The organism is Polaromonas sp. YR568 (genome assembly GCF_943369415.1).
Taxonomy (GTDB): Bacteria; Pseudomonadota; Gammaproteobacteria; order Burkholderiales; family Burkholderiaceae_C; genus Polaromonas.
Genome location: NZ_CALRNF020000002.1, coordinates 1 through 228,020 on the forward strand (window position 1 = coordinate 1; position 228,020 = coordinate 228,020).

At 64.7% G+C, this 228,020-nt stretch carries 191 protein-coding genes, 2 tRNA genes and 1 pseudogene (1 of these 194 running past the window's edge); 63 read left to right on the forward strand and 131 right to left on the reverse strand.

Features of this window, described 5'->3' with window-relative positions; translation table 11 throughout:
* Positions 1-216 precede the first annotated feature (216 nt).
* A complete protein-coding gene (locus ACLV74_RS01415) occupies positions 217-429 on the forward strand; it encodes a hypothetical protein (protein WP_411877580.1) in 213 nt (70 codons plus the stop codon).
* A gap of 20 nt (positions 430-449) precedes the next feature.
* Here ACLV74_RS01415 and ACLV74_RS01420 read toward each other — a convergent pair whose 3' ends face one another.
* The 6 genes from ACLV74_RS01420 to ACLV74_RS01445 form a co-directional block, all read right to left on the reverse strand.
* The gene (locus tag ACLV74_RS01420; protein WP_411877581.1) at positions 450-620 is read right to left on the reverse strand and encodes a hypothetical protein; all 171 of its coding nucleotides are present in this window, start codon (positions 618-620) and stop codon (positions 450-452) included.
* A gap of 177 nt (positions 621-797) precedes the next feature.
* Complete coding sequence (locus ACLV74_RS01425; RefSeq protein ID WP_411877582.1) at positions 798-1,205, reverse strand: GNAT family N-acetyltransferase; 408 nt, start codon at positions 1,203-1,205, stop codon at positions 798-800.
* Between the two features lie 4 nt (positions 1,206-1,209).
* Entirely contained in the window at positions 1,210-1,617 is a 408-nt protein-coding gene (locus ACLV74_RS01430; RefSeq protein WP_411877583.1) for a hypothetical protein, read from the reverse strand.
* Complete coding sequence (locus ACLV74_RS01435; protein ID WP_411877584.1) at positions 1,607-2,014, reverse strand: hypothetical protein; 408 nt, start codon at positions 2,012-2,014, stop codon at positions 1,607-1,609. Before ACLV74_RS01435 ends, ACLV74_RS01430 begins: the two co-directional genes overlap by 11 nt.
* Positions 2,015-2,065: 51 nt before the next feature.
* Entirely contained in the window at positions 2,066-2,446 is a 381-nt protein-coding gene (locus ACLV74_RS01440) for a RidA family protein (protein ID WP_411877585.1), read from the reverse strand.
* A 117-nt stretch (positions 2,447-2,563) separates the two neighbouring features.
* Positions 2,564-3,415 carry an AraC family ligand binding domain-containing protein gene (locus ACLV74_RS01445; protein ID WP_411877586.1) on the reverse strand — a complete coding sequence of 284 codons (852 nt, stop codon included), beginning with the start codon at positions 3,413-3,415 and terminating at the stop codon, positions 2,564-2,566.
* A gap of 75 nt (positions 3,416-3,490) precedes the next feature.
* On the opposite strand from ACLV74_RS01445, the gene ACLV74_RS01450 reads away from it, so the two are divergent.
* The 4 genes from ACLV74_RS01450 to ACLV74_RS01465 all read left to right on the forward strand — a co-directional run bounded on the left by ACLV74_RS01450 (position 3,491) and on the right by ACLV74_RS01465 (position 6,208).
* The gene (locus ACLV74_RS01450) at positions 3,491-3,850 is read left to right on the forward strand and encodes a cupin domain-containing protein (RefSeq protein WP_411877587.1); all 360 of its coding nucleotides are present in this window, start codon (positions 3,491-3,493) and stop codon (positions 3,848-3,850) included.
* A 75-nt stretch (positions 3,851-3,925) separates the two neighbouring features.
* On the forward strand, positions 3,926-4,897 hold the full coding sequence (locus ACLV74_RS01455) for a GNAT family N-acetyltransferase (RefSeq protein ID WP_411877787.1): 972 nt from the start codon (positions 3,926-3,928) through the stop codon (positions 4,895-4,897).
* Between the two features lie 145 nt (positions 4,898-5,042).
* The gene (locus tag ACLV74_RS01460; RefSeq protein ID WP_411877588.1) at positions 5,043-5,618 is read left to right on the forward strand and encodes a chromate transporter; all 576 of its coding nucleotides are present in this window, start codon (positions 5,043-5,045) and stop codon (positions 5,616-5,618) included.
* Complete coding sequence (locus tag ACLV74_RS01465; RefSeq protein ID WP_411877589.1) at positions 5,615-6,208, forward strand: chromate transporter; 594 nt, start codon at positions 5,615-5,617, stop codon at positions 6,206-6,208. Before ACLV74_RS01460 ends, ACLV74_RS01465 begins: the two co-directional genes overlap by 4 nt.
* 18 nt (positions 6,209-6,226) lie before the next feature.
* Here the strand turns inward: ACLV74_RS01465 and rlmB are convergent, their stop codons facing one another.
* The gene (rlmB, locus tag ACLV74_RS01470; RefSeq protein ID WP_411877590.1) at positions 6,227-6,985 is read right to left on the reverse strand and encodes a 23S rRNA (guanosine(2251)-2'-O)-methyltransferase RlmB; all 759 of its coding nucleotides are present in this window, start codon (positions 6,983-6,985) and stop codon (positions 6,227-6,229) included.
* A gap of 168 nt (positions 6,986-7,153) precedes the next feature.
* Here rlmB and ACLV74_RS01475 point away from each other — a divergent pair, with 168 nt between their 5' ends.
* Positions 7,154-8,032 (forward strand): DUF3365 domain-containing protein, encoded by an 879-nt coding sequence (locus ACLV74_RS01475; protein WP_411877591.1) that lies wholly within the window; start codon positions 7,154-7,156, stop codon positions 8,030-8,032.
* Positions 8,033-8,072: 40 nt separating this feature from the next.
* Positions 8,073-10,325: a protein kinase domain-containing protein gene (locus ACLV74_RS01480; protein ID WP_411877592.1), complete on the forward strand. Its 2,253-nt coding sequence runs from the start codon at positions 8,073-8,075 to the stop codon at positions 10,323-10,325.
* Positions 10,326-10,363: 38 nt separating this feature from the next.
* Here the strand turns inward: ACLV74_RS01480 and ACLV74_RS01485 are convergent, their stop codons facing one another.
* Entirely contained in the window at positions 10,364-11,131 is a 768-nt protein-coding gene (locus ACLV74_RS01485) for an ABC transporter ATP-binding protein (RefSeq protein ID WP_411877593.1), read from the reverse strand.
* 64 nt (positions 11,132-11,195) lie between these two features.
* Here ACLV74_RS01485 and ACLV74_RS01490 point away from each other — a divergent pair, with 64 nt between their 5' ends.
* Positions 11,196-11,840 carry an arylesterase gene (locus ACLV74_RS01490; protein ID WP_411877594.1) on the forward strand — a complete coding sequence of 215 codons (645 nt, stop codon included), beginning with the start codon at positions 11,196-11,198 and terminating at the stop codon, positions 11,838-11,840.
* Positions 11,837-12,904, forward strand: coding sequence for a tRNA 2-selenouridine(34) synthase MnmH (gene mnmH / locus ACLV74_RS01495; RefSeq protein WP_411877595.1), 1,068 nt, complete (start codon positions 11,837-11,839; stop codon positions 12,902-12,904). The genes ACLV74_RS01490 and mnmH overlap by 4 nt, the downstream gene beginning before the upstream one ends.
* A gap of 66 nt (positions 12,905-12,970) precedes the next feature.
* On the opposite strand, the gene ACLV74_RS01500 is transcribed toward mnmH, so the two are convergent.
* From ACLV74_RS01500 to ACLV74_RS01610, 23 genes are all read right to left on the reverse strand, one after another.
* Positions 12,971-13,156: a hypothetical protein gene (locus ACLV74_RS01500; protein ID WP_411877596.1), complete on the reverse strand. Its 186-nt coding sequence runs from the start codon at positions 13,154-13,156 to the stop codon at positions 12,971-12,973.
* Positions 13,157-13,235: 79 nt separating this feature from the next.
* Positions 13,236-14,426 (reverse strand): PLP-dependent transferase, encoded by a 1,191-nt coding sequence (locus ACLV74_RS01505; RefSeq protein WP_411877597.1) that lies wholly within the window; start codon positions 14,424-14,426, stop codon positions 13,236-13,238.
* A gap of 140 nt (positions 14,427-14,566) precedes the next feature.
* Positions 14,567-15,181: a hypothetical protein gene (locus ACLV74_RS01510; protein WP_411877598.1), complete on the reverse strand. Its 615-nt coding sequence runs from the start codon at positions 15,179-15,181 to the stop codon at positions 14,567-14,569.
* Positions 15,182-15,220: 39 nt separating this feature from the next.
* Complete coding sequence (locus ACLV74_RS01515) at positions 15,221-15,745, reverse strand: phosphoribosyltransferase (RefSeq protein WP_411877599.1); 525 nt, start codon at positions 15,743-15,745, stop codon at positions 15,221-15,223.
* A gap of 91 nt (positions 15,746-15,836) precedes the next feature.
* The gene (locus ACLV74_RS01520) at positions 15,837-17,180 is read right to left on the reverse strand and encodes an adenylosuccinate synthase (RefSeq protein WP_411877600.1); all 1,344 of its coding nucleotides are present in this window, start codon (positions 17,178-17,180) and stop codon (positions 15,837-15,839) included.
* A gap of 52 nt (positions 17,181-17,232) precedes the next feature.
* Positions 17,233-18,423, reverse strand: coding sequence for an ATP phosphoribosyltransferase regulatory subunit (locus tag ACLV74_RS01525; RefSeq protein WP_411877601.1), 1,191 nt, complete (start codon positions 18,421-18,423; stop codon positions 17,233-17,235).
* Positions 18,424-18,550: 127 nt separating this feature from the next.
* Complete coding sequence (locus ACLV74_RS01530; protein WP_411877602.1) at positions 18,551-18,739, reverse strand: DUF2065 domain-containing protein; 189 nt, start codon at positions 18,737-18,739, stop codon at positions 18,551-18,553.
* A gap of 6 nt (positions 18,740-18,745) precedes the next feature.
* On the reverse strand, positions 18,746-19,651 hold the full coding sequence (hflC, locus tag ACLV74_RS01535) for a protease modulator HflC (protein WP_411877603.1): 906 nt from the start codon (positions 19,649-19,651) through the stop codon (positions 18,746-18,748).
* Between the two features lie 11 nt (positions 19,652-19,662).
* A complete protein-coding gene (gene hflK / locus ACLV74_RS01540; protein ID WP_411877604.1) occupies positions 19,663-21,090 on the reverse strand; it encodes an FtsH protease activity modulator HflK in 1,428 nt (475 codons plus the stop codon).
* A 57-nt stretch (positions 21,091-21,147) separates the two neighbouring features.
* Positions 21,148-22,329 (reverse strand): GTPase HflX, encoded by a 1,182-nt coding sequence (gene hflX / locus ACLV74_RS01545; protein ID WP_411877788.1) that lies wholly within the window; start codon positions 22,327-22,329, stop codon positions 21,148-21,150.
* Entirely contained in the window at positions 22,326-22,577 is a 252-nt protein-coding gene (gene hfq, locus ACLV74_RS01550) for an RNA chaperone Hfq (protein ID WP_007871209.1), read from the reverse strand. Before hfq ends, hflX begins: the two co-directional genes overlap by 4 nt.
* A gap of 69 nt (positions 22,578-22,646) precedes the next feature.
* Complete coding sequence (gene der / locus ACLV74_RS01555; protein ID WP_411877605.1) at positions 22,647-23,990, reverse strand: ribosome biogenesis GTPase Der; 1,344 nt, start codon at positions 23,988-23,990, stop codon at positions 22,647-22,649.
* Positions 23,991-24,021: 31 nt separating this feature from the next.
* Positions 24,022-25,176: an outer membrane protein assembly factor BamB gene (bamB, locus tag ACLV74_RS01560; protein WP_411877606.1), complete on the reverse strand. Its 1,155-nt coding sequence runs from the start codon at positions 25,174-25,176 to the stop codon at positions 24,022-24,024.
* The gene (locus tag ACLV74_RS01565) at positions 25,173-25,868 is read right to left on the reverse strand and encodes a YfgM family protein (RefSeq protein ID WP_411877607.1); all 696 of its coding nucleotides are present in this window, start codon (positions 25,866-25,868) and stop codon (positions 25,173-25,175) included. Before ACLV74_RS01565 ends, bamB begins: the two co-directional genes overlap by 4 nt.
* A gap of 96 nt (positions 25,869-25,964) precedes the next feature.
* Positions 25,965-27,314, reverse strand: a complete 1,350-nt coding sequence (gene hisS / locus ACLV74_RS01570; RefSeq protein WP_411877608.1) for a histidine--tRNA ligase — start codon at positions 27,312-27,314, stop codon at positions 25,965-25,967.
* A 5-nt stretch (positions 27,315-27,319) separates the two neighbouring features.
* On the reverse strand, positions 27,320-28,597 hold the full coding sequence (gene ispG / locus ACLV74_RS01575) for a flavodoxin-dependent (E)-4-hydroxy-3-methylbut-2-enyl-diphosphate synthase (RefSeq protein ID WP_411877609.1): 1,278 nt from the start codon (positions 28,595-28,597) through the stop codon (positions 27,320-27,322).
* Entirely contained in the window at positions 28,597-29,664 is a 1,068-nt protein-coding gene (locus ACLV74_RS01580) for a helix-turn-helix domain-containing protein (RefSeq protein ID WP_411877610.1), read from the reverse strand. The genes ispG and ACLV74_RS01580 overlap by 1 nt, the downstream gene beginning before the upstream one ends.
* Complete coding sequence (pilW, locus tag ACLV74_RS01585; RefSeq protein ID WP_411877611.1) at positions 29,657-30,481, reverse strand: type IV pilus biogenesis/stability protein PilW; 825 nt, start codon at positions 30,479-30,481, stop codon at positions 29,657-29,659. Before pilW ends, ACLV74_RS01580 begins: the two co-directional genes overlap by 8 nt.
* Positions 30,478-31,626, reverse strand: coding sequence for a 23S rRNA (adenine(2503)-C(2))-methyltransferase RlmN (rlmN, locus tag ACLV74_RS01590; protein WP_411877612.1), 1,149 nt, complete (start codon positions 31,624-31,626; stop codon positions 30,478-30,480). The genes pilW and rlmN overlap by 4 nt, the downstream gene beginning before the upstream one ends.
* 80 nt (positions 31,627-31,706) lie before the next feature.
* Positions 31,707-32,132 carry a nucleoside-diphosphate kinase gene (ndk, locus tag ACLV74_RS01595; protein WP_122956648.1) on the reverse strand — a complete coding sequence of 142 codons (426 nt, stop codon included), beginning with the start codon at positions 32,130-32,132 and terminating at the stop codon, positions 31,707-31,709.
* A gap of 124 nt (positions 32,133-32,256) precedes the next feature.
* Positions 32,257-33,888, reverse strand: coding sequence for a pseudouridine synthase (locus ACLV74_RS01600; protein ID WP_411877613.1), 1,632 nt, complete (start codon positions 33,886-33,888; stop codon positions 32,257-32,259).
* Positions 33,889-33,891: 3 nt separating this feature from the next.
* Positions 33,892-34,716 (reverse strand): SMC-Scp complex subunit ScpB, encoded by an 825-nt coding sequence (gene scpB, locus ACLV74_RS01605; RefSeq protein ID WP_411877614.1) that lies wholly within the window; start codon positions 34,714-34,716, stop codon positions 33,892-33,894.
* Between the two features lie 121 nt (positions 34,717-34,837).
* Complete coding sequence (locus tag ACLV74_RS01610) at positions 34,838-35,872, reverse strand: RluA family pseudouridine synthase (RefSeq protein WP_411877615.1); 1,035 nt, start codon at positions 35,870-35,872, stop codon at positions 34,838-34,840.
* Between the two features lie 17 nt (positions 35,873-35,889).
* On the opposite strand from ACLV74_RS01610, the gene ACLV74_RS01615 reads away from it, so the two are divergent.
* A complete protein-coding gene (locus ACLV74_RS01615) occupies positions 35,890-36,714 on the forward strand; it encodes an outer membrane protein assembly factor BamD (protein ID WP_411877616.1) in 825 nt (274 codons plus the stop codon).
* Here the strand turns inward: ACLV74_RS01615 and ACLV74_RS01620 are convergent.
* The gene (locus tag ACLV74_RS01620) at positions 36,677-38,683 is read right to left on the reverse strand and encodes an ATP-dependent DNA helicase (RefSeq protein WP_411877617.1); all 2,007 of its coding nucleotides are present in this window, start codon (positions 38,681-38,683) and stop codon (positions 36,677-36,679) included. The two genes, ACLV74_RS01615 and ACLV74_RS01620, sit on opposite strands and share 38 nt — an antisense overlap.
* Positions 38,683-38,886 carry a DUF465 domain-containing protein gene (locus tag ACLV74_RS01625; RefSeq protein ID WP_411877618.1) on the reverse strand — a complete coding sequence of 68 codons (204 nt, stop codon included), beginning with the start codon at positions 38,884-38,886 and terminating at the stop codon, positions 38,683-38,685. Before ACLV74_RS01625 ends, ACLV74_RS01620 begins: the two co-directional genes overlap by 1 nt.
* 84 nt (positions 38,887-38,970) lie before the next feature.
* On the opposite strand from ACLV74_RS01625, the gene ACLV74_RS01630 reads away from it, so the two are divergent.
* Positions 38,971-39,756: a PP2C family protein-serine/threonine phosphatase gene (locus ACLV74_RS01630; protein ID WP_411877619.1), complete on the forward strand. Its 786-nt coding sequence runs from the start codon at positions 38,971-38,973 to the stop codon at positions 39,754-39,756.
* Here ACLV74_RS01630 and ACLV74_RS01635 read toward each other — a convergent pair.
* From ACLV74_RS01635 to ACLV74_RS01700, 14 genes are all read right to left on the reverse strand, one after another.
* Positions 39,745-40,404, reverse strand: coding sequence for a hypothetical protein (locus ACLV74_RS01635; RefSeq protein WP_411877620.1), 660 nt, complete (start codon positions 40,402-40,404; stop codon positions 39,745-39,747). The two genes, ACLV74_RS01630 and ACLV74_RS01635, sit on opposite strands and share 12 nt — an antisense overlap.
* Positions 40,401-41,504, reverse strand: coding sequence for a cell division protein ZapE (zapE, locus tag ACLV74_RS01640; protein ID WP_411877621.1), 1,104 nt, complete (start codon positions 41,502-41,504; stop codon positions 40,401-40,403). The genes ACLV74_RS01635 and zapE overlap by 4 nt, the downstream gene beginning before the upstream one ends.
* Positions 41,505-41,526: 22 nt before the next feature.
* The gene (gene lpdA, locus ACLV74_RS01645; RefSeq protein ID WP_411877622.1) at positions 41,527-42,954 is read right to left on the reverse strand and encodes a dihydrolipoyl dehydrogenase; all 1,428 of its coding nucleotides are present in this window, start codon (positions 42,952-42,954) and stop codon (positions 41,527-41,529) included.
* Complete coding sequence (locus ACLV74_RS01650; RefSeq protein WP_411877623.1) at positions 42,954-43,451, reverse strand: hypothetical protein; 498 nt, start codon at positions 43,449-43,451, stop codon at positions 42,954-42,956. The genes lpdA (ACLV74_RS01645) and ACLV74_RS01650 overlap by 1 nt, the downstream gene beginning before the upstream one ends.
* An 8-nt stretch (positions 43,452-43,459) precedes the next feature.
* Positions 43,460-44,743, reverse strand: coding sequence for a 2-oxoglutarate dehydrogenase complex dihydrolipoyllysine-residue succinyltransferase (gene odhB / locus ACLV74_RS01655; protein WP_411877624.1), 1,284 nt, complete (start codon positions 44,741-44,743; stop codon positions 43,460-43,462).
* Between the two features lie 51 nt (positions 44,744-44,794).
* Complete coding sequence (locus ACLV74_RS01660) at positions 44,795-47,683, reverse strand: 2-oxoglutarate dehydrogenase E1 component (protein ID WP_411877625.1); 2,889 nt, start codon at positions 47,681-47,683, stop codon at positions 44,795-44,797.
* A gap of 249 nt (positions 47,684-47,932) precedes the next feature.
* Positions 47,933-49,651 (reverse strand): thiosulfohydrolase SoxB, encoded by a 1,719-nt coding sequence (soxB, locus tag ACLV74_RS01665; protein WP_411877626.1) that lies wholly within the window; start codon positions 49,649-49,651, stop codon positions 47,933-47,935.
* Positions 49,652-49,718: 67 nt separating this feature from the next.
* Positions 49,719-50,378: a sulfur oxidation c-type cytochrome SoxX gene (soxX, locus tag ACLV74_RS01670; protein WP_411877627.1), complete on the reverse strand. Its 660-nt coding sequence runs from the start codon at positions 50,376-50,378 to the stop codon at positions 49,719-49,721.
* Between the two features lie 21 nt (positions 50,379-50,399).
* The gene (soxA, locus tag ACLV74_RS01675) at positions 50,400-51,206 is read right to left on the reverse strand and encodes a sulfur oxidation c-type cytochrome SoxA (protein WP_411877628.1); all 807 of its coding nucleotides are present in this window, start codon (positions 51,204-51,206) and stop codon (positions 50,400-50,402) included.
* 37 nt (positions 51,207-51,243) lie between these two features.
* Complete coding sequence (gene soxZ, locus ACLV74_RS01680) at positions 51,244-51,555, reverse strand: thiosulfate oxidation carrier complex protein SoxZ (RefSeq protein WP_411877629.1); 312 nt, start codon at positions 51,553-51,555, stop codon at positions 51,244-51,246.
* Positions 51,556-51,605: 50 nt separating this feature from the next.
* Positions 51,606-52,073 carry a thiosulfate oxidation carrier protein SoxY gene (soxY, locus tag ACLV74_RS01685; RefSeq protein ID WP_007871152.1) on the reverse strand — a complete coding sequence of 156 codons (468 nt, stop codon included), beginning with the start codon at positions 52,071-52,073 and terminating at the stop codon, positions 51,606-51,608.
* A 125-nt stretch (positions 52,074-52,198) separates the two neighbouring features.
* Positions 52,199-53,347 (reverse strand): c-type cytochrome, encoded by a 1,149-nt coding sequence (locus tag ACLV74_RS01690; RefSeq protein ID WP_411877630.1) that lies wholly within the window; start codon positions 53,345-53,347, stop codon positions 52,199-52,201.
* The gene (gene soxC, locus ACLV74_RS01695) at positions 53,334-54,674 is read right to left on the reverse strand and encodes a sulfite dehydrogenase (protein WP_411877631.1); all 1,341 of its coding nucleotides are present in this window, start codon (positions 54,672-54,674) and stop codon (positions 53,334-53,336) included. Before soxC ends, ACLV74_RS01690 begins: the two co-directional genes overlap by 14 nt.
* Positions 54,675-54,691: 17 nt before the next feature.
* On the reverse strand, positions 54,692-55,075 hold the full coding sequence (locus tag ACLV74_RS01700; RefSeq protein ID WP_411877632.1) for an ArsR/SmtB family transcription factor: 384 nt from the start codon (positions 55,073-55,075) through the stop codon (positions 54,692-54,694).
* A 297-nt stretch (positions 55,076-55,372) separates the two neighbouring features.
* On the opposite strand from ACLV74_RS01700, the gene ACLV74_RS01705 reads away from it, so the two are divergent.
* From ACLV74_RS01705 to ACLV74_RS01715, 3 genes are read left to right on the forward strand one after another with little or no spacing between them, the layout of a single operon-like run.
* Positions 55,373-56,674 (forward strand): surface lipoprotein assembly modifier, encoded by a 1,302-nt coding sequence (locus ACLV74_RS01705; RefSeq protein WP_411877633.1) that lies wholly within the window; start codon positions 55,373-55,375, stop codon positions 56,672-56,674.
* Between the two features lie 47 nt (positions 56,675-56,721).
* The gene (locus ACLV74_RS01710) at positions 56,722-58,176 is read left to right on the forward strand and encodes a FecR domain-containing protein (protein ID WP_411877634.1); all 1,455 of its coding nucleotides are present in this window, start codon (positions 56,722-56,724) and stop codon (positions 58,174-58,176) included.
* A 52-nt stretch (positions 58,177-58,228) separates the two neighbouring features.
* The gene (locus ACLV74_RS01715) at positions 58,229-59,629 is read left to right on the forward strand and encodes a FecR domain-containing protein (RefSeq protein WP_411877635.1); all 1,401 of its coding nucleotides are present in this window, start codon (positions 58,229-58,231) and stop codon (positions 59,627-59,629) included.
* A gap of 21 nt (positions 59,630-59,650) precedes the next feature.
* On the opposite strand, the gene ACLV74_RS01720 is transcribed toward ACLV74_RS01715, so the two are convergent.
* Positions 59,651-60,667 (reverse strand): glycosyltransferase, encoded by a 1,017-nt coding sequence (locus tag ACLV74_RS01720; protein ID WP_411877636.1) that lies wholly within the window; start codon positions 60,665-60,667, stop codon positions 59,651-59,653.
* Between the two features lie 63 nt (positions 60,668-60,730).
* Here ACLV74_RS01720 and ACLV74_RS01725 point away from each other — a divergent pair, with 63 nt between their 5' ends.
* On the forward strand, positions 60,731-62,902 hold the full coding sequence (locus tag ACLV74_RS01725) for a hypothetical protein (protein ID WP_411877637.1): 2,172 nt from the start codon (positions 60,731-60,733) through the stop codon (positions 62,900-62,902).
* Here ACLV74_RS01725 and ACLV74_RS01730 read toward each other — a convergent pair.
* The 3 genes from ACLV74_RS01730 to ACLV74_RS01740 all read right to left on the reverse strand — a co-directional run bounded on the left by ACLV74_RS01730 (position 62,899) and on the right by ACLV74_RS01740 (position 66,631).
* Positions 62,899-63,942, reverse strand: a complete 1,044-nt coding sequence (locus ACLV74_RS01730) for an XdhC family protein (protein WP_411877638.1) — start codon at positions 63,940-63,942, stop codon at positions 62,899-62,901. The two genes, ACLV74_RS01725 and ACLV74_RS01730, sit on opposite strands and share 4 nt — an antisense overlap.
* A 62-nt stretch (positions 63,943-64,004) precedes the next feature.
* Entirely contained in the window at positions 64,005-66,155 is a 2,151-nt protein-coding gene (locus ACLV74_RS01735) for a molybdopterin cofactor-binding domain-containing protein (RefSeq protein WP_411877639.1), read from the reverse strand.
* Positions 66,156-66,166: 11 nt separating this feature from the next.
* Positions 66,167-66,631, reverse strand: coding sequence for a (2Fe-2S)-binding protein (locus ACLV74_RS01740; protein ID WP_411877640.1), 465 nt, complete (start codon positions 66,629-66,631; stop codon positions 66,167-66,169).
* 240 nt (positions 66,632-66,871) lie between these two features.
* Here ACLV74_RS01740 and ACLV74_RS01745 point away from each other — a divergent pair, with 240 nt between their 5' ends.
* Entirely contained in the window at positions 66,872-67,267 is a 396-nt protein-coding gene (locus ACLV74_RS01745; protein WP_411877641.1) for a hypothetical protein, read from the forward strand.
* On the opposite strand, the gene ACLV74_RS01750 is transcribed toward ACLV74_RS01745, so the two are convergent.
* The 5 genes from ACLV74_RS01750 to ACLV74_RS01770 form a co-directional block, all read right to left on the reverse strand.
* Positions 67,264-69,180, reverse strand: a complete 1,917-nt coding sequence (locus ACLV74_RS01750) for a propionate--CoA ligase (RefSeq protein WP_411877642.1) — start codon at positions 69,178-69,180, stop codon at positions 67,264-67,266. The genes ACLV74_RS01745 and ACLV74_RS01750 overlap by 4 nt on opposite strands.
* A gap of 46 nt (positions 69,181-69,226) precedes the next feature.
* Positions 69,227-70,204 (reverse strand): MDR family oxidoreductase, encoded by a 978-nt coding sequence (locus tag ACLV74_RS01755; RefSeq protein WP_411877643.1) that lies wholly within the window; start codon positions 70,202-70,204, stop codon positions 69,227-69,229.
* A gap of 216 nt (positions 70,205-70,420) precedes the next feature.
* The gene (locus ACLV74_RS01760; protein WP_411877644.1) at positions 70,421-71,263 is read right to left on the reverse strand and encodes a DMT family transporter; all 843 of its coding nucleotides are present in this window, start codon (positions 71,261-71,263) and stop codon (positions 70,421-70,423) included.
* 167 nt (positions 71,264-71,430) lie between these two features.
* Positions 71,431-72,051 carry an isochorismatase family protein gene (locus tag ACLV74_RS01765; protein WP_411877645.1) on the reverse strand — a complete coding sequence of 207 codons (621 nt, stop codon included), beginning with the start codon at positions 72,049-72,051 and terminating at the stop codon, positions 71,431-71,433.
* Positions 72,052-72,086: 35 nt separating this feature from the next.
* Entirely contained in the window at positions 72,087-72,710 is a 624-nt protein-coding gene (locus tag ACLV74_RS01770; RefSeq protein ID WP_411877646.1) for a TetR/AcrR family transcriptional regulator, read from the reverse strand.
* 126 nt (positions 72,711-72,836) lie between these two features.
* Between ACLV74_RS01770 and ACLV74_RS01775 the strand changes: the two genes are divergently transcribed.
* Complete coding sequence (locus tag ACLV74_RS01775; RefSeq protein WP_411877647.1) at positions 72,837-74,459, forward strand: 4-hydroxyphenylacetate 3-hydroxylase family protein; 1,623 nt, start codon at positions 72,837-72,839, stop codon at positions 74,457-74,459.
* A gap of 154 nt (positions 74,460-74,613) precedes the next feature.
* Here ACLV74_RS01775 and ACLV74_RS01780 read toward each other — a convergent pair whose 3' ends face one another.
* Both ACLV74_RS01780 and ACLV74_RS01785 read right to left on the reverse strand, forming a co-directional pair.
* Complete coding sequence (locus tag ACLV74_RS01780; protein ID WP_411877648.1) at positions 74,614-75,072, reverse strand: DUF2721 domain-containing protein; 459 nt, start codon at positions 75,070-75,072, stop codon at positions 74,614-74,616.
* A gap of 66 nt (positions 75,073-75,138) precedes the next feature.
* Positions 75,139-75,894, reverse strand: coding sequence for a DNA-formamidopyrimidine glycosylase family protein (locus ACLV74_RS01785; protein ID WP_411877649.1), 756 nt, complete (start codon positions 75,892-75,894; stop codon positions 75,139-75,141).
* A gap of 239 nt (positions 75,895-76,133) precedes the next feature.
* On the opposite strand from ACLV74_RS01785, the gene ACLV74_RS01790 reads away from it, so the two are divergent.
* Complete coding sequence (locus tag ACLV74_RS01790) at positions 76,134-76,910, forward strand: glutathione peroxidase (protein ID WP_411877650.1); 777 nt, start codon at positions 76,134-76,136, stop codon at positions 76,908-76,910.
* Here ACLV74_RS01790 and ACLV74_RS01795 read toward each other — a convergent pair.
* From ACLV74_RS01795 to ACLV74_RS01820, 6 genes are all read right to left on the reverse strand, one after another.
* A complete protein-coding gene (locus tag ACLV74_RS01795) occupies positions 76,907-78,259 on the reverse strand; it encodes a type II toxin-antitoxin system HipA family toxin (RefSeq protein WP_411877651.1) in 1,353 nt (450 codons plus the stop codon). The genes ACLV74_RS01790 and ACLV74_RS01795 overlap by 4 nt on opposite strands.
* 2 nt (positions 78,260-78,261) lie before the next feature.
* Complete coding sequence (locus tag ACLV74_RS01800; RefSeq protein WP_411877652.1) at positions 78,262-78,600, reverse strand: helix-turn-helix domain-containing protein; 339 nt, start codon at positions 78,598-78,600, stop codon at positions 78,262-78,264.
* Between the two features lie 140 nt (positions 78,601-78,740).
* The gene (locus tag ACLV74_RS01805) at positions 78,741-80,894 is read right to left on the reverse strand and encodes a TonB-dependent receptor domain-containing protein (protein ID WP_411877653.1); all 2,154 of its coding nucleotides are present in this window, start codon (positions 80,892-80,894) and stop codon (positions 78,741-78,743) included.
* Between the two features lie 178 nt (positions 80,895-81,072).
* Complete coding sequence (locus ACLV74_RS01810; RefSeq protein ID WP_411877654.1) at positions 81,073-82,329, reverse strand: Hsp70 family protein; 1,257 nt, start codon at positions 82,327-82,329, stop codon at positions 81,073-81,075.
* Positions 82,326-82,850: a hypothetical protein gene (locus ACLV74_RS01815; protein ID WP_411877655.1), complete on the reverse strand. Its 525-nt coding sequence runs from the start codon at positions 82,848-82,850 to the stop codon at positions 82,326-82,328. The genes ACLV74_RS01810 and ACLV74_RS01815 overlap by 4 nt, the downstream gene beginning before the upstream one ends.
* Before the next feature lie 144 nt (positions 82,851-82,994).
* On the reverse strand, positions 82,995-83,462 hold the full coding sequence (locus ACLV74_RS01820; protein WP_411877656.1) for a DUF1348 family protein: 468 nt from the start codon (positions 83,460-83,462) through the stop codon (positions 82,995-82,997).
* A gap of 110 nt (positions 83,463-83,572) precedes the next feature.
* Here ACLV74_RS01820 and ACLV74_RS01825 point away from each other — a divergent pair, with 110 nt between their 5' ends.
* Positions 83,573-84,136, forward strand: a complete 564-nt coding sequence (locus ACLV74_RS01825; RefSeq protein ID WP_411877657.1) for a TetR/AcrR family transcriptional regulator — start codon at positions 83,573-83,575, stop codon at positions 84,134-84,136.
* Here the strand turns inward: ACLV74_RS01825 and ACLV74_RS01830 are convergent.
* On the reverse strand, positions 84,133-84,582 hold the full coding sequence (locus ACLV74_RS01830; protein WP_411877658.1) for a MerR family transcriptional regulator: 450 nt from the start codon (positions 84,580-84,582) through the stop codon (positions 84,133-84,135). The genes ACLV74_RS01825 and ACLV74_RS01830 overlap by 4 nt on opposite strands.
* 23 nt (positions 84,583-84,605) lie before the next feature.
* Positions 84,606-85,049, reverse strand: coding sequence for a nuclear transport factor 2 family protein (locus tag ACLV74_RS01835; RefSeq protein WP_411877659.1), 444 nt, complete (start codon positions 85,047-85,049; stop codon positions 84,606-84,608).
* Between the two features lie 147 nt (positions 85,050-85,196).
* On the opposite strand from ACLV74_RS01835, the gene ACLV74_RS01840 reads away from it, so the two are divergent.
* Positions 85,197-85,436 (forward strand): hypothetical protein, encoded by a 240-nt coding sequence (locus ACLV74_RS01840; protein WP_411877660.1) that lies wholly within the window; start codon positions 85,197-85,199, stop codon positions 85,434-85,436.
* 168 nt (positions 85,437-85,604) lie between these two features.
* Here the strand turns inward: ACLV74_RS01840 and ACLV74_RS01845 are convergent, their stop codons facing one another.
* Genes ACLV74_RS01845 through ACLV74_RS01860 form a run of 4 tightly spaced genes read right to left on the reverse strand, consistent with a single transcriptional unit; the run spans position 85,605 to position 88,446 of the window.
* Positions 85,605-85,910, reverse strand: coding sequence for a hypothetical protein (locus ACLV74_RS01845; RefSeq protein ID WP_411877661.1), 306 nt, complete (start codon positions 85,908-85,910; stop codon positions 85,605-85,607).
* Positions 85,911-85,920: 10 nt separating this feature from the next.
* A complete protein-coding gene (locus ACLV74_RS01850; protein WP_411877662.1) occupies positions 85,921-86,595 on the reverse strand; it encodes a hypothetical protein in 675 nt (224 codons plus the stop codon).
* Positions 86,592-87,623, reverse strand: coding sequence for an MlaD family protein (locus ACLV74_RS01855; protein ID WP_411877663.1), 1,032 nt, complete (start codon positions 87,621-87,623; stop codon positions 86,592-86,594). The genes ACLV74_RS01850 and ACLV74_RS01855 overlap by 4 nt, the downstream gene beginning before the upstream one ends.
* Positions 87,624-87,642: 19 nt before the next feature.
* A complete protein-coding gene (locus ACLV74_RS01860; RefSeq protein WP_411877664.1) occupies positions 87,643-88,446 on the reverse strand; it encodes an MlaE family ABC transporter permease in 804 nt (267 codons plus the stop codon).
* Positions 88,447-88,537: 91 nt separating this feature from the next.
* Here ACLV74_RS01860 and ACLV74_RS01865 point away from each other — a divergent pair, with 91 nt between their 5' ends.
* Complete coding sequence (locus ACLV74_RS01865) at positions 88,538-89,188, forward strand: LysE family transporter (protein WP_411877665.1); 651 nt, start codon at positions 88,538-88,540, stop codon at positions 89,186-89,188.
* Positions 89,189-89,205: 17 nt separating this feature from the next.
* Here ACLV74_RS01865 and ACLV74_RS01870 read toward each other — a convergent pair whose 3' ends face one another.
* Positions 89,206-90,678: a PLP-dependent aminotransferase family protein gene (locus ACLV74_RS01870; protein ID WP_411877666.1), complete on the reverse strand. Its 1,473-nt coding sequence runs from the start codon at positions 90,676-90,678 to the stop codon at positions 89,206-89,208.
* A gap of 190 nt (positions 90,679-90,868) precedes the next feature.
* Here ACLV74_RS01870 and ACLV74_RS01875 point away from each other — a divergent pair, with 190 nt between their 5' ends.
* The 3 genes from ACLV74_RS01875 to ACLV74_RS01885 are packed head-to-tail and all read left to right on the forward strand — an operon-like array spanning position 90,869 to position 92,446.
* Entirely contained in the window at positions 90,869-91,234 is a 366-nt protein-coding gene (locus ACLV74_RS01875) for a hypothetical protein (RefSeq protein ID WP_411877667.1), read from the forward strand.
* Positions 91,235-91,284: 50 nt separating this feature from the next.
* Positions 91,285-91,920 carry a LysE family translocator gene (locus ACLV74_RS01880; RefSeq protein ID WP_411877668.1) on the forward strand — a complete coding sequence of 212 codons (636 nt, stop codon included), beginning with the start codon at positions 91,285-91,287 and terminating at the stop codon, positions 91,918-91,920.
* A gap of 43 nt (positions 91,921-91,963) precedes the next feature.
* On the forward strand, positions 91,964-92,446 hold the full coding sequence (locus ACLV74_RS01885; protein ID WP_411877669.1) for a RidA family protein: 483 nt from the start codon (positions 91,964-91,966) through the stop codon (positions 92,444-92,446).
* 4 nt (positions 92,447-92,450) lie between these two features.
* Here ACLV74_RS01885 and ACLV74_RS01890 read toward each other — a convergent pair whose 3' ends face one another.
* Positions 92,451-93,599, reverse strand: a complete 1,149-nt coding sequence (locus tag ACLV74_RS01890; RefSeq protein WP_411877789.1) for a PQQ-dependent sugar dehydrogenase — start codon at positions 93,597-93,599, stop codon at positions 92,451-92,453.
* A gap of 239 nt (positions 93,600-93,838) precedes the next feature.
* Between ACLV74_RS01890 and ACLV74_RS01895 the strand changes: the two genes are divergently transcribed.
* Positions 93,839-94,528, forward strand: coding sequence for a C40 family peptidase (locus tag ACLV74_RS01895; protein WP_411877670.1), 690 nt, complete (start codon positions 93,839-93,841; stop codon positions 94,526-94,528).
* 42 nt (positions 94,529-94,570) lie between these two features.
* Here the strand turns inward: ACLV74_RS01895 and ACLV74_RS01900 are convergent, their stop codons facing one another.
* Positions 94,571-99,340 (reverse strand): beta strand repeat-containing protein, encoded by a 4,770-nt coding sequence (locus ACLV74_RS01900; protein WP_411877671.1) that lies wholly within the window; start codon positions 99,338-99,340, stop codon positions 94,571-94,573.
* Between the two features lie 53 nt (positions 99,341-99,393).
* Entirely contained in the window at positions 99,394-101,100 is a 1,707-nt protein-coding gene (locus ACLV74_RS01905; RefSeq protein ID WP_411877672.1) for a ShlB/FhaC/HecB family hemolysin secretion/activation protein, read from the reverse strand.
* A gap of 444 nt (positions 101,101-101,544) precedes the next feature.
* On the opposite strand from ACLV74_RS01905, the gene ACLV74_RS01910 reads away from it, so the two are divergent.
* From ACLV74_RS01910 to soxA (ACLV74_RS01945), 8 genes are all read left to right on the forward strand, one after another.
* On the forward strand, positions 101,545-101,955 hold the full coding sequence (locus ACLV74_RS01910) for a VOC family protein (protein WP_411877673.1): 411 nt from the start codon (positions 101,545-101,547) through the stop codon (positions 101,953-101,955).
* Between the two features lie 77 nt (positions 101,956-102,032).
* A complete protein-coding gene (locus ACLV74_RS01915) occupies positions 102,033-102,944 on the forward strand; it encodes a glycosyltransferase (RefSeq protein WP_411877674.1) in 912 nt (303 codons plus the stop codon).
* 211 nt (positions 102,945-103,155) lie between these two features.
* A complete protein-coding gene (locus ACLV74_RS01920) occupies positions 103,156-103,659 on the forward strand; it encodes a (2Fe-2S)-binding protein (protein ID WP_411877675.1) in 504 nt (167 codons plus the stop codon).
* Positions 103,656-105,848, forward strand: coding sequence for a molybdopterin cofactor-binding domain-containing protein (locus ACLV74_RS01925; RefSeq protein ID WP_411877676.1), 2,193 nt, complete (start codon positions 103,656-103,658; stop codon positions 105,846-105,848). The genes ACLV74_RS01920 and ACLV74_RS01925 overlap by 4 nt, the downstream gene beginning before the upstream one ends.
* Positions 105,845-106,294 carry a sulfur oxidation c-type cytochrome SoxX gene (gene soxX / locus ACLV74_RS01930; protein ID WP_411877677.1) on the forward strand — a complete coding sequence of 150 codons (450 nt, stop codon included), beginning with the start codon at positions 105,845-105,847 and terminating at the stop codon, positions 106,292-106,294. Before ACLV74_RS01925 ends, soxX (ACLV74_RS01930) begins: the two co-directional genes overlap by 4 nt.
* Before the next feature lie 21 nt (positions 106,295-106,315).
* Positions 106,316-106,780: a SoxY-related AACIE arm protein gene (locus ACLV74_RS01935; RefSeq protein ID WP_411877790.1), complete on the forward strand. Its 465-nt coding sequence runs from the start codon at positions 106,316-106,318 to the stop codon at positions 106,778-106,780.
* Entirely contained in the window at positions 106,780-107,103 is a 324-nt protein-coding gene (soxZ, locus tag ACLV74_RS01940) for a thiosulfate oxidation carrier complex protein SoxZ (RefSeq protein WP_411877678.1), read from the forward strand. The genes ACLV74_RS01935 and soxZ (ACLV74_RS01940) overlap by 1 nt, the downstream gene beginning before the upstream one ends.
* Entirely contained in the window at positions 107,100-107,873 is a 774-nt protein-coding gene (gene soxA, locus ACLV74_RS01945; protein WP_411877679.1) for a sulfur oxidation c-type cytochrome SoxA, read from the forward strand. Before soxZ (ACLV74_RS01940) ends, soxA (ACLV74_RS01945) begins: the two co-directional genes overlap by 4 nt.
* A gap of 19 nt (positions 107,874-107,892) precedes the next feature.
* Here soxA (ACLV74_RS01945) and ACLV74_RS01950 read toward each other — a convergent pair whose 3' ends face one another.
* Positions 107,893-108,693, reverse strand: a complete 801-nt coding sequence (locus ACLV74_RS01950) for an SDR family NAD(P)-dependent oxidoreductase (RefSeq protein WP_411877680.1) — start codon at positions 108,691-108,693, stop codon at positions 107,893-107,895.
* A 103-nt stretch (positions 108,694-108,796) separates the two neighbouring features.
* Between ACLV74_RS01950 and ACLV74_RS01955 the strand changes: the two genes are divergently transcribed.
* The 4 genes from ACLV74_RS01955 to ACLV74_RS01970 all read left to right on the forward strand — a co-directional run bounded on the left by ACLV74_RS01955 (position 108,797) and on the right by ACLV74_RS01970 (position 111,995).
* A complete protein-coding gene (locus tag ACLV74_RS01955; RefSeq protein ID WP_411877681.1) occupies positions 108,797-109,744 on the forward strand; it encodes a GlxA family transcriptional regulator in 948 nt (315 codons plus the stop codon).
* 200 nt (positions 109,745-109,944) lie between these two features.
* Positions 109,945-110,856, forward strand: coding sequence for a hypothetical protein (locus ACLV74_RS01960; protein WP_411877682.1), 912 nt, complete (start codon positions 109,945-109,947; stop codon positions 110,854-110,856).
* A 94-nt stretch (positions 110,857-110,950) separates the two neighbouring features.
* Positions 110,951-111,277: a hypothetical protein gene (locus tag ACLV74_RS01965; protein WP_411877683.1), complete on the forward strand. Its 327-nt coding sequence runs from the start codon at positions 110,951-110,953 to the stop codon at positions 111,275-111,277.
* 31 nt (positions 111,278-111,308) lie between these two features.
* Positions 111,309-111,995: a peptidoglycan-binding protein gene (locus tag ACLV74_RS01970; RefSeq protein WP_411877684.1), complete on the forward strand. Its 687-nt coding sequence runs from the start codon at positions 111,309-111,311 to the stop codon at positions 111,993-111,995.
* A 118-nt stretch (positions 111,996-112,113) separates the two neighbouring features.
* On the opposite strand, the gene lpdA (ACLV74_RS01975) is transcribed toward ACLV74_RS01970, so the two are convergent.
* Genes lpdA (ACLV74_RS01975) through aceE form a run of 4 tightly spaced genes read right to left on the reverse strand, consistent with a single transcriptional unit; the run spans position 112,114 to position 119,006 of the window.
* Positions 112,114-113,946: a dihydrolipoyl dehydrogenase gene (gene lpdA / locus ACLV74_RS01975; RefSeq protein ID WP_411877685.1), complete on the reverse strand. Its 1,833-nt coding sequence runs from the start codon at positions 113,944-113,946 to the stop codon at positions 112,114-112,116.
* Positions 113,943-114,533 (reverse strand): MFS transporter, encoded by a 591-nt coding sequence (locus ACLV74_RS01980; protein ID WP_411877686.1) that lies wholly within the window; start codon positions 114,531-114,533, stop codon positions 113,943-113,945. The genes lpdA (ACLV74_RS01975) and ACLV74_RS01980 overlap by 4 nt, the downstream gene beginning before the upstream one ends.
* 2 nt (positions 114,534-114,535) lie before the next feature.
* Positions 114,536-116,218, reverse strand: coding sequence for a dihydrolipoyllysine-residue acetyltransferase (aceF, locus tag ACLV74_RS01985; RefSeq protein WP_411877687.1), 1,683 nt, complete (start codon positions 116,216-116,218; stop codon positions 114,536-114,538).
* 52 nt (positions 116,219-116,270) lie between these two features.
* Positions 116,271-119,006 (reverse strand): pyruvate dehydrogenase (acetyl-transferring), homodimeric type, encoded by a 2,736-nt coding sequence (gene aceE / locus ACLV74_RS01990; protein ID WP_411877688.1) that lies wholly within the window; start codon positions 119,004-119,006, stop codon positions 116,271-116,273.
* A 334-nt stretch (positions 119,007-119,340) separates the two neighbouring features.
* On the opposite strand from aceE, the gene ACLV74_RS01995 reads away from it, so the two are divergent.
* The 3 genes from ACLV74_RS01995 to folD all read left to right on the forward strand — a co-directional run bounded on the left by ACLV74_RS01995 (position 119,341) and on the right by folD (position 123,516).
* A complete protein-coding gene (locus tag ACLV74_RS01995) occupies positions 119,341-121,908 on the forward strand; it encodes a PAS domain S-box protein (RefSeq protein WP_411877689.1) in 2,568 nt (855 codons plus the stop codon).
* A 49-nt stretch (positions 121,909-121,957) separates the two neighbouring features.
* Positions 121,958-122,584, forward strand: a complete 627-nt coding sequence (locus ACLV74_RS02000) for a response regulator transcription factor (RefSeq protein WP_411877690.1) — start codon at positions 121,958-121,960, stop codon at positions 122,582-122,584.
* An 86-nt stretch (positions 122,585-122,670) separates the two neighbouring features.
* The gene (gene folD, locus ACLV74_RS02005) at positions 122,671-123,516 is read left to right on the forward strand and encodes a bifunctional methylenetetrahydrofolate dehydrogenase/methenyltetrahydrofolate cyclohydrolase FolD (RefSeq protein ID WP_411877691.1); all 846 of its coding nucleotides are present in this window, start codon (positions 122,671-122,673) and stop codon (positions 123,514-123,516) included.
* A 127-nt stretch (positions 123,517-123,643) separates the two neighbouring features.
* Here the strand turns inward: folD and ACLV74_RS02010 are convergent, their stop codons facing one another.
* From ACLV74_RS02010 to rpsB, 20 genes are all read right to left on the reverse strand, one after another.
* Positions 123,644-124,087 (reverse strand): DUF4149 domain-containing protein, encoded by a 444-nt coding sequence (locus ACLV74_RS02010; RefSeq protein ID WP_411877692.1) that lies wholly within the window; start codon positions 124,085-124,087, stop codon positions 123,644-123,646.
* Between the two features lie 127 nt (positions 124,088-124,214).
* Positions 124,215-124,691, reverse strand: coding sequence for a transcription elongation factor GreA (greA, locus tag ACLV74_RS02015; protein WP_411877693.1), 477 nt, complete (start codon positions 124,689-124,691; stop codon positions 124,215-124,217).
* 144 nt (positions 124,692-124,835) lie between these two features.
* A complete protein-coding gene (gene carB / locus ACLV74_RS02020; protein ID WP_411877694.1) occupies positions 124,836-128,066 on the reverse strand; it encodes a carbamoyl-phosphate synthase large subunit in 3,231 nt (1,076 codons plus the stop codon).
* Positions 128,059-129,240 carry a glutamine-hydrolyzing carbamoyl-phosphate synthase small subunit gene (gene carA / locus ACLV74_RS02025; protein ID WP_411877695.1) on the reverse strand — a complete coding sequence of 394 codons (1,182 nt, stop codon included), beginning with the start codon at positions 129,238-129,240 and terminating at the stop codon, positions 128,059-128,061. The genes carB and carA overlap by 8 nt, the downstream gene beginning before the upstream one ends.
* Positions 129,241-129,518: 278 nt before the next feature.
* Positions 129,519-130,322: a TrmH family RNA methyltransferase gene (locus tag ACLV74_RS02030; RefSeq protein WP_411877696.1), complete on the reverse strand. Its 804-nt coding sequence runs from the start codon at positions 130,320-130,322 to the stop codon at positions 129,519-129,521.
* The gene (gene rnhB, locus ACLV74_RS02035) at positions 130,319-130,936 is read right to left on the reverse strand and encodes a ribonuclease HII (protein ID WP_411877697.1); all 618 of its coding nucleotides are present in this window, start codon (positions 130,934-130,936) and stop codon (positions 130,319-130,321) included. Before rnhB ends, ACLV74_RS02030 begins: the two co-directional genes overlap by 4 nt.
* The gene (gene lpxB / locus ACLV74_RS02040; protein ID WP_411877698.1) at positions 130,908-132,038 is read right to left on the reverse strand and encodes a lipid-A-disaccharide synthase; all 1,131 of its coding nucleotides are present in this window, start codon (positions 132,036-132,038) and stop codon (positions 130,908-130,910) included. The genes rnhB and lpxB overlap by 29 nt, the downstream gene beginning before the upstream one ends.
* 95 nt (positions 132,039-132,133) lie before the next feature.
* Positions 132,134-132,928, reverse strand: a complete 795-nt coding sequence (lpxA, locus tag ACLV74_RS02045; protein ID WP_411877699.1) for an acyl-ACP--UDP-N-acetylglucosamine O-acyltransferase — start codon at positions 132,926-132,928, stop codon at positions 132,134-132,136.
* Between the two features lie 155 nt (positions 132,929-133,083).
* Entirely contained in the window at positions 133,084-133,524 is a 441-nt protein-coding gene (gene fabZ / locus ACLV74_RS02050; protein ID WP_411877700.1) for a 3-hydroxyacyl-ACP dehydratase FabZ, read from the reverse strand.
* On the reverse strand, positions 133,521-134,582 hold the full coding sequence (gene lpxD, locus ACLV74_RS02055; protein WP_411877701.1) for a UDP-3-O-(3-hydroxymyristoyl)glucosamine N-acyltransferase: 1,062 nt from the start codon (positions 134,580-134,582) through the stop codon (positions 133,521-133,523). Before lpxD ends, fabZ begins: the two co-directional genes overlap by 4 nt.
* A 52-nt stretch (positions 134,583-134,634) precedes the next feature.
* Positions 134,635-135,141 carry an OmpH family outer membrane protein gene (locus ACLV74_RS02060; RefSeq protein WP_411877702.1) on the reverse strand — a complete coding sequence of 169 codons (507 nt, stop codon included), beginning with the start codon at positions 135,139-135,141 and terminating at the stop codon, positions 134,635-134,637.
* Entirely contained in the window at positions 135,141-137,438 is a 2,298-nt protein-coding gene (gene bamA, locus ACLV74_RS02065; RefSeq protein WP_411877703.1) for an outer membrane protein assembly factor BamA, read from the reverse strand. The genes ACLV74_RS02060 and bamA overlap by 1 nt, the downstream gene beginning before the upstream one ends.
* 13 nt (positions 137,439-137,451) lie before the next feature.
* Positions 137,452-138,828 (reverse strand): RIP metalloprotease RseP, encoded by a 1,377-nt coding sequence (rseP, locus tag ACLV74_RS02070; RefSeq protein ID WP_411877704.1) that lies wholly within the window; start codon positions 138,826-138,828, stop codon positions 137,452-137,454.
* A 1-nt stretch (position 138,829) separates the two neighbouring features.
* Positions 138,830-140,017 (reverse strand): 1-deoxy-D-xylulose-5-phosphate reductoisomerase, encoded by a 1,188-nt coding sequence (ispC, locus tag ACLV74_RS02075; protein ID WP_411877705.1) that lies wholly within the window; start codon positions 140,015-140,017, stop codon positions 138,830-138,832.
* A 7-nt stretch (positions 140,018-140,024) separates the two neighbouring features.
* Entirely contained in the window at positions 140,025-140,885 is an 861-nt protein-coding gene (locus ACLV74_RS02080; protein ID WP_411877706.1) for a phosphatidate cytidylyltransferase, read from the reverse strand.
* The gene (uppS, locus tag ACLV74_RS02085; RefSeq protein ID WP_411877707.1) at positions 140,885-141,628 is read right to left on the reverse strand and encodes a polyprenyl diphosphate synthase; all 744 of its coding nucleotides are present in this window, start codon (positions 141,626-141,628) and stop codon (positions 140,885-140,887) included. The genes ACLV74_RS02080 and uppS overlap by 1 nt, the downstream gene beginning before the upstream one ends.
* Before the next feature lie 145 nt (positions 141,629-141,773).
* Positions 141,774-142,334, reverse strand: a complete 561-nt coding sequence (gene frr / locus ACLV74_RS02090) for a ribosome recycling factor (protein WP_411877708.1) — start codon at positions 142,332-142,334, stop codon at positions 141,774-141,776.
* A 48-nt stretch (positions 142,335-142,382) separates the two neighbouring features.
* A complete protein-coding gene (gene pyrH / locus ACLV74_RS02095) occupies positions 142,383-143,093 on the reverse strand; it encodes a UMP kinase (protein ID WP_036838012.1) in 711 nt (236 codons plus the stop codon).
* 62 nt (positions 143,094-143,155) lie between these two features.
* Positions 143,156-144,070, reverse strand: coding sequence for a translation elongation factor Ts (tsf, locus tag ACLV74_RS02100; protein ID WP_411877709.1), 915 nt, complete (start codon positions 144,068-144,070; stop codon positions 143,156-143,158).
* 135 nt (positions 144,071-144,205) lie between these two features.
* Entirely contained in the window at positions 144,206-144,958 is a 753-nt protein-coding gene (gene rpsB / locus ACLV74_RS02105; protein ID WP_411877710.1) for a 30S ribosomal protein S2, read from the reverse strand.
* 199 nt (positions 144,959-145,157) lie between these two features.
* Here rpsB and ACLV74_RS02110 point away from each other — a divergent pair, with 199 nt between their 5' ends.
* From ACLV74_RS02110 to ACLV74_RS02120, 3 genes are all read left to right on the forward strand, one after another.
* Positions 145,158-146,510 carry an amidase gene (locus tag ACLV74_RS02110; RefSeq protein ID WP_411877711.1) on the forward strand — a complete coding sequence of 451 codons (1,353 nt, stop codon included), beginning with the start codon at positions 145,158-145,160 and terminating at the stop codon, positions 146,508-146,510.
* A 109-nt stretch (positions 146,511-146,619) separates the two neighbouring features.
* Positions 146,620-147,879, forward strand: coding sequence for a D-amino acid dehydrogenase (locus ACLV74_RS02115; protein WP_411877712.1), 1,260 nt, complete (start codon positions 146,620-146,622; stop codon positions 147,877-147,879).
* A 55-nt stretch (positions 147,880-147,934) separates the two neighbouring features.
* Positions 147,935-149,434: an NAD(P)H-hydrate dehydratase gene (locus ACLV74_RS02120; RefSeq protein ID WP_411877713.1), complete on the forward strand. Its 1,500-nt coding sequence runs from the start codon at positions 147,935-147,937 to the stop codon at positions 149,432-149,434.
* Here the strand turns inward: ACLV74_RS02120 and ACLV74_RS02125 are convergent.
* Together ACLV74_RS02125 and rnr are read right to left on the reverse strand one after the other, a co-directional pair.
* A complete protein-coding gene (locus ACLV74_RS02125) occupies positions 149,431-149,988 on the reverse strand; it encodes a YggT family protein (protein WP_411877714.1) in 558 nt (185 codons plus the stop codon). The genes ACLV74_RS02120 and ACLV74_RS02125 overlap by 4 nt on opposite strands.
* Before the next feature lie 52 nt (positions 149,989-150,040).
* The gene (gene rnr / locus ACLV74_RS02130; protein WP_411877791.1) at positions 150,041-152,416 is read right to left on the reverse strand and encodes a ribonuclease R; all 2,376 of its coding nucleotides are present in this window, start codon (positions 152,414-152,416) and stop codon (positions 150,041-150,043) included.
* 116 nt (positions 152,417-152,532) lie between these two features.
* Here rnr and ACLV74_RS02135 point away from each other — a divergent pair.
* Positions 152,533-152,617, forward strand: a tRNA-Leu gene (locus tag ACLV74_RS02135).
* 132 nt (positions 152,618-152,749) lie between these two features.
* On the opposite strand, the gene rimO is transcribed toward ACLV74_RS02135, so the two are convergent.
* The 5 genes from rimO to ACLV74_RS02160 form a co-directional block, all read right to left on the reverse strand.
* On the reverse strand, positions 152,750-154,159 hold the full coding sequence (gene rimO / locus ACLV74_RS02140; RefSeq protein WP_411877715.1) for a 30S ribosomal protein S12 methylthiotransferase RimO: 1,410 nt from the start codon (positions 154,157-154,159) through the stop codon (positions 152,750-152,752).
* A gap of 98 nt (positions 154,160-154,257) precedes the next feature.
* Positions 154,258-154,872, reverse strand: a complete 615-nt coding sequence (gene phaR / locus ACLV74_RS02145; protein ID WP_411877716.1) for a polyhydroxyalkanoate synthesis repressor PhaR — start codon at positions 154,870-154,872, stop codon at positions 154,258-154,260.
* 152 nt (positions 154,873-155,024) lie between these two features.
* Positions 155,025-155,101 (reverse strand) — tRNA-Val (locus ACLV74_RS02150).
* Positions 155,102-155,190: 89 nt separating this feature from the next.
* On the reverse strand, positions 155,191-157,449 hold the full coding sequence (locus ACLV74_RS02155; RefSeq protein ID WP_411877717.1) for a RelA/SpoT family protein: 2,259 nt from the start codon (positions 157,447-157,449) through the stop codon (positions 155,191-155,193).
* 27 nt (positions 157,450-157,476) lie between these two features.
* Positions 157,477-158,382, reverse strand: coding sequence for an alpha/beta fold hydrolase (locus ACLV74_RS02160; RefSeq protein WP_411877718.1), 906 nt, complete (start codon positions 158,380-158,382; stop codon positions 157,477-157,479).
* Between the two features lie 117 nt (positions 158,383-158,499).
* On the opposite strand from ACLV74_RS02160, the gene ACLV74_RS02165 reads away from it, so the two are divergent.
* Positions 158,500-159,282, forward strand: coding sequence for a 3-hydroxybutyrate dehydrogenase (locus ACLV74_RS02165; RefSeq protein ID WP_411877719.1), 783 nt, complete (start codon positions 158,500-158,502; stop codon positions 159,280-159,282).
* Positions 159,283-159,287: 5 nt separating this feature from the next.
* Here the strand turns inward: ACLV74_RS02165 and ACLV74_RS02170 are convergent, their stop codons facing one another.
* From ACLV74_RS02170 to ACLV74_RS02180, 3 genes are read right to left on the reverse strand one after another with little or no spacing between them, the layout of a single operon-like run.
* Positions 159,288-160,382: an NAD(P)/FAD-dependent oxidoreductase gene (locus ACLV74_RS02170; protein ID WP_411877720.1), complete on the reverse strand. Its 1,095-nt coding sequence runs from the start codon at positions 160,380-160,382 to the stop codon at positions 159,288-159,290.
* The gene (locus tag ACLV74_RS02175; protein ID WP_411877792.1) at positions 160,382-161,422 is read right to left on the reverse strand and encodes a histone deacetylase family protein; all 1,041 of its coding nucleotides are present in this window, start codon (positions 161,420-161,422) and stop codon (positions 160,382-160,384) included. Before ACLV74_RS02175 ends, ACLV74_RS02170 begins: the two co-directional genes overlap by 1 nt.
* Positions 161,423-161,468: 46 nt before the next feature.
* Positions 161,469-162,314, reverse strand: a complete 846-nt coding sequence (locus tag ACLV74_RS02180) for an N-formylglutamate amidohydrolase (protein ID WP_411877721.1) — start codon at positions 162,312-162,314, stop codon at positions 161,469-161,471.
* Between the two features lie 237 nt (positions 162,315-162,551).
* Here ACLV74_RS02180 and ACLV74_RS02185 point away from each other — a divergent pair, with 237 nt between their 5' ends.
* On the forward strand, positions 162,552-163,169 hold the full coding sequence (locus ACLV74_RS02185) for an outer membrane beta-barrel protein (RefSeq protein WP_411877722.1): 618 nt from the start codon (positions 162,552-162,554) through the stop codon (positions 163,167-163,169).
* Positions 163,170-163,248: 79 nt separating this feature from the next.
* On the opposite strand, the pseudogene ACLV74_RS02190 reads toward ACLV74_RS02185, so the two are convergent.
* Positions 163,249-164,141, reverse strand: a pseudogene (locus ACLV74_RS02190) (LysR family transcriptional regulator).
* A 128-nt stretch (positions 164,142-164,269) separates the two neighbouring features.
* On the opposite strand from ACLV74_RS02190, the gene ACLV74_RS02195 reads away from it, so the two are divergent.
* Positions 164,270-164,731, forward strand: a complete 462-nt coding sequence (locus tag ACLV74_RS02195; protein WP_411877723.1) for a multidrug/biocide efflux PACE transporter — start codon at positions 164,270-164,272, stop codon at positions 164,729-164,731.
* Positions 164,732-164,773: 42 nt separating this feature from the next.
* Here the strand turns inward: ACLV74_RS02195 and ACLV74_RS02200 are convergent, their stop codons facing one another.
* Positions 164,774-165,490, reverse strand: coding sequence for an SIMPL domain-containing protein (locus tag ACLV74_RS02200; protein ID WP_411877724.1), 717 nt, complete (start codon positions 165,488-165,490; stop codon positions 164,774-164,776).
* 411 nt (positions 165,491-165,901) lie between these two features.
* On the opposite strand from ACLV74_RS02200, the gene ompR reads away from it, so the two are divergent.
* Both ompR and ACLV74_RS02210 read left to right on the forward strand, forming a co-directional pair.
* Positions 165,902-166,639 (forward strand): two-component system response regulator OmpR, encoded by a 738-nt coding sequence (gene ompR, locus ACLV74_RS02205; protein WP_411877725.1) that lies wholly within the window; start codon positions 165,902-165,904, stop codon positions 166,637-166,639.
* A gap of 217 nt (positions 166,640-166,856) precedes the next feature.
* Positions 166,857-168,233 (forward strand): ATP-binding protein, encoded by a 1,377-nt coding sequence (locus tag ACLV74_RS02210; RefSeq protein WP_411877726.1) that lies wholly within the window; start codon positions 166,857-166,859, stop codon positions 168,231-168,233.
* 4 nt (positions 168,234-168,237) lie between these two features.
* On the opposite strand, the gene ispF is transcribed toward ACLV74_RS02210, so the two are convergent.
* Positions 168,238-168,720, reverse strand: a complete 483-nt coding sequence (gene ispF, locus ACLV74_RS02215) for a 2-C-methyl-D-erythritol 2,4-cyclodiphosphate synthase (protein ID WP_411877727.1) — start codon at positions 168,718-168,720, stop codon at positions 168,238-168,240.
* 34 nt (positions 168,721-168,754) lie between these two features.
* Positions 168,755-169,486, reverse strand: coding sequence for a 2-C-methyl-D-erythritol 4-phosphate cytidylyltransferase (ispD, locus tag ACLV74_RS02220; protein ID WP_411877728.1), 732 nt, complete (start codon positions 169,484-169,486; stop codon positions 168,755-168,757).
* A 155-nt stretch (positions 169,487-169,641) separates the two neighbouring features.
* On the opposite strand from ispD, the gene mfd reads away from it, so the two are divergent.
* The 3 genes from mfd to ACLV74_RS02235 are packed head-to-tail and all read left to right on the forward strand — an operon-like array spanning position 169,642 to position 175,742.
* Positions 169,642-173,139, forward strand: coding sequence for a transcription-repair coupling factor (gene mfd / locus ACLV74_RS02225; RefSeq protein ID WP_411877729.1), 3,498 nt, complete (start codon positions 169,642-169,644; stop codon positions 173,137-173,139).
* Complete coding sequence (gene serB / locus ACLV74_RS02230; protein ID WP_411877730.1) at positions 173,136-173,846, forward strand: phosphoserine phosphatase SerB; 711 nt, start codon at positions 173,136-173,138, stop codon at positions 173,844-173,846. Before mfd ends, serB begins: the two co-directional genes overlap by 4 nt.
* 39 nt (positions 173,847-173,885) lie before the next feature.
* Complete coding sequence (locus ACLV74_RS02235; RefSeq protein ID WP_411877731.1) at positions 173,886-175,742, forward strand: ABC transporter ATP-binding protein; 1,857 nt, start codon at positions 173,886-173,888, stop codon at positions 175,740-175,742.
* A 49-nt stretch (positions 175,743-175,791) separates the two neighbouring features.
* Here ACLV74_RS02235 and ACLV74_RS02240 read toward each other — a convergent pair whose 3' ends face one another.
* Both ACLV74_RS02240 and ACLV74_RS02245 read right to left on the reverse strand, forming a co-directional pair.
* On the reverse strand, positions 175,792-176,187 hold the full coding sequence (locus ACLV74_RS02240; RefSeq protein WP_411877732.1) for a helix-turn-helix domain-containing protein: 396 nt from the start codon (positions 176,185-176,187) through the stop codon (positions 175,792-175,794).
* 534 nt (positions 176,188-176,721) lie between these two features.
* A complete protein-coding gene (locus ACLV74_RS02245) occupies positions 176,722-177,495 on the reverse strand; it encodes a Crp/Fnr family transcriptional regulator (RefSeq protein ID WP_411877733.1) in 774 nt (257 codons plus the stop codon).
* A 331-nt stretch (positions 177,496-177,826) separates the two neighbouring features.
* Here ACLV74_RS02245 and ACLV74_RS02250 point away from each other — a divergent pair, with 331 nt between their 5' ends.
* Both ACLV74_RS02250 and ACLV74_RS02255 read left to right on the forward strand, forming a co-directional pair.
* Positions 177,827-179,269, forward strand: coding sequence for a TolC family outer membrane protein (locus tag ACLV74_RS02250; RefSeq protein ID WP_411877734.1), 1,443 nt, complete (start codon positions 177,827-177,829; stop codon positions 179,267-179,269).
* A gap of 20 nt (positions 179,270-179,289) precedes the next feature.
* Positions 179,290-180,411: a 2OG-Fe(II) oxygenase gene (locus tag ACLV74_RS02255; protein WP_411877735.1), complete on the forward strand. Its 1,122-nt coding sequence runs from the start codon at positions 179,290-179,292 to the stop codon at positions 180,409-180,411.
* 11 nt (positions 180,412-180,422) lie between these two features.
* Here ACLV74_RS02255 and ACLV74_RS02260 read toward each other — a convergent pair whose 3' ends face one another.
* From ACLV74_RS02260 to ACLV74_RS02270, 3 genes are all read right to left on the reverse strand, one after another.
* Positions 180,423-183,221 (reverse strand): 7TM diverse intracellular signaling domain-containing protein, encoded by a 2,799-nt coding sequence (locus ACLV74_RS02260; protein ID WP_411877736.1) that lies wholly within the window; start codon positions 183,219-183,221, stop codon positions 180,423-180,425.
* Complete coding sequence (locus tag ACLV74_RS02265; RefSeq protein ID WP_411877737.1) at positions 183,218-183,505, reverse strand: HNH endonuclease; 288 nt, start codon at positions 183,503-183,505, stop codon at positions 183,218-183,220. The genes ACLV74_RS02260 and ACLV74_RS02265 overlap by 4 nt, the downstream gene beginning before the upstream one ends.
* A gap of 101 nt (positions 183,506-183,606) precedes the next feature.
* Positions 183,607-184,416: a DUF2726 domain-containing protein gene (locus ACLV74_RS02270; RefSeq protein ID WP_411877738.1), complete on the reverse strand. Its 810-nt coding sequence runs from the start codon at positions 184,414-184,416 to the stop codon at positions 183,607-183,609.
* A gap of 313 nt (positions 184,417-184,729) precedes the next feature.
* On the opposite strand from ACLV74_RS02270, the gene ACLV74_RS02275 reads away from it, so the two are divergent.
* The 4 genes from ACLV74_RS02275 (at position 184,730) to ACLV74_RS02290 (ending at position 188,079) form a co-directional block, all read left to right on the forward strand.
* Positions 184,730-185,620: a dienelactone hydrolase family protein gene (locus ACLV74_RS02275; protein WP_411877739.1), complete on the forward strand. Its 891-nt coding sequence runs from the start codon at positions 184,730-184,732 to the stop codon at positions 185,618-185,620.
* A 197-nt stretch (positions 185,621-185,817) separates the two neighbouring features.
* Positions 185,818-186,582, forward strand: a complete 765-nt coding sequence (locus tag ACLV74_RS02280; RefSeq protein WP_411877740.1) for a basic amino acid ABC transporter substrate-binding protein — start codon at positions 185,818-185,820, stop codon at positions 186,580-186,582.
* Between the two features lie 20 nt (positions 186,583-186,602).
* A complete protein-coding gene (locus tag ACLV74_RS02285; protein ID WP_411877741.1) occupies positions 186,603-187,370 on the forward strand; it encodes an amino acid ABC transporter permease in 768 nt (255 codons plus the stop codon).
* Complete coding sequence (locus tag ACLV74_RS02290; protein ID WP_411877793.1) at positions 187,357-188,079, forward strand: amino acid ABC transporter ATP-binding protein; 723 nt, start codon at positions 187,357-187,359, stop codon at positions 188,077-188,079. Before ACLV74_RS02285 ends, ACLV74_RS02290 begins: the two co-directional genes overlap by 14 nt.
* A gap of 237 nt (positions 188,080-188,316) precedes the next feature.
* On the opposite strand, the gene ACLV74_RS02295 is transcribed toward ACLV74_RS02290, so the two are convergent.
* Complete coding sequence (locus ACLV74_RS02295; RefSeq protein ID WP_411877742.1) at positions 188,317-188,883, reverse strand: TVP38/TMEM64 family protein; 567 nt, start codon at positions 188,881-188,883, stop codon at positions 188,317-188,319.
* Positions 188,884-189,074: 191 nt separating this feature from the next.
* Between ACLV74_RS02295 and ACLV74_RS02300 the strand changes: the two genes are divergently transcribed.
* The 3 genes from ACLV74_RS02300 to ACLV74_RS02310 all read left to right on the forward strand — a co-directional run bounded on the left by ACLV74_RS02300 (position 189,075) and on the right by ACLV74_RS02310 (position 190,956).
* The gene (locus ACLV74_RS02300) at positions 189,075-189,671 is read left to right on the forward strand and encodes a cytochrome b/b6 domain-containing protein (RefSeq protein ID WP_411877743.1); all 597 of its coding nucleotides are present in this window, start codon (positions 189,075-189,077) and stop codon (positions 189,669-189,671) included.
* A gap of 28 nt (positions 189,672-189,699) precedes the next feature.
* Positions 189,700-190,494 carry a molybdopterin-binding protein gene (locus ACLV74_RS02305; protein WP_411877744.1) on the forward strand — a complete coding sequence of 265 codons (795 nt, stop codon included), beginning with the start codon at positions 189,700-189,702 and terminating at the stop codon, positions 190,492-190,494.
* 108 nt (positions 190,495-190,602) lie between these two features.
* Complete coding sequence (locus tag ACLV74_RS02310) at positions 190,603-190,956, forward strand: pentapeptide MXKDX repeat protein (protein ID WP_411877745.1); 354 nt, start codon at positions 190,603-190,605, stop codon at positions 190,954-190,956.
* A 95-nt stretch (positions 190,957-191,051) separates the two neighbouring features.
* On the opposite strand, the gene ACLV74_RS02315 is transcribed toward ACLV74_RS02310, so the two are convergent.
* The 11 genes from ACLV74_RS02315 to ACLV74_RS02365 form a co-directional block, all read right to left on the reverse strand.
* Complete coding sequence (locus tag ACLV74_RS02315) at positions 191,052-193,310, reverse strand: cadherin-like domain-containing protein (protein ID WP_411877746.1); 2,259 nt, start codon at positions 193,308-193,310, stop codon at positions 191,052-191,054.
* The gene (locus ACLV74_RS02320; protein ID WP_411877747.1) at positions 193,237-193,503 is read right to left on the reverse strand and encodes a hypothetical protein; all 267 of its coding nucleotides are present in this window, start codon (positions 193,501-193,503) and stop codon (positions 193,237-193,239) included. The genes ACLV74_RS02315 and ACLV74_RS02320 overlap by 74 nt, the downstream gene beginning before the upstream one ends.
* A 64-nt stretch (positions 193,504-193,567) precedes the next feature.
* Entirely contained in the window at positions 193,568-195,445 is a 1,878-nt protein-coding gene (locus tag ACLV74_RS02325) for a hypothetical protein (protein ID WP_411877748.1), read from the reverse strand.
* A 45-nt stretch (positions 195,446-195,490) separates the two neighbouring features.
* A complete protein-coding gene (locus ACLV74_RS02330; protein WP_411877749.1) occupies positions 195,491-196,066 on the reverse strand; it encodes a toxin-activating lysine-acyltransferase in 576 nt (191 codons plus the stop codon).
* A gap of 758 nt (positions 196,067-196,824) precedes the next feature.
* Positions 196,825-197,955 (reverse strand): M48 family metallopeptidase, encoded by a 1,131-nt coding sequence (locus ACLV74_RS02335; protein WP_411877750.1) that lies wholly within the window; start codon positions 197,953-197,955, stop codon positions 196,825-196,827.
* Positions 197,955-199,175 (reverse strand): YjgN family protein, encoded by a 1,221-nt coding sequence (locus tag ACLV74_RS02340; RefSeq protein WP_411877751.1) that lies wholly within the window; start codon positions 199,173-199,175, stop codon positions 197,955-197,957. Before ACLV74_RS02340 ends, ACLV74_RS02335 begins: the two co-directional genes overlap by 1 nt.
* Before the next feature lie 577 nt (positions 199,176-199,752).
* The gene (locus ACLV74_RS02345; protein ID WP_411877752.1) at positions 199,753-201,435 is read right to left on the reverse strand and encodes a ShlB/FhaC/HecB family hemolysin secretion/activation protein; all 1,683 of its coding nucleotides are present in this window, start codon (positions 201,433-201,435) and stop codon (positions 199,753-199,755) included.
* A gap of 238 nt (positions 201,436-201,673) precedes the next feature.
* Positions 201,674-205,837, reverse strand: coding sequence for a YDG domain-containing protein (locus tag ACLV74_RS02350; protein ID WP_411877753.1), 4,164 nt, complete (start codon positions 205,835-205,837; stop codon positions 201,674-201,676).
* 267 nt (positions 205,838-206,104) lie between these two features.
* A complete protein-coding gene (locus ACLV74_RS02355) occupies positions 206,105-210,739 on the reverse strand; it encodes a beta strand repeat-containing protein (RefSeq protein WP_411877754.1) in 4,635 nt (1,544 codons plus the stop codon).
* A 192-nt stretch (positions 210,740-210,931) separates the two neighbouring features.
* On the reverse strand, positions 210,932-215,065 hold the full coding sequence (locus ACLV74_RS02360; RefSeq protein WP_411877755.1) for a GLUG motif-containing protein: 4,134 nt from the start codon (positions 215,063-215,065) through the stop codon (positions 210,932-210,934).
* Positions 215,066-215,259: 194 nt separating this feature from the next.
* On the reverse strand, positions 215,260-221,817 hold the full coding sequence (locus ACLV74_RS02365) for a YDG domain-containing protein (RefSeq protein ID WP_411877756.1): 6,558 nt from the start codon (positions 221,815-221,817) through the stop codon (positions 215,260-215,262).
* 204 nt (positions 221,818-222,021) lie between these two features.
* On the opposite strand from ACLV74_RS02365, the gene ACLV74_RS02370 reads away from it, so the two are divergent.
* Both ACLV74_RS02370 and ACLV74_RS02375 read left to right on the forward strand, forming a co-directional pair.
* Positions 222,022-222,711, forward strand: a complete 690-nt coding sequence (locus tag ACLV74_RS02370; protein WP_411877757.1) for a response regulator — start codon at positions 222,022-222,024, stop codon at positions 222,709-222,711.
* A gap of 82 nt (positions 222,712-222,793) precedes the next feature.
* Positions 222,794-224,701: an ATP-binding protein gene (locus ACLV74_RS02375; RefSeq protein ID WP_411877794.1), complete on the forward strand. Its 1,908-nt coding sequence runs from the start codon at positions 222,794-222,796 to the stop codon at positions 224,699-224,701.
* A gap of 686 nt (positions 224,702-225,387) precedes the next feature.
* Here the strand turns inward: ACLV74_RS02375 and ACLV74_RS02380 are convergent.
* On the reverse strand, positions 225,388-228,020 hold the final stretch of the coding sequence (locus tag ACLV74_RS02380; RefSeq protein ID WP_411877758.1) for an MBG domain-containing protein. It continues 4,630 nt past the right edge of the window; 2,633 of the gene's 7,263 nt are visible here — the last part of the coding sequence; its start codon lies off the right edge, out of view — the gene reads right to left on this strand; it ends in the stop codon at positions 225,388-225,390.

A 228,020-nucleotide genomic window follows, 5' to 3' on the forward strand; every position in this document is an offset into this window, starting at 1 on the left:
ACAGCGGCGCACTTTGAGGCAGATCCACACACTCAGCCCAAAAAGGAGAAAACCAAGAACTTATCCACATCGTGAGCACCTTCTGCTCACAAAGAGTGTGGGTCAATATTCGATGGAAAACTCGGGTCAGACTTCAGCGGAATTCAACATTTTACAGGCTTGTGGCGTTTCGTATTGCCAAACTGAGCCATGACGGCTACCGGGTGAAATACATTGATGAATGCTAAGACCCAAGTTCGCACGGCTGCACCCCAGCACACGGACAACGACGCGCGCGAGCTGCGCCACCGCACGCTGATGGCCAGGATGGACGCCTACCAGCAGGGCACGGGGCCGGCGCCCACGGTGTCGGAGTTCGAGCGCTGGAGGGAAGACGTCGCCTTCAATCTCGCGATGGGCCGCTTGCTGTCGGGTGGCTCCGACAGCTAGATTTTTTTCCGTTTCCGGATTCAGCCGATTTCCAGCACCCACCTGGAAACCCATTTCGCGACGAAGTAGCCGGCGATGACGGCGGCCACGCACAACGCGGCGAGAAGGCCGTTTTCCATCAGGCGATTTTCAGCTTTGGTTTTGGATTTCTCTTCGGGCGCATGGCGGCTGGATTCGTCTGGTGAGGGCATGGGCCTGACGATAGCCCTCGTGAGGCGGAATCCGAGCCCACAATGTCACCTTTCGATGTAGGAGCCGGCTGACAGGCGCACTGCAAGCCCTCCGCGTTTACTGTTCATCGATCAATCGCAGTCCAAACAAGACATCAGGCCAAATTCCGCGAAAGCACCTCCCGGGTCGGCCCTTGCTCACTGCTTGCGCCTGATCACAAAGGCATTGCCTGCCTGCTCAAAACCCAGCGCCGGGTAGTAGGACATCGCATCGGGTGCGGAGAGCAGGATCAGGGACACCTGGTCCCCAATGATGGCCTGCGTGCGCCTGATGAGTTCCTTGCCGATGCCGGCGCCCTGGTATTTTTTGTCCACGGCAAGGTCCGAGAGATAGCAACAGTACGCATAGTCGGTGAGCGAGCGGCTCAGGCCCACCAACTCATTGCCAACCCACGCCGAAAGCACCAGGCCGGGCGCGGAGAACATGCGGGCAATCCTGGGAAGGTCGCCCGTGGGGCGCTTGATGCCGGATTGCCCGAAGACGCGCACGACGTCGAGCGGGTCCAGCGGGTGGTTGTGGCGGTATTCGACGGTGATGTTTTTCATGAGATCAAGGGTTTAGAAATGACGCGACGCAGACCCCCGCGATGATGCCAAACGCAAGGCAATAGAGGTTGGCTGCGATGCCAATGCCTTTCAGGAGCCGCATTCCTTCAGCATCGCCGGCATCGATCAAAAACTGGACGCATTGCCTGCGGTGCTCTACCGGATGCGGAGCACCACGCTCTTTCAGCGAGTTCTGCATGCCGACCGAAGACACCATGGCCAGTATCGAAACCACGCTGACGACCGGAAAAAACAGGCCGCGCACAGTCCAGATCGAAACCTTGGGCATACAGCCCGCGTGCAGCATCTCTGCACCAAACGCAATCGCCATGCCGGCAAGGATGAAGATGGTTTCGTTGCGGGTCAGGTCCTTGACGATCTGGTCCGCGCTTTTGGAAAAATCAATTCTCATCCGCCACCCCTACGCAACGGCCCGCCGGCTCGGGGCCCGCATATTCATGCTTCAGGATGATGCGTGCCAGGCGATGCTCAAGATGGCGCACAAAGGGCTTGTGACCGTCCGACCTGAAAGAGAAGTACTCGCCATACCGGTTTGTGGCGCAGACGGTCAGGATGCAGCTAGTGTGCTCGCCGTTGCTCGTATCTTCGTCCATGCGCACGATGACGGCGTTACGGCTTTCAAAGGCGAAACGCGCATCGTCTGCGCGAACAACGCTGTCCAGAAAATGCTGCATCGCCAGCTCGACACGCGAGACTCCCGGATGGCGCCGCGCGTACAGAAGGCAGGCGCCAATACCAAGCGCTGAAAGCAGGAGCATCGCGCCTGGCAGGAAACGGGCGTCGAACATCTATGGATCCCTAGGATGGAAATGGATCGACCGATTCTGCAAGCGGCATCATCACGCCTCGGCAATGACCGCGATGGAGACTTTCAGGCCGGGCACGCGAACCGGCAGCTTCGCACCCTGCCGCGCGGGCGGGTTCACCGGAAACCATTTAAGCCACTCTTCATTCATGCCGGCGAAGTCGGCCTCTTCCAGAATGATGACCGTGGCGCTCACCACCTTGTCGAGCGAAGAGCCGGCGGCCTTGAGGATGGCGGACACGTTCTGCAGGCACTGCCGGGTCTGCGCCTGGATGGTGTCGCCCACGATCTTTCCGGTCACGGGATCGTGCGGCCCGGTGCCGGAGACAAACACCAGACCCGCGGCGCGCACCGCCTGGCTGTAGGTGGGCGGCGGGCTTGGGGCGTCGGGGGTTTGGATGATGTCTCTTGCCATGGTTTTCCGTTGCTGCGGGATGATGAAGGAGATCAAGCAGGAACAAGCCCGCAGACGATTCTAGGCAGGCGGCCTGACGGTCGCCTCCTCAGTATGGAGTAGCCACTGCCGTCAGCCTCACGCCGTGGCAATCCGCATCTGCCGAAGCCACGCCCCAGGCGCCAGCCCCACACTCCCCTTGAAGCGTCGGCTGAAATGGCTCTGGTCGGCAAAGCCGCAGGCGGCGGCCACTTCGGCCAGGCCCTGGCCGGCCAGCATGGCGGCCTGGGCGCGCTCCAGGCGCACGGCGTTGAGGTAGATATGGGGCGGCACGCCGAACTGTTGGGCGAAGGCGCGGGTCAGGTGCACGCGCGAGAGGCCGGCTTCGCGCGCCAGGGCGTCGACGGTGATGTCCTGGTCGAAGTGGCTGCGCAAATAGTCGCGGATGCGGGCCATGCGGGCGGCGCCGGCCGGTTTGGCCTGGTCGCCTGTGCTGCGCCGCTCACCGTAGCGCTGCAACAGCCGCACCAGCACGGCGCGCGTGAGTTCCTCGGCGCGCAGCGACTCCTGCGCCTGGCCGGCCGCGCCTATGGCTTGCACCAGCGCGCGGCCCATGGCGGCGTCGCGCACCACGGGCTGGCGGAAGTAGGCGGCCATGTCGGCGCCCGCCTCCTTGTCGCGGCATTCGTCGACGACCTGCGGCGCCACGTACAGCATGCTGTAGCCAAAGCCTTCCTGCGTGCCGCGCTGGCCGTCGTGCGGCTCGTCGGGGTTGAAGAGGATGACGTCGCCGCGCAGGCTGGCGTGCAGGGTGCCGCCGCAGTGAAAGGTCTGCACACCGGAAGCGGTGACGCCTATGGAATAGGTCTCGTGACTGTGGCGTTCGAAGGCATGCTCGGTGAAATGGGCGTTCATCAAAGTCACGCCGGGCAAAGCGCCTGGGCGAAAGCGCGCCCAGTCCTGGGAGGTAGGGGCTTGGGCGTCGTGCATGAAACAATCGTACAAGACGCGCCGGGCAAGGACAAGCAGACTCCCCTCTTTCACCGCAACACAAGAGGAATTGTCATGAAGACACACGCCATAGACCTGCAGTCCAAACTCGCAAGCTTTGAGGGCCATTGGCAGCCGCGCACCGTGAGCGAGTTCAACGGCCACGACGTGATGGTGGTCAAGGTACAGGGCGAATACAGCTGGCATTCGCACCCGGAGAGCGACGACTTCTTCCTGGTGCTCAAGGGAGAACTGCACATCGACATCGAAGGCCAGCCTACCGTGGCGCTCAAGCCCGGCCAGCTGTATGTGGTGCCGCGCGGCGTGCGGCACCGGCCGCGTGCCGTGGAGGAAGCGCATCTGCTGCTGATAGAGCCCACGGGCGCGCCCAACAGCGGCGATGCGGCAACGGCCGCGCCGCGAAGGGTGATCTGAGCCCAAAACCCGCGGGGAGCGGTGGAGCATTTCAATTACTTGACTTTGTCAATAAATTACCTGACGATAGCCGCCATGGTCAAGTCACGCACCTCCACCCTCCCCGCCCCGTCGTCTTCCACCCCAGTCGCCACGGCGCACATCAAGGCGATCCGCGGTTTCAACCGCTTCTACACGCAGCGCATCGGTGTGCTGGACCCTTACCTGGGCAGCGAGTTCTCGCTGACGGAGGTGCGGGTGCTGTATGAGCTGGCCCACCGCGACCAGCCGACGGCCACCGAGCTGGGGCGCGACCTGTCGCTGGACGCGGGCTACCTGAGCCGCATCCTGCGGCGCTTCGAGAGCAAAGGCTGGCTGGCGCGTGTGCCGTCGCCGGCGGATGCGCGGCAAAGCCTGCTGAAGCTGACCGAAGCCGGGCATGCGGTGTTTGCGCCGCTGCAGCAGCAGTCGCGCGACGAGGCGGCGGCCCTGCTGGCGGCGCTGGCGCCCGAGGACCAGCACAAGGTGGTGAGCGCCATGACGACGGTGCAGCGCCTGCTGGCCGGCCCGGGCGAGGCCGCCGCGACGCGCACCGTGGTACTGCGCGACCCGCGGCCCGGCGACATGGGCTGGGTGGTGCAGCAGCACGGCGATATCTATGCGCGTGAATACGGCTGGAACGGCGAGTTCGAGGCGCTGGTGGCCGACATCGCGGGCAAATACCTCAAGAACTACCGGCCCGACTGCGAGAAATGCTGGATCGCCGAGCTGGACGGCGAGCGTGTGGGTGCGGTGTTTGTGGTGCGCAAGTCGGCCACGGTGGCGCAGCTGCGCATGCTGATCCTCACGCCGGGCGCGCGCGGCCTGGGCCTGGGCGGGCGGCTGTCGGACGAATGCATCGCGTTCGCGCGCGCCAAGGGCTACAAAAAAATGGTGCTGTGGACCAACAGCTGCCTGACCGCCGCGCGCGCGATTTACGCCAAACGCGGCTTCACGCTGGTCAAGAGCGAGCCGTATCAGGGTTTTGGGCGGGAATTGGTTGGTGAGACCTGGGAACTGAAACTTTAGCCTTGAGTGCCGGAGAATTCCTGGAACTTCCGCCTTCAGCCCTCGTGAATCGCGAAGAGTGAGCTATTGTTTTAATAGCAAATGAAGCGCCTCGGCTTCTCGCGCGCGGGCCGGGGCGCGGCGCGCGGGCGGCGATAATGGGCGCATGAGCCCCCTGCCCGCGGAAGAGCGTCCGCAACCCAAATCCCTCACCGACCTGTTCATTTCATTCACCCTGCTGGCCCTGCAGGGCTTCGGCGGCGTCCTTGCCATCGTGCAGCGCGAGCTGGTCGAGAAAAAGCAATGGATGACGCGTGAGGAGTTCATCGAAGACTGGGCGGTGGCGCAAATCATGCCGGGCCCCAACGTGGTGAACCTCTCGCTGATGGTGGGCGGGCGCTACTTCGGCCTCAAGGGCGCGATGGCGGCGCTGGCCGGCATGCTGACCTTGCCGCTGGTGCTGGTGCTGATCCTGGCGGTGCTGTATGCCCAGTTCGCCGGCCACCCCGGCGTGGCGGGCGCCTTGCGCGGCATGGGCGCGGTCGCGGCCGGTCTGATCGCGGCGACCGGCCTCAAGCTCTTTGGGGCGCTGCAGAAGAACGTGCTGGGCATGCGGCTGTGCATAGGCCTGGGCGTGCTGTGTTTTACGGCGATCGCGCTGCTGCGCATTCCGCTGGCCTATGTGCTGCTGAGCCTGGGCCTCACGGCCTGCGTGCTGGCCTACCGGAGGCTCAAGCCATGAACGAGCAACTGCAAACACTGCACCTGGTCTTCGGCGCGCGGGAGTGGTTCGACCTTTTCCTGCACTACCTCTCGCTGTCGCTGCTGTCGGTGGGCGGGGCGATCAGCACCGCGCCCGACATGCACCGCTTCCTGGTGGACAAGCAGCACTGGCTGACCGACGCGCAGTTCAACGCCTCCATCGCGATTGCGCAGTCGGCGCCGGGGCCCAACGTGCTGTTCATCGCGCTGCTGGGCTGGAACGTGGGCCTGAACGCCGGCGGCATGCTGACCGGCCTGCTGGGCGTGTTCCTGGCGCTGCTGGGCATCCTGATTCCAAGCACCACGCTGACCTACACGGCCGCGCAGTGGGGCCACCGCAACCGCGAACTGCGGGCGGTGCGCGCCTTCAAGCAGGGGATGGGCCCCATCGTGGTGGCCTTGCTGATCGCCACGAGCTGGATCCTGGCGAGCGCCAACGGCAGTTCGTTGAAAGACTGGCCGGTGTGGCTGGTGACGGCCGCCTCGGCCATCATCGTCTGGCGCAGCAAGATCCATTTGCTGTGGCTGCTGGGCGCGGGCGCCCTGCTGGGCTGGTACGGGCTGATCTAGCCCGTCCCGGACCCGGCCTCAAGAAGCCTTGCGCCGCTGGCGCAAGGCCTCATACAAACACACGCCGCTGGCCACGGACACATTGAGGCTTTCCACCGCGCCGTGCATGGGGATGCTGACCAGTTCATCGCAGGTCTTGCGCGTGAGCTGTCGCATGCCCTCGCCTTCGGCGCCCAGCACCAGCGCGACCGGTCCCGTCAGGTCCACGTCGTAAATGGTTTTTTCGGCGTCGTCGCTGGTGCCTATGCACCAGATGTTGCGTTCCTTGAGCTCGCCCAGGGTGCGGGCCAGGTTGGTGACCATGAAGTAAGGCATGGTTTCGGCCGCGCCGCTGGCGACCTTGGCGACGGTGGCGTTGATGCCGGCCGCGTGGTCCTTGGGGGCGATGACGGCGTGGGCGCCGGCGCCGTCGGCCACGCGCAGGCAGGCGCCCAGGTTGTGCGGGTCGGTGACGCCGTCCAGCACCAGCAGCAAGGGCTGGGCGGTGCCGGCTTCCTCGAGCTGCTCGAGCAGTTCATCGAGCGACTTGACCTGGGCCAGCGGGTCCACGCGGGCGACCACGCCCTGGTGGCCGTGGCTGCCGCACATCTTGGCCAGGCGCAGGCCGTCGGATTCGATCAGCCGTATGCCGGCCTCGCGGGCCCGGTCGGTGAACTGGCGCATGCGCGCGTCGCGGCGCGAAACGTCGAAAAACACCTCCAGAACGGACTTGGGCGCGGTTTTGATGCGGACGCCGACGGCATGAAAGCCAAAAAGGACTTTGGGGGTAGAGGACATCCTGGGGATTATCACTGCCAGGAGTCTGGGCGGCGGAAAGCATCGGCATTACTACCGGTGCGCCGGGGACGACCGGCGGTCACAATGCCTGCAGGGTAAGACTAAAATAGTAACAATTTGTGGCCGGTCGGGGCCTCACAATTTTCACAACAACGCGGCGGGGGCATTATGGGATTGAGGCTTAAATTCAACTTGGTGTTGATCGTGGTGTTCCTGGCCGGCTTCGGCGCCGCCGGGCTCATGTCGCGCCAGCTGCTGCAGGAAAACGCCCGCGAGGAAGTGCTGCGCAATGCCCGCCTCATGATGGACACCGCCCTTTCGGTGCGCGCCTACACGGTGGAGCAGATCAAGCCGCACCTGGACAAGCAGTTGGAAGAAGTCTTCCTGCCCCAGACAGTGCCGGCCTACGCGGCCACCGAAACACTGGCCAACATCCAGAAGAAGTACCGCGACTACGGCTACAAGGAAGCGACGCTGAACCCGACCAACCCGCGCGACCGCGCCACTGACTGGGAAGCCGACATCGTCCAGCAGTTCCGCCAGAATGCCGAGTCGAAAGAATTGATTTCCGAGCGCGCCGCGGCCACCGGCCGGCTGCTTTACATCGCCAAGCCCATCCAGATCACCAACGCGGCCTGCCTGCAGTGCCACAGCGTGCCGGCCGCCGCACCGGCCAGCATGATCAGGATTTACGGCGAGGCCAACGGCTTCGGCTGGAAACACAACGAAATCATAGGCGCTCAAGTTGTGACGGTGCCCATGGACATTCCCATCCGCAATGCCGAGCGCACCTTCAAGACCTTCATGGCTTCGCTGGCCGCCGTGTTCACGGTGGTCTTCATCGTGCTGAACCTGATGCTGAGCTGGCTCATCGTGCGGCCGATACGCCGCATGTCGCAGGCGGCCGACAAGGTCAGCACCGGCGATTTTGAAGTGCCGGAGTTCGCCGACGGCGGCAAGGACGAGATGGCCGTGCTGGGCAGCTCGTTCAACCGCATGCGCCGCAGCCTGGAAAAAGCCATGCAGATGATAGACCGCGGCGACTGAGCCTCGCGCCGCCGCCCACCCCACCACCGATACCGGACGCATGACCGACCCCGAAGACAGGACCCGCACCCAGCCCGTGCGCCCCGACGGCGCCGCACCGGCCGTGCATGCCGACAGCGGGGACGCGGCCGCGCTGATGCCGGGGCAGACCGTCTTTGAGTACCGCATCGAGAAAATGCTGGGCGGCGGCGGCTTCGGCATCACCTACCTGGCGCAGGACGTCAACCTGCAGTTGCCGGTGGCCATCAAGGAATACTTTCCGGGCGACCTTGCCGTGCGTTCGGCCGACCTGTCGGTGCACGTGCGCTCGGGCGCCAACGCGGCGCAGTTCCAGTGGGGCCTGGAGCGCTTTCTCGAAGAGGCGCGGGCGCTGGCCTCGTTTCGCCACCCCAACATCGTGCGGGTGCTGCGCTACTTCAAGGAAAACGGCACGGCCTACATCGTGATGGAGTACGAGTCGGGCGACCCGCTCAAGCGCTGGCTGGCCAGGCAACCCGCGCTGGACCAGCAGGGCCTGCTGAAGATCATCTACCCGCTGATGGACGGCCTGGAAGCGGTGCACAAGGTGAACTTCCTGCACCGCGACATCAAGCCGGACAACATCTACATCCGCGCCGACGGCACGCCGGTGCTGCTGGACTTCGGCGCGGCGCGCCGCCTGACCGGCAACCAGGACATGACCAACATCGTGAGCCCGGGCTTCGCGCCGTTCGAGCAGTACCACAGCAAGGGCCACCAGGGCCCGTGGACGGACGTCTATTCGCTGGGCGCGGTGATGTACTGGATGACGACGGGGCACAAGCCCATTGAGTCCGCCTCCCGCGTGCGCGAGGACAGCATGCCCAAGGCAGCCGACACGGCCAGCGCGGTGGTCTTCGGCGCGCCGCTGCTGCGCGCCATCGACTGGGCCATGACCCCCAACGAGACGCAGCGCCCGCAGGACGTGGCGGCGCTGCGCCAGGCGCTGCTGAGTTCGGATTTCGTGAAAACGCAGACCATACGCGCGGCCAGCGTGCTGGCGCCGCCCACACCTGCCGCGCCGCCCGCGCCGGCGGCCGAAGCCAGAACGGTGACCGCGCCGACCGACGACGCCTTGCTGGCTTACGCCGCGAGTTCGCAGTCGATCCCGCTCAACAATGCCGAGAACCTGCGCAAGAACGTGCTGGGCACCATCATGTTCCTGGACCTGGTGTCTTATTCCACTTACTCGGTGGACCAGCAGGTAGTGGTCAAGTCGCTGTTCAACGAGCTGATCACCAAGGCGATAGGCGGCGTGAAGGAATCGTCGCGCATCATGATAGACACCGGTGACGGCGCGGCGATCTGCTTCCTGGGCGATCCGGAAGAGGCGCTGCAGTCGGCCCTGCTGCTGCGCGACCTGCTGGTGCAGAAATACGGCCGCAAGATGTCGCTGCGCGTGGGCCTGCACCTGGGCCCCATCCGCATGGTGTTCGACATCAACAAACGGGTCAACGTGGTGGGCGACGGCATCAACGTGGCCCAGCGCATCATGGATTTCGCCCGGCCCAACCAGGTGGTGGTCTCGCGCGCCTATTACGACGTGATCTCGCGCATCACCGACAGCGCCGCCGGCCTGTTCGACTACCTCGGCCCGCACATGGACAAGCACCTGCGCTCGCACGAGATCTACGCGGTGCTGGACCCCAACGCCGCGCCGGCGGCGCCCATGGCATCGAGCCACCCGGAGTTCGAGCACACGGCCTCGTTTGCCGCGCTGGCCTCGCTCACGCCCGATACGGTGCAGGAGATTGAAACCGAGCTGGCCAAGCTGATCGGGCCGCTGGCCCGGGTGCTGGTCAGGAAGGCCGTGCCGCGCACGGTGAGCGCCCAGGGCCTGCGCGACCTGCTGGCCGTCTCCATCCCGGACGCCACGGCGCGCGAAGCCTTTGTGCGGCCGCGCAGCGCCAGCGCGCCCGTGCATTCCGGCCCGCACAGCGCCTCCGGCTCGCGCACCGGCGTCAGCACCACGCCCAGCCGGCTGATTTCGATGCCGGTGTCTCGCCCGCGCCAGGACATGAGCCGTCCTTCCAGCCTCTCGGGGCCGTCGGCGACATCAAGCTCGATGAACGTGCAGCACTTCAGCGCCGAATTGCAGGCCCAGCTGGAACGCCTGCTGAGCCTTTACATCGGCCCGCTCGCCAAAACCCTGGTGCGCAGGGAATCGGCGCGCCAGGCGACCCTGAGCGCCCTGGCCCAGGCGCTGGCGCAGCAGATCGACAAGCCGGACGACCGGGCGAAATTCCTGGTAGCGGCGCAAAAGCTGGGACGCTGAGGCTTCGGCCTTTCGGCCTTTCGGCATGTCTCGGCGGTTCAGGCCGAAACGACGCGGCCCGCATCGATGGTGATGCGCCGCTCGCAGCGCGCCGCAATCGCCTGGTCGTGCGTCACCAGCACCAGCGTGGTTCCGAGCTCGCGATTGAGCTCGAACATCAGCGACATGACGGTCTCGCCGGTGGCGAAGTCCAGGCTGCCGGTGGGCTCATCGGCCAGCAGCACGGCCGGCTGCACCACAAAGGCCCGCGCCAGCGCCACGCGCTGCTGTTCGCCGCCCGACAGCACCTTGGGGTAGTGGCCCAGGCGCTCACCGAGGCCAACGCGCTTGAGCATTTCGGTGGCCATGGGGCGGGCGTTTCTGGCGCCCGACAGTTCCAGCGGCAGCATGACGTTCTCCAGCGCGCTCAGGTTGCCCATGAGCTGGAAGCTCTGGAACACAAACCCGACCTTCTGCGCGCGCAGCGCGGCGCGGTCGTCCTCGCTGAGGGCAAAGAGGTCCTGCCCGGCCAGCTTGACCGTGCCCTGGGTAGGTGTATCCAGCCCGGCGATGATGGACAGCAAGGTGCTTTTGCCCGAGCCGGAGGCCCCCACGATGGCGGCGGTTTCGCGCGCGGCGAGCGAGAAGTCAATATCGCGCAAAATGGCCAATGTGCCGGTGGAGTCGGTGACCGACTTGAAAACGTGCTCCACGGAAATAATTGAAGCTGCCTGAGGCTTTGCGGCCGCATCGGGAACACCGGTTGCCGCGAAGGCCCTGGAAGCATCATTGACGCCATTCACGCCACTCACTGCGGGTTCAAACATGTCAGCCTTGTCGGAAAATATGAAATCAGACTTTACCAAGCTTGCGGCTCAAATAGCAAAGCGCATGCGAAGACCCTTGGCCGCGCTGCTGCTGGCCGCGCTGGCAAGCGGCCCCTGCGCCTGGGCGCAAACGCCCGCCTCCGCCGCCCAGGGCGAGACCGTGCTGGTCGTCGGCGACTCGCTGAGCGCCGAATACGGCCTCAAGCGTGGCGCGGGCTGGGTGCCGCTGCTCGAAAAACAGCTCGCCGGCGAGAAGAAGAGCGCCAAAGTCGTCAACGCCAGCATCAGCGGCGACACCACCTCGGGCGGCCGCTCCCGCCTGCCGGCCCTGCTGGCACAGCACAAACCCGCCGTGGTGGTGATAGAGCTGGGCGGCAACGACGCCCTGCGCGGCCTGCCGCTGGACATGACCGAACAAAACCTCAGCGCCATGACCCAGGCCGCCAAAAAGGCCGGTGCGCGGGTGCTGCTGGTCGGCATGCAGGTGCCGCCCAACTACGGGGGCGCTTATGCCGCAACCTTCTCAGGCCTCTTCGCCAAGATCGCCAAGGCGGAAAAAGTCGCGCTGGTGCCCTTCTTCCTCAAAGGCATCGCCGACGTCGCCGACCCGGTGGCCAACTTCCAGGCCGACCGCATCCATCCCAACGAGCAATCGCAGGCCCGCATGCTGGCCAACGTGTGGCCGGAACTGAAGAAACTGATCAAGTGAGCCTGGACCGCATTTCCGCCGAAGAGGCGCTGGCCACCCTGGGCCGTTACTCCGATGTGATCGACGCGCGCAGCGAGGGCGAATACGCTGAAGACCACCTGCCCGGCGCGGTGAACTGGCCCAGCCTGCATGACGAGGAACGGCAAATCGTCGGCACCCAGTACAAGCAGATCAGCCAGTTCGAGGCCAAAAAACTGGGCGCGGCGCTGGTGGCGAAAAACATCGCCGAACACATCCAGCGCGACGTGCTGGACAAACCCCGGGAATGGCAGCCGCTGCTTTACTGCTGGCGCGGCGGCAAGCGCAGCGGCGCGCTGGCGCTGGTGCTGGACCAGATCGGCTTCAAGGTCACGCTGGTGGACGGCGGCTACAAGGCCTTCCGGGCGGCGCTGGTGGCCGACCTGCCCCAGCTGGCGGCGCGCTTTCGCTACCAGGTCGTGTGCGGCCCCACGGGCTCGGGCAAGACCCGGCTGCTGCAGGCGCTGGCGGCCGAAGGCGCCCAGGTGCTGGACCTGGAAGCGCTGGCCAACCACCGCAGCTCGGTGCTGGGGGCGATTCCCGGCGTGGAGCAACCCAGCCAGAAAGCCTTTGACAGCGGCATCTGGTGCGCGCTGCGCGGCTTTGACCCGGCCAGGCCTGTATACATTGAAAGCGAAAGTAAAAAAGTCGGCAACGTGGCGGTGCCCGAAGGCCTGATCACCGCCATGCGGGCCAGCCCTTGCCTGCAGATTGAACTGCCCGAGGACGAGCGTGTGGCGCTGCTGCTGGAGGATTACGCCTTCTTTGTGAAGGACACCGCGTTTTTCTGCGAGCGCCTGGGCGCGCTGACCGAGGCACGCGGCAAAGCCGTGGTGCAGGACTGGCAGTCACGCGCCCGCAGCGGCGACGTGGCTTCCGTGGTCCGCGAGTTGCTGGTGAAGCATTACGACCCGGGCTATCTGCAATCGATGCAGCGCAATTTTGTGCAGTTCGCTGCCGCACGGGTGCTATCGCCACGCGACCACAGCGCCGGCGCCATGGCCGTGCTGGCCCAGGCCCTGCTTGCTGAAACCGCCCTGCCCTGAAACGACAAACCCGGCGCCACCTTGAACGGTGAGGCCGGGTCTGGCTGGGTTTGGGCTGGAGGCTATTCAGGGAACCGGGTCAGCGGGCGGCACGCCGCCAGGGGCATCGCCCGGCTCGTCCGGTGCATCGGTACCGTCGTCAGCGGCATCATCCGGCTTGCCCTCGGCCTTGCGCTTGAGCTTTTCTTCTTTTTTGCGTTTTTTCGCAAGCTCTTTCTGGCGCTTTTCGTAAGAGTAATTGGGAGTTGCCACTGCGTGCTTTCGTGAATAGGTAACCCTTACTGTACTGCATTGCCGTCACGGCATATCAGGCTTTTGACCGGGGTTTTAATCAGGCTTTTCCCAGGGCTTGCACGATGTCGGCCTGCAGGTCCGCCACAGCCTCCAGGCCCACCGAAAAGCGCACCAGGCCGCCCTGGTAAGGCCAGGGCGTGGTCCGCAACGCCGGGATGTCGTACGGCGCGCACAAGCTCATCGGGCCGGCCCAGCTGTATCCGATCTTGAAGAGCTGCAGGCTGTCGCAAAAGCGGTCCACCCGCTCCGGGGTGAACTCGGGCTTGAAGACGGCGCTCAGCAGGCAGGCGGCGCCCGTGCAGTCGCGCTTCCAGGTTTCGTGGCCGGGCGAGCCCGGCAAGGCCGGGTGCAGCACGGTGACGATTTCGGTGCGGGCGGCCAGCCAGACGGCCAGCTCGCGCGTGGCGGCATCCTGGGCCGCATAACGCAAGGCCATGCTGTTGAGGCCGCGCAGCACGAGCTCGGCGTCATTGCCGGCTATGCCGAAACCGATGCGCATGTGGCAGAAGTGGATCAGATGGTGCAAAGCCTCGTCGCGCGTGACGACGGAGCCCATGAGCACGTCGGCGCCGCCGCTGGGGTATTTGGTCAGGGCCTGCACCGAGATATCCAGGCCCATGTCAAAGGCGTTGAAGGCCAGGCCCGCGCCCCAGGTGTTGTCCAGCGCGGTCACGATGCCGCCGGGGTGCGCGTTCTGGTGCGCCTTGACGGCCGCGACCAGCGCGGGCATGTCGGGGAATTCCAGTGTGATGGAGCCAGGGGCTTCTATCCACACCAGCCGGGTTTTCGGGCCCAGCTTGGCAGCCAGGTCGGCGGGGTTCATCGCATCGTAAAAGCGGTGGGTGATGCCCCAGGCGGCCAGCTCGGCCTGCGCGAAGCTCTTGTTGGGGCCGTAGGCGTTGTCGGGGATCAGCAGCTCGTCGCCGGCCTTGAGCAGCGCCATGCCGACCAGCACCACCGCCGCCAGGCCGCTGGGCACCAGCGTGCAGTGCTTGCCGCCTTCCAGGGTGGCGATGCGCTCTTCCAGCGTGAAGGTGGTCGGCGTGCCGTGCAGGCCGTAGGTGTAGCCGGTCTTGTGCTTCCAGTCGCGGCTGCGCAGCGCGGCGACGGTGGGAAAGGCGATGGTCGAAGCCTTGTAGACCCCGGGCGGAATCGAATCAAACCCGGCGGGCGGCTTGTAGGGGTGATGGATCAGGGTGGTGGAGATGTCGGATGGGGAATCGCTCATGCAGCGATATTACGGCAGTTTTCCGGTCTTGCTCAACCCTCGTTCGGGGTCATCCAGCCATATAGGGTTCATGAATTTTCCGCCTGCGTCACGTGGCAAGCCGAACGCAGCGCGCCAGCCAGGCCGTACCGGCAAACGCCTCATTGCTCCCGGTCGAAATAGCCCGCGTCCGTGATACCCATCAACTTCACCAACTCCTGGCGCAAGGCCCTACCCCCTGGACTTTCGGTGAACTCGCCGTGTAGTTTGTTGGCGTACCTCCGCCACAGGGAGGAGCCAGGTGTTATCGCGTTGAAGCGCCCTACATCCAGGGCTGGTTTCGTTGCCTTGAAGAGCAGCTCGACGACCACCCGGCAAGTGTCCTCTTCCATTTTTTGCACGGACCGAACCGCACAAAATTCATCGTAAGCGTACTCTTCAAAACTTCTCTTGAGAAAGAGAGAAGTTTTCCACTTGCGAACGTGCTTTGTCTTTTGGTTGACGTCGAAATTGAAGCTGCCATGCTGGGAAACCCATAACGTCGTCCATATTGGGCAAACCACCATAAATGCGCCGCCGCCAAGGAGAAGCCATGACAGCCAGGGATCGCGCGCCCCGCGACCCAAAAACGCGAAGAACCCGCCACTGCAAACCATGAACAGGATCGCCAGAATGATGAAGATCCAACCAGCCAGACCAGCGGGGGCTCCGGTTTGAAGCGATCTCCAGTTTTGCGGCCCGTCAACAGACGGCAAAGCCGGCGGACTTGGCATCATGCGGCGCTGGCCAGCGTCAAGCCGATGTACCCGACGCCGTTAAATCTTCCACTTTGCCATGAGCTGCGCCGGCGACAGCGAGTCATAGCCCTCAAACGGCTGGTGAATCCACGGATTGGTGGGCAGCAGTTCGACCGAGTAATCCGGCTGGAAGGTGGACACGCCCTTGGTCCAGATCACGGCGCTGCGCAGCTCGGTGATGGGTTTGTAGTTGTTCTTGAGCTGGTGGATCACGGCGTTGAGCGTGTGGCCGGAGTCTGCCAGGTCGTCGACCAGCAGCACCTTGCCGGCGATCTCGCCCTTGGGCGTGGTGATGAAACGCGCGATGTCGAGGTTGCCCTGCGTCATGCCGGCATCGGCCCGGTAGGAGCTGGTGGACATGATGGCCAGCGGTTTGTCGAAGATGCGCGACAGGATGTCGCCGGGGCGCATGCCGCCGCGGGCCAGGCACAGGATGGTGTCGAACTGCCAGCCGGACTGGTGGATCTTGATGGCCAGTTTTTCGATCAGGTTGTGGTACTCGTCATAGCTCACGTAGAGATGCTTGCCGTCTTCTGTCAACATGGGGCGCTCCTGATGTATTCGCTGCCTGCGCCCCGTCTCAGGGGCGGCAAGCCTGTTTGCTGTGGGGCTGAAGCCTTGGGACCGTATCCGCTCAGGCGGCTGCGTAGGGGTTGCGCAGCAGGATGGTGTGGTCGCGGTCCGGGCTGGTGGAAATCATGTCGATGGGCACGCCGGTGACTTCCTCGATGCGGTGCAGGTATTTTTGCGCGGCCTCGGGCAGCTTGTCGTACTCCGTGACGCCGACCGTGCTCTGGCTCCAGCCCGGCAGGGTTTCGTAAATCGGCTTGCAGCGCTCGATCTCTTCGGCGCCCATGGGCAGGATGTCGGTGATGTGCCCGTCAAGTTCATAGCCGGTGCACAGCTTGAGTTCGTCGATGCCGTCGAGCACGTCGAGTTTGGTGATGCACAGGCCCGACAGGCCGTTGACCTGGGCCGAGCGCTTGAGCAGCGCGGCGTCAAACCAGCCGCAGCGGCGGCTGCGCCCGGTGGTCACGCCTTTTTCGGCGCCCACGGTGGAGAGGTGGTAGCCCACGGTGCCGGGTTTTTCCCAGTCGAGTTCGGTCGGGAAAGGCCCGCCGCCCACACGCGTGCAATAGGCCTTGGTGATGCCCAGGATGTAGTGCAGCATGCCCGGGCCCACGCCGGCGCCGGCTGACGCATTGCCGGCCACGCAGTTGCTGGAGGTGACGTAAGGATAGGTGCCGTGGTCGACGTCGAGCAAGGTGCCTTGGGCGCCTTCAAACAGCAGGTTGGCGCCGTCGCGGTGCGCGTCGTTGAGTTCGCGCGAAACGTCGGCCATCATGGGCTTGAGCAGTTCGGCATGGCGCATGGCTTCGGCGTACACGGTGTCGAAGTCGATGGCGGGCGCATGCAGGTAGCCGGTCAGCACGAAGTTGTGCAGCTCCAGCAGGTCGCGCAGCTTGGCGGCGAAGCGGTCGGGATATTTGAGGTCCTGCACGCGCAGCGCGCGGCGGGCGATCTTGTCTTCATAGGCGGGGCCGATGCCGCGGCCCGTGGTGCCGATCTTGGTGGTGCCGCCCTTTTCGCGGTAGGCTTCGCGCGCGATGTCGAGCGCGGCGTGGAACGGCAAAATCAGCGGGCAGGCTTCGCTGATGCGCAGGCGTGAACGCACCTCGACACCGGCTTTTTCCAGGCCTTCGATTTCCTCGAACAGCTTGGCGGCCGACAGCACCACGCCGTTGCCGATGTAGCACTTCACGCCCGGGCGCATGATGCCGCTGGGGATCAGGTGCAGCGCCGTTTTCACGCCGTTGATGACCAGCGTGTGGCCGGCGTTGTGGCCGCCCTGGAAGCGCACCACGCCCTGGGACATCTCGGTGAGCCAGTCGACCAGCTTGCCCTTGCCTTCGTCGCCCCACTGGGTGCCCACGACCACGACATTGCGGCCCGCGTCTGCGGTTTGTTTGTTTGTCATCTTCAATTCTCTTTAAGGTGTGTTGGGATCAAGCCGGACGGGGCACGGGGCCTCACGCGGCTTTCTTCAGGGGCTGGACCACCCATTGACCGGCAGCGTGGGCCAGTTCGCGGTCGCAATCGAATTCGTTGACTTCATGTTCATGGCCGGGCAGCACGCAGGCCACGGTTTCGCCGCCGGCGCGCAGGCGGGCGATGGCCGCGCGCAGGCCGGCGTCTTCGCCCCAGGGCGCGCGTATGGCGGCCTTCAGGGGCCGGGGCGGCAGCACGCTGACGAGTTCTTTCAGGTCCAGGCTGAACCCGGCCGCCGGCCGGTTACGGCCGAACACGGCGCCGACCTCGTCATAACGGCCACCGCGCGCGAGTTCGGCGCCCTGCCCGTAAATGGCAAAGCGGGTGCCGCTGTAATAGGCGTAGCCGCGCAGGTCGGCCAGGTCGAAGCTGACCTTGACCTCGCCTTTTTCACCGCGGGTGTGGGCCGCCAGCCATTGGAGGTTTTGCAAGGCGGCTTTCAGGCCCGTCGAGAGTGGCAGGGCTTTTTCGGCTTCGGCCAGGACCTTCTCATCGCCGTAGAGCTGCAGCAGCGCCTTGAGGCCTTCGCGAGCCTCGGTGGAGATGCCGCTGTTGGCGCTGGCGGTAAGGCTGTCGAGTTCGCTCGCGTCCTTGGCCGCCAATGCGGTGTGGATGAGGGCCAGGGTCTTGGCATTGACGGTGGCGCCGGCCAGCAGGCTGTTGACGATGCGCACGTCGGCCATGTCGACGCTCAGGTCGGTGACGCCGGCGGCTTTGAGCCCTTCCAGCGCCAGTTGCTGGGCTTCAAGGTCGGCTTCGAGGCCGGCGTGGCCGTAGATTTCAGCGCCGAACTGCAGCGGCTCGCGGGTGGCGTGGGGGCGGTCGGTGCGGGTGTGCAGCACCGGGCCGCAGTAGCACAGGCGCGCCACGCCCTTGCGGTTGAGCAGGTGGGCGTCGATGCGGGCCACCTGGGGGGTGGTGTCGGCGCGCAGCCCAAGGGTGCGGCCGGAGAGCTGGTCGACCAGCTTGAAAGTTTGCAGATCCAGCGCTTCGCCGGTACCGGTCAAGAGCGACTCGAGGTGCTCGAGCAGCGGCGGCATGACGAGTTCATAGCCGTAGCTGCGGGCGGTGTCGAGGAACAGGCGGCGCAGCTCTTCGATATGGCGCGCCTCGGAGGGCAGGACATCGGCAATTTGATCGGGCAATTGCCATGATGACGACCAGGCGGGCATTGTAATTTTCGTGGGCTGTTAAAAACGAGATTTTACCGGGCTTGAAGCCGGTTTTCGGCCTGCGGGAGGCCCAATGGCGCACTCACGCGGAAATACCTGCCGTGGCAGCCCGCCGAAGGCGGCGAAATCAGAGCAGCACGGCCAGCAGGATCAAGCCCGCCGCGATGCTGCACAGCCCGAAGAAACGGATCTGGCCGTTGCCCAGCGTGAGGATTTGCTCGAACATGCGGCGCCAGCCGCCGGGGGAGATGAAAGGCAACAAGCCCTCGATGACCAGCATCAGGGCCAGTGCCAGCCAGAAGGTGTTGCCGTCCACGACGGCTTATTTTTTGGCGGGTGCGGCGGCGCTGCCGGAGCCCGGGCTACGCATGGCCTTGAAGAAGTCGGACGACGGGTCCAGCACCATCACGTCGCTTTTCTTGCTGAAGGCGGCTTTGTAGGCGTCCAGGCTGCGGTAGAACTGGGCGAACTGCGGATCACGGCCGAACGATTCGGCGTAGGCGCGCGCGGCTTCGGCGTCGCCCTCGCCTTTGACCTTCTGCGCGTCGCGGTAGGCGTTGGCGATGGTGACTTCACGCTGGCGGTCCGCGTCGGCGCGGATTTTTTCGCCTTCTGCCGCGCCGGTGGAGCGCAGTTCATTGGCCACGCGCTGGCGCTCGGCCACCATGCGCTTGTAGACGGAATCGGTGATCGCTTCCACATAGTCCACGCGCGTGATGCGCACGTCGACCACGTCCACACCCCAGGGCTGGGCGCCCTGCACGGCTTGCAGCACTTCACGCTTGACGTCGGCCATCAGCGCTTCGCGCTTGAGCGAGAGCAGGTCCTTGACGGTACGCTTGTTGATCTCTTCCTGGAAGGCGTTGCGAACCACGCGGTTGAGCTGGTTGGCCCCGGCCTTTTCGTCCAGGCCGACGTTGCGGATGTATTCGGTGGGCTGGGTGATGCGCCAGCGCACGTACCAGTCGATCACGACACGCTGCTTTTCGGCCGTCAGCATGGGTTCGGCATCGACGCTGTCGAGCACCAGCAGGCGCTTGTCGATGTACGAGACGTTCTGGAAAGGCGGCGGCATCTTGAAATGCAGGCCGGGCTCGGTAACCACATCCTTGATCTGGCCCAGGGCATAAACCACGCCGAACTGGCGTTGGTCGACCACGAACAGCGTGGAACTGAGCAGCGCCAGGAGAACCAGCAGCGAGGAAACAATAAATCCAACTCTATTCACGATCGTCTTCCTTAGCGTGTTTCACGTTCGCGCGAGCGGGCGGAGTCGCGCGACCGGGCATCGAGGGGTGGCAGGCTGGAAATGGGGGCAACAGGCACCGAGGACGAAGAAGCCGAGCCGGGGACCAGCGGAGTCTCCCCGTTCACCGCGGCATCGCCCTGCGCGCTCATCTGCATGATCTTGTCCAGCGGCAGGTACAGCAGGTTGCTGCCCTGGCGGGAGTCGACCAGCACCTTCGTGACGTTGGTGTAAACCTGCTGCATGGCGTCGGTGTACATGCGGTCGCGCGTGACCTGTGGCGCTTTCTGATACTCGGCGAGCACCGAGCGGAAGCGCTGCGCGTCACCCTGGGCCTGCGCCACGATCTTGGCCTTGTAGGCTTCGGACTCTTCCTTCAGGCGCGAGGCGGAACCGACGGCGCGTGGAATCACGTTGTTGGCATAGGCCTGGGCTTCGTTCTTGGCGCGTTCGCGTTCCTGGCCGGCCTTGAGGACGTCGTCAAACGCGGCCTGCACCTGCTCGGGCGGGCGCACGCCGCTTTGCTGCAGGTTGATGCCGACGACTTCCACGCCGACCTTGTAGCGGTCCAGGATGGTCTGCATCAAGGCGCGCACGCGTGGCCCGATCTGGTCGCGCTCGTCGGCCAGGGCCAAGTCCATCTTCATCTTGCCGACGACTTCACGCACGGCGGTTTCGGCGGCCTGGACGACGGCGGCGGACGGGTCCTTGCTTTCAAACAGGTAGGCGCGCGCGTCATTGAGGCGGTACTGCACGGCGAATTTGATCTCGACGATGTTTTCGTCTTCGGTCAGCATGGCGGAATCGCGCAGGCCCGTGGCCTTGATGATGATGTCGCGGCCGACATCGACCGAACGGATCTGCGTGACGACGACGATCTCATGGCGCTGCACGGGATAAGGCAGGCGCCAGTTGAAGCCCGCGCCCACGGTGGAGTGGTATTTGCCGAACTGGGTGATGACGGCCTGCTGGCCTTCCTGGACGATGAAGAAGCCGGTTCCCAGCCAGATCAGCACCGCGACGCTGGCAATCAGGCCGACGCCGATGCCGGCGCTTTTCATGTCGGGCTGAAAGCCGCCGCCGCTGCCGCCGTTGTTGCCGCCGCCATTGCCGCGGCCAAAGCCGCCGCGGTTGGGGTTGTTCTTGTTGCCGCCGAAGAGGCCGCCCAGCTTGCGGTTGAAGTCGCGCCAGAGTTCGTCAAGGTCGGGCGGTCCCTGGTTGGGCCCCTGCCCTTGCGGCCGGCTGGGCGGCCGCTGCGGCTGCTTGTCCTCACGCGGGGCCTCTGGCTTGGAGTCGTCGGACGACGGCTTGTCGTCGTCCCGGCCCCAGCGCGGATCATTGAGGTTGAACATGCCTTGGGCGCGTTGCTTCAGCCTGCCTGGCAAGGTCGTCAAGGTCTGCAGCACGGGGTTCAGATTCATGGGATCAAACTCACTTTTTTTCATTACACCGACATTGTGCCTAATGAAATCGCCATATCAGGCAAGGTCCTCAGCAGTTAGGGGGAATTCCTCGGCGGGCGGACTGGTCGCATAGCCGGCCAGCAAGGCCCGCAGAAGCGGCAGGCCCTCGCCTGTACGGGCGCTCACGAACACCCGTTCAACGCTGCGGCTGGAGCCCTCAAACGCGTCCCTGAGTTCGAACATGTCCTGCAGGTGCAGGGGCAAGCTGTCCTTTTCAATAGCGTCCAGCTTGTTGAACACGAGTATTTGCGGCACGTCGGCCGCGCCTATCTCCGACAGCACGCGCTGGACCTGCTCGATCTGCTCAAGGTAGTCGGGGTTGGCGCCGTCGACCACGTGCAGCAGCAGGTCGGCATCGGCCGCTTCCTGCAGGGTCGCGGCGAAGGCATCGATCAGGCCGTGCGGCAGGTCGCGGATAAAGCCCACGGTGTCCGACAGCGAGACCGAGCGGGCGGAGTCGCCCAGGTAGAGCTGGCGCGTGGTGGTGTCCAGCGTGGCGAACAGCTGGTCGGCCGCATAGGCGCGTGCCTTGACCAGCGCGTTGAAGAGCGTGGACTTTCCCGCGTTGGTGTAACCCACGAGGGAAATCGTGAAGGAGTTGCGGCGCTCGCGCTGCTTGCGCTGGGTTTGCCGCTGCTTCTTCACTTTGGTCAGGCGCTCCTTGGTGCGTTTGATGGCGTCCCCGATCATGCGCTTGTCGAGCTCGATCTGCTTCTCACCCGGGCCGCCGCGCACGCCGGCGCCGCCGGTCTGCCGCTCCAGGTGGGACCAGCGGCGCACGAGGCGCGTGGACATGTATTGCAGCCGGGCCAGTTCGACCTGGAGCTTGCCCTCGTGGCTGCGCGCGCGCTGGGCGAAGATCTCGAGTATCAACAAGGTCCGGTCGTTGACCGGCATGTCGAGGTGGCGCTCGAGGTTGCGCTGCTGCGCCGGGCTCAGGGATTGGTCGAAAAGTATTTCGGTGGCGCCGGTGTCCAGCGCCATCAACTTGATTTCGTCGGCCTTGCCGCTGCCGATGAAGAGCGCCGCGTCGGGCGCCTTGCGCCTGCACGTGACGCGCGCAACCGGCTGCAGGCCCGCTGTTTGCGCGAGCAAACCCAGTTCCTGCAGATCAGCATCAAAGTTCGGGAGCCCGAGATCCACCCCGACAAGAAGTACGAGGGGTTTCGGGTTCACCGGAGCATCGAACGAACTCAGCTGGCGGGGCTTTCTTCAGACTCGCTGGTCGCGAAATTTACCGCGCGGCCTGGAACGATGGTGGAAATCGCATGCTTGTAGACCATTTGGGTCACAGTGTTGCGGAGCAGAACCACATACTGATCGAAAGATTCGATCTGGCCCTGCAATTTGATCCCGTTGACGAGATAGATGGAAACAGGAACATGCTCGCGACGCAAGGTGTTGAGAAATGGATCCTGCAAGAGCTGGCCTTTGTTATTGCTCACGATATTTTCCGTGTTCAAAAGTTAATAGAACTTGACCTTACCACACGGCGTGGGCCGGGTCATGTAGTCCTAGGCCGATTCCTTGTCTTTAAAGGGGTTGTGCGAGCTTTTCATCTGGATGCGCAGCGGCGTGCCGACCAGGTCGAACTCCTTGCGGAAGCGCCCTTCGAGGTAACGCTTGTACGAGTCGGTGACGTGCTCGAGCGAATTGCCGTGGATGATGATGATGGGCGGGTTCATGCCCCCCTGGTGCGCATAGCGCAGCTTGGGGCGGAACACGCCCGAACGCTGCGGCTGCTGGAACTGCACCGCCTCGAGCAGCAACCGGGTCAGCACCGGGGTGGACATCTTGCGGTTGGCCGAGGCATGGGCCTGCACGATGGACTTCCATACCGGGCCCAGGCCCTGGCGTTTGATGGCCGAGATCGAATGGATGGCGGCGAACTTGAGGAAGCCCAGCCGGGTCTCGATGGAGCGCTCCAGCAGCTCGCGCTGGTAGGAATCCACCGCATCCGACTTGTTGATCGCCACGACCACCGAGCGGCCGCTTTCCAGGATGTAGCCGGCGATGTGGGCGTCCTGGTCGGTCACGCCCTGGGTCGCGTCAAGCAGCAGCAGCACCACGTTGGCGTTCTCGATGGCCTGCAGGGTCTTGACGACGGAAAACTTCTCGATCGCCTCGAAAACCTTGCCCTTGCGGCGCAGCCCGGCCGTGTCTATGAGCTCAAACTTCTGCCCGGCCCGCTCGAATGGCACCGAAATGGTGTCCCGGGTGGTGCCCGGCAGGTCGAAGGCCACCAGGCGTTCTTCGCCCAGCCAGGTGTTGATCAGCGTGGATTTCCCCACATTGGGGCGCCCTGCCACGGCCAGGCGTATGACGGAAGGATCCTGCGGTTCAGGCTCTTCTTCGGGGTCGGGCAGGTTGAGCGGCGCCAGCGCCGTGTCGACCAGGGTGCGCATGCCCTGCCCGTGCGAGGCGGACACCGCGAGCATCTCGCCCAGGCCCAGCTCAAAGAACTCGGACAGTTGCACGCCTTCGGTCATGCCTTCGGCCTTGTTGGCCGTCAGCACCGTGGGCTTGCCCAGCTTGCGCAGGTATTTGGCGATGTCGTGGTCCTGCGCGTTGACGCCGGCGCGGGCATCCACCACAAAAATCACCACGTCGGCTTCCGCGACCGCCTGACGGGTCTGCTTGGCCATTTCCTTGTAGATGCCGGACGCGGCATCGGGCTCAAAGCCGCCGGTGTCGATCACGATGTACTCGTGGGGGCCCAGCTTTCCGTTACCGTAATGACGATCCCGCGTCAGGCCGGCAAAATCGGCCACGATCGCATCCCGCGTCTTGGTCAGCCGGTTGAAGAGCGTCGACTTGCCCACGTTGGGGCGGCCGACTAGCGCAATGACTGGTTTCATCAATCAGTTTCTGGCAGGGCTTGTGGCCCTTTTATTGGGGCTGGAAGCCGTAAACGCCGCCGTTGTGGGTCACGGCGATCAGCGTATTGCCGACCAGCACCGGCGTGGCGGCAATGGCCGACCCGTCGGTGGGCAGGCGGTTGAGCAGGGAGCCGTCTTCCCGCGACAGCAGGTGGACGTAGCCCGAGAAATCGCCGATGGCGATGGAGCGTCCCACCACCACCGGTGCGGTCAGGCTGCGGTAGCGCAGGCGGTCCGTGGTCCATGCGCGCTCGCCGTCGGCGCGGCGCCAGGCGATCACGTTGCCGTCGGCCTCGGTGCCGAACACAAAGCGCTCGTCGCCGTCCACGCCCTGCAAGCCGTTGGCGGGCTTGGTCCATAGCAGGTTGCCGCGCGCGGCGTTGACGCAGCCGACGCTGGCCTGGAAGGCCCGCGCGCAGACGACATCACCCTGGCGGCTGACGCGGCCGACCAGGTCGACCAGGCGCTCCACGTCATTGATGCCGCGAGGCGTGGCAATGGGGGACTCCCAGCGGATGCTGCCGTTCGCGGGGTTCAGGCCCGCCAGGCGGCCGGCCAGGCCCACCACCAGCGTGTCGCCGACGGCCAGCATCACGCCGGACTGGCGAAGGATCAGGGGCTCGTTGGGGCGCTGTTGGGCCCACAGTTTGCGCCCGGTCTGCCCGTCAAAGGCATTGACCGAACGGTCGGCCGCCAGCACGAACACCCGCGAGCCGGCCACGAAAGGCGCGGTGAAGGCCTGGGCGCCCAGCTTCTGGCGCCACAGTTCGCGGCCGTCCTGCAGGGCGACGACTTCATTGGCCTTGGTCACCACGGCAACGACCTTGCCGTCGTTGCCGGCGCCTGCGGCCAGGGGTGTGTTGAGCGCAAGGCGCCAGACGTCGCGCCCGGTCTGGGCATCCAGCAGGGCCACGGTGCCGTCGCCGCTGGCGACCGCCACACTGTTGCCGGCAACGCCGGTTTCGAGCGGGAAGTTCACCTGCCCGACGCGCGTGGTCCATATCTGGCGGGCGGACACCAGCGCCGTCACGGGCTGGAGTTCAGCCGGCTGGGGTTTGGCAGGGCCACCGCCGAAAAAGGAACACCCGCCCAGAACCGCCAGCAGAACAAGAGCGGCCGGAACGCGGGTTGCCTGGGCCAGAGGCCGGAAAGACGATGGGATCATTTCTTCACCTCGGGATTCGATGCTGCGGTTGCGGATGGTTTGGCTTGCGCGGCCGGGTCTACGCCCAGCGCATTGAGCTTGACCTCGACGAGGCGGCGGTACTCGGCGCGCTCGTCAAGCTCCTTGTAGGCTTTTTCATATTCCGCCCTGGCTTCGGCCTTTTTACCCTGCGCGACAAAGATATCGCCGCGGCGGTCGGCGGCGAGCGCCGTGAACGCCTTGGGGAAAGTGCCTGAAGCCTGCTGGAGCGCTTCGTCATAGGCTTTCTTTTCGAGAAGCAGCCCGGCCAGGCGAAGGCGCGCGATGGCCTGGTAGCTTTCGTCGGAGGATTTCTCGGCGACCCAGGTCAGCGCGGCGCGCGACGCGTCGATGTTGCCCTTGTCGTAATAAGCGCGGGCGGCCAGCAAGCCGGCCTGCTGGGCGTAGGTGGTGCCGCCGAAACGCTCTTTCATGTCCGCCAGCGAACGGTCGATTTTGGCGACGTCACCCGACTGCACGGAACGCTCGACCTCGTCGTACATGACCGAAGCCTGGGCTGCCTGGCTGCGCTGCCAGTAGTGGTAGCCGTTCCAGGCTGCGAAGGCGCCGAGGACGATGATCAACCCCCAGGTGATGAAGTCACCGTACTGTTTCCAGAAGTGCTTGAGCTCGTCAAGCTGTTCCTGCTGTTCCAAATCGAGGTGTTTTGCCATAAAAGTCTTCTTGTTCTGCCCGGTGACGGCGCGGATTGAGTTGGGGTGATTGTAGAGGCCAGTGACAGGCGCCCCGCCGGGTGCCGGCCCGGCGGCTCAGCCGCGCAGGGTCTGGGCCCAGGCCGCGGCATCAGCCAGCGGCTGGAGGGCCTGGGCCTGCAGGGCCTGGTCTTTTTCGCCGCGCAGGTGCTTGACGGCGACGCAGCCCTGGGCGAGTTCGTCCGCGCCGAAAATCAGCGCATAGCGCGCGCCGCTGCCGTCGGCCTTCTTGAACTGGGACTTCATGCTGCCCATGCCCTCCCCCGTGCCGGCGTGCATCTGCACCTTGATGCCGGCAGCGCGCAACGCCTCGCAGGCCGCCATCGCGGCGGGCACCGCGTCCGCCGAGGGCAGGATGGCGTAGGCGTCGGGGGCGACCTCGGGCGGCAGCACACCGACCGCCTCAAGCAACAACAGCATGCGCTCCACGCCCATGCCCCAGCCGACCGCCGGCGTGGGCTTGCCGCCGAGCTGCTCGAACAGGCCGTCGTAGCGTCCGCCGCCGCAGACCGTGCCCTGCGAGCCGAGCTTGTCGGTGATCCACTCGAACACGGTGAGGTTGTAATAGTCCATGCCGCGCACCAGGCGCGGGTTGATGCGGTAGGCCACGCCGGCGGCGTCAAGCACCGCGCGCACCGCGTTCAGGTGGGCGAGCGAAGCTTCCCCGAGGAAGTCCATCAGCTTGGGCGCCGCTTCAACCATCGCCTGCATGGCGGGATTTTTTGTGTCGAGGATGCGCAGCGGGTTGCTGTGCAGCCGGCGCTTGGCGTCTTCGTCCAGCACGTCGGCGTGCGCCTCGAAGTGCGCGACCAGCGCGGCACGATGCGCCATGCGCTCGGCCGGCTGGCCCAGGCTGTTCAATTCAAGCCGCACGTGCTCCATCGGGATGCCCAGGTCGCGCAGCAGCGCCCGGCACATCAGGATCTGCTCGGCATCCACGTCGGGGCCGGCAAAGCCCAGGGCTTCGACGTCGACCTGGTGGAACTGGCGGTAACGGCCCTTTTGCGGCCGCTCGTGGCGGAACAGCGTCACCGCCGACCAGACCCGCATGGGCCCGTTGTACAGCGCGTTGTGCTCGACCATCGCGCGCACAATGCCGGCGGTGGCCTCGGGGCGCAGCGTGAGCTTGTCGCCGTTCATCGAATCGACGAAGGAGTACATCTCTTTTTCGACGATGTCGGTGACTTCGCCGAGGCCGCGCACGAAGAGCGCCGTCGGCTCGACGATGGGTGTGCGCACATTGGCGTAGGCATAACGCGCCATGAGCGCGCGCACCTTCGCTTCGAACCACTCCCAGCGCGCCGATTCGGGCGGCAGGATGTCGTTCATGCCTTTGACAGCAACGAGTTTTTCGGTCTTCGCCAAAGCGGGCTTCTCCGCCGCAGCGGCAGCTGTTTTTTCAACCATGGGTATTAAGCGGTTTCGGCGACGGCGTGCGTGCCAAAACGTTTTTCTATGTAGTTTTCAACGATGGCCTGGAACTCGTGCGCGATGTTGTCGCCGCGCAGGGTCAGCCGTTTTTCGCCGTCAATGAACACCGGCGCGGCCGGTGCTTCGCCGGAACCGGGCAGGCTGATGCCGATGTCGGCATGCTTGCTCTCGCCCGGGCCGTTGACGATGCAGCCCATCACGGCAACCTTGAGGCCTTCGACGCCGGGATACTGCTCGCGCCAGACGGGCATCTGGGCCCGCAGGAAATCATCGATCTGCTTGGCCAGTTCCTGGAAGGTGGTGCTGGTGGTGCGGCCGCATCCCGGGCAGGCCGTGACGCTGGGCACAAAAGTCCGCAGGCCCAGGGCCTGGAGTATCTCGGAGGCAATCACCACTTCCTGGGTACGGGCCTCGCCGGGCTGAGGGGTCAGGGAGACGCGAATGGTGTCGCCCACGCCTTCCTGCAGCAAAATCGACAGCGCGGTGGCGGAGGCCACCGTGCCCTTGGTGGCCATGCCGGCCTCGGTCAGGCCCAGGTGCAGCGCGTGGTCGGTGCGCTTGGCCAGCTCGCGGTACACCGAGATCAAATCCTGCACGCCACTGACCTTGCAGGACAGGATGATCTGGTTGCGGGCCATGCCCATTTCTTCGGCGCGCTGGGCGGAGTCCACCGCGGAGGTGATCAAGGCCTCGTACATCACCTGCCGGGCATCCCAGGGGGTTTCGCGGCGGCTGTTTTCGTCCATCAGGCTGGCCAGCAATTCCTGGTCCAGGCTGCCCCAGTTCACGCCGATGCGCACGGGCTTGTTCCAGCGCATGGCGACTTCGATCATCTGGCCGAACTGGCGGTCGCGCTTGTCGCCCTTGCCGACATTGCCGGGGTTGATGCGGTATTTGGACAAGGCCTCGGCACAGGCCGGATAGTCGGTGAGCAGGCGGTGGCCGTTGTAGTGGAAGTCGCCGATCAGGGGCACGTCTATGCCCATGCGGTCCAGTTGCTCGCGCACATAGGGCACGGCCTGGGCCGCCTCCGGTGTGTTGACGGTGATGCGGACCATCTCGGAGCCCGCCAGGGCCAGTTCCTTGACCTGGATGGCGGTGCCTATCGCGTCCACCGTGTCGGTGTTGGTCATGGACTGGACGCGCACCGGCGCGTCGCCACCCACGGTCACGATGCGCGAACCCCAGGCCACCTGCGACTGCAGGGAGCGCCGCGCCTTCGGAAAAGCGGACTCTATGGGAAGGCAAGCCTGGAGCACTATTTCACCTCGAACCGGGCAACGTTGTCCCTGGCGACCGCGTTCAGGTCAAACGCCTGGCCGCGCACCTGCACCTGCGTGACGTCCGCCTTGCCCACCACGGCGGCCAGCGGCAGCGCGCCGGACGCGCCGGCGACCTCACCGGCCGTCAACAGGCGGCGCAGCACGACCGTTCCTTTCGCGTCTATCACTTCCACCCAGGAGTCACCCTTGGTGCGGAAGGTCACGATGCCTGCAGGCGTCGCCTGCGAGGCTGCGAGGGCGGGAGCTGCGGGCGTAACAGGCGTGGCGGGAGCGGCGGCTGGCACGGCAACGCCGGCGGGAGCCGGCGTTGGGCTGCCCGTTGCCGGTGAAAGTGCCGACATGGACAAAGGAACGGCAGCCATAGCGGCTGGAGGAGTGGACGACGGGCCGCTCGTTGAGGAGCTGGCGGCGGCAAACGGCTCATGCGCCTGCGCCACAGGCACGGCCGGCCTGGCGTCGTCGGCAAGCCCGGATCCGGCCATCGCGACGGCAGCTGGCAAGGGCTTGACCGCTTCGGAGGGCGGCATGGTGTCGGCGTCGTTTTTGCCGTTGCTGCCGTCCTGCTTCATGGCAGGCATGAAAATCAGGACCAGGGCGCCCAGCAGCAAAACCAGTCCCGCCAGAACGGCCTGTTTGGAAACCTGGGTCCAGACCGAAGGACTGGGGCCCTCGCCCGGCGTGCGGAAAGGCGCGTTGATGCCCGAACCCTGGTAAGTGAGCTTGGGCGCGGTGGTCTGGGGCAAAAGGCCCAGCACGGGGGCCGCATCCAGCTTCAGCGTGCGGCATACGCTGGAGGCCAGCGCCCGCACGAAAACGGCGTCGGGCAACAGGTCAAAGCGGTCCTGCTCAAGCGCTTCGAGTTTTTTCACGGGAACCTTGAGCGACACCGCAAGGGCGGCGATGTGCATTCCTGCGGCCTCCCTGGCCTGGCGAAGCAATGTTCCGGCCGTCGGCTCGGGAGCCGGCATGCCGCTGTTGCCAAAGCCGGCGCCTGCCGCTTCGCCGTCCAACTGTGCGCCCGGCACCGCGTCAAGGTCACTCATTGAAGGAGCCCTTCTCATAGGCAGCCGCTTCACGGGACTGCGCAAAACGTTTTCTCAGCTGATCGCCGAGTTGCACCATTGCTTCCCGGTTGTTCAATTTCTGTTCGGTCTTGACGCCCAGCCACAGGCTTTCGGCGTTGGCCAGATCGCTGTTGTTGATGCGGCGAATATAGAACTGGGCGCGCGTCAATTCACCGCGCTGATACAGAAGATTGGCCAGGTTGTAGCCGGTGACCGGATTGCCCGCGTCCAGTTCATAGGACTGCATGAGGCTTTGCTCGGCTTCGGCCCGCTGTCCTGCGCGAACCTGGCAGACGCCTTGCGTCATCAGCGTTTTGGCCCTGCCGGCGTAGGTGGGGTTGGCCATCGCCTGGCCGAAAAAGCGCATCGCGTCGTTGTAGCGCCCCTGCTGGCACATCAGCCACCCATAGTTGTGCGCAACATCCGCATCGCGCGCATTCAGCGCGAGCGCACGGCGAAAACTGTCCTCGGCCATCGGAATGTCGTTCAGGCGCATGTACACCAGGCCGCGCAGGTTGTAGGCATCCCCGAAGGTGGGATCGGCCAGCAGCGACTGCTTGATTTCATCGAGCGCGACATTGGTCTGGCCCTGCTCGAAGTAACCCGAAGCCAACTCAAGCCGCAACCGCGCGCGCCGGCGCCCGTCGGGTTCATCCGATTCCGTGACGATGTCATTGCGGCCGCCGGAAGCCGAGGAAGTTCCGGAAGCGCCGGGCGCGCCCTGCTGGGCACACCCTGCCAGCAGCAAGACCAGCCAGCAAGCCGGCACCCAGATTACATTGGAGAAAAATCTCATACGCCCATCCCCTTGGCCACAACGACCTTGATTCCCCCGAGCATACCTTGCCGTTGCGCTGCCATGCGCTGGTCCACGCCTGTTCGGTCCTGTACATCGCCGGCGAGTTGCCCGCAAGCCGCATCGATGTCATCGCCGCGGGTTTTTCGCACGGTGGTCACAATGCCCGCGTCCATCAGGATTTTCGCGAACGCGGAGACTTGCGGCATGTCGGAACGTTTGAGGCCGGAGGCCGGGAAGGGATTGAACGGAATCAGGTTGAACTTGCAGGACAGGCCCCGCGCGCCGTGCTCCCTGACCAGCGACACCAGCTGGCGCGCGTGCTCGGGCTGGTCGTTCACGCCATCGAGCATGCAATATTCGAAAGTGATGAAGTCCCGGGGCGCGGACGACTGGTAACGGGTGCAGGCTTCCAGCAATTCCGCAATGGGGTATTTTTTGTTCAACGGCACAAGGTTGTCGCGCAGCGTGTCTTCGGGCGCATGCAGCGAGACGGCCAGCGCCACAGGGCAATCCCTGGCAAGCCGGTCGATCATGGGCACCACACCCGAGGTGGACACGGTAACCCGCCGGCGCGACAGGCCGTATCCGTGGTCATCGAGCATGACCTTGAGCGCCGGAAGCAGTTGTCCGTAATTCTGCAAGGGCTCGCCCATGCCCATCATCACCACGTTGGAGATCACCCGCTCTTCACGGCCCAGGTGCCGGCGCAGGAAGTGTTCGGCGAACCACAGCTGGGAAATGATTTCCCCGGTGGTCAGGTTGCGGCTGAAGCCCTGATGGCCCGTCGAGCAGAACCGGCAGCCCACGGCGCAACCGGCCTGCGAGGAAATGCACAGCGTTCCGCGGTCGGTTTCGGGAATGAAAACGGTTTCGATGACGTCGCCGGCGCCGACGTCGAACAGCCATTTGATGGTGCCGTCGGCGGAATCGTGGCGCGAAACCACTTTGGGGCCCTCGATGTGGGCCGAGCCGGTGAGCTTTTCGCGCAGGGACTTCGCCAGGTCCGTCATTTGCGTGAAATCCGTCGCTCCCTTCTGGTGAATCCAGCGAAAGAGCTGCGTGGCGCGAAAACGCTTTTCACCCAGCTGCTCGCAGAAGGCGGCCAAACCGTCCAGATCGTAATCAAGAAGGTTGGCCGTCATCGCAGCACGCAGCCGGCTGAACCGCCCCAAGCAAGCGACGGCCCTGAAAAGGGGTAGCAAAGCATGGGGAGGAACATGGTTTAACGCGAGTAGACGTTCATGCCAGGGAAAAAGAAGGCAATTTCCACCTTGGCGGTTTCAGCGGCGTCCGAGCCGTGCACGGCGTTGGCGTCGATGCTGTCGGCAAAGTCGGCGCGAATGGTGCCGGCGGCCGCCTTCTTCGGATCGGTGGCGCCCATCAGGTCGCGGTTCTTCAGGATGGCGCCTTCGCCTTCCAGCGCCTGGATCATCACCGGGCCGGAAATCATGAAGGAAACCAGGTCCTTGAAGAAGGGACGCTCTTTGTGCACCGCGTAGAAAGCCTCGGCTTCGCCTTGCGACAGGTGAGCCATGCGGGCAGCCACAACCTTCAGGCCGGCAGCTTCAAAACGCGCGTAGATCTGGCCGATCACGTTTTTTGCCACTGCGTCGGGTTTGATGATGGAGAGAGTGCGTTCGATTGCCATGAGAGTTCCTTAAGGAGATTTTTTGGATTTTTAAATTATTCAAAAATTGAATAAAGCCCATGATTTTAACCTGCGGGCTTTGTGCCGCAGATCAACCCTGTGATTCAAAGTGCTTCTGCGGCGCTCAGCGGTTTCCACCACGGTTTCCACCGCCGCGATTGCCGCCCCCGCGGTTTCCGCCACTGCCCCCACCGCCGCTGCGGCGCTGGCCGCCGGCATTGTTGCCGCCGCCCATGCCCGTGCCGCCGCGGCGCTGCTGCCCCTGGCCTTGGCCCTGTCGCTGCCGCGTAAAGGTGTCCGCGCCGATATAGCCGAACGAGGTTTTCATGGGGTCGGGTTGGGCGCCGCCGGGAAGTTTGTCGCCGCGATCACCGCGGTCTCCGCGGTCTCCGCGGTCATCACGCCTTTTTTGCCCCTGCATGCCGCCATTGCCCGGGGGCGGTCCGGTCCGGGGACCCGGACCGGTGTTGCCACCCGGCCCGCGCCCTTTGCCACCGCGCCGGCGATTGCCCCGCGGCGCGGAATCGTTCCGGGGAAGCGGTGGCTGCGAGTCATCAGGGTCCTGGTCGTCACCGTCTTGCTGCGCGGCATCGGCCGGCGCCATGTCCGCCGGGGGCGCGAACCGGTCGCGTCCGCCGCGCGGGCGTTCATTCCTGCGCGGGCCGCGCGCTTGCCGGGGTTCACCGCCCTCGCCGCCCGGCGTGCCCGTCTGGGGGCCTGCAACGGCCGCACGGGGATCCGCGCGGGATTCGGAACGCGTCACGGCACTGGTCAGGGCCCAGATATCGCGCTCGTCGAGTTCGACAAACGCGCCGCGCTTGAGGCCGCGCGGCAGCACCATGGCCCCGTAGCGGATGCGGATAAGGCGGCTGACGGCATGGCCTACAGCTTCGAACATGCGCCGGACTTCGCGGTTGCGGCCTTCTGAAATGGTGACGCGGTACCAGCAATTGGCGCCTTCGCCGCCGCCGGCTTCGATGGAGCCGAACTGGGCGACGCCGTCGTCCAGCTGCACGCCTTCGAGGAGGCGTTTTTTCTCTTCGTTGTTCAGGGCGCCGAGCACGCGCACCGCGTATTCGCGCTCAAGGCCGAAACGCGGATGCATCAGCTTGTTGGCCAGTTCCCCGGAACTGGTCAGCAGCAACAGCCCCTCGGTGTTCAGGTCAAGGCGCCCCACCGACTGCCACTTGCCCTGGAACAACTTGGGCAGGCGCCGGAATACCGTCGGGCGGTTCTGCGGGTCGTCGTGCGTGACGACTTCGCCGGTGGGTTTGTGGTACGCAATCACGCGCGGCGGAGGCGGGTCTATGCGCACGCGTATCGGCTTGCCGTTGACCTTGACCGTGTCGCCGAACTGGATGCGCTGGCCGATGTGGGCGGGTTCACCATTGACCGAAATGCGCCCTTCCAGGATCAGCTGCTCCATCTCCAGGCGGGAGCCAAGGCCGGCCTGGGCCAGCACCTTGTGCAGTTTGGGGGTTTCGGGCTGGGGCGACAGCACGCGCTTGGGCGGCGCGAGGGCGACGTCTTCTTCGTCGGCGTCAAACTGGCCGGTCACGACGTCTTCAAAACGGATCGCGCCCACGGCCGGCGCGGCATTGCGCCCCTTGGGCTGCCGCGGCGATGTCACCACCCCTGCTTCCGCGGTGCCTATCGCCTCAGGCGCATCCTGCTCGGGCAGTTCTGGGGACGCCACTTTCGTCTGGTCTTCGGGCATGTCCGCGGATTCGGGAGCAGGAGGGTCTTGTTGGGTCATTTTTTACATTCGTGCGGGTAAATCGCCGTCGTTCTCCCCCGAAGGCTCGGGATCGCTGTCGCCGGCAGCGGGCAGCGGCTGCGGGCCTTCGGCGGCGTCGCCCATCGCTTCGGGCGTTTCCGCCGTATCGGACGTATCGGGCAGATCGGACGTATCAGATAAATCGGCCGCTTCGTTCGTTTCGCCGGTCCGGCCCGGACTTTGCGCCGGGGCCGCGTTTTCCAGCGCGAACTCCAGGCCGTCCAGCCCCGCCGCGCTGTCCGCAAGTCCGGCCATGCCGAATTCGATTTGTTCCAGCATGGCAACCGGCGTTGAGGTGTTGCTGTCCATGACGGGGAGCTGGTCCAGCGACTCGACACCCAGGTCGTCCAGGAACTGGCGGGTGGTCGCGAACAGCGCGGGCCGGCCCACGGTTTCCCGGTGGCCAATGACTTCCACCCAGCCGCGGTCTTCCAGCTGTTTGAGGATCATGCTGTTGATCGTCACGCCGCGGATGTCTTCCATGTCGCCGCGCGTCACGGGCTGGCGGTAGGCGATGATGGCCAGCGTCTCCAGCGTCGCACGGCTGTAGCGCGGGGGTTTTTCGGGATGCAGCCTGTCCAGGTATTCGCGCATCTGGGGCCGGCTTTGAAAACGCCAGCCGGTCGCAACGTGCACAAGTTCCACGCCGCGGCCCGACCAGTCGTTCTGCAATTCTTCAAGTACCAGCCTGAGGCTGTCGGCAGTCAGCACCCCGTTGAACAGGACACCCATTTCACGCAATGGCAATGGTTGCTGCGCGCAAATAAGTGCTGTTTCGAGGACGCGCTTGGCATCCGTCGTATTCATGATTGTGGTCGTTCCGAAAAAGGGCGGAAAAAAAGGCCGGGAAAACGTGGGTTCGGCGCTTGTTCGCGCATGCATCCATGCGCAATCTCCCGTCAGGAGCCATGGTGCAGGTAGCTGAAAACTACTGGATTTGATTGTATATCAGGCCCAAACCCGCGATGGCGGCCTGCAGGTCGGCGGGAGGCTCTGACCTGAACTCCATGGCCTTGCCGGTCACCGGGTGTTTGAACGCCAGTCGGCATGCGTGAAGGGCCTGGCGGCCAAGCCCTGCGGCGGGCGCCCCCCCATAGACTTCGTCGGACACCAGCGGATGGCCGAGAAAGGCCATGTGCACCCGGATCTGGTGGGTGCGGCCGGTGTGCAGCTTGCACTTCACCAGGCAGTGTTTGAGGCTGTTTTGCAGCAGCGACACCACGGTGGAAGCCGTCTTGCCGGCATTCTTCTCCAGGTCGACCACCGCCATGCGCAGCCGGTTGCGCGGGTCGCGGCCTATGGGGGCGTCGACCTGGCGCGTCTTTGCGCCCAGCCAGGCGCCGTGGGCCAGGGCCACATATTCACGGCTCACGTCGCGGGCCGCGATCAGGCCGACCAGTTGGTCCATCACCGTCCGCTGGCGGGCGACCACCATTAACCCGCTGGTGTCCTTGTCCAGGCGGTGGACAATGCCGGCGCGCGGCAGGAACACGGCTTGCGGGTCGTGTGCCAGCAGTCCATTGAGCAAGGTTCCGCTCCAGTTGCCGGGGGCCGGGTGCACCACCAGCCCCGCGGGTTTGTTGATCACCATCAAATAGGCGTCTTCAAAGACGATGTCCAGCGCCATGGCCTCGGGCTTGAAGGCCTGGCTTTGCGGCGTCGGCCGCAACTCAATGAAGAGCTCATCACCCGCCTTGACCTTGGCGGAGGTTTTGGTCACCACGGCACCGCCCAGCTTCACCACGCCGGCCTCAATCAATTGCTGGAGATAAGTGCGCGAGAACTCGGGCACAATGGCGGCCAAAGCGCGATCCAGGCGGCTGCCGTGACTGCTCGCGGGCACCGTCACCTGGCGCAATTCCATCTCGGCGGTCGTGTCCCCCTCCTCCTGGGCTTCGTCCGGGACGCTTTCGGGCGCAGCAGCGGCCGATATAATCAATTTGCTTTGTTCTGAATCAGTCATCAAGAAGGTCGATTGCAATGTTTTCCACCAAATTATCGGTTGTTCCCAATGCAATGCCGCTTTTTGCAGCCGTTTGCGCCCTGTCGTTCGTGATCGCCGGTTGCTCCAGCACACCGGCGCCCGACAAAACGGCCACATGGAGCCCCAACAAAATCTACGCGGAGGCCAAAGACGAAGCGAATTCAGGGGCCTACGACAAAGCCATTCCTCTGTATGAAAAGCTTGAAGGCCGCGCAGCGGGCACCCCGCTGGCGCAGCAGGCCCAGATCGAAAAAGCCTATACCCAGTACAAGAGCGGCGAGCAGGCACAGGCCATCGCGACACTGGACCGCTTCATGAAGCTGCACCCGGCCAGCCCGGCCATCGACTATGCGCTCTACCTCAAGGGCCTGGTCAACTTCAACGACAACCTGGGCATTTTCAGCTTTATCTCGCGCCAGGACCTGGCCGAACGGGACCAGAAGGCCGCCAAGGAATCGTTTGAGTCCTTCCGGGAACTCGTAACCCGCTTCCCCGAATCGAAATACACGCCGGATGCGCGCCTGCGCATGGGCTACATCGTGAACTCGCTGGCGCAGTCCGAAGTGCACGTGGCGCGCTACTACTATTCTCGCGGGGCCTATGTTGCCGCGATCAACCGCGCGCAAAGCGCCATCGCCGACTACCGCGACGTGCCGGCGCTGGAAGAGGCCGTCTACATCCTCTACAAATCCTATGACGCCCTGGGTATGGCGGAGTTGCGCGACGACACCCGCCGCATCATGGAAAAGAACTACCCGCAGAGCCACTTCCTGAGCAACGGCTTCAAGTCTGCAGACAGTCCCTGGTACAAGTTCTGGTAAGGGCGTCCAGCCTGTCCGTCAGCTCCTGCTCGGACGCCAGGCGCCGCATGGGCGGCAAAGCCCTCAGCAGGCGCTTTCCGTAACCCATGGACGCCAGGCGGCTGTCGCATACCACCAGCACGCCCTCGTCGGTTTCCCGGCGTATCAGGCGCCCTGCGCCCTGCTTGAGAGCCACGGCCGCCTCGGGCAGAAAATAATCGTTGAACGCACTGCGCCCCTGTGACTCCAGCAGCTTGGAGCGGGCTTCGGCCAGCGGGTCATTGGGCGGCGGAAAAGGCAGCTTGTCGATGATGACGAGTTGAAGCGCATCGCCGGGCACGTCAATGCCCTCCCAGAACGACGCCGACGCCACCAGCACGCAACCCTTGCCGCCGTTGGCGTTGCCTTCGCGGAAGCGCTCTATCAGCACGCGCTTGGGCATGGCGCTCTGCACCAGCACTTCCATGTCGGACGAGTCCTGGAAGGCGTCCCTGAGCGTATCGCCGATGGTGCGCAAGGCCCGCAGCGTGGTGGTCAGCACCATCGTGCGGCCGCCCAGGTGGCGCGACCATCTGGCGGCACATTCGGCCACCTTCACCGTGTGTGACGGGTCTCCCGGTTTGGGGAAGGCGGGCGGCACATACAGCGCCGCCTGGCGCTCGTAATCAAAAGGACTGCCCACCCGCAGGATCTCGGCCTCCTCCAGCCCGCAAGGCTGGGTGAACCAGCTGAGCTTGTCGTCGTCGCCCAGCGTGGCGGAGGTGAATATCCAGGTTTTTTCGGCGCCGCCACTCGCGCCCAGCACCTTGCTTTTCACGGCTTTTGAAATATCCAGCGGCGATTCGACCAGCCGCAGCTGTGTGCCCACGTCGGCCCAGCGCACGCAGCCCGGTTCGCAGGCATGGACGAAACGCCGGGCGCGTTCTGCCAGTTCGGCGGCGCGCTCAAGCAGGCGCACAAAGTCGGGCGCGATTTCGCTGACGGTGTCGAGGGCCGCGCAGGCCTGCTCGCAGGACGCGTGGACCGCTTGCAGCGCGCCGTTCCACTCGGCCGCATCCAGGCCCTCGGGGGATTCGCCCACCCACCGCAGCTTGGTGCCGGGGTATTGCTTGCCGGCGCACAGGCGCAGTTCACGCCCGGCGTGCTCCACCGCAGACACCACCTCCTGCCAGTCCACCAGCCCGCGAGCCAGCTGCAGGCCCGCCGCCAGCATGTCCCTTGCAAAATCCAGCAATTGGCCCGTTGTCAGGTTGGTTCCGAGAAACTGCACGCCTGTCTCGTTGAGCTGGTGCGCTTCGTCGAAGATGGCGATGCGCACCGAAGGCAGCAGTTCGGCCACACCCGACTCGCGCACCGCGAGGTCGGCAAAAAACAGGTGATGGTTGATCACCACCACGTCGGCCGCCATCGCCTCCCTGCGCGCCAGGTTCACGTGGCAAGCCCGAAAACGCGGGCATGGGGCGCCCAGGCAGTTCTCCCGCGTGGAGGTCACCAGCGGGATCATGGGAGAGCGCTCGTCCAGCCCCGGAAGTTCGGCCAGGTCGCCGGTGCGCGTGGCCTTGGACCACTCCTCAATTCTGGCCAGCGCGCGCACGGAGACGCCGTCGGGCAAATAGGCTTCCTGGCGCGCCATCTCCATGCGGTGCAGGCACAGGTAGCTGGCCCGTCCCTTGAGCAGTGCCGTGCTCACCGGAAGGCCCAGCGCCTCGACCAGGCGCGGCAGGTCGCGGCCGAAAAGCTGGTCTTGCAAGGCTTTGGTCGCGGTCGACAGCAACACGCGTTCGCCGCTCAGCAAGGCGGGAACGAGGTAGGAAAAGGTTTTACCGACGCCGGTGCTGGCTTCAACGACCAGGGGGTAAGCGCCCTCGATGGCGCGAGCCACGGCCAAGGCCATCTCGGTCTGGCCGCTGCGCGGCATGAAATGTTCAGCCGCACGCGACAGCACACCGCCAGGGGCGAAGGCCTCTTCCACTTCAAGCGCAAGCGTCATCAGGCGGGCTCTGGGGGGTCGAGCGACAGCTCAAGCTGTGCAATCTGGTCGCGCAAATGCAGGCGGCGTTTTTTCAGCCGCCTGAGCAGCAGTTCGTCGATAGGCAAGGAGTGCGCCGCAATGTCTACCAGGGCATTCAGGTCCGCATGCTCCATTTTCAGTTCGATCAGCTGCCGTTCCGGGGAATGTAAATTTAAGTCCAAGGTTTTTTATCCGTACGCGCTGCTTCGCTTGATAATACGTCGATTGCGACCATAAATCGAGCCTCGTGCCCGAACGACCACACAATGTCCAAAGGTTATCGAATCACAGCGTCCACCGGTATCCACAAAGGCGATCGGGACTATCAGCAGGACCAGGTCAACCTGTTCAGCCACTCGCGAATTCCCGGCTGCATGCTGGGCATCGTGGCCGACGGCATGGGCGGACGCAGTGGCGGGCGCAAGGCCTCCGACCAGGTCATGCTGACCGCCAAGCAGCTTTTCGACCGCTATGCGCCCGAAACGGATGACGCGCCGGCCATGCTCAAGCAGATCGTCGAAGAAGCGCACATCGTGATCAAGCTCACGGCGATCTCGGCCGAACAGGAACCCCACAGCACGCTCGCGGCGTTCGTGATCAATCCGGGCGGCGACTGCCACTGGGTGCATACCGGCGATTCGCGCATCTACCACTACCAGGGCAGCAAGCTGGTGCACAGGACGGTGGACCACTCTTACGTTCAGACGCTGGTCGACAAAGGCGAGATCACCGAGGACGAAGCCAACGTCCATCCGCAGTCCAACATCCTGATGGGATGCCTGGGCACCGAGGAATCGCCGCCCATCACGCACCATTTCATCCCGCAACTGCGTCCCGAGGACGTTCTGCTGGCTTGCAGCGACGGCGTGTGGCACTACTTCAGTGCCAGCGAAATGGGCTCCGCCCTGGCCATGCTGTCGCCGCGCGAAGCCACTGAGTTCCTGATCCAGAAAGCCCGCTCTCGCGCGCGGGGCGGCGGTGACAACCTCTCGCTGGTGATCGTCAAGCTCGAGCCGCTGGCTCCTGAGCCGCCAGCCCGCTTACTGGGGTAGAGGCAAGGACTTGGCCGGCGGCTTGGTCTGCTTCAGGCGATCGGCTTCGTGCTGGGCCTTGCGTTCCTGGGCCTCTTTCTGGCGCTCGGCGAGTTTTTTGGCCTCTTCTGCCGCCGTGGCCTGTTTTTCGGTTTTGGCCTGGGATTTTTCCTGGCTTCCCTTGATCCTGGCCGCGCTGGCCTCGCTGTTGCTCTGCGCGGTGGATTGGGTGGCGGCGCGGTCCTCGACCTTCTGCTTTTCCCGCTCCAGGCGCGACTGGTAGTCGCTCACGGCTTTTGCCCGGCGGTCAGCGGCTTCCTGCTGGTTTTCGGGTGATGCTTTTTCTTCTGTCTTGCGGATTTGCTCCGCGCCCCGGATACGGCGCTCTTCGTCGTTGAGCAGTAGTTCCTGCCTGCGCAGGTCCGCCATCGCCTCACGCCGCCTGTCGTTGACCTTGCCGAGGCAGCTGTTGACGGCGAATCTTTTGTAGCACTCGACATCTTCGGCCAGGAAACCGGCCTCCAGCTGGGCGCGCTCCTTGCCGATCCTTGCGCGCTCGGCATCCAATGTGCCGGGCGCCGTCGCAGGCGCGTCCGGCTGCGTTGCGGGCTGCGCGTTCGCAAGCACGCCCAGGGTGGCGAAAAGGCATGCGAGGGCGAAGTGTTTCATGTGATGGTCGTGTCCACGTTTCGGCGTTCGAGCGCCAGGAATTCCTTTGACTGCATTTCGTTGAGCCGCGAGACGGTGCGGGGAAACTCGTGCACCAGCGGCCCCTCGGTGTACAACGCCTCCGGAGGCACCGCCGCCGACATGATCAGCTTGACCCTTCGGTCATACAGCACGTCCACCAGCCAGGTAAAACGCCGGGCTTCGGAGGCCATGCGCACCGGCATATAGGGCACGTCGCTCAACAGCACGGTATGGAACTGGGTGGCGATCTCCAGGTAATCGTTTTGCGAACGGGGCCCGCCGCACAGTGTCTTGAAATCAAACCACACCACGCCCCCCGCCTTGCGCCTGGCCTGGATCTGCCTGGACTCGATCTGCAGCACCGGGTTTTCATCCTGGGACTCCGCCAGGGCATTGAAAGTTTCCGTCATTTCGGCGTCCGCCTGGGGTCCCAGCGGCGTGTGGTAGAGCCTGGCCTGCTCCAGAGTGCGCCTGCGGTAGTCCGTGCCGTTGTCGACGCTGATGACCTCCAGGTTCGCCTTGAGCAGCTCAATGGCCGGCAGCACACGGTCGCGGTGCATGCCGTTGGGGTAGAGCTCGTCGGGATGAAAGTTGGAGGTCGTGACGAAGCCTACGCCGTTTTCGAACAGGGCTGCGAGCAGCCTGTGAAGAATCATGGCGTCCGTGATGTCGGCCACGTGAAACTCATCGAAACAGATCAGCCGATAGCGTTTGGCCATGCGCCTGCCGAGTTCGTCGAGCGGGTTCGCCGTGCCTTGCAGGTCCTGTAACTCCCGGTGCACCTCGCGCATGAATTCGTGGAAATGCAGCCTGACCTTGCGCCGCAAAGGAACGGCCCCGAAAAAGCAATCCATCAAAAAGCTTTTGCCGCGGCCGACGCCCCCATGCATATAGACGCCACGGGGAATGTCGGGCCGGTTGATCAGCTTTTTGAAGGCGTTGGAGCGCTGCTCCTTGAACTCGGCCCACTCGGAGGCGCAGCGCTCCAGCGCCTCGACGGCGCGCAGTTGCGCGGGGTCGCTTTGATAACCCCGCGCCGCCAGTTCAGCGTCGTACGCCGCGCGTACCGGTTGAGTCACCGATTCAGTACCCGCGCTCGGCTCAGAAGTTCAGCGTGCGCTTGTCCACCGCCAGCGCGGCTTCCTTGGTCGCCTCGCTGAGGGACGGGTGCGCGTGGCAGATGCGGGCGATGTCCTCGCTGCTGGCGCGGAACTCCATGGCGACCACGCATTCGGCGATCAATTCGCTGGCGAAAGGCCCGACGATGTGCACGCCCAGGATTTCATCCGTGGCGGCATCGGCCAGCATCTTGACCATGCCCGTGGTGTCGCCCAGCGCCCGCGCACGGCCGTTGGCCATGAAGGGGAAGGTGCCGGCCTTGTAGGCGCGGCCCGCGGCCTTGAGCTGCTCTTCCGTCTGGCCGACCCATGCGATCTCGGGGTTGGTGTAGATCACCCAGGGAATGGTGTTGAAGTTGACGTGGCCGTGCTGGCCGGCGATGCGCTCGGCAACGGCAACGCCCTCTTCCTCGGCCTTGTGCGCCAGCATGGGGCCGCGCACCACGTCGCCGATCGCCCAGACGTTGGGCAGGTTGGTCTTGCATTCCTCATCGACCACCACCGCGCCGCGCTCGTCGAGCTTCAGGCCCACGGCCTCGGGTGCCAGGCCTATGGTGTTGGCGACACGGCCGATGGAGACGATCAGTTTGTCGACTTCCAGCGTCTGCGCCTGGCCCTTGGCATCCACATAAGCGACCGACACGCCCTTCTTGCCGGACTTGATTTCGCCGACCTTGGCGCCGAGTTCGATCTTGAGCCCTTGCTTGGTGAAAGCCTTGTGGGCTTCCTTGGCGATCTGCTGGTCTACCGCGCCCAGGAAGGTCGGCAGGCCTTCGAGCACCGTCACGTCGGCGCCCAGGCGGCGCCAGACCGAGCCCATTTCCAGGCCGATCACGCCGGAGCCGATCAGGCCCAGCTTCCTGGGCACGTCGCCTATGCGCAGCGCACCGTCGTTGGACAGGATGTTTTCCTCATCAAACGGCGTGCCCGGCAGCGCGCGGGCATTGGAGCCCGTGGCCACGATGATGTGTTTGCCGGAGATGGTTTCTTCAGCCGCGCCCGCGACCTTGAGGTCATAGAGGCCGTCTTTGGCAGCGGCGAAAGAGGCGCGGCCGTGGAAGAAGGTGACCTTGTTTTTCTTGAACAGGTAGACGATGCCGTCGTTGTTCTGTTTGACGACGGTGTCCTTGCGGCCCAGCATCTTGGCCATGTCCAGGCTCAGGCCCTTGACCTCGATGCCATGGTCGGCGAAGTGGTGGCCGGCCTGCTCGTAATGCTCGGACGACTGCAGCAGCGCCTTGGAGGGAATGCAGCCCACGTTGGTGCAGGTGCCGCCCAGGGCGGGACCGCCCTTGGCGTTCTTCCACTCGTCGACACAGGCGACGTTAAAACCCAGCTGGGCGGCGCGAATGGCGGCAATGTAGCCGCCTGGGCCGCCGCCGATGACGATCACGTCGAATTGCTTGGACATTATTTTTTCACTCTCTTGATTGGGATGGGATCAAAACTGCAGCCATCACAAAGACCGCGTATAAAAAGAACAGCTTGCTCCCGGGAACTGTCCTGGGGAGAACAGGCGACCAGCAGGTCGCTCATCTCGACACTTGAGAAACAGGATTTCCCGGTTAGGTTCACCTGAGCCAGAGCGGCCCGGTCCTGGTCGGAAAACGGCGGGGCTTTTGGTGAAGGACTTTCAAGGCTTTTCCTGGCCGCCTCCCGTATCAGCGCCATCAGGTAGTCTGGCGCGGACGTGAAAGTCGTCGGCGTGGATTGACCTTGTGGCCCTTTTCCAAAAGCAAGCCGACAGCGGCTTGAAATGCCAATCTCTGATTCACATGAAAACTTCAGGGTGGCACCGGTCGGGTCCGCTGCCGACTCATACTCGTAGTTCGCAGCATGCGCCAGCAACGGAAGAGCCAAAGCCCCCACCAGCGTGAACGCCGTCCGGTGCCAGGAACCTGGATGCATGGACATGCCTAGATATCGAACAGCAGACGTGCAGGATCTTCCAGCGCTTCCTTCATCGCCACCAGGCCCAGCACGGCTTCGCGGCCGTCCACGATGCGGTGGTCGTAGCTCATGGCGAGGTAGTTCATCGGGCGCACCACGATCTGGCCGTTTTCGACCACGGCGCGGTCCTTGGTCGCGTGCACGCCCAGGATGGCCGACTGCGGCGGGTTGATGATGGGGGTGGACAGCATGGAGCCGAACACGCCGCCATTGGAGATCGAGAAGGTGCCGCCGGTCATTTCTTCAATGCCCAGCTTGCCGTCGCGCGCTTTGGCACCGTACTCGGCGATCTTCTTTTCGATCTCGGCAAAGCTCATCTGGTCGGCGTTGCGCAGGATGGGCACCACCAGGCCGCGCGGCGAACCGACGGCGATGCCGATGTCGAAGTAGCCGTGGTAGACGATGTCATTGCCGTCGACCGAAGCGTTGAGCACGGGGTACTTCTTCAGCGCATGCACGGCAGCCTTGACGAAGAAGCTCATGAAGCCGATCTTCACGCCATGTTCTTTCTCGAACTTTTCCTGGAAGCGCTTGCGCATTTCCATGACGGGCGCCATGTTGACTTCATTGAAGGTGGTCAGGATGGCGTTGGTGGCCTGCGATTGCAGCAGGCGTTCGGCGATGCGCGCGCGCAGGCGGCTCATGGGCACGCGCTGCTCAGGGCGCTCGCCGAGGTCGGCGGGCTTGGCGGATGCGGCGACCTGAGGCAAGGCTGCGACGGGCGCACCCGTGGGGATGGCGGCTGCGGCAGCGGGCTTGGCGCCGCCGGCGGTGGCACCCAGCACGTCGCCCTTGGTGACGCGGCCGTCCTTGCCGGTGCCGGGCACGGAGCCGGCGGCGAGGTTGTTGTCGGCCATCAACTTGGCGGCGGAAGGCATGGGCACGCCGGCCATGGAGCCGCCTGCCGCGGGGGCAGGTGCGGCTGCGGCCGCGGGAGCAGGCGCCGATGCGGCTGCAGCAGCCGGTGCGGCGGCAGCGGCCGCCGCAGGTGCCGCGGCGCCCGCCTTGGCTTCGGTGTCGATACGGGCGATCACCTGGTCGGACACCACGGTGCCGCCGTCGGCAACCGCCAGTTCGACCAGCACGCCGGCCGACGGCGCGGGCACTTCGAGCACGACCTTGTCGGTTTCGATCTCGATCAGGATTTCATCGATGGCGATGGCATCGCCGACTTTTTTCTTCCACTGCAGCATGGTGGCCTCGGCCACGGACTCGGACAGCTGGGGGACTTTGACTTCTACGATAGCCATGTTGTTTCTTTCGTGTGCGTTCTTGTGTTCTGTGTCTTGAAAAGGCCGGCCTTACTTGGTCAGCACAAAGCCCTTGAGCTTGCCGAAGGCGCCGTCCACCAGCGCCTTTTGCTGCTCCTGGTGCAGGTGCGAATAACCCACGGCCGGTGATGCCGAGGCGGCACGGCCGGAATAGCCCAGCTTCTGGCCGTCGAGCATGTTTTCGTGGATGTAGTGCTGCACGAAGAACCAGGCGCCCTGGTTTTGCGGCTCGTCCTGGCACCACACGATGTCGGTGACGTTCGGATAGCGTTTCAGTTCGGTGGCGAAGGCCTTGTGCGGGAAGGGATAGAGCTGCTCGACGCGCAGGATGACGGTGTCGTCGGCGCCCTTTTCTTCGCGCTTCTTGGCCAGGTCGTAGTAGACCTTGCCCGAGCAGGCGATGATGCGTTTGACCTTGTCGGCCTTCTTGTTGATCTCTTCCTTGGTCTCGGGAATGATGGTCTGGAAACTGCCCTTGGTGAACTCGGACAGCGGCGAGGTCGCATCCTTGTTGCGCAGCAGCGACTTGGGCGTCATGATGACCAGCGGCTTGCGCAGGTTGCGTACCATCTGGCGGCGCAGCACGTGGAAGATCTGGCTGGCCGTGGTGGGTTGCACCACCTGCATGTTGGTGTCGGCCGACAGCTGCATGAAGCGCTCCAGGCGTGCCGAGCTGTGCTCGGGGCCCTGGCCTTCGTAGCCGTGCGGCAGCATCAGCGTGATGCCGTTGACGCGGCCCCACTTCACTTCGCCGGAGGCGATGAACTGGTCGATCACGACCTGCGCGCCGTTGGCGAAGTCGCCGAACTGGGCTTCCCAGATCACCAGCGTGTTGGGGTCGTTGGAGGCGTAGCCGTATTCAAACGCCAGCACCGCCTCTTCGGACAGGATGGAGTCGATGACGACGAACGGGGCCTGGTTGTCGGCCACATTCTGCAGGGGCACATAGGTGCCGGTATCGAACTTTTCACGGTTCTGGTCATGGATGACGGAGTGGCGGTGCGTGAAGGTGCCGCGGCCGCAGTCTTCGCCCGACAGGCGCACCGGGTAGCCGCTGGCCACCAGCGAGGCGAAGGCCATGTGTTCGCCCATGCCCCAGTCCACGGGGATGTCGCCGCGGCCCATGGCGGCGCGGTCGTCGTAGACCTTCTTGACCAGCTGGTGTGGCGCCACGGTGGCGGGGATGGTGGTGATCTTGTCGGCCAGGCGCTTCCACTCGGCCATGGGGATGGCGGTATCGCCCGCATCGGTCCATTTCTTGCCGAGGTAAGGGTTCCAGTCGACCGCGTACTTGCTCTTGAAGTTGGTCAGCACCGGGTCGAAGGTGCTCTTGCCGGCATCCAGCGCCGCGCGCATGGCCTTGACCATATCGTCACCCAGCGTGTCGCCCATGCCTTGCGCCGTCAGCTTGTCGGCGTAGAGGCGGCGCGTGCCGGGGTGCTGCGCGATCTTCTTGTACATCAGCGGCTGGGTCAGCGCGGGGGTGTCCTGCTCGTTGTGGCCCAGTTTGCGGAAGCAGATGATGTCGACCACGACGTCCTTCTGGAATTCCATGCGGAACTCAAGCGCCAGCTGGGTGGCCAGAACGACGGCCTCCGGGTCGTCGCCGTTGACGTGCAGCACCGGCGCTTCAATCATCTTGACGACGTCGGAGCAATACAGCGTCGAGCGGCTGTCGCGCGGGTCGCTGGTCGTGAAACCGATCTGGTTGTTGATCACGATGTGCACCGTGCCGCCCGTGAAGTAGCCACGGGTTTCGGCCAGCGCCAGCGTTTCCATGACCACGCCCTGCCCTGCGAAGGCAGCGTCGCCGTGCACCAGCACCGGCAGCACCTGCAGGCCCTTGGGGTCGGCGCGGCGGTCCATGCGGGCGCGCACCGAGCCTTCAACCACGGGGTTGACGATTTCCAGGTGCGAAGGGTTGAAGGCCAGCGTCAGGTGGACCGGGCCGCCGGGGGTGGTGACGTCGGAGCTGAAGCCCTGGTGGTATTTGACGTCGCCGCTGGGCAGGTCTTCGGGCGCGGTGTGGTCGAACTCGGCGAACAGGTCGGCCGGGACTTTGCCCAGCGAATTGACCAGCACGTTCAGGCGGCCGCGGTGGGCCATGCCGATCACGATTTCCTGCACGCCCTTGATGCCGCCCTGCTGGATCAACTCGTCCATGCTGGCGATGAAGCTTTCGCCGCCTTCGAGCGAGAAGCGCTTCTGGCCGACGTACTTGGTGTGCAGGAAACGCTCCAGGCCTTCGGCGGCCGTCAGGCGGTCCAGGATGTGGAGCTTCTTTTCCTTGGTGAAATTGGGCTTGCTGCGAATCGATTCGAGCTTTTGCTGCCACCAGCGCTTGTGGTTCTGGTCGGTCGCGTACATGTACTCGGCGCCAATGGTGCCGCAGTAGGTTTCACGCAGCGCGTTCATGAGCTCGCGCAGGCTCATGGTGTCTTTGCCGAAGAAGGTGTTGCTCGTGTTGAACACGGTTTCCTGGTCGGCATCGCTGAAGCCGTAGAACGAGGGCTCCAGTTCGGGAATCTTGTCGCGCTCGGCGCGCTTGAGCGGGTCCAGGTCGGCCCAGCGGGCGCCGACGTTGCGGTAGGCGGCGATCAGTTGCTGGACGGCGGTGCGCTTGCGGCCCATTTCGGAATCGGCGCCGCTGGCGACGACGACCCTGGTCTGGCCTTGTTTGGCGCGTTCGGCGAAGGCATTGACGACCGGCAGGTGCGGAACGTCCTTGGCATTGCTGCCGTCAACGGCGGGAACGTGCTGGAGTGCGTCGAAATACTCGCGCCAGTTGTCGGGCACGCTGCCGGGGTTGGCGAGGTAGTTTTCGTACATCTCTTCGACATAGGGCGCATTGCCGCCGAAGAGGTAGGTGTTGCCTTGATAGGCAGAATAGACAGACGATGCTGCCGGGTTGGAACTCATATCCGCTGACCTCCGTTTCCCTTGGGGAAACATTAGCTGGTTAAAGCTGGTTGATTAACCTTCCGCAACACGGCTGGACCGATTAGCGGATGCGACTGTGGCAGGAAGGGCCTTCAGGTACAACCCTGGATTGTGCCACCGAACTGTGACAGCGGAAAGACCATGGTTATGCCCATTTCGAATGGACCACGGCCTTACATACCCTCACATGTCGGCTTTTACAGTTAACGGACAGTTGGGGGCAAAACTTCAGCCGGCAAGGCCCGGATTGCCCGCCACACCCACTAATTTCGGCGTGTTGGGCTTGACGGGTTTGATGACTTTTTGCGTCTTGAGGTAGCTTTCCACGACTTCCCAGACCGGCGGGCCGGCGTTTTTGCTGGCCTCGGCCACCGGCGCCCAGCCGGCCACCTTGTAGGTCTTGCCGGCCTCGATCAGCTTGCCGCCCAGGCGCATGTCCTGGATGCGTTCGCCCATTTTGGCGCCGGGCTCGCAGGTGTAGGTCAGGCCGCCCACGCGCACCATGTCGCCGCCCTGCTGGTAATACGGATCGGGGTTGAACAGGTTGTCGCCCACGTCTTCGAGGATGGTCTTGATCATGTCGCCGCGCATGTCGGTCAGCGTGGTCCAGGGGTAGCTGATGGCGGTCTGGTCCATCACATGCTCGCGTGTGATGGCCTGGCCGGGCAGCAGCGAAGTGCCCCAGCGGAAACCCGGCGAAAACGCGATGTCGGCGCCGCGCACCTTCATCAGCGCGTCGAGGATCAACTGGTCAAAACTTCCGTTGAAATTGCCGCGGCGGTACAGCGTGCCTTCGGTCACGGCGAGCTTTTCCGCCAATTTGCCGGCATAAGGCGCCCTCACCTTCGCGATCAGCTCGTTCATGGCCGTGTCGGCGGGCAAAAGATTGGCGAACACCGGCAGCAGGCGGTAATGGAAGCCGGCCACCTTGCCGTCCTTGACGTCCAGGTCCAACACACCGAGGAATTTGCCGTTGCTCCCGGCATTGGTCACGATGGTCTGGCCGCCGGGGTTTTTGACGATGACGGGCACCGGCACCCCATCGTGGGTGTGGCCGCCCAAAATCGCGTCGATGCCGGTCACGCGCGAGGCCATCTTGAGGTCCACGTCCATGCCGTTGTGGCTCAGCAGCACCACGGCCTGCGCGCCCTTGGCGCGCGCTTCGTTCACGGTTTCCTGCATCTCGCTTTCACGGATGCCGAAAGTCCAGCTGGGCGTGAGCCAGGCCGGGTTGGCAATCGGCGTGTAGGGAAAGGCCTGGCCGACGATGGCGACGGGCACGCCGTTCATTTCCTTGATCACGTAAGGCTTGAACACCGGGTCGCCGAAGTCGCTGGTCTTGACGTTTTGCGCGACGAAGTCGATCTTGCCGGCGAAATCTTCTTCAACAATCTTCTTGATGCGCTCCTCGCCGTAGGTGAAGTCCCAGTGGCCGGTCATCACGTCCACGCCCAGCAGCTTGGCCGCGTCCACCATGTCCTGGCCTTGCGTCCAGAGCGCCGTGGCGCTGCCCTGCCAGGTGTCGCCGCCGTCCAGCAGCAAGGCGCCGGGGCGCCCGCCCTTGAGTTGCTTCACCAGCGTCGCCAGATGCGCGAAGCCGCCCACCTTGCCGTACTGGCGTGCGGCCCGCTCGAAGTTGAGGAAAGTCAGCGCATGGGCTTCGGGCGTGCCCGATTTCAGGCTGGCCGCCTTGAGCAGTTGCTCGCCCACCAGATGCGGCGCCTGCCCGCGCATGGCGCCCACGCCGAGGTTGACGGACGGCTCGCGAAAATAAATCGGCAGCAGTTGGGCGTGGCAATCGGTCATGTGCAGCAGGTGCACGTTGCCGCTGCGCGGCAGCTCGTACAGGCCGGCGGCCTGGGCGGCGCCGGCCTCACGCTGCAGGGGAAAACCGGCGGCCAGGGCGGCCGCCATGACACTTGCAAACTCGCGGCGGGAGAGATTCATGGCGTTGGACATCCTGCCCGGCGCGCCAGGCATGCTTTCAGTTTGCGGTCGGCCGGAGGGCGGCCGGTTATTTGTTGACGGGTGAGTTCGGATCCAGCAGCAGCGCCATCACGTCACGAATCTGCTGCTCGTTCAGGATGGACGCGTGGCCGAACCTCGGCATGTCGGAACAGGCGTTGTAGGCCTTGGCGTTCCACAGCTTGCCCCAGGTGTAGTCGACGATGGGCTTGCTCTCGGGCGAAGCCGGGTTGCTCACGCCGCGCAGCTTGCCGTAGTTGTAGAGGCTGGGGCCTATGGAGCCGAAGGACAGCTCGGACTTGCTGATCTGGTGGCAGTTGTAGCAGCTGCCGCCGTTGGCTTCGCCGGGTTTGTCGCTCCAGGTCAGGCCGCGGCCGTTCTGCGCGATTTTTTCGCCTTCACTCCAGCTGCCGAGGTATTTGCCGTCCGAAGGCAGCTTCACGGTCTGCAGGTTGGCCTCTTCAATGGCCTTGGCGAGCTTTTCGTCCAGCGGCTTGCCGGCCGCGTCGGAGCAGGCCTGGTTGGAGGCGTCCAGCGTCAGCCGCTCCATCGTGGCGATGCCCTGCTCGCGGAAAGAGCTTTTGAGCACTTGCTGCGTGGCTTCGTCGACCTGCTGGGCGGAGGGTGCAGTGGCACAACTGGTCAGGAAGAAGGCGGCGAAAGCCAGGCCCGCCGCGGACAGCGCTGCTTGTGTGTATGACTTGTTCATGTGGTTTTTCCCGGTGCCGGATTAACGTTTCAAGGCGGGCGCGATCGAAGCGCCGCCCTTGCTGTTGACGCCCATGAACACGCCCAGGGCGATGGTGGCGTCCGAGGCATAACCCGGGAAGGGGAAGCGCTGCTGGCGGTAGCAATCGTTCAGGCGGCGCTGCATGCTCCACAGGTCGCCGCTGGAGACACGGTAGGCCGGCCAGGCGCCGAAGCCGTTGCCGGCGCCGGGTTGTTTGGTCAGGTTGGGCAGGTCCTGCAGGCGCACGCGCTTGTTGTCCTCGCCGTGGCAGGACGCGCAGGAGAAGTCGTAAGGGCCGCCGCGAAGGTAAAACACCTTCTTGCCGACTTCGTACATCAGCTTTTCCTTGGCGTGCGACTGCGGCACGTTGAAAGCCATGTCGCGCGATTCGGCCGAGATGTAGGCCACCAGCGATTCAATCGATTTCTGCTCGCCGGCGCCGAAAGGCGTCTTGGCGATCTCGGCGGCGTTAAAGCCCTGCAACTGCTCCATGCAGGTCAGCAGGCGCGACTCCATGTCCTGCACACGCTGGGTGTCGGCAAAAAAGCGCGGCAGCTCGACAAAAGCGCCTTTGAGCACACCCGGGCCTTTGCCCAGGTCGCATTTTTCCAGCGAGGCGTTTTTGGGGCCGCGCGCCTGTTTCCAGAGGGCTTCGCCCTTGGCCTCGTACAGCTCGGCGGGGTTGCCGTCGGCCAGCATGGCGCGGTATTCGGCAATGCCTTCGGCCGTGGTCTTTTGCGCGGCCGCCGGCAGTGGCGCGGCGGCTATCGCGGCCAGGGCCGCCAGCCCAAACAGGCTCAATTTCATCGTGGTCTCCTCAAATATTGTTGTGGGCGGCGGGAACTCAGGAAATGACGGCTTCGTCGGTCCGCTTGTCGCCGCGGTTGTCGGTCCAGCTGACGGCGATCTTGTCGCCGGCCTTGCCGCCCTTGAAGCTGAACTGCACAAACGGGTTCTTGGACACGGCCGTGCCCCACTGGGCGCTCATGACGGTCTTGCCGTTCCAGGTCGCGTTGATCTCCTGGATGAACCAGGCCGGCACGGTCTTGCCGGCGGCGTCCTTGCGCTGGCCGCTTTCCATTTCATGGCTCACGAGCACACGCACCGTGGTTTTATCGCCTTGGGCCTGGGCCCGGATCCGCATTGGGTCTGACATTTTTTTCTCCTGATTTCAAGGTTGGATGTGATGGACGGGACTGGCGCGAATTAACCGCCGCAGCCGCCGAGCGTGACTTTCACTTCCTTGACCGCATAGAAGTACTTGTCGCCGGCCTTGGCCAGCGCATAGACGTTGGAGGACTGGCCCATCTTGATGTTGGTCGAGACGTTGGCGTCGGTGCCGGCCGGGATTTCGAACATGGCGGCCAGCGCGCTCGGGTTCTTTTCAACAACGAGCGCGATCTGTGTGGTGCCCGCGATGTTGCTCTGGGCGCCCACGCGCACCACGTTGCCGTTTTCGGCAATCTCGGGGGCTTGCAGCAGCAGGTCCTTGCTTTCGACCGGCGCACTGGTGGCGCCCATGGCCTTGGCCGCGTCGGCCAGGGACTTGCTCTCAAAAGCGGCCTTGTTCCAGCCCGGGGCGTTTTGCGCGTAGGCGGGGCTCAGGCCCGAGGCGGCGGCCAGGGCCAGCGCCGTGGCGCCGGAACTGCTTGCCAAAAAATCACGACGTTCCATGGTGAACTCCTTTTTATATAACTTGAATGTCTGAAAACTTATCCCGATTGGACACAAAAATTCAAAATTGCGGGAGGGTATTTCTCCCAAGCATGCCGCAAAAATAACACCGCAGTCCGCGTGCCCTACTTCGCCGCGCCCTGCGCCAGCCATTGGGAAATCTGCGCCGACTCCGCCGCGCTCAAGGACTGCGCGGGCATGGGGATCGCACCCCAGACGCCTTGTCCGCCGGCCTTGATTTTGCCCGAGAGGTAATTCACCGCGTCGGCACGGTCCTTATATTTGTTGGCTATATCCTTGAACGACGGGCCCACCAGCTTGCTGTCCATGCCGTGGCAGGCCACGCAGGCGTTTTTCTGCAGCAGCGGCATGACGGAGGCGGCGCCGGGCGCGGCGGCTTTCACCGGGACGGCCGCCTGCGCTGCCGGAACAGGTGCTCGCACAGCTTCAGCCTGGGCTACAACCAAGTCCGATTTTGCCCCCGCAGCCAGCGGCGGCCGGGTCGTGTCGATCCCGCGGCTTTCGCCCACCAGGCGCGACTGATCGGCCAGGTTGCCGTGGGCGTTGCGCGCATAGTCCGGCAAAAAGCTTTTGACGACGGCTTCGGTCTTGCAATTCGCCATGCAGTTGGAGCCCTGCACGTCGGGTTTGGCCGTGCCGCCCAGTTCCTTGCCCGGCCACATGGCGTGCGCGGTCGTCATGCCATTGCGGTTGGGCAGGCGGGCCTGCACTTCGCGGATGTTGGCATCGGACAGCGTGAAGTCTTCCGGCAGCACATTGCCCAGGAACAGGATGTAGGCCGTCGCGGCGTAGACCTCGTCCGCCGTCAGCGTCTTGGGGGCCGTCCAGGGCATGGCGCGGTTGATGTAGTCCCACAGGGTCGACAGCGTGGCCACTTTCATCAGCGTGGTGCGGTTGGGCTGGTTGGCCCCGGGCATCAGTCCGTCGACGCGGCCGCTCTTGATGTCCTGCGCCGTGGTGCCGCCTGCGATCGGCGTGAACACCTCGGACGACTCGGCGAAGCTGCCGTGGCAGGACGCACACTGCGCCTCCCACAGCACTTCGCCCTGGCGCACCGAGCCCTGGCCTTTTGGCAGGCCTTTGAAGTCGGGCCGCACGTCGATGTCCCAGGCCCTGATTTCGGCGGGCGTGGCGGTCCTGCCGACATTTGCCAGCGCCACCTGGCGCGCGGCGGGTTGGGCCTGGGCGAAAGCTGAGCCCAAGGTGCAAAGCACCAGCAGCAGCGAGTATGGAGCGTGCTTAAACCTGGACATTTTTCACCTCGCCGTTTTCTTCCAGCGACCATGACTGGATGGCGTTGTTGTGATAAATGCTGCGCGAGGCGCGCACCTTGCGCAACTCGTTGTAGCTGGGCTGGACCTGCCCGGTGTCGTCCACCGCCCGGCTCTGGAAAATCGCCGGCTTGCCGTCCCAGACAAAGTCGGCATTAAATCGCGTCAGGCACTTGGCCAGCACCGGCCCTTCGAGCCGCGCCTGCGTCCAGTTGCGCCCGCCGTCCACCGACACGTCGACCCGGCGTATCTTGCCGCGCCCGCTCCAGGCCAGGCCGGTCAGGTTGTGAAAGCCTTTTTGCAGCAGCACCTGGCCGCCGCTGGGCGAGGTGACCACGCTTTTGACTTCCTGGATGCTGGTGTACTGCCGGTGCAGGCCGCTGGGCTGCAGGTCCACGTAGTGGATGGTTTCGTCCTTGGTGCCGTAAGGCATGTCGCCCACCTCGATGCGGCGCAGGTATTTGATCCAGCTCACGCCCTGCACGCCGGGCACGATGAGACGCAACGGGTAGCCGTTTTCGGGCCGCAGCATTTCGCCGTTCTGCCCGTAAGCCACCAGCACCTCGCCGCTCATCACCAGGCTCATGGGGATGGTGCGCGTCATGCCCGAGCCGTCGGCGCCTTCCCCCAGGACGAATTTGGCGCGCTTGAGGTCGGCGCCGCACAGCTCCAGCAGGGTGCGCAGCGGCACGCCGGTGAATTCGCTGCAGCTCAGCATGCCGTGGGTGTACTGCACCGTCGGCACGGCCGCATTGCCCCACTCCATGCCGGTGTTGGCGCCGCATTCGATGAAGTGCATGCGGCTGACGCTGGGCAGGCGCATCAACTCGTCCATGTTGAAGACCATGGGGCGCTTGAGCATGGCTTCGTCCGAACCATTGACCATCAGGCGGTGTTTGGAGGGATCGATGTCCCACCAGCCCTGGTGGTGGCGCTCAAAATGCAGGCCGCTGGGCGTGATGATGCCGAACAGCCCCTGCAGCGGGCAAAAGCTCACGCTGGCCTGGCCGACGCGCGTCAGGCCCGGGCTCTCGCGGCGCTGCAGGTTTTTCTCGAATTCGCTGGGCAGGCCGTAGCCGCGTGCCGCCACCGGCTGGCCCAGGCCCTTGCTGTGGGGCGGCAGGTTCAGGATTTCAGGCTCGCCCTCGGCTGCAGCCGCGCCTTGCGCAACAGCCCGGCCCGCGGCCAAGGTGCCGGCTGCAGCGGCGAAAGCGCCGGCCAGAAAGCCGCGGCGCCCTCCCCGCACCTCTTGTATCTGCTCGCGCGACAGGAAATTTTCAGGGGCGCGCTGTAGGAATCGGTTCAACATGAATGGCGTCTTTCGCTTCAGGCGTCTTGCGCTCCGGAGCGCGGCGACAGGCTTTGCCCCACGGGCAGCGCGCCCGGCTCGTCCAGTTCAATGGCGATTTGCGTACAAACGCTGCGGCACAGCGCCACCGCTTTTTCGCTTTGCACCCGGTAAATCACCTGGGTACCTTCCTTGCGTTTGGCCAGCACGCCGGTGCGGTAGAGCACGGCCAGGTGCTGCGAAAGATTGGGCTGCGTGGTGTCGATCTCGGCAAGCAGCTCGTTGACGGATTTTTCGCGTTCGCACAGGGCGCTCAGCACCCGTAAACGCATGGGCGTTGCCAGCACGGCGAACAGCTCGGCCGCCAGTTCGAACACCCGCCCTCTTTCGACCTGGGCACTGGCCTGGATCATCTGGTCCATAGTGAATTCTTCTTAATATAAGTAATGACTAATATTATTCATCCAAATTGAGGAGCCGCACCCCGTGAATACCCTCGGCCGCCTCTGAAAAGACGTTTCAACTTGGTGAATATCACCAAGCCGGTGCGAAAGCCGCCAAAGGTGTTGCCACAACACCATCGCGCCCTCTGTAGCAGGTGTAATAAAAGCCCTGAATACCCCCTCTGCGTGATATAAAACTTTTGTTGCTTACGGGTGGTTACCTAAGACACTTCAAAAATAATACTTATGTACTCAAACAAACTATTCACGGGTGGGATGCTCGTACTCCTTGCCAGCCTTGTTACAGGCCTGGCGCATGCGGAAGTCGACGCACTGGTCACCAGCGCGCGTGCCTTGCTCGACCAAAGCCAGGCCCAGAAAGCCTTCGACCTGCTGGAGCCGCAAGAGGCCGCCCGCGCCGGCGACCCTGATTTCGACACCGTGCTGGGCATTGCCGCCAACGAAACCGGCCAGTTCACCCGTGCGGTATTTGCCCTGGAACGCGTGCTGGCCGTGCAGCCCGGCAATTCGCGCGCACGCGCCGAACTCGGCCGCGCGCTGTTTTCCGTCGGCGACACCAAGGCCTCGCGGCAGGTGCTGATGGAAACCAAGCAGGACAACATCCCCGCGGAAGCCGCCGCCACCATCGACCAGTTCCTGCAGGCCATAGACCGCACGGAAGAAGCCGCCCGCTCGTCGGTCAAGCCTTTCCTTGAAGCCAGCATCGGCTACGACACCAACATCAACAGCGGCCCCGGCAATCCCAACGTGGCCGTGCCCGCCTTCGGCGGCCTGGTCTTCACGCTGAACTCCGCCGGTGTGGAAACCAAGGATGCCTTCGTCAGCCTGGGCGGCGGCCTGTCGGCCCGCTATGTGGTGGACCCGCGCTGGTCGCTGATCGGCAATGTCTACGGCAATGCCCGCGCCAACGCAAAGTACAGCGACTTCAACACCGGCCAGGTCGACCTCAACTTCGGCGCCAGCTACCGCTACGACAAGCACGAGTTCTCGGGTGTCGTGCAGGCCGGCACCTATACGGTGGCCGGCTCGCGCGCCCGCGACCAGCAGGGCCTGGTCGGCGAGTGGACCTACCGTATCGACGGCTTTCGGCAATGGAGCACTTACATCCAGTGGGGCGACCTGAGCTACCCGGGCCAGTCGCTGCGCGACGCGACCCGCACGGTGGTCGGAACCTCCTACGCGCACGCCTTCCGCGACACCAACATCGTCGTGTTCGGCGGCGGCTATGTCGGCACGGAAAAAGAGCGCGCCTCGGGCGTGCCGCAACTCGGCCATCACCTCTACGGCCTGCGCGCCGGTATCCAGAAGACCCTGTCGGACACGCTGGCACTGTTCGCCAGCGCCGGCTACGAAGACCGCAAATACGGCGGCACCGACCCGCTCTTCCTCGTCACCCGCCATGACCAGCAATGGAACCTGAACCTGGGGCTCAACTGGGTGCCCGCCAAACTGTGGCGCGTCACGCCCCAGCTGGCCCTGACCTCGGTGAAATCCAACATCGCGATCTCCGACTACAACCGCAGCCTGTTCTCGGTAACGCTGCGCCGCGATTTCTGACACCAGACGCCCCACAGAGCGAGCACCGGCACCCAGGCCCCGACAACGTGAAACAGACATTCCCCTTCCAGCGCGCCGCCCTCGCCATGGTCGTGGCTGCGGTGTTTCCCGCCCAGGCTTTCGCGGCCGGGTCGGCCGGCGTGGCGCAGTTCATTGCCGGCGACGTCAACGTGCTGCGCGCGAACGGCAAGACGGAGACGCTGGCCAAGGGCAAGGCGCTTGAAAGCGGCGAATCCATCCTGACGGGCAACGGCGGCCGCGCGCAGGTGCGCTTCACCGACGGCGGCTTGGTGTCCCTGCAGCCCAACACTGAGTTCAAGATCGCCAACTACGTAGACGAGGCCGATCCCAAACAGGACCGTTTCCTCGTCGACCTGTTGCGCGGCAGCATGCGCGCCATCACCGGGCTGATCGGCAAGCGCAACCGCGAAAACTACAAGGTCACCACCACCACCGCCACCATAGGCATACGCGGCTCCGGATTCAGCGTGGGCTACAACCCCGACGGCTCGCTGGGCATCACCACGGAACTGGACGCCATCGAGGTCTGCAATGCCGGCGGCTGCGTGGGCCTGACGGCCGGCGAATCGGTGCGCGTGATCAACAGCTCCCAGGCGCCGGAGCGCACCAACGTGCGGGCCAACGTGCCGACACCCGCTCCCGCCCAGGAGGTGGTCGTGGCCGGCAACCAGACCACAACCGACGGCAAGCCCAGCGTGGTGCCCCCGCCGCCGCCGCCGGAAAAACCCGTGGTCACGCCGCCGCCCGCGGTGGTGGAAAAGCCGCCCGCCAAACAGATCTACACCGACCTGGCCGTCGGCGTCGCCTTCACCGATCCCGCGACGTCAAACGCGGCCGCCGAAAGCTACCACCCCGACGCCAACATCGCCGTGCTGGCCGGCATCCTCAGTGGCAAGCCGGTCGACTTCAGCAGCCTCGACAAAGCAAGCAACGTCCTCACCGAGTTCCGCAGCACCGGCAGCGCCCAGGTTGAAACAGGTACGCTGGGCGCGCCGGCCGATGCCGACTTCATCGGCTGGGGCAGCTGGGTGACGGGCGAGAAGGTGGTGGCCGGCGTGGCCACGGCGATTGAATCGGCGCATTTCGTGATGGGCCGGCCCACGCCGACGGCCCAGATGCCGGCCTCCGGCCTGCAGGGCATCTACGAGTTCGCAGGCGGCACGGCCTACTCCAGCATGCACGGCGCCGGCCAGCTCGTCGGCGGCGCCATGACGGCGAATTTCGGCGGCGCCAGCCAGGGCTACGCGAATGTCGACCTCACCACGCGCTTTGGCGGCACCGACTACACCACCAGCCTCAGCATCGACATCAACGGCTCGAAGATCACCAGCAGCACCGCAGGCGTGAGCGCCGCCGGTTTCTTCACCGGCAGCAACGCCAGCCGCGCGGCGATGGTCTACAGCAAACCGATCGACAACGCAGGCCAGGTTTCCGGCGCGGCCGTCTTCCGGCAGACCAGCCTGGGCTCGCCCCCGTCCTGACCCGGCCCGGCACATACCGCACCGCACCACAGAAATACCCGGAGAAACCACCATGACCCCGCACTTCAAGCTTCAGCACACCGTCCTGGTGATGGCGCTGGCGGCCATCTACCCGCTGCAGTCCGCGGCGGCGCCTTCCGCAGGCGTGGCCCAGTTCATCGTGGGCGACGTCAACGTGCGCCGCGCCGACGGCGGCACCTCGCCGCTGGCCAAGGGCAATGACATCGAAAGCGGCCAGGCCATCCTGACAGGCGCCGGCGGCCGCGCCCAGGTGCGCTTCACCGACGGCGGCCTGGTGTCCCTGCAGCCCAACACCGAATTCAAGGTCGCCAACTACGTCGACAAGGCCGACCCGAAAGAAGACCGCTTCCTGGTGGACCTGCTGCGCGGCAGCATGCGCGCCATCACCGGGCTCATCGGCAAGCGCAACCGCGAGAACTACAAGGTCACCACCAGCACCGCCACCATAGGCATACGCGGCTCCGGCTTCAACGTCGGCTACAACCCCGACGGCTCGCTGGGCGTGACGACCGAACTCGACGCGATCGAGGTCTGCAACGCCGGCGGCTGCGTGGGCCTGACGGCCGGCGAATCTGTGCGGGTGGTCAACAACACCGATGCGCCCGTGCGCACCAATGTGCGGGCGAACGTGCCGACACCTCCCGCCGACACACAGCGTGTCGACATCGAGAAGGTCGACAAGGAGGGCAAAAACATCTATGTCGGGCCTCCGCCTCCCGATCCAAAACCCACCCCCAAGCCGGATCCGGTCCCCACGCCAACCCCGCCCGATCCGAATACCGGCACCTTCACCAACCTCACTGCGACGGCGACTTACTACCTGCCGACCAATTCCGGCCCGGGCACCGTATCGGCCCCCGGCACCGCAAGCTCCGCGACATTGAACGCCGGAAAATTGACCGCGCTCAGCGCGGCCGGCAAGGATTTCACACCCACGACCACCGGCAGCGCCGGCTCGGTTGGCTCCATTGCGGATGGCGACTTTATCGGCTGGGGCTCGTGGACCACGGGCACCAGAAACCCGGGAAGCAGCGCGGTCGGCGACCTTGCTTACGTCATTGGCCAGCCAACCCTTGTCATGCCCACAACGGGTTCCGCCACCTACTCGGTGATCGGCCAGACGCCGGTCAGCGCCTATGACACGTCAACCAATTCGGCCATGGCTTCGGGCACGCTGACAACCGCCTCGTCTTCGCTGAACGTCAACTTCAGCACCGGCAAGGTCGGCGTGACCATCGCCACGAGCCTGGGCGGCTTCACGGCTTCCAACATCAGCGTCTCGGGCTCACAATTCAGCTACGCCAATGGCGGCCCGATCTATAACGTCGATGGCTTCTTCAGCGGCGTGAACGCCACCCGCGCGGGCCTGGTGTACACCGGCACCAACGGGAACACCCGTTACTCCGGCGCCGCTGTCTTCAAGACACCTTGAACCGGGAAGAACCGTTCACGTTCAACGCAGGTAAAAAGCCAGGTCGCGCTGCGTGGCCTCGTCGCCATGCACCTCCACGGCTTTTTGCCTTGCCGCCAGGCCGATCCGGCGGCGAAGTCCGGCCGAGCCTTCCAGCGCCATCAGGGCGTCATAAGCCTGCTCCTGGGATTCGATCAAAAATCCCGAGAGCCCGTGCTCCATGACCTCGGCATAGCCGGCGGCCGAGTGCGCCACCACGGGCAAACCGGCTCCCATCGCCTCCAGCACCACACGGCCGTAGGCCTCGGTGAACATGCCGGTGCGGTAGAACATGGCATCCAGCGAACGGTAAAACGCGGGCACCGGCTCGGCCCCCGCCGGCAGCAATTCAATGCCCGGCTCCCCGTCCAGCCCCGGCGCCAGGCAGGTGCCGCCCATGATGCGGACCCGTATGCCCCGGCTCGCCAGCATCCGGTACAGGGCCAGGTCGTGGGGATGGTGCTTGTCCAGGAAATCGCGGCTCACCCGTCCGACGGTGAAGGGCCGCGGTGCGGTTGCGGCACCGGGTGACTCGCCAAAACGATCCGCTGCCACTTCCAGAAAGGGCGCAAGTTCCAGCAAGCTGGGTATGACACGGCCAGGCAAGGCGGCACTGCGTTGCAGCAACCTTGAAACAAAAACGAGGTCTGGATCGAGGCCGGTTGCTTCGCGCACACCTTCGACGATGGCAAAAAGCTGCCGCTGGTTGGAAAGATTGTGAAGAAGGATGATCCGCTCGAACCGCGTGTATTTGAGCCACATGCCTGGCTGCAGGTGCACACCGCCCATCAGCAGCACGCCGTCTTTCGGGAACTGGTGGGCAAAGGGTTGAATCGCGGCAATGCCTTCGGTGGCATAGGCCGGGTTGACGGGAACGTCCGACCAGAGCTTCACCGGCCGTCGTCCGGCCAGCAGGCGCTTGAGGTCCAGCAGCTCCCTTTCGGCGCCGGTATACAGCTCACTGAAGTGCCCAAGCAAGTGCAGGGTCGTAGACGATGCCGAAGCAATGGAATCAGTCATTTCCACCGATTATCCCCGCGCCGCCGGCACCGTGAGGCGCCCGAGGTACCACATAATCCCGACATGCAAGACAGCAATCCAGGCGCACCGCAGCAGGACTTCACGCGGCACGGCGGCGCAAGAGATCACAACGACTGGATGTCGCGGGGCACGGAGCTGCACGCAGCCGGCCGGCTCGAACAGGCGCTCTTCGCCTTCGAGCAAGCCCTGGTGCTGAGCCCGCAGGATGTCAATGCCGTGTCGGCTTGTGCCACGCTGCTCAGCCTGCTTGACAGGCCCGCGGCCGCCTACAGGACATTGCTGTCCATGGAAGACCTTCTGATGCAGGATGCCGACGGTGCAGCCAACCTCGCCATCGCCGCCGAGGCTTGTGGCGACCTCGCGAAGGCCGATGCCGCCTATGCCAGGGCCTTGCAACTTGACCCCGGGCACCTGCGCTCGCTCAACAACGTCGGCATCCTGGCGGCGAGTTCGTCGCAGTGGGACATCGCCATCGGCCTTGCCCGGAAGTGCGTGGAGCTGCAGCCCGGCCATGCACCGCACCATGCCAACCTGGCTGAATACCTTTCGGGCGCGCGGCGCTATGCCGAAGCGCTGGACACCGTCGCCGCCGCCATGGCGAGTTTTCCCTTGGACAAGGACCTGAAAATACGCCACACCGTCCTTCTCGCTTTTCACGGTGAACTGGAAAAATCGGACGCCGCATTAAAAACCCTGCAAAGCGAAGAGCGCCGGCTTCTTGAAGAATTTCTGTTGAAACTCGACGGCCCAGGCGATGCGTACGACCGCGCTGCCAGCCGGGCACGCAAGCTGGCGCCCCAGCCGCTCGACGCACTGCAAATCCATACCGACCAGGCAGTGCGGAACATGGCGATAGCCGACTGGCGGACCAATGACAGGTTCGCCGCATTGCTGCGTGAAGCCCTTGCCCAGAATACCGCCAATGGCTCGAACCGCAACTGGGGCGACACACCGTTTTACGGCTTGCTGCTGGGCATGCATGAGGCCGAGCTGGCGCAGATGCGCAGCGAATCCGTCAACGCGATGGACGCCCGGCTCAAGGCCGCTCCCGCGGTCATTGCCGAATTTCGAAAACCAGTGGCCCGGCAGGACGGCCGCATCCGCGTGGGACTGGCCGTGCAAAGCCTTCATGACGCGCGCCAGCTCCAGGCGCTCGAACAGCAGCTTGCACACCACGACGCAAGCCGCTTTGCGATGCATGTCTACGCCTTCACGCCGCAGCCGGGCCCGCAGCCGGGCGAGTTGCTGCTACCCCATGCGGAAAGCGTCAATGAGATCGGCCACATGACAGGCGCGGAAGCCGCGGCGCGCATCCGGCTGGATCGGCTGGACCTGTATGTCGAGATGGCTTTTGGTTCACCCTGGAGCCGGCAAGACATTGCGGCCATGCGGGTGGCGCCCGTGCAGTTGCGCCAGCCCGGCCTCTACCGGCGCCACGTGCCCGGCCATTGGGACTACAGCATTTCAGACCCGTACGTCCATCCCGACGGCGCGGAGCCTTCACAGGATGCGGCCCTTGTCCGCCTGCCGCATAGTTGCTGGCTGGCAAGCGCCGGCGCGCAGGCGGCAGGTGGTGCGACATCGCGCGAAGACGCAGGCCTTCCTGTGGACGCGCTGGTGCTGGCTTCATCCCTCTCCCCCGCACTGCTCGACCCGCACAGCTTTTCGGTGTGGATGAAAATCCTGCGTGGTTTGCCCGACGCCGTGCTATGGCTTCCCCAGTGCGGCATGGCGGCAAACAACCTGGCGCGGGAAGCTCAAGCGGCTGGTGTCGGCCCGGCACGGCTGCTTTTTTCCACGCGCATGGAACGGGCCGGGGCCTTGGCCGGCCTGCGGCACGTCGACCTGTTTCTGGACAGCTTGCGGATCAACGCCGTGCAAGGCCTGGAAGACGCTTTGCACCTCGGCGTGCCGGCCGTCAGCTGCGCGGGCAGCAGCGTGGCCTCACGCATGGGCGGCGGCATGCTGCACGCCGCTGGCCTGGGGCACTGCGTCCTGGACAGCGCCGAGGCTTACCAGGCCGAAGCCGTGCGCCTGGGGCGCAAGCCCGATGCGCTGCAGGACCTGCGCAAGCAGGCCCAGGCAGCTGTCGCTATGACGCCGCTGTTTGACCTGGCCGCGCGCGTGCGGGACTGGGAAAAGGCCTGGACCACGATGACAGAGCGCTCACGCGCCGGCTTGCCGCCGGCCGCCTTTGACGTGGCCCCGGCTTAGGCCGCGGACTTGCCGGCGGGCAACTCGCACACCTCACCCGTAGGCGCCAGGCCGGCATGCGCCTTGGCTTCGGCGATGCCTACGGCGCGCGGCAAGGCGACGCCGTTCTTCACCGCCGTGAGTTCGGCCAGGATGGACACCGCGATCTCGGGCGGCGTCTTGCTGCCGATGTAGATTCCTATCGGGCCGTGCAGCTTGCCCAGTTCTTCTTCCGTCATGTCGAAGTGCTCGGCCAGCCGTTCGCGGCGGCGCTGGTTGTTCACGCGCGAGCCGATGGCACCGACGTAAAAGGCCTCGGAGCGCAGCGCCTCCATCAGCGCCAGGTCGTCCAGCTTGGGGTCGTGCGTGAGGGCTATCACCGCGCAGCGCGCGTCCAGCTTCATGGCCTGCACCACGTCGTCGGGCATGCCGGTGGCCAGCTCAACGCCCTCGACCTGCCAGCTGTCCCGGTATTCCTCGCGCGGGTCGCACACCGTCACCGCGTAGTCCATGCCTTGTGCGATCTGCGCCACGAAGCGCGACAGCTGACCCGCGCCGATGATCAGCAAGCGCCAGCGCGGGCCGTGCAAGGTCACCAGCGCGGCCTCGGACACCTGCATGGACTGGCTGGGCTGGGCCGTGCCCAGCGTGACGGCGCCGGTGTGCAGGTCCAGCCGGCGCGCCACCAGCTCGCCGGCCTGCAGGCGCTGCAGCAGCTCATCGATGCCGCTGGTGTTCGTCAAAGGCTCAATCGCCAGCTCGATGGTGCCGCCGCACGGCAGGCCGAAACGGCGCGCCTCGTCGGCCGAGACACCGTAGGTGACGATGGCCGGCTTCGCGCGGTCCAGGCCCTCGCGGCGGGCCCGGTCAATCATGTCGTCTTCAATGCAGCCCCCCGAGACCGACCCCACCACCCGGCCGTCTTCGCAGATGGCCAGCATGGAACCTTCGGGCCGCGGGCTGGAGCCCCAGGTTTTGAGCACGGTGACCAGCTCGCAGCGCAGGCCCGAGGCCAGCCACAGCGAGCAGGTTTTCAGAACTTCGAGGTCTATGTTGTCCATGCGGCAAATGCTAGCAGGCCACGGTCATTTCCGCCTCGGCACCCAGGCAATCCCCCTGCGCATCAGGCCTTCGCCAGGTTGTCGTTCAGCGGCAGCGTGCGCACCCGCTTGCCGGTGGCCGCGAACACCGCATTGGCCACCGCCGGCGCCACCAGCGCCGTGGCCGGCTCGCCGATGCCGCCGGGTTTCTCGGTGCTGGGCACCAGGGTGATGTCCATCACCGGCGACTCATTCATGCGCAGCACCGGGTAGTCGCCGAAATTGGTTTGCTGCACCCGGCCCTTGTCCAGCGTTATCTGGTTGTTCAGCGCGGCGGAGAGGCCGAAGACCACGCTGGACTGGATCTGCGCCTGCACCGTGTCCGGGTTGACCATGCGGCCCAGGTCGGCCACCACCGTCATTTTGTGCACCGTGACCTGGTTGTCCTTGACCGAGATTTCCGCCACCTGCGCCATATACGTGTCGTAACCCTCCATCAGCGCGATGCCGCGGCTGCGGCCGGCCGGCGCCGGCGTGCCCCAGCCGGACTTGTCGGCCGCGAGTTTCAGCACATTGGCAAAGCGCGGCTGTTTCTCCAGCAGCGACATGCGGTAGGCGTAAGGGTCCTTGCCCGCGGCCAGCGCCATTTCGTCCACAAAACTTTCGTTGGCAAAGGCATTGAGCGCATGGCTCACCGAACGCCAGTAGCCCACGCGCAGCCCGCTGTCGTGGATCACCAGGTCGTACTGCGTGTTGGGGATGTCGTAAGGCATGGCGCCCGCTTCGGCCATGAAGGGATCCAGCGTGTCCTTGGGCAGGCCGAAGGCGCGCTGCGTGATGGACTGCGAAGTCAGCTTGAAAGTCAGCGCCACCGGCTTGCCGTCGGCCCCGAGGCCCGCCGCGAGCTGGTTGACGGCCATCGGCCGGTAGAAGTCGTGCGTGGTGTCGTCCTCGCGGCTCCACAGCAGCTTGACGGGCTTGCCCACGGCCTTGGAGATCTGCGCCGCCTGGACGATGAAGTCCACCTCCAGCCGCCGGCCGAAGCCGCCGCCCAGGAAGGTCGTCTTCAACGTGATGTCTTCGGGCTTGATGCCCAGCGCCGCGGCCACGCCCCCTTCGGCACCCTGCTGGAACTGCGTCGGGCCTATCAGCAGGCATTTGCCGTTTTTGTAGTCGGCCGTGAAGTTCATCGGCTCCAGCGTGGCATGCGCCAGCAGCGGGGACACGTATTCCGCCTTCAGCGTCTTGGCCGCACCCTTCATCGCGCCGGCCGCATCGCCCTTCACCGGCACGATGGGAATCGGCTTGCCGCTGTCGGCCGCCTTGCGTATGCCGTCCAGCATGCTCGCGTTGCTGATGGCCGCGACCGGGCCTTCGTCCCACTGCACCGTCAGCGCCTGGCGCGCCTTGAAAGCATGCCAGTAGCTGTCGGCCACCACCGCCACGCCGTCCGGGATCTGCACCACGTCGATCACGCCGGGCATGGCTTTGGCCTTGGCCGCGTCAAAGCTGGTGACCTTGCCGCCTATCACCGGACATTGCTCCAGGCTGGCGTAGACCATGCCGGGCAGTTTCACGTCGATGCCGAACTCGGCCGTGCCGTTGACCTTCATGGGCGTGTCCAGCCGTTTGGTGGGCTTGCCGACCACGGTGAAATCCTTCGGATCCTTGAGCGCCACGTTTTCCGGCACCGGCAGTTTGGAGGACGCCTCTGCCAGCGAACCGTAGGTCGCTTTCCTGCCGTTCGGTCCGATCACCATGCCGTTCTCGGCCTTGAGCGTGGAGGCATCCACATTCCATTTCGCCGCCGCGGCCGAGACCAGCATGGTGCGCACCTGCGCGCCCGCAATGCGCAGCTTTTCCCAGCCGTCGCGCACCGAGGTCGAGCCGCCGGTGATCTGCGCGCCCAGCAAGGCATTGGTGTAGACCTTGCCCGGCGGCGCGATCGCGACCTTGATCTTGCGGATGTCCACGTTGAGCTCTTCCGCGATCAGCATGGGCATGGAGGTGTAGACACCCTGCCCCATCTCGGAACGCGCCGAGATCAGCGTGATGGTGTTGTCGTCGGCAATATGCACCCAGGCATTCGGCGTGTACAAGGTGCCGGCCGCCTGCGTGGCCAGCGGCAGGCCCAGCGTGACGCCCATCACCAGCCCGCCCGTGACGGCGGACGAGGTCTTGAGGAAAGTGCGGCGGCTGGTGGCGCCACTGGCGATCAATGTGTTGGTGTTCATGATCGTTCTCCTCAGGCGCTGCGCAGGGTGGAAGCGGCATCCTTGATCGCCGCCTTGATGCGCGGGTAGGTGCCGCAGCGGCAGATGTTGCCGCTCATCGCGGCGTCGATGTCCGCATCGCTGGGATTCTTGTTGGCCTTGAGCAGGGCGGCCGCGCTCATCAGCTGGCCGGATTGACAGTAGCCGCATTGCGGCACGTCATGCTTGATCCACGCCACCTGCAGCGGGTGCGTGTTGTTGCGCGAGAGGCTTTCAATCGTCGCCACCTTCTGCCCCGCCGCCGCCGACAGCGGCGTCTGGCAGGAGCGCACCGGGTTGCCGTTGAGGTGCACGGTACAGGCGCCGCACAGCGCAGCGCCACAGCCGAACTTGGTGCCGGTCATGCCCAACTCATCGCGTATCACCCACAAGAGGGGTGTGTCGGGTTCGGCATTGACGGAAACGGCGCGGCCGTTCACGTTGAGTTTTGTTGTCATGTGGAGTCCCCTTTTTTGAATGTGGCAGGGCCCCAAAAGTCAGTCAGCTACTACCCGAAGGCCTTGCGCGGTCCATGCTACGACCGGGCTTTGGGGGGTATCTGGGTAGAAACCCTTGCCTGAAACAAAGTGTCGAGAAGTTTTCTCAAGTTGAGACATGGGCGGGCGATGTCCTAAGATAGCCGGGACCTTCACTATGGGCCGGCATCGGACACATCCCTCTCCGGCGTAAAACCATTCATGATCGACAAACTCTCTTCCCTCTGGGATTCAGTCCAGGCCTTCCTGTCGCAAGCAGCCGAAGCGGCCGGCCTTTCCGACCTCATCGAGGTGATTGAGCAAAACGACGTTCAACTCGTTCTGAAAGCCAATGGCCGCGAGATCGTCGTGAACAAGCGCTACGGCACCGTGAAGTCAGGATCGCGGCTGCTGGTACGCACGGCGGCCATCACCTCGGTAGACATCAAATACCGCAGAAGACTCGTGAACGGGAAGTGGAGGGAATGGTGGATAGTGCTTCTGAGGAAGAGCTGGTATTCCTGGGTCAGGATAGGAAGCACCACCATCAAGCTGGATGCCGCCATCGCGGCGGCCAACCTGGGTACCGCTACCGGCAAGAAAGTGCGCTCTTATTAAGGCCTGGCAGCCACCCGATCCCGAATCTGCTGCAAGGCCGCCGGATCGTCCATCGTCGTCAAATCCCCCGGGTCGCGCCCTTCGCACACGGCCTGAATCGCGCGGCGCAGCATCTTGCCGCTGCGCGTCTTGGGCAACGCCGACACAAAGTGAACCCGCGACGGCCGGGCGACGGCACCCAGGTCGCCATCCACACGTTTCATGACCTCGCCTTCGAGCTTCATAGCAGCGGCCTTGTCGGTGAGCACACCCGAATCCTTGGGCACGGCGAAAGCCATGGCGAGCTGGCCTTTCAGCTGGTCGGCCACACCGATCACCGCCACCTCGGCGATGCCCGTGTGGCCCGAGATGCTTTCCTCGATCTCGCGCGTGCCCAGGCGGTGGCCCGCCACGTTGATGACGTCGTCGGTACGGCCCAGGATGAAGTAATAGCCGTCTTCGTCGCGTATGCCCCAGTCGAAGGTGCTGTAAACCATCTTGCCGGGCACGCTCTTCCAGTAGGTGTTGACGAAGCGCGCGTCGTCTTTCCAGATGGTTTGCATGAAGCCGGGCGGCGTCGGGCCTTCAATGACGACCACGCCTTTTTCATTAGGCTGGGTCAGCTCTTCGCCGGTGGACTCGTGCAGCAGCTTGACGCGGTAGCCGTACATGGGAATGCCCGGGCTGCCGAATTTGCTGGGCTTTTTTTCGACGCCGTTGGCAATGGTGATGATGGGCCAGCCCGATTCGGTCTGCCAGTAGTTGTCGATGATGGGCACGTTCAGGCCCTCGCTGATCCAGCGCGCCGTGGGCTCGTCGAGCGGCTCGCCGGCCAGGTAGAAGGCGCGCAGGCTGGAGAGGTCGTGCTTTTTGAGCAGGGCCGGGTCCTGCTTCTTGAGCACGCGCACTGCGGTAGGCGCGCTGAACAGCGCGGTGACCTTGTACTTTTCGACCAGGCTCCACCAGATCGCGCCGTTGGGCTGCTGGTCCATGCCCTGCGTGGGCAGGCCCTCGTACATGATGGTCGCCATGCCGGCGATCAGCGGGCCGTAGACGATGTAGCTGTGGCCCACCACCCAGCCGATGTCGCTGGTGGAGAAATAGGTTTCGCCGGCGCGGCCGTCGAAGATGTGCTTCATGCTGGCGGCCAGCGCCACCGCGTAGCCACCGGTGTCGCGTTGCACGCCCTTGGGTTTGCCGGTGGTGCCGCTGGTGTAGATGGTGTAGCTGATGGCGGTGGAGTCCAGCCACTCGCAGTGCACCTGGGCGTGCATGTACTTGGCGCGCAAATTCTCCCAATGCAGGTCACGGCCGGCCACGATAGTCATGGGCGCCATGCCGCGGTCCACCAGCAGCACGGCTTCGGGTTGGTGTTTCGCCAGGCGAATGGCTTCGTCGAGCAAGGGCTTGTACGCCGTCACCTTGCCGCCGCGCGAGCCGGCATCCGCGCTGATGATGACGCGCGGCGCAGCGTCGTCGATGCGCGAAGCCAGCGAGCCGCTGGCAAAGCCGCCGAACACCACGCAGTGGATGGCGCCTATGCGCGCGCAGGCCAGCATGGCAAAGGCGGCCTCGGGAATCATGGGCATGTAGATCAGCACACGGTCGCCCTTGACCACGCCCATGGCGAGCAGGCTGGCGGCCATGCGCTGCACTTCCACGTGCAGCTCCTTGAAGCTGTAGGTTTTTTCGACACCGGTTTCGCTGGAGACGTAGATCAGCGCCGCCTGGTCGGGCCTGTCATTGAGGTGCCTGTCCACCGCGTTGTGGCAGAGGTTGGTTTGCCCGCCTTCGTACCAGCGGGCGAAGGGCGGATTGTCGTAGTTGCAGACGCGGGTGAAGGGCTTGTGCCAGTCAATGAGTTTGGCCTGCTCGGTCCAGAAGGCCTCGGGCTGGTCCATGGACTGGCGGTAGAAGTCTGCGTAGCTTGTCATCTCTTGTCTCCGTGTGCTTTTTAGTTGTGTAACTTGTTCTGTTTGTTCAGATTTTGACGACGATGCGGCCGCGCACCTTGCCCGAGATCAAGTCCGCGGCTTTTTCCGCCGCTCTCTCTATCGGAATCTCTTCCACCATGGCCTCAAGCTTCGCCGGGTCCAGGTCCTGGGCCAGACGTTCCCAGGCCTGCTGGCGCCTGGCCAGCGGCGCCATCACGCTGTCTATACCGGCCAGCGTGATGCCGCGCAGGATGAAAGGCATCACCGTGGCGGGAAAATCCGCGCCCTGGGCCAGGCCGCAGGCCGTCACCACGCCGCCGTAACGCGTCTGCGCGCAGGCATTGGCCAGCGTGTGCGAACCCACGGCATCCACCACCGCGGCCCAGCGTTCTTTCTGCAGCGGCTTGCCGGGCGCTGAGAGTTCGGCACGGTCGATCACGCTGCCGGCGCCCAATTGCTTCAGATAGGCCTCTTCGCTGGCCTTGCCGGTGGCCGCGACCACCGTGTAGCCCAGTTTGCCGAGCAAGGCCACGGCCACGCTGCCCACGCCGCCGGTGGCGCCCGTCACCAGCACCTCGCCCGAGGCCGGCGTGATGCCGTTTTTCTCCAGCGCCAGCACGCTGAGCATGGCCGTGTAGCCGGCCGTGCCGATGGCCATGGCCTGGCGCGCGCTGAAGGCCGGCGGCAGCTTCACCAGCCAGTCGCCCTGCAACCGCGCCCGTTCGGCCATCAGGCCCCAGCGCGTTTCGCCCACACCCCAGCCGTTGTGCACAAAACGGTCGCCGGCCTTCCAGCCGGCGTGGGTGGATTCGAGCACCGTGCCCGCCCCGTCAATGCCCGCCACCATGGGCCAGCTGCGCACCACCGGCCCCTTGTTGGTGATGGCCAGGCCGTCCTTGTAGTTGAGGGTGGAGTACTCGACCGCCACCAGCACGTCGCCGGCGGGAAGCTGGGCTTCATCGGTATCCGTCACGGCGGCTGAAAAGCCGGCGTCGGACTTGCTGAGCAAAAGGGACTTGAACACGGCGTTGTCTCCGGTAGTTATGGCCCTGGCGGCAGTGCCAAGGGAATCAGAAAGCGGCAAAAAGCAGGAAAACTGAATTCTTAATTATGGATAACGGGCTTTCAGCAGGCTGACGGCGCATCTGCGGGCAGTATTTGCGCTTATTTGATAGCCGCTTGCGTTCTTGCCCACTGATCATGAAGAGGGGCGGCGTTCGGCGGCAACGGCCATAGGCGTTTATTGCGGCCGGTGCTTCTGGACGATGACCAGCGCGATGCCGCCCAGTATGGCGACAGACGCCAGCACCAACCGCAACGTGATGGCCTCCCCCAGCAGCAGCACCCCACCCAGCGCGGCGATGACGGGCACGCTCAGTTGCACCGTGGCCGCACTGCTCGCCTTCAGCGCCGGTAGCGCGGCGTACCAGATCACATAACCCACGGCAGAAGTCAGGACACCCGAGGCCAGGGCCAGCGCAACGCCGGCGCCATCCAACGACACATGGCTGATCGTCAGGAGGCTCAACACCACCGCCATGGGCGCGGCGCGCAGAAAATTTCCCGCGGTCACCCGTGCCGGGTCACCTTGCCCCCTGCCGCGCAGGGAATAAACCCCCCAGGCCACACCGGCCGCCAGCATCAGCGCGGCACCGAACAAAGGCGGGGCCGAAAGACCGGGCAACAGCAAACCCACCAATCCACCGAAGGCCAACAGCAGGCCGGCAAGTTGCCAGCCACGAAAACGTTCACCCGCCCAGACACCGTGCGCGACCATGGTCGCCTGCACCGCGCCAAAGAGCAGCAAGGCGCCGCTGGCGGCCGGCAAGCTGCTGTAGGCAAAAGAAAAACCCGCAGCGTAGACGAACAGGGCCAGCCCCGACAGCCAGCTGCCGCGCCCGGTGCCGCCGGACTTCAATTTCACCAGTAGCCACAGCATCAGCGCACCCGACACCAGGCGCAAGGTGGTGAAGCTGGCCGCGTCCATGGCCGTGTGTTTGAGCGCAGCGCGGCACAACAGCGAGTTGGCGGCAAACGCCAGCATCGCCATGGCGGTCAGGGATGCGGTGCGTGCGAAGGACATGCGGTCGCGCCTCTCCGTCTTGTTCAGGGATGCCGCCGTCCATGGCCTGCTATCCGTTTGCAAAAATATCCATCAACGTCAACATGCGCCTGAACCCGGCGTGCCGGGATCTCACCCCAGTCCATGCCGTCAAGCGCAGTGAGCCACTCAAGCGTCAGCGCCAGGCCTTACTTGATGAGTCCCAACACATCCTTGAACGCCTCGTGCTCGGCCGTGCGCAGCCACTCAAACGCCACCATCTCCGTCGTCACCAGCTCGGCGCCGTTGCCGGCCAGGCGGTCGAAGGCGGCGTCGCGGTTGCGTTCGGTGCGGGAGCTGCAGGCGTCGGTGACGACCCAGACTTCAAAGTCTTCCTCCAGCAGGTCGAGCGCGGTCTGCATCAGGCAGACGTGGGCTTCGCAACCGGCGATGACGATCGTGCTCCTGCCCTGCTCCGGCTCGACCGGTTTTTGCAAATGCTTGGGCAGGCTGCGCGCATTGCCGCGCACGGGCTGCTGGCGCACGGGCGGGCGCAGCAGCTCGAGCAGGCCGTCGGCGACGGCGCTGAAAAACATCTTGTCCAGCGTGCGGCCGCCGGCGTCGGCGATGGCGGCCTGGATCTCGGGCACGTTGGGGCCCAGCTTGTCCGGGTTCTCTGCGGTGCCCCAGACCGGCACCTCCAGCAATTGGGCCATGCGGGCCAGCTTGATGGCATTGGCCATCACCAGGCTGCTTTCAAAAATGGAGGGCATCAGGCGGGACTGGTAGTCCACCAGCACCAGTTGGGAGTCGTCGGCATCGAGCAGCATGGCAAATCCTGGAAAAAATTGGGAGAGAAAACGAATCAGGCGGGGGCGCGCTGCAGGCGCTCCACCAGGCTGATCAGGTAGGCGTCAAACAGCAGGGTCGCATCCTGGCCGAACATGCGTATGCGGCCGGTGTGCTGGAGCAGCAGCAGGCCCACACCGTGGGCGAACAAGGACGTATTCTCGCGCAAGGCGTCTTCGGCGCCCAGGCCCATGGCCTGCAGCGCCGCTTCGCAGGGCCGCAGCGCGTCATGCAGGCGGTCGTTGAGCTGGAAGTTCAGTTCGGCCGTGAGCCCGCGCGGGCGCATGCCCTGCACCAAGTAAAAACCCAGGTCCAGGTCGCGCGGGTTGGCCGCGAAAAACCCGAACCAGGCGCCGGCCTTGGCCTCCAGCAATTCGGCCGGCTCGGTGCGGTCCTGGCCCGCCGCGTCTACCGCGGCATTCAGGCGCTCCAGCGACTCGGCCAGCAAGGCGCCGTAGATCGCCTCCTTGTTCTCGAAATAGGAATAGATGGCGCCGGCGGTGTAGCCGGCCTCCCTGGCGATCTCGCGGATGCTGGCGCCTTCAATCCCGAGGCGCTCGAACACCAGGCGGGCGGCGTCCAGCACCCCCTTGCGGCGCGAATCGCTTTGGGCCTGCTGGCGGTCTAGTCTGGCTTGCATCGGTCAAATGTAAGCGCAAAGCGAGCCCGAAAGCCCCTGCGCCATCCGTGAAAATTAACGCTTGTTTTTTATTTTGAACACTGTTCAAATATTTGACAGCCGCTCAAAAGCCACCAGGAGACCAGCATGAATGCCCCCACCCCAGCCGCCACCCTGATGTCCGGAGACGACTTTCGCGAGTCGCTGCGCCGCTACAAGCCCCGTATTTTTCTCGATGGCCAGCAGGTCGCCAGTGTGGCCGACGAGCCCGGTTTCGGCCCCGGCATCAACGCCATCGCGCTGACCTACGACTACGCCCTCAAGCCGCAGTACGCGCCCGTCATGACGGCGCTGCAGCACACCAGCGGCAAGCGCGTCAACCGCCTGAGCCACATCAACACCAGCAGCGGCGACCTGCTCAACAAGCTCGAAGCGGTGCGCCTGGTCTGCCAGGAAACCGGCTGCGCCCAGCGCTACCTCACGCATGACGCGCTCAACGCCATCGGCCAGGTGTCGGCGCGCATCGACGACGCCCGGGGCAGCACTGAGCACACGGCCCGCTTCCTCAACTACCTGCACCGCGTGCAGGACCAGGACCTGACCCTGGGCATCGCCATGACCGACGCCAAGGGCGACCGCAGCAAACGCCCGCACGAGCAGGCCAATGTCGACAGCTATGTGCACGTCGTCGAGCGCAATGCAAAGGGCATCGTCATCTCGGGCACCAAGGCCATCGTGACCGGCGCGCCTTACGTGCATGAACTGCTCGTCATGCCTTGCCGCAACATGGGCCAGGAAGACGCCGACTTCGCCGTCTGCTGCGCGGTACCGGTGGACGCGCCCGGCATCACCATCATTGCAAGGCCCGCGGGCCGGCCCGGCGAAAAGGTTGAGCACGGCGCCGCGCTCTTCAGCCGCAAATACGGCCAGAGCACCGGGGTGGTGATGTTCGACAAGGTCTTCGTTCCCTGGGACAGCGTTTTTTATGCCGGCGAATGGGAACACACCGGCCACCTGACCTACAGCTACGCCACCCACCACCGCCACACCTGCATAGGCGCGCGCGCCGGTTTCGGCGACCTGCTGATAGGCGCGGGCGCATTGATGTGCGAGGCCAACGGCTTCGACCCGGGCAAGGAAACGCATTTGCGCGAGCAGATGGTCGAGCTCATCACCATCACCGAAAGTTTTTATGCCTGCGGCGTGGCGGCCAGCGTCTACGGCAAGGCCGACGAGCACAGCAAGACCTTTATGCCGGACGCGGTGTTCTCCAACATCGGCAAGCTGCTGCTGGCCACCAAAATCTACGACATGCACCGCATCGCCCACTATGTGAGCGGCGGCCTGATCGTCACCCTGCCCGGCCCCGACGAAGACCACAACCCCGAGACCGGCGCCAAACTCTCGGAAGTGCTGCGCGCGAATCCCGACGTGCCTTACGAGCAGCGCATAGAAACCGCCCGCTTCATCGAAGACCTGACGGCCGGCTACCAGGGCGGCTGGTACAGCGTGATCAGCCTGCACGGCGGCGGCTCACCGGCCGCCATGAAGCAGGAGATTTACCGCAACTACCCGATAGGCAGCAAGGTCGAGCTGGTGGAGCGCATCCTGGAGCGTGGTGTCGCGCACGACCCGGAGCGTGCCATCACGAAGAACCGGCAACCGGGGAAGTGTTGCGATACGGGGTGCACCACGCCGGGACAGCCGGTGATGGTGGATTTGCCGGCGGTGGAAGCGCAGTTGCCTTCCAGGCGGAGTGCCCTTACCTGAGGTCTGCTGGCCGGGAATGGCCCGGCGGCCAGTAACTTTCTTTTGCTTCGCCAAAAGAAAGGTGAGTTGCCGCCGGGCACCCCCCGGCCAGCCGCCCTCAGCAAAGAGCACAGAGGGAGAGCGCGCAGGCCGGCGCAAGACCCGGCCAACAATCTCAACTCGACCTAGACGGCTCCGCAAACTTCAGCAAACGAGTCGCCAGCAAGGTCTCGGCCAAAAAACAAACCAAAGCCAGCAAAAAGCAAATAACCCCAGACAAAAAGCAAACCGTCGCAATCCGCAACGTGGGCAACTCGCTGGTCTCGCCAAGGAAGAGCAGGATGATGGTGCTGCCGATCAGGATGGCACAGAAGGTCAGCAAGGCGATGCAGATGTTGACCAGCCAGCCGCGGTGGCGAAGCTCGCGCAGTTCGCTGTACATGCGCTGCGCGCGAGCTTCTTCCACGCCGCCGGCTTCCAGCCGGTTTTCCACGAAGCGCGCCCTGTCGATGATGCGGGCCAGGCGGCCGGCGACCGCGGCGATCATGCCGGAGACGGCCGTGAGCAGAAACACCGGGGCGACCGCCAGCTGGATGCCATGGGTGACCGTGGTGAGGTCGGGCGCAAAGTTCATGCGGAGCTCCAGCTGCGGGGGGTTGAGAACCCTGCATTTTGTCATGCCGCCTGCCGCGGCAGGCCCCTAACTGAGCTCGAACGGTGCTTCGTAGCGTTGCTGGCAGTTTTCGCAGAAGAAGCTGCGCCTGTGCGTCTTGCCCAGGTGGGCTTTCACAAAGGGGATGTCGCAGCGCGGGCAGATGGTTTTGGTGTGGGCGAGCCAATGCTGCTTGAGCACAAAGGCTTTTTTCCAGGCGAGGAAATCAAAGCTGTACTGCCGGGCTTGCGCCACCAGTTCCCGCAGCTTGGGCGCGGGCAAGGCGCCCACAGTGGACAAGGGGTGGACGCGAATGCGAAACAGCACCTCATTCTTGATGATGTTGCCGACACCGGAGAACACCGTCTGGTCCAGCAAGGCATCGCACACCAGGGTATCGGGCACGGCGCGCAGCTTCTTGCGGGCGGCCGCGGCATCCCAGGCGTCGGAAAGCACGTCGGCGCTCCAGTCGTACACGGTGTCCAGCGGTTCCTCGATATAACGCACCGAGCAGGTGTAGAAGTTCAGTTCCTTGCCGCCGGCAAACCCCAGGCTGAGCCGGGGCGAGGCGCCCTCCTTGCCTTCGTTGATACGGTAGCTGCCGAACATCAGCAAATGGATGCGGACGGCGAAGCCTTCAAACTCGAGCAAAAAATGCTTGCCCCAGCTGCGCACCGCCACCAGGCGCCGGCCCACCATGCGCGCCGTGTCGATGCGGCTGTTGCCGCCGGCGCGCCGCACGACCTTGCCGGCAAAACCGGCGGCCTGTTCCCTGAGAATCTGGATTGACGGCCCTTCGGGCATTAAGCTCCTCCATCGCCCGGCAAGCGGCGGGCGTCGGGAGATTCTGGAATGCGGGAGGTGCCGGGCCTGTGGGCCGAAACCGGGCCGGCCTGACGGTGCGTAAGCTGCCGCGCAGGTGGGATTGCCCTACAGCAATGTCGTCGCTGTCCGACAGCCTTGAGCATCCAACGGTCCGCACAATGAATGCACGGGCGCGAACCGCCATCCGCGGGTGCAGCGCTTCACCAAAAGGACTTCCCATGCTCTCCAACAACGAGGGACAGCGCGTCCCTGATGTCACTTTCAAAACACGGCAAGACGAACAATGGGTCGACGTCAAAAGCGCCGACCTGTTCGCCGGCAAGAACGTCGTGGTGTTCTCGCTGCCCGGCGCTTACACGCCCACCTGCTCGTCCACCCACCTGCCGCGTTTCAACGCGCTGGCCAAAACCTTCAAGGCCCACGGCATCGACGACGTCGTGTGCTTTTCGGTGAACGATGCCTTTGTGATGAACGAATGGGGGAAAGCGCAGGAGGCCGGCAACATCACCCTGATTCCCGACGGCAACGGTGATTTTTCCAAAGGCATGGGCATGCTGGTCGACAAGAGCGACCTCGGCTTCGGCAAGCGCTCCTGGCGTTACTCGATGCTGGTGCGGGACGGCCTGATCGAGAAGATGTTCATCGAGCCCGAGAAGGAAGGCGACCCGTTTGAGGTCTCGGATGCCGACACCATGCTCAAGTACGTGGCCCCGGACGCCGTGGCGCCCGAACCCATCACCCTCTTCAGCAAACCGGGCTGCCCGTTTTGCGCCAAAGCCCGGGCCATGCTGGACGAGGCGGGCCTGACGTATGAAGAGATCACGCTGGGCCATGGCATCACCACCAGCACGCTGCAGGCGGTGGCCGGTGCCGGGACGGCGCCGCAGGTGTTTGCGGGCGGCAAAAAAATCGGCGGGTCTGAAGCTTTGGAGGCCTGGCTCAAGGAGTCGCAGTCGATGGCCGAGCCCGCATCGACGCAACAGTTTCTCAGTTAAGACCCGGTGCTTTGCGCCCTGCGCCTGGCACCCGGCGCGCGCCGGGCCCGCCAGCTGAGCACCGCATCGCAAGCCTCAAAGTGCTTGAGCAGGTTCTGCTTTTGCCGCTCCAGCAGGCTGCTCGCGGCAATCATCCGCGGCCATGACTCGCAGGCCTTTCCCACCGCTTCATTGAGCACGCCGCGCACGCGCGTTTCGAACATGCCGGTCGCGTTGCAGAAGCTGCGCAGTGTCTGGGCCGTGAGCCTGGCCTGCTTTTCCCCGCCGGGCACAAAGCGCAGCGCATGGCCGCGCCCGCCCAGGTAGGCCGCATAGGCGACGACGTCATAGGCCGGAGACAGTTCAGGCGTGCGGCCGTCGCGGTAAAGCACGCCGAAATTCTTGACGTGGGCGTCATAGTTGCCCAGCATCTCGTTGACCATCACGCGGCGTATCAGTTCTTCCGCCGCGCCCTCGCCTTCCGGGGCCGGCAGGCTCATGCCTTCGCGCAGCGTCCTGGCCATGGCGGCATAGCTGGCGGCCGGATGGGTGTACTTTTCTTCGGGCTGGATGCGCAGGATCTGCGCGAAGTCTTCGCAGTGGATGTGCCCTTCGGGCCCGCGGTCAAAGCGCTTGACCGCCAGGAAGTGCCGGCTTTCGCCGAGCACAAAAGGCTGCTCGGCCACGATGTCCTCCATGGGTGCCAGCCAGGCCTCGCAGACGTCCACGCCCGCGGCCTGCGCCAGGCGCAGCGACAACTCTTCCACCTCGGGCAGGAGCGCGAACTCCGTCGTGGGCAGCTTGGCGATGATGTGCGTGCCCTGCGCGTCGCGGGTGCGCGCCACGTAGCGGCCCCCTTGCTGCACCAGGGCCAGCTTGGGCTGCACGCCGGACAGCGAGGTCGCGTCGGGCAGAGGGTCGGCGCTGACGGACATTTCGAGCGCGTCATGGTGCTGGGTGACCACGCCCGCCAGTGCCTGGGCATCGAGGTGCGCGGGCCAGGCATAGACATTGCCCGGCAGATCGGTGCCGCAGGCAGCCAGCATGTCGAAGTGGTCGTTGGGGCCGCAGCCGCGCAACTGTTCGAGGTGGCGGCGCAGCGGCCCTTCGGGCAGGAGGTTCTGGAAGAAGGCCGGCAGGCGCCCGCCTTCGGCATTGAAGAAAGGCGTGTTCACGTAGCTGCGCCAGAAGATCTCACGGCGCTGCGCATCGTCGTCCGTGGCGGCCCAGGAAAACACCGGCGACGCCGGGTTGGACCAGAAGGCCTCATCGGGAATGAAGCGCGTGAGCGCCGTGCTGCCCGTACCGTACTGGAACAGCAGCCCCGCGCGCAAAGGCCCCAGGTAGATATCCAGCGCCAGGACGTTCATCGTCAAACGCCTTTGGTTTTCTTTCCGCCGGCCGCGGCGGCGGCGAGCTGCGAGGTCTCAGCCACGATGCGGTCCACCCGCGACAAGGCGGGCGGCGCGGCCTCTTCGACGCTGTGGGCCTGCAAGCCCGTTGCCACGACCTTGGGCAGTAGCAGCAGCTCCAGGCCCAGCTGGTCGGCGATTGCCATCAGCGTGGTGACGCGCGGCGCGGTCCGGCCCTGCAGGATGTTGCGCACGGACAGCGGCGTAAGGCCCGTTCTTTGGGCCAGGGCCTGGTAGTCCAGCATCAAACGCCGCCGCTCATCTTCCAGCTGGTTGGCGATGGCAGAGAGTGTTTTCATAGATATAAAAATATCATTTTAAGAATTAACAATACTATTGTATTGATTTTTGCAATTACTGCAAATACTAGACTATATTTTTAGAAAAAATAGATAGTTTAATAAACTTCAGTAGAAGCCCAAACCCGCCGCCGAAGGCACTAAAACGCGTAGCTGCCCGTCAGCGACAGCAGCCAGGTCCGCCCGGCGGCGGGTTCGAAGTAACGGCCATTGCCTTCGTTGACGATAACGGAGCCCGCATATTTTTTGTCAAACAGGTTGTCCAGCCGCACCGTGCCCAGAAACTTCCAGCCGCCGGCCTCCAGCGCATAGCCTACATGCGCCGCCGCGACGGCAAACGAAGCGGCGGCGTCCGAATTGAGGTCGTTGACGGGAACGCTGCCCAGGTAACGGGCCTCCACACCGCCGCGCCATCCCCGCGCCGGGCGCCAGCCGGCTTCCAGCGCCAGGGCTGTGCGCGCAATGCCGGGAATGCGGTTGCCGGCCGGCACCGCCACATTGGGTGTGGCGCAAGGCGTGGCCGCGCAGGTCAAAAATGCATCGCGGTAGCGCGCGTCCAGCCAGGTGTAGGAAAGCTGCACCAGCCAGTCGCCGGGCAAGGCCAGGCTGGAGGCCAACTCCAGCCCGCGCCGCCGGGTGGCGCCTGCGTTCTGGAAGGTGCTGCGCCCGCCCACATTGGTCTGGCTGACGATTTCGTCCTGCGTGGCAGTCTGGAAGACGGCCGCGCTCCACTCCAGATGCGTGGACGTGCCGGCCGGCGTGCGCCATTTGGCGCCCGCCTCCAGGTTGTTGCTGCGCGAAGGCTTCAAGCCCAGGTTGAGCCCTGTCGAGCCGTCGGGGCGGTAGGCGGTTTCATTCAGTGTCGGGGTTTCAAAGCCCTTGCCCGCCGTGGCGTACAGGCGCAGATCGTCCGCGGGTGCGTACAGCAGGCCCGCCACCGGCAAGGTGGCGCTGTAGCGCGCGCCGCCGCTGTCGTCGCCGTTGGGCCCGGTCACATAGTGGTCGGCCGAGTCAAAGCGCACCGTGCTTCGGCGCAGGCCCCCGTGCAGCGTCCAGCGCGGCGCAAGCTTGAGGGTGGCCTGGGCATAAGGGTCCAGGCTGCTGACGCGGTTGTCCTCGTCGCGGCGCAATGCGCCCTGCACACCCAGTGCGGACCCGCTGAAGTTCTGGTAGCCCAGGCGGTGTTCGCGCAGGCTGTCGTAGGCCAGGCCCGCCACCAGCTCCAGCGGCAGCTCACCCAGGTGTGTCTGCGCGGTCACGCGCACGTCCGCGCCGCCATAGGAGCGGTTCAGGTCGATCACGCCGCCTGGATGCAGCGGGCTGAGTTGCGCCGCCACCGGGATCGCCTGGTATTGCACCGTGGCGCGCTGGCCCTGGTAGACCATGGCGCGCAGCCGGTTGCCGCCGCCCAGCGGTTGCTCGTAGACCAGGCCCAGCTGGGTCTGGCGCACGGTTTTTCGCGTGTTGAACTGGGTGGCCGAAGGATCGGCGCCTTGCGGCGCGGTGTCGAACTGCGTGCGGCTCAGTCCCAGCGGGTCATCGGCGCGCGAATCCACGTGGTTGGCCACCAGCGTGAATTGCCCGCCGTTGGCGAGTTGCCAGTCGAGGCGCGCATTGGCAAGGTCGCGCTGCGCCGCGCTGTGCGCGCGGAAGCCGTCGCTGCCAAAGCGGCTGGCATTCAGGGTGTAGCCCAGTGAGCCACTGCTGCCCGTGGCTTTCAGGCCGCTCCGGTAAAAGCCGTCGCTGCCCCAGGCAAGGCTGGGCGTCAACGTGAGCGGGCCCTGGCCTTGCTCGGTGAACACCTGCACCACGCCGCCCGACGAATTGCCGTAGAGCGCCGAAAACGGCCCGCGCAAGACCTCCACCCGGCCGGCCGATCCCAGGTCGATGTGGGAGAGCTGGCCCTGGCCGTCGGGCATGGTGGCCGGGATGCCGTCAACATAAATGCGCACGCCGCGCACCCCGAAGGTGGAGCGCGCGCCGAAACCGCGCACCGACAGCTGCAGGTCCTGCGCCTGGTTTTGCCGGTCGCGCGCCAGCACGCCGGGCGTGAGCGCCAGGCTTTCCGAGAGGTTCAGTTGCGCGCGGCCGTCTGCGCGAAGCCGCTCACCGTCAATCACGTCGACCGATGCCGGCACCTCAAAAGGCGGCAGTTCGGTGCGCGTGGCGGTGACGGTGACCGGCGCCAGCGACTGGGCCGGCGCCACGGCACTCATCCACGGCATCAGGACCATCAGCAGCGGCGCGGGCCTCAGCAAGACAGGAAAGGCTGCGGTGCGGAGGCGGTGGGGCATGAGCGTACGGATTCCGTTGGCAAGCTGGGCGGTGGACAGGCCGAGCCATCGTAGCGTGCCAATGTGGTGCTTGCCACCGCGCGGCTGTAGGCCGAAGCCGCAAAAACCGGCTGAATAAATTTGATCGCCGCCGCCCTCACCCCCGCCCTCCCCCAAAGGGAGAGGGAGCAAGACGCCCTCAACCGAACTTGCGCACCGCGTCCAGCGCCAGCCCGGCGCCGATGCTGCCGAAGCGGTCGCCCTCCACGCTGCGCGCCTGGGGCAGCAGCGCGGAAATCTGCTCGCGCAGCAAGGGCACGCCGCTGGAGCCACCGGTGAAAAACACGGTGTCGATGTCATCCCCATTGACGCCCGCATCCTTGAGCAGCGCCAAGACGGTGCGCGACACCGTGTCCACAAGCTCGCCGATGGCGCCGTCGAAATCGGCGCGGTGCAAGGTGAGCGTCTCGCCTGGGGCGATACGCCCCAGGTCCATGACGGCTTCGGGTGCATCGGACAGCGCGATCTTGGCCGCCTCGACCTGCATGGCCAGCCAGTGCCCGGCGCGTTCGCGCACCAGGTTCTGCAGGCGGTCCAGCTTGTCCTTGTCGACCGCGCTTCGGCGGATGTCGCTGATCTGCGCCCAGGATTTTTTGCTGTAGACCTGGTTGATGGTATGCCAGGTTGCGAGGTTGAAGTACTGGGCCGACGGCACTTCCAGCCCGCTCACCAGCCGGCTGCCCAGGCCCAGCGTGGGCATCACGCTGGCCAAGCTCAGGTATTTGTCGAAGTCGGTGCCGCCTATGTGCACGCCGCCGCTGGCCAGTATGTCGTCACGCCGCTCGGCCTTTTGCGCGCGCTCGGGCGACAGGCGCACCAGCGCGAAGTCCGAGGTGCCGCCGCCAATGTCCACCACCAGCACCAGCTCTTCGCGCCGGATGTGCGACTCGTAGTCAAATGCGGCCGCGATCGGCTCGTACTGGAAGGCGATATCTTTCAGGCCGACCGCATGCGCGATCTCGGCCAGCGTGTTTTCGGCCTTCTTGTCGGCCTTGGGGTCGTCATCCACAAAAAACACCGGGCGGCCCAGCACCGCCTGGGTGAAAGACTTTTCGGCGGATTTTTCGGCACGGCGCTTGAGTTCGCCGATGAACTGCGCCAGCAGCACGCGAAACGGCAGCGCGCGGCCGGCGACTTCGGTGTGGTCGTCGATCATGGACGTGCCCAGCAGGCTTTTGAGCGAGCGCATCAAGCGCCCTTCATAGCCCGCCAGGTAGTCGGCCAGCGCCGCGCGGCCGTAGCTGACGTGTTCATCCTCCGCATGGAAAAACACCACCGAAGGCAGCGTGGCCTTGTCGCCTTCCAGCGGCAACAGCGCCGGGAGCCCGGGCCGGCTCCAGCCCGCCGTCGAATTGGAGGTGCCGAAGTCGATCCCGCAGGCCGGGGCGCCGCTCACCGGCCGGCCGGCTTGGCGAAGCCGTTTTCTGCCCAGGCCACGGCGCTGGCGCGGTTGAGCTTGAAGGACGGCGCCACGCGCACCTGCGCCAGCTGCTCGCCGGTCTCGTCGGCGGCGCTGAGAAGGCCGTGCGGGTTGTCCTCATCGGGAATGATGTCCAGCGAGACGGTGACGCGCGCCGCATTGGCGGTCACGGTGATGCTCTGGTGCAGCGTGGCGTGCAACTGCTGCTCGTGCCGGCGCACGAACTCCGAAGCCGTCTTGACCAGCGTGCTGAAGGCGGGACCATCGAGCGGCTTGGGATTTTTCTTGTCGCGGCCCATGGTCCAGGGGCCGACCAGCGCGGGCTCGGGCTCGCCGTCCTTGATCATCGCGACGGCCCAGCCGTCGTCGTCTTCGTTCTTGATGACCTTGGCCGTCCAGCCGTCGCCGCGCCAAAGCCGCGGCTCCTGGAGGGTGGGCTGGTCGTCGTGGGGGGATACGTCGGCCGGGCCGGCCGTCGGGGTGTGGGAGTCAGTCAAAGCGCGATCACTCGGGTCGGGCGCCCCGGCGGCGGCCGGGGCATATTCATCAGGGTCACGCACCGCCTTCAAACAACACGGTGCGCATGGGGACACGGATTTTACAGCCCGCCCGAAAACCCCTCACAGACTCCCCGCAAACCCTCACATTCCGAGGTCGCTCAGGCTCGGGTGGTCGTCGGGACGGCGGCCCAGCGGCCAGTGGAACTTGCGGTCGGCTTCCTTGATCGGCAGGTCGTTGATGCTGGCGTGGCGCACCGCCATCAGGCCGTTTTCATCGAACTCCCAGTTCTCATTGCCGTAGGAGCGGAACCAGTTGCCCGCGTCGTCATGCCACTCGTAGGCAAAACGCACGGCGATGCGGTTGCCGGCAAAGGCCCACAGCTCCTTGATGAGGCGGTAGTCCAGCTCGCGCGCCCATTTGCGCGACAGCAGGCCCACGATTTCCTCGCGGCCGGTGATGAATTCGGCGCGGTTGCGCCAGCGGCTTTGCGCCGTGTAGGCCAGCGACACGCGCTGCGGGTCGCGCGTGTTCCAGCCGTCTTCGGCGGCGCGGACTTTTTGCACGGCGGTGTCGCGGGTGAAAGGCGGGAGGGGCGGCCGGGTTTCCATGTCTGTCCTTTGGGTGAGAGTGAAAATGAGGGAGAAGTAGACAACCCTGTCTACCCGCCGAAATTCTGGCACAAGTAGACAGACCTGTCTACAACTCCTAAAATCCCTTCATGGACGTTCCAGCCCCCTCCCCGCGCGAGCGCATCCTGCTTACCGCGCACGACCTTTTTTACCGTGACGGCCTGCGCGCCACCGGCATAGACCGCATCATTGCCGAGTCCGGCGTGGCCAAGCTCACCTTCTACCGCTGCTTTCCCAGCAAGGACGAACTGATCCGCACCTTCCTGGATTACCGCCACGAACGCTGGATGGCCTGGTTCGTCGACGCGCTGGGGCGCAAAGGCGCGGTCGCGGGCGGCGGCCTGGCGCCGCTGGTGCCTACGCTGGCCGAATGGTTTGCCGACCCGCTGTTTCGCGGCTGCGCCTTCATCAACGCCATTGCCGAAGTGGGAGGCTCGCAGCCCGGCATCGCGCAAATTGTGCAAAACCACAAGCAGGACATGCAACAGGTGATCGCCGGCTTGCTGCCCGCCGGCGCCGGGCAACAAGCCATGGCGAGCGCGGCGGCGCTGGCCGTTGACGGCGCCATCGTGCGGGCCCAGATGGAGGGCGGCGAAGCCGCGCTGGCCGGCCTGCGCCTGCTGCTTGGTGCGCTGGACGCTCCCGCGGCTTAAGGCCGGCGCAATTTTTCCCTGGGCCGGGCTCTGGCCGCCGCGCCCGCGCGCTCCACCAGCTTCACCGCCGGCCGCTTGCCCGAGGCCACCCACTCGTCGTAAAAATCGATCTTGCTGTCCAGCAGCTTGAGCGCCAGCTGCCATTCGGCAATCATGTCCTTGACCTGTTCGCGGTGCGCCGACAGCAGCGCCTGCCGCCTGGCCAGCGTGCTGCTGCCCTGTTTGACCAGGGCCGTGTATTCGCGCATTTCGGCGATCGACATGCCGGTGCGCCGCAGCCTGTCCATCAGGTCCAGCCAGCTGATGTGCAGTTCGCCGTAAACCCGGCGGCGCCCGCCGTCGCGCGCCACACCGGGGATCAGCCCCTGCGCCTCGTACCAGCGTATGGTGTGCACGCTGCGCCCGGTGCGCGCGGCGAGCTGCCCGATCATGAAAGTTTCAGCCATGCCTTACTGTAGGAAGTTGCGGCTCAGGCGGCAAGTGCGGCGGGTGATGGAGAAGGCGGCGCCTCCAGCGCCGAACTCACCAGCGCGGTATCGAGGTACTCCATCAGGTCTTTCATCAACCCGCCCTCCATGCAGCAGACATAGCAATAGCGGTTGTTGTAGGCCTTGCCCGCCTTGGTGGTGACGCGGCCGTCAAATTCGATGACGACCATGTCGCCGTCGGCCATCACGCGGCGCGTGGTGCTGACGTAAGGCGCGGCGAACTGGGCATACAGCGGCCGCAGCAGTTCATTGAGGACCACCTGCTTGCCGCTGTAGGTGCGGGACCAGGGCGTGTCGCCCGGGATGGTCCATGAAAAATCGTCGGCCATGGCGTCGACAAAGGGTTGGCCGTTGCCTTTGTCCAGCTCGGCCATGGCCTGGCGCATGCGCTGCCTGTTGGCGTCGGTGGGGGATATGGTGCTCATGTGGAGTCTCCTGGAATGCCCGTCGCACCGGGCGTGGGGCCCGGCACGTTGCAAGGGCTTGAGAAGATTAAAAATCCTGGAGTGCACTCAAGGTCAAGCCCCGCCATGGCGGCGTTGTTGTTTTGCAAGGCAACCCTACAATGCCCCATGAACCAGAAACGACCTGCCACCAGCGAATGGGTCAGCAAAATGCTGGCGGTGATTAAAACCGGCAACACCACGGCAGCCATCGCGCAGATCAAGGCGACCACCAGCAGCAAGGATTTGCGCCAGCTGCATGCCGCGTTGGAGAAGGCGCAGCTGCTCAAGCAGCTGGCCGCTGTCGACTCCGCGATTTCCGACCAATTGCAGGCGCTGGCTTCGCCGCGGCTTAGCCGCTCGCCCTGAGGCGCGCCAAGAGTCCCTCTCTTTACCCCCCTCTCCCCCTGGGAGAGGGTTGGGGTGAGGGTCAGCGGCGATAAGAGTTGCGCCTGCTCATCCACAGGCCGAAGCCCCTCACCCCCTGCCCTCTCCCAGAGGGAGAGGGAGCAAGACTGCAGGAGGATTTGCCGGTACCTACGCCGGGCGAATCTCGAACTGCGCGTCGCCCATATAGCGATGCGGCCCCAAAGCGGCCGTCATGGCGGCCAGCTCCGCCGCCTGCCACTGGCTGAAAATTTCCAGCTCCTCGGGCGACAGCACATCTTCCCCGGGCGCCTCGCCATACGTCGAGACCAGCCGCATGTAGGCGGTGTAGACCGGCAGCACCAGGCTTTCATGGCCCAGTTCGGCTTCCAGCGCCGTGCGAAAGCGCTGCTCGGCCGCCTCCAACTCTCCCTCGGACGCGTCTTCATAGGCGTACAGCCTGAGGCGGTAACTCACGATGCTTCCTTCACGGCCTGGCGGGCGCCGGCGCGTTTTGCGTCAATGCGATACGGCGGCGCAGGCGGTCGGCTTCAGCCGTGTTGCCGCCCTGCTCCGCCCGGCGCAGCTCCACGCCCAGCCAGGCCAGCAACGGGCGCCGCCAGCCCTGGGCCGACGCGGCCTCGATTGCCTGGCCGATCACCGCCGGGTCGGCCTTGCCGGTCTGCAGCAGCACGCCGGCCGCCACCAGTTTCGACAGTGGGTCGGTGATGCCGGCCACGGCACCCGCGTTGCCGGCCGCGGCGCCGCGCTGGGCCTCAGGCAACAGCGCAATCGCCTGCGGCTGCACCTGGCCCTTGAGGTAATCGGCATAGGCACGCTGGGCATCGGTGGCGTCGGGGCGCAGTTTTTCAAAGCCGGTGCAGGGCTCGTCCAGCACCAGGCTGGCGACGCGCGTGGCGCAATGCAGCAACTCGGCCGTGGCCAGCAGGTCGGCGCGGCCGGATCGCGTGAGCTGGCCGCGCGCGCGTTCCAGCTCGGCCATCTCGACACGGCTGTTGCCTTCCATATAGGCGGCGACGGAACGGTCCATCGAGCCTTTGGCTTCGAGCTGCCAGTCGGGCGCGCGGGGGCCGCTGGAACAGGCGGCCAGCAGCGCGGCGGCGGCCAGCGATACGGCGGTTTTCAGGGTGGTGGTGTTCATGGCAGCTTCATCTCCGCCTCGCTCGCGCCTTTGGCGAAAGGCCATTTGCGGCTGATCTCGTTGATCAGTCCCTCCACCTTGCGCAGGCTGGCCTCGACGTCGGCGCGCAGCGCGCCCAGGTCGTCGGTGGCGTCCTTGGCATTGCGGGTGACAGCCTGGGCGTCCTGCAGCAGCGCATCGACCTTCTTGAGGCTGGTGCGGGCCTCGCCCAGCATGGCGTTGAGCTGCACCACGGTCGCGCGGGTCTCGGGCATCAGGCCCTTGTCGCCGAACACCTGGGTGTCGGTCTTGGCGGCCAGCGTGTCCAGCCTGGCAAGCAGCGAATTCGTGCGGTCCAGCGTGGCGGCGAACTTTTTCGCCTCGGCCTCGCTGCCCAGCAATACCGTGAGCGCGCCGCCGGGGCCGTTCAGGCGCTCGGTGAGCTTTTGCAGGTTGGCCAGGCTGGTGCCCACCGCGCCGCCGTCACCGGTCAGGGTGTTGAGGTTCTCGATCAGGTCCTTGGCCGCGGCAATCACCTTGGGCACCTCGGCGCCGGCGTCGCCCAGCAGCACCGTGCGCTCCGCGCCCTCGGGCAGCAGCGGGTCGTTCAGCAGCCCGGTGTAAGCGCGCAGGTTGGTGCCGCCCACCAGGCCGCGCACCAGCGTGAAGACGCTGCTGGTGCGCAGCCAGTGGGCATCCTTGGCGGCCACGTCGACCAGGATGCGGGCCTTGCCGTCGGCGGCCAGTTCCACGCGGTTGACCCGGCCGATCGGGAAACCCGAAAAGGTCAGGTCCATGCCGACCACCACGCCGTCGGAATCGTCGGCGATCAGCACCAGGCGCTGGGTGGACTCGAACGCGCCGCGTGCATACATCACATACAGCGCCGAGCCGCACACCAGCAGCAGCATGAAGACCAGCAGCAAGCGGGCCTTGAACTCCAGGCCGGCGATTTCGGCCGGCGAGGACGCCGTCTCGCGCGAAGGCTGCAGCGGGTCAGGCCGGCCGGCCGGCGGTGGCGGGTTGGGGGTGTCGTGGGGTGAACTCATGGGATGCTTTTTTGTTGGGTCAATAGTAATTGCCGACCAGCGAAGCCACTTCAATCAGCAAAATCACGGCGAACATGCGCACCAGCCCGCGCATCTCGGCGCTGGTGCGCACGCTGGCTTCCGACATGCCGTACAGCGCCGAGGCCATGGGGATCAGCGACACGGCCAGGCAAAAAAACAGGGTCTTGAGCACAAAGATCAGCGTGACGGCCGGGCTGAAAACCTGGCCGAAAAGCCGGGTGTAGCCAGCCAGGCCCGACAGCGTAAAACCGTAGCTCGCGATATAAGCCACCACCAGCGCCACCACGCAACTGAGCGCCGCCAGCGTGATGCCCGAGACCATGCCCGCCACCACACGCGGCAGCACCTCGCGCCGCACCGGCTCCACGCCGCGCCGCCGCATCTCGTCCAGTTCGCCGCTGGCCTGCATGGCCGTGAGTTCGGCGCCGTCGGGAATCGTGCAGCGCAAGGCCACAAACAGCGCCGCCGTCAGCGGAATCAGCTCCAGCACCAGCACCCGTATCACCACCTGCAGCGCGTACTGCGACAGGCCGTAACTGAGCGCCGTGACCAGCACGATGCGCGTGAGCACCACGGTGACCAGCGCGCACAGCACGGTGAACCACAACAGGATGGGCGCGGTGTTGATGTAAATATGCCGCGAAAGAATCGCGCGGCTTTGCGGGCTGTAGCTCGAAGGCGACAAGGTCAGCACCAAAATCACAGCCCCCAGGTGCACCAGGCGCCACCACTCGATCACCCACTGCTGCGCCGCACGGCCTGCTTGCGTGAGTTGACTTTGCGCATATCCCTTGGAAGCCATCCGGGCATGATACCTGCGGGCCTCTCCGGTCCCCTGTAGGATGGCAGGCGTTCCGCAATTCCCCCCTCCTTACTTCCTACCGCAAACATTCATGGCCCTCGACACCTGGACCGCCTACTTCCTCGCCTCCATCCTGATTGCACTGTCCCCGGGCTCGGGCGCGGTGCTGGCCATGAGCCATGGGCTGAGCTTTGGCATGCTGCGCACGCGCGCGACGATTGCGGGGCTGCAGCTGGGGCTGGTGGTCATCCTGCTGGTGGCGGGTGCGGGGGTGGGGTCGCTGCTGGTGGCGTCTGAGCTGGCTTTCAGCGTGGTGAAAATCCTGGGCGCGGCCTACCTGATCTACATCGGCTGGGCGCAATGGCGTTCGTCCAACGGGATTGCAGCAGAGGGCGATACCGGCCCTGCCGACGCCAACGGCCTGTCGGCCAAAAGACGTTTCTTCACCGGGCTGCTGACCAACGTGACCAACCCCAAGGGCATTCTCTTCATGGTGGCGGTGCTGCCGCAGTTCATCAGCTCCAGCCGGCCGCTGTGGCCGCAACTCCTGGTGATGGCCCTGACCACTGTGGCGGTGGACACCGTGGTGATGCACGGCTATGCCTTTGCGGCCAGCCGGCTGCAAACGCTGTTCAAGAATGCCCGCGCGATCAAGCTGCAGAACCGGGTGTTCGGCGGCATGCTGATGGCGGTCGGCGCGGGCCTGTTCTTCGTCAAGCGCAGCCACGCGGCGGCGCACTAGGCTTTCAACCCCGGCGTTCAGGCTTTCGCGGCCTGGGCCGAGACGACGGCCGCCAGCGTGCGCAGGGCCTCATCGGCCTGACTGGTAAAGGGCGCGCCGCAGCTGATGCGCAGGAAATGGTCGAAGCGGTTGGAGTTCGAAAACATCGAGCCCGGCGCGACGCGTATGCCCTGCTTGATGGCGATGTCGAACACGGCTTGCGCCGAGGTGCCGGCGGGCAACTCCACCCACAACAACATGCTGCCCCTGGGCACCGACAGCCGGGTGCCGGCCGGAAAGTGCGCGGCGATGGCTTCGGCCATCTGCTCGCGCTGGGCATTGAGCATGCGGCGCAGCCTGGCCATGTGGCGGTCATAGGCGCTGGAGGCCATGAATTCGGCGACGGCGTGCTGGGCCAGGGTTTCGTTGGCGCGGCTTTGCGCGTACTTGAGCATCTGGATGCGGGCCTGCCAGCGGCCGCCGGCGATCCAGCCCAGGCGCAGGCCGGGTGCCAGGGTCTTGCGCAGTGAGGCGCAATAAATCACCGAACCGCCGCGGTCCCAGGCCTTGGCCGCCTTGAGGGGAATGTCGTCGGGGCCCAGCGCGCCGTAGGTGTCGTCTTCGATCAGCGCGACCTGCTCGCGCTCGCACAGGCGCACGAGCTTTTCCTTTTCGGCGTCGGGCATCACGCTGCCCAGCGGGTTGTGGAAATTGGGCATGACCACCACCGCGCGCACCCTGTCGTGCGTGCGCAGGGCCAGGTCCAGCGCTTCCACCGAAATGCCTTGCTGCGGGCTGGTGGGAATTTCCAGCGCGCGCAGGCCCAGGCTTTCGAGGATCTGCAGCAGGCCGTGATACGTCGGTGATTCCACCGCGACGGTGTCGCCGGGCTGCGCGACCGCACGCAGTGCGATGTTCAGCGCTTCAATGCAGCCGTGGGTCACCAGAATGTCTTCGGGCAACAGCTGCATGCCGGCCTCCAGCGCGCGTTTGGCCAGCACCGCGTTGAGCGGCGAGTCGTGCAGGAAGTCGGGCGCGCTGACCAGCAGGTTGGGATGCTTGCGCAAAGCCCGTGTGGCGGCATTCTTCAAGGCCTCGGCCGGGTACATCTCGGGCGAGCCGTAAGTGCCCGCGAGGTTGGTCACCAATGGGTAGTAATCGCACTTGGCGACAAAGTCGGACACACGGTCGTGGATGCCGACGTACTGGGCCGGGTCCAGCTTGCGGCCGAATTCGGGTTCGCTGGGCGGTTGCAGGTCGGTGCGCCGCCGCTTGAGCACAAAGTAGCCGGACCGCGGCCGCGCTTCGAGCAGGCCTTCGTCTTCCAGCGTGTGGCAGGCCTCCACCGCAGTGGACAGGCTGACCTGGTGCAGCCGGGTCAATGCCCTGACGGAGGGCATGCGCTCGCCGGGCATCAGCACGCCCGACTGGATGGCCTGCCGGTAATGGCTGGACAGCCGCAAATAGAGAGGTTGTTGCGCGGGGGCTGGCGTCGAGGCTTGCAGATCCATGGCTTGAATGATCCGTGAAGGGGCTGCGGCCACACAGCCACAGATAAGCCCAAAGCAGACCATAACAGATGCAAAAAAGGTCTTCTGTACCGATACAGAAAGCCCATGTTTGCATCTGTCGGGAATTCGGGGCTTTCCTTAACCTTCAGGCATGCCTTCCCCGATTCACCCACCCCTGAATGGAGCCGCCATGAAAAACCTCGCCTCCCGCCACCTGGCCCTTGACGCCGGCGAATCCCTGTTCTTCCACAGCAAGGCGGGCAGCGCGCTGATCAGCACCTCGGGCACGCTGCTGGTGACGGGCGCGCCGCGCTGGCTGGGCGAGCAGGTTGTCTGCAGCGACGCGGTGCTTGAGGCCGGGCAATCACACACCGTCAGCCAGAGCGGCTGGATCACCGTGACCGCCCAGCACGGCGGCGCGGCCTGCATCGTGAGCCAGCCGGCCCGCGCGACGCAGTGGGAGGCGCTGGTTTCGGTAGCCAGGGCGTTCCTGGGCCGCTTTGCAGGAATCACCCGCGCCGGGCGCGGCCGATACCGCAGTGCCAAACCGGTTTAAGGCGATCAAGGTAAATTCGATTTCCATTCCCCTCCTCTTCCACCCGCACCATGACCACCTCAGCCTGGCTTTTGTTCATCACCATTTCGCTCGTCACGGCGCTCAGCCCCGGGCCGGGGATTTTGCTGGCCGTCTCGAATGCCGTGGCCTGGGGGCCGCGCAAGACGCTGTGGAGTTCCGGCGGAAACGTGCTGGGCGTGTTCTCCGTTTCGGCCGCGGCGATGGCCGGCCTGGGCACCTTGCTGCATACCTCGGCCTGGCTGTTCGCGGCGCTCAAGACCGTGGGCGCCATCTACCTGGTCTACCTCGGCTGGCGCCAGTGGACCAGCAAGACATCGATGTTCGACGCGCCTTTGCCTGAGCAATCGCAGCCGGGTAAAACCAACGCCGCGCTGTTCCGCCAGGGCCTGCTGGTGGCGATGACCAACCCGAAAAGCATTCTCTTTTTCACCGCATTGTTCCCGCAGTTCATCCACCCGGAAGCGCCGGTGCTGCCGCAGTTCCTGGCGCTGACCAGCGCCTTCGCCGCCTGCGTGCTGCTGTCCCACATCGCCTATGTGCTGCTGGCGCGCCATACGCACCGCTGGTTCGGCACGCCGCGCCGCGCGCGCATCTTCAACCGCATCTGCGGCGGCGCCTTCGGCCTGCTGGGTCTGAGCCTGTTGCGGCTCAAGAGCCCCAGCTGAATCCCTCCCCCTTTATATATATCTACTGGAAGAGAGCCTCACCATGGAAGATTCACGCGATGCCCGTTTCGCCGCCCAGGAAGCCGCCCTCGGCTACCGCTTTGACGGCGAGATCAAGATAGGCGGCAATTACGTTTCCACCGTGCGCCACGGCGACGTGGTCTACGTCAGCGGCCAGGTTCCGCGCGTGGGCAGCACCGTCGTGGTCACCGGCCGCGCCGGCGCCGAGGTTTCACTGGCGCAGGCCCAGACGGCCGCCAGGGTCTGTGCCATGCGCGCGCTGGTGCTGCTGCGGCAAAGCCTGGGCAGCCTGGACCGCATCGAACAGCTTCTTCGCATCACGGTCTACACGCAGTCCGCCGCGGATTTCACGCAGCAAAGCGAGGTGGCCGACGCCGCGTCGGATCTGCTGCATGCGGTGCTGGGCAAAGCCGGTACGCATACACGAACCTCGGTGGGCGTCGCCCAGCTGCCCAAGAACGCGGCGGTTGAGCTGGACCTGATCGCCGCCGTCACGCCGGACTAGTGGCTTAACTCCCAGGCAGCAGGCGAATCAGCTTGCCGTTGCTGTTGTCTGTCAGCACATAAAGCAGCCCGTCCGGCCCCTGGCGCACGTCGCGGATACGCTCGCCGACGTCGCCCAGCAGCTTGCTCTCGCGCACCACCTTGCCTGCGAAAGGCGCCGACAGCTCGATCCGGTCCAGGTAGCCGAACTTGAGCGAGCCGACAAACAGGTTGCCCTGCCAGGCCTTGCCGTAACGATCGCTGGTCAAAAAAGCCATGCCCGAAGGCGCGATCGACGGCACCCAGTAATGCAGCGGTTGCTGCATGCCGGCCTTTTCGGTCAGGCCCTCACCTATCTTGCCGCCGCCGTAGTTCTCGCCGTAGGTGATGACGGGCCAGCCGTAGTTGGCGCCTGCCTTGGGCAGGTTGATTTCGTCGCCGCCCTGCGGGCCGTGCTCATGCATCCAGAAAGTGCCGTCGGGGGCCAGCGTCGCGCCCTGGGCATTGCGGTGGCCGTAGCTCCAGATTTCGGGCAGCGCCCCGGCCTTGCCGGCAAAGGGGTTGTCTTGCGGCACCGAGCCGTCCTTGTTGATGCGCACGATCTTGCCGTGGTGGTTGTCCAGTTTCTGCGCGTCCTCCCTGCGCGAAAAACGCTCGCCCAGCGTGAGGAAGAGCTTGCCGTCAGAGGCGCCGTTGTTACCGGCGGCACGGCTTTCAACGATGCGGCAGCCGAAATGCGCGGTACTGGCTACCTTGGGCTTCTGGCTGAAGATGATTTTGAGGTTCTCCAGCCGCGTCTCGTCGGCGCTGAGGGTCGCCCGCGCCAGCGCCGTGCTGTTGCCGCCGCCCGTGGCCGCCGGTTCGGAAAAGCAGAAGTACACCGTGCGATTGCGGGCAAAGTCGCTGTCGGTGATCACGTCGAGCAGACCGCCCTGCCCGCCGGCGGCAACTTCCGGCACGCCGGCCACGGGCGCCGCCAGCTTGCCGTCGGCCGCGATCACCCGCAATTTGCCCGGGCGCTCCGTCACCAGAAAGCGGCCGCCCGGCAGGAAGGCCAGGCCCCAGGGGTTTTGCAGGCCCGCCGCCACGGTTTCCGGCCGGACGCCTTGGGCTTGGACCTGAGCGCCGGACAGGCAAAACGCTATCAAAAATAGAGCAAACTTTGTCGATGGCATATTGAGGTAACCCATATTTCCTTCCTTGAATTGTGGTGCAAACCAGGGAGCCCCAGCTCAAGCCCGCCATCGGAGCCAAACACCCGCCAACTCGCCTTTTTAATATGTAAACATAGCATCTGGCGAGTGGAAAAGGGTTTTCCCGTATGCAAATCCGTTACAAATCAATGGCTTGTAAACGTTATCGAGAAGCCACATGAGGTTGACGTAGGACTAATCCTTCAAGTATCCTAGGCGCCATGCGAAAAATTGCCCCTGCCCTCATCATTGCCTCTGCCCTGCTGGCAGCCGGCGTGCACGCGGCCCCGGGCAACTCTGGCGATGATATGGACAAGCTGCTGGCCGACAAAGGCCTGCTTACCAGGATTGACCATGTTCGCCAAAGCGTCAGCAACAAGGCTTCCGAACTCGTGGTCAATGCCATGGGTTTCCTGGGAGTTCCCTACAAGCGCGGCGGCAACTCGGTGGAAACCGGTTTTGATTGCAGCGGCTTTGTACGCGCCATCTACGAACAAAGCGTCGGACTGTTGCTGCCGCGCCGTGCCGAGCAGCAGGCAGCGGCCACCCAGCGCATCGACAAGAACGACCTTCAGCCCGGCGACCTGGTGTTTTTCAACACCATGCGGCGCGCTTTCAGCCATGTCGGCATTTATGTCGGCGACGGAAAATTCATCCACTCCCCCAAGCCCGGCGCCGAAGTGCGCGTCGAAAGCATGGGCGTGAGCTACTGGCAGCGCCGCTTTGACGGCGCCCGCCGTGTGCAGACGCCGGGCGGCGCCGGCGCCGAAACCCAACGCACCGCCGCTTTGCCGGTCTCGCAGGCGGTCCCGGAAATGCAGGCCGCGCAAACCGCCGCCCCGCAACTTGCGGCAGGCCAGCAAGTGCAGCAAATGCTGCAGCAAATGCAACAGGAACAATACCGGCGCTGAGAGCCGGTTTTTTTTCGCCCTCTTTCCGGGGCTTGCTTTCCCTTACTCCTTCTCGCGCTCGTTCTTCGGCGACATGTCCAGTTCCACGGCCTCGCCGTTGTCGATGGCTTCACCGGCATTGGACGGCGAACTCCGGCTTGTTACGGCCTCGCCCTCACCCGTCCGTATACTGGCCCGGGACAGTTGAAGCGCGGGTTCAGCGGATGCGAGGTCGCCGCCGAAGTTGTTTGCGAAGTTATTGCCGGTCGGAATCACCCGGTTGTTTTCAGCCATGGACGACAGTTGCTGGTTGCCCTGGGGCTTGCCGTTGACGGCGACCAGGCCGCCGCCTGAATTGGTCACCTGCCCGAAGTTGCCGCTGACAGTTCCGCTGGCGGCATTCACGGTGACCTGCGGGGACGCCCCGGACACCACGGCCTCACGCACGGCGGCCACGGCGAGCACGGGCGCCACGACATTGGCGGTCACGTTATCACCGGCCAGCGAGGCGGAGCGCGCGGCGACCACCACCACGTTCACGTCGCCCAGCGCCTGAACGAACACGTCATTGCCGGTAATGCTGCCGGTGACGTCGCCGGCGCTGCTGCTGACCTGCACATTGCCCTGGCTGGTGGTCGTGCCGGATATGTCGCCGACGGCGGCTACCGCCACCTCGCTGGCGGTCACGTTGGCCGAGACGTCGCCCCCGCTGTTTACCTCTACGGCGCCCAGGCTGATGGTGGAGCCGCTTACGTCGCCGCCCGCATTGACCGTGTTGGTGGCGCCCGCATCCTGGCCGCGCAGGGTGTGGTCGCTCAGCGCGACGTTGCCCAGCGCACCGATGCCGTAGCCCTTGACCCACAGCGTGCTGTCCAGCTTGAAGTTGTTGGAGACCACTTCGAACTGCCCGAGGGCGTTGGCCTCGCTGCCGCCCGTGACCATATGCACATTGCCGCGCGTGGAGCCCGAGCCGGCGATCAGGCGAAGCGCGCGGCCCACACCCCCGGCGTTCTGGATGTCGCCGTTGAGGTTGATGTCAGCGCCCAGGGTGGCCAGCGTCGTGTCGCCCAGCAGGCTGACCGGCGCATTGAAGCTGATGCCGCCTGCGCCGCTGGCCGTGACCGTGCCGCTGATGCCGGAGCCGCTCGCGCCCGAATTGAGCGCCAGGCTGCGCAGCGTGCTGTCGTTGAAGTAGAGGTTGTAGGGGTTGTTCACCACCACGTCCTCGGCATAGTTGCCCGCGTCGACGCGGATGTTGGCACCGCCACCTGCGCTGCCCAGCGCCGTGTTGACGGACAGCGCCTGCGTGCCGCCGCCCAGCAGGCTGCCTGTGCCCACATAGAAGTCCTGCGTGGCGCGCGCGCCGTTCCAGCCCTGCACGTAGCTGGAAGCGGAGCTGCCCAGGTTGACGGCGAAATCGTAGGCGTTTTGCTGCGAGGCCTGCAGCCAGGTGTACTGGTTGTTGCCGCCCGCCGTGCTGGCGTTGCGCACGGCGAAGTCAAAGCCGGCGATGCTGAGCGCGCCGAAGTCGCGGCTGGCCGACTCGTCCTGCAGGTAGACCGGGTTGCGTTCGGTGAAGTTGTTGTTGCCCGCCACCGTGATGTTGTTCATCTGCTGGTTGTAAGAGCGGTTGGCCTGGTAAAGCGCCAGGCCGCCCCAGGCGTTGTTGCGGGTGGTCGAATTGGTGATCGTCACATTGGCGCTGTCGGTCAGCTGGATGCCGGCGCCCTGCGTGCTGCTGGCATCGTTGCCCACCAGCGCGCCGTTGGCCGTCACGCTGTCAATGACCGCGCCGTCCACGCCGTTGAGGTCCAGCTCGGCCCGGCCCGCGCCGCGGCTGGTGACGTTGCGGATGGTGAAGTTGCGCAGCCGGTCCGACGCCCCGCCCGCCGGCGCCACCTTGATGCCGTAGGCCGAGGCCACGTTGGCGCTCGGGCCGTAGAGCGTGAAGTCCCGGAGGGTGGCGTTGTCGGCCGTCACATGGATGCCGTAGTTGTTCACCACGCCGCGCGCGTCGATCACGGTCGCGCCCTGCCCTGAACCCGCCAGGGTCACGCCGCGGTTGAGCTTGAGCGTTGTGGGCTGCACATAGGTGCCGCCGTTCAGGTTCACCGTGCCGCCCAGCGCCACGGCATCGATGCCGCGCTGTATGCTGCCGCTGGCTTGCGTCACGTAGACATTGCCTTGCGTCCAGGTCACCAGCCCGCGGCCGGTGGCATCCAGCGCGTGGGTCACGCGGTCTTCAATGGCGAAACCGTCGGCCGCGCCGACGAAGACTGCGCCGCGGGCGTCGACCGAGGTACCGTCCACCACGATGTCTTTGCCGGCATTGTTTTTGAACTGCGTGCCGCTGATGGTCACAGTAGGCTGGCCGCCGCTGCCGTTGGCCAGGGTTTCAAAGCGTATGCCGGTCTGGCCGGCGCCCTCGATGCTGCCGCCGGTGATGTTGACGCTTTGCAGGCTGGCCGGCAGGCGGGCGTAGTCGCTGCTGTCGCCGGCGATGCCGCGCGTCTTGATCACTACCGCCGCGGCTGTCGCGCTGCCCGAACTCAAGCCCGAATTCTTCACCACCACGTTGTCGAAGTTAATGAAGCCATAGGCGCCGTATTTCAGGTTGACGTCTATGCCCGCGCCGTACTGGTGCGAGTCGTCGCCGACGTTGCCGGCGTTGGCGACGGTGACGTTCCTCATCGTGAGGTTGTCGGCCGTTTCAAAGTAAAAGCCCTTGAAGGTCGAGCCGTCCACGGTGACGTTTTCGAAAAGCGCATTTTTGAAGGAGGCCTGGCCGGCGCCGGCGCTGAAGCCGTTGTAGGTCTGGAAACCGATCACGCCGCCGGTGATGCTGCTGTTGAGCATGCGGAAGTTGTCGGCCTTCACATCGGTACCGTTGCGCACGCCGTACTTGTTGTTGAAAGAGACGCGGTCTATGGTCACGTTGTTGGACGTTCCCTTCATCTGCAAACCATAAAGGGAGTCGTTGATCGACAGGTCGGACAGGGTGACGTTCGATGCCTCGATGGTCACCGCGTTGCCGGTGGCGGCCGAAGGCGCTTTCACAATGGTCTGCCCGATGCCCGCACCATCCAGGGTCAATGATTTCGTGATGCTGACGGCGCCCGTGTAAGTGCCGGCCGCCACGTTCACCGTGCCGCCCGTGACCACGGCGTCCACCCCTCCCTGGATGCTGCCCAACGGCGTGAGCGCGCTGCCCTGCACGCCGCTGGCACCCGTGGTGGCCACGTTCACATGCGTGCGGTTGGACGAGGTATAGCCCTGGTCCTGCACCGACCAGCCGCCGTTGGCCGCGCTCAAGGCCAGCAAGGCCTGCTGCCAGACCAGGGTCGGGCTCGCGGCAATCGGGTTACTGACGATGTTCGATCCGGCCACGTAGCCGTTGAGGTGCAGGTTGAGCCCCCATTCGTTGCCGACCGGGCCCTGGCTGTTGCCGGCTATCGTGATGCCGCTGCCGTCGGTGTATTGCACCGAGATGCCGCTCTTGGTGTTTTCAATGCGGTTGCCGGTGATGCTGCCGGTGTTGCGCCCGTCGACCAGGATGCCGTTGCGCACGTCGTGGATGTTGTTGTTGGCGATCGTGAAGCCGGTGACGCCGTTGGCGACTGCGATGCCGCGCGTGATGCCCGAGCCCCAGGCGTACTGCGTATAAGGCTGGTTTACCGGCCCGGCAATCTCCATCCCGGTGACCGTCACGTTGTTGGCGGTGATGCCTATGCCGTTGAGCTGGCCCGCGGTGTCGGGCACCACGAGTTTGGCGCCCGACTGGCCTGTCAGCGTCATATTGGCCTTGTTGAGCGTGACCTGCTCGGCGTAGCTGCCGGCGTGCACGTCAACCAAGGCGCCCGCGCCGGGTGTGCCGGTCCTGGCGATGTTGACCGCATCCTGGATGCGCGCGCCGCCGTAGACGTCGATGTGGCTGGAGTTGCCGCTGACGTTGGGCGCCTGCAGCGCCGACTTGAGCACCACCGCATTGCCGTTCACCACGATGGCATTGCTGGCCTGCTGCACGCCTTCGAGGTTGATCACGCCCGACAGCAGGTTGGCCGCATCGCCCACCCCCAGGCGCAGCGTCGCGCCGTTCAGGGTGGCACCGGCCGCGTTGGTCACGTTGACGCCCGTCGCACCGCCGGCGATGGCGAACTCATACAAGCCGCCGTTGAGCGAGACCGTGGCCGCGGTCGCGCCGCCCAGGGCAATCGTGCCGCCTGTGGCGATGATGCTGCCCCGGTTGGCGACGGAAGGCGCGACCAGCGCCACCAGCCCGGCGCCCTGCGCGGTGATGCTGCCCTCGTTGATGACGCTGCCCGTGGCGCCCGTGATCTGCGCGCCGCCGGTGTTCATGAAGTTGGCCGCGTCAATCTGGCCCGTCGTCGCGATCAGCGAGCCCACGTTCACCACGGCGCCTTGCCCGAACATCACGCCATTGGGGTTCATCAGCATCACCGTGCCGTTGGCCGACAGGCTGCCCAGGATCTGCGAGGCATTGGCATCGCCGGTCACGCGGTTCAGGATGGCCGACGCCGCATTCGGCTGGGCGATCTGCACCGCCTTGCCGGCGTCGATGTTGAAGGAGCCCCAGTCCATCACGGCCCGGTTGCTGACCTGGTTGATGGTCATCTGGTTGCCGGTCACCGAGCCCGAGGCCGTGCCGGCCACCACCGTGCCGTTTTGCGGCAGGCCCGCCGCGCCAACGATGTCGACAGTCCAGCCCGGCGGCGCGAACAGCAGCGCGATCGCGGCCGGAAGGGTTTTCAGGGCGAAGGAAGGCCTGCGCCGAAAAGGAGGGCAGAGGTTCTGCGGATGAGACTTGGCTTGCATGGAATCACCTCTTGAAAGCAAAGAACACCATGAACGGGTTCAGGGAACACATGTCAGAAACGCACAAGCAGCGAACCCAGCAGGCGTGGGTCTTTTCCGTCTGCCTGGTAGCTCGCGATGGACTTGGTCAGCGGCCACGCCGCCTCTATCGCGGCCGTCACATTTTTTTCAAAGAAGAGGCGCAGGCCCAGCCCGGCGGACGCCAGGCTTTGGCTTGACGGCGTGCCAGGCGAAACGCTGCCCACCTTCCAGACCTTGCCGATGTCGTAGAAGCCGTACATCTGCCAGGACCGGAGCCCGGGCGCGGTGGCGGCGCCGTTGAAGCGCGGCTCGACGCGAAACGCCAGGGCGCGCTCGCCCACCAGTTCGGCCGGCTCATAGGCCCGCCCGAAGCGCCGCCCGCCCAGCGCGTACTGCTCCGACGACAGCAGCGGCGTGTTGGCCCACTGGCCGCCCGCCCCTAGCGTGAAGGAAAAGTTCGAGCCCAGGGACTGGGAGCGCTCGTAGTCAAACGTCAATTTGTTGAACACCCCGTCGGCCCCTGCCCGGCTCTTGAGCAGGTCGGACTCCTGCGTGCCGCCCAGGCCCTGGCTGAAATCGACGTCCAGCGCGTTCTGCCCGTCCAGGCGGTCCAGCACGCGCCAGCTCAGGCCCAGGCGCAGCGCGCGTATGCGGTCTTCAATCACGCGGGTGCCGAGGATGTCGGTGTTGACGTTGGAATAGTCGTAAGCCGCGCGCGCGATCAGGCTTTCATTGCGGGTGCGCAGCAGGGGATAGGCGGCGCCCAGCGAGACCGTGTCGGCACTGCCGCGCACGTCAAACGCTCTCAGCACATCGCCGGGTTGCGTGCGGGCCCTGGACACGGCGGCCGACAGCCTGAGCCCTTCCGTCGTGACGATCTGGTTGTAGGAAAGCTGGGCAAAGGACATCTCGGAGTTGCCGGTGCCCACGCCGACAAAACGCCACTGGTCGTTCACGCCCAGCAGCTGGTTGCCGACCACGCCCAGCGTCGCCTGCCCAGGCCCCAGGTACCTGGAGCCGTAGTTGTCGATGGATGCGAAGCCCTCCACCTTCTTCACGTTCGCGACCAGTGTGAGGTCGGCCGCGCCCGGCGCCTGCGACGGCGCCAGCACGCTGCGCAGTTCAATGCCGGGAAAATCATTGGCGATCAGCAGGTAGCGCTCCAGCACGCGCCCCTCAATCGGTTTGGACGCCTGGATCTTCTCGCCGATGCGGGCCAGCTGCTCCTGCACATAAGCGCTGACGCCCGGCCCCGCCTGGACGTTCACGCGGCCGATGTAGCCCTCGATGACGCGCAGGGTCAACGTGCCGTCGGCCAGGGACTGGGGCGGCACCACGACGAGCGAAAGAATGTAGCCCGCGTTGCGGTACATCGCCGTGAGGGAAGACGCGAGTTCGAGGATGTCGTTGCCCGTGATTTCGCGCCCGGTGTAGCTGTCGGCGCGCGCCTGCAGGACATTGCCCGGCAACACCGTGGCACTCTCGATGTGGACCTCCTTGAGCGTGACGCGTATGGACTTGAGCGAATCGGGCAGGGCTTCGACCGGCTCGGTCCTGGGCTGCGAGGGCGGCGGCGCGGGTGCGGGCTCGGGCTGGAAGTCAAAGCGTTCGCGAAGCCGGCCCGGGTCTATGGTCCCTGGGGGCGGCACTTGCTGTGCGAAGGCAAGCGGAACGGCCAACAGTAGACCCAGGGCGTAAGGAAGAACCCGGTGCGTGCCAACACCATTGTTAAGCTTCATTGCTTCATTCCTGCTGAAAGTCAAGATTCAGGGCTGTCGGAACGCCACAGACTGCGTTTATGGCGTCCTATTTCGTGAATTAGTTCACAGTAACCAATTGTGAAACTTGATACAAGGAAGAAAAAGGGATTAATTACCAGGGAGTTTTTGCCGTTAATGCGTCAGCTTTTCAGGCAATGAATTCTTGCGACTTATATTCGCCGGTTTTTTAGCCTCCGGAAGCGCCAGAGTTGCTACCTATGACTTATTTCAGGACCCCCAAGGCGCGCCAAATCGCCACCGGAAAAATTTTTCCCGCTGTGTAAAGTTTTGGTTTTTTGCCCGCCCAATGCTGTGCTTCGCCCTGCGCATGCGGGCGGCCCGGCAACCCGGCTGGCAGCTCGAAAGCAGAGGTGCAAAATCAGCCCTGTGTTCATTGCCGATGTCCGGATAGGGAGGCATTTCATGTCGAACTCACTCATCATTCCCTGCCTGCGCTACCGCGACGCATCCGCCGCCATCGAGTGGCTGTGCACCGCCTTTGGTTTTGAAAAGCAGGCAGCCTATTCCAACCCCGACGGATCCATCGCGCACGCGCAACTCACGCTGGACGGCGGCATGGTCATGCTGGGCTCGGTTGGGAAGGTGCCCACCGAATGGGGCAAGCTGATACGCCAGCCGGACGAACTGGGCGGCGTCGAAACGCAAAGCGCCTACGTCTGCGTGCACGATGCCGATACCGTGTACTTGCGCGCCAAGGCAGCGGGCGCCACCATCGTGATCGACATCAAGGATGAAGACTATGGCGGGCGCGGCTTCAGCTGCCGCGACCCGGAAGGCCATCTGTGGAGCATAGGCACCTATAACCCGTGGTGAGTTGTCCGCGCGGGCCTGCATCTCGCGCACCGCACAATGCGCTATAAAAGGCGAAGACCACCACAAGACCAGGCGCATTGAAAGTCCACCTCTACACCGACATCGACACCCTGTTCGGCCGCGCCACCCGCGTGTGGATGGACGTCCTGCTGCAGGCGGGGCACGAGGTCGAGTTCATCGACCTGGGCCACAGCACCGACGCGCCGCTGCCCGAGGTGGGCCCCTGCGACCTCAACCTGCTGGTGGCCGGCATCTATGCCTTGCCGCGTTTTGCGAAGCAGGGCTTGCCGCGCCACGGCAAACACGCGCTCTGGATGTTTGACCCCTTGACGCGGGACGCATCGGCCACGGTGCACCGGCACAAGGCGGACCTGTTCGATGCCATCGCACCCGGCCTGCATGCGGTGATGGCCATGGATGCCTCTATCGAGCGTTACCTCCATCAATATTTCCCGGCGCTTCCCACCTTTCGCCTGCCCTGCCTGGTGGCGGACAAGCATGTGCGCGCGCCGCTGCCTGAAGCGCAAAGAACGCGGGACATCATCATGCTGGGCGGCGACACGCCGAGGCGGCGCGAGGCCGAAAGGCTTTTCCTCGCCGGCCCCGCCCCCGTGAACGCCGAGTTCATCTGGAGCGGCCTCTGGGGCGCTGCGCGCGACGCCTGCCGCGCCGGCGCGCGCATAGGCCTGAACGTGCATGCCGACAACGAACTTCACTACTTCGACCAGTTCCGCACTTTCGAAACCTGGGCGGCCGGCACGCCCGTGGTGTCCGACAGCTTCGAGGGCTGGGAAGATTTCGGCATCGAGCCCGGCGTCCACCTGGTGACGGCCGGACTCCAGGACCTGCCGCAGGCCTGCGCGGAACTGCTGGCCGACGCGCCGCGGCGCGAGGCCATGGTGCGCGCATCGCAGCAGCTGCTGCGCGAGCGCTTTTCGCCGGCGGCGTGGCAAGGCCGCATGCTGGCGATGATTGACAGCATCGCCTGAGCGCGTAGAACTTTTTGCCGCAGGGCGTTGCACCTTGCCGCACAATACCGCGCGGCCATCACAAGGGTTTACCCGATCGAACTTTTGCGGCCGCCCCAAGTCAGCGCATTACTCAGGTATAGAAATTCCAGGTGCGTTTGCCACGTGCGGGCGCTACTATCGCTTCCAGTCTTCCGGCCCATCTTTCCTTCAAATATTGAGGAGCGCTTTCATGGCAAAGCTGAACGTCAACGGCACCGTGCGTGAGTTTGAGGTGGAGGACGACACACCGCTGCTGTGGGTCATCCGCGAGCAGCTCGGGCTGACCGGCACCAAATACGGCTGCGGCGTCGCCCAGTGCGGAGCCTGCACAGTACACATCGACGGCGTGCCCACGCGCAGCTGCGTGCGGCCTGTCTCCACCGTCAGCGCCACCGAAAAAATCGTCACCATCGAGGGCCTGTCGCCCAACGGTTCGCACCCGCTGCAAAAAGCCTGGGTGGCGCTGGACGTGCCGCAATGCGGCTACTGCCAGTGCGGCATGATCATGGCCGCCGCGGCGCTGCTCAAGGACAAGCCCAACCCGACCGACGCCGACATCGACCAGACCATGACCAACATCTGCCGCTGCGGCACCTACAACCGGGTGCGCGCCGCGATCAAGGTGGTGGCCCAGGGCGGCAACACCAAGAGCGCCGCACTGTCCATCGTCCACACCGACGGGAGCACGACATGAGCGCCGCCATCAACTCCCCGCGCGCCCTGCCCCGGCTGTCGCGCCGCGGTTTCCTCGGCGCCTCCGCCTCGGCAGGCCTGGTCGTCGCTTTCCACATTCCCTTCACGGACTCAGCCGTGGCGCAGGAAGCGCTGCCCACTGAAGTCAACGCCTGGGTGGTCGTGAAGCCCGACGACACCATCATCATCCGCATCGCCCGTTCCGAAATGGGCCAGGGCACGCTGACGGGTCTCGCGCAACTCGTGGCCGAGGAACTGGATGCCGACTGGGCCAAAGTCACGACCGAATATCCCACGCCCGGCCAGAACCTGGCGCGCAAACGCGTGTGGGGCAACTTCGGCACCGGCGGCAGCCAGGGCATACGCCAGTCGCAGGACTATGTGCGCAAAGGCGGCGCCACCGCCCGCATGATGCTGGTGCAGGCCGCGGCCGACGGCTGGAAAGTGCCGGCCGCCGAATGCACGGCCGCCAAGAGCGTCATCACCCACACGCCTTCGGGCCGCAAGACCAGCTACGGCAAGGTGGCACTGGCCGCAGCCAAGGTGGCGCCGCCCGAGACGGTGGCGCTCAAGGACCCGAAAGACTGGAAGCTTGCCGGCCAGCGCCTGGCGAGGCTGGACACCGTCAACAAGGTCACCGGCAAACAGGTCTACGGCAGCGACCTGGTGTTTCCCGGCATGCTCAACGCGGCCATCAAGGACTGCCCGGTGTTCGGCGGCAAGCTCAAGAGCTTTGACGCGGCCGCGATTGAAAAACGCCCCGGCATCAAGAAGGTGGTGCGCGTGGGCGACAGCGCGGTCGCCGTGGTGGCCGACACCTGGTGGCGCGCCAAGAGCGCGCTCGAAATCCTGCCCGTGGTCTGGGACAACGGCCCGAACGAGAAGGTGTCCAGCGAAAGCATCAAGGCCTTCCTCAAAGAGGGGCTCGATGCGCCCGAGGCCATCCTCGGCAACAGCAACGGCGACGCGCGCGCCGTGCTGGCAAGCAGCGCCCGCAAGCTCGAGGCGGTGTACTCCTACCCCTACCAGAACCACGCCACCATGGAGACCATGAACGCCACGGCGAAGTGGACGCCCGAGCGCTGCGAGGTCTGGGCGCCGACGCAGAACGGCGAAGCCGCCTTTGCCGCCTGCGTGGCCGCGGCCGGCCTGCCCAGCGCGCAGTGCGACGTCTACAAGATCCACCTGGGCGGCGGCTTCGGCCGGCGCGGCCAGAGCGACTATGTGACGCAGGCCGTGCTGATCGCCAGGGAAATGCCCGGCACGCCCATCAAGCTGATCTGGTCGCGCGAGGAAGACATGCTGCACGGGCGCTACCACCCCATCACCCAGTGCAAGATGCGCGCGGCGCTGGATGATCAAGGCAATGTGACCGCGCTGCACATGCGCATTTCCGGCCAGTCCATCCTCGCGGGCCTGGCGCCGCAAAGCATCGTCAACGGCAAGGACCCGGTCGTCTTCCAGGGCCTCAACCCGCCGGCGCCCGAGGCCTCCATCGGCTACAGCTTCCCCAACCTGCTGATCGACCACGCGATGCGCAACCCGCACGTGCCGCCCGGCTTCTGGCGCGGCGTGAACCTGAACCAGAACACCATCTACCTCGAGTCCTTCATCGACGAGATCGCGTTTGCCACCAAGCAGGACCCGCTCGCGCTGCGCCGCAAGCTGATGGTCAACCATCCCAAGCACCTGGCCGTGCTCAATGCCGCGGCCGAGCGCGCGGGCTGGGGCAAGCCCTTGCCGGCGGGGCATTTCCACGGGCTGGCCCAATGCATGGGCTTTGGCAGCTACGTCGCCGGTTGCGCGGAGGTGTCCGTCAATGCCGACGGCAAGCTCACGGTGCACCGCATCGTGGCCGCCACCGATTCCGGCCACGCCGTCAACCCGCAGCAGATCGAGGCGCAGGTCGAAGGTTCCTTCGTCTACGGCCTGTCGGCCGCGCTCTACGGCGAGTGCACCGTCAAGGACGGCCGCATGGAGCAGGAAAACTTCAACACCTACCAGGTGCTGAAGATGGACGAAATGCCCAAGGTGGAAACCGTCATCATGCCCTCGGGCGGCTTCTGGGGCGGCGTGGGCGAACCGACCATCGCCGTCGCCGCGCCCGCGGTGCTCAATGCGATTTTTGCGGCGACGGGCAAACGCATACGCGACCTGCCGCTGAAGAACCACGACCTCAAGAAGGCATGAACTGGCACGGGGCCGTCGCCGCCGGTGTGATGATGATGGCGCCCCTGTCCGGCTTCGCGCAGCAAGCAACGCCGCCCCTGCAGGTCGTCGGCGACGCGATCCCGCAAGCGCTAACGGCCACGCCCGGTGATCCGGCGCGCGGCCGTACCGTCGTCGCGAATCGCCAGCAGGGCCTGTGCCTGCTGTGCCACACCGGCCCCATTCCCGAAGAACGCTTCCAGGGAAACCTGGCGCCCGACCTGTCAGGTGCGGGCTCGCGCTGGAGCGAAGGCCAGTTGCGCCTGCGCATCGCCGACACACAGCGCCTGAACCCGGCCAGCATCATGCCGGCCTACTACCGCAGCGAGGGCCTGGTGCGCGTAGGCGCGGCCTGGCAAGGCAAGCCCATCCTGGAGGCCCAGCAGGTTGAAGACGTCGTGGCGTATTTACGGACGCTGCGAAACTGAAATGAAACCATGACGCCTCCGATGGATACCTTCTCACCTTTGAACCGACGCCATGTCCTGGCGGGCGCCGCTGGTATGGTCATCTCAGTGGCCTTGCGTCCGGCACACGCCGCGGCGGGCGACCTGACGGTGGCCATGGCGGCCTACACCAAGGGCGCGACTGTCCGCACGGGCAAGGTCAAGCTCGACGTGGCCGAGCTGGTGGACAACGGCAATGTGGTACCCATCACCGTCACGGTGGACAGCCCCATGACGGCCGCCGACCACGTCAAAACCATCGCCGTCTTCAACGAAAAGAATCCCCAGCGCGACGTCGCCCGCTTCACCCTGGGCCCGCGCGCCGGCAAAGCCGATGTGACGATGCGCATACGGCTGGCGACTTCGCAGCAGCTCGTCGCGATTGCGCAGATGAGCGACGGCAGCTACTGGTCGCACACGGTCGACGTCATCGTCACATTGGCCGCGTGCATCGAAGGGGACTATTGATGGCCCGCACCCTCATCAGCGCGCCCACCAGCGCCAAACGCGGCGAGGTCATCGAGATACGCGCGACCATAGGCCACCCGATGGAAACCGGCTTCCGGCCCGGCGAAGATGGAAAAATCTTGCCGCGCAACATCATCCAGACCTTCAGCTGCCGCTACAACGGCGAGCTGGTCTTCAGCGCCGAACTGTTCTCGGCGGTCTCGGCCAACCCCTATATCGCCTTCCATACCGTGGCCACCGACAACGGCACGCTGGTGCTCAACTGGGAAGGCGACAACGGTTTCACGCAGACGGAAAGCATCAGCCTGGCCGTCACGGCATGAAGCGCGTCCTGCCGGCACTGCTGGTATTTTTGATGGGCGCCGCCGGTGCGCAGACCCCGCCGCAAAAAGACACCCGCCGCTCGGGCTTTGAGGACATGGGCGCCTCCACGCAAGCCATGCAAAAAGACGACGCGCTCAACCCCGCCATGCTGTGGGTCAAGGACGGCGAGGCGCTGTGGAAGCAGCCTCTAGGTGCCAGCAACAAGGCCTGCGCGAGTTGCCATGCGGCCGCGCCGGACAGCATGCGCGGGGTAGCGGCGCGCTACCCGGCGTTTGACACGGCGCTGGGCCGCCCCATCACCCTGGGCCAGCGCATCAACCAGTGCCGCCAGCAGCACCAGCAGGCCGCGCCGTTGCGCGCCGAAAGCCAGGAGTTGCTAAGCCTGGAAAGTTATGTCGCGCTGCAGTCGCGCGGCCTGCCGCTGGCGCCGCCCGACGATGCGCGTCTGGAGCCCTTTCGCCAGCGCGGGCAGCAGCTCTTCACGCAGCGCATGGGCCAATTGAACCTCTCCTGCGCGCAATGCCATGACGGCCTGCCCGGCCGGCGCCTGGCCAGCAGCGTGATTCCGCAAGCGCACCCCACGGGCTACCCGGTGTACCGGCTTGAATGGCAGTCCCTGGGTTCGCTGCAGCGCCGCCTGCGCGGCTGCATGAGCGGCGTGCGCGCCCAGCCCTTTGCCTATGATGCGCAGGAGCTGGTCGAGCTGGAGCTCTACCTCAACACGCGCGCCAAAGGCATGGCAATGGAAGCGCCGGCCGTGCGGCCCTGAGGGCTGACCCTTCCGGATATCACCCCTTCTGGTAGCGCGGTGCGGCTTTCTGCAGCGACAGGCTGGGGCCCATCGCCAGGCGCGCCGTGCTGAAAGCCTCCCACTGCGCCGCATCGGGCAGCGAGGGAATCGTCACCAGCTCGCGCTGGTCGAAGCCGCTGAGCGCAGCATCCACCAGTTCATCGGCCTGCATGACGATGTGCTGAGGCAGGTGCTCGACCGGCACGCCCGCGCGGCTCCAGAACGGCGTGCTGATGGCGCCCGGCAACACGGCCTGCACCTGCACACCCTTGCCGCCCACCTCATGGTGCAGCGACTGCGTGAAAGCCAGCACATAGGCCTTGGTGCCGCCATACACGCCGTTGAGCAGCTCGGGCGCCAGCGCCACGATGGACGCGATGTTGATGATGGCGCCCTGCCCGCGGGCCAGCAGGCCCGGCAGCGCGGCCCGCGTGAGGCGGGTCAGTGCCACGACGTTGAGCTGGATCATGTCGTCCATGGCATCGATGCCGGAATCGACCAGCGGCGCGGTGGCACCCAGGCCGGCATTGTTGACCAGCAGCGTCAGGGTCTTGTCGGCGGCCAGGCGTTCCTCCACCTTGGCCATGCCGGCTTTGACGCTCAGGTCGGCCTGCAGGGCTTCGACCTTTCGGCCGGTCTGCTCGGCCAGTTGCTGCGACAGGCTCTGCAGGCGCTGCGGGTCGCGCGCCACCAGCACCAGGTCGTAGCCGCGGCGCGCCAGGCGCTCGGCGTAAATGGCGCCAATGCCGGAAGAGGCGCCGGTGATCAGGGCTGTGCCCTTGGAAGTGGGGGTGCTCATGGAGATTCCTTGGTTTGGGGTTATCGCTCGTTCGGTGAACGGGAATCAGCTTAGGGCGCTACCATCTGTCCTGAAGGACCCATAACCCTCAATTTGGGACATCATGAAAAAACGCGTCGGATTTCTCCTGTCACCCGGTTTCCAGATCCTGGACCTCGTCGCCGTCACGGTGTTTGAACTGGCCAATGCCGAAGCGGCTGAGCCTGCGTATGAGATCGTCATGCTGTCGGAGCACGGCGGCCCCGTCGCGAGTTCAGCGGGCGTGAAGATAGAGACCAGGCCCTTTCGCCAGGCCCGCTTCGACACGCTGATGGTCACGGGCTCGCTGGCTGTACAGCCCTCCTCGCCCGCGCAACTGGCCTTCCTGCGCAAAGCCGCCGCCGCATCGCGCCGCGTGGCCAGCATCTGCACAGGCGCCCACGCGCTGGCCGAAGCCGGCCTGCTGGACGGCCGCCGCGTCACCACACACTGGTGTTATGCGCGCGAACTGCAGCGCCTGTTCCCCAAAGCCCGTGTCGAGGAAGACCGCATCTTTATCCAGGACGGCCCGGTCTGGACGTCCGCCGGCATGACCGCCTGCATCGACATGTCGCTGGCGCTGGTCGAAGCCGACCTGGGGCTGGAGGCCTCACGCTCCATCGCCAAAACCATGGTGGTCTACCACCGCCGCAGCGGCGGGCAGTCGCAGTTCTCGGCCCTGCTGGAACTGGAGCCGAAATCAGATCGCATCCAGAACGCGCTCGCCTACGCCAAAAGCAACCTGCGCAAAAACCTGGGCGTCGACGAACTCGCCGACGCGGCAAACCTGAGCCGCCGCCAATTCAGCCGCAGCTTTCGCGCCGAGACCGGCCAGTCGCCCGCCCGCGCCGTCGAAACCCTGCGCGTGGAATCAGCCCGCGCCATGATCGAAAGCAGCAGCCACCCCATCGAGATCGTGGCACGCGAGACGGGCTTCGCCGACCCCGAGCGCATGCGCCGCGCCTTCATACGCGCTTTCGGCCAGCCGCCGCAGGCCATCAAGCGGGCGGCGCGCACGCAGGTGGCTGTTTGAGGCGCTAGCGACTGCATCCAATGCAAAAAGATCAGTGCGTCCGAAATTTGCACCTGATTGACGCTCAGCAAGAGCCGTTCTGCCAACCAAGAAGAAACCGGGTGAAATAGCAGGTCCCTCCTCTATCTAGAGGATTCACAAGACGGTTCCGTTGGGAAATGATGCCTCCGAGGACGAAGGTTTACTTCGGAGGGGGAAATATGCAGTTCATCATTAGAAGCAGCATCGTTTCAGCGTTCTGCCTAGTCATTTCAGCATGCGGTTCAATGACTCTGCATACCGCGCCCTTGCCGGTAGTGGACGGCACGAGCATTCCCGAGCTCATCACTCAATCCCAAACCATACAAGCTAACTACGCTAAGCAGATAGAAAAGGCGTCTGACGCCCTTCAAGACAACGCCCGCTTCAATTTTGGAAACGGCACAGCACTCGCGGCGGCTTCCATCTTTCACGGAAACCGAAACGTACTTGGGTTTTTCGGCCTTTCGGGGGGCGCCGGTTTAGCCGCAGATTCCATTTTTAATCCCGCACTTCAGATCGACGCCTACGAGGCCGGACATGGTGCAATCGCATGCATGATCACGAAAGCGCAAGCCGTTGCGCAGAGCGAGGTCATACTGCTTGCGGCGGAGCAGAACAACCTGGTGAATAGTACTGGTGGTGAATTCTTCAATGTGTGGCCTCTTCAATCCACGCAATTAAATAAGTCAGCAAAGCCTCTACTGGCATCAACCGCTGCTATCCGAAATATGGCTCTATTGGAAGCACAAAAGAACGTAACTACCTTTCAAGCAGCTAGAAAAGTGGACCTCGTCAACGTACTTCGCATCAATGTTCTGCAAGTCGACCATGCCACCCGCCAAAAGTTGAGAGCGGCGCTGAAAACTCAACAGCCTAAAGGTCTTCGGGATGGCTTGATAGCCGATGCGGCCGAAGCGCGAAAAGTGAAAGATGACGCCAAGGCCTCTGGCATTGCTTTGACTGCTCTTAGTCGTGTTCCTGATGCAAACAAGACTTCGGCTGATCTGCTGGCGAAAACATTTGAAGCCGCTGCGAACGTAACAGCCTTTGATACTGACCTGAGAACCTGTGCGGCGAGTTCCGGTCTTTGAGTCAGAACAGGAATGACACAAGAGCATTCGGACTTCTGGAAGCAAATGAGCTAGACGCAAACTGAGGGGTCAACCCAGACAAAAGGGAATTCAAATGGCATTCGATTTCACCACCGCATTCCAGAACGCACTTCAAGCAGGCGTGGCTGCCGCAAAACCAGGAGGCAAAGCAGTAGAAGACTGGATCAAAGAGAGCGCAAAAGCCAATGAACATACGCTGCTGGCCATCGCGGAAGGCGTCAAGTCAAAGGACATATCAAAGGAAACCGCCGAAATACTGCTGGGGGAAGCCGCACGCGCACTGGATTCCGAGGCGGCTGCACTGGCGGTGACGCTGAAAGCTGCGGCCCAGGCGGCAGTGAACGCCTTTCTGGGTTCCCTGTTCACCGCGCTCAAGTCGGCACTGAAGCTCGCGCTTTAACACTACCGGAGGATGTGGCATGGCAACAAACATGGATCTCGTCAAACTCGGCAACAAGCACCTTCAGGAGATTTACCGGCTGGGCGCCTTTGCGCCCAAGGACAACCCCAACTGGAAAGGCCCGTGGGACTGCGCGGAGTTCGCCTCCTGGCTTGTTTACCAAACCACCGGAACCTTGATCGGCTGCACCAACAACCTGGCAAATCCCGCAGTTGCCGACGCCTATTCCGGCGCCTGGGTGCGTGATGCCGAAGCGTCGCATCGCACGGTCAGCATCGGCCAGGCGAAGGCAACGGCAGGCGCCGTGCTGATCCGGCGCCCCGGCTCCAGCGGCATTGGGCATGTGGCCATTTCCCGGGGCGACGGCTCGACCATCGAAGCCCACTCGCAAGCACGAGGCGTCACGAATGACCAGGTGGACGGCAGGCATTGGGACGTGTGCATGTTCGTACCCGGAGTCTCCTACCCCGACGAGGTGGAGCCGGCTGTCTTCACGCCGCCCAGCGTGTTGGTGCTGAGGTTGAAGCAGCCGCCCATGCGGGGTACGCTGGTGAAAAAATTGCAGCAGGCACTCAAGGCCAGAAACTTCGATCCCGGCGTGCTTGACGGCGTATTCGGGCCGCATACCGAAGCCGCTGTAGCCGGCTTTCAGTTGAGCGAAGGTATGGTGCCCGACGGAGAGGCGGGGCCGTCAACGTTTGCCAAGCTGGGGATGTGAGTTCAAGCAACCCGCCGCGTGCGGCTTGAGAACGGCTTGTAGCCACCGACTCAAGGCTTGGGAAAGAAAAAGCCCGGACCGCAAGGCCCGGGCTTTTTTGCGTTGCACGTCGTGCAATTTACTTGCGCGGCGGCGGCAAATCCGTGCAACTGCCGTGCGCCACTTCCGCAGCCATGCCCATGCTCTCGCCGAGCGTGGGGTGCGGGTGTATGGTCTTGCCGATGTCGACGGCGTCAGCGCCCATTTCGATGGCCAGCGCGATCTCGCCGATCATGTCGCCGGCGTGCGTGCCGACAATGCCGCCGCCCAGGATCTTGCCATGGCCGTGCGCTTCCGGACTGTCGTCAAACAGCAGCTTGGTGAAGCCTTCGGAGCGGCCGTTGGCAATGGCTCGGGCGGAGGCCGTCCAGGGGAAGAGGCCCTTCTTGACCTTGATGCCTTGCGCCTTGGCCTGGTCTTCGGTGAGGCCCACCCAGGCGATCTCGGGATCCGTGTAGGCGACGCTGGGGATCACGCGCGCGTTGAAGGCGGCGCTGGCGAGTTCCTTGTTGCCTTGCAGTTCACCGGCGATGACTTCGGCGGCCACGTGGCCTTCATGCACCGCCTTGTGCGCGAGCATGGGCTGGCCGACGATGTCGCCGATGGCGAAGATGTGCGGCACGTTGGTGCGCATCTGGATGTCGACGGGGATGAAACCGCGGTCGCTCACGCTGATGCCGGCCTTGTCGGCGGCAATCTTCTTGCCGTTGGGCGTGCGGCCGACGGCCTGCAGCACCAGGTCGTAAGTCTGCGGCGCCGGGGCGCCCTCGCCTTCAAAGGTGACCTCAATCCCGGCCGGGGTTGCCTTGGCGCCCACGGTTTTGGTCTTGAGCATGATGTTGTCGAAACGCGGCGCGTTCATCTTCTGCCAGACCTTGACCAGGTCGCGGTCGGCGCCCTGCATCAGGCCGTCCATCATTTCGACCACGTCCAGGCGCGCGCCCAGGCTGGAATACACCGTGCCCATTTCGAGGCCGATGATGCCGCCACCCAAAATCAGCATGCGCTTGGGAATCTCTTTCAGGTCCAGCGCGCCGGTGGAGTCGACCACGCGCGGGTCGACCGGCATGAAAGGCAGGCGCACGGCTTGCGAGCCGGCCGCGATGATGCAGTTCTTGAAAGCGATGGTCTGCTTTTTGCCGGATTTTTCCTGGCCGGTGCCGGTGGTCTCTTCGACCTCGACATGGTTGGCGCCGACAAAATTGCCGTAGCCGCGCACGACAGTGACCTTGCGCATCTTGGCCATGGCCGTCAGCCCGCCTATGAGCTTGCCAACCACGGTTTCTTTATGGGTGCGCAGCTTGTTGATGTCGACCGTGGGTTCGCCGAAGCTCACGCCCACGCTGCCGAAATGCTTGACCTCGTCCATCACGGCCGCCACGTGCAGCAGCGCCTTGGAGGGAATGCAGCCCACATTGAGGCAGACGCCGCCCAGCGTGGCGTAACGCTCGACCAGCACGACTTTCAGGCCCAGGTCGGCGGCGCGGAAGGCGGCCGAATAGCCACCGGGGCCGGCGCCCAGCACCAGCAGGTCGCAGTCCAGGTCGGCGGAACCGCTGAAGCTGGCGGCGGCTGGCGCGGGTGCGGCAGGCGCACTTGCAGCCGGTGCGGGCGCAGGGGTGGCAACCTGCTTCTTCTCCGGCTCGGGTGCAGCAGCGGCGGCGCCGGACGCTTCAATCGTCAGCACCACGGAGCCCTGCTTGACCTTGTCGCCGAGCTTGACCTTGACCTCTTTGACCACACCGGCGGCGGAGGACGGGATTTCCATCGACGCCTTGTCGCTTTCGACGGTGATCAGGCTTTGCTCGGCCTTGATGGTGTCGCCGGCCTTGACCAGCACTTCAATCACGGACACTTCGTCAAAATCGCCAATGTCCGGCACCTTGATGTCTACCAGGCTGGATGCGCTCATTTGGAGGCTTTCAATTTAAGGGTGAATATGTCAACGGGCCCGGCGGAGTTCTTGTCGAACTCGCAACCCGCGTTCAGGCCGGCCATGGCCACTTCGCGCGCGGTCTTGGCCTTGTCCCAGGCGGCATGCATGGCGCCCAGCGCGAAGCTGCGGCCCGAGCCTATGCCCCAGAATTCCTTGAACTCGAAGACTTCGCGGTAGCTGTAGAGGCCGTAGATGCCGCTGGCGTTGGCGATGACGACGGTGAACTGGCTTGACTCGTAGGGGTCGTTGTCGTCTTCCTTGGTCTGCAGAAAAAACGTTTCCTTGAGCAGCGGGTGCAGCTTGACGAAGGTGTCGAACACCTCGTCGCGCGAACCCAGCTTGAGCTGGTCCTTGGGCAGGGCCGCCATGGCCTTGCGCAGCACCGGAAAATGCGCCACCGTGCCGGCCATGCCGACGTAGCTCATGCCGGCCGGCGTGTCGACCTTGAAGATCTTGCTGTTGGCCTCGAAGCGCTGGCCCAGGCTGGTATCGCCGAAGGTAACCAGCGTGTCGGCGGCGATGGCGACCTGCCCCGCTTTTTTGACGACTACTAGCGTTGTCATCTTTAGAGGAGGACGCGGCGGAAGTCGGCGAGGATTTGCCCGAGATAGGCGTTGAAGCGTGCGGCACTGGCGCCGTCGATCACGCGGTGGTCCCAGCTCAGCGACAGCGGCAACATGAGGCGCGGCTGGAAGGCCTTGCCGTCCCAGACCGGTTCCATCAGGCTCTTGCAGACGCCCAGGATGGCGACTTCGGGCGCATTGATGATGGGCGTGAAGTAGCGCCCGCCTATGCCGCCCAGAGAGGAAATCGTGAAGCAGGCGCCCGACATGTCGGCCGGGCTCAGCTTGCCGTCGCGTGCTTTCTTGGCGAGCTCCCCCATCTCCTGCGAGATCTGCACGATGCCCTTCTGGTCGGCGTTCTTGATGACGGGAACGACCAGGCCGTTGGGGGTGTCGGCGGCGAAGGCGACGTTGTAGTACTGCTTGAGCACCAGTTGGTCGCCGTCGAGCGATGCGTTGAACTCGGGGAATTTCTTGAGCGCGGCGACCGAGGCCTTGATCAGGAAGGCCAGCATGGTGATCTTGATGCCGGCTTTCTCGTTTTCCTTGTTCATCAGCACGCGGAAGGCTTCGAGCTCGGTGATGTCGGCATCATCGTGGTTGCAGACGTGCGGGATCATCACCCAGTTGCGGTGCAGGTTGGCGCCGCTGATCTTCTTGATGCGCGACATGTCCTTGCGCTCGACCGGGCCGAACTTGGTGAAGTCGACCTTGGGCCATGGCAGCAAATCGAGGCCTGCGCCGCCGCCGGACGATGCCGGCGCCTTGGCGGCCTGGGCCTGGGTGCGGACGCTGCCGTCCATCACCGACTTGGTGAAGGCCTGCACGTCGTCCTGCGTGATGCGGCCCTTGGGGCCCGAGCCCTTGACTTCGGCCAGGGGCACGCCGAGTTCGCGCGCAAACTTGCGCACCGAGGGAGAGGCATGCGGCAGGTTGCCTTGCGGGGCGGTGGTGGGGTCATGCGCCGGCTGGCTGGCGGGTGCTGCGGCAGCGGGCGCGGGCACGGAAGCCGTTGCGGGCGCCGGGGCGGCTGCGCTTGCTGCAGGCGCCGGTGCGGCGGCGGGCGCTGCGCTGGCGGCTGCAGCTGTTGAGCCTTCAAGAACGGCCAACAGGTCGCCGATGTTGACGACGTCGCCCATCTTGACCTTGAGCTCCTTGAGCACGCCGGCGGCCGAGGACGGGATTTCCATCGAGGCCTTGTCGGATTCGACGGTGATCAGCGACTGCTCGGCCTTGATGGTGTCGCCGGGCTTGACCAGGATTTCAATGACGGAGACGTCCTTGAAGTCGCCGATGTCGGGAACGCGGACTTCGACCGGGCCGGAAGCCGCGGCAGGCGCCGGTGCGGCGGCGGGCGCCGGTGCCGGCGCGCTGGCCGCAGGCGCTGCGGGAGCAGCCGCGGCCTTTGCCGGTGCGGCCGGTGCAGCTGGCGCGGCGGCTTCGGCGCCGGCCACTTCCAGCGTCAATACGACCGAGCCCTGCTTGACCTTGTCGTCGAGCTTGACGCGCAGTTCCTTGACCACACCCGCGTGGCTGGAAGGGATTTCCATGGAGGCCTTGTCGGACTCCACGGTGATCAGCGACTGCTCGGCTTTCACGGTGTCGCCGGGCTTGACCAGCAATTCGATCACCGTCACTTCGTCGAAATCCCCGATATCAGGAACTTGAATGTCTACCACTGCCATATCTTGTCTCCGTTTGCTTCAGGCGTCTGTGCGTCTACGTCAGGGTTTTAACTCAAGCGTAAAGCGGATTGATCTTGTCGACATTGATGCCGTACTTCTTGATGGCTTCCGTCACCTTGGCGACCGGCACGGTGCCCTCTTCGCTGAGCGCCTTGAGGGCGGCCACGACGATGTAATGGCGGTTGATCTCGAAGTGCTCGCGCAGCTTGCTGCGGAAGTCGCTGCGGCCGAAACCGTCGGTGCCCAGCACCTTGAAGGTGCGGCCCTTGGGGATGAAGGAGCGGATCTGCTCGGCATAGGCCTTCATGTAGTCGGTGGAGGCGACGACGGGGCCGGTGTGCTTTTCGAGCTGCTCGGCCACGAAGGACACCTTGGGCTTGTCGGCCGGGTGCAGCAGGTTCCAGCGCTCGGTGCTCTGGCCGTCGCGGGCCAGTTCGTTGAAGCTCGGGCAGCTCCAGACGTTGGCGGCGACGCCCCATTCCTTCTCGAGCAGCTCCTGCGCGGCAATGGATTCGCGCAGGATGGTGCCGGAGCCCAGCAGTTGCACGCGCGGCGTGAGCTTGGCGCCTTCCTTGCAGAGGTACATGCCCTTGATGATCTGCTCTTCGGTGCCGGGCTTGAGGCCGGGCATGGCGTAGTTTTCATTAAGCAGCGTGAGGTAGAAGTAGACGTTGTCCTGCTTCTCGACCATGCGTTTGAGGCCATGGTGCAGGATGACGCCGACTTCGTGCGCAAACGTCGGGTCGTAGCTGATGCAGTTGGGGATGGTGCCGGCCAGGATGTGGCTGTGGCCGTCTTCGTGCTGCAGGCCTTCGCCGTTGAGCGTGGTGCGGCCGGAAGTGCCGCCCAGCAGGAAGCCGCGCGCCTGCATGTCGCCTGCCGCCCAGGCCAGGTCGCCGACGCGCTGGAAGCCGAACATCGAGTAGTACACGTAGAACGGGATCATGATCCGGTTGTTGGTGCTGTACGAGGTGGCCGCGGCGATCCAGCTGCTCATGCCGCCGGCTTCGTTGATGCCTTCCTGCAGGATCTGGCCCTTTTTGTCTTCCTTGTAGTACATCACCTGGTCTTTGTCGACCGGCGTGTATTTCTGGCCGTCAGGGTTGTAGATGCCGATCTGGCGGAACAGGCCTTCCATGCCGAAGGTGCGGGCTTCGTCCACCAGGATGGGCACGACGCGCGGGCCCAGGGCCTGGTCGCGCAGCAGCTGCGTGAGGAAGCGAACGTAGGCCTGCGTGGTGGAGATTTCGCGGCCTTCGGCCGTGGGCTCCATCACCGACTTGAAGGTGTCCAGTGAAGGCACGGTGAACTGCTCGTCGGCCTTGACGCGGCGGTGCGGCAGGTAGCCGCCCAGGGCCTTGCGGCGCTCGTGCAGGTAACGCATCTCGGGCGTGTCTTCGGCTGGCTTGTAGAAGGGGATGTCGGCCAGCTGGCTGTCGGGAATCGGGATGTTGAAGCGGTCGCGGAAGGCCTTGATATCCTCGTCGGCCAGCTTTTTGGTCTGGTGGACGTTGTTCTTGCCTTCGCCGATCTTGCCCATGCCGAAGCCCTTGACGGTCTTGATCAGCAGGACGGTGGGCTGGCCCTTGTGGTTGACGGCCTTGTGGAACGCCGCATAGACCTTTTGCGAATCGTGGCCGCCGCGGCGCAGGTTGAAGATGTCCTCGTCGCTCATCTTGGCGACCATCTCGAGCGTGCGCGGGTCCTGGCCGAAGAAATGCTTGCGGACGTAAGCGCCGTCATTGGCCTTCATGGCCTGGTAGTCGCCGTCCAGCGTGTCCATCATGACCTTCTTGAGCGCGCCGTCCTTGTCGCGGGCGAGCAATGGGTCCCAGTTGCTGCCCCACAGCAGCTTGATGACGTTCCAGCCGGCGCCGCGGAACTCGCCTTCGAGTTCCTGGATGATCTTGCCGTTGCCGCGCACCGGGCCGTCCAGGCGCTGCAGGTTGCAGTTGATGACGAAGACCAGGTTGTCGAGCTTTTCACGCGCGGCCAGGCCGATGGCGCCCATGGATTCGACTTCGTCCATCTCGCCGTCGCCGAGGAAGGCCCAGACCTTGCGGTTTTCGGTGTTGGCGATGCCGCGGGCGTGCAGGTACTTGAGAAAACGCGCCTGGTAGATCGCCATCAACGGGCCCAGGCCCATGGAGACGGTGGGGAACTGCCAGAACTCGGGCATCAGCTTGGGATGCGGGTAGCTGGACAGGCCCTTGCCGTCGACTTCCTGCCGGAAGTTGAGGAGCTGCTCTTCGGTCAGGCGGCCTTCGAGGTAGGCGCGGGCATAGACGCCGGGCGACACGTGGCCCTGGATGTAGAGGCAGTCGCCGCCGTGTTCTTTACCCGGCTCAGTGCTCTCGGCGTGCCAGAAGTGGTTGAAGCCGGCGCCGAACAGGCTGGCCAGCGAGGCGAAGGAGCCGATGTGGCCGCCCAGGTCGCCGCCGTCGGCGGGGTGCAGGCGGTTGGCCTTGACCACCATGGCCATGGCGTTCCAGCGCATGTAGGCGCGCAGGCGTTCCTCGATCTCGAGGTTGCCGGGCGAGCGCTCTTCCTGGTCGGTTTCAATGGTGTTGACGTAGCCGGTGTTGGCCGAGAAGGGCATGTCTATGCTCTTCTGGCGGGCGTGTTCCAGCAGTTGCTCGAGCAGGAAGTGGGCGCGCTCAGGGCCTTCGCTTTCGATGACGGCGCTCAGCGCGTCCATCCACTCGCGGGTTTCCTGGCTGTCTTTGTCCAGTGCGTCGTTGGCGGCGGCGTGCAAGTTGTCGCCGGCTTGGGTGGGATTGGCAGCCATTTTTGTCTCCTGAGTAGCCTGATAAAGCTTGTTTAACCTGCGGTGCGGCCTCTTGTCGGGCCGCGCGCAGAGCCTGTGTCCAACTTGGGTCTAAGCGTGTTGTAAACGCAAATTAGATTCAAGTCTCTAGTTTCTCATAATATTCCTACGATTTCAAATCGTGCTTACGCGTTTCACATTAAGAAATTTAAAACTAAGCATGCGTTTCATCAAACCAGCCGCTGATCGACCATCCATCCAGCGTACGCAGCCCACGCGGTACGACGCTTCACCTTAAAAGATCAGGGTCAACCCTGAACGCCGAGGGGCATCTCCCTTAAACTGCATCCACCCTATGACCCAGCAAGCCCCCGCCCCCGCCGACACCGCGGTGAACCCCGCCCCCTTCGCCGTGTGGCGCCGCTGGTGGCGCAAGCAATCACCGTCGCGCCAGGACCGCTTCATCACGCTGGGGCCGCTGCTGGCCGTCGTGCTTTTCCTGGCCGCCGTGATTGCCGCCTTCGGTTATCTGCGCATCGAGGAAATCGACCGCGAGCAGCAAGCCGTCAAGCGCGACGTGGAGTACGCGCAGCAGCGCCTGCGCCTGCGCCTGCTGGAACGGCAAGAGCAGCTCATGCGCATAGGCCGCGACGTTTCCAACCGGGAAATCGACACTGAAGAATTCATCACGCAGGCCGAATCGCTGGTCAACCAGTACCCCGAACTGATGGCGGTCACGTGGGTGGACAGCAAGCGGCGCATCAAGGTCTCCTATGTGTCTCCCAGCGCCAACGCCAGCCAGTTGCGCGGCGCGGGCGAACAGCTCAAGGTCGGCGAGACCGACGGCACCTACGAGCTGGCCAGGGACTTGCGCCAGCCGGTGTATTCGCGGCCGCTGGCGGCCAAGGAGGCCGGCGGCTACAACGCGCCCACGCTGCAGCTGCAGGTGCCGCTGGACGACCAGGGCAAGTTTGCCGGCGTCATCATGGGTGAATACTCCATCGACGGGCTGCTGCGCTTTGGCGTGCCGACGGAGGTCACGGCCAAATATGCCGTCACGCTGGTGGACGACAAAAACCAGGTGCTGGCGGGCAACCTGCCGCCGCCGCGCAACCCCGCGGCGCGGCTGCTGCCCTGGTCCGACGGCGCGGCCGAGTATGAGATACCGGTTTCGCCGGTCGGCAACGGCCTGCTGATACGCGCCGAGGGCTACCGCACCTCGCTGGGCGTGGTGGGCAGCGGCTTTTTCTGGCTGGTCAGCGCCCTGAGCGCGCTGACGGTGTGGATGCTGCTGGGCACCTGGCGCCACACGCGCCGCCGTGTGCAGGCCCAGCAAGCCTTGATTTCCGAAACCAACTTCCGCCGCGCGATGGAAAATTCCATGCTGACCGGCATGCGCGCGCTCGACCTGCAGGGCCGTATCACCTATGTCAACCCGGCCTTCTGCCAGATGACGGGCCTGACCGAAGGCGACCTGGTGGGCCGCACGCCTCCCTTCCCGCACTGGCCGGAAGGCGAGATCGACACCCTGATGCAGCGGCTGGACGACGAACTGCACGGCCGCACGCCACCGGGCGGCTTCGAGGTGCGCGTCAAGCGCAAGAACGGCCAGATCTTCGACGCCCGCATGTACGTGTCGCCGCTGATTGACCCGCGCGGGCAGCAGACCGGCTGGATGACCTCGATGACGGACATCACCGAGCCCAAGCGCATCCGCGAAGAGCTGACGGCCTCCTACGAGCGCTTCACCACGGTGCTGGAAGGGCTGGACGCGGCGGTGTCCGTGGCGCCGCTGGGAAGCGAGGAACTGCTGTTCGCCAACAAGCTGTACCGCTCATGGTTCGGCGGCGAGGTGTCGGGCCACCTGAACCTGATCGCGCAGGCCGGCGTGCCGAGCGCCGTGCCCACCGACGACACGCTGGACGCGGTTGACGGCCTGGCAGGCCTGCCCACCGACACGCTGACGGCGGCGCAAACCGAAAACGCTGAAATCTTTGTGCCCGAGCTCAGCAAATGGCTGGAAGTGCGTTCGCGCTACCTGACCTGGGTGGACGGCCGCCTGGCGCAGATGGTGATCGCCACCGACATCACGCCGCGGCGCCATGCCGAGGAGCAGGCCGCCCAGCAAAACGAACGGGCCCAGACCGCCAGCCGCCTGATCACCATGGGCGAGATGGCCTCCAGCGTGGCGCACGAGCTGAACCAGCCGCTGACAGCCATCAACAACTATTGCAACGGCATGGTCTCGCGCATCAAGGGCAAGCAGATCAGCAACGAAGACCTGCTGATCGCGCTGGACAAGACCGCCAAGCAGGCGCACCGCGCCGGACAGATCATCCAGCGCATACGCTCCTTCGTCAAACGCAGCGAGCCCAACCGCACGGCCGCCGACGTGGCCACCATGGTCAGCAACGCCATGGAGCTGGCCGACATCGAACTGCGCCGCCACCATGTGCGCCTGAGCCACTACATCGCGGCCCGTCTGCCCGAGATCATGGTGGACCCCATCCTGATCGAGCAGGTGCTGATCAACCTGATGAAAAACGCGGCCGAATCCATCGAGCAGGCGCACCTGCCCACGGCGCGCCGCAGCGTCGAGTTGCGCGTGGTGCCCAAGACCATTGAAGACCAGGCCGTGGTGGAGTTTTCGGTGCTCGACACCGGGCGCGGCCTCTCGCCCGAAGTCATGGGCCGGCTCTACGAGGCCTTCTATTCGACCAAGGCCGAAGGCATGGGCATAGGCCTCAAGCTGTGCCGCAGCATTGTCGAGTCCCACCAGGGAAGAATGGAGGCGGAGAACCTCTACAATGGGGACGAAGTGGTGGGGTGCCGGTTTACCTTCTGGATCCCTGTAACACCCCTGCTCTCGCCGTCGGCGCCCGCCAACGACGGCGCGGCGGCCAGGAACGCAGGCGTTCACTGAAAACCCTTCAAGAACCGTCTCTTGAGAAGTTCACGAAAGAAAGTTTGGCATGAGCTTGATTCCCAAAAAAGGTACCGTCTACGTCGTTGATGATGACGAGGGCGTGCGCGACTCGCTGCAGTGGCTGCTCGAAGGCAAGGACTACCGCGTCCGCTGCTACGATTCGGCCGAAACTTTCCTCTCCCGCTACGACCCGCGCGAAGTTGCCTGCCTGATCGTCGACATCCGCATGGGCGGCATGACGGGCCTGGAACTGCAGGACCGGCTGGTCGAGCGCAAGTCACCCCTGCCCATCGTGTTCATCACCGGCCACGGCGACGTGCCCATGGCGGTCAACACCATGAAAAAAGGCGCGATGGATTTCATCCAGAAGCCTTTCCAGGAAGAAGCCCTGGTCAACCTGGTCGAGCGCATGCTGGAGCAGGCCAAGGAAGCCTTCAGCGAATTCCAGCAGTCCGCCAGCCGCGACGCCCTGCTGGCCAAGCTCACCTCGCGCGAAGCCCAGGTGCTCGAACGCATCGTAGCGGGCCGCCTCAACAAACAGATCGCCGACGACCTGGGCATCAGCATCAAGACGGTGGAGGCGCACCGCGCCAACATCATGGAAAAGCTCAACGCCAACACCGTGGCCGACCTGCTCAAAATCGCCCTGGGGTCCAACGCGCCCAAGGCCTGATCCCCTCTTTTGCTATCCCCCGATAGCTCTAACGCCCGTATTGATTGGACCAGCGGGCGTTTTTACTTTGAGAAACCGATTCAAAAATGACCGCCCAGCTGATTGACGGAAACGCCCTCTCCAAGCAATTGCGCGCTGACGTCGCGCAGCGAGCCGCCGCCCTGCGCGCGCGCGGCATCACGCCAGGCCTGGCCGTGGTGCTGGTGGGCGAAAACCCCGCCAGCCAGGTCTATGTGCGCAACAAGGTCAAAGCCTGCGAAGACAACGGCCTGCATTCGGTGCTCGAAAAATACCCCGACACGCTGAGCGAGGCCGACCTGCTGGCGCGCGTGGATGCGCTCAACAATGACCCGTCCATCCATGGCATTCTGGTGCAGCTACCGCTGCCGGCGCACATCGATGCGCACAAGGTGATCGAGGCCATCTCGCCGGCCAAGGACGTGGACGGTTTTCACGTCGCCAGCGCCGGCGCGCTCATGGTCGGCCAGCCGGGCTTCTGGCCTTGCACGCCTTATGGCTGCATGAAGATGCTGGAGAGCATTGGCTACGACCTCAAAGGCAAGCATGCCGTGGTCATAGGCCGCAGCAACATCGTCGGCAAGCCGATGGCGCTGATGCTGCTGCAAAAGAACGCCACCGTCACGATCTGCCACAGCGCGACCAAAGACCTCAAGGCAATGACCTTGCAAGCCGACGTGGTCGTCGCAGCCGTTGGCAAACGCAATGTACTGACAGCCGACATGGTCAAGCCGGGCGCCGTCGTGATCGACGTGGGCATGAACCGCAACGATGAAGGCAAGCTCTGCGGCGACGTGGATTTTGAGGGCGTGAAGGAGGTCGCGGGCTACATCACGCCGGTGCCCGGCGGCGTGGGCCCCATGACCATCACCATGCTGCTGGTGAACACGCTGGAAGCCGCAGAACGCGGCTGAAAAGGCCCCCACGGTCGCTCACTTCGTGTAGCTCCCTGCCCCCCGAGGGGGCCGCTGCGCCTGCGGCCTGGCAAAGCCAGTTCCGCGGCCCCAGCTTGTAAAGAACAGCCCTTCGCGACGCAAGCCCCTAGGCCGCGGCATTCTCTTGCGATGCGTGCGTCAGGCGCCAAAGCGCCACGCCGGCGCACAACCACTGCACGACATACAAGGCCGTGCCCAGCCCATGCCAGAGCTTGAGGTTGCCGCCTTCGGCGCGCGCGCTGACGATGCGCGGCGCGATGCCGAACTCCACGATCAAAGCCAACAGCAAGCCGGCCACAACGAACTTCATCGCGCCCTGGGCTTGCCGCGCAAGAGCCGCATCGTCTTTCTTATTGAGCACCACCAGCAAGAGCATGGCGCAACCCGCGCTGACCCAGGTCTGCGCGGTGAAGAGCTTGGCCGCCATGGCGCCGGCCACGGCAGGCGCTCCGAGGTTGGCGAACAGCATGGGGACGACGACGAATCCCAGCCCGGTCAGACTGCCCCACCAGAGGGCGGCCACCATCACATTGAAGCGCTGCTTGAACATTTAGGCGAGGTCATACCAGCAGGGGCCGCGGAACCGGCTTTGCCGGGCCGCAGGCGCAGCGGCCCCTCAAGTGATGAGAGGGGCAGGAAGATGCCGCAGGCCGCACGCAGTGAGCGACCGTGGGGGCTCATATGTACATCACCGCGATGATTTCGTAGCGCTTGATGCCGCCCGGCGCCTGGACTTCTGCGGTGTCGCCCTCGTCCTTGCCGATCAGCGCGCGCGCGATCGGCGAGCCGATGTTGACCCGGCCCTGCTTGATGTCCGCCTCGTCTTCCCCGACGATCTGGTAGGTCACCTTGTCGCCGGTTTCCTCGTCTTCCAGTTCGATGGTGGAGCCGAACACCACCTTGCCGCCCGCGTCCAGCTCGGACGGGTCGATGATTTGCGCGGCGGAGAGTTTGCCTTCGATCTCCTGGATGCGGCCCTCAATGAAACCCTGGCGGTCCTTGGCGGCATCGTATTCGGCGTTTTCGCTCAGGTCGCCCTGGGCGCGCGCTTCGGAAATGGAATTGATGACCCAGGGGCGGTCAACGGTTTTCAGCTGGTGCAGCTCTGCCTTGAGGCTTTCCGCGCCGCGCTTGGTAATGGGAATGGTGGCCATGTTTTTTGCTCCTGCAAAAGCGAAACCGCCACCAGTCACCTGGCGGCGGCGCTTGAATCCAAAATTTCAATGAAACAAGTTTAATGCAAATCGGGCCCGGATCAACCTGGAAATGGCCCCGGGAAAAACCCGGTTTACAAGGTCTCAGGCCAGCTGGGCATGCAGCTCCTGCACGGAGTAGACCGGCAGGTTGTCCAGGTATTTCATGCCCTCCACGGCCGCTTCGGCGCCCGCGATGGTGGTGTAGGTCGTCACGCGGGCCAGCAGCGCCGATGTGCGGATCTGGCGCGAATCGGTGATCGCGTTGCGCCGCTCTTCGACGGTGTTGATGACCAGGGCAATCTCGTTGTTCTTGATCATGTCCACCACGTGCGGCCGGCCTTCGGTGACCTTGTTGACCACAGTGCAGGCAATGCCCGCCGCCTGGATGGCCGCGGCCGTGCCCTTGGTCGCCACCAGTTCGAACTTCTGCGCGGCCAGCGCGCGCGCGACTTCCACGGCGCGCGGCTTGTCGTTGTTCTTGACGGTGAGGAAAACCTTGCCGGACGTCGGCAGTTTGGTGCCGGCACCGAGCTGGGACTTCACGAAGGCTTCGCCGAAGGTCTTGCCCACGCCCATGACTTCGCCGGTGGACTTCATCTCGGGGCCGAGAATCGTGTCCACGCCGGGGAATTTGACGAAGGGGAACACCGCTTCCTTGACGCTGAAGTAAGGGGGCGTGACTTCGTCCTTGATGCCCTGCGAGGCCAGCGACTGGCCGACCATGCAGCGCGCCGCCACCTTGGCCAGCTGGATGCCGGTGGCCTTGCTGACGAAAGGCACGGTGCGCGAGGCGCGCGGGTTGACTTCCAGCACGTAGATCACGTCCTTGCCGTCAATGTTCTGGATGGCGAACTGCACGTTCATGAGGCCCACCACCGTCAGCGCCTCGGCCATGGCCGCGGTCTGCCGCTTGATTTCGGTGACGGTTTCGGCACTCAGCGAATACGGCGGCAGCGAGCAGGCCGAGTCGCCGCTGTGCACGCCGGCTTGTTCGATGTGTTCCATCACGCCGCCGATAAAGGTGCGGCCCTCGGGGTCGCGCAGGCAGTCGACGTCGCATTCGATCGCGTCGTTCAGGAAGCGGTCCAGCAGCACGGGCGAGTCATGGCTGACCTTGACGGCTTCGCGCATGTAGCGCTCAAGGTCGCGCTGCTCGTGCACGATTTCCATCGCGCGGCCGCCCAGCACATAGCTGGGGCGCACGACCAGGGGGTAGCCCAGCGCGTAGGCTTTTTCCAGCGCTTCGGGCTCGGTGCGCGCCGTGGCATTGGGCGGCTGGCGCAGTTTCAACTCGTGCAGCAGTTTCTGGAAGCGCTCGCGGTCTTCGGCGGCGTCGATCATGTCGGGCGAGGTGCCGATGATGGGAACGCCGTTGGCTTCCAGGTCCAGCGCCAGCTTCAAAGGCGTCTGGCCGCCGTACTGGACGATCACGCCAAGCGGTTTTTCCTTGTCGACGATCTCAAGCACGTCTTCCAGCGTCAGCGGCTCAAAATACAGGCGGTCGCTGGTGTCGTAGTCGGTGGAGACGGTCTCGGGGTTGCAATTGACCATGATGGTCTCGTAGCCGTCTTCGCGCATGGCCAGCGCCGCGTGCACGCAGCAGTAGTCGAACTCGATACCCTGCCCGATGCGGTTGGGCCCGCCGCCCAGCACCATGATTTTTTTATTGTCGGTGGGCGCGGCTTCGCACTCGCTGCCTTCAGCCTCGTAGGTCGAATACATGTAGGCGGTGTTGGTCGCGAACTCGGCGGCGCAGGTGTCCACGCGCTTGTAGACCGGGCGCACGCCAAGGGCGCGGCGCTTTTCGCGAACGGCGGTGTCCGTGGTCTTGAGCTGTTTGGCCAGGCGCCGGTCAGAGAAGCCTTTTTGCTTGAGCGCGCGCAGCGTGACGGCGTCGATCTTGTCGAGCGAGGTGGTTTCGAGTTCGAGCTCGATCTTGACGATCTGCTCGATCTGCACGAGGAACCAGGGGTCTATCTTGGTCAGCGCAAAGACTTCGTCGACGCTCATGCCCAGGGCGAAGGCGTCGCCGACGTACCAGATGCGGTCGGGGCCGGGTGCGCCGAGTTCTTTCTCGAGCACTTCGCGGTCCTGGGTTTTTTCGTTCATGCCGTCCACGCCGACTTCCAGGCCGCGCAGCGCTTTCTGGAAAGACTCCTGGAAGGTGCGGCCCATGGCCATCACTTCGCCGACGGACTTCATCTGCGTGGTCAGGCGCGAATCGGCGGCGGGGAATTTCTCGAACGCAAAGCGCGGAATCTTGGTGACGACGTAGTCGATGCTGGGCTCGAAGCTCGCGGGGGTGGCGCCGCCCGTGATCTCGTTGCGCAGCTCGTCCAGCGTGTAGCCCACGGCCAGCTTGGCCGCGACCTTGGCGATCGGGAAACCCGTGGCCTTGGAGGCCAGCGCCGAAGAGCGCGACACGCGCGGGTTCATCTCGATCACGACCATGCGGCCGTCGACCGGGTTGATGGAGAACTGCACGTTGGAACCGCCGGTGTCCACGCCGATTTCGCGCAGCACGGCCAGCGAGGCGTTGCGCAGGATCTGGTATTCCTTGTCGGTCAGCGTCTGGGCCGGCGCCACGGTGATGGAGTCGCCGGTGTGCACGCCCATGGGGTCCAGATTTTCGATCGAGCAGACGATGATGCAGTTGTCGGCCGTGTCGCGCACGACTTCCATCTCATACTCTTTCCAGCCGAGCAGCGATTCCTCGATCAGCAACTCGTTGGTGGGCGAGGCTTCGAGGCCGCGCTTGCAGATGACTTCAAACTCTTCGGAGTTGTAGGCGATGCCGCCGCCGGTGCCGCCCAGCGTGAAGCTGGGGCGGATCACGGTCGGGAAGCCGACAGTCTTCTGGACGGCCCAGGCTTCGTCCATGCTGTGCGCGATGCCGGAGCGGGCCGAGCCCAAACCGATTTTTGTCATCGCGTCCTTGAACTTGAGGCGGTCTTCGGCCTTGTCGATGGCCTCGGGCTTGGCGCCTATCAGTTCGACCTTGTATTTGTCGAGCACGCCGTTGTGCCAGAGGTCCAGCGCGCAGTTGAGAGCGGTCTGCCCGCCCATGGTCGGCAGGATGGCATCGGGGCGTTCCTTGGCGATGATTTTTTCAACCGTCTGCCAGGTGATGGGCTCGATGTAGGTGACGTCGGCGGTGGCCGGGTCGGTCATGATCGTCGCGGGGTTGCTGTTGATCAGGATGACCTTGTAGCCCTCTTCGCGCAGCGCCTTGCAGGCCTGCACGCCGGAGTAGTCGAACTCGCAGGCCTGGCCGATGATGATGGGGCCGGCGCCGATGATGAGGACGCTCTTGATGTCTGTGCGCTTAGGCATTCTTCTTCTCCTGGGCCTGTTCCATCAGCGCGGTGAAACGGTCGAACAAGTATGAAATATCGTGCGGGCCGGGCGAGGCCTCCGGGTGGCCCTGGAAGCAGAACGCCGGCTTGTCGGTGCGGGCCAGGCCTTGCAGCGTGCCGTCGAACAGGCTGATGTGCGTGGGCCGCAGGTTGGCGGGCAGGCTTTTCTCGTCGACCGCGAAGCCGTGGTTCTGGCTGGTGATGCTGACACGGCCGTTGTCCAGGTCTTTGACCGGGTGGTTGGCGCCGTGGTGGCCGAACTTCATCTTGAAGGTTTTCGCGCCGCTGGCCAGCGCCATGATCTGGTGGCCCAGGCAGATGCCGAAAGTCGGGATGCCGGTCTCTATCAGTTCACGCACGGCCGTGATCGCGTAGTCGCACGGCTCGGGGTCGCCCGGGCCGTTGGCCAGGAAGATGCCGTCGGGCTTGAGTTTGAGCACGTCGGCGGCGGGTGTTTGGGCCGGCACCACCGTGATGCGCGCGCCGCGTTCGGCCATCATGCGCAGGATGTTTTTCTTCACGCCGAAGTCGAAGGCCACCACGTGGAATTTCGGCGTGATCTGCACGCCGTAGCCGGCGCCCAGTTTCCACTCGGTCTGCGTCCATTCGTAGGTCTGCTTGACCGAGACCACCTTGGCCAGGTCCAGGCCGGCCATGCTGGGCGCGCCGCGGGCTGCGGCGACGGCTTTTTCGATCGCGGGCTGGCTCACCGCTTCGCCGGCGGGCAGGGCCAGGATGCAGCCGTTCTGCGCGCCCTTGGTGCGCAGGTGGCGCGTGAGCTGGCGCGTGTCTATGCCGGCGATGGCGACGGTGTTTTCCTTGACCAGGTATTCGGACAGGGTCATGGTCATGCGGAAGTTCGAGGCCAGCAGCGGCAGGTCCTTGATGATCAGGCCGGCGGCGTGGACTTTTTCAGCCTCGACGTCTTCGGCATTGATGCCGTAGTTGCCGATGTGCGGGTACGTGAGCGTGACGATCTGCTGGCAGTAGCTGGGATCCGTGAGGATTTCCTGGTAGCCGGTCATGGCGGTGTTGAACACCACCTCCCCGACTGTGGAGCCCGCGGCCCCAATGGAATTGCCGATAAAGACCGTGCCGTCTGCGAGCGCCAGGATGGCGTGAGGGGTATTTCCCTGTAGAGACAAAAGCACTGGGTTCTCCGGGTTGGTTACGGTTCGCCCAAGCGTGCACAAGAAACGTCTCGGTCAAGACTGTTGCAGGCTGCTTTTGTGAGGGTGGTGGCTTTGTATGCGCTCGGGCGAAGCTGTGTTTTGAAAAGCCCTTGATTATAGCCTAGGGGATGAGGCCCCCACGCTTGTCGCTTCGCGTACTGCGCTGCCCCCCGAGGGGGCGCCGCGCCTGCGGCCTGGCAAAGCCAGTTCCGCGGCCCCTGCTGGTGAAGACAAAACCTCACCCACTGCTTGTGGGTTTACGAATCGGGAGAGACTGCCAACGAACTTGCGTACAGGCAGATCGCGGCAGCGGCGGCGACGTTGAGCGACTCTTCACCGCCCGGCTGGTCTATGCGGACTTTGAGGGCGGCCCTGGCCATCAGGTGGTCGCCGACGCCCTGCCCTTCGTGGCCCATGGCCCAGGCGCAGGGCATGGGCAGCTTTTGCTGGTGCAAAAAGCTGCCGTGGTGCGAGCTCGTGACGACGATGGGCACTGTCAGCGCCGCCAGCGCTTCTGGCTCCAGGCCTTCCACCAGCCGCAACGCAAAGTGGGCGCCCATGCCCGCACGCAGAACCTTGGGCGACCAGAGCGCCGCCGTGCCTTTGAGCGCGATAACCTGGCCGAAACCAAAGGCCGCCGCGCTGCGCAGGATGGAGCCGACGTTGCCGGCGTCCTGCACGCGGTCCAGGATCACCGAAGCTGCGCCGGGCTGCAGGCTGGCGGCGGCGGGCAGGTCCAGCACAAAGCCCATGCGCGCGGGCGACTCCAGGCCGCTGATTTCGGGCAGCAAGGCGTCGGGGATCACAATGCTTTTTGCGGCCGCCCGCGTCAATGTCGCGGGCGCCACGGGCCAGTAGGACTCCGAAAAAACAGCCAGGGCGGGTTGGAGCCCGCGCGCCAGCGCCGCACGGCACAGGTGGTCGCCTTCCAGCCAGACACGCCCCTGCTTGCGGTAAGCGGTGCTGTCCTGCGAGAGCTTGCGCAGGTCCTTGATCAGCGGGTTGTCGCGGGAGGTGACGTGCGTGACTTCGGCGGCGGGCCCGGCAATGCCCTGGCTCACCGCAGAACCTCGGCCACCGGCGCGAAGGACCTGCGGTGCTGGGGGCAGGCGCCATGCTCGCGCAGGGCCGCCAGGTGCTCGGCCGTGCAGTAGCCCTTGTGGTCGGCGAAGCCGTACTGGGGATATTCAAGGTGGAATTCGGCGCACCAGCGGTCGCGGTGTACTTTGGCCAGGATAGAGGCTGCAGAGATCGCGGGCACCAGCGCATCGCCCCCCACAATGGCTTCCGACAGGATCACCAGCGTGGGCAGGCGGTTACCGTCGACCAGCACCTTGTTGGGCTTCAGGCGCAGCCCCTCCACCGCGCGCTTCATGGCCAGCATGGTGGCCTGCAGTATGTTGATGCTGTCGATCTCTTCGGCCGTGGCCATGGCAATCGAGCAGCACAGGGCTTTGGCGCGGATTTCGTCGTAGAGCTTTTCGCGGCGCAGGGCCGTGAGCTTTTTGGAGTCGGCCAGGCCTTTGATCGGGTTCAGTTCGTCAAGGATGACGGCGGCGGCCACCACCGGACCCATCAAGGGCCCGCGCCCGGCCTCGTCAACACCGGCCACCAGCCCGGGAATGTCCCAGGACAGGGCGGTTTGCTCAGCTTTCAAGAATTTGCTGGATCGCATCGGTTGCTAATGTTGAAGTATCCCGCCGCAGCTCTGTGTGCAGCGCGGCGAATCGTTGTTCCACAGCCGCTATTTTGTCAGGTGCGGACGATTTTGCCTCCACCCATTGCAGGACGGCGGCAGCGAGCGCTTCGGGCGTGGCCTGGTCCTGCAGTAGCTCGGGGACGACAAAGTCCCGGCACAGGATGTTGGGCAGGCCGACCCAGGGCTGCAGCTTTTTGCGCCGCATGATCTGCCACGACAGCCAGTTCATGTTGTAGGCGATGACCATGGGCCGCTTGAAAAGCGCCGCCTCCAGCGTGGCCGTGCCGCTGGCGATCAGCGTGAGGTCGCAGGCGGCCAAGGCCGTGTGTGACTGGCCTTCGATGATCTGCAGGTGAGCCCGCATACCGGCCTCGTCGGCGATGCGCTCAATCACGGCCTTCAGGGCGGGAATAGCGGGCACGACGAATTGGACGTCTGGTTGCGCCCGCCGAATCAGGGCGGCGGCGGCAAAAAACCGTTGCGCCAGATACTGGATTTCCGACTTCCGGCTGCCGGGCAGGATGGCGATGACAGTGCTTTCATCCCGCAGGCCCAGCTCACGCCGTGCGGCGGCTCGGTCAGGCTGCAGGGGAATCACATTGGCCAGCGGATGCCCGACATAGGTCGCGGCAATGCCGTGGGCCGCCAGCAAGGCCGGCTCGAACGGGAATATGCACAGCACGTGGTCCACGCTGCGCCGGATTTTCTCAACGCGGTCGGCGCGCCAGGCCCAGATGGACGGGCTGACGAAGTGCACGGTCTTGATGCCCTGCGCTTTCAGTGCGGCCTCGAGGTCCAGGTTGAAATCGGGCGCATCCACACCCACAAAGATATCGGGGCGCTGGTCGAGCAGGCGTTGCTTGAGCTGTTCACGGATGCCGACGATTTCGCGGTAGTGGCGCAACACCTCGACATAACCGCGCACAGCCAGCTTTTCACTGGGCCACCAGGCGACAAAACCGCGTTTGGCCATTTGCGGGCCGCCTATGCCGCTGGAAGTCAGCCCGGGCCAACGGGCCTTGAAGCCATCGAGCAGCAGGCCCGCCAGCAGGTCACCGGAAGTTTCCCCCGCGACCATGGCCACCTTGGGCGCGTGACCGGCCAACAGTGTTGCGGCGGGGCCGCCAGCCTCTCTACGGGCTGGCAGAGGGCTGGTCTGAAGAGACATGGGCCTTACCGGACGATGCCGCGTTGCGGCGAAGTTTGTTCCAGGAAGGAAAGCATCATCTGCACGTCGGGGGCCGCTTCCGGGTGCTTCCCGGTCAATTCGGCAATGCGCGCGCGGGCCTGGTCCAGCGTGAGGTCGTCGCGGTACAGGGCCTTGTGCATGGCCTTGACGGCGGAAATACGGTCGGGCGAAAACCCCCGGCGCCGCAGTCCTTCAAAATTCATGGACCGCGCCTCGGCCGGTTGGCCCTGTGCCATGACAAAAGGCGGCAAATCGGCGAACAGCAGCGAGCACATGGCTGTGAAGCTGTGGGCACCGATTTTCACAAACTGGTGCGCGACGGTGAAGCCGCCCAGGATCACCCAGTCGTCCACATGCACATGCCCGCCCAGTTGGGTATTGTTGGCGAATATGGTGTTGTTGCCTACAACGCAATCATGCGCCAGGTGCACATAGGCCATGAGCCAGTTGTCGTCGCCCACGCGCGTCACACCGCTGTCGCCGGGCGAGCCGATGTTGAAGGTGCAGAACTCGCGGATGGTGTTGCGGTCGCCGATGATCAGCTCGCAGGGCTCGCCCGCGTACTTTTTGTCCTGCGGGATCGCGCCCAGCGAATTGAACTGGAAGATCCGGTTGTCGCGGCCTATGGTCGTGTGGCCTTCGATCACGCAGTGCGGGCCGACGGTGGTGCCGGCGCCGATTTTCACGTGCGGGCCGATGACGGTATAGGGCCCGACACTCACGGACTCATGGAGCTGGGCCTGCGGGTCAACCAGTGCGGTGGAATGTATAGCTGTCATGACAAACTCGAATGTTCAGCGAATAAGCAGGCCGAAAGCCGCATGGGCAGGCCCCCATTCACGCCGGGGCCGCGGGACTGGCTTCGCCAGACCGCAGGCGCAGCAGCCCCCTCGGGGGGCGGCGAATTATGCGAAGCGAAAAGCGTGGCGGCCATTCACGCAATGGTGCGCATGGTGCACATGAGTTCGGCCTCGCAGGCGATGGTGTCACCGACGCGCGTCACGCCCTTGAACTTGAAAATACCGGCCTTCATGCGGTCCAGCGTGACGTCCATGATCAGCTGGTCGCCGGGCTCGACCGGGCGCTTGAAGCGCGCGCCGTCTATGCCGGCGAAGTAATAAACCGTCTTGTCGTCGGGCGTTACGCCCAGGGTTTCAAAAGCCAGCAAGGCGGCGGCCTGCGCCATGGCTTCGAGCATCAGCACGCCGGGCATGACCGGGTGATGGGGAAAGTGCCCCATGAAAAACGGCTCGTTGATCGTGACGTTCTTCAGCGCCTTGATGCGTTTGCCTTTTTCAATTTCCAGTACCCGATCCACCAGCAGGATGGGGTAGCGGTGCGGCAGCTGCTTGAGAATTTGGTGGATATCCATCATGATTTTTCTTCAATGTGTCCTGAGTTCAGAATGGCTTTTTCAGCCTGCCGCAGGCGCTCGCGAAGCGTGTGGAGCTGCTTGAGCGTGGCGGCGTTTTTTTCCCAGACAGCATTGTCGTCGATGGGGAAGAGCCCGGTGTAATTTCCGGGCTTGAGGATGGAGCGCGTCACGACGGACGCCGCCGACACATGCACGTTGTCGGCAAGGCTCAGGTGGCCCAGCACGATGGCGCCGCCGCCCACGGTGCAGTGGGCGCCTATGGTGGCACTACCGGCAACGCCGGCACAGCCGGCCATGGCGGTGTGCTTGCCGACCCGCACGTTGTGGCCGATCTGGACGAGGTTATCGAGCTTGACGCCGTCTTCGAGCACCGTATCTTGCAACGCGCCGCGGTCTATGCAGGTATTGGCCCCGATCTCAACGTCGTCGCCGATCAGCACGCCGCCCAGTTGCTCGATCTTGACCCACTGTCCTTCATGCAGGGCAAAGCCGAAACCGTCGGCGCCTATCACCGCGCCCGGATGCACGATGCAGCGCGCGCCTATGCGGCAGCCGTCCGCCAGCGTAACGCGGGCCGACAGATGGGTACCGGCCCCTACCTGCGCATGCCGCCCGACGACGCAATGCTCGGCAATGCGCGCGCCCGCGGCTATGACAGCGCCCTCCCCTATGCAGGCGAAGGCCCCCACCGACACACCGGGCGCCAGCGTGGCGGACGGATCGATGAAGGCGCTGGGATGGATATGCGGCGCGGCCTGCGGCGAATGCCGCTGCTTCCACAATTGGGTGACCAGCGCAAAGGCGTGGTACGGGTCTTCCACCACGATGCAGGCACCGCGATTGACGGCGGCCTGCCGCGCGGCGGGCGCCACGATGACGCAGGCCGCGGCGGACTGCGCCAGCTTGGCCAGGTATTTGGGGTGACTGAGGAAGCTCAGGTCTGCGGGGCCGGCGGCCTCCAGGGTGGAGAGCCGCTCTATCTGCAGGCCAGGGTCGCCGATCAGTTCGGCGTTGACACCGGCGAGGAACTGAACGATGTCGGCGAGACGGAGTGTCACACTGCGCCTGCCGTTTTGACGATGGTGGTCGTGGTGAAGAACACCCCCGCCATCAACGGGCGGCGTTCAGCGCCTTGATCACCTTGTCGGTGATGTCGTGCTTGGGATTGACGTAAACCGATTCCTGCAGGATCAGGTCGTATTTTTCGGTTTCGGCCAGGGTTTTGACAACCTTGTTGGCACGCTCAATCACCTGCTGGAGTTCTTCATTCTTGCGGGTGTTCAGGTCTTCCTGGAACTCGCGGCGCTTGCGCTGGAAATCCCGGTCCTGGTCCACCAGCTGCTTTTGCCGCGTGGTTCGCTGGCTTTCCGGAAGCGTAGGGGCCTCGCGCTCGAACTTGTCGGACAGCGTCTTCAACTGCGTTGCCAGGTCATTCAGCTCTTTTTCACGTTTGCTGAATTCCTGCTCGAGCTTGGTCTGGGCCGCTTTGGCGGAGTTGGCCTCGCGGAAAATCCGGTCCAGATTGACGACGCCGACCTTGAAATCCTGCGCACTTGCGGAAAAACCCGCCAGTGCAATGGCAAGACCCAGGAAAATTTTGCTTGAAAGATGCTTCATTAGAAAGATGTACCAATTTGGAATTGCAACCGCTCTATTCTATCGCCTGGCTTTTTGCGCAGCGGGGTTGCAATCGCAATGCGCAAAGGTCCAACCGGGGAAATCCAGCTGATACCAACACCGGTTGATATCCGCAAGTCACTCATGCGGTATTGCTCTTTCTCGCCAAAAACGTTGCCGGCGTCGACAAAACCAAACATACGCAAGGTCCTGTCATTGCCCGCGCCTGGAAATGGAGCGACGAGTTCCGCGTTGAGCGTCAGCTTTTTCGGGCCGCCGATGGCCAGGTCGGAGGCATCGCGCGGACCCAGCGAACCCTGTTCAAACCCGCGCACAGAGCCGAGGCCGCCCGAGTAGTAGTTCTTGAACAACGGATAAGGCTGGCCGTTCAGGCCTTTGCCCCAGCCGAATTCACCGTTCAGGGCAATCGTGAACTGCTTGTTCAGGGGAATGTATTGCTGGATCTGGTAGTTGGCCCGCACGAATTTGATGTCGCCGGCGATGCCCCAGTCGCCGTACACGCGCTGGAAGCGGCCCGTGGTAGGCACCAGCGAACTGTCGCGGCTGTCGCGCGACCATCCGACCGTCAGGGGAATGGAACTGCTCTTGTAGCCGAACTGGTTCGCATAGTCCTGATAGCTGACGGGGAGGTTGGTGCCCGGGACGATCGTCAACTGTTCATAGCCGCTGCCGAAATAGACGGTATCGTTTTCGGTGAACGGAACCCCGAAACGGATGCTGGCGCCGCGGGTTTTCAGGCTGTAGTCGCCGCCCTGGCCCGACAGGGGCTGGGACGTGCGGTCATAGACGTCGATGGTGCGGGAAATACCGTCGGCCGTGAAATAAGGATCTATGGTGCTCAGCACCACCTGGCGGTTCGATTTGCTGGTATTGAGTTCGATGCCGAGGTAGTTGCCCGAACCGAATACGTTTTCCTGCTTGATGCCGAACAGCAGGGACACGCTGTCAGCGCTGGAATAACCCGCACCCAACTGCAGGTTGCCGGTGGGTTTCTCGATCACGGTCATCGTCACGTCGACCTGGTCGCTGGTGCCGGGGACTTCCTGCGTATCAACGTTCACTTCGGTGAAATAACCGAGGCGGTCCACACGGTCGCGCGACAGGCGGATTTTGTCGCCGTCGTACCAGGACGACTCAAACTGGCGGAACTCACGGCGCACGACTTCGTCGCGCGTGCGGTTGTTGCCCGCCACGTTCACGCGCCGGACATAGGCGCGGCGCGAAGGATCCGCCTGGAGCACAAAGGCGACACGGTTATTGCTTCGATCAATCTCGGGAACCGCATCGACGCGGGCAAAAGCAAACCCGAAGGTGCCGAAATAATCGGTGAAGGCCTTGGTGGTTTCGGCGACCTGGTCGGCGTTGTAAGGCTCGCCGGGCTCGATCTTGACCAGGGTCTTGAATTCTTCTTCCTTGTTCAGGTAGTTGCCTTCGAGCTTGACGCCCGACACCACAAAACGCTCGCCCTCGGTCACGTTGACGGTGATGGCGATGCTCTGTTTGTCGGGGGAAATGGCGACCTGGGTCGAGTCGATCTTGAATTCGAGGTAGCCGCGCGACAGGTAGTACGAGCGCAAGGTCTCGATGTCGGCATTGAGCTTGGTGCGCGAATAGCGGTCGGACTTGGTATACCAGCTGAGCCAGCCGCCGGTGTCCAGGTCAAACAGCCCCAGCAAGGTCGACTCGCTGAAGGCCTTGTTGCCCGTGATGTGGATTTCCTTGATTTTGGCGACGTCGCCTTCGACCACGCTGAAGGTCAGGTTGACGCGGTTTCGCTCAATCGGCGTGACGGTGGTGATCACCTCGACGCCGTACAGGCTCTTGTTGATGTACTGGCGCTTGAGTTCCTGCTCGGCCTTGTCGGCAAGCGCCTTGTCAAAGGGCTGGCCGTCGGCGATGCCGGCTTCGCGCAACGCTTTCTTCAGCACTTCCTTGTCGAATTCCTTGGTTCCGACGAAATCCACGTCGGCCACGGTGGGGCGTTCTTCAACGATCACGACCAGCACGTCGCCGCTGACTTCAAGCCTTACGTCCTTGAACAGCCCCAGGCCGAACAACGCGCGAATGGCTGTCGAGCCCTTGTCGTCGTTATAGGTTTCGCCGACACGAAAGGGAAGCGATGCAAAAATGGTTCCGGGCTCCACGCGCTGCAAACCTTCAACCCGAATGTCGCGCACCGTGAAAGGGTCAACGGCCCAGGCGGTGCTGGCTGCAAAAAGACCGGCGGCGATGGCGCAGACTGCGCGAACTTTGAAACGATTTATTTGTTTTTGCATGAAATGTATGGAATTAGCCCAAGAGCCGGGTGACATCGTTAAACAGGGCAACGCACATCATGCCCAGCAGGATCGCAACGCCACCGCGCTGTAACCGGTCCATCCAGGCGTCAGACACGCCGCGACCGGTGATCCCCTCCCAAAGATAATACATCAGGTGCCCCCCATCCAGAACCGGCAACGGCAGTAAATTCAGGACACCCAGGCTCACGCTGATCAGGGCCAAAAACACCAGGTAGGAACTCCAGCCCATGCTCGCGGATTTGCCCGCGTAATCAGCAATCGTGAGCGGGCCGCTGAGGTTCTTGAGCGACGCCTCGCCGATCACCATTTTTCCCATCATGCGCAGCGTCAGCACGGACACTTGCCAGGTGCGCACGGCGCCCTGCCACAGGCCGTCGACAAAGCCGTAGCGCACCGTGACGAGTTCCGCCGGCGCGCCCACATAGGCATCGATCCGGGGCACCATTGTTCCATTGGCGGTTTTGAGTTCAGGCGTCACCTGCAAGGCCAGGGGCTGGCCGGCGCGAATGACATGCCAGCTTTGCGGCACAACGGTTGCCGCACCCGCATTGGATGCCTGGGCCGATGCGCGTATGACTTCACGCAGATGCGGCCCGTCCACGATAGCGGTATTCCCTATACGCACCACCACATCGCCGGCACGCAGGCCGGATTTTTCGGCGGCGCCGCCGGCCATGACATCCCCTATCTCGGGACGGGTCCAAGGCCCGAGGATGCCGATTTTCCGGAACAGCTGGGCATCGGCCTCGGCGGCGCCCAGCGTGCTGAGCGCCAGCTGTACCGTTTTCCCCGCGCCCGCCGTATCGCCGCCCAGCACCAGCGTGAGGTCGCGGCCATCCAGTGCGCCCTGGGTGAGGCGCCAACGCAGGTCCTCAAAGGAGCGCACGGCCTGGGGTTCATCGCCTTCAAACGCCGCCTGCTCGACCGTCTCATGGCCGCGCAGCCCGGCTTTTTCGGCCAGAGAACCGACCACGGGACTGGCCAGCACGGCTTTGGGCTCCTGCAGGCCGCTCCAGTTGACGATGGCGTACAAAAGCACTGCCAGCAACAGGTTGGCGGCCGGGCCGGCCGCCACCACTGCGGCCCGGGCTTTCAGCGGCTGGGTGTTGAAAGCGAGGTGGCGCTCGGCCGGGTCCACGGGTGCCTCGCGCTCGTCCAGCATCTTGACGTAGCCGCCCAGGGGCAACATGCCGATGGAGAACTCGGTGGACTTGTTTTTGAGCCGCCAGGTGTAAATCGGCTTGCCGAAGCCGATGGAAAATTTCAGGACCTTGATGCCGCAGGCCACCGCCACGCGGTAGTGCCCGTATTCATGCACCGCAATCAGGATGCCCAGCGTCACGACGAAAGAAATCAGGGTCAGCATGTCAAGACTCCAGTTGTCCGGCAATTTGAAGGGCGACGCGTCTGGCCTGCCCGTCCAGCCCGAGCAGGCCTTCGATATCACTTACCTCTGAGAGCGCTACCGCCTCCAAAGTTGCGTGATTTACATGGTGAATATGGTCAAAACGAATGCGTTTCTCAAGAAAGGCGGCGACGGCGACTTCATTGGCCGCGTTGAGAACGGCCGTGCTGCCGACGGGGGCGCTCAGAACCTCCCACGCCAGCGGCAGCCCGGGAAAGCGCTCGTTGTCCGGGACTTCAAAGGTCATGGTGGCCAGCGACCTGAAATCCAGGGCTTTGGCGCCCGACACGACCCGGTCCGGCCATGCCAGGCCGTAGGCGATGGGAACGCGCATGTCGGGCGTGCCAAGTTGTGCCACCACCGAGGTATCACGGTACTGCACCATGGAATGAATGATGCTCTGGGGGTGGATCACCACCTCGATCTGCTCCGGCGCCAGGTCGAACAGGAACTTCGCTTCGATGACTTCCAGGGCCTTGTTCATCATGGTGGCGGAATCGACGGATATCTTGCGGCCCATCACCCAGTTGGGATGGGCGCAGGCTTCGTCGGGCGTGACATGGCGCAAGCTGGCAAGGTCGCGCGTGCGGAAGGGTCCGCCGGAGGCGGTCAGGATGATCTTTTCGACCCGCTCGCCCCAGGTCGCGGCGTCTTCGGGCAGGGACTGGAAAATGGCCGAATGCTCGCTGTCGATGGGCAGCAGCTTGGCGCCTCCGGCGCGTACCGCCTGCATGAATACCTCGCCGCCGACAACCAGGGCCTCCTTGTTGGCCAGCAGCAGGCGCTTTCCGGCGCGCGCCGCCGCCATGCAGGGCGGCAGGCCGGCCGCGCCCACGATGGCCGCCATCACGGTGTCCACCGATTCGTGCGACGCGATCATTTCGAGCGCATCCGGCGCCCACAACACCTGAACGGGAAGCTGGTGCGCCTTGACCTTGTCCGCCAGCACGCGGGCGTGCGGCTCGCTCGCCATCACTGCGTACTGCGGCTTGAACCGGACGCACTGCGCCAGCATCAGGTCGGTCTGCGTCGCCGCGCTGAGCGCGAACACTTCAAAACGGTCGGGATGGCGCGCGACCACGTCCAGCGTGTTGACGCCCACGGACCCCGTGGAGCCCAGAACGGTGATGCGCTGCTTGCTGAAGGACATGACGGGCCTAGAGCGAGACCAGCATCATGGCCAAGGGCAAGGTGGGCAGGAGCGCGTCGACACGGTCCAGCACCCCGCCATGGCCGGGCAGCAGGCCGCTGGAGTCTTTCACGCCGGCGCTGCGCTTGATCAGGGACTCGACCAGGTCGCCCACGACACTCATGGCGGCCAGGAAAATGACCGCCAGCAGCATGATGAGCAGGCCATGCTTCGCCGCCAGCCGGCTGTAAAGCGTCACCTCGCCCCAAAATCCGATACCCCCCGCAGCGCTGCCCGCATACACCCAGGCAAGCGACAGCACGACCACGCCGGCCATGCCGCCCCAGACGCCTTCCCAGCTTTTGCCCGGGCTGATCGAAGGCGCCAGCTTGCCCTTGCTGAACCGGCCGCCGAATGTACGCCCGGCAAAGTAGGCAAAAATGTCCGCCACCCAGACCAGCAGCAGCACGGACAGCAGGAAATTGACGCCGACGACACGCGCCTGCGCGACGGCCAGCCAGGCCAGCCACAGCGCGACCAGCCCCGCCACCAGCCGCAGCGCCTTTGGAATACGAGGCCAGCCGGCCACGCCATTGCGCAGCAGCCAGCCGCCGGCCAGCACCCACACCGCGCCGGCAGCCGCCCAGAGCACGGGCAAAGGTTTTTCAAGCAACCCGCCATACCAGGACAGCGCGCAGACCGCCACACAGGCAAGGCCAAGCCCCACCGAGGTGCCCTGCCCATAGCCATTGAGGCGTCCCCACTCCCAGGCACCCGCCGCGATCAGCAGCAAAGCCACGGCACAGAAAGGCTCGGGAGTTTTGTAAAAAAGTGCGGGCAGCAAGATGGCCAGCAGGACAATCGCCGTGATTACACGCTGTTTAAGCATCAAGCCGCCTTTGCATTGTGGTTGTTACCCTGGCCGCTGACCTGAGCCGAGGTCTGGCCAAAGCGCCGTTCGCGGGTGCGAAAAACGGCAATCGCCTCATCCAGCGCCACCTCGTCGAACTCGGGCCACAGCTTGTCGGAAAAATGCAGTTCCGAATACGCGGCCTGCCACAGCAGAAAGTTGCTGATGCGCAGTTCGCCGCCGGTGCGGATCAGTAGGTCCGGGTCCGGCACATGCGCCATCGCCATGGCGCGGTCCAGCGAGAGTTCGGTGATGGGCTCACCCTGGCTGGCCAGCTTTTGCGCCGCCTGGGCGATGTCCCAGCGGCCGCCGTAGTTGAAGCACACATTAAAAACCAGCCGGCTGTTGGCGGAAGTGTCGCGTTCGGCTTTCGCGAGCCCGGCCTGGACTTTCTCGGACAGCCGCTGGCGGTCGCCGATGAAATGCAGCTGCACGCCGTTGTCGTTCAAGCTGGGAACTTCCTTGGCCAGCGACAGAGCCAGCAACTCCATCAGGCCGGACACCTCTTCGGATGGGCGGTTCCAGTTTTCCGAAGAAAAAGCGAACACGGTCAGCACGCCTATTCCGCGCTCCAGGCACGCGCGCACGCAGCGACTCAGTGAATCAACGCCTTGCTTGTGGCCCGCGATGCGGGGCAGAAACCGTTTGGTCGCCCAGCGGCCGTTGCCGTCCATGACGATGGCAACGTGGCGCGGGACGGCGGTGGAACTTGTTGAGGCCATGTCAGCAGTCAGGCGCTGCCCTTAATGGGCGTGAGGCATCTGTCTTTTCAAGCAGGGGCCGCGGAACCGGCTTTGCCGGGTCGCAGGCGCAGCGGCCCCCTCGGGGGGCAGAGAGCTACGCGAAGCGAGCGAACGTGGGGGCAATCTAGACCGCCATGATGTCTTGTTCCTTGCCGGCGACCAATTTGTCAACTTCGGCAATGAAACGGTCGGTGAACTTCTGGATGTCGTCCTGCGAACGGCGCTCCTCGTCCTCGGACGCGAGCTTGTCCTTGACCAGCTTCTTGATGCCGTCATTGGCATCGCGGCGCAGGTTGCGGATGGCGACCTTGGCATGCTCGCCTTCGGCACGTACGACCTTGGTGAGTTCCTTGCGGCGCTCTTCGGTCATCGCCGGCATGGGAACGCGGATCAGGTCGCCCTGCGCCGCCGGGTTGAGCCCCAGGTCGGAATCGCGAATGGCTTTTTCAATCTTGGCGCCCATGCCTTTTTCCCAGGGCGACACGCTGATGGTCCGCGCATCGAGCAAGGACACATTGGCCACCTGGCTGATAGGCACCATGGAGCCGTAATAGTCCACATGGACCGTGTCGAGCAGCCCCGGGTTGGCGCGGCCCGTACGGATCTTGGTCAGGCCGTTCTTGAACGAGTCGATGGACTGCAGCATTTTTTGCTCTGCCAGCTGCTTGACTTCAACAATGCTCATGGTCGAATCTCCGGATTTTGATAGCGAAAAAAGCAAGCCGTGGAAGGCTCAAACGTGAACCAGCGTTCCCTCGTCTTCGCCCTGCACCACGCGCTTGAGCGCGCCGTGCTTGAAGATGCTGAACACCTTGATGGGCAGCTTCTGGTCGCGGCACAGCGCAAAGGCCGTGGCATCCATGACCTCGAGGTTTTTGCCCATGGCTTCATCAAACGTGATGTTGGTGTAGCGCGTGGCCTTCGGGTCTTTCTTGGGGTCCGCAGTGTACACACCGTCGACCTTGGTGGCCTTCAGCACGATCTCGGCGCCGATCTCCGCGCCGCGCAATGCGGCCGCCGTGTCGGTGGTGAAAAACGGATTGCCGGTGCCGGCCGCAAAGATGACGACCTTGCCCTCTTCGAGGTACTGCAACGCCTTGGGGCGGACGTAGGGCTCAACCACGCGTTCAATGCCGATGGCCGACATCACGCGGGCGATCAGCCCGGCCTTGTCCATGGTGTCGCCCAAAGCCAGGGCGTTCATCACGGTGGCCAGCATGCCCATGTAGTCGGCGGTGGCGCGGTCCATGCCGACCGAGCCGCCGGCCACGCCGCGGAAAATATTGCCGCCGCCGATGACGACTGCCACCTCCACACCCATGCGGGTGACTTCGGCGATTTCCTCGACCATGCGCACGATGGTGGCGCGGTTGATGCCGAAAGCGTCATCGCCCATCAGGGCCTCACCTGACAGTTTTAACAAGATTCGCTTGTAGGCTGGCATGTGAGAGGCTCCTGTTGGGGTTATGGATAAGTTTAGCGGCCTTCCGGCGGGGCGGGAAACGATCAGGCCGACTTGGCGGCAGCCACCTGGGCGGCAACCTCGGCGGCGAAATCGTCAACCTTCTTCTCGATGCCTTCGCCGACAACGTACAGCGTGAAGGACTTCACCGCGGTGCCCTTTTCCTTCAGCATCTGCTCGACGGTCTGCTTGTCGTTCTTGACGAAAGCCTGGTTGTGCAGGCTGACTTCCTTCAGGTACTTCTGCACGCCGCCTTCGATGCGCTTGGCAACGATTTCGGGCGACTGCACAGGCTTGCCTTCTGCGGTGGCCTTTGCGGCATCTTCAGCGGCCTTGGCGGCAGCCACGGAGCGCTCACGGGCGACGAGATCGGCAGGCACGTCGGCGCTGGACAGGGACACCGGCTTCATGGCGGCCACATGCATGGCGACGTCCTTGGCGGCGGCTTCGTCGCCGTCAAACTCGACGACCACGCCGATGCGCGTGCCGTGCAGGTAGGAAGCCAGTTTGCCGGTGGCGAAACGCTGGAAGCGGCGAACACTCATGTTCTCGCCGATCTTGCCGATCAGGCCCTTGCGCACGTCTTCCACCGTCGGGCCGAAGCCGTCCAGGGTGAGCGGCATGGCGCCGACCGCAGCCACGTCGGCCGGGTTATTTTTGACGATGCCTTCAGCGACGGCCTTGGTGAACGCCAGGAAGCTGTCGTTCTTGGTCACGAAGTCGGTTTCGCAGTTGATTTCAACCAGCGCGCCTATGCCGCCTTCGGTGTGGTACGCGATCACGCCTTCGGCGGTGATGCGGGAAGCGGCCTTGCCGGCCTTGTTACCCAGCTTGACGCGCAGGATTTCCTCGGCCTTTTCGAAGTTGCCTTCGGCTTCGGTGAGCGCTTTTTTGCACTCCATCATGGGGGCGTCGGTCTTGGCGCGCAGTTCAGCGACCATGCTTGCAGTAATTGCCATTTTTGATTCTCCGTTTGTCGTGTTGACAGGGATGGGCCGACAGGGCCGCTCCCTTCTTGATGCTCAAGTTGTGAAAAAGGGGCTACGCGAGCCCCTTTTTCGCGTCTAACGCAGCGCCATCGCTGGCGCGCTTAATCAGCCAGCGGCGTTTTCCACTTCTACAAATTCATCCGAGTTCTCGGTCGACACCGCCTTGACGACGTCGTTCACGGCGTTGGCGCGGCCTTCAATGATCGCGTCGGCGATGCCGCGGGCGTACAGCGCCACAGCCTTGGAGGAGTCGTCGTTGCCGGGAATCACGTAATCGATGCCGATTGGCGAGTGGTTGGAGTCCACCACACCGATCAGGGGGATGCCGAGCTTCTTGGCTTCCAGGATCGCGATTTTGTGGAAACCCACGTCGATCACGAAGATGGCGTCCGGCAGGGCGTTCATGTCCTGAATGCCGCCGATGTCTTTTTCAAGCTTTTCGATTTCGCGCTTGAAGGTGAGCTGTTCTTTTTTGCTGATGGAATCAAGGCCGGCTTCTTGCTGGGCTTTCATCTCTTTCAGGCGCTTGATCGAGGTCTTGACCGTCTTGAAGTTAGTCAGCATGCCGCCCAGCCAGCGCTGGTCAACGTAGGGAACGCCGGCGCGCTTGGCTTCGGTGGCGACGATTTCGCGGGCCTGGCGCTTGGTGCCCACCATCAGGATGGTGCCGCGGTTGGCGGACAGCTGCTTGGCGAACTTCATCGCCTCCTGGTACATCGGCAGCGATTTTTCCAGGTTAATGATGTGGATGCGGTTGCGATGACCAAAGATATAGGGGGCCATCTTCGGGTCCCAGAAGCGGGTTTGGTGTCCGAAATGAACGCCTGCTTCCAGCATTTCGCGCATAGTGGTCGACATAAAAGTACTCCAGAAGGTTGTGTCTAAAATCAGCGCTTATCGCCCCGGCGGTCTCTTCTAGAGAATTTCCGGGGCAACACCTTGGGTGGCTGATTTGCGATTTGCCTAGCGAACAACAAAATCGTCATTCACAAAGCCTGTCGAGTATAACATCCTCCCGCCCTCCTCTCTCGCCTCCTCTCGCACTCCTTCCCATCCTATGAGCCAGACACCTCCCACAGGCGACCTCCATGCCGTTCGCCAGGCACTCCAGGAGGGCCATCTGCAACCCCGGGACGTCCTGGCGCAAGCCGCCCATACCGCGCAAAGCCCGGTCTGCGAGCATGTTTTTATGCCCAATGCCGGCCCCGGCGACATGCCGGAAACGCTGAAAACGACTCCTCCCGGCGCTCTGGACCTTCCTTTGGGCGGAATTCCGGTGTCCATCAAGGATTTGTTCGACGTGGCCGGCCAGACCACATCGGCAGGCTCCACGGTGCTGGCACACGCTGCCGCAGCCCAGTCCGACTGCCCCGCGGTGGCTCGCCTGCGTGCAGCCGGCGCGGCGGTGGTGGGGCGTACCAATATGGTCGAATTCGCTTTTTCGGGGGTGGGGATCAACCCGCACTACGGCACACCCGCCAACCCGGCCGACCCCGACACGCCACGCATCCCGGGCGGTTCATCGTCGGGCGCGGCCGTATCGGTGGCGACCGGCGCGGCCCTGGTGGGCCTGGGTTCCGACACCGGCGGCTCGATACGCATTCCAGCGGCGCTCTGCGGCATCGTCGGCTTCAAGAGCACGGCACGCCTGGTGCCAACCACGGGCGCCCTGCCCCTTTCCACCAGCCTGGACACGGTGTGCGCCTTGACGCGCTCCGTGCGCGACGCCGTCACCGTGCATGAGGTGCTGGCGGCGCGCGAAGTCACGCTGACCGGCAAGCCGCTGTCCGGATACCGGCTGGCAGTAGCCGGCACGCTGATGCAGGACACGTTGAGCCGCACGGTCTCCCAGGCTTTTGAGCGCAGCCTGCAGGTCCTGCGGGACGCCGGAGCGAAGATCACGGAAATCCCGCTGGTGGAGATCGGCGACCTGGCCGCCATCAACGCCACCGGAGGCCTGTCGGCAGCTGAAAGCTACGTCTGGCATCGCAAGCTGATTGCCGAACACCAGGCCAGCTACGACCCGCGCGTCGCGCTGCGCATCCTGCGCGGCGCCAGCATGGGCGCGGCCGACTACATCGACCTGGTGGCGGCACGCAAGGCCTGGATCGCCCGCATGGAAACGCGCCTGGAAGGCTTTGACGCGGTGCTGTCGCCAACCGTGCCCCTGGTCGCGCCGCCGATTGCCAGCGTACTGAACGACGATGCCGAGTTTTTCAGAGTCAACAGCCTTTTGCTGCGCAACACGTCCGTGGTTAACATGCTCGACGGCTGCGCGATTTCCCTGCCCTGCCACACGCCCGGCCAGTTGCCCGTGGGCCTGATGCTCTGGCATGCGGCGATGCATGACGACACGGTGCTGGACCTGGCCCTGCAGGTGGAAGCCGCCCTGGCACGCTCGCTCCAATAACCACAGCAATTGCCTGCGCCTGGTTTGACAAGGCTTGCGGGCTGCCCCACTCCTAAAAACCCATGCACCATACGATCTCCCGCACCGAACGCCGCAGCGGCGCCCTCGCATGAGGATTGCCGTCATCGGCGCCGGCATCATCGGCATCACCACCGCCTACGAACTGGCCCTTGACGGCCATGAAGTCACCGTTTTCGAGCGCAGGGGCGCCGCGGCCGAGGAAACCAGCTTTGCCAACGCCGGCCTGGTCGCGCCCGGCTATGTCACGCCCTGGGCCGCGCCCGGCATGCCGGGCAAGGTGCTCAGCCACCTGTTCAGCCGCCATGCCCCCGTCAAGCTTGCCCTGCCGCTGTCGGGGAGCGAACTGGCCTGGATGTGGAAATGGTTTCGCGCCTGCAAGCTGGAAACCTACCTGGCCAACCGCGCGCGCATGCAGCGCCTGGCCTTCTACAGCCGGGAAAGGCTGCACCACCTGACGGCTGAGCTGGAACTCGAGTACGACGGCAGCCCCGGCTATATGGTGCTGTTGCGCTCCGAGCAAGACAGCAAATTGGTGCAACCCGGCCTGGCTGTGCTGCGCGAGGCGGGCGTGGCCTTCAAGGAAATCGGTCCCGAAGAGGTCCTGAAGCTCGAACCGGCGCTGAACACGGAAACCGCTTTCCTGGGCGCGGTGCACCTGCCCAATGACGAGGTGGCCAACTGCCGGCAATTTGCGCTGCTGCTGAAGAACGAGGCCCAGCGCATAGGCGTGAACTTTGAGTTCAACACCAGCGTGGCCCGGCTGGAGCCGTCACAACCCGCCAGCATTTTGCCGGCCAACGAAAACGCGCCGCGCAGCTTCGACCGCGTGGTCATGTGCGCGGGCGTGGCCTCGGCCCAACTCCTCAAGCCGCTGGGCCTGAAGATTCCCATGGCGGCCGTCTACGGCTACTCCATCAGCGCACCGATTCGCGAGCCCCTGAATGCGCCGCGCAGCGCGCTGATGGACGAGCACTACAAAGTAGCGATTTCACGCCTCGGCAACCGCGTGCGCGTGGCCGGCAGCGCGGAAATCGGCGGTTCGCTGGACAACAAACGCGCCGCTTCGCTGCAAACCCTCTACAAGGTTTTGCACGACTGGTTTCCCGGCGCCGCCCAGCTGGCCAACACCGGCTCCAGCGTGCAGGAATGGAAAGGCGCGCGGCCCATGCTGCCCGACGGGCCGCCCATCATCGGCGACAGCGGCATCGCCGGCCTCTGGCTCAACCTGGGCCACGGATCCAGCGGCTGGGCGCTCAGTTGCGGTAGTGCGCGGGCGCTGGCCGACCTGATGGCGGGCAGGAACGCGGACATCGACATGGAAGGCCTGGGCGTCGCTCGCCTGGCTTGAAACCAGGGCGCCGCACCCCTGAGAAAACGCCATCCTCGCGGCGCACAATCAGGCCATGCGAAAAATCTCCAGCACCCACAGCGAGCCGCTTTACGGCGTGGCCGCCACCCGCGACATTGAGCGGCAAGCCGCCGCCGGACTGCCGCCGCACACGCTGATGCAGCGCGCCGGCCTCTCGGTCGCGCGCCTGGCACTGGCACTGGCGCCGCACGCACGGCACATCTGGATCGCCTGCGGGCCCGGCAACAACGGCGGCGACGGCTTCGAAGCCGCCATGCACCTGCACCACTGGGGCAAAACCGTGTCCCTGACCTGGACCGGCCTGCCGTCCGGCAACGCCAGCCAGCCACCGGACGCCCAAGCCTCGCGCGAACGCGCCCTGGCCGCGGGTGTGCCCATGGCCACCCAGCCCCCCGAAGACTTCGATTTCTGCGTGGACGCGTTGCTCGGTATTGGCGGCACGCTGGACCCGGCCCGCCCCGGCACGCCCTTGATGCTGGAATGGCTGGAACGCATGCAGGCGAACGGCACGCCGCGGCTGGCGGTGGACCTGCCGACCGGCCTTGACGCGGACACGGGAGCTTTCGCCGCCGGGCTCGCCGCCGCCACCAATACTTTTACCTTGAGCCTTCTGACGCTGAAGCCGGGACTGTTCACCGCGAGCGGGCGCGACCACACGGGACAAGTATGGTTTGACGACCTCGGCACAGCAGTTGCACGGGCGGGGGCGCCAGCGCCGCAGGCCTGGCTGCTGGGCGCAGACCGGGCCAGGCAAACGGCGAAGCATGCCACCGCGCATGCCAGCCACAAGGGCAGCTTCGGCGACGTGGCGGTGCTGGGCGGGGAGTCCACCGCCCACAGCCATATGGCCGGCGCCGCACTGCTGGCCTCGCGTGCCGCGCTGCACGCCGGCGCGGGCCGGGTGTTTGTGGCCCTGCTCGGCAGCCCCGCACTGGCCGTGGACCCGCAGCAACCCGAGTTGATGTTCCGCGCGCCCGAGGCACTGGACCTGGCGCAGCAGGTGGTGGTGTGCGGCTGTGGCGGCGGCGATGCGGTGCGCCTTGTGTTGCACAAGGTGTTGTCGGCGGCGCCCCGCCTGGTGCTGGACGCGGATGCGCTCAACGCCATCGCCGCGGACACGCAATTGCAGACCCAGCTCGCGGCCCGCCACCACCGCGGCTACGCAACCGTGCTGACGCCCCACCCGCTGGAAGCGGCCCGGCTGGCCGGGAGCAACGCCAGGGAAGTGCAGGCCGACCGGCTCGCGTCAGCGCGGCAGCTGGCGGAGCGGTTTCAGTGCGTCGTGGTGCTCAAGGGCTCGGGGACCGTGATCGCCGCGCCAGCCCGGCCCAGCGCCATCAACAGCAGCGGCAACGCCTTGCTGGCCACCGCGGGCACCGGCGACGTGCTGGCAGGCATGCTGGGGGCTGCCATGGCCGGTGGCATGGAAGCTTTTGAGGCGGCCTGCAGCGCCGTGTTTGCGCACGGCCGCATCGCCGATGTCTGGCCGGCCGGCGGACAGGCACTGACCGCGTCGGCGCTGGCCAGTTCCTAGACGAGGATCATCAGGGCGATCTGCAGCAGCACGATCAGCACCAGCGCCGAGAGGTCGACGCCGCCCACGGCCGGGATCACCCGGCGAAGCGGCGCCAGCAGGGGCTCGGTCAGGCGGCCCAGCAAGGCATAGGCCGGCGAGCCGGGCTGCACCCACGAGAGGATGGCAAAACCCAGCACCAGAATGAACAGGGTCTGCAGCGCCACGCGCACCAGCATCTTCAGCGCGAAGGACAGCAGCGTCAGCAGCACCACGGGCGCCAGCTCCAGCGCCCCCATCAGCACGCCGAACAGCAAGGCCCACAGCAGCGCATAGATCAGCGCCAGCACCACAGCGGCAATCACGCTGGCCCAGTCCACCCGCGACTGCGCCAGCGACCTGGGCAGCATGCGGCGCAAGGGCTTGACCAGCCAGTCGGTCACCGCCATCACAAACCGGCCCGGCTGGGCGCTCATGTTGACGCGGACCCAGTTCATCCACGCGCGCAGCAGCGCCGCGGCGATCAGCAGGAAGAAAAGGGTTTCCAGGAGAAACGCCAGGATACGGATCAGCATGCGCGGCCTGCCCTGCGTGAGAAAGAATGGGTAAAACAGTTCATGGGTATTCCTAGCGGCGCGGTTTCTTGCCCTGTTTGCGTCCGGGATTGCCAGCGGCTTTTTTGACCGCCGCCTTCAGCGCCTGGATGGGCGACTTGGGCGTGCGCTCGCTGCCGGTACTGCCGGTGCTGCGGCCCGCACTGCTGCTGTCGCGGCCGCCCGAGCGGGTTTCCGTACGCTTGCCGGCCGTCTTTTTGCCGGCTTTGCCGGTCCGGGCTTCGCCGGGGTGGCGCGCGGCGCCGCGCTCCTGCGCCGGCAGTTCAGCGGCATGGCCGCCGGTTTTGTCCTTCATGGCGCGCCCGACAAGGTCCTGGCCCTCGTTCACCAGGCGGAAGTCGATCTTTCGGCCGTCCAGGTCCACCCGGCTGACCTGCACCCTGACGCGCGTGCCGATGGCGTAGCGGATGCCGGTTCGCTCGCCGCGCAGCTCCTGGCGGGCTTCGTCGAAGCGGAAGTATTCGCCGCCCAGCTCGGTGATGTGCACCAGGCCTTCAACGTACATCGCGTCCAGCGTGACAAAGATGCCGAAGCCCGTGGCCGCCGTGACGACGCCGCCGAACTCCTCGCCGAGGTGCTCGCGCATGTATTTGCACTTGAGCCAGGCCTCGACATCGCGGCTGGCCTCATCGGCGCGGCGTTCGTTGGCGCTGCAATGCAGGCCGGCCGCCTGCCAGGCGAGCTCGTCGGCGCTGGCTTTTTTGGGTTTCTGTGTCGGCTCCTTCACGCGCGAGGCCAGCCGCTTGGACAGCTTGGCCTCGGCCTCGCCCGGTGTGGGCAGGGTCGGCAACTGGTACTTGGCCTTGTTCAGCACCGCCTTGATGACGCGGTGCACCAGCAGGTCGGGATAGCGCCGGATCGGGCTGGTGAAGTGGGTGTAGGCCTCATAGGCCAGGCCGAAGTGGCCGCTGTTCATGGGCGTGTAAATCGCCTGCTGCATGGAGCGCAGCAGCATCGAATGGATTTGCTGCGCGTCCGGCCTGTCCTTGGTGGCCAGCGCAATCTTCTGGAACTCGCCGGGTTCCGGGTCGTCGCTGATGGTCATGCCGACGCCGGCCGCCTTCAGGTAGTTGCGCAGCATGTCCTTCTTCTCGGGCGTCGGGCCTTCATGCACGCGGTACAGGCCCACGTGCTTGCTTTGCGAAATAAAATCGGCCGAGCAGACATTGGCCGCCAGCATGGCTTCCTCGATCAGGCGGTGCGCCACGTTGCGGGTGCGGGGCACGATTTTTTCAATCCGGCCGGCTTCGTCGCAGACGATTTGTGTTTCGGTGGTTTCAAAATCCACGGCACCGCGCTCGCCACGCTCCTTGAGCAGCGCCTGGTAGACGTCATGCAGGTCGAGCAGGTGCGGCACCAGCGCCTTGCGCTGCGCCGCTTCGGGGCCGCGTGTGTTGGCCAGGATGGCGGCGACCTCGGTGTAGGTGAAACGCGCCTGGCTGAACATCACCGCCGGGTAGAACTGGTAGGCGTGAACTTCGCCCTTGGCATTGACCAGCATGTCGCAGACCATGCACAGGCGCTCGACATTGGGGTTGAGCGAGCACAGGCCGTTGGAGAGCTTTTCCGGCAGCATGGGGATCACGCGGCGCGGGAAGTACACGCTGGTGGCGCGGTCGTAGGCGTCGATGTCGATGGCGCTGCCGGTTTCCACATAGTGGCTCACGTCGGCAATCGCCACCAGCAGGCGCCAGCCCTTGCCACGGCCGACCTTGGCCGGCTCGCAATAAACGGCATCGTCAAAGTCGCGGGCGTCTTCGCCGTCGATGGTGACCAGCGGCACGTCGGTCAGGTCGACGCGGTGCTTTTTGTCGGCCGGCCGCACGGCGTCCGGCAGGGAGCGGGCCAGGGCCAGCGCCTCGTCACTGAATTCATGCGGCACGCCGTATTTGCGCACGGCGATTTCGATTTCCATGCCGGGGTCGTCGATCTCGCCCAGCACTTCCTTGACGCGGCCCACAGGCTGGCCGAACAGCGCCGGCGGCTCGGTGAGCTGCACCACCACCACCTGGCCGGCCTTGGCCGTGCCGGTGGCGCCTTTGGGAATCAGAACGTCCTGGCCGTAGCGCTTGTCTTCGGGCGCGACCAGCCAGACGCCGCTTTCCTGCAGCAGGCGGCCAATGATGGGATTGGCAGAGCGCTCGAGGATCTCTGTCACGCGGCCCTCGGGCCGGTTTTTGCGGTCGTGCCGCACGATGCGCGCCTTGACGCGGTCCTTGTGCAGCACCGCGCGCATTTCGTTGGGCGGCAGGTAAATATCCGCTTCGCCGTCGTCGCGCAATACGAAACCATGGCCGTCGCGGTGGCCGGAAACGGTGCCCTCGAATTCAGCGAGTAAACCGGAAGAATGGGCGGACGAGCCGCCCGCATGGGAATGAGTTGTTTTGATAAAAAGTCTCTTTTTGTTGGGGGCTGCTGGTTTTGAGTATGCAGCCGAAATATTTCAGGAAAATTTGCGGGCCTTGGCCTGAGAATACGTTCAAGTAATGGTACACTGCTAGCTGTGCCCGGGTGGCGGAATTGGTAGACGCGCACGGTTCAGGTCCGTGTATCGCAAGATGTGGAGATTCGAGTTCTCTCCCGGGCACCAGATACACCAAACAGCTTTGCCAGACTCTGAAACGAGCTCTGGAATAAAGCAAGATTAAAGCCACTGTGACCCAGTGGCTTTTTTTGTGGCCGGACCCCTTCTTCAGGTCCGGCTTTTCGTCCGCGGTCTTAATCAAACAGGTACGGCAATCAGGTCATGGCCCTGGGTTCCGACGATGCGGGCCCGGGTGAATTCACCGACTTTCAGCGTCTTGCTGATTTTCTCGGGCGGCAGCAGCTTGACCACACCGTCGATCTCGGGCGCATCCGCATAAGAACGCCCGGTGCCGCCCTTTCGGCCCATCGCGGGAGCCGAATCCACCAGCACCTGCATGGTCGCGCCTATGCGCTGCTGCAGCTTCTGGCTTGAAACCGCCTCGGCCACTGCCATGAAACGGGCACGCCGCTCTTCACGCAATTCCATCGGCAGCATGCCCGGAATGTCGTTGGCCGTGGCGCCTTCCACGGCGCTGTAGGCAAAGCAGCCCGCGCGGTCGATTTTGGCCTCGCGCATGAAATCGAGCAGGTGCTCGAACTCCGCTTCTGTCTCGCCGGGAAAACCAGCGATAAAGGTGCTGCGGATCACGATCTCGGGGCAGATCTCGCGCCAGCGCGCAATGCGCTCGAGGTTTTTCTCGCCGCTGGCCGGCCGCTTCATGCGCTTGAGCACGTCCGGGTGGCTGTGCTGCAGCGGCACGTCCAGGTACGGCAACACCTTGCCGGTGGCCATCAGCGGCAGCACCTCATCCACACTTGGGTATGGGTAGACGTAATGCAAGCGCACCCAGGCCCCGTAGGGCTCGGCGATTTCGCCCAGCGTCTGCACCAGTTCCAGCATGCGCGTCTTGACGGGTTTGCCGTCCCAGAAGCCGGTGCGGTATTTGACGTCCACGCCGTAGGCCGAGGTGTCCTGGCTGATCACCAGCAGTTCCTTCACGCCGCCCTCAAACAGTGCGCGCGCCTCGTTGAGCACGTCGCCGATGGGGCGCGACACCAGGTCGCCGCGCATGGAGGGGATGATGCAGAAGGTGCAGCGGTGGTTGCAGCCTTCGCTGATCTTCAGGTAGGCGTAATGCCGGGGCGTGAGCTTGATGCCGGCAATACCGAAGGCGTTGGGCACCAGGTCCACGAAGGGATCGTGCGGCTTGGGCAGGTTCAGGTGCACCGCATCCATGACTTCCTGCGTGGCGTGCGGGCCGGTCACGGCCAGCACGCTGGGGTGCATCTGGCGCACCAGGTTGCCGCCGCCCTCCCCCGCCTTGGCGCCCAGGCAACCGGTCACGATGACCCGGCCGTTTTCGGCCAGCGCCTCACCGATGGTGTCCAGGCTTTCCCTGACCGCATCGTCGATGAAGCCGCAGGTATTGACGATGACCAGGTCCGCGCCCTCAAAGGTTTTGGAGGTCTGGTAGCCCTCGGCGCTCAATTGCGTGAGGATCAGCTCGGAATCGGTCAGGGCTTTCGGGCAGCCCAGGCTGACAAAACCGACGCGGGGCGCGGCTTTGGGAGTGGCGGGTGCGGGTGGGGAAATAACTTCGCTCATGGGGTCTATTGTCTCAGGGTAGGCTTCAGGGCGAACCGTGGACCCCGGATGGCCTTCAATGGCCTGTCAGCGCACGGGCACAACGCCCGGCGTTCAGTTCATTTTTTCAGGCCGAAGGCCTGCAGCATCTGCTCGCTCTGCTTTTGCATCTGCTCCTGCATCTGCGTGAAAACGTTTTTGGATTGCTCCACATAAGTACCCATCATGCCCTGCATCATGGGCGACTGGGCATTCATGAACTGCGCCCACATTTCGGGGCTCAGCCCTTTGGACTGCTCGGCCATCTTGACCTGGAGGTCCATGAAGCTCTGGACGTTTTTTTCCAGGTAAGCGCCCATGAAGCTCTGCATCGCGTTGCCGTAAAAACGGATGATGTTGGCCAGCACGGCCTCGGTGAACATGGGCTCGCCGCCGGATTCCTCTTCAAGAATGATCTGCAGCAGGATGCTGCGCGTCAGGTCTTCGTTGGTCTTGGCATCGCGCACCACAAAATCGGCGCTGTCCATCACCAGCTGGCGCACTTCCGTGAGTGTGATGTAGGTCGAGGTCTCCGTGTCGTAGAGCCGGCGGTTCGGGTATTTCTTGATCACACGGGACACGGCAGCCTTGCCGGCAGGCCGGCCGCTTTTGGCGCCGGGATTGCCGTCGGCAACGTCCTCACCCTGTGAGGGCGGAAGGCCGGATGCCGGGCTGGTGGATTTGCTTTTTGGCACTGATTTCTCCTCTGAATGACGACCAGCGTCGGGACGCCGGGGCTCGATACATTCTAGGAATTCTGATGTACTCAATCCCCTTGGTTTACCCTGTGTAATAGGCCCGCATCACACTGGATGCGAAAGCCTGGACAGGAACCGTTTTTGGGAATTGGTAGGCGCGATTGGACTCGAACCAACGACCCCCACCATGTCAAGGTGGTGCTCTAACCAGCTGAGCTACGCGCCTAAGGACTGTTCGAAGCTCGTATTGTAGCAAAGCAAAACGTCTATCCTGGCCTGCCCACAAAAAATGCTGAAAAAAGAACCCTCGCTACGTTAACGGCGCCGCGCGGACCGCACGCCCGGTACCTCGGCCACGACGGCCAGCACCTGATTGAGGCGGCCCGATTGCGCCACCTCCACGGTGAAAGTCATCCAGGCCGTGCCGCCGCGGTTGTCTTTCACCGACTGCGTCTGCACGCCGATCACATTCATCTTTTCCTTGGCGAACACTTCGGAAATATCGCGCAGCAAGCCCTGCCGGTCGGCCGCCTCAACGGCCACGTCCACCGGGTAGACGGCACCGTCGGGCGTCTTGGGCGAGTTCCACTCCACCTCGATCACGCGGTCCGGGCTGCCGCTGGCCATGTTGCGGAAGTTGCTGCAGTCGCTGCGGTGAATGCTCACGCCCTTGCCCTTGGTGACAAAACCCAGAATCTCATCGGGCGGCGCGGGCTTGCAGCATTTGGCCAGTTGCGTCAGCAAGGAACCCATGCCGACAACCAGCACACCGCCCCCCTTCTTTGCATTCGGGCTGGGCGCACGCGCTTTTTTCGCCAGCACGTAATCGTCCTGGCTCAATACAGGCTCGGGCGGCCTCAACATGTTCTCTATCGTGCGCAGCGACAACTCGTCCTTGCCCACGACCTCAAACAAATCATCTGCCGCCTTGAAGCCGAGCTGCACCGCGAGGTCGTCCAGCTTCATCGCCGTCTTGCCTTCGCGCTGCAGCAGTTTTTCCACCGCCTCGCGGCCCTTGGCCACGGTCTGTTCCATGGCCAGCGCGTTGAACCAGGCGCGCACCTTGGACTTGGCGCGGTGGCTGCACAAAAATCCCAGTTCCGGGTTCAGCCAGTCGCGCGAAGGCCCACCCTCCTTGGCGGTGATCACCTCCACCGTCTGGCCGTTTTGCAGCGGCGTGTTCAGCGGCACCATGGCGCCGTCGATGCGCGCGCCACGGCAGCGGTGCCCCAGGCTGGTGTGCACGCTGTAGGCGAAGTCCACCGTGGTCGCGCCCTGCGGCAGCTCCACGATCGCCGCGTCGGGCGTCAGCACATAGATGCGGTCTTCAAACAGGCCCTGCTTGTCGTCGCGCGCGCGCTGGGCGGCCGGGCCGGAGAGGTCGCGCTCCCAGGCCAATAATTGCCGCAACACGGCGATCTTGGCGTCGTACTCGCTGCTGGCTGAGACGCCGCTGTAACCCTTGGTGCCGGCTTCCTTGTAAGCCCAGTGCGCGGCCACGCCGTGCTCGGCATGGTCGTGCATGGCCTGGGTACGCACCTGGATTTCCACCGCCCGGCCCGCTTCGTCGCGCACCACGGTATGCAGCGACTGGTAGCCGTTGGTCTTGGGCTTGGCGATGTAATCGTCGAACTCGCCGTCGACCGGCGTGAAACGCGAATGCACAAAGCCCAGCGCCGCATAGCAGCCCTTCACATCGGCGGCGATCACGCGCAGCGCGCGGATGTCGAACACCTGCTCGAAATCCAGCGACTTGCCGCGCATCTTCTTGACGATGCTGTAGATGTGCTTGGGCCGGCCCTGCACCAGCGCGGCGATGCCGTTCTGGTTGAGTTCGCGCTCGAGCTGCGCACGCAAGGACTCCATGAAGCCTTCGCGCTCCACGCGTTTTTCATCGAGCAGGCGCGCGGTGTGCTTGTAGGTCTCCGGCTCCAGGAAACGGAAGGCCAGGTCTTCCATTTCCCATTTGATCTGCCAGATGCCCAGGCGGTTGGCCAGCGGCGCGAAGACGTGCAGCGACTCGTGCGCCAGCGACATCGGCGCGGTCTGCCGGGTCGCCGCATAGTGGCGCAGCGTCTGCAGCCGGGACGCCAGCCGCAGCATCACCACGCGCAAATCGCGCGAGAACGCCAGCAGCATCTTGCGCACGTTCTCGGTCTGCGCGGCCGGGTCATCGAGCAACTGCGCCTTGGCATCCGCGCCGCGCGCCTGGCGCTGCACCTGCACCAGCTTGGTGGTCTCCATGGCCAGCGCGGCGTAGTTGGCGCCAAAGGCCTTGGTGATCACTTCCTGCGGCTTGGTCAGGTGCTGGCAGGCATACACCAGATAGGTGGCCGCCTGCATGGCTTCCGAGCCGCCAATGTTTTTCAGGATGGCCGCCACCGCATCGGCATGGGCCAGGATGTTTTCGCCCGTGTCGTGCGTTTCGCTGGCGATCAGCGGCTCGGCGAACGCGCGCGCGCGGGCCAGCGCATGCGGCTGGTCCGGCAGGCTGTCTGCCGTGGCGGTCACGATGGAGGCGTTCGCCCCGTGGGAGGCTGTCGGGCCACCGGGCCCGACCACATTGCTTTTCATGAAACTTCAATCAAATGGTTGCAGCTGTCACCCCAGCAGAAAGCCCGTGACGGCGGCGAGCTGGTCCGCGGCGATCAGCGTGGGCGCATGGCCCACGCCTTCAAATTCGACCACGCGCGCGCGCGGCCCGCGCTGTGTCATGGCCTGCGCCGTCTCGGGGCTGAGCAGGTCGGATTGCCGGCCCCGTATCACCAGGGTTTCGGCCTTGATATTGTCGTAGAGCTGCCAGAGCATGACTTCACCCTGGCGCGCGGATTCCTCGGTTTCCTGCTTGAAGGGCACGGCGATGGCCGGGTCGTAGTGCAGGCGCCACTTGGCGTCGGCCGCCTCCGAGACGCGCCTGAGCATGGGACGCGACAGCGCCAGCCACTGCTCGGGCGTGTGCGGGCCGAAGCTTTGCGAAATCGCCCACATCGCATCGGCCGCTTCCTGCACCGACCCGAAATGGCCGGCCTGCCCCAGATAGGTGCCGATCCGCACAATGGCCTGCCACTGGATGGCCGGGCCGACGTCGTTGAGCACCAGCCGGCGCACCGGCACAGGCAGGGGCAAACCAGGCGTTCCGCACACCGCCACGCCGATCAGGCCGCCCATGCTGGTGCCCACCCAGTCCAGCGAAGCTACCGGCGCCTGGGCGTGCAGCTGGCCCAGCATCGCCAGCATGTCGCCCGCATAGGTGCGCAACTGGTAGCCCATGGGGTCCTTGAGCCAGTCGCTTTCGCCGCGGCCCACCACGTCGGGGCAGATTACGCGGACGTCGGCCTGCTCGGACAAGGCACGCGCCAGCGTATCGAAATCGCGCCCCTGGCGCGACAGGCCGTGCACACAGACGATCACGTGCGCGCTGTCAGGCCGGCCCCACTGCCAATAGGCCATGCGGTGCCCGCCTGCGGCATCGGGGCAATTGACATAGTTCAGGCTGGGTTGGGTCATGGTGAATCAGTTCAATGAAAGGCTTGATAATTGCTTGAGAAATTGAGCCGGCGCAACCTGCGCGGCGCGCCGCTCGCAATCCCAACTCAACCATCGTAATTCATCCGGAGAAACAATATGCTCAAAGGTAAAACAGCCCTCGTCACCGGCTCGACCAGCGGGATAGGCCTGGGCATTGCCAAGGCGCTGGCGGCACAGGGCGCCAACATCGTCATCAACGGCTTCGGCGACGTGGACGGCCCCAAGGCCGAGGTGGAAGCGCTGGGCGCGCGCGTGGCCTACCACGGCGCCGACATGAGCAAGCCCGCCGACATCGAGGACATGATGCGCTACGCCGCCGCGCAGTTCGGCCAGGTCGACATCCTCGTCAACAACGCCGGCATCCAGCACGTGGCCCGCGTCGAGAACTTCCCGGTCGAGAAATGGGACGCCGTGATTGCCATCAACCTGAGCAGCGCCTTCCACGCCACCCGCCTGGCCCTGCCCGCCATGCTGGCCGCCGACGGCGGCAAGGGCTGGGGCCGCATCCTCAACGTCGCCTCAGTGCACGGCCTGGTCGGCTCGGCCGAAAAATCCGCCTACGTCGCCGCCAAACACGGCATCGTGGGCCTGACCAAAGTCACCGCGCTCGAAAACGCCACCACCGGCGTGACCTGCAATGCGATTTGCCCCGGCTGGGTGCTGACTCCCCTGGTGCAAAAACAGGTGGACGCCAAAGCCGCCGCCGGCAACATCAGCAATGAAGCGGCCACCCGGCAGCTGCTGGGCGAAAAAGAACCTTCCATGCAATTCACCACGCCCGAGGAACTGGGCGCGCTGGCGGTGTTTTTCTGCTCGCCGGCCGGCAACAATGTGCGCGGCGTGGCCTGGAACATGGACGGCGGCTGGGCTGCGCAGTAAGGGCTTTACAGCAGGCTGCTCACGTGCTCGCCTATCGCCAGCGAGCTCGTGAGCCCCGGCGATTCAATGCCGAAGAGATTGACCAAACCCGCCACACCGTGCTCGGCCGGGCCCTGGATCATGAAGTCTTTGGCGGCCTCATGGGGCGCCTGGATCTTGGGGCGAATGCCGGCGTAGCCCGGCGTCAGCGCGCCGTCGGCCAGGGCGGGCCAGTATTTGCGGACCTCGGCGTAAAAGGCCTCGCCGCGTGCCGGGTCCACCACGAGGTCGTCGGGCGAGTCGACCCATTGCACGTCGGGGCCGAACTTGGCCTGGCCGCCCATGTCCACGGTGAGGTGCACGCCCAGGCCTGCCGCTTCAGGTACCGGGTAGATCAATCGGCTGAAGGGTGAGCGGCCGGGCAGCGTGAAGTAATTGCCTTTGGCGTAATGGCTGGGCGGCACATGCTGCGCGGGCAGGCCGGCAAAACGCGCGGCCAGGTGCTGCGCGTGCAGGCCGGCGGCGTTGACGACGGTGGCGGCCTGCAGCTGCGTGCCGTCTTCGGCCGTCAGGTAGATTCCTTCTTGCGTGCATTCGGCCTGGGCCAGCGGCGAGTTCAGGACCACCATGCCGCCCGCGTTTTCGAGGTCGCCCTGCAGCGCGAGCATGAGGCCGTGGCTGTCGACGATGCCGGTGCTGGGCGAGTGCAGCGCGGCCACGCATTCGAGCTGCGGCTCCAGCGCGCGGGCCTCGTCACGCGTGAGCAGCACCAGGTCATGGACGCCGTTGGCGGCGGCCTTGTCGCGTATGCCTTGCAGCTGCGCGACCTGCGCCTGGCTGGTCGCGACGATGAGCTTGCCGCAGCGCTTGTGGCCTATGCCGCGTTCGGCGCAGTAGGCATAGAGCAGGGCTTTGCCTTCCACACACAGCCTGGCCTTGAGCGAGCGTTGGGGGTAATAAATGCCGGCGTGGATGACTTCGCTGTTGCGCGAGCTGGTGCCCGTGCCTATGGCGTCGGCGGCTTCCAGCACCATGACCTCCCTGCCCTGCAAGGCCAGCGCGCGCGCCACGGCTAGCCCCACCACGCCCGCGCCTATCACCACACAATCGACCTGGTCCATCAGCGGCCCTCGTAACCTTCAATGACGTTGACGGCATTGGTGCCGAGTTCGGCGGCGGCATAACCACCCTCGAGCACGAAGACTGTGGGCAGGCCGAGCTTGCCCAGGCGTTCGCCGAGGCGGATGAAGTCTTGCGGCTGCAGCGCGAATTTGGAGATCGGGTCTTCGGCGAAGGTGTCCAGCCCCAGCGACACCACGAGCGCATCGGCCTTGAAGCCGGCTATGCGCAGGCAGGCGGCTTCCAGCGCCTCGAACCAGCGCGGCACGGTGCAGCCGGCCGGCAAGGGCAGGTTGAGGTTGAAGCCCGCGCCCTCGCCTTCCCCTGTCTCGTCGGCATGGCCGAGGTAGAAGGGATATTCGGTCATCGGGTCGCCATGCAGGCTGATGAAGAGCACGTCGGCGCGGCCGTAAAAAATGCTTTGGGTGCCGTTGCCGTGGTGGTAGTCGACGTCGAGCACGGCCACGCGCGCGGCGCCGCCATCGCGCAGGCCCTGGGCGGCCACGGCGGCGTTGTTCAGAAAGCAGTAGCCGCCCATGAAGTCGGCGCCGGCATGGTGGCCGGGCGGGCGGCTGCAGCAGAAGACGGCGCGTTCGCTGTTGCCGCTGAGCAAGGCAGCGGCGCTGGCGGCGGCATCGGCACCGGCCTTGGCGGCCTGCCAGGTGCCGGCCGACAGCGGTGAGCCGTTGTCCATGGAATACAGGCCCAGCCGCGCGGTGAAGTTGGCGGGCTCCACGTCGCTGCGCAGCGTGCGCACCGGCCATACCGAGGGGAAAGGCTGGCGCTGGCCGTTGCCTTCTTCGAGTGCGACCCAGTCGCGCCAGGCGTGTTCCAGAAAGTTCAGGTAACGGGCTGTATGCACCTTTGCCAGCAGCGCGCGGCTGTCGGCCTGCGGCGTGCGCAACACATGGCCGCGCTCGGCCAGGCGGGCCTTGACGTATTCGGCGCGGGCCGGTGTTTCAAAGCAGGGGACGCGCTCGCCGCGGAAGAACTCGTACTGCGGGGCGTGGGCGTGGTGGCTGTCGCTGAAGAAGGTGAGCATGGCGGCTGGAAGCTTGGGCAAAAAAGCAGGCGGCGGCCTGCGGAGATCAGAGGGTGCGCGGGTCGGTCTTGAGCAGCAGTTCGACCAGCGAGCGCAGGCTGGCCTTGAGCGAGTCGGCGCCGGGGGTCAGCGCAAAGGTGCTTTCGTCCATGTAGAGCTTGCGGTTGATCTCAAGCTGGATGCTGTGCCGGTGTTCGCCCGGGTTGCTGTAGCGGCGAACCAGTTCCACGCCTTTGTAGGGGTGGTTGTAGGCCACGCCGTAGCCGCGCGCCTTGAGGTGTTCGCACACCAGCCGCGACAAGGCCTTGCCGGCCGTCGTGCCTTCGCGGTCGCCCACGACGAAGTCGGCGTGCGCCTCGCCGGGGAAATCCGTGGCACTGGCGGAGGCCACCGCGGGCATGGAGTGGCAATTGATGTGGATGCTGTAGCCGTGCGCGGCGTGGGCGGCGTCAATCGCCTGTGCGACGGCCGCGTGGTAGGGCACCCAGCATTGCGCTATGCGCGCCTGGATTTCGGCGACGCCGAGCTTGCGGTCATAGAGCGGCACGCCTTCGTCGGTGGTGCGCCAGATCAGGCCCTTGCCCAGGCGCACCTTGGAGAGGATTTTCGGGTCGGTCTCCACCGGCCCGGGCCAGGGGCCGTCGAGCAGGCTGACGTCCATCTCGGTGATGTTGCGGTTGGCGTCGAGGTAGCTGCGCGGGAAGTGCGCCTCTATCCAGTGCACGCCGAGGGCGGGGGCGAAGTCGTAGAGCTTTTCGACGTGGGTGTCTTCGGCGCTGCGCAGCACGGCGAGCTCGCAGGCGTGCCTGAAATCCGCCGGGTAGGCCGTTCCGCTGTGGGGAGAATCCAGGACCAGCGGGGTGCTTCCGGGCAGGTGGGTAATAAGGGGCATGCCCTGACTTTAGCACCGCAAAAAACGCCCTTGGGGCGCGGCAAGGGCCCCGCAAACGGGCCGCGCCGCAAGGCCGGCACCACGCGCAAACTTCCGTTTGTCCTACAGGGATTTAACTTTTGCACCCACAAGAGCGCGCATACCTGGCCCTTAAATTTCACGACGGAAATCCAACAACACGCGGCCGTTTCGTTGCTAAAACGTCACGCCGGTTATTCACCCACACAAGGAAGCACCATGCCCTCATTGACCCGCACTTTCTCCGCCACCATCCTGGCCGTGGCCGCGCTGGCCGCCGCCACGGGCGCGCAAGCCCAGGACAGCTCCAGCGGCAACAGCTACTCGAGCAACTATTCGTTTTACGCTCCCGGCTCGCGCTATTTCGGCCTGAACATCGGCCAGTCCGACTTCTCGCTGCCCAACGGCACCGGCGCCTTCCCGTCGGACAACAAGGACACCTCGTACAACATCTACGGCGGCAGCTACTTCAACAACAACTTCGGCCTGGAACTGGGCTACACCGATTTCGGCAAGGCTAACCGCGCCGGCGGCCAGACCGAGGCACAGGGCATCAACCTGAGCCTGGTCGGACGCCTGCCGCTGAGCAACTCCTTCAACCTGCTGGGCAAGCTGGGCACGACCTACGGCCACACCCGCGTGTCGGCTTCGCCGGCCTCGGGCATCGCCTCGGGTTCGGAGAGCGGCTGGGGCGTGTCTTACGGCATAGGCGCCGAATGGGCCTTCACGCCCGCCATGTCGGCCGTCCTGGCATGGGACGAGCATGACCTGAAGTTCACGGGCACCGGCAACCAGCGCGTCAGCACCACCAGCCTGGGCCTGCGCTACCGCTTCTGATGAGCGGCCGGGCGCGTTCGCCGCGCCCCTGGCCACCACGACCCTCCAGCCCGCACGCCTTCACAGGCTGCGGGCTTTTTCACGTCGCTCTGGATTTATCCACGGGAGCTGCGGGCGCCAGCATCTCCTGCAACAGCCAGGTGCCGGCGCGGCCCAGCGGGCGTTGGCGCGACCACACGGCATCGACCGGCACGCGCCGCGGCCAGCCGCGCGCATCCAGTTCGTGGAGCTTGCCGGTGGCAAAGCGCGTCACCATCCAGCGCGGGATTGCCGCCCAGCCAAACCCAAGCACCGCCATTTCCATCAGCATCAGGTAGCTGGGCGCCGACCAGGCGCGGCGCGACTGGGGCAGCCCTTGCGCCTGCTCCATATAAGTATCCAGCCGCAGTTCGCGGAAGTTGGCCAGCACGTCGGGCGTCACATCCTTCAGGCCGGCCAGCGGATGGGCGGTGGCGACGTACAGGGTGATCTCGGACTGCTCGGCAATGGTGGCCGAGCCGACGTCGGGCGGGTAAGCGCTTTGCGCCGCCACCACACCGATATGCGCGCGCCCGGTCTGCACCAGCGACACCAGGTCACCGTGCTCGGCGATCAGGCATTCGAATTCGAGGTCGGGAAAGCGCTGTTCAAAGGCCTGCAGCATCTCCTCGAAGCGATCGGACTGGTAGGTGTCGGACCAGACCACGCTGAGCTTGGGCTCCATGCCGCCGCCCAGCTGGCTGGCGGCGCGGTCCAGCCGGTCGCTGGCGGCCAGGATGTCCTGCACCTTGCCGAGCAGGACCCTGCCGGGCTCCGTGAGGACCGGCTTGCGGCTGCTGCGGTCGAACAGCGCCAGGCCCAGGTCGATTTCGAGGTTGGCAATTGCGCTGCTGCGGTGGACTGGCTCTTGCCGAGCTTGCGCGCCGCGGCGGAAAACGAACCCAGCGTGGCGGCCTCGGCAAACGCGGTCAGGGCTTCCGGGGAATGACGCATAAAGCCGCCTTCCATCTATTTAATCGATGATTATTGATTTTAATGTATTCGAATAAACGATGAAAATACCGTTATGGCTCGACCGGCACATGTCCCCAAGAGCCGGCTAATCCGTCAGAAAGTGCATCATGAGCCTCCAAAAGTCCCTGAAAGAACGTTTTTTCCACGCCCTCGGCTTTGAAGTGCTGGCGATTGCCATCTGCGCCCCCTTGGGCGCCTGGCTGCTGGGCTATTCGCTGGCGCACATGGGCCTGCTGACCTTGATGGTCTCGCTGATGGCCATGAGCTGGAACATGGTGTTCAACGCCCTTTTCGACCGGGCGCAACGCCGCATGGGCTTTGAGCGCACCCTGGCGGCGCGCGCGGTGCATGCGGTGCTGTTTGAAATCGGGCTGATCATCGCGGTGGTTCCGCTGGCCGCCTGGTGGCTGGACATCGGCCTGTGGGAGGCCTTTGTGCTGGACATCGCGATCGTGCTGTTCTTCCTGCCCTACACCTTCGGCTTCAACTGGGCTTACGACCACCTGCGCGCCAAGGTCGTCGCCCGCCATCGCCGCCAGAAGCAAAAGGCCTGCGCCTCGGCGGCCTGAACGCCGGGCAGCCCTGGCCAGGAGCTTGGGCGCCCCGCTCCATCACTTCATCTGCACCGAGCCGGACACGGTCACCAGCACCGTGCTTTTGCCGGCCTCCACGGGGATGGATGCATCGGCCATTTCCGACTTGGCCATCGCCAGCATGCGCGGACGCGGCGGGCTGCCCTGGTCGTTGGCGTTGATGGAGACTTCACGCAGGGTATAGCTGGAGAACCCGAAGCTGCGCGCCACGTCGGCGGCCTTGGCCTTGAAGCGATCAATCGCCTGGGCCTGGGCTTCGCCCTCGACTTTGGCGCGCTGTTCGCGGCTCAGGGCAAAGCTCACGTTGCTCATGGTGAGGGTCTGAATCTTGCCGGCCGTGCCGGTGATGCGCGGGAAATCCTTGCCTTCCAGCACCAGTTCGGTGGAGCCTTGCCAGCCGTTGATCTTGCCGTCCTTGCTGTAGCGCGGGTAGAGGCTGAAGTTGCCGGTGCGCACGTCCATCTGGCCCGGCGCGGCCGCCTGCTTGGCCTGGGCCAGCGCAGTATCCAGCGCCTGCTTGAGCTGGGTCTGCACGACGCCGGCATCGGTGCCGTCGCGCGTGGTGTTCATGGAAATCGACAGCAGGTCCTGCTGCACCTCGACGGAACCGCTGGCCGACAACTGGGCCACGTTTTGCAGGATTTCATAGGGCATGGCTTGTTGTGCCATGGCGGCGGGGACCAGCGCGGCTCCGGCAAACAGGGCGCATACGGCTATCAGGGTTGGAGTTCGCATCAAGAGGACCTTTCGGGGAGTTTTCGGGAAGTTTTCGGGAGCTGGCTTCAGCAGCGAAGCTGAAAAGAAAAGAGAGAAGGCATAAACGTCGGCAGGTCTGGCGCCTTTTTCCGGACTTTTGCAAGTCACTCAACGCCCTCCAGCCTGGCTGCGGATATCCCGGAACGGGCCCGGCAGCTTTTTGTTTACGGCGGGTAACGCCCTGCCGCGCAAGACGCGCAACAGGCAGCCGGCCATTCTTGCACGCGTTTTTCCCAATACCTGTAGGCGCAATTCCATACCTGCTCCGCTGCCGGAATAACAGTTGCACGTTGCCGCAACTTTTGTAACAGTGTGTCAAAGTGACTGAAAAACGAGACATCTGGCCTTTTCCGCCTTCAAAATGGCTCTGTTACAAATTACCAGACAACTATGACCCAAGCTCAACCCAACGCCCGTGCCGACAAAATCCTGATCCTTGACGACGATGCCCGTATCCGCGACCTGCTGCGCCGCTACCTGGCCCAGGAGGGTTTTGAAGTCATCCTGGCCGAAGACAGCAAGGCGCTGAACCGCATCATGTTGCGCGACGCCGTCGACCTGATCGTGCTGGACCTGATGATGCCCGGCGAGGACGGCCTTTCCATCTGCCGGCGCCTGCGCGCGGCCAATGACCGCACCCCCATCATCATGCTGACCGCCAAGGGCGAGGACGTGGATCGCATCGTCGGCCTGGAAGTCGGCGCCGACGATTACCTCGCCAAGCCCTTCAACCCCCGCGAACTGCTGGCCCGCATCCACGCCGTGCTGCGCCGCCGCCCCACCGCCGAAGTACCGGGCGCCCCTTCCAGCGACCAGGAAGTCATCACTTTCGGGCCGTTCTCCTTCGACATGGGCCTGCGGACCCTGCACAAGAACGGCGAGGAACTGCCGCTGACCACCGGCGAGTTCGCCATGCTCAAAACCCTGGTGCGCCACCCGCGCCAGCCACTGTCGCGCGAAAAACTGGCGCAACTGGCGCGCGGCCGCGAGTTCGAGCCCTTCGACCGCAGCCTGGACGTGCAGGTCTCGCGCCTGCGCAAGCTGATCGAGGTCGACGCCTCCGTGCCCCGCTACATCCAGACGGTCTGGGGCATAGGCTACGTGTTCGTTCCGGACGGAACGAACTAGCCCCCACGCTTTTCACTGCGCCTTCGGCTTCGTGTAATGCGCTGCCTCCCCGAGGGGGCCGCCCGCCTGCGGCCTGGCAAAGCCAGTTCCGCGGCTCATGCCGGGTTGAAGAATTCCAGCGGGCACAAACAGGCTGCAACAGCCCCGTTGCCGCGCTGCCCGTGTATCGTGCTAACGTCCATTGAACGCCCGATCTCCGGGCACGTACCCAACCCTTATGGACGCAACCAACCCAGCTCCCCTTGAAACCGCCCCGGCACCGCTGGAAATGCGCCCGCGCCGGGGCTTCAGCCTGTTCTGGCGGACTTTTTTCTTCCTCTCGCTGCTGCTGTTCGGCTCCATCGTGGCCTGGCTGCAGACCTTCCGGGCGCTGGAATCCGAGCCGCGCGCCATCCAGAGCGCGCAGCAGCTGGCCTCGCTGGTCAACCTGAGCCGGGCAGCGTTGCGCTACTCCGACTCCATCGCCCGCGTCTCGCTGATCAAAACCCTGGCCGACGAGGAGCGCGTGCGCATCACGCCGCGCGAGCCCAAGGACAAGTTTGAACCGTTCGAGAGCGACGAGCTCGGCGAGCGCACCGCCGAAGAACTCAAGGCTCGGCTGGGCAACGGTACCGTCGTGGCCAGCAGCGTCAACGGCCAGAAAGGCCTGTGGGTGGGCTTTGCCATTGACGGCGACTCTTACTGGCTGCTCACAGACCCGTCCAAGATAGGCCCGTCACGCAACAGCACCTGGGTCATCTGGCTGATCACGGCGGCGGCTCTCTCTCTCGCGGGGGCGGCTTTCATCGCCCGGCTGATCAACCGGCCGCTCAAGCAACTGTCCTTCGCGGCCAGCCGCATGCGCGACGGCGACTTCGACGCCAGCCTGCTTGACGAGAAAGTCGCCACCAGCGAGATCCGCGAGGTCAACATCGGGTTTAACCGCATGGCCGAGCAGCTCTCCAAGATCGAGCAGGACCGGGTCATCATGCTGGCCGGCATTTCGCACGATTTGCGCACGCCGCTGGCTCGCCTGCGCCTTGAAACCGAGATGAGCGTTGCGGACGCCGATGCGCGCGAGCACATGGCGGCCGACATCACCCAGCTGGACGCCATCATCGACAAGTTCCTGGATTACGCGCGGCCCGAACCGCCGCGGCTGGAGCGCGTGTCGCTCAATGCCGTGGTCGATGCCGCGGTCTATGCCGTGGCCGACTACGACGACATGCGCGTGACCGTCACCATCCCGCCCGACATGGCGGTCCTGGCCGACGAGGTCGAGCTCTCCCGCGTGATTTCCAACCTGCTGGAAAACGCCAGGCGCTACGGCAAGACGCCTGAAACCGGCATCGCGCTGGTCGACATCGCCGCCAAGAGCCGCGACCAGTGGGTGCTGATCAAGGTGCGCGACCACGGCATGGGTGTGGCGCCGGAAACCCTGTCCAAGCTCACGCGCCCCTTCTTCCGCGGCGACGCCGCGCGCACGGCGGCCACAGGCGCGGGCCTGGGCCTGGCGATTGTGGAGAAAACGGTGCACCGCATGGGCGGGGTGTTCGGCCTGGCCAATACCGGCTCGGGCGGCCTGGCGGCGCACATCAAGCTGCGCCGGAGCTAGGCTTTTAGAACAGCAACACCACCGCGCGGGCTTCCATGCTCAGGCCCTCGCCGACGGGGCCCATCTTTTCGGCCGTCTTGGCCTTGACGTTCACCTGGCCCAGGCCCAGCCCCAGGGTCTTGGCGATGTTCGCCCGCATGGCCGCGATGTGGGGAGCGAGCCTGGGCGCCTGGGCGATCACCGTGCTGTCGATGTTGGCGATGGTGTGGCCGCGCTCGGCCAGCAGGCGCCCGACTTCCGCGAGCAGCACCGACGAGTCGGCGCCCTTGAAGCGCGCATCGGTGTCGGGAAAGTGCGAGCCGATGTCACCCAGCGCCGCCGCGCCCAGCAGGGCATCGGTGATCGCATGCAACAGCACGTCGGCGTCCGAATGCCCGAGCAGGCCCACAGTGTGCGGAATGTCGACCCCGCCGATGATGAGTTTGCGGCCGGGCACCAGGGCGTGCGTGTCCCAGCCCTCGCCGATCCGGAAGTTGACGCTGCTCATGGCTGCCTTTGCTGGGTTGTGATGGATTGAGGGACTATTTGCCGCGCCTGTCGAAAATCGCTTCCGCCAGCGCGAAGTCTTCAGGATAGGTCACCTTGAAGTTCTCCGCGCTGCTGCCCACCAGCCGGGGCGCCAGGCCCACCGCTTCCATCGCGCTGGATTCATCGGTGACGCGGTCCCCGGTTTTTTCCAGCGCATCGATCAGCATGCCGATGCGGAACATCTGCGGCGTCTGGGCCAGCCATTTCTCGCTGCGGTCTATGGTGCTCGCGACGCGGCCGCCGTGCTCGCTTTTGAGCGTGTCCGGCAGCTTTTGCGCGAGCAGGCCGCCCACGGCGTCGTCACGGCAGGCAGTGATCAGGTCCTGTATCTGCCCGGGCATCACCAGGCAGCGCGCGGCATCATGCACCAGCACCCAGTCGTCCAGGGTGGCGCCGCCGGCGTGCGCCACCATGGCCTTCAGGCCGTTGAGCACCGTGGCCGCCCGCGTCGCACCGCCGCCCGGGAACAGGTGTTCATTGGCCTGGTTGTAATCGGGAAACACGCTGAGAAACTCTTCGTCGGACGGCGAAACCACCACCCACAGCGCGGCAAAGGTGCCCGAAAGCGCCCGAAAAGCCTGCACCGTGTGCCGTACCATGGGTTGCCCGGCAATCAGCTGGTACTGCTTGGCCTGGGCCGTTCCAGCCCGGCTTCCCTGCCCCGCGCACGGTATCAGGGCAAAAAAACGGGCATCGGAACGGGTATTGGCGCGGCTTGTCGTCATAACTTCATCATAGATTCTAAAATCAGGGGATTGAACGAACGCAGGCACCCCACTCCGGATGGTTTGGGGTGCCTGCCTTTTGCCGATTGATTTTCGCCCGAACAGATTTAGCCACACCTTCACCACGCCTCACCCGCTTCACCACGCGCCGCTCAATGCACCTACCCCCACTCGCCTCCGGCAAACGCTACACCCTGCCCCAGCCCGCCGGTTCGGCCGATGCCCTGTTGCTGGCGCGCCTGGGCACCCGCGAGAAGGCCGCCGGCAAGCTCACCGCCATCATCACCTCGGACGCCACCACGGCCCAGCGCCTGATGGACGAGATCGCGTTCTTCGCGCCGGACCTGCGCTGCGCGCTGTTTCCCGATTGGGAGACGCTCCCCTACGACACCTTCTCGCCGCACCAGGACCTGATCAGCGAGCGCCTGGCCACGCTGTGGCGCATCCAGCAGCGCGACAAGGAAACCGGCGCCGACGTGGTCATCGTGCCGGCCACCACGGCGCTGTACCGCCTGGCGCCGCCCAGCTTCCTGGCCGGCTATACCTTCCAGTTCAAGGTCAAGCAAAAGCTTGATGAAACGCGCCTGAAGGCCCAGCTCACGCTGGCCGGCTACAGCCACGTCACGCAGGTGGTCAGCCCCGGCGAGTATGCGGTGCGCGGCGGGCTGATCGATTTGTTCCCCATGGGCTCGCTCGTGCCTTTCCGGGTCGACCTGTTCGACGACGAGATCGACAGCATCCGCACCTTCGACCCCGACAGCCAGCGCAGCCTCTACCCCGTGCCCGAAGTGCGCCTGCTGCCCGGCCGCGAGTTCCCGATGGACGACGACGCGCGCGCCAAATTCCGCAGCCGCTGGCGCGAACTGCTGGACGGCGACCCGACCAAGAGCCGCATCTACAAGGACATGGGCAACGGCGTCGCCACCGCCGGCATCGAGTACTACCTGCCGCTGTTCTTTGAAGAAACCGCCACGGTGTTCGACTACCTCGGCAGCGATGCCACGGTGGTGCTGCACGGCGACCTGGAGCCGGCCTTCCAGCGCTTCTGGCTAGACACCAAAGACCGCTACCGGCTGGTGCGCGATGCGCCCGACCGCCCGGCGTTGCCGCCCGAGTCGCTGTTTCTGGGCACCGAGCAGTTCTACGCGCGCGCCAACGATTACGCACAACTTGCGATACGTGCCACGGTGGAAGACGTGGCCGACAACGCCCAGTTCCAGAAACTCGGCGAAATGGCCGTGGTGCGAGGCGCGGAAGACCCGCTGGCCAAATTCAAGAGCCACGTGCGCAACACCGCCCACCGCGTGCTGGTGCTGGCCGAAAGCGAAGGCCGGCGCGAGAGCCTGCTCGACTTCCTGCGCGCCAGCGCCGTCAGCCCGCCGGCCTTTGATTCGCTGGCCGACTTCCTGGCCAGCGACGAAAAACTCGGCATCGCCACCGCCGGGCTCAACACCGGCTTCAGCTGGCTCGAGGAAGGCATCGATTTCATCACCGAGACCGAGCTTTTCGCCGCCGGCGTCACGGTGCGCCGGCGCAACAAGAAGCAGGAGCAGGTCAGCGACGTCGAGGCGCTGATCAAGGACCTCTCGGAACTCAACGTGGGCGACCCGGTGGTGCACAGCGCCCACGGCATAGGCCGCTACCGCGGCCTCATCAACATGGACCTGGGCCAGGGCACGAACGCCGACGGCACGCCGCTGCTGCAGGAGTTCTTGCACCTCGAATACGCCGACAGCGCCACGCTCTACGTGCCCGTCAGCCAGTTGCACCTGATCAGCCGCTACACCGGCGTCAGCGCCGAGGAAGCCCCGCTGCACAAGCTGGGCAGCGGCCAGTGGGAAAAGGCCAAACGCAAGGCCGCCGAGCAGATCCGCGACTCGGCCGCCGAGCTGCTCAACATCTACGCCCGCCGCGCCGCGCGTGAAGGCCATGCCTTCCGTTATTCGCCCGGCGACTACGAGACCTTCGCCAACGACTTCGGTTTCGAGGAAACCGCCGACCAGCGCGCCGCCATCCACGCCGTGATCCAGGACATGATCAGCCCCCGCCCCATGGACCGCCTGGTCTGCGGCGACGTGGGCTTCGGCAAGACCGAGGTCGCGCTGCGCGCCGCCTTCATCGCCGTCACCGGCGGCCGGCAGGTCGCCCTGCTGGCCCCCACCACGCTGCTGGCCGAGCAGCACTACCAGACGCTGGTGGACCGCTTCGCCAAGTGGCCCGTCAAGATCGCCGAGATGAGCCGCTTTCGCTCGGGCAAGGAAATCAGCGCTGCCATCAAGGGCCTGGCCGACGGCACGGTCGACATCGTGGTCGGCACGCACAAGCTGCTGAGCCAGGACGTGAAGTTCGAACGCCTGGGCCTGCTCATCATCGACGAGGAGCACCGCTTCGGCGTGCGCCACAAGGAGGCCATGAAAGCCATGCGCGCCGAGGTCGACGTGCTGACGCTCACGGCCACGCCGATCCCGCGCACGCTGGGCATGGCGCTGGAAGGCCTGCGCGACCTCAGCGTCATCGCCACCGCGCCGCAGCGCCGCCTGGCCATCAAGACCTTTGTGCGCAGCGAAAACAACGGCGTGATCCGCGAAGCCGTGCTGCGCGAGTTGAAGCGCGGCGGCCAGGTTTACTTCCTGCACAACGAGGTCGAGACCATCCAGAACCGGCGCGAAAAACTCGAAGAGATATTGCCCGAGGCGCGTATCGCCGTGGCGCACGGCCAGATGCCCGAGCGCGAGCTCGAGCGCGTGATGAAGGACTTCATCGCCCAGCGCTACAACCTGCTGCTGTGCTCCACCATCATTGAGACCGGCATCGACGTGCCGACGGCCAACACCATCGTCATGAGCCGCGCCGACAAGTTCGGCCTGGCGCAGCTGCACCAGTTGCGCGGCCGCGTGGGCCGCAGCCACCACCAGGCGTATGCCTATCTGATGGTGCCCGACATCGAGGGACTGACCAAGCAGGCCAGCCAGCGGCTGGAGGCCATCCAGCAGATGGAAGAACTCGGCTCGGGCTTTTACCTGGCCATGCACGACCTGGAAATCCGCGGCACCGGCGAGGTGCTGGGCGAAAACCAGAGCGGCAACATGCTGGAAGTGGGCTTTCAGCTCTACAACGAGATGCTCAGCGAAGCCGTGGCCTCGCTCAAGGCCGGCCGCGAGCCCGATCTGCTGTCGCCGCTCAGCGTGACCACCGAGATCAACCTGCACGCCCCCGCCCTGCTGCCCAACGACTACTGCGGCGACGTGCACCTGCGCCTGTCCTTCTACAAGAAGCTGGCCACGGCGAAGAACACCGACCAGATCGACGCACTGCTCGAAGAAATCGTCGACCGCTTCGGCAAGCTGCCGCCGCAGGCGCAGACGCTGATCGACGTGCACCGCCTGCGCGTGATCGCCAGGCCTTACGGCGTGGTCAAGGTCGATGCCGCGCCCGGCGCCATCAGCATCACCTTCAAGAAGGACCCACCCATCGATTCGATGGCCATCATGCAGCTGATCCAGAAAAACCGGCACATCCGGCTGGCCGGCAACGACAAGCTGCGCATAGAGCGCGAGCTCGAAAATCCCAAGGACCGCGCGCAGATGGTGCGCGACGTCCTGCGTTCACTCGGACAACCCACCACGCCCACCACGGAAGCCACTCCCGCATGACCCCCGCAGAAATCTCCCCCGGCCTCGTCGTCAACGTTTCCACACCCGACCTGAAGCTCACGGACTTCAAGCTGATCGCCTTCGACATGGATTCCACGCTGATCAACATCGAGTGCGTCGATGAGATCGCCGACGCCGCGGGCCGCAAGGCAGAGGTCGCGGCCATCACCGAGGCGGCCATGCGCGGCGAGATCGCCGACTACAAGGAAAGCCTGCGCCAGCGCGTGGCCCTGCTCAAGGGCGTCAGCGTCGCCAGCATGGACCTGGTCTACCACGAGCGCCTCAAGCTCAACCCCGGCGCCGCCGAACTGGTGCACGCCTGCAAGGAGGCCGGCATGAAGGTGCTGCTGGTCAGCGGCGGCTTCACCTTTTTCACCGACCGCGTGCGCGACGAGCTCGGCATCGACTACACGCGCTCCAATGTGCTGGAGGTTGAAGACGGCTTCCTCACCGGCCGCATGGTGGACCAGCCCTGGGGCGACATCTGCGACGGCGACGAAAAGCGCAAGATGCTGCTGGAAACCTGCGGCAACCTGGGCATCAATCCCTTGCAGGCGATCGCCATGGGCGACGGCGCCAACGACCTGCCCATGATGGGCGTCGCCGGCCTCTCGGTGGCCTACCACGCCAAGCCGCGCGTGCGCGAACAGGCCATGGTGGCCATCAATGAAGGCGGCCTGGACCGCCTGCTGGAACTGGTGAAGTAACCAGGCAGCGCACACACAAAGAAAGCACAAACAGCACCAATGCTATTCAGCAAATTCGAGAAACTGCTACACGCCTACCCCGAAGGCGAGCCCACCCTGCCGCCCAAGGGCTTCATGGCCTTCATCTGGGCCTGCAGCCGCGGCGCGCGCGGCTACATCCTGCTGCTGGCCCTGCTGTCGGCCGCCATGTCGGCCTTCGAGGCCCTGATGTTCGCCATGCTGGGCCGCATCGTCGACTGGCTGGGCAAGGCCGAGCCGGCGCGGCTGTGGATTGACCACGGCCCCACGCTCACCGTGCTGGCCTGGATCGTCGTGGCCAGCATCGTGGTGGTGGCGCTGCAGACCATCGTCAAGCACCAGACCATTGCCATCAATTTCCCCATGCGCCTGCGCTGGAACTTCCACCGCCTGATGCTGGGCCAGAGCATGGCCTTCTACCAGGACGAGTTCGCCGGGCGCCTGACCACCAAGGTCATGCAGACGGCGCTGGCCGTGCGCGACACGCTGTTCGTGCTGGCCGATGTGCTGGTGGCCATGGCCGTCTATGTGGCCACCATGACGGTGCTGGCCGCGGCCTTCGACACCAAGCTGATCGCGCCCTTCCTGATCTGGCTGGCGCTGTACATCGCCGCGCTGTTTTTCTTTGTGCCGAAGCTGGGCCGCATCGGCAAGCAGCAAGCCGATGCCCGCTCGCTGATGACGGGCCGCATCACCGATGCCTACACCAACATCACCACCGTCAAGCTGTTCTCCCACACCCAGCGCGAGGCGGGTTTTGCCCGCTCGGCCATGCAGGAGTTCATGAACACCGGCTACAGCCAGATGCGGCTGGTCAGCGCCTTTGAGATCGTCAACCACGCGCTCAGCATGGGCCTGATCCTGGGCATGGCCGGCACCTCGCTCTGGCTGTGGAGCCTGGGCCAGGTCGGTGCCGGCGCCGTGGCCGCCGCCACGGCCATGGCGCTGCGCCTGCAGGGCATGTCGCACTGGATCATGTGGGAGATGACCAGCCTGTTTGAAAGCGTGGGCACCGTGCAGGACGGTATCAATACGCTCTCGCGCCCGCGCGTGATCGAAGACAAGCCTGATGCCGCGACGCTGGCCGTGCCGCGCGGCGAAGTGCGCTTTGAGAACATCGGCTTCAACTACGGCAAAGGCCCCCGCGTAATCGACGGGCTCACGCTGACCGTCAGGCCCGGCGAAAAAATCGGCCTCATAGGCCGCTCCGGCGCCGGCAAGTCCACGCTGGTCAACCTGCTGCTGCGCTTTCACGACCTGGACGCCGGCCGCATCCTGATCGACGGCCAGGACATCTCCACCGTCACGCAGGACAGCCTGCGCAGCCACATCGGCATGGTCACGCAGGACACCTCGCTGCTGCACCGCTCGGTGCGCGACAACATCACCTACAGCCGCCCCACGGCCACCGAGGAGCAGATGCGCACCGCGGCCCGGCGCGCCGAGGCTGACGGTTTTGTCGAATACCTGAGCGACCCGAGCGGGCGCAAGGGCTACGACGCGCATGTGGGCGAGCGCGGCGTGAAACTCTCCGGCGGGCAGCGCCAGCGCATCGCGATCGCGCGCGTGATGCTCAAGGACGCGCCCATCCTGCTGCTGGACGAAGCCACCAGCGCGCTGGATTCCGAAGTCGAGGTCGCCATCCAGAGCAGCCTCAACACCCTGATGCAGGGCAAGACGGTGATCGCCATCGCGCACCGCCTGTCCACCATCGCCGCCATGGACCGCCTGATCGTGCTCGACCAGGGCCGCATCATCGAAGAAGGCGACCACCGCACGCTGCTGGCCAATGGTGGCCTCTACGCGCGCCTGTGGGCGCACCAGAGCGGCGGCTTCCTGAGCGACAACCTGGAAGAAGGCGAAGCGCTGGCGGCCTGAAACCGGCGCCGCCTGCGGATGGGCCGGCTCATACCGGCAGGCCCGCTCTTCAGGCCAGCGCCGCCAGGCGCTCGGCCGCGTCTTTCTTCCCCATAGTGCGAAGGGCGGCAATCCCCGGCAGGTTGGCCGCGCGCGGTTTGGCCTTGCCGGCCTCCCATTTGTAAATAGATTGTCCCGATGCGCCGACCAGAAGGCCGCAATCATGCGCCGACAGGCCGAGCCTGCGCCGCTGGCTGGCCAGGCTCTTGGCGCTGAACCTTGAAGTGCTCGCGGGTTCGTCTTGCGCAACCGCCGCCTGCAAGTTGCCGGGCCTGGATTTACCGAGTTGCCGCACTTTCTGCTCGAGAGCGCGGACATTGCGCTTGAGCGCGGCGATTTCTCCGCGGTGGGTGTTGATCGCCTTTTTCAGGCCTTGAGTTTCCGCACGGACTTCCTTGCGGGCCACGCGGGCGATTTCATTCTTGAGAAGTGTTGCAATGTTTGGCATGGGTCAATAGTCCATCGAAGTTTCGTTCGATCCCAAGGTTATCACCAAGCGCCGGGCAACCCGGCGACCGGGATCAAACAAAGTGGCACGCCAGCGCTATAGCCGACTTGGTCGCACGAATTCAGGTCGATTGTCCGCACGCGGAATATCCCAGGCAGAAATAGTCCATCGAAGGATGTGTGACGCGGCCCGAAGCGAGCGCAATTTGGAAAATTGCCACACTCACGCCGTTTCGCTAGCCGGCACTGCGAGGGCGCCACTACACTCGCAACCGGCCCGGTCGCACCCTCCACGCCCTCTTTGCGAAAGCGACCGTGCTCTTCGGGTGTGCCGGCCTTGCGTCGGCACACCCTTTTTTTCGGACAAGAGGCCGCGAAGAAGACCGCTCCTTCAACTCGCCCGCGCTTTCAACTCGCCCGCGCTTTCAACTCGCGGCAACGGAACCCAGAAGCGTTGAAAAAAGAAGAACGGCTCCAGTTGCGCGGAGGCCTTTCACACCACAGAGGCTTGATGCAACTCCGTCAGCAACTCCTCCATCGTGGGGTTGGTGTGCGCGGCGGGCTGCGCGCGCCGCAATTTGTAGAAGCGGTGCCAGGTCGCGATAGACAGCAGTTCGATCTGCCCGTAGCTGATGCTCAGCCAGCCGTTGGCCGCCAGCGGTTGCACGTACTCCGAAAACACCGCCCGGGAAACGCCGCACATCGCCGCCATGACCGCCTGCGTCACCGGGATGGCGATTCCACCGTCGAGGCCTTCCGTGACCGACCGGTCCGGACCGGAAGCCAGGGCTTCGGCGAATTGCGCAACGCCCATGACCACACGCAGGCAGGGATTGCCCAGTTTCATCAACACCAGCATTTCCGCGTTCTTCTGCGCACGCCAGGTCGCCACCTTGGCGATATAGCGCGCAAATCCCGCCTCAGCCTCGAACAGCTCCCACAGCACGGCCGTTGGCATGCTGAGAACCTGGGTCGGCGCGAGGCAAACGTATTCCAGGTGGGGTGGCATGCGGTTCAGGATGGGCTGCTCGCCAAACCAGGCGCCGGGGCCATAAACATTGACGGGAACGGACCGCGCATCCTGCATGGGAACGGCTGCCGCCACCAGGCCACTGATGACGAATTGCCACGCCTGGACCTCGCCACCCTTGGCCCAGATGAGATCCTGCGCCTCATGGTGTTTGAGCGTGAGTTTGGGGGCAAAGCCACGCGCAGCCGGCTCGGAAATCCCGGCTTTGCGCAAAATGTGAGCGGCGTAATTAGACATGTATTCATGCCTCCCGACGCCATCGTAGAAGTTTCACGGCCCAAAGTCGTTACATCGTGTTACCACGCTTGTTTTTCCAGGTCGCGACGGTGGCACCTTCAAGCGAAATCACGGCGGTGTAGCGCCGCCGGCGTAAAAAGGGAATCAGGTTGGCAAAGGCACGGTAAATCCAGCGCTGGTAGCGGACCGATCACCGCCGCCCCCCCCCCCCGAGATAACCCGACCCTTTCGCCACTTTCCAACCATTTTTGTCCGGGTGCGGACAATCTTGGCCGAGACCCCCGGATGCGGGAGGCAACATGCAGGCTTTCCAACACTCGTTTCAGCCCCCATGAAGCCGAACAACTCGCCCGGAGAGTATGAAGACGCCTTGAGGCGCCTGACCCCGCGGCCCAAATCCTCCAGCATTTCTGAACACCATCCCGCACGCTCGCGCTCCTGCGTCCGCCCGTGGCTGGCCGGACTGCCGCTCCTGCTGGCCGCCTTCGGCACGCCGGCCGGCGACCTGATGGAGGTGTACCGCCAGGCGCAGTCACGTGACCCGATTTATCGCGGTGCCGTCTACGCATTGCAGGCCGCGCGCGAGCGCGTGCCCCAGGCACGCGCCGCGCTGCTGCCCGCGGTGAACCTGGTCGGCGCCGCCAGCCGGCAAGCCGGGCAAGCCGCCTTCAACGAACTGGCGCCTGTCGCGCGCGACGTGCACAACCGCAGCTGGAACCTGCAACTGACGCAGCCCCTGTGGCGCGCCACCGCATCAGCGGCGCTCGACCAGGCCGGGCAACAGGAACTGCTGGCCGAGGCGCAATTCCGGCAAGCCGAGCAGGAACTGATTCTGCGCACCGCGCAGGCCTACCTGGATGTCCTGGTGGCGCAGGAAGCCGAGCACGTGGCGCAGTTGCAAACAGGCGCCATGGAGCAGCAGCGCAGCCTGGCCCGACGCACCTTCGAAGGCGGGACCGGCACGGTGACCGACGTGCACGAAGCCCAGTCGCGGCTGGACCTGTCGCGCGCCCAGGCAGTGGTGGCCAGCAATGAGCTGCAGAACAAGCTGGCCGAGTTGACCCGCATCCTGGGCGCCTCCCATGCGCGCCTGGCGGGGTTGCGCGCGGACAGCGTTCTGCCGCGAATCCAGCCCGAAAGCGCCCAGCCTTGGCTGGACAGTGCCCGCGAACAATCCATCCAGGTACGCATCGCCCAGGCAACACTGGAGGTGGCCGACCGCGAGATCGCCAAAAGCCAGGCGGCGCATTCGCCGACCCTGGACATGACGGCCGCGTACGGCAGTAACTTCACCTCCGGCAGCATCACTTCGCCGGCCGATATCTCGGTGCGCTCGCGCTCCAGCCAGGTCGGGATGAGCCTGACCATTCCGCTCTATGCCGGCGGCGGGGTGCAAGCGCGCGTTCGCGAAGCACTGGCCTTGAAAGGCAAGGCAGAAGAAGACCTGGAAGCGGCACGCCGGCAGGCGGCGGCCCAGGCGCGCCAGGCCTTCGCGGGCGTCGTCAACGGCGCTGCGCAGGTCCAGGCGCTGGGCTCGGCCATTGTGTCGAGCAAAAGTTCGCTGGATGCCAACAAGGTGGGCTACCTCGTCGGCACACGCATCAACATGGAGGTATTGAACGCCGAGCAGCAACTGTACGCGGCCCAGCGCGACTGGTACAAGGCCCGGGCCGAAACCCTGATCCAGGGTTTGCGCCTGAAGGCCGCCAACGCCACCCTGGGTGAAGCCGATTTGAACGTCATCAACGACATGCTGGAAACCGGGCAACCGTGACACCCGCCCCACGCCAAGGCATGAATCAATATTTCAACCTTCTCGCGGGCGACCCGGCCCCCTGGTTCAAGCAACGCTCCTTCGCCAATCCCCGTTATTCCCTTCATGCGGCGGCTGGCCGCTACCTCGTGTTGTGTTTTTTCGGAAGTGCCGCGGAGCCTCTTGCGCGGGCCGCCATCGACATGGCCTTGAAACGGCGGGATATTTTCAACGATTCACACTGTTCTTTTTTTGGCATCAGCCTGGATCCAGGCGATGAAAACGAGAAGCGTGTCGCCGACAGCTATCCCGGCTATCGCTTCCTCTGGGACTTTGACACGCAGGTGAGCAGGCTTTATGGCGTGCTTGCGCTCAACGCCGATGCGAATCCGCAAGGGGACGGCATCCGCCGACTGTGGTTTGTCCTGGATCCGACCCTCAGGGTGCTGAAGGTGCTGCCTTTCGGGAACGGCAGTGAAATACCCGCACTCCTGTCCTACCTCGCCAACCTGCCGCCGCCGTCGCGATTCGCCGGCATCGAATTGCAGGCGCCCATCCTGATGCTGCCGAATGTCTTCCCGCCGGAGTTTTGCCGGAGGCTGGTCACGCTTTACGACACCCACGGGGGCCAGGAATCCGGCTTCATGCGCGAGAAGGACGGCAAAACCATCCTCACCCACGACCACGAACACAAACGGCGCGAAGACTACACCATCACGCAGCCCGAGATCGTGAAATGGACGCAAGCACTGATTCATCGCCGCATCGTGCCCGAGATCGCCAAAGTGCACCAATTCACGGCCACGCGCATGGAACGCTACATCATCGCTTGCTACCGCGCCGACCAGGAAGCGCATTTCCGAGCCCACCGTGACAACACCACGCGCGGCACGGCCCACAGGCGCTTCGCGGTCTCGATCAACCTCAATGATGATTTCGAAGGCGGCGAAATCAGTTTCCCCGAATACGGCCCCAGGTCCTTCAAGCCTCCACCGGGGGCCGCCGTGGTGTTCTCCTGCTCTTTGCTGCATGCCGTGTCCACGGTGACGCGGGGACGGCGTTACGCCTTCCTGCCATTTCTTTATGACGACGCCGCCGCAAAAATCCGCGAGGCAAACAATGCCTTCCTGGATGAAAGCCTCTTGGCGAATTACAAGGCCTGACCGGGCAAGCTTCAGTGCCGTGCCGGCAGGCGCACGGTGAACGTGGTTCCCAGGCCGGCGCCGCTGCGCACGGCGATGGTGCCGCCGTGGATGTCGACCGCGTTGCGCACGATCGCCAGGCCCAAACCCGTGCCCTGGATGGTGCCGACGTTGCTGGCGCGGTGGAAGGACTCGAACAGGTGCGGCAGCTCGTCTTCCGGGATGCCTATGCCTTCATCGGCGACTTCCAGAACCGTCATGTCCTGCTCGGTCCGCACGCGAAACAGCACCAGGCCGCCCAGCGGCGAATACTTGACCGCGTTGGACAGCAGGTTGCCGAAAATGTGGCGCAGCAACTTTTCGTCATAAATCCCCTGCCCCGGGTCCGCCGTGTAATCCAGGCGCAGTTCGCACAGGCTGTCCGGTTGCTGCATGCGCGCTTCTTCCACCAGCAAATCGCACAGCGCCCGCAGGTCCAGCGGGTGCGGCTCGAACTCCAGCATCTGCGCGTCGGCCTTGCCCAGCAGCAGCACGCGGTCCAGCATCCGCGTCATGCGCTTCACGCCGGTGGCGATGCTGTCGAGGATTTCGAGTTTTTCGGACTCGGGCAGCCGGTTGCCGTAGTGCCGCAGCAGTTCCTCGGCCGAGAGGATGCCCGACAGCGGCGTGCGAAACTCGTGGCTGGTCATGGCGACGAAGCGGGTCCGCAGCTCATTGAGCGCGCGCTGCTGCTCCAGCGCCTCGCGCGTGTCTTCTTCCGATTTCTTGCGCTCGGTGATGTCCAGGAAAGCCCAGATCACGCCCGAGTCCGGGTCTTTGGGCTGCACGCAGCTGCCGGCCATCTGCACCCAGAAGAGCTCGCCATCGCGGCGCCTGAGCTGGCGTTCGCTGATATAGCTGCCGGTGGCAATCAGCGTTTCGCGCGCCTCCTTGCCGAACTGCTCCCAGGTCGCCAGGTCGGGGTGGATATAGCTGGAGGGCTGGCCCATGAGTTCCTCGCGCGAGCCGCCCATCATCTGCGCGAATTTCTCGTTGACCCATTCGTGGCGGCGGTTCACCGACAGCACGATGCCCACCAGCGCGCTGTTGAGGATGGCCTCGCGCTCCGACGAGGTGCGCACCAGTTGCGCCTCCAGTTCCTTGCGCCGCGTGATGTTGATGATGACCCAGACCGTGCCCTGGCTGAGGTCGCGCCCGCTGACGGCCTTGCCCGACAGCGACACCCAGATCAGCGTGCCGTCGAACTGCCTGACCTGGATCTCGGCCTCGTAGTGCTCGCCGCGGCCGACGCAGGCGGACACTTCGCCCCCCACGCGCAGGTATTCCTCGCGCGAGAGGTAAAACGGCTCCATCGAGGTCAGCGGGTTGCTGCCTGCGCCGAAGACTTCCAGCATCGCCTGGTTGGCCCAGCGAAAACGCCCGTCCGGCGTCAGGAAGGCAATGCCGACGATGGAGTTTTCCAGGATGGTCTCGCGCTCCTTGAGCTGCATGCGGAAGTTCTCCTGCGAGGCGCTCAGCGCCTCGACCATCGCGTGCTCGGCCATGGTGCGCGCCTGCGCCTGTTCCTTTTCGCGGCGCGTGACGTTGATGCGGTCGGCCAGCGCGAAGGACAGCACCACCATTTCGAGCGCCGAGCCTATCAGCAGCGAATTGGCCGTCAGCGCATTGGACGGCAGCACGCCGGTGTTATGCAGGGCCAGCGCCACCACGCCCACCAGCAGCAGCGCCCAGGCCGCCAGGAAGTATTTCGCGCCCGGGTGGCCCGAGCGCAGGCTCAGCACGCCCACCACCACCAGCGTGATGACGCTGAAGACCGCCAGCACCGTCACCATCAGGGAAGACACCACATAGGGCAGCGCGAGCGCCGCCAGCAGCGTCAGCAGCCAGCCCGCCACCAGCGCCAGCATCAGGCGGTCCAGCCGCGGCATCCTGAGCGCGCTCGACAAAAAGCTGCGCGCGAACAGCAGGCCGAAAACCGCCGTCGCGGCCATGCCCGCCGGCGGCGAGACGCTGTTCCACCACAGCAGGCCCGGCCAGAGAAACTGCGCGCCGAAACCCGTCAGCGCCGCCTGCGCGACGGCCATGCAGGCGACGAAGGCCACATAGACCAGATAGGCCTGGTCGCGCACCGAGAAAAACAGCAGCAGGTTGTACAGCAGCAAACCGATCAGCAGGCCGAAGTAGAGGCTGATGGTGGCGTACTCGGCCTGGTCATGCCGCCACAACGCCGCGGGCTGCCAGAGCTTGACCGGCGCCGACACCGTGCCGCCCGAATTCACGCGCAGGTAGAGCGTGCTGGCGGCCCCGGGCTTCAGGCGCACCGGCATCACATGGTTGCGGTGCACCACGGAGCGTTCGGCAAAGGGCGAAAGATCGCCCCCCACCTGCCGGGCGAAGCCGCCCTTGCCGTCCGGCGTGTAGAGCTCCACCCTGTCCAGCGGCGGATATGCAACTTCCAGCATCCAGTCGGCGGGAGTGTCCCGCGCGGTGCGCAGCGTCACGCGCAGCCAGATGGCGGCACTCGTGAGCCCGAAGTTGGTGGCCGAGCCGCTTTGCGCCACCGGCTGGAATCGCGCCTGGGCCTCGGGCTTCAACAGGTCGGCCAGCGCCAGCTCGCCGCCGGCGTCTTCCAGGTAGGAGAAGGAGCGCGACAGCGCATAGCTGCCTTCGCTGCCGATGGCGACCTCGCTGCCGCTGTCCGCTGCCGCGGCGGCAGGAGGCATCGCCGAAGCCCTTGCCGGTGCCGGCTTCTGCGCGGTGGCCGCAAAGGCCAGGCTTGCCAGCAGCAAGGCCAGCAGCGCCCACGCGCCACACCGCAGGCCCGGCTTCACGCGGCGCCGCCTGGGTCCGCCGCCCCGCGCCTGAGCACCCGCCCCGGCGCGGCGGCCGAGGCCGGCACCGTGCCGGCGGCATGCCGCTGGCCGTTGCAGACTTCATGGCTGATGGCGAGGTTTTCCGCGTGGCTGTTGCCGCCTTCACTCAGCGGCCGGATGTGCTCCAGCGTCGCGGCCTCGCGCGTGACGTGTTCGCCGCAGACCCAGCACGGCACCACGCCGTGAAGCTGCCGCGCCACGGTCTTGTAGATCTTGTCCCGGGTATGGCCCAGCCTGCTCACGATGGCGTTTTCACGGCAGCAGGAGGCAAGGAGGGAATGCAGGGAACGGAGGGCGCGCCGGGGGCTAACGCCTGCTGGGAGCCCGCGCTCATGACCCGCCCCTATTCGCGCCTGGCCGGCCGCGTGTCCGCGGGTTCGATGAAGGAGTCTTCCCACTGCACGGCAAAACGGTCGTCCTTGCCGGCTTTGTGCAGGCCGCTGCTGCCGTCGGAGCTGAATCCGATGTTGCGGTTGGCGGCTGCCAGGGCGGCCTCCTGCTGGCTTTCCTTGTTGAGCTCCTTCAGGGCGGCATCCTTGGCGGCCTTCATACGCTCCCGCGTGAACGATTCCAGGTCCGCGTGGAAGCTGCTGTCGCCGCCGCGCGTTTCCTGGTCTTCCTGGATGAGTTCCTCGGGAATTTCACCCAGGAAGGCCGCGCGCATGGCGCTGACGGTAGGCGGGCGGCTGGCCCGCACCGTGGTGTAGGCGATGCCGCAATCGGACAGCAGGGTTTCCTTGAGCTCGCGGCTGGCCCGGCTCACGTCGCGCTTGCCGCGCAGATCGACACAGCCCACCACCTTGCCCTCCAGCGTGCAGACGGTGAAGGTCGTATAGACACCGTTGAGCAGTTCGAGCAGGCGCTCATTCTTTTCCTTGTTTTTTTCCCTGTCCTTGTCTTTTTCGACCGGAATGGTGAAGCGCAGCACCGGCAGCTTGAGCATCACCACATGGTCGTGGAAGGTGCTGCGCATCCACTTCCAGACTTCGTACTCGTCGTTGGTCACCACCCCGCGCGCGATCAGCGGCCACTTTTTGGGAATGCGCAGCTTTTCGCCGGCTTTTTTCCGCAAGGCGCGGGCGTACAACAGGATGCCGGCCAGCGCGCCCACGGCCACACCCACCAATGCCATCAGCCATGAAATCAGGTTCAAGATGCGGTTCTCCTCATTTTTTGGGGGTGCTGCGGTGCCAAAGGCGGTGCGGCTTCGGGCCCCGGTGAGCCCAGTGAGTCACAGAAAGCCCGCCGTGTCAATTTGGGCGGCCCGGCGGTCCAGGCCGTTATTAAAGCAGGTTTTGCGCGTTTTCCCGCCGCCGGAGGCGTAACAAAGCCCATGACCCAACCGGCATGCCCGCCGGCAGCTATGGGTTTCATAGCAAGAGGGCTGGCCCTCTCCCCCATCTTTTCCCCACCCTTTGCAAGCAGGCGCCCGAATCGTTATGCTGGATTTTTTCCAGGAGCCTCCCATGCCACTCAAGACCGCCCAGGATTTTGACCAGGAACTGCTGATTCTGTTTGACGCCTACGTGCACGGCACGCTGGACCGGCGCGGCTTCCTGGAGCGCGCCCAGAAGTTCGCCACCGCCGGCATGACGGCGACGGCCCTGCTGGCCGCGCTGAGCCCGAATTTTGCCGCGGGGCAGCAAATCGCCAGGGACGACAAGCGCATCAGGACCGAGATGCTCAGCTACCCGTCTTCCGCCGGCACCGGCACCGTCAAGGGCTACCTCGCCAAACCGGCCAACGCCACGGGCAAGCTGCCCGGCGTGCTGGTCATCCATGAGAACCGCGGCCTCAACCCTCATATAGAAGACATCGCGCGCCGCCTGGCGCTGGACAACTTCATCGCCTTCGCGCCCGACGCCCTCACGCCGCTGGGCGGCTACCCCGGCGACGAAGACAAGGCGCGCGAGCTGTTCGCCAAACTCGACCAGCGCAAGTGCACAGAGGACTTCGTGGCCGGCGTCACCTACCTCAAAGGCCGGGACGACTGCAGCGGCAAGCTGGGCGTGGTCGGCTTCTGCTACGGCGGCGGCATGACCCACACCCTGACCACCCGCCTGCCCGAACTCAACGCCGCCGTGCCTTTTTACGGCAACCAGCCGCCGGTGGAAGACGCCGCCAAAGTCAAAACCCCGCTGCTGCTGCATTTCGCGGCGGTCGACGAGCGCATCAACGCCTCCTGGCCGGCCTATGAGGCGGCCCTGAAGGCGGCCGGTGTGAGCTTCACCGCCTACCAGTACCCCGGCACCCAGCACGGCTTCAACAACGACACCACGCCGCGCTATGACGCTGCGGCCGCCAAACTGGCCTGGGAACGCACGCTGGCGTTTTTCAACCGGCAACTCAGGGCCTGACCGCAGGGCGCCTTTAGGGGCCCTCTTTGGGCCCTTCCTTGCGCCTTTTGTCCCGCCGCCCGTCCCCCTCTCCGCGAAAACCCTGCCCGCCGGCCGGCGGGCACGGCTTTTGCAGGCGTTACCATTGGCTACTTTCGCTTTTTCGTCCCCGCGTGCGGACCGGCAAGCATTTTTACCCATCCCTTCTGGACACCACCATGAACATCCTGCACAAAATCGCCGCCACGGCCGGCCTGCTCACCCTCGCCTTTGCCGCCCAGGCCCAGAACAAGGAGCTGGTCGTCGGCTCCAGCGCCACCTACCGCCCGTTCGCCTATGAAAGCCCGACCAAGGAAATCGTCGGCTACGACGTGGACATGATCAAGGCCATCGCCCAGAAGGCCGGCCTGCAGATCAAGATCGTCAACACGCCCTGGACCGGCATCTTCGCCGCGCTCAACAACGGCGACGTCGACCTCGTCATCTCCGGCGTCACCATCAACGACAAGCGCAAGCAGTCCTACGACTTCACCACCCCCTACTTTGAAGCGCGCCAGCTGATCGCCGTGCAAAGCAACAGCACCGCCAAGGGCCTGAAAGACCTGGCCGGCAAAAAAATCGGCGTGGTCACCGGCAGCACCGGCGACGACATGGCTTCGCGCGAATTCGGCAAGACCAACCCCGACATCCGCCGCTTTGAAAGCACCCCCGTGGTGATCTCCGAGCTGGTCAACAACGGCCTGGACGCCGCCATCGGCGACAACGGCGTCATCGCCTTCCGTACCCAGGAACACAAGCAGCTCAAGACCGTGTCCGACGCCAGCTTCCCCAAGGAATACTTCGGCATCGTCGTCAAGCAGGGCAACAAGGCACTGCTGGACAAGCTCAACGCGGGCCTGGCCGCCGTCAAGGCCGACGGCAGCTACGCCACCATCTACAAGAAGTGGTTCCAGGCCGACGCTCCCGCGTTGCCCGCACAGTAATCGGCTGAGACTTCCCCGTCATGGAGCAAGTCCTCTGGTTCGGCTGGTTTCGGGCCGACATCATCGCGGAGTACGGCGTGCTGTTCTGGCGCGGCCTGCAGATGACCATCCTGGTGACGCTGATCTGCATCGTGCAGGGCACCGCGCTGGGCCTGGCCATCGGCATGGCGCGCGTCGCCGAATCGCGCCACTCGCCCGCGCGCGAACTCTGCAAATACGCGCTGCGCTGGCCGTCCACCGTCTACGTGAGTTTTTTCCGCGGCACGCCGCTGTTCGTGCAGATCCTGCTGATCCACTTCGCCGTGCTGCCGCTGTTCATCAACCCGACCGACGGCATCATCATCTCGGGTGAGACCGCGCGCAACATCAAGCAGAACTACGGCGCCTTCCTCTCGGGCATCGTGGCGCTCACGCTCAATGCCGGCGCCTACATCTCCGAGATCTTCCGCGCCGGCATCCAGTCCATCGACAAGGGCCAGGTCGAAGCTTCGCGTTCGCTGGGCATGTCGTTCCCGCGCACCATGTACCACGTCGTGCTGCCGCAGGCTTTCCGCCGCATGCTGCCGCCGCTGGGCAACAACGCGATCGCGCTGCTCAAAGACTCGTCGCTGATCTCGGCGATTGGTCTCGCCGAACTCGCCTACGCCGCGCGCACCGTCGCCGGCGCCTACTCACGCTACTGGGAGCCTTACCTCACCATCTCCGTCATGTACTGGGTGCTGACATTGGGCCTGGCTTACCTCGTCAAGAAACTGGAGGCTCGTTATGGACGAGGTGATTCACGTTAAGCGCCTGACCAAGCAGTTCGGCCACACGCCAGTGCTGCGCGGCATCGACTGCGCCATCAAGGCCACCGAGGTCGTCTGCGTCATCGGCCCTTCCGGCTCCGGCAAAAGCACCTTCCTGCGCTGCCTCAACGGCCTGGAAGACGCCAGCGGCGGCGAAGTGCTCGTGCACGGCGTCTCGGTGCACGAGCCCAAGACCGACGTCGACGCCCTGCGCTCCGAAATCGGCATGGTGTTCCAGCGCTTCAACCTGTTCCCGCACAAAACCGTGCTGGAGAACATCACGCTGGCGCCCACCAAGGTGCGCAAGCTCACGGCGCTGGAAGCGCGCAACCGCGCCAGCGAGCTGCTCATCAAGGTCGGCCTGCTCGACAAGATTGACGCCTACCCGAACCAGCTCTCCGGCGGGCAGCAGCAACGCGTGGCGATTGCCCGCGCGCTGGCCATGCAGCCGCGCATCATGCTGTTCGACGAACCGACTTCCGCGCTGGACCCCGAAATGGTCGGCGAGGTGCTTGCCGTCATGCAGGCCCTGGCCGAAGAAGGCATGACCATGGTCGTCGTCACCCACGAAATGGGCTTTGCCCGCCAGGTGGCCGACCGCGTGCTGTTTATCGACGAAGGCCTTGTGGTCGAGGAAGGCACGCCATCGGAAATCTTCGACAGCCCGCGGGAAGAACGGACCAAACGCTTTTTGAGCAAGGTGTTGTAAGTCGGCGTGCGGGCCATGCCGGCATGGCGTGCGCCCCTGCTGCTGCTTCCGGTGTGCCCGGGTCCTGCCTGACGCTGCAGCGTATCGCCCCCCGCCGGCCCTCACCCCAACCCTCTCCCAGGGGGAGAGGGAGTAAGGCCCCACAAAAAATATGCAGCCACCTCCCCTTCTTGCACCCTCTCCCTCTGGGAGAGGGCTGCGGCCGTCGCACACGCAAGGCCCCGGAACGCATAAGCCTCAATACCCCGGCACCTTCAACACCCGCGCCAGGTAGTCAAAAAACACGCAGTACAGCGCGATCGGCAGCGGCAGGCCCAGCAGCGTGCCCACCATGTAATCGCGAAACTTCACGCCCGACATCGCCAGCGCGTAATTCAGCGCCGGCACGGTCTGCAGCAGCATGCGCAGCACCACGATGCTGGCCACCGGCCGCGCGTCGAGCCGCGCGAGCACGCGTTGCGCCCATCGGCCCTTGATCTGCCGCAAGGCATCGCCGCCCAGCAGGCGTATCAGCCAGAAGGTGAAAGCGCAGGAAACCACCGCCGCCAGGTAGGTTGCCAAGCCGCCCCACATCTCGCCCAGCGCCAGCACCGCGGCCGCCAGAAAGATCCAGCCGGGTATCTGGATCAAATTGCCCAGCGCGAACAGCGCCACAAAAATCAGCAGCCCGCTGGCCTCGTTGTCCAGAAACTTCTGGTGCAAAAACGCCAGGCTGAAGTTGTCCCGCAGGCCCGAAAGCTGGAACACCGCCAGCAAAAGGCCCAGGAAGGCCAACACGGCGAACAGTCGTTTGAAGCGGCTCATTGGGTGGGGTACGGGTGGTGGCGGGAAGCTTTCACCGATTCTGCCTGCAAATAAATTCGACATGGGTGTAAGAAGCGCCCGCCTGGCCCGACCAAACCGTAACACGCAGCAAGACTGCGGTGGAAATCCCGGCCTCTTCCTCTTTTTGGACGAAGGCGCCGGACATCGCGGCCAATTCCGAGGAACATTTGATGAACCCAAGCAAACAGGCCATACACCCCGGCTGGCTACGCGCCATGCACTGGCTCAACGCGCTGGCCGTGGTGGTGCTGATGATGAGCGGCTGGCGCATCTACAACGCCACTGCCTTCCTGGGCTTCAGCATTCCCAAGGACCTCACGCTGGGCGGCTGGCTGGGCGGCGCCCTGCAATGGCACTTTGCCGCCATGTGGCTGTTGTTCTTCAATGGCCTGCTTTACCTGGCCTTCAATATCTTCACGCGGCGGCTGTTCCACAAATTCTTTCCGCTCTCCATCCGGGGCATCGTTGCCGACCTGCTCGCCGCGCTCAAGGGCAAGCTGGCCCATGCCGACCCGCGCCACTACAACATGGTGCAGCGCCTGGCCTACCTGTTTGTCATGGCCGACAGCGTGCTCATCGTGCTCTCAGGCCTGGTGCTGTGGAAGTCGGTGCAGTTCCCGCTGCTGCGCGAGCTCATGGGCGGGTATGAGGGCGCGCGCCTTGTCCACTTTTTTGCCATGGCCGCGCTCGCCGGCTTTGTGGTGGTCCACCTCGTGATGGTGGCGCTGGTACCCAAAACACTGGTCTACATGCTGCGCGGGCGTTGAGCCACCCCGCAAGCCTCAAGGAAACACCATGAACATCCAACGCCCCAGGCGCCTTCACCATGTCGACAGCGACGCTGTGCTCAAGGAAGCCGTGGACCGCATCGCCACAGCCAACAAGCTCTCCCAGGCCCGCCGCAACTTTCTGCGCGGCTCGCTCACCCTGGGTGGCCTGGCCATGCTGAGCGGCTGCGTGCTCGACGACAGCGAAGCCGTCAACACCGCACTCACCCGCATCTCGCGCATCAACGACGACGTGCAGGGCCTGCTCTTCGACCCGAATCGCCTGGCGCCTACCTACCCCGACTCCATGATCACGCGGCCCTTTCCCTTCAACGCCTACTACGGCGAAGACGAAGTGCGCGAAGTGGACGCAGAAAGCTGGCGCCTGGAAGTCGCCGGCCTGGTCGCCGACAGGCGCAAATGGTCTTTGCCCGAACTGCGCGCCATGCCCCAGGCCGACCAGGTCACCCGCCACATCTGCGTCGAAGGCTGGAGCGCCATCGGCAAATGGGGCGGCGTGCCCTTCTTCCATTTTTTGCGCAAGGTCGGCGCTGACACCAGCGCGAAGTACGTCGGCTTCAAATGCGCCGACGACTACTACACCAGCATAGACATGGCCACCGCCCTGCACCCGCAAACCCTGCTGGCGCTGACCTACGACGGCCAGGTGCTGCCGCCCAAATACGGCTTTCCGATGAAGCTGCGCATGCCCACCAAGCTCGGCTACAAGAACCCGAAACACATCCAGGCGATTTTTGTCACCAACACCTACCCTGGAGGCTACTGGGAAGACCAGGGCTACAACTGGTTCGGAGGCAGCTGAGTTCGCTCAGAGGCCCCGCAACGCAGGCAAGGCGCTCATGCATTTTTCAAACCTTGCCGTTTTTTCTCAACGACTTTCCAACATTCTTTCATCAAGGACAACACCATCATGAACATCAACACCAAGACTTTGACCGCCGCTCTCCTCTCAGCCTGCCTGCTCGCCGCCGGCGGCAGCGCCCTGGCGCAGGACGCCATGAAAAAAGACGCCATGGGCAAGGACGCCATGGCCAAGGATGGCATGAAAAAGGATGGCATGAAAAAGGACGGCATGAAAAAGGACGCGATGGCCAAAGATGCCATGGGCAAGGACGCCATGGCCAAAGACGGCATGAAGCACGACGACGACAAGATGGCCATGGCCAAAAAAGACAAGATGAAGAAAGATCACATGGCCAAGGACGGCATGAAAAAAGACGCCATGGGCAAAGATGCGATGGGCAAGGACGAGATGAAGAAATAAAGGCCGCAACGCCATGCGTACGGAGGCCGGGCTTTTCAGCCCGGCCTCCGGTTGACCGCCTCAACCACCGCGCTTGCGCCGCGGCCCAAGCACCTTCAATGCCAATTGGCGGCTAGTGCATTCGTGAGTGCGGTTTTCTGGGCGCTGTCCGGCAGCGCGGATATGGTTGTGGTTGCGCCTGACGGGGTACCAAAGACGGCCATGGCCTGCACCAGCAGGTCCAGATCCGTCATCGCATTCGTACCCGTCTTCGTGTCCAGCAGGGTCTTGCCGTCACCGGATTTGAACTGCTCGACGTGGTATTGGCTGCCCAGGTACCAATTACTCAAAGTCACCTTGTCGGTGGTGCCCATGATGCTGATTTGCAGGTCGCTTCCCAAGAAATTCACGTTGCCCGCCTTGTCCACCCTGTTGAACCACAACTCGTTGAATTTGGCATTGCCCATGACCAGGGTGTCGATGCTGCCGGCCGTCGCATCTTCTTCCTGCACCACATCCGACCCTTCGGTGCGATAGAGAGTGTAGGTATCCGAACCTGCCCCGCCCGCCAGCGTGTCGTCGCCTGCTCCGCCGTACAGGAGGTCGTTGCCACTGTCGCCGCGCAGCAGGTCATTGCCGTTTCCGCCGTATATGGTGTCATTGTCGCCACCACCGTTCAGCTCGTCATTGCCGCTACCGCCGATCAGCGTGTCATTGCCGGCATCGCCGTACAGCTTGTTTTCGCCAGACTCATCCGACAGAAAATCGTCGCCATTCCCGCCATAGAGCATGTCATTGCCAAGGGTACCGTACAGGGTGTCCTTGCCGTCGCCACCAAAAAGCCAATCGTTGCCCTCATTACCCTTCAGATAATCATCACCTCCCAAGCCGAAAAGGTCGCTGTTCATAATGCTGGCAGACAGGACGTCCTTGCCTTCCGTTCCGACCATTTTTTTGTTGACGGCAGCGGTGGCTTCACTGACTACACTTTCGGAGAATTTTTTATCGTCGGTGTAGCTCACGGAAACGCGTACCCTCTGGCCAGGGTTGGTAAGAAATGGGCCAGCCTGGTCGGCAGTCAGCGTGAAGCTCTTGGCCGTGGCCCCGGCAATGGGACTCCAGTTGACGCCGTCCACCGAGCTTTGCCACTGGTACTTGTAGTTCGAGGTGGTTGCCAAACCATCCCTATCGGTCACGGTACTGGTCAAGGTGTCGCCCTGGTGCACAGTGCTGCCGGCGGCCAGATTCCCCACGCCCTCCACGTCTCCCGCGGTACGCTGCAGGACCACCGTACCCGGGTCATTGACCTGTGCCAGCGTGAAGGTTTGCGAGGCTGTGGTGATGCCTCCTCTGCCATCGCTGACTCCATAGCTCAGCACGACCTTTCCGGAGAAATCGTCCAGAGGCGTGAATGTCCAGCTCCTGTTGGCGCCACCAAAAACCAGGGACTTGCCCACCGGGTTAGCCGACAGGTTGACTACCGACAGTTGATCGCCATCCGCATCGGTGAAGCCGGCCAACAGGTCGGCCTCGGTAATGGTGTAGGGAATGTCTTCCGTGCCGATCGCCAGCACGGTTGGGCTACCCTCCAACTTAGGCAGGTCATTGACATCACCGACCTTCCCCGTGGGAGTGCTGGTGACGCTTTCTGGCGTGCCCAGCTTGTCGGTATAACTGGCTCGCACGCTGATGGCCTTACCCACCTGCGCCTGGCCCAGGGTCAGCGTAGAGCCGGTGGCTTTGTCAATCAGCACCCCGTCGGCCAGCCATTGGTAGCTCACCAAGCCGTCTTTGATTCCGTCCGCGTCGTACAAGCTATTGTTCGCAGTCAGGACCTGGTTCTGCGCGACGGTGCCGCTGATCGTCACCGTGCCCGTGGGCAAATTGTTGATCGCCACCTTGGCCGGGACGGCCGCGGCCGATACGGCAACGCCGTTGTCCCTGGCTACGGCAGTAAACGCGATGGGCGTTCCGGTGGCATTCAATGCCGGTGTCCAGTAGGCGTTGAGGTTTGCGTCCACCGTGTTGTTGGTGGTGAGATTCCAGGCCGTGGCTGTCGCGGCCGACGTCCCTATGCGCAAAGTCCCGCTACTCACGGCCTTGATGACAAAGGCGTCCACCGTACCATCCACGTCGGCCTCGTTGCCCTGGGCCAGCAGTTGGGCCAGCGTGATGACGGCCTCGCTGTTTTTGTTGGTCGTCGCCACCGCCGCCGCAAATGCCGTCAGTGTGGGAACATCATTGACCGCCGCCAGCGTGAAGCTTTGCGTGGCCGCCGTGTTGGCGATACCGTCACTGACGTCATAACTGAGGTTGACCGTGCCGTTGTAATTGAGCGCGGGCGTGAAGATCCACTGCTTCTTGACGGTAGCCAAACGAAGTTACATCAGCCTTCGCCGAGGCCAGCGGAACGCCCTGACCCACGCGGCCATCGGTCAAGGCAACGGAAGAGTTTTCCTCGGTATTGATGGGGCTCCAGGCACCGTTCAGGACCCAGTCGGCACCGACCACGCCGGGTTTCCCTCCTGCCACTTCCTGTCCGTTGGAGTAGACCTTCAGTTCGGCCAACGACAGCGTGGGTGTTTTGTAGTCATTCGGTAGTTTGTATTCGAACTTGTTTGGGGATGCCGGGTCAGGTAAACACCGAGCCGACAAGCGCCATCGCCAGGCCCACAGGAACGGCAACGGCGGCCCCGATGCCGCCGGTAATCATGCACGCGAGCACGGCTATCGAACTGACGATTTGCAGGGTCGTGTTCGCCGCGAAAATACCGCCCTGCACCTTGTTTTTTCCGCGGTAGAAATCCGCCAGCAGGCTGTTGCCGGCGTAGCCATGACTGTCCAGCTTGTCAAGTTCGTCGGCATACTCGCCTTGCTTGATCAAGGCATAAATCTCCAGCGGGCTCGTCACGGCCATCAGAGCGCCCAACACCGCAAGTGCACCGGGGCCCGCCAGACGTGCCAGGCGCACGCTTCGAGCGGCCTCCAGGAGATAACCGTCCTCGACAGCACTCTCCGCAACCTCAGTAAGCACTTCACCCGACTTGGCATACGCACTCGCCGACGACACTGTTTGCGCCAGCCACCTATTTGCCCCCATCTGCAGCGCGCTCGCGGTGACCTGGGCACTGAATTCCGCCCCTATCACTCCTTTTTGCTCAGTGGTCAGCCTGTCATCAAAAAAGTAAGGCGTCAGCGCATAAATGCCTGCCAACCCATTGATAAGCCCACCCGCATAGGTGCCCGCGAGGCCAAAGCCCTTGCTTGTTGTGGGCTTCCATCTCTTCGCCTTACCTGGGAGGCCTTCCACTCTTTGGTCTTTATATGGATCTGCTACGGGGCCCGGGATCGCTGGTTTGGACACCAGGGTCTTCCCAAAGGTATCCAGGGATTTAAAGCCGTTGGCAAAGATATTGGCCGAGGCCCCCGCCAGCCCTAGGGCCGCTGATGCGATCTCGGCGCCGCTCCTGTCTTTGTCTTCTTTCGTGGCGGCGCGGACAATCAGCCCTATCTGCACACCCACCGCAAGAAAGGCATTCAGCGAAAAAACGGCGCTGCCAAAAGTGCCGTGCCAGTCGCGATAGTTTTTGATGTTGCTGCGCTGCGAGGCTTTCTCGGGATCGAATGCAACGTTGGATTGCGCCCCCACGTCGGACGCCCCTCCCACGTTGGATGAAGCGCCTCCGTTGCCTGCTGGTGACGGCGGAGCTGGTGGAGCTTGCAACGAGGCTAGATTCACAGGTTGGCCGACTAGGGGGGCTATCACCCCCGGGCTGATCCCCGGCGAGCGCTGTCGTCCAAAGTTCGCCGCCGCAGCCGGCGGCAACCCAGGAGAAAGTCCCTCAACATACGTAGCAGGAAGAACAGAAGACGTATACAGCGTGTCTGACGGCCCCGCCAGTCGGGGCGGCGGTGGTGGAACCCTCAGGAGGGGGGATATCAAGGGGGGTCGCACGTTCTCCATCATGATCCCCTGCCCAACATCGTGCGCGCGGTTGCTTGCGACGTGAAAGGCTATGGGGGGACGTTCAGCAGGCTTGAACCCAGACGTATACCGAGGGTTTCCAAACCTCTTGTAGGACCACCGCAGGTCATTCGCGAACATCAGCGACGTCTCGTCTATGGCATTGACGATGGAACGCGCCAATTGCAGGCCCGCAATAACCCTGTCGGAGGGGTCTCGCGCGACCAGCTGGGGCCGGTTGATGTTGTAGCCCACACCCAGTATCGCGGTGGTGGCCCAGAAGTACTGGGACACCATATTGGTTTGCGCTTCGTACAGGTAATTAAGCCTGGGCGCAAGGTGCGCAACTTCCGCGTTCTTGATGCGATTGTTGAGCCCGTCAAGCGTGTAATACCGGTAGACCAGATTCAGCATCCGGTCCATGTTGTTGTAGTAGGAGTAGGGGTTGGTCGGCTCCAGCAGCTTTTTGTACAGCTTGAGTTGGTATTTTTCCTTGACTGCGCGAAGCGGATCATTGAACCAGAGAATAGGTGTCGGTGTCGTCATGATGGTTTGTCTCCTTCAATAAATGGAATAGGCTGCGGCCCGGATTTACAGAACCGTCTCAACGGCATGGGCGGGCTGCCCGGTTTTTTTCTTCATGCGCACCTGGTGCGTCTTTTGCGCCTGGACGCCTGCCAGGAAATCGCGGTAATAGCCGGACAGCAGTTCGCGCGCGGCCTGCCTGTCGACGTCGCGGCCCCTGAACTCCATGACCCGCCCCGTGCGGCTGCCGCGCTTGACGCGTATGGCGCGCGCGACCGAGGTCGGGAATTTGTCGGCCAGGCGGTTTTTGAGTTCCCGCGAATCGGCCTTGCCGAAGGGCGCGACCCAGTCGACAAACCACAGGTGGTCGCCGCCCTTCCAGTCGGCCAGCGCGATGTTGGAGGCATTGAGCATGTAGTCCGCCTCGGCCCGGCTGTCCAGGTGGGCCCAGCTGCAATAGGCAATGGGCATGCCCTCGCGCTCGAGCAGCAGGTACTGGCCCAGTTCAATCGGCGGCAGCGCGAAGCGGCTCAGCAGTTCGACGGGCCAGTCGCGGTGAAGCGGGGAGTTCATCCACAGCCAGGCCAGCTTGCCCAGGATGGTGAATTTGTCGGCGGGCATGGGGGTGCTGTCCTGCGTCATGGCGGGTTTCCTTGTGGTGGGGGTGTGCGCCCTTGACGGGCGGGGGGGTGTGGCGGCGCCGAAAAAGCCGCCGGCGCGGAAAGCAGAGGGCCGTGCGGCCTTCAAATGGCTTGCGGGGTGGGAGCCGCCCCGCGGCGGGAGGGATGCCAAAGCGCTCATGCAGGTTCGCTCGCTGCTTCATCAACTGGCGTCTCGCGATACAAGCCTGGCGCTGTGGACCCACCGTGTTGCCTGTATCCGTCTCTGCTTCAACTTTTACTTAAGTTGTACTTTTTTTGAAATAAGAGACGCCTTTTCCATTAACTTTCCCCTGGACTCATACCATTCAGTAACCTCTAAGTGGTACACGTCTTGAGCCAGAGCTTAGGCAAGGCCTGCAAAAAGCGCGAGTTCACATTGTCTTTTCGCGGGCAATCTTGTGACGATTTATTGAAAATAGTTGGCTCGTGATCTTGAGATCGTGTTGGCTTGTCATGTGTTTGTGAGAAGGGCGATGCGGCCGGCTGTGCCTGGGTGTCGGGGCGTGTGTGTTTGACGGCGCCGGCCCCCACCCCACCCTCCCCCAGCGGGGGAGGGAGTTAAAGCGGGGAGTGGGTTTTGCTCCTTCCCCCGCTGGGGGAAGGTCGGGATGGGGGCCGGCGGCGCGTGTGTTTCACCATGCGTATTTCAAAGGCCGTCAGCCCCGTCTTGCAGACCACCCCCGCCATCCCCCAGCGGGGGAGAGCGTTGAATTGGAGAGAGGGAGTTGAAGCGGGGCGCTAGCGCGCGGCCGCCGCGTCTTTGAAAAACTGCACGCGCTCGGCGTCGGCCGGGTGCGATGCGAAGGCGATGCCCAGCCATGAGTCGGCGCTGGGCGCCTTGCCTTCTTCGGCGGTTTTGCCGCCTTGTTCCGGTTCTTTTTCAGGCGTGTTTCCTGGCGATTGCCCGGGCTCGCCGGTCTTGTGCCTGTAGGCGGCTATCTTCTCGAACAGGGTCACCATGACGTCCGGTGAAATATTCGCGGCCTTGAGAATGCGCACGGCCTCCTGGTCGGCTTCGCGTTCGGCGTCGCGTGAATAGCTGGCCTGTCCCATGAGCACGGGCACGCCGGCCAGTACGGTGCTGAAGTCGCCGACCACGATGGCGGCCAGCCCGCCCAGGGCAGTGGCCTGCACCAGCATGCGCAGGCCGTGGCGGTGCCGCACGTGGCCGAGCTCGTGCGCCAGCACGGCGGTGATGACCTTGTCGTCGCGGCCCACCAGTTCGACCAGCTCATCGGTCATCACCAGGGTGCCGCCGGGCAGCGCGAAGGCGTTGGGGCCTATGCGGCTGCGGCGGAACACCAGCTGCCACGGCGGCACGCTGCCGGGCGGCAGGGCCGCGACGGCTTTGGCGAGCGCCTCGCGCAGCCGCGCCTGCTCGGCCGCGGGCAGCCGGCTGGGGCGCATCAGGTGTTCGTCGATCACGCTGAGGGAGGTTTCGCCCAGCGAGCTGTCGACGCTGGGCGGCGTGAGGGCCACCACGGCGCGGGCGGCCACGGGCACGCCCCATTGCTGGATGGCCACGATGAGCAGCACCAGCGCCAGCGCGCTGGCCAGCACCCAGCGCCAGCTTTGCTGCGCCGTCACCACCAGCGATTCGCGCCGGCCGCTGCCGCGGCTCCAGTCGTCCCAGGCGGCGGCGTCGGCGCATTGCACGGAGCCGCCGCCGGTGAAATGGGCCACACGCATGCCGTGGCGCGTGCGCTCGGGCCACTGCACCTGGCGCAGCGGGACGCGGCGCTCTATGCCCTCGCCGCTGATGAGCAGCGCATCGCCCTCCAGGCGCAGCATGACGGCGCGCGCGCGGGCGCTGGTGCCGTCAAAGTAGCTGGCGGCGATCGAGGGTGGCGCGGTGTCCGGCATGGGCATCAAAAGCCGATGTCAAGGCCGAACAGGTCGCCGCCGGCCTCGCCGGCCGCGTCACCCTCGACCGCACCGACGTGGCTGAGCAGGGTGTCGGGGCTGACGCGCGTCTTCACCGTCACGGCCTCCAGCCGCAGGCGGGCCAGGGCCACGGCCGCGAAGGGCCAGTACAGGCCCAGCGTCAGGATCACCAGCAGCCAGTTCTTGAGCGTGAGCCACAGCAGCGCGCCAAAGCGCAGGCGGCTGACAAAGCGCAGCGAGGTGTTGCCGGTGCGCGTCCAGACCAGGTCCTGGAAACGCGCGACGGCATAGGGCTTGACCATCACCAGCAGCGCCATCATGACGGCCAGCGGAAGCAGGCCCAGGATCACGATGAGGCCGGCGGAAGGCCGGCCCTGCATGCCGCCGGCCTTCATCGCATAAAACATGGCGCCGATAGCACCGCCCGACAGCAGCAGCGGCAGCAGCGCGATGCCCAGTATCTTGAAGAACAGTTTGTAGAAGGAACCCAGCGTCGCCTTGAAGGTGGTCTGCAGGGAGGCGAGCGCGTAGTGGTTGTGCTGGTACTGCTTGAGGTTCCAGAACAGCCAGGGCGCCACGGCAACAAAGACGAGCAGCACCACGCCCAGGGTCTTGAGGTACCACAGGGGCGGCTTCTCGGGGTCGGCCACCTGCGTGAGCGCGGCAAGGATCACCATGCCGGGCACGAACAGCGGCAGCACGGCGCGGTAGGCGCCGGCCAGCGAGCCCCTGAAGCCGAAGCGCAGGCCGCGCCAGCTGGTGTTGGCCATGCGGAACTGCATGCTGGACTTGAGCAACGCGGGCCACAGCGCCGCGACGATCAGGAAAGCCACAAAGCCCGCCGTGGCCGAGAACTTGCCCGCGGCCGAATACAGCGAGAACAGCACGCCGACCAGGAAGTAGCCCTTGAGCAGCTTGACGGGATTGGCGTGAAAGCCGAGCGGCTCGCCGCCGACCACGGTGTTGCCGTAAAAGTAGCGCAGGCGCCGCACCTTGGCCCAGGGGTAATAGATGCCCAGGGTCACCATGAGCAGCAGCAGGTTCACGATCCAGATCCGGAAGTATTCGCTTCCGGAGCCGGTGAACTCCACGCGCAGCTGGTGGGTGGCGTCGGTTTGGTAGCTGGAGTCTTGCGCCGGCGCAAGGGGCGCGCCGGCGTTGCCCATGTCAGGGCTGCTTGTGTCAAGGCCTGTGAGTGGCTTCATGGATTTCCTCCCGAATCTGGTTTTTTTTACGGGGGGTGCCTCACGCACCCCCCGCCAAATAATGTAACGCTCCGCGAGGTCCTGCGAGCTCATTGTTTCCATGGGTAAATCAGAATGGATAACTGTATGAATGTACAGTAGTATTGCTTCACCCCAATACCCAACCCAATGAGAACGAAGGACCGAGATGCTGCTGTCAAACCACCACCCGCCCGCCTGGGCACCCCGGGCGCCCGTCACACCGCAGGCCAGGCCGCAGCCGGCGCGCGTGTCCGCCCCCTGGCCTTTTTATGTGCAGGCGCCGCGGCGGCCCTGCGGTGATATGGAGGTGAACGCGCGGCGTGTGCTGGAGGTTTCAGCGCGTTATTTCTCGGCGCCGGTGGCCGAGCCGGCGGTTCCTGCTCCTTCTCCCTCTGGGAGAGGGCGTTAAAGCGTTTTGCTCCTTCCCCCGCTGGGGGAAGGTTGGGATGGGGGCTGGCGGCGCTTGATTTCTGGCTTTGCGTGATTGAAGCGCTGTCACCCTCACCCCTGCCCTCTCCCCAAGGGAGAGGGAGTTAAAGCGGGAGAGGGAGCTAAATCAGAAAGCCACCGAAGCCTGCATCCACAGCGTGGGCCGCTTGGCCGCCGATGCCGGGATGGACGTCGGCAAACCGCCGTCTGTGCGCCAGGCCAGCGATGAGCGCAGTTGCACCGGGCCCAGGCTGGCGTTGACGCCCACGCCCACACCAGCCAGGTTGCGGCTGTTCGATGCCGGCGGGCCGAAGGGCTTGCGGTTGATGGTGACCTTGCCCACGTCGTAGAACACGGTGGCCTGCACGTTGGGGATCACGTTGTGGCGCAGTTCCACCGTGGCGCGGTAGCCTTCGTCGCCGCTGGCCTCGCCCTGCGGGTAGGCGCGCACGCCGTTGATGCCGCCCAGCGAAAACTTCTCGGACGAATCCAGATTCTTGCTGGCGGTCTGGCCGCTCACCGAAAGCGCCAGGAAGGTGCTGTCGGTAAAACGCTGCAGGCGGTTGGCGCCGTAGCTGAAGCGTGTGTAGCTGCCGTTGGACTGGGCCGAGGCGTTGTCGATGGCCAGCGCCGTGGGCGAGTTGATGCTCAGGTTGCCGAAAGCCACCGACAGGTCCAGGCCGGTGATGCCGCCGCCGCCCAGCGCGTCCTGCAGGCTGCCCGACAAACCCAGCGTGGTGACGCCGACTTTTTTGGGCGTGTAGGTGTTGGTGCCGTCCACATAGTCCTTCAGGTTCTTGTCTTCATACGAGACCGTGCCGCTGAGGTTCTTGAACTGGCTGCGGATGAACGGGTAGGCGGCGAACACGCTGGCGCTGGTGGCGGTGCCGTGGGCCTGCAGGGCTTCGAATTCCTTGCCCAGCTTGTAGTGGATGTCCGAATAGGCGGCGCCCAGGCGCAGGCCGTCGCTGCCTAGGGGCAACTGGTAGGCCAGGCGGGCAAAGCTCAGGTTGTCGCCGGAGGTCAGCAGATTGGCGGTGACCTGGTCGCCGATTTTGAGCGGGCTGGCCACGTTGAAGGTGCCGGCCAGGCGGTATTCGCCGGTGTAGCGGCTGCCGTAGTTGTCGGCCACCACGCTGCCGCTGTAGGGCTTGGCGGGGTTGACTTCAATCAGCAGCTCCGAGGTTCCGACACTCGCGCCTGGCTGCAGCGTGGCGCGCGAGCTGCTCACGCCGGGCGTGTCTTGCAGCAGCAGCAGGCCGCGGTCTATCTGGTCGCTCTTGATGACGTCGCCGTCCTTGACCTGGCCCAGGTAGGCCTGGGCGCGCTCGTCGCTGAGCAGCGACTGGTTGTTGATCTTGTGGCTGGAGATGCGGCCTTCGATGATGCTGATGGTGACGGCGCCGTCGGTGATGTCCTGCGCGGGCAGGTAGGCGCGGGCCACGGCAAAACCCTTGCTGCGGTAGTAGGCGGTGATGCGCCTGGCGGCGGCATTGAGCTGGCTCAGCGAGCGCTCGGCCCCTATGAGGCCGGCCACCAGAGGCTGCAACTCGGCGGACGGGATTTCCTGGTTGCCGGTGATCGCGATGGACTTCACCAGCACACTGGCCTCGCCTTTCTGGCTCAGGTCGGCCGATTCCTCGATGCGCTGCAGCGGCGCGGCCTGCGGCGGCACGGGCCGCGCCTGGCGCAGGTCGCGCAGCACCTGGCCGGCATCGGGCACGGGCGGCGTCTGCGCCCAGGCGCCGCCGTGGATGGCCAGCAACAGCGCCGAAGTCAGGGTGGAAAGGGGCAAGGAATTGAATTTCATTGTTCTCATTTCGGTGGTACTGGTTGTACTTTTCTGGCGGCGCAGGCATGGGAGCAAAAGGCGTGGCTGTCCCAGCGTCTGGCTCCCGTGATTCTCTGTCTCTATTGGCAGGCTGGCCATACTACATATGTACCAGGTCGAAAGTTTGGCAATGGCAGGAATGTCGCAGAGGCTGATGGGCTTGTATGTCCCCAGTTTTAGGGACAGTTCCGGGGGCAATCCACTTCATGCCACTCGCCTAGTTACCGCCGTCCTGCCCGGCCGCCTCTGCCGCAGCCGCATTGATGGCCGCGGCCGCGGCGTCGCCATCACCCTTGCCTTTGCTGTCGCCCAGGAAAGCGCCGGCCAAAACGCCGTCGCCGGAAAGCGTGTTGAGGGAGGTCTGGTAAGCGCCAACCAGCGCCGTGCCGCCCAACGCAACCGAAGCGGCGTCCCCACCGCTGAGGGTCAGCCGGCCCGGCACAAAGCGCAGGCTGTAGTTGCCGTTGGCCAGCAGCCCGCCCGGGGTGATGTCGTATTCACCCGCCAGGTAGGCGCCCTGCGCGCTTCCGCCGTAGGCAACGCTGCCCGCCAGTACGGCGGCGGCCGTGTCGCCAGTAACGAGGCCGTTGTAGCGCACGCCATTGCCGCCGCTGTAGGGCGCGCCGCTCATCTGCGTGTCGTTGTTGGCTGTCACGGTCAACTGTTTCGGCGTGATGTCCGCCGTGGTGGAAGCACTGCTGCCGCTGATGAGGTTGTAGTTGCCGGCATCCGCCCCGCCGACGGCAATGCCGGTGACGCTGACGGCCTTGTTGATACCGGCGTTGCTGTCGGCGAAGCTGGCGCTGCCTGTGATGTTGAGCGCGTCGCCCGCCAGGCCATTGCCGCTGAACGCGACGTTGGCGGCCGTGGTGCCGTCATAGACCTTGCTGGCACCAGTTGCCTGAACCGTCAGATCGGCTTTGTTGATGCTGGCCGTGGTGCTCGCCTGGCTGGTGATGGCGTAGTTGCCCGCATCGGCGCCGCTGTAGCTGCTCGACAGGTTCACGGTTTTGTTGGCGCCCGCGTTTTTGTCGCTGAACACACCGGTGGCCGACACGTTCACCGCGTCGCCGGCAAACAGGCCGGTATAGCTGGCGCCCGCCGTGTTGACGGTGGCGGCCGTGCCGGCGTCATAGGTCTTGTCGGCAGCGGTGATGCCCGTGATGGTCAACGCCGCCCGGCTGATGCTGGCGGTCGTTGTCGCCTGGCCGGTGATGACATAGTTGCCCGCATCAGCGCCGCTGTAGCTGCTGCTCAGGTTGACGGTTTTATTGACGCCGGCGTTCTTGTCGCTGAACAGGCCGGTGGCCGCCACGCTCACCACATCGCCGGCGACCAGGCCGCTGTAGCTGGCACCCGCTGTGTTCACGGTGGCTGCGTCGCTGGCGTTGTAGGTCTTGTCGCTCGCCGTGATGCCGCTGATGCTCAGGGCCGCCCGGTTGATGTCGGCCGTGGTGGTGCCGCCGGCCGATGCCAGCACGTAATTGCGCGCGTCGGCGCCCGACAGGCTGCTCGTGTAGCTGACGGTTTTTCCAGTCGCAGCGTTCTTGTCGCTAAAGCTGCCGCTCTGGCTGAGTGCCACGGTGTCGCCGCTCACCAGTCCGCTCAAGCTGCCGCCACTGACGGTAGCCGCCGTCGTGCCGTCATAGGTCTTGTTGGCGGCGCTGCCGCCGCTAACGGTTAGTGTGGCTGCGGTGATGTCGGCGGTGCCGCCCACATAGCTGATGTCGTAGCCCCGTTGGCCGGAGTACAGGCCGCTGGTGCTCACGGCGTAGCTGCCCACGTTCTTGCTGCTGGTGCTGTAGGCGGCGGTGCCCAGGATCAGGCTGGTGTCGGCGCTGCTGTCGCTCAAGCTGTAGCCAATGTTACTGAGGACGGTGCTGCCGTCGTAGGTTTTACTGACGTTGTTGCTGGTGACGGTCAGCGCGGTCATGAAGCTGCGCAGCAGCGGCATGGTTTTGCCGTCATAGATGCGCCAGATCGAGGAGGAGCCGCCGGTGCTGGCCACATCCCAGCCCGCAGCGGTATAGATGCTTGCCGTGCTGGCCTCGATGTCGGTCAGGCCTCGGGTGTAGCCATCAACCAGACCACTTCCACCACCGATGCCTGTGGTGCTGACGCTGTTCAACCAGAAGGAGGCCTTCACCCCGCCGGCGTCGGATTCCGTCACCGCGCCGGTGACGTTATCGCCGGCCAACGCGCCGACGTTGCGACTTCCCGAAACGCGGCCGGTGGCATAGGTGGTGTCGATGATGCCCCAGAAGTTGCTGCCTACCAGCCCGCCGACACCAATGTTGCCGGTTACTGCGCCTGTGGCATAGGCATTGGTGATGCTGGCGGCGTACTGGTTGTAGCCCACGAGCCCCCCGACGGCGTTATTGCCCGTTACTGCGCCTGTGGCATAGGAGTTGGTGATGTTGGCGTGGTAGTTGGTGCCCACCAGCCCGCCGACAGAGTTGCTACTGCTACTGCCCGTTACCGTGCCTGTGGCATAGGAGTTCGTGATGCTGCTTTGGTAGTTGACGCCCACCAGCCCGCCGATATAAAAGCCACTTCCCGAAACGCTGACGGTGGCATAGGAGTTGCTGATGCTGCCGCCAATGTTGTAGCCCACCAGCCCGCCGATATAAAAGCCACTTCCCGAAACGCTGCCGCCCACCAGACCCAGGTCACGGATCGTCCCGCTGTTCCGGCTGAACAGACCAACGCTGTATTGCGAGCCGGCATTGATAGTCAGATGCGAGACCGTATGCCCCAGCCCGGCAAAGGTGCCGGCGAAGGCGTTGTTGCTGTCGCCCACCAGCGCACCGGTGTAGGTGGTGCCACTGGCATCCAGATCCCCGGCCAGCGCGTAGCTGCCGCTCAGCCCGGTGCTGTCGATGGCGTCCAGCTCGGCCATGCTGTGGATCAGCGTGTAGCTCGTGCCGTTGATGGCCAGCGTGGCGTTGGCACCGCTGAGCGTGATCGGGGCCTTGACCTTGTAGTCACCGCCGTAGTTGAGCACCAGGCCGCCGCTCGCACCCGTTGCGGTAATGGCGCGGTTGATGTTGATGTCGCGACCGGCCGTCAGGGTCAGCACGCCGTTGGTGTTCCAGCTGACTACATCGTTGACGTTGATGTCTCCCGCGGTTCCGCTGGCCCCCTGGGTGTTCAGGATGGTGACCGTGCCGTTGTTGGCCAGCTGCGCGGAGAGCGCCGCGCCCGTCATGTCGCCGCCGGTCGCCGCAATCGTGAAGTCGGTCGGGTCTATCAACCAGCTGCCGCTCTGCCCGCCCAGGCCGTCGGCCGCCCTGGTGGTGATCACCGCGCTGTCGGCGATCTTGACGTGGGCGGCGCTGGTTTCAATAAAACCGCCGTCGCCGCCGGTCGGCGCGCTGGCATCCAGCGTGCCCGCGACGTTCACCGCGCCATAACTCATGTCGCTCATCAGCAGGATGCGACCGGCCTTGTTTTGCACCGTCTTCGCTTCGATGACACCGGTGTTGTTCACCGTGGCGGTGGTCAGGCTGTTCATGGCCTTGGCCGAGAGCAACACCTGGCCGCCGTCGGCCTTGATGAGCTGCTTGTTTTCGGCCAGCGCATTGATCGCGCCCTGGTCGATGCTGTAGCCCAGCAGGCTGCCGTTGTCGAGGTTGAGCGTGACCTTGTTGCCTGCGGCTAGAAGCGCCGTCCCCAGGCTCGCCGTCATCACGCCTTCATTGCGCACTTCAGGGGCCAGCAATGCGAGGTACCCGCCGGGCGCAACACTCAGCGTGCCCTGGTTGACGACCGAACCCGAAGCACCCGTTCCCGTGAACACATGCTTGCCGTCCATGAAGTCGGCGTTGCTCATGCTCAGCGTCGAGGCAACAAGGCCACCGACGTTGACTTGCGAGCCCGCGCCAAACAGCACGCCGTTCGGGTTCAGGATAAACACCTGGCCGTTGGCCGTCAGGCTTCCGAGCAATTCGCTCGGGCTGCTGCCGGTGATGCGGTTCAGCGCAATTGCCTGCGCATTCGGCTGGTTAAAGACCAGCGCCTCGTTGGCACGCGTCGACAAACTGGTCCAGTCAATCGCCGCACGCTGGCTGCTCTGGTTGACGGTGGTGGTGTTGCCGACAGTTGTTACCCCGGCGGCACCGGCGGACACCGTGGCGTTGGCCGCATCGGCGGCCTGGGCCTGCTGCGTGACCGCGAAGGCCAGTGACAGAACCAGTCCCAGTGCCGCGCGGCACCGTGCATGGAGGACAAAGCCGCTTGCCGGCTCGGAACCTGCCACGCCGCCATGGCCGGGGCCGCCCTTGCCGCGTCCCTTGGCGTTCTCAGCCACGGCCACCCAAACGCTTAAAGCCGCATTCCAGACAAGTCGGTAGATACGGTTCATGCTGGCGTGGCTTTTCATATCGGGCTTTGTGGAGGGCGAATTGGCGTAAGGGCAAAACAGGCAGTTGTTTGCCCCGCTTTTCAGTCAATTGAAATTTGGAGAAGCTGCTAACGGCGCAAGAAGTTCTGCCGTGATCGTACGAATTGCAGGCGCCGGTGTCTGTAGCGCATATGCGCTACAGCCTCAGGACTTTTGCGCCTTGATTCGCACAAGATTTGATGCAACCCAATGATGGCGGTCACTCGTCGCTATCAAAATAGCAGTGCACAACTTCCGGGCGTTTGCCTAGTTGCCACCGCTTTGGTCTGTGGCCTCCGCCGCGGCGGCATTGACCGACGCAGCCGCAGCATCGTCGCCATCACCCTTCCCCTTGCTATCGCCCAGCATTACGCGTGGAACAAAGCTATCGCCGGAAAGTGTGTTGAGGGAGGTCTGGTAAGCGCCAACCAGCGCCGTGCCGCCCAACGCAACCGAAGCGGCGTCTCCACCGCTGAGGGTCAGCCGGCCCTGCACAAAACGCAGGCTGTAGTTGCCGTTGGCCAGCAGCCCGCCCGGGGTGATGTCGTAGTCACCCGCCAGGTAAGCACCCTGCGCGCTCCCGCCGTAAGCCAGGTTGCCGGCCAGCACCGCAGTGGCCGTGTCGCCAGTAACGAGGCCGTTGTAACTGACGCCGTTGCCGCCGCTGTAGGGCGCGCCGCTCATCTGCGTGTCGTTGTTGGCTGTGACGGTCAGTTGCTTCGGTGTGATGTCCGCCGTGGTGCTGGCCGTGGTGCCGCTGATGAGGTTGTAGTTGCCGGCATCCGAGCCGCCGACGGCAATGCCGGTGACGCTGACGGCTTTGTTGAGGCCAGCGTTGCTGTCGGCAAAGCTGGCGCTGCTGCTCACGTTGAGCACGTCGCCCGCCAGGGCGTTGTTGCTGAACGCGACGTTAGCCACCGTGGTGCCGTCATAGACCTTGCTGGTGCCTGTTGCCTGAACCGTGAGGTCGGCCTTGTGGATAGTGGCCGTCGTGCTGGCCTGGCTGCTGATGGCGTAGTTGCCCGCGTCAGCACCGCTGTAACTGCTGCTCAGGTTGACGGTTTTGTTGGCGCCTGCGTTTTTGTCGCTGAACTGGCCCGTGGCCGCCACATTCACCACATCACCGGCGAACAGGCCGTTGTAGCTGGCGCCCGCCGTATTGACGGTGGCTGAGGTGCCGGCGTCGTAGGTCTTGTCGCCGGCTGTGATGCCGCTGATGGTCAGCGCGGCCTGGCTGATGGTGGCCGTGGTCGTGCCGCTGGCCGATGCCAGCACGTAATTGCCTGCGTCGGCGCCCGAGAGGCTGTTGGTGTAGCTCACCCTCTTGCCGGTGGCGGCGTTTTTGTCGCTGAAGCTTCCGCTCTGGCTGAGCGCCACGGCGTCACCGCTGACGAAGCCACCCAGGTTGCCGCTGAGGGTGGCGGCGGCCGTGCCGTCATAGGTCTTGTTGGCGGCTGTGGTGCCGCTGACCGTCAACGTGGCGGCAGTGATCGTGGCGGCGCCGTTTACGTAGCTGATGTCGTAGCCTTGCTGGCCGGAGTACAGGCCGCTGGTGCTCACGGCGTAGCTGCCCACGTTCTTGCTGCTGGTGCTGTAGGCGGCGATGCCGAGGATGCGGCTGGTGTCGGCTCTGCTGTCGCTCAGGGTGTAGCTGTCGCTGAGGCTGGTTGTGCCGTCATAGGTCTTGCTGACGTCGCCGGTCGTGACGGTCAACGCGGTCAGAAAGCTGCGCAGCAGCGGCATGGTCCTGCCGTCATAGATGCGCCAGACCGAGGACGAGCCTCCGGCCGTGGCCACGCCCCAGCCTGCGGCGCTGTAGGTGCCGGCGCTGGTGGCCTCGCTGGCGCTCAGGCCGCGGCTGAAGCTGTCGATGGTCCCGCCTTGCGAGCCGATTCCCGTCGTGCTGATGCTGTTCAGCCAGAAGGAGGCCGTGATAGTGCCGCGGAAGTTAACGCCCACCAGCCCGCCGACGTCGTTGCTGCCCACCACGCTGCTGGTGGCATAGGCGTTGCTGATGCTGCCGTCGCTCTGCCCCACCAACCCGCCGACATAGCTATTGCCGGTCACGCTGCCGCTGGCGTAGGCGTTGTTGATGCTGCCGTTGCTGTCGTTTTCCCCCACCAGCCCGCCGACGTAGTTGCTGCCCACCACGCTGCTGGTGGCATAGGCGTTGCTGATGCTGCCGGTGTTATATCCCACCAGCCCGCCGACGTCGTTGCCGCCGGTCACGCTGCCGCCAGTCAGTCCCACATTGCGGATCACGCTACCGTTACCCGTGTAGCCGAACAAGCCGACATAGCCAGTCGATGAACGATTGATGGTCAGATTGCTCACCGTATGGCCCAGGCCGTCGAAGCTGCCGCTGAACATGGTGCTGTTATCCCCTATTGGCGCAAAACCGGTGGCGGTATTCCACATACCCGAAGCCCGGCTCAGCTCGGCCATGTCGATATTGCTGCCCAGCGTGTAGCTGGCCCCCAAATTCATCGCGGCCAGTTGCAACTGGTGCGCGTTGTTGATGGTGGTGCTGTATTCGCTACGCAGAAAGGGGCGGGTATTGGCGTTTGACATCCACCAGGTGGCGCCGAAATCGAAACCGCTGTAGCTACTCTGTGCAAAGGCGTTGGCGTTGGTGAAACCGGTGCCGCCGGCGCTGCTTGCCTGTCCGGTAGTAGTGATGTCCCAGTAGCTGTTGGTAACGGTGCCGACGTTCAACCCCGCCAGCCCGCCGACGACGGAGCTGCCAGTCACGATGCCGCTGGCGTAGGCGTTGCCGATGGTGCCGGCATTAAACCCCACCAGCCCCCCGACCAAGGAGCCGCCGCCGGTCACGCTGCCGCTGGCGTAGGCGTTACCGATGGTGCCCTGGTTAACGCCCACCAGCCCCCCGACGAAACTGTAACTGCCGGTCACGCTGCCGCTGGCGTAGACGTTGTTGATGGTGCCGGTGTGACTCCCCACCAACCCGCCGACCTCGTCGCCGCCGGTCACGCTTCCGCTGGCGTAGGCGTTGCTGATGCTGCCGTTGAGGTTAATCCCCACCAGCCCGCCGACGTCCAGGCCGCCGGTCACGCTGCCGGTGGCGTAGGCGTTGCTGATGCTGCCGGTGTTATATCCCACCAGCCCGCCGACGTAGCTACCGCCGGTCACGCTGCCGCCAACCAGTCCCACATTGCGGATCACGCTACCGTTACCCGTGTAGCCGAACAAGCCGACATAGCCGGCCGATGAACGTTTGATGGTCAGATTGCTCACCGTATGGCCCAGGCCGTCTAAGCTGCCGCTGAACATGGTGCTGCTACCCCCTATTGGCGCAAAACCCGCGCTTGTATTCCAGCCGCTGGTGATCGTCGCATCGATATCTGCGCCCAGCACATACCGACCGTTCAGGCCGCCATTAATGCCCTGCAGATCGGTTGCCGTCGTGCTGCCCGCGCTGCCCAGACTATTGATGACGGTCCAGGCCAGCATCGTTCCGCTGCTGCCTTGTTTGGTGCTGAAGTTGTTGCCGGCCGGCAGATTCACCTTGGCGCCATTGTTGATGCTGTAGCTGCTGCCGCTGCCGGCTGCGCTGCCTTGTCCGTATTCCAGCGCGAGTTGGGCCGTGCCCGACGCGTTCAGATTGGCGTTGATGTTGATGTTATTTTGGGCATTTAGGGTTAATTTGTTGGCGCTCCAGGTCACCGCATCGTTGACATTCACATCGCCGAGGGTGCCGGTGGCGCCGCTGCTGCTCTGGATGGTGACGACGCTGTTTGATGCCAGATTGCTGCTAAGGGTAGCGCCGCTGATATCGCCGCCGGTGGCGGCAATGGTGAAGTCCACCGGATCGATCAGCCAGGTGCCGCTGTTTCCGTTAGCTGACAGTGTGGTCACCCGTGTGCCTGCTGTGATGTTGACATGGGCGGCAGAAGTTTCAACAAAACCACCATCTCCGCCGTCAGGGGCGCTCGCATCCAGCGTGCCGCCCATATTCACCGTGCCAGTCTCCATGTCGCCCATGAGCATGATGCGGCCGGCCTTGTTCTGCAGGGTCTTCGCTTCGATGACACCGGCGTTGTTCACCGTGGCCGTGGCCAGGCTGTTCATGGCCTTGGCCGACAGGAGCACCTGCCCACCATTGGCCTGGATCAATTGTTTGTTCTCGGCCAGTGCGTTGATCGCGCCCTGGTCGATGCTGTAGCCGAGGAGTGAGCCGTTGTCGAGGTTCAGCGTGACCTTGTTGCCTGCGGCCAGCAGCGCAGTGCCGAGGCTGGCCGTCATCACGCCTTCATTGCGCACCTCGGGCGCCAGCAGCGCGAGATAACCGCCGGACGCCGCGTTGAGCGTTCCCTGGTTGACGACCGAACCCGAACCACCCGAACCGGTGAACACATGTTTGCCGTCCATAAAGTCGGCGTTGCTCATGCTGAGCGTAGAAGCGACCAGGCCGCCCACATTGACCTGAGATCCCGCGCCAAACAACACCCCATTCGGGTTCAGAATAAAAACCTGGCCGTTGGCCGTGAGGCTGCCCAGCAGCTCGCTCGGACTGGAGCCCGTGATCCGGTTCAGGGCGATGGCCTGCGCATTGGGCTGGTTAAAGATGAGTGCCTCGTTCGCGCGGGTCGACAGGCTGGTCCAGTCGATCGCCGCGCGCTGGCTGGCCTGGTTGATGGTGGTGGTGTTGCCTGCGGTGGACACGCCTGCGGCACCGGCCGTCACCGTGGCATTGGCCGCATCGGCGGCCCGGGCATCGGGCATCAAGGCCGCCAGCGGCAACAGCATCAGCAGCGCGGCCTTGTTGCGCGCCGAGCCGCTTTTGCCCTGCCCCTTGGCGTTTTCCGCCACCGCGACCCACAGGTTTAAAGCGGCATTCCACACCAGGCGGTAGATACGGTTCATGCTGGCGTGGCTTTTCATGGGAGCTTTCTTTGCGCGCGGTGGTTAACGATGAAAGCGGCCACCTGTTCGTCGGCGTTTCGATCAATTCAACAGTGCAAGGAATGGTAGCTATGCCTACGGGTTTTGCCTGTAGCACAAATGCGCTACAACGCCCGCTTCCCAGGTCACGCTCGACGAGACCAACCCGCCTGGCCGGCTTGCCGACAGACCCTAGTTGCCACCCTCCTGATCGGCAGCCTCCGCCGCAGCCGCATTGAGGGCCGTAGCCGCGGCGCCGCCCTCACCCGTTCCCTTGCTGTCGTCCACGGACACGCGAGGCACCAGGCTGCCGACGGAAAGCGTGTTGAGGGAGGTCTGGTAAGCGCCAACCAGCGCCGTTCCGCCCAGGGCCGCCGAGGCCGCATCTCCACTGCCAAGGGTCAGCCGGCCCTGCACAAAGCGCAGGCTGTAGTTGCCATTGGCCAGCAGGCCGCCCGGGGTGATGTCGTATTCACCCGCCAGGTAAGCGCCCTGTGCGCTCCCGCCGTAGGCCACGCTGCCGGCCAGCACGGTGGCGGCTGTATCCCCGGTGACGAGGCCGTTGTAGCTCACGCCATTGCCGCCGCTGTAGGCCGTGCCGTCGGCGGTCTTGCTGTCGTCGTTGGCGGTGACGGTCAATGCAGCGGCTGTGATGTCGGCTGTGGTCGTGCCGCTGCCGGACGCGAGCACGTAGTTGCCGGCGTCGGTACCCGACAGGCTGCTCATGTAGCTCACCGTCTTGCCGGTGGCGGCATTCTTGTCGCTGAAGGTTCCGCTCTGGCCCAGGCTGACGGTGTCGCCGCTGACCAGTCCACTCAAGCTGCTGCCGCTGAGGGTGGCGGCGGTCGTGCCGTCGTAGGTCTTGTTCGAGGCCGCAGTGCCGCTCACCGTCAGCGTCGCCGCCGTGACCGTGACGGTGCCGGCGGCGAAGCTCAGGTCGTAGCCCTGCTGACGGGAATACAGGCCGCTGATGCCGATGCTGTAGCTGCCCACATTCTTGCTGCTGGTGCTGGAGGCGGCGGTGCCGAGGATAAGGCTGGTGTTCGCATGGCTGTTGCTGAGGGTGTAATTGCTGTTGACGGCGGTGCTGCCGTCGTAAGTCTTGCTGACGTTGCCTGCCGTCACCGTCAATGTGCCCATAAAGCTGCGCAGCAGCGGCGCGGTATAGCCCTCGTAGATGCGCCATACCGCGGTGCTGCCGCCGCTGCCCGCGATGCTCCAGCCCGCGCCGCTGAAGGTGCCGGCCTGCAACATCTGCGCCGTGCTGATGCCGGTGCCGCCGTCGCTGCCGGCCTGGCCCGAGGTCGTGGTGTTCCAGAAGCTGTTGCCGACCGAGCCGCCCTGGTTGTAGCCCACCAGCCCCCCGGCGTTGCTGCCCGCGCTGACGCTGCCGCCTGCATAACTGTCGTTGATGCTGCCGGCGCCGTTGTAACCCACCAGCCCGCCCGCATAGCCGCCCGTGGCTGCCACCGCGCCGCTGGCGTAGCTGTTGTCTATGCTGCCCAGGTTGTCGCCCGCCAGCCCGCCCACCCTGCTGCTGCCCGCCACCGCCGCACTGGCGTAGCTGTTGCTGATGCTGCCGCCGTTCTCACCCACCAGCCCGCCCACATGGTTGGCGCCGGACACACTGCCGCCGGCGAGGCCGACGTTGCTGATCACGCTGGTGCTGCCGGTGCGGCCGAACAGGCCGACGTAGTCCATGCCCGGGCGGTTGATGGTCAGGTCCGAGATGCTATGGCTCTGGCCGTCCAGGTTGCCCGTGAACGCGGCCGTGCTGTTGCCCACCGGCGCAAAGCCAGCCGTGGTCCACATGCCGCTGGCGTTGCTGCCACTGGTCTCGCTGGCATCAATGTCGCTCACCAGGGTGTAGCTGGCACTGGTGTCCAGGGCCATCAGCTGCAGCTGGTGCGCGTTGTGGATGCTGGTGCTGTATTCGCTGTACAGAAAGGGCCGGGTGCTGCCTTCGATCAGCACCCAGGCCTTGCCGCTGCTGTCGGTAGCGACCCACACGCCCGTGCCGCTGGCCGTCTCGCTCCAGGTGCCGAAGTTGGCGTAGCTGCCGTGGCTGTAAGCGCTGTTGCTGTCGATGGCGTTGACGGCGGTGGTCCTGCCAAAGTCCGAGCCCACCGCGGTGCTCTGGCCAGTGGTGCTGGTGTCCCAGTAGGCGTTGCTGATGCTGCCGAAGTTTATGCCCACCAGCCCGCCGACGTAGACGCTTCCCGAAACGCTGCCGGTGGCGTAGGTGTTGCTGATGCTGGCGTCGTTCTGGCCCACCAATCCGCCCACGTTGTCGCCCCCCGAAACGCTGCCGGTGGCGTAGGCGTTGCTGATGTTGCTGCCGTAACGGTTGTAGCCCACCAGCCCGCCTACGGCGGAGTTGCCGCTGACACTGCCGGTGGCATAGGCGTTGCTGATGCTGCCGATGCCGCTGCTGCTGCCGTTGTGGCCCACCAGCCCGCCGACAAAGTATTGGCTTCCCGAAACGCTGCCGGTGGCATAGGCGTTACTGATGCTGCCAGTGTTGTTGCCCGCCAGCCCGCCGACGTAGCTGCGTCCCGAAACGCTGCCGGTGGCGTAGGCGTTGCTGATGCTGCCAGTGTTGTAGCCCACCAGCGCGCCCACGTAGCCATAGCCGTTGACACTGCCACCCACCAGCCCGATGTCACGGATCACGTTGCTGGTGTCGGTGTAGCCGAATAGGCCCACGTAGCTGGTGCTGCTGGCATTGATCGTCAAGTTGCTGATGGTGTGCCCCAGCCCGGCAAACGTGCCGCGGAAGGAGTTGCTGCTGGAAAGCCCCACCAGCGCACTGCTGTAGGTGGTGCTGCGGGCATCCAGATCCCCGGCCAGCGCGTACTTGCCGCCCAGCCCGGTGCTGTCGATGGCGTCCAGCTCGGCCATGCTGTGGATCAGCGTGTAGCTGGTGCCGTTGATGGCCAGCGTGGCGTTGGCACCGCTGAGCGTGATCGGGGCCTTGACCTTGTAGTCACCGCTGTAGTTGAGCACCAGGCCGCCGCTCACACCCGTTGCGGTGATGGCGCGGTTGATGTTGATGTCGCGACCGGCCGTCAGGGTCAGGATGCTGTTGGCGCTCCAGCTCACGGCGTCGTTGACGTTGATGTCGCCCGCGGTGCCGCTGGCGCCCTGGGTGTTCAGGATGGTCACCGTGCCGTTGTTGGCCAGCTGCGCGGAGAGCGCCGCGCCCGTCATGTCGCCGCCGCTGGCCGCAATCGTGAAATCGGTCGGGTCTATCAGCCAGTTGCCGCTCTGCCCGCCCAGGCCTTCGGCCGCCCTGGTGGTGATCACCGCGCTGTCAGCCACCTTGACGTGGGCCGCGCTGGTTTCGATAAAACCGCCGTCGCCGCCGTTGGGTGCGCTGGCGTCCAGTGTGCCGCCCACATTCACCGTGCCGTAGCTCATGTCGCCCATCAGCAGGATGCGGCCGGACTTGTTCTGCAACGTCTTTGCTTCGATGATGCCGGTGTTGTTGACCGTGGCGGTCGTCAGGCTGTCCATGGCCTTGGCGGAAAGCAGCACCTGGCCGCCATCGGCTTTGATCAGCTGTCTGTTCTCGGCCAGCGCATTGATCGCGCCCTGATCGATGCTGTAGCCGAGGAGTGAGCCGTTGTCGAGGTTCAGCGTGACCTTGTTGCCGGCGGCCAGCAGCGCAGTGCCGAGGCTGGCCGTCATCACGCCTTCATTGCGGACTTCAGGTGCCAGCAGCGCGAGATAACCTCCGGACGCGGCGTTGAGCGTTCCCTGGTTGACGACGGCGCCGCCGCCGGAACCTGTGAACTTATAGTTGCCGGCTTCAAAGTCAGCATTGCTCATGCTGAGCGTCGAAGCCACCAGGCCGCCGACATTGACCTGAGATCCCGCACCAAACAGCACACCGTTCGGGTTCAGGATAAACACCTGGCCGTTGGCCGTGAGACTGCCCAGCAGTTCGCTCGGGCTGCTGCCCGTGATCCGGTTCAGCGCAATCGCTTGCGCATTCGGTTGGTTGAAGACCAGCGCCTCATTCGCGCGGGTCGACAGGCTTGTCCAGTCAATCGCCGCGCGCTGGCTGGCCTGGTTGATGGTGGTGGTGTTGCCTGCCGTAGCCACGCTGGCCGCACCGGCCGTCACCGTGGCATTGGCCGCATCGGCGGCCCGGACATCCGGCATCAAGGCGGCCAGCGGCACCAACATCAGCAACGCGGCCTTGTTGCGCACCGAGCCGGCCTTGCCGCGCCCCTTGGCGTTCTCGGCCACCGCTACCCACAGCTTCAGGGCGGCATTCCACACCAGTCGATAGATGCGGTTCATGCTGGCGTGGTTTTTCATGGGGGCTTTCTCTGCGCGGAGGCGCAAAAGGGTAAAAACCGCCACTTGTTCGCCGGCGTTTTCGATCAATTCAACGGTACAAGGAATGGTAGCTATGCATACGGGTTTTGCCTGTAGCACAAATGCGCTACGTGGCCTCGCACCGAGGTGCCGATCGGCGAGGCCGGCCCGCCTGGCCGGCTTGCCGACAAGCCCTAATTGCCGCCGTCCTCCGCCGCCGCGGCATTGAGGGCCGTAGCCGCGGCGCCGCCTTCACCCGTTCCCTTGCTGTCGTCCACGGACACACGGGGCGCAAAGCTTCCGCCCGAAAGAGTGTTGAGAGAAGTCTGGTAGGCACCGACCAGCGCCGTACCGCCCAAAGCCGCAGAGGCGGCGTCTCCGCTGCTCAAGGTCAGCTTGCCCTGCACAAAGCGCAGGCTGTAGTTGCCGTTGGCCAGCAGCCCGCCAGCAGTGATGTCGTATTCACCGGCCAGGTAAGCGCCCTGCGCGCTTCCACCGTAGGCCACGCTGCCGGTCAGCACGGTGGCGGCCGTGTCCCCGGTGACGAGGCCGCTGTAACTGACGCCGTTGCCGCCGCTGTAAGGGCTGCCGCCCATCTGCGTGTCGTTGTTGGCCGTCACGGTCAGTTGCTTCGGTGTGATGCTCGCCGTGGTGGAAGCGCTGCCGCCGCCGATAAGGTTGTAGTTGCCGGCATCCGTTCCGCCGACGGCGATGCCGGTGACACTGACGGCCTTGTTGAGGCCGGCGTTCGCGTCGGCAAAACTGGCATTTCCGGTCACGGTGAGCACGTCACCCACGAGGCCGTTGTTGCTGAGCGCGACGGTGGCCGCCGTATTGCCGTCATAGACCTTGCTGGCGCCTGTGGCCTGAACCGTCAGGTCGGCCTTGTGGATGCTGGCCGTCGTGCCGGCCTGGCTGGTGATGGCGTAGTTGCCCGCATCGGCGCCGCTGTAGCTGCTGCTCAGGTTGACTGTCTTGCCGGTGCCGGCGTTTTTGTCGCTGAACACACCGGTGGCCGACACGTTCACCACGTCGCCGGCAAACAGGCCGGTGTAGCTGGCGCCCGCCGTATTGACGGTGGCTGCCGTGTTGGAGTCATAGATCTTGTCAGCGGCCGTAATACCGCTGACGGTCAGTGTGGCCTGGCCGATGGTGGCCGTCGTTGTCGCCTGGCCGGTGATCACATAGTTACCCGCATCAGCACCGCTGTAGCTGCTGCTGAGATTCACCGTCTTGCCGGTGCCTGCGTTTTTGTCAGTGAACAAGCCTGTGGCCGCCACGCTGACCACGTCACCGGCGAACAGGCCGTTATAGGCAGCACCCGCCGTGTTGACGGTAGCCGCATCACTGGCGTTGTAGGTCTTGTCGCCTGCAGTGATGCCGCTGACGGTCAACGCGGCCTGGCTGATGCTGGCCGTGGTGCTGGCCTGGCCGGTGATGGTGTAGTTGCCCGCATCGGCGCCGCCGTAGCTGCTGTTCAAGGTCACCGTCTTGCCGGTGCCCGCGTTTTTGTCGCTGAACAGGCCTGTGGCATTGACGGCGACCACATCGCCGGCAAACAGGCCGCTATAGCTGGCACCCGTCGTATTCACGGTGGCGGCATCACTGGCGTTGTAGGTTTTGTCGGCGGCGGTGATGCCGCTCACTGTCAACGCGGCCTGGTTGATCGTGGCCGTGGTGCTGGCCTGGCTGGTGATCACGTAGTTGCCGGCGTCGGCGCCGCTATAGCTGCTGCTCAGGTTCACCGTCTTGCCGGCGCCCGCATTCTTGTCGCTGAAGAGGCCGGTGGCCACCACGCTCACTACGTCGCCGGCGAACAGGCCGTTGTAGGCCGCACCAGCCGTGTTGACGGTCGCCGCGTCGCTGGCGTTGTAGGTCTTGTCGGCGGCGGTGATGCCGCTGATGGTCAACGCCGCCTGGCTGATGCTGGCCGTCGTCGTCGCCTGGCCGGTGATGGTGTAGTTGCCTGCGTCGGCGCCGCTGTAGCTGCTGTTCAGGCTCACCGTTTTGCCGATGCCTGCATTCTTGTCACTGAACAAGCCGGTTGCGGCCACGTTCACCACGTCTCCCGCGAACAGGCCACCGTAACTCGCACCCGCCGTGTTCACAGCGGCGGCATCGGTGGCGTTGTAGGTCTTGTCGGCGGCGGTGATGCCGGTCACCGTCAACGAAGCCTGGCTGATGCTGGCGGTCGTTGTGGCCTGGCCGGTGATCGCGTAGTTGCCGGCGTCGGCGCCGGTGTAACTGCTGCTCAGGTTGACGGTTTTGTTCGCCCCCGCGTTCTTGTCGGTGAACAAACCGGTGGCCGCCACGTTCACCACGTCTCCAGCGAACAAGCCGTTGTAGGCAGCACCCGCCGTGTTGACAGTGGCTGCATCGCTGGCGTTGTAGATCTTGTCGGCAGCAGTGATGCCGCTGACGGTCAATGCCGCCTGGCTGATGCTGGCCGTCGTTGTCGCCTGGCCGGTGATGGTGTAGTTGCCTGCGTCGGCGCCGCTGTAGCTGCTGCTCAGGTTCACCGTCTTGCCGGCGCCGGCGTTTTTGTCGCTGAACAAGCCTGTCGCAACCACGCTCACCACGTCGCCGGCAATCAAGCCGTTGTATGAAGCACCCGCCGTGTTCACAGTCACCGCGTCGCTGGCGTTGTAGGTCTTGTCGCTCGCCGTGATGCCGCTGATGGTCAGGCTGGCCCGGTTGATGTCGGCCGTGGTTGTGCCACTGCCCGATGCCAGCACGTAATTGCCCGCGTCGGCGCCGGAGAGGCTGCTGGTGTAGCTCACGGTCTTGCCGGTGGCGGCGTTCTTGTCGCTGAAGGTGCCGCTCTGGTTGAGCGCCACGGCGTCGCCGACGACGAGGCCGCCCAGGCTGCCGCTGAGGGTGGCGCCCGTCGTGCCGTCATAGGTCTTGTTCGCGGCCGTGGTTCCGTTGACCGTCAACGTGGCCGCCGTGATGTCGGCGGTGGTGCTGCCCGCGGCGATGACGTAGTTGCGCGCATCGGTGCCCAAGAGGCCCAGGGTCACGGTCTTTCCGCTGCCCACGTTCTTGTTGTCAAAGGCGCCGCCCAGGCTCACGCTGTCGCCGCCGATAACACCGTCCAGGGCGGCGCCGCTCACGCTGGCCGCGGTGCTGCCGTTGTAGGTCTTGTTCGCGGCCGTGGCCGTGCCGTTGACCGTCAGCGTGGCGGCCGTGATGTCGGCCGTGGTGCTGCCGGCGCCCGATGCAACGATGGAATAGTTACCGGCGTCGGCGCCGGAGAGGCTGCTGAAGTAGTTGACCGTCTTGCCGGCGGCGGCGTTCTTGTCCGTGAAGCTGCCGACCTGGCTCAGGCCTACCGTGTCCCCGGCAATGAGGCCGGAGAGCGTGCCGCCGCTGACGGCGGCGCCGGTGGTGCCGTCGTAGGTCTTGCTGGCGGCCGTGGTGCCGCTGACCGTCAACGCCGCGCTAGAGATGAAACCGTTGGTGGCGGCGATGGTGTTGCCTGCGGCCATGACGTAGTTGCCGGCGTCGACGCCGGAGACGCCAAAGCGCACGGTCTTGCCGCCGCCGGCGTTCTTGCTGTCAAAGCTGGCGGCCAGGGTCACCCTGTCGCCGCTGAAAACGCCGCTCAGGCCGCTGCCGATGCTGCCGATGAGAATGAAAGAGGCGGCCGTCGTGCCGTCGTAGGTCTTGCCGAGGATCTGATAAGGATCGCTGACGGTCAAGGTAGCGGCCGTGATGTCGGCGGTGATGCCACCCGCGGCCACGACGTAATTGCCGCCGTCGGCGCCGGAGAGGCCGGCGATCACGGCCTTGCCGCTGCCCACGTTCTTGTTGTCGAAGGTGCCGCTTCCGCTCAGCGTCACGGTATCGCCGCTGAGAACGCCGCCCAGCGTCCCGCCGGTGACGGTGGCCGCCGTTGTGCCGTCATAGACCTTGCCGGCCGCGGTGGCGCCGCTCAGCGTCAGCGTGACGGGGGTGATCGTGGCGGTCCCGTTGAGAATGTTCAGGTCATAGCCCTGCTGGCTGGAATACAGCCCGCTGATGCCGACGCTGTAACTGCCCACGTTCTGGCTGCCGGTGCTGCCGTAGGCGGCCGTGCCGAAGATGAGGCTGCTGTCCGCGCCGCTGCCGAGGGTGTAGCTGCCGCCGCTGAGGGCGGTGCTGCGGTCATAGGTCTTGGAGACGTCATCGGCCGTGACCGCCAGCGCGGTCATGAGGCTGCGCAGCAGCGGCGCGGTATGGCCTTCGTAGATGCGCCAGACCGAAGCACTGCCGCCGCCGGTGGCCAGGTCCCAGCCGCTGAAGCTGGCGGCCTGCATCATCTGGGCGCTGCTCAGGCCGGTGCCACCGGCGCTGCCGGCCTGGCCGGTGGTGCCGGTATCCCAGAGGCTGTTCGTGAAGCTGCCCGTGTTGCTGCCCGCCAGGCCGCCGACATTGGTGCTGCCGTTGACGCTGCCGACGGCATAAACGTTGCGATAGCCTCCCTGGACAGTGGAGCCCACCAGCCCGCCGACGTAGCGGTTGCCGCTCACGCTGCCGGTGGCGTAGGCGTTGCTGACGGTGCCGCCCAGGTCCTCGCCCACCAGGCCGCCGACCTTGTCGCTGCTATAGGTACCGAAGTAAGGGCTGTTGGAATCGCTGTTGTCGTAACTGCCGTTCACGCTGCCGCTGGCGTAGGCATTGCTGATGATGCCGTAGAGGTTGTAGCCCACCAGGCCTCCCAGGGAGGCGCTGGAGCCTCCCTGAACATTGCTGCTGACGCTGCCGGTGGCGTAAACGTTGGTGAGGGTGCTGGCCGCGCTGGTGCCGACCAGGCCGCCGACATGGGTCCAGCCGCCTACGCTGCCTGCGGCATAGGCATTGCTTATGGTGTCGTTCTGGCTCCAGCCCATCAGCCCGCCGACTTCGGTGCTGCCGCTGACGCCGCCGGTGGCGTACACATTGCTGAGGGTGCTGTTCTGGCTGTTTCCAATCAGTGCACCTGTGTATCTGCTTCCGGCAAAGCTGCCGCCCACCAGGCCGACATTGCGGATCACGCTGCCGCTGGTGGAGCCGAACAGGCCCACGTAGTCGCTGAATGGCCGGTTGATGGTGAGGTTGCTGACAAGGTGGTTGCCCCCGTCGAAGCTACCGGTGAATGCCGTCGTGCCGTCACCTATCGGCTTGAAGCCCTCGCCGCCATTCCACAAGCTGGTGCCCGAGGCATCGATGTTGTTGGCCAGCGTGTAGCTTTTACCCAGCATGCCGGCGGAACCCGCGCCCTGCAGGCCGTAGACATCGGCCAGCTGGTAAGGCGTGGCGCTGCTGCCGTCGCCGCCCAGGGCACGCACAAAAGTGCCGCCGCTGATGCGGAAGTCCGCTGCGGAGAAGGCCGGCAGGCTGCCCAGCTGGCGCCAGCTGCCGCCCGCCAGCGTGAAGGTGCCGACGGTGACCGCCGCCGGAGCGCTGATGCTGCCCACGGCGTTGAGCGTCAGCCCGCCGGCGGCCGCCGTGATGGCCTGGTTGATCTCGATGTTGCGCTCGGCAGTCAGGGTCAGGGTGTTCGTGCTGTTCCAGCCCAGCGCCTCATTGACCTTGATGTCGCCGTTGCCACCCGCGCTGCCCATGGTCGCGGTCTGGATTTCGAAGTTGGTGTTGGCCAGCGTTGCCACCACATCTGCGCCTGTCATGTCGCCGCCGCTGGCCGCGATGGTGAAGTCGTTGGGGTCTATCAGCCATTTTCCCGTCTTGCCAGTTGCGGCCCGGGTTGTCACCCGCGCGCCGGAAGCGACCTTGACATGCGCGGCGCTGGTCTCGATAAAGCCGCCGTCGCCGCCTGTGGGCGCGCTGGCATCCAGCGTGCCGCCCACGTTGACGGTACCCGCCTCCATGTCGCCCATCAGCAGGATGCGGCCGGCTTTGTTCTGCAGCGTCTTCGCTTCAATCACGCCGATGTTGTTGACGGTGGCCGTGGTCAAGCTGTCCATGGCCTTGGCCGAGAGCAGCACCTGGCCGCCGTTGGCCTGGATCAAGTGCTTGTTCTCGGCCAGCGCGTTGATCGCGCCCTGGTCGATGCTGTAGCCCAGCAGGCTGCCGTTGTCGAGGTTCAGCGTGACCTTGTTGCCGGCGGCGAGGAGTGCAGTGCCGAGACTTGCGGTCATCACGCCTTCGTTGCGCACCTCGGGCGCCAGCAGCGCGAGATAACCGCCGGGAGCGGCGTTGAGCGTGCCCTGATTGACGACCGAGCCACCTGAACCGGTGAACACGTGATTGCCGTTCATGAAGTCGGCATTGCTCATGCTGAGCGTCGATGCGACAAGGCCGCCCACGTTCACTTGAGACCCTGCGCCAAACAGCACGCCGTTGGGGTTCAGGATAAACACCTGGCCGTTGGCCGTGAGGCTGCCGAGCAACTCGCTCGGGCTGCTGCCGGTGATGCGGTTCAGTGCAATCGCCTGCGCATTGGGCTGGTTGAAAATGAGCGCCTCGTTGGCACGCGTCGACAAACTGGTCCAGTCGATCGCCGCGCGCTGGCTGGCCTGGTTGATGGTGGTGGTGTTGCCTGCGGTCGCCACGCTGGCCGCACCGGCGGACACCGTGGCGTTGGCCGCATCGGCCGCCCGGGCCTGATGCATCAAAGCCGACAGCGGCACCAGCATCAGCAGCGCGGCCTTGTTGCGCGCCGAGCCGCTTTTACCCTGCCCCTTGGCGTTTTCAGCCACCGCCACCCACAGGTTTGTAGCGGCATTCCACACCAGGCGGTAGATACGGTTCATGCTGGCGTGGCTTTTCATGGGGCTTTCTCTGCGCAAGGCGGCAAAAGAGGAAGAAAACGGCCACATATCCGCCGGCGTTTTCGGTCAATTGAACGATGCAAAGAATGGTAGCTATGCCTACGGGTTTTGCCTGTAGCACAAATGCGCTACGTGGCCCGCCCCAATCCAAAGCACAATGGGACCCAGATGCAAGCGCCCAACCCCCACCCCTCTGAAGAAACCATGCCCCCGGGCTCGGCCGCCCCGCGCATCCACGTTGCCATCGTGGAGGACGACCTCGGCTTTCGCAGCGCCCTGGCCCGCGCCCTGCTGGCCGCGCCGGACATGAAGCTGGCCGGCACGGCCGGCACCAAAGCCGAGGGCCTCGCCCTGCTGCTGGGCCCGCCGGTGGATGTCTTGCTGGTGGACCTGGGCCTGCCCGACGGCTCGGGCATTGAGGTGATACGCGCCGCCGCGCGGCAGTGGCCCAGCTGCAGCATCATGGTCAGCACCAATTTCGGCGATGAAACGCACGTGATGCGCTCCATCGAGGCGGGGGCCGCCGGCTACCTGCTCAAGGACAGCTCGCAGGCCAGGATCGTCGACGAGATCCGCAGCCTGGCCAGCGGCGGCAGCCCCATCAGCCCCATCATCGCGCGCCAGGTGCTGGCGCGCTTCCGGCAGGATACGGTTTCCAGCGGCGCCGCCGGCACGGAAGCGGCGGCGGGTGAACCGCAGCTTTTGTCGGCGCGCGAAAAGGAAGTGCTGGACTTCATCACCAAGGGCTTCACCGCGGTGGAAATCGCCAAGCTCATGGGCCTGTCGCATTTCACGGTGCGCACCTTTGTGCGCCGCATCTACAGCAAGCTCAAGGTCACGTCCAAGGCCGAAGCCATTTACGAAGCCAGGAACCAGGGGCTGCTGGCCGGGTGATCCTGGCAGGCGAAGCCGGCGCAGGGACGTGATTTTTCCGAACAGGCTTTCATGGCGCCACGGCGGCCGCCTGCTGCCCGCCATGGCCGCTGCGCTGCTGGCGGGCGTTGCCGGGCTGGCGGCCCTGAGCGCGTGGTCGGAGGGCGCCGCCAACGCGCACACCCAAGGCCTGCATATCACCGAGGCCGAATGGCAGGTGCAGGACGCCCCCGGCTTCAGCGCCGCGCCGCCTACCATCGACAGCAAGACTTTGCCCGCCGCCTGGCAGCCCGTCCGCCTGCCCCACGCCTTGCCGATCGCCCTGCTGCGCCAGGCGGCGGCCGCCGCACCCGGCGCCACGCGCACGAGCTGGTTCAGGATTTCCTCGCAAGGCCTGCCCGCCACGCACGCGCCGCTGGCACTGTACGGCGCGCGTGTGCGCACCGATGGCACCATTGCGGTCTACGCGGACGGCCAGCTGGTGCACACGGCGCAGCAGCAAGGCCCGCTGTGGAACAGCTCGCGCGTGCCGCTGTGGGTGCTGCTGGACAAAACCGCCGACGGCACGCCGCCGCACGAAATCCTGCTTCGCCTGGAACACACGCGCGCCAGCCAGGTGGCGCTGTCATCGCTGTGGCTGGGCCCGGTCGAGGCCTTGAGCTGGCGCCACAGCTGGCGGCACTGGCTGCAGCAGGAGCTGCCGGCCATGTTCAGCGCGGCTTTCCTGGCGGTGGGCGTCTTCGCGCTCTTCGTCTGGCTCAGGCGCCGGCACCGCACGGCCTACCTGCTGTTCTTCCTGCTGGCGGCCACGTCCTTCCTGCGCGGCCTGCATTTCTACATCGGCTTTCCCATCGCCAACGACTGGTTCGCCTGGCTCACGGTCAACTCGCTGTTCTGGCTGGTCGCCACCGTGCACGTCTCGCTGGAGCTGCTGCACCGCCGCAAGCAAGCGTGGCTGACCCGGGGACTGGTCACCGCGACGGTGCTGATGGGCTTGTTGACGCTTCCGGTCATCGCCACCCTGCCCAACACCCCCAAGGTGACGCCGCTGATTTACGTGATGGCCGCGCTCATGGGCTTTGGCGTCGCACTGGCCGGCGCCATCAACGCCTGGCGCCGGCCTTCGGGTGAGGCCATGCTGGTGGCAGCCGGCACCGCCATGTGCACCGTCTTCGGCGTGGGCGACTGGCTGCTGCAGAACAACTTCATCAGCCCGGAAGGCTGGTACCTCGGGGCCTGGACCAACGCCATCAGCTTCAGCATCTTCGGCACGCTGATGTACCGGCGTTATGTGGGCGCCATCGTCGAGGTGGAGCGCGTCAACGCGGGCCTGGCCGAACGACTGCAGGCCCGCGAAGCCGAGCTGGACGTAAGCCACCAGCGGCTGCGCGCGGTGGAGCAGCGCCAGATGCTCAGCGACGAACGCCAGCGCATGATGCAGGACATGCACGACGGGCTGGGCTCCACGCTGATCAGCGCGATACGCTCGGTCGAGCACGGCGGCATGAGCGACGCCAAGGTCTCGCAAATCCTCAAGGACTGCATGGACGACCTGAAGCTGGCCATCGACTCGATGGAGCCGGTGGAAGCCGACCTGCTGCTCCTGCTCGCCACGCTGCGCTTCCGGCTGGAGCCGCGGCTTGAGGACACCGGCGTCACGCTGCTGTGGGAAGTGCGGGAACTGCCCACGCTGGCCTGGCTGGACCCGTCCAGCGCGCTGCACATCCTGCGCATCGTGCAGGAAAGCGTGGCCAACATCCTGCGCCACACACGCGCCACCGAAATCCGCGTCGGCACTGCCGTGGCGGACGGCGGCGTGCAGGTCAGCATCGAGGACAACGGCCAGGGCTTTGACGTGGAAGGCGCACTGGCCGAAGCCAGCGGCAAGGGCCTGAACAACCAGCAGCGGCGCGCGCAGATGCTGGGCGGGATGGTGGCCTGGGAGTCGGGGCCGGCCGGCACGCGGTTTACCTTGTGGTTGCCGCTGGAGGCCTCTTCCCGTATTCCCTGAGGTATCGAAGGCTCTTTGTTGTTGTTTAGGCGCTGATGTTGTTTTGAGTTCCGGAGCCGGGAGTCGCCCGGCATGCGACTCACTTTTTTTGCTTCGCCAAAAAAAGTAAGCAAAAAAAGGCGACCCGCAGTCTGGGTCCCTGCGCTTCGCTTCGGGCAACCTGCGGTGCTCGACTACGGCGGGGTCTCGCGCAAACTCGCCTGCGGCTCAAACAAGCGCGATCCCTGATCCGCCTACGTCTGCGCTCCTCGGCCCAGCCAGGACGGGGCAATCGGGATCGGGAGCGGGGATAGAAGATCGGACCAAAAGAAATCAAGACCAATAAACAAGGACACGCCATGCCGTGTCCTTGTTTGTATTCAGTGTTTTGTCTTCGGCTGTTTGGATTTCTCCTCCCCGCTCCCACCCCTTGTGGATGCGCCGAGGAGCGCAGGTTCAGGCGGATCAGGGATCGCGATTGTCTGAGCCGAAGGCGAGTTCGAGCGAGACCCCGCCTGGACCGAGCACCGCAGGTTGCCCCGTAGCGCAGCGAAGGGGACGCAGCAACCAGGGTCGCCTTTTCTTTTGCTTACTTTTCTTTTGGCGAAGCAAAAGAAAAGTGAGTTGCCGCCGGGCAACCCCCGGCCAGCAAGCCCACGCAGAGGGCAAGAGCGCGCAAGCCGGAGCAAGACCCGGCACCCCAAACCCTATTCCTCGTCCGTATTGCCCGCCTCGGCAGCAGCCGCCGCCAACGCATCGCCAGGGCTGGCACCACCGCCGCCGCCCGAACCGCTACCACCACCTGCTGAACCCCCCACGTTGGCCACGCTGTACATCGCACTGAGATAAGCATCACTGACCGGCGCCGCGCCGGACGCGGGCGCTGCGGGCACTGAAGGCACTACCGGCGGCGCCACCACTGAAGCGATGTTCAGCACGCCATCGACATAAGCCAGCGCATAGTTGGCGGCGTTGTAGCCGCCGGCGCTGATGGCGTAGCTGCCGGCTGCGCTGGCGCCTTGTGAAGTGCCGCCGTAGGCCAGCGCGCCGCCCAGCACCGCGGCCGTTTCGCCGCCCACAAAGCCGCTGTAGCTCACGCCGTTGCCGCCGGCATAAGGTGCGCCGCCGGCGGTCCGGCTGTCGTTGTTGGCGGTGACGGTCAGGTTGGCCTTGTTGATGTCGGCCGTCGCCGTGACGGGCGTGGCCGCCAGCTGGTAGTTGCTGGCAAGCCCCGTGCCGTTGCCGAGGTTGTAGGTGGCCGTCACGGTTTTGCCGATGCCGGCGTTGGCGTCGGCGAAGCTCGCGCCCGTGAGGTTCAAGCCCAGTGCCTCGCCATAGGCCATGCCCGACAGCGTGCCGGTGTTACCCAGGGTCGCGGCGGTGCTGCCGTCGTAGGTTTTGCTGTTGGCCGCCGCGCCCGTCACGGTCAGCGTGGCTTTGTCCACTGTGAGGGTGCCGTTGGTGTAGGCAATGCCGTAACCCAATGCCGAGGCCAGCGTGCCCTGCGTGATGGCATGCGTGCCCGCGGACGCCGCGGAACCTGCCGGGCCCGCCAGCAGGCCGGCCAGCGCGCTGGCCGCCGTGTCGCCCGCCACCAGGCCGGCGCCCACGGTGTAGCTCAGCGTCGGGTCGGCCGCGCCGTAGACCTTGGCCTGGTTGTCGCCGGTGATGGTGATCACGGGCGTGACGCTGTAGACCATGCGGTTGCCGCTGAGCGAAGTCATGGACGCGTCGGTGGGCGCATTGGCCGCGTAAGTGCGGCTGAAGGCATTGCCAGTGGAGGCAAAGCCGCCAAAGGTGTTGGCCGCCGGGTCCGTTGAATACACCAGGAAGCGCCCTGCCCCCGGGTTCAGGGGCGTGGCGCCAGCGTTGTTCATGAAGTTGCGCCCGGCGGCCAGCACCAGCGAATCGCTGGCGGCGCTGCCCGAGGTGACGGTGTTGTTCAAGGTGAGGTCGCTGGCCGCCCCCGTGGTGCGCACCAGCACCTTGCCGGTAGCGGTGAGGCCTGCGGTGTTGACCGTGCCGACAGCCAGCGCATCGGCCTGTGAATACTCGGCATTGCCGGTATTGCCGGCCAGCTTTGTCACCGCATTGCCCGCGTGGTTGAGGGTGTGCGTGCCGCTGCCCAGCAGCTCCAGGCCCGTGGCGGTGATGGCCGCTGTTTGCGATGACGTCCCACCGGTGCTCAGCGTGAGCTCGCCGGCCGTCAGCGCACCATTGATGGCGATATTGCCGCCGGTTGCGATCAGCTTGAATTTGTCCTGGCTGTTGCCGAAGGCGCTGTCGACCGTGATGCCGGCGGCGGATGACAGGCTGACCGTCTGCGCGGCCCCGGTGTTGGTGCTGATGCTGAAGTTGCCCGTATTGATGGCGTTGGCTGTCGCAATGCTGATGTCGCCCGTGGCGCCTGTCGTGGTCAGTGTTTGCAGGCCGGTCACATTGGTGCCCAGCGTGATGCCGTTTGCTGCGGTCGCGTTGAGCGTGGCGGCGGTGACGTTGTTGGCCGCGCCGTTGGCATCAAGGATGGCGCCGGCCGTGGCGCTCAGGGTGACCGCGCTGCCGGCCACCGTCTTGACCGCCAGGTTGCCGGACGCGGTAGTGATGTTGACGGCGCCTGGTGCGCTGGCGTTTTCCACGCTGGCGCCGCCGGCCAGGGCCAGGTTGACCTGTGAGCCCGCGCCGCTCGCCACCGCGGTGACCGCGCCGGCTGTGGAAACGCTCACCGCGGCGGCGGGGCTGGCGCCTATGCTGCCGTTGCCCGCCTCCAGGTAAACCGAGCCACCCGCGGAGTTGGCGATTTGCGAGCCCGCACCCGCGGTGATGCCGCCCGTGGCTACCAGGCTGACAGCGGCCGTCGCCGCAGTGGTGCCCCCGGCGGCGCTCGCACCGTCAAAGCTGGGCCCCGACAGCGTGACCGAGCCGGAGTTTCCAATGTCGATGCGGCCGGCGCTCTGGACAAGGCCGGTGAAAGTGGCATTGACGGAATTGCGGAACACGAGGTCGCCCGCAGTAGCGTTCGCCAGGGTGGTGAAAGTGTTGACCTGGTTGCCTGCGTTGTTCAGCGTCATGCCACGGATGCTGCGGACCTGCAGCGAGTCCGCGATGATGGCCTGGGTCTGCGTCAGGATGAAGCTGAACAAGTCCACCGAGGAGTCGGCTGCGTTGATGCCGGAAACCCCGTCGACCGTCCCCACGGAAAGCGTAGTGGCGTTGCCGATCCGGAAAGCCCCTGAGTACGAGCGTCCGCTGATCTGTCCGATGTTGTTGGTGCGATCCGACAGATTAACTGATCCTGCGTCGGCATACACGTTGGCAACTCTGAGCACCCCGCTCTCGGTGA

What these genes read in the sequence shown, in the direction of transcription:
- ACLV74_RS02285 (WP_411877741.1), top strand. Translation starts at nt 186,603, where the DNA reads ATGGAGCAAGTCCTCTGGTTCGGCTGGTTTCGGGCCGACATCATCGCG.
- ACLV74_RS01855 (WP_411877663.1), bottom strand. Translation starts at nt 87,623, where the DNA reads ATGAGTTCACCCCACGACACCCCCAACCCGCCACCGCCGGCCGGCCGG.
- ACLV74_RS01565 (WP_411877607.1), bottom strand. Translation starts at nt 25,868, where the DNA reads ATGGCAAAACACCTCGATTTGGAACAGCAGGAACAGCTTGACGAGCTC.
- ACLV74_RS01765 (WP_411877645.1), bottom strand. Translation starts at nt 72,051, where the DNA reads ATGCTGCTCGATGCCGACGACTCCCAACTGGTGCTGGTGGACTACCAG.
- carB (WP_411877694.1), bottom strand. Translation starts at nt 128,066, where the DNA reads ATGCCTAAGCGCACAGACATCAAGAGCGTCCTCATCATCGGCGCCGGC.
- ACLV74_RS01435 (WP_411877584.1), bottom strand. Translation starts at nt 2,014, where the DNA reads ATGTTCGACGCCCGTTTCCTGCCAGGCGCGATGCTCCTGCTTTCAGCG.
- ACLV74_RS01790 (WP_411877650.1), top strand. Translation starts at nt 76,134, where the DNA reads ATGCTCTCCAACAACGAGGGACAGCGCGTCCCTGATGTCACTTTCAAA.
- ACLV74_RS02125 (WP_411877714.1), bottom strand. Translation starts at nt 149,988, where the DNA reads ATGCTGATCCGTATCCTGGCGTTTCTCCTGGAAACCCTTTTCTTCCTG.
- ACLV74_RS02255 (WP_411877735.1), top strand. Translation starts at nt 179,290, where the DNA reads ATGAATCAATATTTCAACCTTCTCGCGGGCGACCCGGCCCCCTGGTTC.
- ACLV74_RS02195 (WP_411877723.1), top strand. Translation starts at nt 164,270, where the DNA reads ATGAGCCTCCAAAAGTCCCTGAAAGAACGTTTTTTCCACGCCCTCGGC.
- bamA (WP_411877703.1), bottom strand. Translation starts at nt 137,438, where the DNA reads ATGCAAAAACAAATAAATCGTTTCAAAGTTCGCGCAGTCTGCGCCATC.
- ACLV74_RS02305 (WP_411877744.1), top strand. Translation starts at nt 189,700, where the DNA reads ATGAACATCCAACGCCCCAGGCGCCTTCACCATGTCGACAGCGACGCT.
- ACLV74_RS01965 (WP_411877683.1), top strand. Translation starts at nt 110,951, where the DNA reads ATGGCATTCGATTTCACCACCGCATTCCAGAACGCACTTCAAGCAGGC.
- soxZ (WP_411877629.1), bottom strand. Translation starts at nt 51,555, where the DNA reads ATGTCAGACCCAATGCGGATCCGGGCCCAGGCCCAAGGCGATAAAACC.
- ACLV74_RS01885 (WP_411877669.1), top strand. Translation starts at nt 91,964, where the DNA reads ATGGAAGATTCACGCGATGCCCGTTTCGCCGCCCAGGAAGCCGCCCTC.
- ACLV74_RS01700 (WP_411877632.1), bottom strand. Translation starts at nt 55,075, where the DNA reads ATGGACCAGATGATCCAGGCCAGTGCCCAGGTCGAAAGAGGGCGGGTG.
- ACLV74_RS01960 (WP_411877682.1), top strand. Translation starts at nt 109,945, where the DNA reads ATGCAGTTCATCATTAGAAGCAGCATCGTTTCAGCGTTCTGCCTAGTC.
- soxB (WP_411877626.1), bottom strand. Translation starts at nt 49,651, where the DNA reads ATGAATCTCTCCCGCCGCGAGTTTGCAAGTGTCATGGCGGCCGCCCTG.
- ACLV74_RS01850 (WP_411877662.1), bottom strand. Translation starts at nt 86,595, where the DNA reads ATGAACACCACCACCCTGAAAACCGCCGTATCGCTGGCCGCCGCCGCG.
- ACLV74_RS01785 (WP_411877649.1), bottom strand. Translation starts at nt 75,894, where the DNA reads ATGCCCGAAGGGCCGTCAATCCAGATTCTCAGGGAACAGGCCGCCGGT.
- ACLV74_RS02175 (WP_411877792.1), bottom strand. Translation starts at nt 161,422, where the DNA reads ATGCTCACCTTCTTCAGCGACAGCCACCACGCCCACGCCCCGCAGTAC.
- ACLV74_RS01490 (WP_411877594.1), top strand. Translation starts at nt 11,196, where the DNA reads ATGCGAAGACCCTTGGCCGCGCTGCTGCTGGCCGCGCTGGCAAGCGGC.
- ACLV74_RS01445 (WP_411877586.1), bottom strand. Translation starts at nt 3,415, where the DNA reads ATGCACGACGCCCAAGCCCCTACCTCCCAGGACTGGGCGCGCTTTCGC.
- ACLV74_RS02165 (WP_411877719.1), top strand. Translation starts at nt 158,500, where the DNA reads ATGCTCAAAGGTAAAACAGCCCTCGTCACCGGCTCGACCAGCGGGATA.
- ACLV74_RS02310 (WP_411877745.1), top strand. Translation starts at nt 190,603, where the DNA reads ATGAACATCAACACCAAGACTTTGACCGCCGCTCTCCTCTCAGCCTGC.
- ACLV74_RS02350 (WP_411877753.1), bottom strand. Translation starts at nt 205,837, where the DNA reads ATGAAAAGCCACGCCAGCATGAACCGTATCTACCGACTTGTCTGGAAT.
- ACLV74_RS01900 (WP_411877671.1), bottom strand. Translation starts at nt 99,340, where the DNA reads ATGCAAGCCAAGTCTCATCCGCAGAACCTCTGCCCTCCTTTTCGGCGC.
- rlmN (WP_411877612.1), bottom strand. Translation starts at nt 31,626, where the DNA reads ATGACGGCCAACCTTCTTGATTACGATCTGGACGGTTTGGCCGCCTTC.
- ACLV74_RS02360 (WP_411877755.1), bottom strand. Translation starts at nt 215,065, where the DNA reads ATGAAAAACCACGCCAGCATGAACCGCATCTATCGACTGGTGTGGAAT.
- ACLV74_RS02275 (WP_411877739.1), top strand. Translation starts at nt 184,730, where the DNA reads ATGCCACTCAAGACCGCCCAGGATTTTGACCAGGAACTGCTGATTCTG.
- ACLV74_RS02185 (WP_411877722.1), top strand. Translation starts at nt 162,552, where the DNA reads ATGCCCTCATTGACCCGCACTTTCTCCGCCACCATCCTGGCCGTGGCC.
- ACLV74_RS01475 (WP_411877591.1), top strand. Translation starts at nt 7,154, where the DNA reads ATGGGATTGAGGCTTAAATTCAACTTGGTGTTGATCGTGGTGTTCCTG.
- rlmB (WP_411877590.1), bottom strand. Translation starts at nt 6,985, where the DNA reads ATGTCCTCTACCCCCAAAGTCCTTTTTGGCTTTCATGCCGTCGGCGTC.
- odhB (WP_411877624.1), bottom strand. Translation starts at nt 44,743, where the DNA reads ATGGCTATCGTAGAAGTCAAAGTCCCCCAGCTGTCCGAGTCCGTGGCC.
- ACLV74_RS01525 (WP_411877601.1), bottom strand. Translation starts at nt 18,423, where the DNA reads ATGCCCGCCTGGTCGTCATCATGGCAATTGCCCGATCAAATTGCCGAT.
- ACLV74_RS01465 (WP_411877589.1), top strand. Translation starts at nt 5,615, where the DNA reads ATGAACGAGCAACTGCAAACACTGCACCTGGTCTTCGGCGCGCGGGAG.
- ACLV74_RS01840 (WP_411877660.1), top strand. Translation starts at nt 85,197, where the DNA reads ATGAACCAGAAACGACCTGCCACCAGCGAATGGGTCAGCAAAATGCTG.
- ACLV74_RS01860 (WP_411877664.1), bottom strand. Translation starts at nt 88,446, where the DNA reads ATGGCTTCCAAGGGATATGCGCAAAGTCAACTCACGCAAGCAGGCCGT.
- ACLV74_RS01420 (WP_411877581.1), bottom strand. Translation starts at nt 620, where the DNA reads ATGCCCTCACCAGACGAATCCAGCCGCCATGCGCCCGAAGAGAAATCC.
- ACLV74_RS01925 (WP_411877676.1), top strand. Translation starts at nt 103,656, where the DNA reads ATGAGCGCCGCCATCAACTCCCCGCGCGCCCTGCCCCGGCTGTCGCGC.
- ACLV74_RS01415 (WP_411877580.1), top strand. Translation starts at nt 217, where the DNA reads ATGAATGCTAAGACCCAAGTTCGCACGGCTGCACCCCAGCACACGGAC.
- ACLV74_RS01460 (WP_411877588.1), top strand. Translation starts at nt 5,043, where the DNA reads ATGAGCCCCCTGCCCGCGGAAGAGCGTCCGCAACCCAAATCCCTCACC.
- ACLV74_RS01995 (WP_411877689.1), top strand. Translation starts at nt 119,341, where the DNA reads ATGACCCAGCAAGCCCCCGCCCCCGCCGACACCGCGGTGAACCCCGCC.
- der (WP_411877605.1), bottom strand. Translation starts at nt 23,990, where the DNA reads ATGAAACCAGTCATTGCGCTAGTCGGCCGCCCCAACGTGGGCAAGTCG.
- ACLV74_RS01735 (WP_411877639.1), bottom strand. Translation starts at nt 66,155, where the DNA reads ATGAACACCAACACATTGATCGCCAGTGGCGCCACCAGCCGCCGCACT.
- ACLV74_RS01740 (WP_411877640.1), bottom strand. Translation starts at nt 66,631, where the DNA reads ATGACAACAAAACTCAACGTGAACGGCCGCGCCGTTTCCGTCAATGCC.
- ispC (WP_411877705.1), bottom strand. Translation starts at nt 140,017, where the DNA reads ATGTCCTTCAGCAAGCAGCGCATCACCGTTCTGGGCTCCACGGGGTCC.
- ACLV74_RS02250 (WP_411877734.1), top strand. Translation starts at nt 177,827, where the DNA reads ATGAAGCCGAACAACTCGCCCGGAGAGTATGAAGACGCCTTGAGGCGC.
- ACLV74_RS01725 (WP_411877637.1), top strand. Translation starts at nt 60,731, where the DNA reads ATGCAAGACAGCAATCCAGGCGCACCGCAGCAGGACTTCACGCGGCAC.
- tsf (WP_411877709.1), bottom strand. Translation starts at nt 144,070, where the DNA reads ATGGCAATTACTGCAAGCATGGTCGCTGAACTGCGCGCCAAGACCGAC.
- ACLV74_RS02010 (WP_411877692.1), bottom strand. Translation starts at nt 124,087, where the DNA reads ATGTTCAAGCAGCGCTTCAATGTGATGGTGGCCGCCCTCTGGTGGGGC.
- ompR (WP_411877725.1), top strand. Translation starts at nt 165,902, where the DNA reads ATGACCCAAGCTCAACCCAACGCCCGTGCCGACAAAATCCTGATCCTT.
- soxZ (WP_411877678.1), top strand. Translation starts at nt 106,780, where the DNA reads ATGGCCCGCACCCTCATCAGCGCGCCCACCAGCGCCAAACGCGGCGAG.
- ACLV74_RS01510 (WP_411877598.1), bottom strand. Translation starts at nt 15,181, where the DNA reads ATGATGCCAAGTCCGCCGGCTTTGCCGTCTGTTGACGGGCCGCAAAAC.
- ndk (WP_122956648.1), bottom strand. Translation starts at nt 32,132, where the DNA reads ATGGCAATCGAACGCACTCTCTCCATCATCAAACCCGACGCAGTGGCA.
- ispD (WP_411877728.1), bottom strand. Translation starts at nt 169,486, where the DNA reads ATGACGACAAGCCGCGCCAATACCCGTTCCGATGCCCGTTTTTTTGCC.
- bamB (WP_411877606.1), bottom strand. Translation starts at nt 25,176, where the DNA reads ATGATCCCATCGTCTTTCCGGCCTCTGGCCCAGGCAACCCGCGTTCCG.
- ACLV74_RS02325 (WP_411877748.1), bottom strand. Translation starts at nt 195,445, where the DNA reads ATGACGACACCGACACCTATTCTCTGGTTCAATGATCCGCTTCGCGCA.
- ACLV74_RS02245 (WP_411877733.1), bottom strand. Translation starts at nt 177,495, where the DNA reads ATGTCTAATTACGCCGCTCACATTTTGCGCAAAGCCGGGATTTCCGAG.
- serB (WP_411877730.1), top strand. Translation starts at nt 173,136, where the DNA reads ATGACCCCCGCAGAAATCTCCCCCGGCCTCGTCGTCAACGTTTCCACA.
- ACLV74_RS02280 (WP_411877740.1), top strand. Translation starts at nt 185,818, where the DNA reads ATGAACATCCTGCACAAAATCGCCGCCACGGCCGGCCTGCTCACCCTC.
- pyrH (WP_036838012.1), bottom strand. Translation starts at nt 143,093, where the DNA reads ATGCCAGCCTACAAGCGAATCTTGTTAAAACTGTCAGGTGAGGCCCTG.
- aceE (WP_411877688.1), bottom strand. Translation starts at nt 119,006, where the DNA reads ATGGCTGCCAATCCCACCCAAGCCGGCGACAACTTGCACGCCGCCGCC.
- ACLV74_RS01650 (WP_411877623.1), bottom strand. Translation starts at nt 43,451, where the DNA reads ATGCATCCAGGTTCCTGGCACCGGACGGCGTTCACGCTGGTGGGGGCT.
- lpdA (WP_411877622.1), bottom strand. Translation starts at nt 42,954, where the DNA reads ATGTCCAAGCAATTCGACGTGATCGTCATCGGCGGCGGCCCAGGCGGC.
- ACLV74_RS01690 (WP_411877630.1), bottom strand. Translation starts at nt 53,347, where the DNA reads ATGTCCAGGTTTAAGCACGCTCCATACTCGCTGCTGCTGGTGCTTTGC.
- ACLV74_RS02235 (WP_411877731.1), top strand. Translation starts at nt 173,886, where the DNA reads ATGCTATTCAGCAAATTCGAGAAACTGCTACACGCCTACCCCGAAGGC.
- ACLV74_RS02295 (WP_411877742.1), bottom strand. Translation starts at nt 188,883, where the DNA reads ATGAGCCGCTTCAAACGACTGTTCGCCGTGTTGGCCTTCCTGGGCCTT.
- ACLV74_RS02170 (WP_411877720.1), bottom strand. Translation starts at nt 160,382, where the DNA reads ATGGACCAGGTCGATTGTGTGGTGATAGGCGCGGGCGTGGTGGGGCTA.
- ACLV74_RS01750 (WP_411877642.1), bottom strand. Translation starts at nt 69,180, where the DNA reads ATGACAAGCTACGCAGACTTCTACCGCCAGTCCATGGACCAGCCCGAG.
- ACLV74_RS02300 (WP_411877743.1), top strand. Translation starts at nt 189,075, where the DNA reads ATGAACCCAAGCAAACAGGCCATACACCCCGGCTGGCTACGCGCCATG.
- soxA (WP_411877679.1), top strand. Translation starts at nt 107,100, where the DNA reads ATGAAGCGCGTCCTGCCGGCACTGCTGGTATTTTTGATGGGCGCCGCC.
- ACLV74_RS02335 (WP_411877750.1), bottom strand. Translation starts at nt 197,955, where the DNA reads ATGCCCATGCCGGACACCGCGCCACCCTCGATCGCCGCCAGCTACTTT.
- ACLV74_RS01905 (WP_411877672.1), bottom strand. Translation starts at nt 101,100, where the DNA reads ATGAAGCTTAACAATGGTGTTGGCACGCACCGGGTTCTTCCTTACGCC.
- soxX (WP_411877627.1), bottom strand. Translation starts at nt 50,378, where the DNA reads ATGAACAAGTCATACACACAAGCAGCGCTGTCCGCGGCGGGCCTGGCT.
- ACLV74_RS01715 (WP_411877635.1), top strand. Translation starts at nt 58,229, where the DNA reads ATGACCCCGCACTTCAAGCTTCAGCACACCGTCCTGGTGATGGCGCTG.
- ACLV74_RS02355 (WP_411877754.1), bottom strand. Translation starts at nt 210,739, where the DNA reads ATGAAAAGCCACGCCAGCATGAACCGTATCTACCGCCTGGTGTGGAAT.
- soxX (WP_411877677.1), top strand. Translation starts at nt 105,845, where the DNA reads ATGAACTGGCACGGGGCCGTCGCCGCCGGTGTGATGATGATGGCGCCC.
- ACLV74_RS02370 (WP_411877757.1), top strand. Translation starts at nt 222,022, where the DNA reads ATGCCCCCGGGCTCGGCCGCCCCGCGCATCCACGTTGCCATCGTGGAG.
- ACLV74_RS01430 (WP_411877583.1), bottom strand. Translation starts at nt 1,617, where the DNA reads ATGAGAATTGATTTTTCCAAAAGCGCGGACCAGATCGTCAAGGACCTG.
- soxY (WP_007871152.1), bottom strand. Translation starts at nt 52,073, where the DNA reads ATGGAACGTCGTGATTTTTTGGCAAGCAGTTCCGGCGCCACGGCGCTG.
- ACLV74_RS01895 (WP_411877670.1), top strand. Translation starts at nt 93,839, where the DNA reads ATGCGAAAAATTGCCCCTGCCCTCATCATTGCCTCTGCCCTGCTGGCA.
- ACLV74_RS01950 (WP_411877680.1), bottom strand. Translation starts at nt 108,693, where the DNA reads ATGAGCACCCCCACTTCCAAGGGCACAGCCCTGATCACCGGCGCCTCT.
- ACLV74_RS01450 (WP_411877587.1), top strand. Translation starts at nt 3,491, where the DNA reads ATGAAGACACACGCCATAGACCTGCAGTCCAAACTCGCAAGCTTTGAG.
- ACLV74_RS01705 (WP_411877633.1), top strand. Translation starts at nt 55,373, where the DNA reads ATGCTCGTACTCCTTGCCAGCCTTGTTACAGGCCTGGCGCATGCGGAA.
- ACLV74_RS02110 (WP_411877711.1), top strand. Translation starts at nt 145,158, where the DNA reads ATGAGCCAGACACCTCCCACAGGCGACCTCCATGCCGTTCGCCAGGCA.
- ACLV74_RS01660 (WP_411877625.1), bottom strand. Translation starts at nt 47,683, where the DNA reads ATGAGTTCCAACCCGGCAGCATCGTCTGTCTATTCTGCCTATCAAGGC.
- ACLV74_RS02365 (WP_411877756.1), bottom strand. Translation starts at nt 221,817, where the DNA reads ATGAAAAGCCACGCCAGCATGAACCGTATCTACCGCCTGGTGTGGAAT.
- ACLV74_RS01770 (WP_411877646.1), bottom strand. Translation starts at nt 72,710, where the DNA reads ATGCAAGCCAGACTAGACCGCCAGCAGGCCCAAAGCGATTCGCGCCGC.
- uppS (WP_411877707.1), bottom strand. Translation starts at nt 141,628, where the DNA reads ATGGCCTCAACAAGTTCCACCGCCGTCCCGCGCCACGTTGCCATCGTC.
- soxC (WP_411877631.1), bottom strand. Translation starts at nt 54,674, where the DNA reads ATGTTGAACCGATTCCTACAGCGCGCCCCTGAAAATTTCCTGTCGCGC.
- aceF (WP_411877687.1), bottom strand. Translation starts at nt 116,218, where the DNA reads ATGGCAGTGGTAGACATTCAAGTTCCTGATATCGGGGATTTCGACGAA.
- mfd (WP_411877729.1), top strand. Translation starts at nt 169,642, where the DNA reads ATGCACCTACCCCCACTCGCCTCCGGCAAACGCTACACCCTGCCCCAG.
- ACLV74_RS01635 (WP_411877620.1), bottom strand. Translation starts at nt 40,404, where the DNA reads ATGAAACACTTCGCCCTCGCATGCCTTTTCGCCACCCTGGGCGTGCTT.
- ACLV74_RS02080 (WP_411877706.1), bottom strand. Translation starts at nt 140,885, where the DNA reads ATGCTTAAACAGCGTGTAATCACGGCGATTGTCCTGCTGGCCATCTTG.
- ACLV74_RS02000 (WP_411877690.1), top strand. Translation starts at nt 121,958, where the DNA reads ATGAGCTTGATTCCCAAAAAAGGTACCGTCTACGTCGTTGATGATGAC.
- ACLV74_RS01515 (WP_411877599.1), bottom strand. Translation starts at nt 15,745, where the DNA reads ATGTTGACAGAAGACGGCAAGCATCTCTACGTGAGCTATGACGAGTAC.
- ACLV74_RS01745 (WP_411877641.1), top strand. Translation starts at nt 66,872, where the DNA reads ATGATCGACAAACTCTCTTCCCTCTGGGATTCAGTCCAGGCCTTCCTG.
- ACLV74_RS01620 (WP_411877617.1), bottom strand. Translation starts at nt 38,683, where the DNA reads ATGACGCTTGCGCTTGAAGTGGAAGAGGCCTTCGCCCCTGGCGGTGTG.
- ACLV74_RS02375 (WP_411877794.1), top strand. Translation starts at nt 222,794, where the DNA reads ATGGCCGCTGCGCTGCTGGCGGGCGTTGCCGGGCTGGCGGCCCTGAGC.
- ACLV74_RS01825 (WP_411877657.1), top strand. Translation starts at nt 83,573, where the DNA reads ATGGACGTTCCAGCCCCCTCCCCGCGCGAGCGCATCCTGCTTACCGCG.
- ACLV74_RS02160 (WP_411877718.1), bottom strand. Translation starts at nt 158,382, where the DNA reads ATGACCCAACCCAGCCTGAACTATGTCAATTGCCCCGATGCCGCAGGC.
- ACLV74_RS01800 (WP_411877652.1), bottom strand. Translation starts at nt 78,600, where the DNA reads ATGAAAACACTCTCTGCCATCGCCAACCAGCTGGAAGATGAGCGGCGG.
- ACLV74_RS01730 (WP_411877638.1), bottom strand. Translation starts at nt 63,942, where the DNA reads ATGGACAACATAGACCTCGAAGTTCTGAAAACCTGCTCGCTGTGGCTG.
- ACLV74_RS01920 (WP_411877675.1), top strand. Translation starts at nt 103,156, where the DNA reads ATGGCAAAGCTGAACGTCAACGGCACCGTGCGTGAGTTTGAGGTGGAG.
- ACLV74_RS02115 (WP_411877712.1), top strand. Translation starts at nt 146,620, where the DNA reads ATGAGGATTGCCGTCATCGGCGCCGGCATCATCGGCATCACCACCGCC.
- ACLV74_RS01870 (WP_411877666.1), bottom strand. Translation starts at nt 90,678, where the DNA reads ATGGATCTGCAAGCCTCGACGCCAGCCCCCGCGCAACAACCTCTCTAT.
- ACLV74_RS01615 (WP_411877616.1), top strand. Translation starts at nt 35,890, where the DNA reads ATGTTTTCCACCAAATTATCGGTTGTTCCCAATGCAATGCCGCTTTTT.
- ACLV74_RS02060 (WP_411877702.1), bottom strand. Translation starts at nt 135,141, where the DNA reads ATGAAGCATCTTTCAAGCAAAATTTTCCTGGGTCTTGCCATTGCACTG.
- ACLV74_RS01865 (WP_411877665.1), top strand. Translation starts at nt 88,538, where the DNA reads ATGGCCCTCGACACCTGGACCGCCTACTTCCTCGCCTCCATCCTGATT.
- ACLV74_RS01980 (WP_411877686.1), bottom strand. Translation starts at nt 114,533, where the DNA reads ATGACAACGCTAGTAGTCGTCAAAAAAGCGGGGCAGGTCGCCATCGCC.
- ACLV74_RS01505 (WP_411877597.1), bottom strand. Translation starts at nt 14,426, where the DNA reads ATGAGCGATTCCCCATCCGACATCTCCACCACCCTGATCCATCACCCC.
- ACLV74_RS01425 (WP_411877582.1), bottom strand. Translation starts at nt 1,205, where the DNA reads ATGAAAAACATCACCGTCGAATACCGCCACAACCACCCGCTGGACCCG.
- ACLV74_RS01780 (WP_411877648.1), bottom strand. Translation starts at nt 75,072, where the DNA reads ATGAACTTTGCGCCCGACCTCACCACGGTCACCCATGGCATCCAGCTG.
- ACLV74_RS01720 (WP_411877636.1), bottom strand. Translation starts at nt 60,667, where the DNA reads ATGACTGATTCCATTGCTTCGGCATCGTCTACGACCCTGCACTTGCTT.
- ACLV74_RS01775 (WP_411877647.1), top strand. Translation starts at nt 72,837, where the DNA reads ATGAATGCCCCCACCCCAGCCGCCACCCTGATGTCCGGAGACGACTTT.
- rseP (WP_411877704.1), bottom strand. Translation starts at nt 138,828, where the DNA reads ATGCTGACCCTGATTTCTTTCGTCGTGACGCTGGGCATCCTGATTGCG.
- ACLV74_RS01480 (WP_411877592.1), top strand. Translation starts at nt 8,073, where the DNA reads ATGACCGACCCCGAAGACAGGACCCGCACCCAGCCCGTGCGCCCCGAC.
- fabZ (WP_411877700.1), bottom strand. Translation starts at nt 133,524, where the DNA reads ATGATGGATATCCACCAAATTCTCAAGCAGCTGCCGCACCGCTACCCC.
- lpxA (WP_411877699.1), bottom strand. Translation starts at nt 132,928, where the DNA reads ATGACAGCTATACATTCCACCGCACTGGTTGACCCGCAGGCCCAGCTC.
- ACLV74_RS01440 (WP_411877585.1), bottom strand. Translation starts at nt 2,446, where the DNA reads ATGGCAAGAGACATCATCCAAACCCCCGACGCCCCAAGCCCGCCGCCC.
- hflK (WP_411877604.1), bottom strand. Translation starts at nt 21,090, where the DNA reads ATGAATCTGAACCCCGTGCTGCAGACCTTGACGACCTTGCCAGGCAGG.
- hisS (WP_411877608.1), bottom strand. Translation starts at nt 27,314, where the DNA reads ATGGTTGAAAAAACAGCTGCCGCTGCGGCGGAGAAGCCCGCTTTGGCG.
- ACLV74_RS01910 (WP_411877673.1), top strand. Translation starts at nt 101,545, where the DNA reads ATGTCGAACTCACTCATCATTCCCTGCCTGCGCTACCGCGACGCATCC.
- soxA (WP_411877628.1), bottom strand. Translation starts at nt 51,206, where the DNA reads ATGAAATTGAGCCTGTTTGGGCTGGCGGCCCTGGCCGCGATAGCCGCC.
- ACLV74_RS02120 (WP_411877713.1), top strand. Translation starts at nt 147,935, where the DNA reads ATGCGAAAAATCTCCAGCACCCACAGCGAGCCGCTTTACGGCGTGGCC.
- ACLV74_RS02345 (WP_411877752.1), bottom strand. Translation starts at nt 201,435, where the DNA reads ATGAAATTCAATTCCTTGCCCCTTTCCACCCTGACTTCGGCGCTGTTG.
- ACLV74_RS02180 (WP_411877721.1), bottom strand. Translation starts at nt 162,314, where the DNA reads ATGCCCCTTATTACCCACCTGCCCGGAAGCACCCCGCTGGTCCTGGAT.
- ACLV74_RS01760 (WP_411877644.1), bottom strand. Translation starts at nt 71,263, where the DNA reads ATGTCCTTCGCACGCACCGCATCCCTGACCGCCATGGCGATGCTGGCG.
- ACLV74_RS01890 (WP_411877789.1), bottom strand. Translation starts at nt 93,599, where the DNA reads ATGCCATCGACAAAGTTTGCTCTATTTTTGATAGCGTTTTGCCTGTCC.
- ACLV74_RS02155 (WP_411877717.1), bottom strand. Translation starts at nt 157,449, where the DNA reads ATGAAAAGCAATGTGGTCGGGCCCGGTGGCCCGACAGCCTCCCACGGG.
- ACLV74_RS01485 (WP_411877593.1), bottom strand. Translation starts at nt 11,131, where the DNA reads ATGTTTGAACCCGCAGTGAGTGGCGTGAATGGCGTCAATGATGCTTCC.
- ACLV74_RS01970 (WP_411877684.1), top strand. Translation starts at nt 111,309, where the DNA reads ATGGATCTCGTCAAACTCGGCAACAAGCACCTTCAGGAGATTTACCGG.
- ACLV74_RS01795 (WP_411877651.1), bottom strand. Translation starts at nt 78,259, where the DNA reads ATGAACGTCCTGGCGCTGGATATCTACCTGGGGCCTTTGCGCGCGGGG.
- greA (WP_411877693.1), bottom strand. Translation starts at nt 124,691, where the DNA reads ATGGCCACCATTCCCATTACCAAGCGCGGCGCGGAAAGCCTCAAGGCA.
- scpB (WP_411877614.1), bottom strand. Translation starts at nt 34,716, where the DNA reads ATGAATACGACGGATGCCAAGCGCGTCCTCGAAACAGCACTTATTTGC.
- pilW (WP_411877611.1), bottom strand. Translation starts at nt 30,481, where the DNA reads ATGAGATTTTTCTCCAATGTAATCTGGGTGCCGGCTTGCTGGCTGGTC.
- ispF (WP_411877727.1), bottom strand. Translation starts at nt 168,720, where the DNA reads ATGAGCAGCGTCAACTTCCGGATCGGCGAGGGCTGGGACACGCACGCC.
- ACLV74_RS01520 (WP_411877600.1), bottom strand. Translation starts at nt 17,180, where the DNA reads ATGACAAACAAACAAACCGCAGACGCGGGCCGCAATGTCGTGGTCGTG.
- frr (WP_411877708.1), bottom strand. Translation starts at nt 142,334, where the DNA reads ATGAGCATTGTTGAAGTCAAGCAGCTGGCAGAGCAAAAAATGCTGCAG.
- ACLV74_RS02340 (WP_411877751.1), bottom strand. Translation starts at nt 199,175, where the DNA reads ATGAAGCCACTCACAGGCCTTGACACAAGCAGCCCTGACATGGGCAAC.
- ACLV74_RS01875 (WP_411877667.1), top strand. Translation starts at nt 90,869, where the DNA reads ATGAAAAACCTCGCCTCCCGCCACCTGGCCCTTGACGCCGGCGAATCC.
- ACLV74_RS01580 (WP_411877610.1), bottom strand. Translation starts at nt 29,664, where the DNA reads ATGAGTGACCTTGACGCGGTGCCGGGCGCACAGTTGGACGGCGAAGCG.
- ACLV74_RS01820 (WP_411877656.1), bottom strand. Translation starts at nt 83,462, where the DNA reads ATGGAAACCCGGCCGCCCCTCCCGCCTTTCACCCGCGACACCGCCGTG.
- ACLV74_RS02200 (WP_411877724.1), bottom strand. Translation starts at nt 165,490, where the DNA reads ATGCGAACTCCAACCCTGATAGCCGTATGCGCCCTGTTTGCCGGAGCC.
- ACLV74_RS01630 (WP_411877619.1), top strand. Translation starts at nt 38,971, where the DNA reads ATGTCCAAAGGTTATCGAATCACAGCGTCCACCGGTATCCACAAAGGC.
- lpdA (WP_411877685.1), bottom strand. Translation starts at nt 113,946, where the DNA reads ATGAGCGCATCCAGCCTGGTAGACATCAAGGTGCCGGACATTGGCGAT.
- ACLV74_RS01955 (WP_411877681.1), top strand. Translation starts at nt 108,797, where the DNA reads ATGAAAAAACGCGTCGGATTTCTCCTGTCACCCGGTTTCCAGATCCTG.
- ACLV74_RS01935 (WP_411877790.1), top strand. Translation starts at nt 106,316, where the DNA reads ATGGATACCTTCTCACCTTTGAACCGACGCCATGTCCTGGCGGGCGCC.
- ACLV74_RS02210 (WP_411877726.1), top strand. Translation starts at nt 166,857, where the DNA reads ATGGACGCAACCAACCCAGCTCCCCTTGAAACCGCCCCGGCACCGCTG.
- ACLV74_RS01835 (WP_411877659.1), bottom strand. Translation starts at nt 85,049, where the DNA reads ATGAGCACCATATCCCCCACCGACGCCAACAGGCAGCGCATGCGCCAG.
- ACLV74_RS02330 (WP_411877749.1), bottom strand. Translation starts at nt 196,066, where the DNA reads ATGACGCAGGACAGCACCCCCATGCCCGCCGACAAATTCACCATCCTG.
- ACLV74_RS01880 (WP_411877668.1), top strand. Translation starts at nt 91,285, where the DNA reads ATGACCACCTCAGCCTGGCTTTTGTTCATCACCATTTCGCTCGTCACG.
- rnhB (WP_411877697.1), bottom strand. Translation starts at nt 130,936, where the DNA reads ATGCGATCCAGCAAATTCTTGAAAGCTGAGCAAACCGCCCTGTCCTGG.
- ACLV74_RS01455 (WP_411877787.1), top strand. Translation starts at nt 3,926, where the DNA reads ATGGTCAAGTCACGCACCTCCACCCTCCCCGCCCCGTCGTCTTCCACC.
- folD (WP_411877691.1), top strand. Translation starts at nt 122,671, where the DNA reads ATGACCGCCCAGCTGATTGACGGAAACGCCCTCTCCAAGCAATTGCGC.
- ACLV74_RS01830 (WP_411877658.1), bottom strand. Translation starts at nt 84,582, where the DNA reads ATGGCTGAAACTTTCATGATCGGGCAGCTCGCCGCGCGCACCGGGCGC.
- lpxB (WP_411877698.1), bottom strand. Translation starts at nt 132,038, where the DNA reads ATGGTCGCGGGGGAAACTTCCGGTGACCTGCTGGCGGGCCTGCTGCTC.
- rimO (WP_411877715.1), bottom strand. Translation starts at nt 154,159, where the DNA reads ATGAGCGAAGTTATTTCCCCACCCGCACCCGCCACTCCCAAAGCCGCG.
- ACLV74_RS01805 (WP_411877653.1), bottom strand. Translation starts at nt 80,894, where the DNA reads ATGCCCCACCGCCTCCGCACCGCAGCCTTTCCTGTCTTGCTGAGGCCC.
- rpsB (WP_411877710.1), bottom strand. Translation starts at nt 144,958, where the DNA reads ATGTCGACCACTATGCGCGAAATGCTGGAAGCAGGCGTTCATTTCGGA.
- ACLV74_RS01610 (WP_411877615.1), bottom strand. Translation starts at nt 35,872, where the DNA reads ATGACTGATTCAGAACAAAGCAAATTGATTATATCGGCCGCTGCTGCG.
- ACLV74_RS01600 (WP_411877613.1), bottom strand. Translation starts at nt 33,888, where the DNA reads ATGACCCAACAAGACCCTCCTGCTCCCGAATCCGCGGACATGCCCGAA.